Source organism: Pseudoflavonifractor sp. An176 (assembly GCF_002160435.1).
Taxonomy (GTDB): Bacteria; Bacillota; Clostridia; order Oscillospirales; family Oscillospiraceae; genus Enterenecus; species Enterenecus faecium.
Genome location: NZ_NFKO01000002.1, coordinates 1 through 223,370, shown reverse-complemented (window position 1 = coordinate 223,370; position 223,370 = coordinate 1). Strand labels below are relative to the sequence as shown.

Here is a 223,370-nt window from a genome sequence, read left to right as displayed (position 1 = left end):
AAGGTTGAAACATTGTAATGTAAGTACCATTTCGAAAAAGGGCGTAAAAACCCAAGCCCCCTAAAAGCGGGCAAAAACTGAACTTATGCTTAAAATCTAAACAGTAAGTGGAGCAGCCACAAGGTAACCCTGTCTCTGGAGGATGAAGATGGCCTCTTCAACAGAAACCTCACGGTGTGCAGGTGGGCGATCGCTCTTGCGGTAGAGCTCCGAATTGTACGGCTCGTTCTTCTTGAGTATGTTGTAGATTGCCGTTAGAAGCATCCTGGCAATGGCAATGATGGCTTTTTTGTGGCCCCGGCGTTTCTTGAGTGCGAGATAGCGATTGCGGACCTCCGGGAACTGCTTGGCACGAATGGCGCAGAGAGCGCACTGAACAAGTAGCGGCTTGATGTAAGCTCCGGCCCGGCCGATTCTGGTGGTTTTCTTCTTCCCGGCACTCTCGTTGTTCTGCGGCGTAAGACCAGCCCAGGAGCACAGGTGCTTCGAGGTGGGGAACACGGACATATCCACTCCGATTTCCGAGATGATGCCGATAGCGGCAAAGGATTGGATACCCGGCACCGACATAACAAGGTTGAGCTGGGGAAGGTACTTCTCAGCGGTGGACAGGATCAGGGATTCCAGATTGAGCTTGCACCGTTCCAGACTGTCCATGTGGAAACGGATGATGCGGAGCTTTTCAGCCTGTTCTTCACACATCTCTCCGTCCACGGCAGCGAGCACTTGCTCGTCAGTTGCCTTCATACCTTTGGTTCGGAAACCGGAAACATCCGTGATTTTCTCCGCTGGATTTTCCAAAATTCTGGTTGTAATCGCAGAGGCTGCCTTGCCGAACACATTCGAGAACACATCGTCAAGTTTGAAGTTAGAGACAGTCAGACAGTTTTGCGCCCGGTTTTTTTCACCGGTGGTAAAGTTGGTGAGTTTCCAGCGGTAACGTACCAAATCCCGAAGCTGGCGAATATCCGCTGGAGGGATAAAGCTCCCAGCGACAAGGTCGTGCTTGAAGATGTCAGCAATCCACTTGGCGTCCCGCTTGTCCGTTTTCTTACCTCGAATCGCTTTCACATACTTGGGATGAGCAAGAACAATATTGCAGGAGGACTCCAAAACATTGTAAATAGGAATCCAATATTTCCCCGTGGATTCCATGCACACATCTTTGCAATTATTCTGGGCCAGCCAAGCTGCGCACCGTCGCAAATCTCCGGTAAATGTGGAGAACCGCTTGCGCTTGTAGGTCGTCACACCCTGCTCATTGGTAGAAGCGATACAGGCAACAACGAAGGACTTGTGGACATCCATCCCGCAGCAGATGCGGTAAACGATTTTAAGCATAACACATCCCCTCGAAACAGTATTTGAGGGAACAGGCAGGGACTGGACACTCACTGAAAGATTGAAGTAGTCCGTCTCTCCAAAGATAAGGTTACAGGGTTCTTTGCCCTACTCATTGGTGCTTGAAAGAGCGTCCGGCACACATACATATTCAGTCCAGCCACTGCTGAGCCTACTTACCTCCACGTGCTCTGTAGTGTGCCTGCTCCCTCAAGTACAGTTTAACAAATTTTTACTTGCTGCGTCAGAGATACCGTGTTTCATTCCCTTTGGTGCCTTGGAGCGCAGCGGAAAGGAATGGTCATACATATGAAAACTCCCCAGCAAGTCCGTGCCATGGTGGATGGACTCAAGCAGCTCTATCCCGACGGCATCTGCTCGCTGCAATATAAGAAAGACTATGAATTGCTCTTTGCAGTGCGGCTCTCTGCCCAGTGCACCGATGAGCGGGTCAACCAAGTCACCCCCGCCCTCTTTGCCCGCTTCCCCACCCTGGAGGCCTTCGCCCAGGCAGACGTGGAGGAAGTGGGAGAATACATCCACTCCTGCGGATTCTTCCGGGCCAAGAGCCGGGACCTGGTGCTGTGCGCCCAGATGCTCCTATCCCAACACGGCGGAAAGGTCCCCGGCACCATGGAGGAGCTGGTGGCGCTGCCCGGCGTGGGGCGCAAGACCGCCAATCTGATTTTGGGTGATGTGTTCCACACCCCAGGTGTGGTGGTGGCAGACACCCACTGCATCCGCATTTCCGGACGTCTGGGCCTCACCGATGGCACCAAGGACCCCGGCAAAGTGGAAAAGCAGCTGCGGGAAATTCTTCCCCCAGAGGAGTCCAACGACTTCTGCCACCGCCTGGTGCTCCATGGCCGGGCTATCTGCACCGCCCGCCAGGCCAAGTGCGGCATGTGCCCCTTGGCTCCCGTGTGTGACTACGCCGCTAAATTGTAAGCAACAAGCCCCGCCGAGATCGGCGGGGCTTGCTTCATTTCAAATGGTTTTTGGCCGCGGTCAAGGTGTTCAGCATGAGCATGGCCCGGGTCATGGGGCCCACGCCGCCGGGCACGGGGGTGAGATAGGAGGCCTTGGGCTCCACTTCCTCCACCACCACATCGCCGCACAGCTTACCTTCGGCGTTGCGGTTCATGGCCACGTCGATGACCACCGCTCCCTCCTTCACCATATCCCCGGTGACCAGGCCCACCTGACCTACAGCAGAGACCAGAATGTCCGCCGTGGCGGCGATCTCTTTCATATCCGGGGTACGGGAATGGCAGACGGTGACAGTGCCATGGGCGTGGAGCAGCAGCATTGCCATGGGCTTACCCACAATGTTGGAGCGCCCCAGCACTACGCACCGCTTACCGGTGGGGTCAATGTGGTACTCCTTCAACAGCTCCATAACACCGCCGGGGGTACAGGGTTGGAATACCGGCTGACCGATGGTGAGCTTTCCCACGTTATAGGGGTGGAAACAGTCCACATCCTTGCCGGGATCAATGGCCAGCAACACCTCTTCCTCACAGAAGCCCCGGGGCAGAGGTAGCTGTACCAGAATACCGTCGATGTCCTCCCGGCGGTTCAGCTCACCGATAAGGTCCAGCAGTTCCTGCTGGGTGCTGGTCTCCGGCAGGGCGTACTCCTCGCTGTAATAACCGCACTCCTCGCAGTCCTTACGCTTGCTGTTGACGTATACCCGGGAGGCAGGATTGTCCCCCACGATAATGACCGCAAGGCCCGGTCTGCGCCGCAGCTGTGCCGCCTCCTCCCTGGCCTGTTCCTTTAACTTTTTGGCCAGAGCCAGGCCATCCATCTTAATTGCCATGTTCTTCTTGCTCCTTCCCGGCCGCAGTCAGGGGCGGCGTAACACCCTTCCCCCGCTTCCATTGAATCACCATGATGATGATGGCGGCCACCGCAGAAATAATTCCCACCAGTTGAGACGTGCGCAGCCCGGTACCAAAGAAATACAGGCTGTCGGTGCGCATTCCTTCAATGATGGCACGGCCAATGCCGTACCATGCCACATAGGACAGGAAAATCTGTCCGTCAAATTTCCGACCCTTCCGAGCCAGCAGCACCAAGAGCACAAAGCCCAGCACATTCCACAGAGATTCATAGAGGAAGGTGGGGTGTACGCCCAGGGTGCCGTCCAAAATACTCTGATATGCCTCCTGGGACTCCAGCAGGCCCTTGTCCATCAGCTCATTGGCAATGGAGGTGGAGCACATGCGCCAAGGCAGCGTGGTCAAGCCGCCGTAGGCCTCCACATTGACAAAGTTGCCCCAGCGGCCAATGGCCTGGCCAATAAGCAGCCCATAACAGCCCACATCCGCATAGTTCCAAAAGGACTGGTGGCGCACCTTGCAGTACACCGCCACGGTGATCACCGCTGCAATCACACCGCCGTAGATGGCCAGGCCGCCGTCCCGGATGGCAATGGCCCGTCCCCAGTCAAAGGGGCCGTCTGCGGCGCGAAACTGAGACAAATAGAAAATTAAATAGTAAGCTCTGGCCCCGATGATGGCCAGAGGCACAGCGAAAAACAACATATCAATGAGTTTTTCACTGTCCACGCCCAAGCTGGCAGCCTTTTTCGTACAGTAAAACACCGCCAGCAGAAATCCAAAGGCGATAATGACGCCATACCAATAGATGTCCTTACCAAACAGGTTCAGCGCCACCCGGTTGAGGGTAAATTCCAGGCCCAGGCCGGGAAACGACACCGTATTGACCACGATCAATCCCACCTTTCCTGATCGCCTGTACCCACCGGGCACACCACCGACAGGGCCACCCGCTCGGGCACACACCACTGCTCCAGCATCGCTCTGGCGTCCGCCCACTCAATGCTCTGGAAACACTGGGGGAAATTCAGATACTCCTCACCCCGGAAATAGTTCTGGGCCAACTCAATGCAGGTGTCCTCCAGGGAGTTGAGCCGCCGCACCATGCTGCCATAGGCGGCCTTTTTCAGGCGCTCCCACAGCTCCGGGTCCAGACCCTCCCGGCACAGCCGCTGGGCCTCGGCCAGCACGGCATCCCGTACCGCCTTGGGGTCCCGGCTCTCGCCGCCTGCCATGAGGTAGGCACATCCCGGCACCGACTCGTAGTCTCCGCCGAAGCTGCTGTTGATGAGTCCCTCCTCATACAGCTTGGTATACAGGGGCGCAGAGGCGCCAAAGAGCACGTCGCACACCAGTTCTCCCACCAGCTGCTGGCGCAGTTCCTGCCCCTCCGGGGCAGGGGTTCCCTTCACGCCCAACTCGAACACCGGCACGGACACCGGCATCTCCCGCTGCACGTAGGACTGGGCCACCTGGACCGGTTCCTTCTGCCCCAAGTCTGCCTGGCCCACGCCACCTCCGGTGTGGGTCACAATCTCCCGGGCCAGCTCCACCACCCGCTGGGGGTCCACAGAGCCCGCCACGCACAGCACCATGTTATCCGGGCGGTAAAAGGCCTCATGACAGCGGTACAGCACCTCCGGGGTGATCTGGGCAATGGATGCCTCGCTGCCTGCCACTCGCACCCGCACCGGGTGGTTTTGATACATGGCCTCCATGAGCTGGTAGTACACTTCCACGTCCGAGTCGTCCAGGCACATGCGGATTTCCTGAGCAATGATGCCCTGCTCTTTGGCCACGCTCTCCTCTGTGAAAAAAGGAGTGGTGACAAAGCTCAGCAAAGTGCGCAGGTTTTCCTCAAAGCCCCGGGTACATTCAAAATAGTAGCCCGTGATGGCCGCAGCGGTAAAGGCATTGTCCACCGCCCCGTTGGCGGCCATGATTTGCAGCACATTGCCCTCCTCGGAGTCAAACATCTTGTGCTCCAGGAAGTGGGCCACTCCCGCCGGGGTGTCCACCCAGTGCCCGTCCTCATTGTGAAAGCGCAGGTGCATGCCACCGTAACGGGTGGCAAAAAAGGCGAATTGCTTGGCGTATTCCGGCCGCACATCCACCAGAATCTCCAGCCCATTTTCCAGGCGGTGTCGATGAATCTTCTCGCCCAGCAACTGATATTCCCGCAGTTCCATGTCAGCCCTCCTCCCCCGTGAGATAATAGATGGTGTCCAGCGCCAGCATTTGGGCCACCGCCACCACATCGGCATGGGTGACCTGCTCCACCTGCTGGGCCAGCTCGTCCGGGCGGGTGGGGTCTCCCCCAGACAGTGCCGTGGACACCCCGTCGTCCTCCATTAAGCCCTGGCTGTCTTTGCGGCTGACCAAGGCGTTGACCACCGAGCGGATGGCGGCTTCCAGCTCCTCCTGGGTAAAGTCCCCTTGACGAACGGCATCCAGCTGGGCCAGAATGGCCTCCTTGGCCACGCCGAACTTGGCAAACTCCACCCCCGAGGACACCACCATCAGCCCCTTCACCTTATCCAGCATGGAGGAGGCGAAATAGCAAAGGCTCATCTTCTCCCGCACATTGGTAAATAGCTTGGAGTGGGCAGTTCCGCCGTACAGGGCGTTGCACACCAGCAGCGCTGCAAACTGGGGATGGTTCACCACCACCCCGCCGGTGCGGAAGCCCAAGGCCAACTTGCCCTGGGTGACGTCCATCACATCGGTGACCTCCCGCACCTCACCGCTCTGGGGACGATCCACCACCTGGCACACCACCGGAGCCTGTCTGGCAGAGAGCAGCGGAGCAAAGGAGCGGGCAATGGCTTGCTCCACCCGCTCCACATCGGCAGAACCACCATAATAAAAAGTAACACGGCTGGTCCGGAGCAGAGTCCGATAATGGTCCCACAGCGCCTGGGCCGTCATGCTGCAGGCGGTCTGGGCATCCCCCAGCTTGTCCACCGCATAGGCCTCTTGGGCGCACATCTCCTGTACCAGCCGGAAGATGGACCAGCCCCGCTTGTCGTTGACCCGGGCGGCAATGCGGTCGGCCAGATTGGCCCCCTCGCTGGCCACAAAATCCTGGGAAAACACCCCGTCCTCGGTGTAGGGGTCCAGCAGAATCTCCCCCACCAGGGCAAAGGCAGGCTCCAACACTGCCATACCGTCCAGGGCATAGTGATCGTCAATAAAGCTGCACTGGAATCCCACGCACTGGCTCTCTCCCCGCTGACGGACCGCAGGGCCCAGGGATGCGCCGTAGAGCTCGTCCGTGGCAGCGGACAGGCTCTCCATGTTGGGATGGTTCCGACTGCCCCGGTACAGGACATCGGGAATTAAAGCGTAGGCCGTGGCGGTGTCCGCCCGCAGGGGCACCGTCAGCGTCACGCTGAATACGCCGGTTTTGAACTGGTTGGTCCGAGTCATGACCAACTCTACCCCGTCAGCCAGGGTTTTGTGGAATCGCTCCATACCGTTCCTCCTTCAGGGAATTTCAGTACGCATATTATACATCATTTTCTCCATCTTTCCACTATAAAAACAGCCACACCCCTTTCCACACGTTTCATTGCAGCAAAATCCACAACCACACTTTTGAGGGGAGGTTATTTTTGTTGTATTTGTCCAGGTATATGGAAAGTGTTTTCCCTTGACAGCCCGAGATGGCTATGGTATAGTATCCATTGTAAAGTTCGTCTGCTTTACAACCCGCGGTCAAGGAGGTGCTCACCATGAAAAATCAGGCGTACCGCATGTCGATGCTCTATGATTTTTATGGTGATCTGCTCACCGATCGTCAGAAAGAGTTCTTCGATCTCTACTACAACGACGACCTGTCCCTGTCCGAGATCGCCGAGAACTACGGCATTTCCCGCCAGGGTGTCCGGGACGTGATTGTCCGGGCAGAGGCCGCCATGGACGAGATTGAGGAGAAAACTCACCTCATCCGCCGCTTCCACCAGAGCCAGAAAGAACTGCTGGCCATTGACGAAGCGGCTGACCGACTGCTCCAGGCTGTGCGAGCCGGGTCCTGTACCGCCTCTACCCTGGAGGAGATCGCCCTGAGTATTAAGGAACACACCGCCAAACTCAAACAGGAGTAAGCTATGGCATTTGAAAGCTTAACGGAAAAACTCTCCGCCACCTTCCGACGCCTGCGTGGCAAGGGCCGCATTAGCGAGGCGGACGTGAAGGTCGCCATGAAAGAGATCAAAATGGCTCTTTTGGAGGCGGACGTCAACTTTAAGGTGGTCAAGAACTTTGTGGCTTCTGTCACCGAGCGTGCCGTAGGCACCGACGTGCTGGAGTCCCTCACCCCCGCCCAGATGATCATCAAGATCGTCAATGAGGAGCTCACCGCTCTCATGGGCGGCGGGGACAGCAAGTTGGCCATCGCCTCTGCCCCTCCCACCGTGATCATGCTGGTGGGCTTGCAGGGTGCAGGTAAAACCACCAACGGCGCCAAACTGGCCGGATTGATGAAAAAGCAGGGCAAGCGCCCCCTGCTGGCCGCCTGTGACATCTACCGCCCCGCCGCCATCCGGCAGTTGGAAGTGGTGGGTGAGCAGCTGGACATCCCGGTCTTCCAGATGGGGCAGACCAACCCCGTTGACATTGCCAAAGCCGCCGTGGAGCATGCCAAAAAACATGGCAACGACATGGTGTTCTTGGATACCGCCGGCCGCCTGCACATTGACCAGGAGCTCATGGATGAGCTAAAGGCTGTGAAGGCTGCCGTCAACCCCACTGAGATTCTGCTGGTGGTGGACGCCATGATCGGTCAGGACGCCGTGAACGCCGCTAAGGCCTTCGACGATGCTCTGGACATTGACGGCGTCATGCTCACCAAGCTGGACGGCGACGCCCGAGGCGGCGCTGCTCTGTCCATCCGAGCCGTCACTGGCAAGCCCATCAAGTTTGCCGGTACCGGCGAGAAGCTGGACAACATCGAGGTGTTCCACCCCGACCGCATGGCCAGCCGTATTTTGGGCATGGGCGACGTGCTCTCCCTCATTGAGAAGGCCGAGCAGAGCCTGGACGCCAAAAAGGCCGCCGAGCAGATGGAGCGCCTGCGCAAAAACAAGTTCACCCTGGCTGACTTTTATGACCAGCTGGTGCAGGTGAAAAAGATGGGCTCCATGCAGGACATTGCCGCCATGCTCCCGGGCATGAACGGCAAAAAGCTGGACTTCAATGTGGACGAGGCCGGTCTGAGCAAGATCGAGGCTATCATCCAGTCCATGACCCCCTATGAGCGGGAGAATCCCTCCGTGCTCAACTCCAGCCGGAAAAAGCGCATTGCCGCCGGGTCCGGCACCCAGGTGGTGGACGTCAATCGCCTGCTCAAGCAGTTTGAGGCGATTCAGATGCTCACCCGCCAGTTCTCCAATCCCAAGAAGGCCAAAGGCCTGCTCAGCCGCATCAAAGGCATGGGGTTGCCCTTTTAAGGTTGGTTTCTGTCCCCCACGGACATTGCCATATACATGCTAGAATCTATGGAGGTGAAGATACAATGGTTAAGATCAGACTGCGTCGTATGGGTGCTAAGAAGGCTCCCTTCTACCGCGTTGTGGTTGCCGATTCCCGCTATCCCCGGGATGGTCGTTTCATCGAGGAGCTGGGCACCTATGATCCCCGCCAGAATCCCGCTGCCGTCAACATCGACGTGGAGCGTGCTCAGGCTTGGATCAAGACCGGCGCTCAGCCCACCGACACCGTGCGTGACCTGCTGAAGAAGGCTGGCCTGTAAGCGCGCGATTGGAGGTCCTCATGAAGGAATTGCTCACTTATATTGCCCAAAACCTGGTGGAGCATCCGGACCAGGTTTCTGTGACCGAGCACGAGACTCCCGCAGAGACTGTTTTGGAACTGCGTGTAGCCGCTGAGGACATGGGCAAGGTGATCGGCCGTCAGGGCCGCATCGCCAAGGAGATTCGGGCGCTGATGCGCTCGGTTGCCCAGCGTCAGGGCAAAAAGGTATCCGTTGACATCATCGACTGATACAGCCGCTTAAGGCGGGGGCAAGCCCCCGCCTTTTTGATTTTGACACAAAGAGGTGAACCGATTATGATCCATCCCTATCTGGAGTGCGGCCAAATCGTCAACACCCACGGCATTCGCGGTGAGGTGAAAATCGTCCCCTGGGCGGACAGCGCCGATTTTCTCTGCCAGTTCTCCACCCTGTATATCGACGGCAAGCCGGTGAAGGTTTTGAATGCCCGGGTCCACAAAAACAGCGTCATCGCTCAGCTGGAGGGTGTGTCCGACGTAAACACCGCCATGCTGCTGAAAAACAAGGTGGTGCACATCCGTCGAGAGGACGCCAACCTGCCTGAGGGCACCTTCTTCCTGGCCGATATCATCGGCCTGGACGTGGTGGACGAGGACGGCGGCAAGCTGGGCACTCTGAAAGACATTCTCTCCCCCTCCCGCCAGCAGGTGTATGTGGTGGAAGGGGAGCGTCAAATTCTCATCCCCGCCGTGCCGGAGTTTATTCTGGAGACCAATGTGGACGGGGGTTATATCAAGGTTCGCCTCATTGAGGGGATGTGAGAGGCATGTATCACATTGATATTATGACCCTGTTCCCTGACACTGTGGGGGACGTGCTCAGCGAGTCCATTTTGGGCCGTGCCCAGGAACGGGACTACATCCGCATTCTCACCCATCAGATTCGGGACTACACCAAAAACAAGCAAAAGCAGGTGGATGATTACCCCTATGGCGGCGGCCAGGGGGCCATTCTCCAGGCAGACCCACTTTACCAGTGCTGGGACCACATCCGCCAGGAGAGCCAGTGCCGCCCCCACACCATCTATCTCTCCCCCTGCGGCAAGACCTTCACCCAGGAGGACGCCCGCCGTCTGGCCCGGGAGTACGATCACCTGATTCTGGTGTGCGGCCACTACGAGGGCATTGATCAGCGGTTCATTGACGCGTATGTGGACGAGGAGATCTCCCTGGGGGATTTTGTCCTCACCGGCGGTGAGATCGCCGCCATGGCGGTGGCAGACGCTGTGTGCCGCCTCATCCCTGGGGTTCTCTCCCATGACGCCTGTTTTGAGGACGAGAGCCACTGGAACGGCATGTTGGAATACCCCCAGTACTCCCGCCCCGCCCAGTGGCACGGCATGGAGGTACCCAAGGTGCTCACCTGCGGAGACCACAAGAAGGTGGAACGTTGGCGGCGTAAGCAATCCATTCTCCGCACCCGGGACCGCCGCCCTGACCTGTACGCCCAGCTGGACCTATCCTCCAAGGAGGACCAGAAGCTGCTGGCAGAAATCCGGGCGGAGGAACTGCTCCGCCCCCTCCCCCATCCCGTCTATACCGTCCCGGCCACACCGGAGCTGTGGGCCTCCATTCCCTGGCCCCACACCGACGCTATGCCCCCTCACAGCTACCTGCTGTGTCACGGGCCGGAGCCAGCAGCTTGCTTCTCCCTCAACCCCCTGGAGGCAGAGGAGGATTTGGGCATTCAGGACGGCAAGTGGTCTGCCCCGGAGCGCAGCATGCTCCTCACCCTCCACGGCCAGGACCCTGCCCTCCTCCACACCGACCTGGTGGACAAGCTGCTGGAACAGGCCGAGGCGCTGGCCAGACAGGCGGGCAGCCCCTGGCTGCGCATGGCCGTGAGCAAGAAGGACAAGGAACTGCTGGCCCACATGAAGGCCGTGAATTTTCAGTATCGTGGAAACCTGGAGCACCAAGGTGCACGCCGGGTGGCCTACGAGCTGCGTCTGAAATAACAAAGGGAGGTGCCTGCCATGATTTTGGGCATTGATGCCGGAACCAGCGCCGTGAAACTGGCGGTACTGGACGGAGACCGCATCTGTACCACCTACTATCAATCCAACTGCGACACCAGCGCCCACACCCTCCAGCAGGCCCTGGAGCACTCTGGTATCCGCTCCCTTCCCATCACCCATGTGGCAGTCACTGGGCTCAACGGCTCCCGCTGTGGGGCAGATACTATGGGTCTGCCCCTGTGCACCGTGTCCGAGCTGGACGCCATCGGCTGCGGCGGCTGCTTTCTGTCCGGGAGGGACGATGCCCTGGTGGTGAACATGGGCACGGGCACCACCTTTGTTCTGGCCCGCAACGGCGCTTACACCCACCTGGGCGGCACAGGCATTGGGGGCGGCACCCTCATGGGCCTGGGGCGAGGCCTTCTAGGGGTCCACACCCCGGATGAGCTGTTTCAGCTGGCCAATGAGGGCGATTTGGGGCAGGTGGATCTGCGCATTGGAGATCTGTTTGAGGGTTCGGAGACCTTAGACCCCAGCCTCACCTCCTCCAATCTGGCCAAGGCCTCCCCCGACTCCACCCGGGCGGACTGGTCCGCCGGGCTGTTGAACCTGGTTTTGGAGTGCACCGGCACCATGGCCATGCTGGCCTGCGGGGCCCACCAGGTATCTGACGTGGTGCTGCTGGGGGCGCTGACCCGGCTCCCCCAGGCCAAGGCCCGCTTTCAGGTCTTCACGCAATTCTACGCCCCCAACTATGTCATCGCGCCCCATGCCGATTGCGCCACCGCCATCGGCACAGCCCTGTTGACAAAGGAGAACACATCATGGATTTGACCAATCTTTCTGATATTAAAGCCCTGTTGGCCCGCCACGGATTCCACTTTTCCAAGTCTATGGGCCAAAATTTTCTCATTGAGGACTGGGTGCCCCGAGACATCGCCCACAGCGCCCAGCTGGATGAGAGCTGCGGCGTGCTGGAGATCGGCCCCGGTATTGGCCCCCTCACCGTGCAGCTGGCCCAACAGGCGGGCAAAGTGGTATCAGTGGAGCTGGACCGCTCCCTGCTCCCCATTTTGGAGGAGACCGTAGGCGGCTATGACAACGTGGAGATCGTCCCCGGCGACGTGATGAAGCTGAACATCCCCCAACTGGTAGAGGAGAAGTTCCAGGGGCTCACCCCCATGGCCTGCGCCAATCTGCCCTACAACATCACCACCCCCGTCATCACCCTGCTGCTGGAGAGCGGCTGTTTCCGCCGGGTCACGGTGATGATTCAGCGGGAGGTGGCCAAGCGCATCTGTGCCCAGCCCGGCACCTCGGACTTCGGGGCCTTCTCCCTGTTCTGCCAGTACCACGCCGTGTGCGAGTACCTCTTCGAGGTGCCTGCCCAGTGCTTCCTCCCCGCCCCCAAGGTGACCTCGGCGGTGATCGGCATGACCCTGCGGGACACTCCCCCGGTGGACTGCCCCCCCAAGCAGCTGTTCTCCGTCATCCGGGCCGCCTTCGCCCAGCGGAGAAAGACCCTTCTCAATGCCCTGTCCTCGGCCTACGGCAGCCAGCTGTCCAAAGAGCAGCTGAGAGATGTGCTGACCGAGTGCGGATTTGCAGAGACAGTCCGTGGCGAGCAGCTGGGCCTGGAGGAGTTCTCCCGTCTGGCCCACACCCTATACTCTCATATGTAACACGCAGCCCTTCCCGGCCTTTTCCCGGGAAGGGCGGTCACTTTGCCCTTTGGGGCATACACTGGGATGAAGGAGGTAACATCATGCCTATCATTTATCTATCTCCCTCCACCCAGGAGAATAACTTATACGTCAACGGCGGCAGCGAAGAGGAGTGGATGAACCGCCTTGCCGATGCCATGATTCCATACCTGGAGGCCACCGGGATTCGATACAGCCGAAACACCCCGGATATGACGGCTGCGTCCTCCATCCGGGCCTCCAATGCAGGAAACTACGACCTACACCTGGCGCTGCACTCCAATGCCTCCCCAGAGGGAGAATATGGCCAGAACCGAGGTGTCCTGGTGTTCCATTACCCGGGCAGCGTCCAGGGCACCAAAGCCGCCACCATTATGGCCGACCATCTGCGGGAGATCTACCCCTTACCGGACAAAGTGCGGGTGGAGCCTACCCGTACCATTGGAGAGGTCCGGCTCACCCGGGCCCCCTCCGTCTTTTTGGAGCTGGGCTACCATGACAACCTGGATGACGCCGTGTGGGTGCAGACCAATCTGGACCTCATCGCCCGGACCATCGTCCAGGCCCTGGCGGAATACTTCCAAATTCCCTTCCTGGCCCCCAACGCCCCTCGTCAGGGGGTGGTGGACGTGAGTTGGGGGCACCTGAACATCCGTTCCCGCCCTTCCCTGTCCGCCCCTGTCATTGCCAAGGCCTATGACGGGGCCATCTTGACCATCCTCAACCAGTGGCAGGACTGGTACCTGGTTTCCTTTGACGGGACAGAAGGATATGCAAGCGCAGATTTCATCACACTGGTTTGAGACCCATTCCTCCGAATTTTGCATACCACCGGAACATGTCTGGATACAGCTGGATTACCCCGACCAGGCTATGCCAGCCTGGAGCCTCCTGCAAGCTCTGGCTTACAAGCCCTCTAGTTCCATGCCCCCACCGCCCCAAGATCAGGTCTGAGGGGTTATTCACAGTTTCTTCAAAAAAACTTCAAAGAATATCCACTCACACAATCTGGGATGTGGTATCCTAACAGTATCAGAAATGACAACTCCTCCCTCTCTCTTTTGAAAACCATGCCTCCTCCATCTCGCCCACGATGGAGGAGGCAACTTTTTTGTTTTTCACGACACCGGAAAATCATCTCTGGGAATTTTGAAAAATAGGGTTGACAAATGTCCATCCCCGTGGTAAGATAATCAAGCTTTTGAGCCTCGCCTCTGCCACGAAGGCACGACAGGAATGCTGGTGTAGCTCAGTTGGTAGAGCAGCTGATTCGTAATCAGCAGGTCGCGTGTTCAAGTCACGTCACCAGCTCCAAAAGCTTTTCATATGCGGCTGTAGCTCAGCTGGATAGAGTGTTTGGCTACGAACCAAAAGGTCGGGGGTTCGAATCCCTCCAGCCGTACCAAGAATCTCGAATGCGATTGCATTCGAGATTCTTGTTTTTTCATCCCATTCAGAAGGTGAAGGTGGATCATATGAATCACGAAATGGGGCTGTACCCCGAAAATTTTGAAACCGTCAAATCCGGGCAAAAGCGTCGGAAGTACCGTTTATATGATGAGAAACGGCAAAACATCCGCCCCGGAGACACCATCACATTTTATAACACGGAGTCCAACAAACGGGTCACCGTACTGGTGGAAAGCCTGCACATTTATGGAGACTTCAAAACCTGCTATCAGGATTTCTGGGAAGAGGATTTTGCAGACCGAGGAATTACGGTGGAACAACTGGTTCAAGACACCTATCGGGGCTGGTGGTCCAAGGAGAAGGAAGAAACATACGGCTGTGTGGTAATCAAGTTCAAGCCACTGTAAGTTCTCGAAGCTCAATGGCAAGCTCTTTGCAAAGGCATCTGTTTTTTCAGATGCCTTTTTTGTCGTTTTCGTACCTCATCTTGGCAGTCCCGCCCTGTTTCACCCTGTGTTTCACTTCACTTTTTTGGGATTGATGGCATACTTTTTTGCAATTACGAATTGCATCTTGCTGCTATTTCGTGTATAATAGGCCGAATATATAAGTAGAAGTAACATGAGGAGTGAGAAATTTGAAATTACTGGTGAAAGGTGGACATGTGGTTGACCCCTCCACCGGCCTGAATCAAATCTGTGATATATTGATTGACAACGGACGGATTTCCGCTGTGGGCGAATCCCTGACCACCCCCGAGGAGCACTGCTCCACACTGGACGCCAGCGGTCTGGTGGTTGCCCCCGGCCTGGTGGACCTCCACGTCCACCTGCGAGAGCCCGGCCAGGAAGATAAAGAGACCATTGCCACCGGGTGCGCTGCCGCCGCCCGTGGCGGCGTGACCACCCTGGTGGCCATGCCCAACACCCGCCCTGCTACCGACTGCCCCGAAGTGGTCGCCCTGGTGAAGGAGAAGGCCGCCCACACGGGTATCCACGTCTATCCCGCTGGCGCTGTCACCCAGGGCCAGAAGGGCGAAGCTCTCACCGACTTCCAGGCCCTTTGGAAAGCGGGCGTACCCGCCTTCACCGACGACGGCGTACCCGTCCAGAACCTGGCTCTGCTGCGCCAGGCCATGCAGCAGGCCCGCACCTTGGGTCTGCCCATTCTGGACCACTGCGAAGATAAGGACATGGTGCGCAACTACGCCGTCAATGAGGGTGTGGTCTCCCGCCAGTTGGGCCTCCCCGGTCGCCCCGCCATCGCCGAGGAATTGCAGGTGATGCGGGATGTGATGCTGGCCAAGGAAACCGGAGCCCGGGTGCACATCTGCCACATCTCCACTGCTGGCACTGTGAACATCATCCGCCGAGCCAAGGCGGAGGGTGTGGCCGTCACCTGTGAGACCTGCCCCCAGTACTTCATTCTCACCGAGGAAGAGGTGCTGCGCCAGGGCACCATGGCCCGAGTCAATCCCCCGCTGAGAACGGCAGCGGACCGGGCCGCCATTCTGGAGGGCCTGAAGGACGGCACCATTGATGCCATTGTCACCGACCACGCCCCCCATTGCGCCTGGGAAAAGGCCCAGCCTCTGGAGAAAGCCCCCAGTGGCATGGTGGGTCTGGAGACCTCTCTGGGCCTCGCCCTCACCTACCTCTATCATGCCGGGCACATGTCCCTGATGAAGGTGATCGACCGCATGAGCACCACCCCTGCCTCCCTGCTCCGGCTGCCCGGCGGCACCCTCCAGGAGGGCCGTCCTGCGGATTTGGTGCTCTTCGACCCCGACCAGGTCTGGACGGTGAACCGGGACACCTTCGCATCCAAGGGCCGTAACACCCCCTTCCACGGTTTCCAGCTGAAAGGCAAAGTGAAATACACCATTTCGATGGGTCAGATCATTTATCAGGAGGATGAAAGAGATGTCATTTGATGTTTTGCAGGAAAAGATCCGTGAGAAAGCCAACCCCACCGTGGCCGGTCTGGACGCCCGTGTGGAGTACATTCCCCCTCACATTCTGAAAAAGCACACCGACCGTCTGGGCGAGACCCTGGAAGCCGCCGCTGAGGCGGTGGCCGAGTTCGACTGCGGTCTCATTGACGCCCTCTGTGACGTGGTCCCCGCCGTCAAGCCCCAGGCCGCCTATTTTGAGATGCTGGGCTGGCGTGGCATGAAGGTGATGGAGGACGTGATGGCCTACGCCAAGAGCAAGGGTCTGTACGTCATCGCCGACATCAAGCGGGGCGACATCGGCACCACCGCCACCGCCTACGCCGAGGGCTGGCTGGGCACCACCCAGGTGGGCAGCGCCAACCTCTCCGCCTTCGACGCCGACTGTGTAACCCTCAACGGCTACATGGGCTCTGACGCCATCAAGCCCTTCCTCAAGGAGTGCGTGGCCCGCAACAAGTCCGCCTTCGTGCTGGCCAAGACCTCCAATCCCTCCTCTGTGGAGCTCCAGGACATGGTGGCCGGTGACCGTGTGGTGTACACCGTCATGGGCGACCTCATCGAGCGCTGGGGCAAGGACACCGAGGGTGCCTGCGGCTATCAGGCTCTGGGCGCTGTGGTGGGCGCCACTCACCCCTCCGTGCTCAAGGAACTGCGCCGCCGTCTGCCCAAAACTTTCTTCCTGGTCCCCGGCTACGGCGCTCAGGGCGGCACTGCCGAGGACGTGCGCAACGCCTTTGACGAGCTGGGCCGCGGCGCCATCATCAACGCCTCCCGCTCCATCATGTGCGCCTGGAAAAAGACCGACAACAACGGTCTGGACTACCAGGAGGCCGCTCGTGCCGCCGCTGAGAAGATGCGGGATGAGCTGAAGGAATACATCACCGTGCGCTAAGCCAAGAGAGGGAGAGAGATATGACTGTAGAACAACGCTGCACCATCGTGGAGGCCGTACACCTCCCCTCCGGTGGTGTGTCCATGACCTTCCAGAGCCACGGCATGGCCGCCCAGATCACCCGTCCCGGACAGTTTGTCCACGTGCGCTGTGGGGAAGGTCTGCTGCTGCGCCGCCCCATCTCCATTTGCAGCTGGTCTGTGGAAGGAGACCTCATCCGCATGGTCTTTGAGGCCCGGGGTGAGGGCACCCGCTGGCTGGCTCAGCGCCAGGTGGGCGAAGAGCTGGATGTGCTGGGCCCCCTGGGCCACGGCTTCCAGATGGAGCCCCAGGGCCGCTACCTGCTGGTGGGCGGCGGCATCGGCGTGCCTCCCATGCTGGGCTGCGCCAAGCACGCCGGAGTAAACAACACCGCCATTCTGGGCTTCCGCTCCCAGGGCAACGCCATGCTGGTGGAGGAGTTTGCCACCTGCTGCGGCCAGGTGCGCGTGGCCACCGACGACGGCTCCATGGGCCACCACGGTTTTGTGGACGCCCTGGTGCGGGAGGAGCTGGAGCGCAATTCCGACTACACCGCCGTGCTGGCCTGCGGTCCCAAGCCCATGCTCCGCTCGGTAGCCAAGGTGGCTGAGGCCATGGGCGTGCCCTGCCAGGTCTCCATGGAGGAGCGTATGGGCTGCGGCGTGGGTGCCTGCCTGGTCTGCGCCTGCAAGAGCGCGGACGGACACCAGAAGCACGTGTGTAAAGACGGACCTGTATTTGACTCCAAGGAGGTGTCCTGGGATGACTGAACCCTGCATGAAGGTCAATTTGGCCGGTGTGGAACTGAAAAACCCCGTTGTGGTGGCCTCCGGTACCTTCGGCTTCGGCCGGGAGTACGGCCAGTTCTACGATCTGTCCGAGCTGGGCGGCATCTGTGTCAAGGGCCTCACCGCCCAACGCCGGGAGGGCAATCCCGCCCCCCGCATTGCAGAGACCCCCATGGGCATTCTCAACTCCGTGGGCCTGCAAAACCCCGGCGTGGACGCCTTTATCGCCGAAGAGCTGCCCTTCCTGCGTCAGTATGACGTGAAGGTCATCGCCAACATCTCCGGCAACACCCCCGAGGAGTACGGCGAGATGTGCGAGAAGCTGTCTGCCGCTGGCGTAGATATGATCGAGGTGAACATCTCCTGCCCCAACGTCAAGGCCGGCGGGCTGGCCTACGGCACCAAGCCCGAGCTGGCCGCTGAGGTCACCCACATGGCCAAGTCCCACTCCACCGTCCCCGTGATGGTGAAGCTCTCCCCCAATGTCACCGACATCACCGAGATCGCTCGGGCCGTGGCAGACGCTGGGGCCGACGCCCTCTCCCTGATCAACACCCTGCGTGGCATGCGCATTGACATCAACACCCGCCGCCCCATTCTGAAAATGAACACCGGTGGTCTGTCCGGCCCCGCCGTGCTCCCCGTGGCCGTGCGCATGGTCTGGGAAGTGGCCCAGGCTGTGAATCTGCCCATTCTGGGCATGGGCGGCGTGTCCAAGGCCGACGATGCCGCCCAGCTGATGCTGGCCGGCGCCTCCGCTGTGGCGGTGGGCACCGCCTGCTTCGCTGACCCCTACACCCCTGTGAAGGTGCGGAACGGTCTGAAGGAGCTGGCCCAGGCGCAAGGCCTGGAGTCCATCGCCCAACTCACTGGCGGCGTGCGCCCCTGGTAATTTCCTGACGAGAGAAGAGAGAACAACCAACATGACCACAATTTATCTCATCCGTCATGCCCAGGCGGAGGGCAATCTGTACCGCCGTTGTCACGGCTGGTACGATGGCCTGCTCACTCCCCTGGGCTACCGTCAGGTTCAGGCCCTCGCCAAGCGTTTTGAAAACGTCCACGTGGACGCCGTCTACTCCAGCGACCTGACCCGCACCATGGATACCTCCAAGGCCATCTGTCTGTCCCGGGGCTTGCCGCTGTGTGTGGACGCGGACCTGCGGGAAGTGGGGGCAGGGTGCTGGGAAGACCACAGCTGGGGCGAGATTCTCCACGCCGAGCCGGAGAGCCTCCGCCAGTTCCTCCTCTGCGATCCCCAGTGGCACGTGGATGGCAGCGAGACCTTCCCCGGCGTCCAGGAGCGCATGATGTGCGCCATCACCAGCATTGCCGCCTCCCACCCCGATCAGACGGTGGCGGTATTCTCCCACGGCAGCGCCATCCGGGCCGGAATCTCCGGCTGGCTGGGCGTCCCTGTAGAGGAGATGGGCTACATGCCTCTGGGTGACAACACCTGTGTGGCCAAACTCCAGTTTCAGGACGACCAGGTGAATATCTGCTACTACAACGACAACAGCCACCTGGGTGATCTGGCCAACCGCATCCACCCCAAGGACAACTCTGGGTCCGACATGCTGGATGCCATGCGGCACAACAGTCTACGGTTCCGCCCCTTGCAGCTGCCCGAAGAGGAGGCCCTGTATCAGCAGGCTCGGGAAGAGGCCTGGATGACCAGCCACGGCACCATGGACCACTTTAACGGCGCCGCCTTCCTGGACGTGATGAAGAAAAATTCCGAGTACGCCCCGGAGAGTGTTCTGGTTGCTCTGCTGGGCGACGAGCCCGCCGGGATTCTGCAAATGGACTGGCAACAACAGGCAGAGGAGGGCGTGGGCCGCATTCCCTTCTTCTGTATGCTCCCCCCCTACCGTTCCAAGGGCCTGGGGGTACAGATGTTGGGCCAGGCCATCTCCTGCTACCGAAAGTTGGGCCGCAAGCGTCTTCTACTCCGCTGCGCGCCGGAGAACCAGCGGGCCAAGTCCTTCTATCTCCGCCATGACTTCCATAAGATTGGCGAAGAGCCCGGAGGCACCGGCGTGCTGGACACCATGGAAAAGTACATCAGCTATCAATAAGACAGAAAGCAGCTGCCAAGGCACCCCCCTGGCAGCTGCTTGTTTTATTTCATGGACTCGCTGGCCTCGTCTTTCATGCCGTTCATCTCATCTTGGGCCTTGTCGGCGGCATCGTCAATGCCCCGTTTCACGTCATCTACGCCCTGCTCCACGTCGTCTTTCACGTCGTCTACCCCGTTCTCCACGTCCTGCTTGATGTCGTCCAAGCCGTCCTCCACCCGCTCATCCGGGTCCGGGGTGGAATCCGGTGTGCCGTCGTTGTTTTCATCGTTGGTGCCTCCGGCTCCGCCCCCCTGATCGGCGTCGTTGGGCACCTGGGTGGCAGGCACCGCCTCAGGCGTTGTTTTCACCGGATCGTTGGACGAACATCCGGCAAATACAAACGTGGCCATTACCACCAACAAGAAAACAGATAGTCTGCGTTTCATATCCTCACACTCCTTTTCGTGATACTAGAAGTATGGGATAAAAATTGAAAAATAATTAAGAAATTTTTTCTTGCTTCCCAGCTATCTGTGTAGTATCATGAGAAAAAGCTCATCCTATGAGCGTCACTTAAAGGAGGTAACAATATGGAACTCAAGGGAAGCAAGACCGAGGCCAATCTGTGGGCAGCATTTGCCGGTGAGAGCCAGGCACGCAACAAATACACCTACTTCGCCAGCAAGGCAAAGAAGGAGGGTTATGAGCAGATCTCCGCTCTGTTTACCGAGACTGCCAACAACGAGAAGGAGCACGCCAAGATCTGGTTCAAGGAGCTGGGCGGCATTGGTAACACCCGTGAAAACCTGAAGGCTGCCGCCGAGGGTGAGAACTACGAGTGGGTGACCATGTATAAGGAGATGGCCGAGACCGCCCGTGAGGAGGGCTTCGACCGCATCGCCGCTCTGTTCGAAGGGGTCGCCGTCATCGAGAAGGAGCACGAGGAGCGCTACCTGAAGCTGCTGGCCAACCTGGAGAACGACATGGTCTTCTCCGCCGGTGAGCAGACCGTGTGGATCTGCCGCAACTGCGGCCACGTCCACGTGGGCAACGATGCTCCCCAGGTCTGCCCCGTGTGCGCTCATCCCCAGGCCTACTTTGAGCGCCGCTGCATGAACTACTAATTGATCCGTCAATTGCAAAAATTCCCCTGTGCTTTGCAGCACAGGGGAATTTTTTGTCCGTAACATCAAGCTTCCGGCTTGATGAGATACTCCTCCAGGTCCACGGGGGTGGCGTCGGACCACAGGCGCTCCAGCGCGTAGAACTCCCGGGCCTCCTCGGTAAACACGTGGACCACAATGGCGGAGTAGTCCAGCAGGGTCCACTGGCCGCCCCGGTGCCCCTCCACGTGGTGGGGCTCCTCCCCTGCCTTGGTCATGGCGTCCTCCACAGCATCGGACAGAGCCTTGACCTGGGTGTTGGAGGTACCGGTGCAGATGACGAAGTAATCGGCCAGGGTGGTCTGGTCGGCGGTGTAGAGCACCTTAATGTCCTTGCCCTTCTTGGCGTCCAGGGCCCGAACGGCCAGTGCGATCATTTCCTTTGAAGTTAACAATGATATTTCTCCTTTCACAGACACCCCTCAGGGGTGTCCGGTTCTCAAGTTTCTTTCAGCCAGTTGTAGGCCTCCAGGGTATTGCAGTGAATGGGCTGGTTGCGCTCCCGCATGTCCTCCATGGACATCTCCACGCCCATGAGCATGGCCGCCTTCAAGTCCCGGTAGGCCAGCTCTCGCATCTTCTCCACACCCTCAAAGACCCGGTTGGGCTCGATATAGTCGGCCATGTAGAGAATCATCTCTTCCAGGGTCATGTTGGCCCGCCCGGTGGTGTGGTAGGAGATGGCCTGGACCACAGCCTGCTCCTGCCCAAAGACATGCTGGGCCAGGGCCGCCCCGCTCTTGGAGTGAAGCAGCTTTTCCGATCTGCGCTCCATCTCGTCCAAGGGGAACCCATACCGGTCACAGATGGCCAGGTGCTGCTCCAGGGGGAAATACTTGGTGCAGTCGTGGAGAATCCCCGCCCGGCGCATCTGATCCACATCGGCGCCCCAGCGGCGTGCCAGCTGCACCGCCTCCTCCTCGGTTCCCTTGATGTGGGCCAGGCGCTTGGCCTTGACCATGGAGTTGGACACGCACCGCAGTTCCTCCACCGACAGTTGGGCCAGATTGGCATGGGTGTGATAGAGGTGCTCCCGCAGGATATAGCCGTATACCTGCTGGGAGAGATGTTGCATCCCCTCACCCTGGGGCAGCTGGCTGCGAATCTGGGTGGAGGAGACCTCCCGCAGATCGGGAATCTCAATCACCTGAACCCGGGCGTTATAGCGCTGGGTCAGGGTTGCACAATGGGTATGGCAGCGGTCCATGTCCTCCCGGGTGCGGGCAAAGGCACAGATGCCCGCCAGTTCCATGATACGCCGGGGAAGATGCCAGTCCTCCAGGGAGAGGAACATGTCCGAGCCCATAAGCAGCCACAGCTCATCCTCTGGCCACCGCTCCACTGCCTGCTCCAGGGTGTCCACGGTATAGCTCTTTCCCTCCCGCCTGAGCTCCACGTCCCATACCTCTGCCTTGGGACCCAGCTGGTCCGCTGTCATTGCGGTCATGGCCATGCGCTGCTGCGGGGTAGGGCTGCCGGGGGGCAGCTGCTTATGGGGAGGTTGACGGTTGGGCACCAACACCAGCCGGTCCAGGTTCAGGCTGTCTATGGCAGCCCGGGCTGCGGCCATGTGGCCCAGATGCGGGGGATTGAAGCTTCCGCCGTAAATGCCGATTCTCATCTTCCCATCACATTCCTTTCCCATTTGAATGATCTCTATGTCAACCGGAGTTTACTTGACCAATTTGATGCGCTTGTCCTTCTCCTTGCTGTGGGTCTCCCGGTACAGCACAAACTTGGTGCCGATGACCTGCACCACTTGGCTGCGGGTGGCACGAGCCAGCTCCTCGGCGCCCTCCCGGGCGGAGAGCATGGAGTTTTCCAGCACCTTACCCTTGATGAGCTCGCGAGCCTCCAAGGCGTCGTCCGCCTGGCGGATGAGGTTGTCTCCAATGCCGTCCTTGCCGATGTGCAGGATGGTGTCGATGTTGTTGGCCAGCCCACGCAGCTGGGCCCGTTGCTTGCTTGTCAAATCCATATTTGAACTCCTTTATTTGTTTAAATATTCTTTCAGCTTCTCCTGGAACAGGGCCAGAGCACGGCCCCGGTGGGAGATCTCATTTTTCTCCTCCGCCGTCAGCTGGGCAAAGGTCTTTTTCCGCTGGGGCAGGAAGAACACGGGGTCATACCCGAACCCGCCCTCGCCCTGGGGCGCATAGGCGATGGTGCCGGGGCACTCCCCCCGGGCGGTGATCACGTCCCCATTCGGAAAACAGCAGGTGATCACCGAGACGAATTTGGCGGTGCGGGGCGTCTGGCCCCGCATATTCTCCAGCAGCAGGCGGTACCGACCCGCATCGTCCAGACCAGGTCCGCCGTACCGGGCGGAGTACACCCCGGGGGCTCCCCCCAGAGCGTCCACACACAGGCCCGAGTCATCGGCGATGGCGGGCATTCCTGTGGCCTCCATCACCGCTTTTGCCTTGAGCAGGGAGTTGTCCTCAAAGGTCTCCCCGGTCTCCTCCACGTCTACATGGACCCCCAGCTGGGACTGGAGGCACACCTCAATGCTCAGCTGAGAGAGAATGTCGTTCATCTCTTTGAGTTTTTTCTCATTTTGGCTGGCCAATACCAATTTCATGCCTCAACCCTCCAAAATCTCTTTCTGACGTGCAATGAGCTCCTCAATGCCCTTCTGACACAGAGCCACCAGCTGCTGCTGCTCGGCAATGGTGAACGCCCGGCCCTCTCCGGTACCCTGCAGCTCCACCAGCTCGCCCTGCTCGTTCATCACACAGTTCAGGTCCACCATGGCCGAGGAGTCCTCCTCATAGCACAGGTCCAGCATGGGCACGTTGTCCACGATGCCCGCAGAGATGGCGGCCACATAGTGTTTTACGGGAGAGGCGGGCAGCACTCCGTCGGCCACCAGCTTGTTGCACGCCATGGCCAGGGCCAAAAAGCCGCCGGTGACGCTGGCGGTACGGGTGCCGCCGTCCCCCTGCAACACATCACAGTCCACGGTGATGGTCATGTCGGGCAGCATGGTCAAATCCACCGCAGCCCGAAGGGAACGGCCAATGAGCCGCTGAATCTCCGCCGAGCGGGGGGACAGCTTCAGCTTGGACACGTCCCGCCGGGACCGCTCCCGGTTGGCCCGGGGCAGCATGGAGTACTCCGCTGTCACCCAGCCGGTGCCCTCAGCCACGTGCCGAGGGGCAGTCATCTCCACGCTGGCGCAGCACAGCACCTTGGTGTTGCCACAGGTGATGAGGACGCTGCCCTCGGGGAATTTGACAAAATTGGTTTCAATGTGAATGTCTCTGAGCTGGTCCACCGCTCTTCCATCCAAACGAGTCATATCTTTCTCCTCCTTACATTTAACCCACAAGGCCCAGGTTCACGGCCTGAACCACGGCCACGCCAATGCCCAGCACAGCCAGGACAATTCCCACCATGCGGGCGGTGCGCACCGACTGCTCTGGCACGTCCTTCCGCTTCATACGACGCTGCAAATAGGGGCGGGGATTGACGGCATACCACACGCCGTACACTGCTACCAGCAGACTTACCATCAACCAAGTCATTACAGCAGCGCCTCCACAAACGCCTTGGCGTCAAAGGGCTGCAGGTCTCCCACCTGCTCGCCGACGCCCACGTACTTCACCGGCACCCCCAGCTCCTTGGCAATGGCGATGACGATGCCGCCCTTGGCGGTACCGTCCAGCTTGGTGAGGACAATGCCGGTAATGCCTGCGCTCTCCCCAAACTGTTTGGCCTGGATGAGGCCATTCTGTCCGGTGGTGGCATCCAGCACCAGCAGGGTCTCCCGGCTGGCGTCTGGGCACTCCCGGTCAATGACCCGGGAAATCTTATTCAGCTCGTTCATCAGGTTCTGCTTGTTGTGCAGACGTCCGGCGGTGTCCACCAGCACCACATCGGTCTTTCGGGCCTTGGCGGCGCTCATGGCATCATACACCACAGCGGCGGGGTCTGCCCCCTCGTGCTGCTTGATGATGTCCACCCCGGCCCGCTCCGACCAGATGGTGAGCTGATCGGCGGCAGCGGCCCGGAAGGTATCTCCGGCGCACAGCAGCACCCGCTTGCCCTCGCCCTTCCAGCGGGCGGCCAGCTTGCCAATGGAGGTGGTCTTGCCCACACCGTTGACACCGATGAACAGCACCACAGCGGGGGTGCGGCTCATATCCACCCGGGGGTCGCCCACCGTGAGGATTTCGGCCAGAATTTCCTTCATGCAGGCCTTGGCCCCATCGGTGTCCTTGATCTTATTGCGCTTGCAGCGCTGCTTGAGCTCCTCCACAGCCTCCATGGTGGTCTCCGCTCCCATGTCCGCCATGACCAGAGACTCCTCCAACTCATCGTAGAAGTCGTCATCCAGTTTGGAAAAGCCATTGAAAATTCCGATCTTTCTGATTTTATCAAAAAAACCCATGTTTGGTCACCTCTTATGTTGTTTCTGGAATGATTTCCTGCGCCATCTCGTTGAGATTGATGGTGAGAATGCGGCTGACCCCCTGTTCCTGCATGGTCACGCCGTAGAGGACGTCCGCCTCCTCCATGGTGCCACGCCGGTGGGTGATAGCGATAAACTGGGTCCGGTCGCTCATCCGCCGCAGGTACTGGGCGTAGCGCACCACGTTGGCGTCGTCCAAGGCCGCCTCGATCTCGTCCATGACGCAGAAGGGAGTGGGCCTCACCTTCAAAATGGCAAAGTACAGGGCAATAGCCACAAAGGCCTTTTCACCGCCGGAGAGCAAGCTGATGATCTTCAGCGCCTTGCCGGGGGGCTGGGCCTTGATCTCAATGCCGCAGCCCAGCACATCCTCCGGGTCCTCCAGCTCCAAGGTGGCCTTGCCGCCTCGAAACAGCTCTAAAAATGTCTCCTGGAAAGCCCGCTGAATCTCCTGGAACTTCTCCTGGAAGATGTCGGTCATTTCCCGGGTAATCTGGCGGATGATGCCCTCCAGTTCCCGCTTGGACCCGGACACGTCATCCCGCTGGTCGGTAAAGTAGCTGTACCGCTCAAAGACCCGCTGGTACTCCTCCACCGCATCGGGGTTGATGCTGCCCAGAGCGGAGATATTCCGTTTCAGCTCCCCAATGCGCCGTGTGGCCTTGGCGGCAGACTCCAGCTCCACCCGCTGACTGCGGGCCGCCTCGTGGGAGAGCTGGTAGTTCTCCCACAGCTTGTCCAGAATCTGGCCCTCCTCCATGGCCGCTGCCATGGACTTTTGCTCCAGCACGGACACTTCCCGCTCCATGGACAATAGGTCGTTGTTCTTCTCTCGGGCCTGCTTGTCCGCCTGGTTGCGCTTTCCCTCCAGCTCCAGCTTTTTCTGGTTGACGGAGGTGAGCTGTCCGCTCCAGGTCTCCCGCTGGCGCAGCAACGCCTGCACCTGGGTGTCCTGCTCCACCATCTGCTGGGCAATCTGTTGGTTCTGGGCCTGTAGCTGCTCCACCATGGCCTGACGGCCCGCAGTGTCCCCAGACAGGTCCTGCTGCAACTGCTCCAGCTGAGACAGGTTCACCTGCATGGCGTTCTGTTCGCCCTGGAGTCCTGCCAATTTGGCCCGCACCGCGGCCATGTCCTCGCTGCATTCCTCCAGCTGTTGCTGTAAGGTGCTCTGGCCCTGGGTCTTGTCCTGGGACTGGGCCTGGATGGCCGCCGCAGAGCCCTCCAGCTGGGTGATACGCTCCTTGGCCCGCTGGGCCGCCTGGGCGTTTTCCTCCCCACGCTGCTGCAAGGTCTCCCGCTCCTGGCGCAGGGTGGCGCACCGCTGCTCCACCTGTTGGAGCTGCTGCTGGTGGTGCTCCAGCTGCTGGGAATGGGTGAGCACAGCGTCCTCCGCCTGCCGCAGCTGAGAGGCTGCGTTGTCCAATTCGTATTGCGCCGCCGCTTGCTCCCGCTGAACCTGGGCCAACTGCTCTTTGGACCCCGCCATCTCCTGCTCCAAGGCGGTCATCTGGCCCCGCAGCCGCTGCAGCTCGTTGGCCCGGGAGAGAATGCCCGCAGACCGGGAGGCAGAGCCGCCGGTCATAGAGCCGCCGGCGTTGAGAACTTGGCCGTCCAGGGTGACAATGCGGAAGCGGTGTCCATACCGCCGGGCCATGGCCATGGCCTGGTCCAAATCCTGGGCGATGACGATGCGCCCCAGCAGATTGGACATCACAGTTTGATAATCCTCATGGTATCCGATGAGCTCGTTGGCCATGCCCACGTACCCGGGCTGGGACTCCAGCCCCGTCTCCCGGAGGGAACCCGGTCGCATGGTGTTCATGGGCAGGAAGGTGGCCCGGCCACCGTCCCGGCGTTTGAGCCAGCCGATGGCCTGCTTGGCGTCCTGGTCCCGCTCCACCACCACGTGCTGCATGGCACCGCCCAAGGCGATTTCAATGGCCACAGCATAGGCATCGGGCACATGGATGAGCCCCGCCACCGGGCCGCGAATTCCCGACAAGCCGCCCCGTTTGGCCTCGCCCATGAGCAGCTTGACGGATTTGGAATATCCTTCGTAGAATTTCTCCATTTCGGAGAGCATGTGGATGCGGGACTGGAGGTTGTTGTGGTCCATCTCCAGGCGGCGGTGGGTCTCCATAACCTGCTGGACCTTCCGCTGCCGGGTTTGCAGCCGCATCTGGTAACCTGCCAAGGTGTTGGACACCCCGTCCCGCTCCTCCACCAGCTTGTCCAGCTGGCCTTGGAGGCGTCCGTGTTCCTCCTCCATGTGTCGCTTCTGGGCCTCCTGCTCCAAAAGCTCCCGGGCCACGCTCTCCTCCCGGTCCATCAGCTCCTGCCCCGCCGCAGACAGGGCGGACAACAGGGCCTTGGCCTCTCCGGCGGATGCCTGTTCCAGCCGCTCCTGTTCCCGCAGCTGGGCCAGCTCCTGGTCCAGACCGCCCACCGAGTCCATGAGGTGGCGGATTTTCTCCTCCAGCTGCTCCAGCTGGGCCTGGCAGTCCGCCATGGCCCGCTCCACTTGCTCCAAGCGTTCCCGGCGCTGCTGCACCTGCTGAGCCAGAGAACCGGCCCGGCCCGCCTGCTGCTCCAGCTCGTCCTGAATGCGCTGGATGTTGTCCGTGTTGTTCTTCTGATCTCGGCGCAGCAGCTCCAACTGACTCTGTCCCTGGTGCACCTGCTGCTCCAGGTCGCTCTGGGCCCGCCGAATCTCCTCGGCCTGCACCTCATGCTGCTGCATCTGCTGGGCATAGCCTTCCGCTTGCTGGTAGAGTCCCTCCAGCTCCTGCCGCAGGGCCTCCCGGTGGGCGGTGGCGGTGTCCAGGGCCGCTTTCAGCTGGATGCTGCTGGCTCGCAGCTGCTCCAGCTGCTCCAGCCACAGGGAGATCTCCAGCCCCCGCAGCTCATCCCGCATCACCAGATATTTCTTGGTCTTCTCCGCCTGCACCCGCAGGGGCTCCACCTGAAGTTCCAGCTCGCCGATTTTGTCGTTGATGCGCACCAGGTTTTCCTCGGTGCGCTGGAGCTTCCGCTCCGCCTCCTCCTTGCGGTGGCGGTACTTGGAGATGCCCGCCGCCTCTTCAAAGACCTCACGCCGATCCGAGCTCTTCACCGACAGAATCTCGTCGATCTTGCCCTGGCCGATGATGGAATAGCCCTCCCGGCCCAGACCGGTATCCATAAACAGCTCATTGATATCCCGCAGGCGGCAGGAACGGCGGTTGATGTAGTACTCACTCTCTCCGGAGCGGTAGTACCGCCGGGTCACCGCCACCTCCTGCTCCTCCAGGTCCAGCAGGTGCTGGCTGTTGTCCAGCACCAGCGTCACCTCTGCAAACCCCAGGCTCTTGCGCTTGGCGGTGCCGTCAAAGATGACATCCTCCATCTTGTTGCCCCGGAGGGTACGGGTGGACTGCTCCCCCATCACCCACCGAATGGCGTCGGCAATATTGGATTTTCCCGATCCGTTGGGGCCTACAATCACGGTGATATCGGCGCCAAAGGTCAACACCGTCTTCTCCGGAAAGGACTTAAACCCCTGAATCTCCAGCGCTTTTAAATACAATCCTCGCACCTCGCATAAAAGGTCTGCTTCGCGTCCTGCCCAATCCATGGATTCGCAAGACAATACGTATTGATTGTATCATTATTCCCCCCTTGTTGCAACCGTTTCCCCCGTTTTTTCTATTCCACGCAAAAGGGGTGGCCCCACCGGGCCACCCCTTTTTGTCTACAAATTACCGTGCGCCGTTGAATTCGTCGTAGAACCGATCGTGCACCACCTGCACCGCCCGGTCGGCATCGCAGCTATCCACCAGCACAGAGACCTTGATCTCACTGGTGGAAATCATATTGATGTTGATGCCCGCATTGAACAGAGCCTCGAACATGGTGGCAGCCACGCCGGGGTTGTTGATCATGCCAGCGCCCACGATGGACACCTTGGCGATGTTGTCCGAGACGTCGATGTGGTCGAAGGCGATCACATCCCGATTCTCCTCCAGCAGCTTCTGGGCCAGCTCCATGTCGCTCTTGGCCACGGTGAAGCTGATATCCTTGGTCTCGCTGCGGCCAATGGACTGGAGAATGATGTCCACGTTGACGTTGTTCCGGGCCAGCAGAGAGAAGATTTTAAAGGCGATACCCGGGGTGTCCTCCAGGCCCACCAGAGCCAGACGGGCAATGTTCTTATCCTTGGCCACACCGCTGATATGAGACTTTTCCATGCGCTTGACTACCTCCTTGACTTTTGTACCGGGTGCATCGGTGAAACTGGAGAGCACCTCCAGCCTGACGTCATAGCGTTTGGCCATTTCCACCGAGCGGTTGTGCAGGACCTGAGCGCCCAGGGACGCCAGCTCCAGCATCTCTTCGTAAGTAATTTCTTCCAGCTTCCGGGCGTTGGGCACCAGGCGGGGATCGGCGGTGTATACGCCGTCCACGTCGGTGTAGATCTGGCACAGGTCGGCGTGGAGCACAGCCGCCAGAGCCACCGCCGAGGTGTCCGAACCGCCTCGGCCCAGGGTGGTGATATCCCCGTGCTTGTTCAGGCCCTGGAAGCCGGTGACGATGACAATGCGCCGCTTGTCCAGCTCCTCCAGAATGCGGTCGGGCTTCACCCGCTTGATGCGGGCGTTGGTATAGCCGGAATTGGTGTGGAATCCTGCCTGCCAGCCGGTGAGGGACACCACGGGGCAGCCCATTTTCTCGATGGCCATGGCGCACAAGGCGCAGGAAATCTGCTCGCCGGTGGACAGGAGCATATCCATCTCTCGGCGAGAGGGGTCGGGATTGAGCTCTAGAGCTTTCTCAATGAGATCGTCCGTGGTGTCTCCCTGGGCGGAGAGCACCACCACCACATTGTTTCCCTTTTTGTATGCGTCGGTGATGATGCGGGCCACATTGCGCACACGCTCCGCATTTGCCACCGAGGAACCTCCAAATTTTTGTACGATTAATGCCATTGCACATTCAATCCTTTCGGGCTGTATTCTGCCCTATACTATGCCGATCTGGCGGGTCAGTTGAGCACGCGGATGAGGGAGAGTACCTCCATCCCCTCCAGCTTGAAGCGAAGCTGCTGCTCCGTCATAGCCTGCTCGGTGATACCGGCGGTCTCACCGGCTGCCGCCCCGCTGCGAGCAAGCAGCTTGATCTCGCCCACGTGGGTGCGAAGAGCGTCCGCCCCTGCCTGAACCCGCACGTAAAAGCGGCTGTCCAGCTCGTCGGTGCCGCACAGCGTCTGGTCATCGCCCTGCTCCCAGGTGATGGGAGGACGAGCACCCTTAGAGCGGGCAATGTCCATCACATCCGCCACCACAGCGGAGGCGGTGGGCAGCTTGCCAGCGCCGGGGCCGTAGAACATGACCTCGCCCACAGCGTCTCCTTTCACCAGCACCGCATTGAATACATCCTCTACGCCTGCCAGGGGGTGGCTGCCATCCACCAGATGGGGCGCCACATAGGCACACACCCGTCCGTCCGGCTGGCGTAGCGCCCGGCCCAGCAGCTTGATCTTCTTGCCTGCACCGTCGGCATAGTCCACATCCGCCAGGGTGATACCAGTGATGCCTTCGGTGGGCACCAGCTGGGGGTCCACATTCTTGCCGAAAGACAGATCCGCCAAAATGCAGATTTTCCGGCAGGCGTCATAGCCCAGGATGTCCGCCGACGGGTCCCGCTCGGCATATCCATTCTCCTGGGCCTCCTTCAAGGCCGCCTCAAAGGAGAGCCCCGCCCCGATCATCCGAGTGAGGATATAGTTGGTGGTGCCGTTGAGGATGCCGCAGACCTCTTCCATCTGGTTGGCCGCCAGACACATGGTCAAGGGGCGAATGATGGGAATGCCACCGCCCACGCTGGCCTCAAAGAGGTAGCACACGCCCTTCTCCTGAGCCAGTCGGGTGAGCTCCAGCCCGTGACAGGCCACCAGCTCCTTGTTGGAGGTCACCACGTGCTTGCCTGCGCTCAGAGCCCGCTGGGTGAAGTTCAAAGCCACCGTGGCTCCGCCGATGGTCTCCACCACCACGGATACCTCCGGGTCCTCCTCGATCACCGAAAAGTCCTTCACAAAGGTACCGCCATAGGGCGACTGGTCAAAGTCCCGCACGTCCAGGATGTACTTGACCTGTACCTCGTCCCCTACACTGCGGGCGATGGCATCTTTATTTTGACACAGCACCTGAGCCACTCCGGACCCCACGGTGCCGTAGCCCAAGATCGCTACTTTTACCATGTTGTTCACCTCGTTCACTTGTCTTATCCGGCCAACACTTCACAACGCAGCACTTCCGGCAAATCCCGCAAGGTGGCCAGCAGATCTTCCAGCTCCATGCTCAATCCCGAAGTCTCCAGACCCAGGGTCACCGCCGCAGACTCGCCGCCCGGGATGGCCTGATTGATGGTGAGGACATTGCCCCCCCAATCTGCAAACATATTCAGCACGCCAGAAAGTGCTCCCGGCCGATTGCGCAGCAGGATCTGGATGGTGACAATCCGACCGTGGAGCATATCCCGAAACGGACGCACCGCATCCTTATATTTGTAAAACGCACTGCGGCTGATGCCCACCCGCTGGGTGGCAGCATTCACCGTCTGTGCCTCGCCGGTCTCCAGCAACCGCTTGGCCTCCGCCACCTTCAAATAGATCTCCGGCAATGCGGATGCCTCCACAATGAAATACCTGGGTCTCTGCGACATACATGGATCCTCCTTTTGCTAAGCACATCGCTAATGTCTTTCCATTGTGGTCTATTGTATCACGCAGATGGACAGATGGCAATTTTCTTTTCCTGACATTTTGCACAAAATTATTCCATATGTTTACATGTTTTTGCACGCAATGAGAAAACATGCACAAACAGACTGCCAAAAGCCTCATGCCGATGTAAGAAGAATAGCTGATCTTGCATATATAAAAGGCCCTCGGCAAAGTTTTCCCGCCCGTGGGGGCGGGAAAATCAATCAAAATCCGTTTTTTCCGGGGACATGCGCATCGGAAAAAAACACTTCTCAGCCCGCCAGTGTGGAATTGGGTCGCCCTTTGACCCAATTATGCATGCAGCGGGCTGCATCCTTTCGAGAAAATGCTGGCATTTTCGAGAAGCGTGTCGAACTTTTCGACACGCTGAAAAAAGACTCCCCGGACCATCCGGGGAGTCTTTTCTACTGAGCAATATCAGGATTCCGGCTCCTGCGATGCGCTGGGCTTGGGGTCCTCATTTCCCTCGTCTTCAGGCTTCTGCGAGGCCGACGGGTCGGTGGGCTCCTGCGAGGTGGAGGGCTCAGGATCAGTGGGTGTACCGCTGTTGTGCACGGTACACTGGCCGTTGCCCTGCACTGTGGGCAGCAAGGCACCGGTGTCCAGAATTGTGGCTCCGGACTCATTGTTCCGGGAGTAGTCCACAAAGGTCACAGTCCGGACAGAGCTGGAAGGACAGTAGGGTCCAGCCAGATGATAGCCTCCAGAGGCGGAGCCCTCGGTGCAGATGTCCACGGCCACATGGCAGGAGCAGTACTGGCTGGGCACATCGCTGCTGAGCAGGGTCATGTTCTGAACCCGGCTGCCCCGGACATCCATGGAGCAATTGTCGGTGGCCAGCTTTCCGCAGTCCTTACAGATGCTCACCGTCACCACGCCAGAGGGCTGGGTGAATTCTTCTCTGGGCAGGTCCTCATGGACACGGCTCATGACCTTCTGCCACAGGAGGGTGGAGGGGCTGGGCCACATGCCACCAATATACTCACTGTTGGGATATCCAATCCACACCGCAGCGGTGTAGTGCTTGGTGTAGCCCACAAACCACTGGTCGTTGGCAGCATCGGTGGTACCCGTCTTACCGGCCACCAACTGGCCGGAAATGCGGGCGGCAGTACCGGTACCGCTGCTGACGACGTTGGTGAGCATCTGGTTGATATAGTAGGTGGTACGCTGACTCAGGATATACTCGGTGGAGGGCTTGTTGTCGATGACCACATTGCCGTCATGGTCCTTCACCGTCAGGTACGTGGTGGCCTCAGTAAAGGCGCCGTCCCGGGGGAAGGTGGCATAGGCAGCGGCCATCTCAAAGGTGGAGATACCCTTGGTGAGACCGCCCATAGCCAGCTGGCTGTATCCCAGGTCCGTCTTCACCTCGCCGTTCTCCAACACCATTTCATCCACCACCGTGGAGATCTTGAATTTCTCCGTCATATATTCATAGGAGGTCTGGAAGCCCAGCATTTCCAGAACATTGGAAGCAACGGTATTAATAGAATCGGTAACACCTTCCAGCACTGTAGTTAGACCACGATAGCGGTTCGGCTCATTTTTCAGCCAGAAAAATCCCATCCAACGGGGTACATCGTCGGTGACGGTGTTGGGGGTGATGAGGTTCTCCTCAATGGCAGGGGCATACACCGAGAGAGGCTTGATGGACGAACCGGGCTGACGCACCGTATCCGTAGCGTAGCTCCAGCCCCGGTTGATGGTCTTTTCGCCCACGTCGCCGCCAATGGCCACCACATATCCGGTGTCATTATCCACTACGGTCATGCCGGACTTCATCTCCTGGCCCGAGCTGGAGATATAATTGAGGTTGCTCTTGTCGTTGTACACCTCGTCCACAGCCGCCTGAACCTCCGGGTCATAGGGCACAACGATCTCCAGACCGCCGCTGTACACCATCTTGGTGACGACCTCATAGGATAGGCCAGTCTGTTCCATCAGGTCCTCGGTGACCTCGTCAATCACCGCCTCCACATACCAGGAGTAGATGGTCTTGTTGCTGGTGTTGGCGTTGTTGTACTCCTCTTTCTTCTCATCGTCCCAGTCGGAGCGGAACACCAGTTCTTCGGCCTTGGCCTGTTCTGCTGCTTCCTTGCTGATGGCCTTGTCGCCCAGCACATCTTCCTTGGTCATCTGGTCCAGAATGAGCTCCTGACGGGCCTTGTTGTAGTCTCGGGCCGTCCACACGGTGCCCTCGTCGAAGCTGTTCTTCGCTCCGCACTCAGAACACACATCATCCTTGGTCAGAGAGTACTCGCCGCATTTGGTGCACTTATAGCGGGTAACCTCCAAGGTGGAGTAGGGGCTGTACAGAGAGGGGTTGTTGGTGATACCAGCCAGGCTGGCGCACTCGGCCAGAGACAACTCGGACACGTCCTTGCCAAAGTACATCTGAGAGGCAGACTGTACGCCGTAGCATCCCTGACCCAGGAAGATCTCATTGAGATAGTAGGTGATGATATCTTCCTTGGTGTAATTCTTCTCCAGCTCCAGAGCGGTGAAGATCTCCAGAATCTTACGCTTGACGGTGACGTCATCGTAATCGGTGATGTTCTTCACCAGCTGCTGGGTCAAGGTGGAACCGCCAAAGGTGTTTCTCATGCCGATGAACATGTTCACAAAGGCGCCGGCGGTACGGTACCAGTCCACACCGTTGTGCTCCCAGAACCGCTTATCCTCCACGGCTACCACCGCATTGACAAGGTCCTGGGGAATTTCATCATAGTCCACCCATTGGCGGTTTTCTGCGCCCACCAAGGTTTGCAGTTCCACCAGTTGACCGTTGTCATCCTCGTACTTGATGACAGAGTTCTCGTTGATGGTGTAGGCGGACAGGTCTAGCTTGGCCTCGGGAATGATGACATTGGTGATATACACCGCAGCATAACAGGCCATGAACGCACTGGTGACGATACCGATGAGCAGCAGGGTCCCCAGCACCTTTCCCACACGCAGGGCAATTTCTGACCGCTTGGTGGGTGCCTTCTTACGGGGCTGGTGGGAACTCCCCTCCCCGCTTCTCTCCGGACTTGCTCCACGGGTCTGGGATGTGTCGTGCCGACGCCTGGGTCCACGTTCCGAAGAGGGTCGATTTCGATTCATCTCTGACATAATGGGTACCTCCGATGTATTGGGGCGCAATGCGCCCAACTCGTCTTCCTTTTTCATTCTTCTATAACTTATTTCCGTCAAAATACGATATTTTTCAGCACATTCTTCTGGAATTTTTTGCTTATACACCGAATTGACTCATGATATTATAGCACACACACCCTGCTTTGTCCACCCTGCCCCCGGAGCGCCCCGGAAGCTTCGATTTTCTTTTCTCAATTCTCCCCCTTGCATTTTCGCCCCGTTGCAGTTACAATAAAGCCAGCGAAAGACATTCGCCCGAAAACGCCCTAAGGAGGACTTATAGGCATGAGCGAAGACTACGGACCTGATTTCGTCACCGTCACCGATGAGGACGGCAACGAATTTGAATTGGAACATCTGGGCACACTGGAGTATCGGGACAACACCTACATGGCCTTCGTCCCTGCTGACATGGACGAGGACGACGAGGACTTCGGCCTGATTCTCCTGCGCGTGGCTGAGGAGAACGGGGAGCAGATCCTGGCTGACATTGACGACCAGGAAGAGCTGGACCAGGTCTATGAGCAGTTTATGACTCAGCTGTTCAACGAGGACGGCGAGGACGCCCAGTAACCTTTTTCGTAATTGATCCCTGCCTTGTCTCGTGACCACCTTTTTAAAACCCACATCTTTTAAACGGGATGTCCCCTCATCTGGCGGATCGCAGGCCTCCCGGACCCCTTCGGAGTGTTTGGACGTTGGAAGTGAGGAAACCAGATGGAGACAACCCACCTGCATTTGCGTGCAGGTTTTTAATTGGGTGGCACGGCTATGGCGGGGCCCTTTGATGACTCAGGCGATGCAGAGCGAATCTGCATCGCCTTTTTCCTTGTGACAATTTCCGATTTTTTCTTGCATACGCCAGCCCCACGTGGTATAATATGCCCGTTCGGCACATCTCTCAGACGTGGTGTGCCGTTCTTCCCACCGGGGATACCACTGAATACTGAGAGGATTGATACCATGAGTGCATCCAGAGAGAAGAAGCAACGCCAAACCGTTGCCCCTTCCGACAAGAACTCCAAAGCCTATTCCGAACAAGCTGCCTACAAGCGTAAGGTGCGCACCTACACCGCCATCGGTGTTGTGGTGGCCATTCTGGTAGCTGCCCTGATTACTTGGAACTCTGGCTTCTTCCAGCGCCGTGCCACTGCCGCCACCATTGGTGACACCAAGGTGAGCGTCTCCGAGCTGGGTTACTATTATTACAACATCCGTTACATGTACGCCTACTACTACCGCGCCGTGGACCCCAACACCCCCGACAACGAGCAGATGTATGATGAGGAAGAGGGCAAGACCTACCGCGACTTCTTCCTGGAGTCCGCCCTGAGCCAGGCTCAGAACGACAAGGCTCTGTATGACGCCGCTGTGGAGGCTGGTTACTCCAAGTCCGACATTCAGGAGGATCTGGACGAGCGCATCGACTCCACCAAGAGCGCTGCCAAGACCTCTGCTGTCTCCTACAAGGCTTATATCCAGTCCATGTATGGACAGTACATCACCCCCAGCGTCTATGAGGACCTGGAAGCCCGCTCCCTGCTGGCCACCAAGTACTACAATGATGTCTACACCGACACCAAGGAGTCCTTCACCGAGACCGATCTGGAGGATTACTACAACGAGCACAAGGACGACGCCGATACCTTCAAGTACTCCTACCTCTACTTCAAGGCTGACGAGGTGGAGGAGACCGACGACGAGGGCAACACCCTGAGCAACGACGAGATCTCCAAGCTGAAGGAAGAGGCCATGGCCGCCGCCAAGACCAAAGCTGACGAGGCCCTGGCCGCTTACCAGGAGGGCACCGATGTGGCCAAGCTCATCTCTGAGACCTCCCCCAGCAACTCCGCTGACCACACCACTGTGGTAGGCGCCTCCTCCCTGTCCAGCATCTACAAGGACAAGCTGCTGGAGCTGGAGAAGGACCAGGGCGCCGTGGTGGAGAACACCGACGCCGGCTACTACGTGGTGATCTTCCACGACCGCTACCAGGACAAGACCACTCCCGCCACCATCCGTGACATCCTCATCAAGGCTGAGACCACCACCGACGAGGATGGCAACACCGTGGCTCCCACCCAGGAGGCCTGGGACGCCGCCAAGGCCAAGGCCGAAGAGGTCATGGCCAAGTGGGAGGAGAGCGACAAGACCGCCGAGGCCTTCGGTAAGCTGGCTGAGGAGTACTCTGCAAGCTCCACTGCCTCCAACGGCGGTGTGACCACCGGCGTGAAGTCCGGCACCCTCAACGACGACCGGAACAGCTGGCTGTTTGAGGAGGAGCGTGCCACGGGTGACGTGACCATGGTCCAGCACCAGGACAACCCCAGTTCCACCTCCGCCTACTTCGGCTACCACATCACCTACTTCCAGGAGTGGGAAGAGGAGTCTTGGAAGCAGACCGTCCGTTCCGCTCTCACCACCGACGCTATGACCGACTGGTCTGACGAGCTGCTGGGCAGCGACACCTACGCCACCGCTCTGGCTGACGGTGCCAAGTACTTTGGCTACTAATTCCACTTGATTTTCAAATTTCCCCGGCGTATCCTAATACGCCGGGGAAATTTTAAACTGTCAAGCAAGCAACCACCTAGCTAGAAGTTCTGATGGTATTGCATAGACATAAGCCCTCGGCAGAGTTTTCCCGACTACAGGCGGGAAAATAAATTCAAATCCGTTTTTTCCGGGGACATGCGCATCGGAAAAAACACTTCTCAGCCCGCCAGTGTGGAATTGGGTCGCTCTTTGACCCAATTATGCACGCAGCGGGCTGCATTTTCTCTCAAAAATGCTGGCATTTTTGAGAAAGGAGGCAAACTGACATGGAAGACCAATTCATTCGAACCCGTATGCTGTTGGGGGACGCTGCCATGGAGCGGCTACAGCACAGCCACGTGGCTGTGTTCGGCCTGGGCGGCGTGGGCAGCTGGTGCGCCGAAGCCCTGTGCCGGTCCGGGGTGGGTGAACTAACCCTCATTGATCTGGACGATCTGTCCGTGAGCAACATCAACCGCCAGGCCTTCGCTCTCCACTCCACCGTAGGCATGAAAAAAGCGGAGGCTGCCGCCCTCCGCTTAGCTGATATCTCTCCCACCTGCCAGCTCCACCCCATGGCCGCCCGATATGAGGCCCAGACCCGAGAGGAATTTTTCCAGCACTCCTATGACTGTATCGTGGATGCCATCGACCTGGTGTCCTGCAAGCTGGACCTCATCGAGACCGCCCATACCCGGAACATCCCCATCATCTCCGCCATGGGCACCGGCAATAAGTTGGACGCCCAGCAGCTGCGCATTGCAGACCTGTCCAAAACCGAGGGCTGTCCCCTGGCCCGGGTGGTGCGAAAAGAATTGAAAGCCCGGGGGATTCTCCACCACCCTGTGGTGTTCTCCCCCGAGCTTCCCTCTCGTGCCCACGACGGGACGGAGACGCCTCCGCCTGGCCGCCGTTCCATTCCTGCCAGCTCCATGTGGGTGCCCGCCAGCGCAGGCCTATTGCTGGCCCAGTGGGTGATCTCCTATCTCACTAACGAGAACACCGCTCACTGACCCGCCGGACCACCCAGCTGGCCAGGATACCACAGCAGGTTCCAATCACTGCACCCGTCAACACATCGGTGGGGAAATGCACCCCCACATACAGCCGGGACAACCCCATCAGGGCCGCAGCCACCAGGGCTGCGGCCTTTGCCCATTTTGGCTTCACGGTGAGAAACAGCGCCACGCCAAAGGCAAAGGCCGCCGTGGTGTGTCCAGACGGAAAGGAATTGGGGTCAGAACTGGTGACCAGACACACAAAGTCCTCCATGACCACCCAGGGCCGTGGCCGGGTGATCAGCGGCTTGATGGTCAGGTTGGTCACCACCGCACCAAACGCCAAGGCGGTCAATGCGGTAGCTCCTGCCTTTCTGGTCTGTCGAAAGGCCAACAGCAGCAGGGCCACGGCGATAAAGCACAGGCCGCCATTGCCCAGATTGGTGTAGAACATCACCAAGGGGTCCAACCAGGCCATACGCAGGTGTTGGGCAATCCACCACAGGGCCCCCTCGTCCAATTGTTGTATCAACTCCAGCACAGTGGTACTCCTTCCCTTGACCCAGGGGTCAAGCCTATTGTATAATTGTTCCTGTAAGACAAAATATGGTCTATTCTACTGTATTTTGTCCAGACTTGCAAGAAGATTTCCATGTGATCTTTTGAGGTGAGTGTCATGAAGCAAATTCTCTGCCTGTCCCACACCCCATGGCAGGCTCGCCCCAACCGCACCCAGCAGCTGCTGGCCCGACTCAGCGACATCCAAATTCTCTTTTTTGAGCCTCCCGTCCCCCGCGGGATGCCGAGCCCCAAGCAGGGCCGCAAGATGCGCCCCCATATTACCGTGTATACCCTTCCCGCTCCCATGTTCGCCCGATGGAATCACCCTTCCATGCAGCGACGAGATGAGCAGCGCTGCGCCAACTTTATGGAAAAGGTCCTGATTCACCACCATTTTCGGGAGCCGGTGTTGTGGTGCACCAGTCCAGAACAGACCGTTCATCTGGACCAGTTGGCATACAGCGGTCTGGTGTACGACTGCTACCGGGAGTGGGACGAGAACTATCTGGACAAAGAGAGCGATTTGACCTGCCATGCCGACGTGGTGTTTGCCGCCTCTCCTGGATTGGTCCAGCGCCTCTCCCCCTGCAACGACAGCGTGCACCTGCTGCCCAACGGGGTCAACGACCGCATGTTCACCCGCCCTGGACTCACGGTGCCTCTCTGTCTCTCCCAGCTGCCCTCCCCCATTCTGGGCCGGGTGGGAGATATCAACGGTCGGATCGAGCTGGAGCCCATGCTCCGGGCCGCCCACACCCATCCGGAGTGGACCTTCCTGCTCATGGGCCGGGTCACCCCCACCGTGCGCAGCCGCCTGCGCCGCTATCCCAACATCGTCCTGGCCGGGCCTGTCAATCCGGTGGAGTTGCCCGACTACCTGTTCGCCTGCAACGTGCTCTTTGACCTTTTCCACGCCGACACCAAAGGCAGCGATATCATTCCCCCTCGCATGTACGAATACTTGGCCTCGGGAAAGCCCATTGTCACCATGATTGACCCCGATCAGGTGGAGCCCTTCCCCGACGTGGTGTACACCGCCTACGATTCCGCCGGATTTGTGCGCCGCTGCCGCCGGGCGCTGGAGGAGGAGTCCTCCCTGGCTGCCCCTCGCAGACAGAACTATGCCCGCAACGCCTCCTGGGCCAGCCGTGCCAAAGACGCCCTGGAAATTCTGGACCGAGCCGGGTTATTCTAACCAGCCCTTATAGAATCCGCAGGCAATCCATTGTGTAAGCTAACGAAAAAAATTTTATACCTTGATTTGCCCCCTCGTTTGTGTATAGAATAAAGATACTTTTTGTAGAGAGGTGTTGCCCTGTGAAGGCCGAGCATTTTTCTGTTGCATCTGGCATGTCTCAGGGCATCTCTGCGTCCAAATTCCGTCCATAATCCAAACAGGCCGACTACAAGTGCGTGGTTGGCCTGTTTGATTTTTGGCATGCGTTTTGTAAAGGAGAATGGAACAATGAGTAAAAAAGTTGCAGTTATCATGGGTTCTGACTCGGATTGGCCCGTGGTGAAAGGTGCCTGTCAACAGCTTGCCCACTATGGCATTCCCTACGAGGCCCACATCATGAGCGCCCACCGCACGCCCGCCCAGGCCGCTGAGTTTGCCCGCTCCGCCCGTCAAAACGGCTTTGGCGTGATCATCTGCGCTGCCGGAATGGCCGCTCACCTGGCCGGCGCTTTCGCCGGAAATTCCACCCTCCCCGTCATCGGCATCCCCCTCAAGGGCGGCGCTGTGGACGGTCTGGACGCTCTGCTGGCCACGGTCCAGATGCCCAGCGGCATCCCCGTCGCCACCGTGGCCCTCAACGGCGCCAAGAACGCCGCTGTGCTGGCCGCCCAGATTCTGGCTGTCACCGACGACGAGCTGGCCTCCCGTCTGGACGCCGACCGGGACATTATGGCCGCTCAAATCGCCGCCAAGGAAGACAAACTCCAGCAGGAACTGGCTGAACTGTAATTTCATTCACTTTGAGATAGAGAAAGGACGATTTATCATGAACAAACTGGAACAGCTGTATGAAGGAAAGGCCAAGAAGGTGTTCGCCACCGAGAACCCCGACATCGTGATCGTCTCCTACAAGGACGACGCTACCGCCTTTGACGGCGCCAAGAAGGGCACCATCCTGGGCAAGGGCGCCATCAACAACCAGATGAGCAACTTCCTCATGTCCCAGCTGGAGAAGGCCGGCGTCCCCACCCACCTGGTGGAAGAGCTCAATGAGCGTGAGACCGCCGTGAAGAAGGTTTCCATCGTCCCCCTGGAGGTCATCATCCGCAACATCTCCGCCGGTTCCTTCGCCAAGCGCTACGGCGTGGAAGAGGGCATTGTGTTCGACCAGCCCACCATCGAGTTTTCCTACAAGAACGACGACCTCCACGACCCCCTCATCAACGACTACCACGCTGTGGCTCTGAAGCTGGCCACCTGGGAGGAGATCGAGCAGATCAAGACCTACGCCTTCGCCGTCAATGAGTTTTTGAAGAAGACTCTGGCCGAGTGCGGCGTGACCCTGGTGGACTTCAAGCTGGAGTTCGGCAAGACCTCCGACGGCACCATCGTCCTGGCCGACGAGATCAGCCCCGACACCTGCCGCTTCTGGGACTCCAAGACCGGCGAGAAGCTGGATAAGGACCGTTTCCGCCGCGACCTGGGCAACGTGGAGGGCGCTTATCAGGAGATGAGCCGCCGCCTCATGGGCAAGTAATTTACTAGGAGGAACAGCATGGGAGGCTTTTTTGGCGCCGTCTCCAAGCGGGACGTAACTCTTGATATCTTTTTCGGCGTGGACTACCACTCTCACCTGGGCACTCGTCGGGGCGGCATGATCATTCATGACGCCGCCGACGGCTTCCAGCGTCAGATCCACTCCATTGAAAACACCCCCTTCCGCACCAAGTTCGAGAAGGATCTTCACGACTTCCACGGCTGCAGCGGCATCGGCTGCATCAGCGACACCGACCCCCAGCCCCTGCTGGTTCGCTCCCACCTGGGTCTGTACGCCATCACCACCGTGGGCGTCATCACCAACACCGACCAGCTGGTGGCAGAGCATTTTTCCGAGCCCGGCCACCAGTTCATGGCCATGAGCTCCGGCAAGGTCAACTCCACCGAGCTCACCGCCGCCCTCATCAACCAGAAGACCAACCTCATTGACGGCATCCGCAACGCCCAGGAGCTCATTGAAGGGTCCATGACCCTGCTCATCCTCACCGAGCACGGTGAGATCATCGCCGCCCGGGACCGTCTGGGCCGTCTGCCCGTCCTCATCGGCAAGGGCCCCGAGGGCCACTGCGTATCCTTCGAGTCTTTCGCCTATCACAAGCTGGGCTACGAGGACGCCTACGAGCTGGGCCCCCGTGAAATTGTCCGGGTCACCGCCGACGGCTTTGAGACCCTGGTCCCCGCGGGCGACGAGATGAAAATCTGCGCCTTCCTGTGGACCTACTACGGCTACCCCAACTCCAACTACGAGGGGGTCAACGTGGAGGTCATGCGCTACCGCAACGGCGAGATCATGGCCCGGGACGAAGAGGCCCGAGGCGTGCAGCCGGACGTGGACTTCGTGGCCGGTGTGCCCGACTCCGGTGTGCCCCACGCCATCGGCTACGCCAACAAAAGCGGCAAGCAGTTTGCCCGTCCCTTCGTGAAATACACCCCCACCTGGCCCCGCTCCTTCATGCCCGCCAACCAGGAAGTGCGCAACCAGGTGGCCAAGATGAAGCAGATTCCTGTGCCCGAGCTCATTCAGGACAAGAAGCTTCTCTTCGTGGACGACTCCATCGTCCGTGGCACCCAGCTGCGGGAGACCGTGGACTTCCTCTACGAGTCCGGGGCCAAGGAAGTGCACATGCGCTCCGCCTGCCCCCCCATCATGTACAGCTGCAAGTATCTGAACTTCTCCCGGGGCAACTCCGACATGGACCTGCTGGCCCGTCGCACCATCCAGGAGCTGGAGGGCGACGAGGGTCAGAAGCATCTGGAGGAGTACGCCGACGCCAACACCGAGCGTGGCCAGTGCATGCTCAAGTCCATCTGCGAGAAGATGGGCTTTGACTCCCTGGGCTATCAGTCCCTGGACGGCCTGCTGGAGTCCATCGGTCTGGACCGGGATAAGGTGTGCACCTACTGCTGGAACGGAAAGGAGTAATTTTCATGAATCATTCTGACTCTCACTCTGCCTCCTACGCCGCTGCCGGCGTGGACGTCACCGCCGGTTACGAGGCGGTACGCCGCATCAAGCCCATGGTGGAATCCACCTACATTCCCGGCGTCATGGGTACCCTGGGCGGCTTTGGCGGCATGTTTGCCCCCGACCTGAACGGCATGAAGAAGCCCGTGCTGGTGTCCGGTACCGACGGCGTGGGCACCAAGCTAAAGCTGGCGTTCCTCATGGACAAGCACGACACCGTGGGCATCGACTGCGTGGCCATGTGTGTCAATGACATCATCTGCGGCGGCGCTATGCCCCTGTTCTTCCTGGACTACATCGCCTGCGGCAAGAACGACCCCGCCCGCATCGCTGACATCGTCACCGGCATCACCGAGGGCTGCCGCCAGGCCGGCTGCGCTCTGGTGGGCGGTGAGACCGCCGAGATGCCCGGCTTCTACCCCGTGGACGAGTACGACCTGGCTGGGTTCTCCGTTGGCATGGTGGACGAGGAGAAGATCATCGACGGCAAGTCCCTCAGCGAAGGCGACGTGCTCATCGGTCTGGCCTCCTCTGGCGTGCACTCCAACGGCTTCTCCCTGGTGCGTAAGGTCTTCGACGTGGAGCACGCCGACCTGAAGACCCCCATGGATGAGCTGAACGGCAAGAGCCTGGGCGAGGCCCTGCTGGAGCCCACCCGCATCTATGTCAAGGCCGTGAAGGCCGTGCTGGGCGCTGGCGTGGATGTCCACGCCGTCAGCCACATCACCGGCGGCGGCTTCTATGAGAATGTGCCCCGCATGATGGTGGACGGCCTCACCGCTCAGATCAAGCTGGACTCCTTCCCCACCCTGCCCATCTTCTCCCTCATCCAGAAGGCGGGCAACATCCCCGCTCGGGATATGTACAACACCTTCAACATGGGCATCGGCATGATTCTGGCCGTCCCCGCCGCCCAGGCTCAGGCCGCTCTGGACGCCCTGGCCGCAGCTGGCGAGACCGCCTACCAGATCGGCAGCGTGGTCGCTGGCGAGGCTGGCGTGGAGCTGGTGTAATCCATGGGAACACGTATTGCCGTTTTGGTGTCCGGCGGCGGCACCAACCTGCAAGCCCTCATTGACGCCCAGGCCCGGGGCGAGCTGGGCGGCGGCACCATTGCCGCCGTCATCTCCTCCAAGGCCGGGGTATACGCCCTGGAACGGGCGGAGAAGGCGGGGATTCCCCACTATGTCATCCCCCGCAAGGAGTATCCCTCCAACCAGGCCATGACCCAGGCGCTGGTGGCCAAGCTCCGTGAGCTGGACATTGACCTGGTGGTGCTGGCAGGCTTTATGATCATTCTCACCGAAGAGATGGTGCAGGCCTACCCCAACGCCATCTTGAACGTCCACCCCGCCCTCATCCCCTCCTTCTGTGGAGAGGGCTGCTACGGTCTCCACGTCCACGAGAAGGCCCTGGAGTACGGAGTGAAAGTGTCCGGCGCCACCGTCCACTTTGTCTCGGAGGAGTGCGACGGCGGCCCCATCGTGCTGCAAAAGGCTGTGGCTGTGGAGGAGGGGGACACCCCCGAGACCTTGCAGCGGCGCATCATGGAGCAGGCCGAGTGGCACATCCTGCCCCAAGCCGTCTCCCTGTTCTGCCAAGATCGGCTCCATGTAGAGGGCCGAGTGGTCCACATTCTGCCCCCGCAAGCTTGACAAAAGCGCTCAGGGCATGATATAGTTAACAGGCTATATGACTGACGGAAGTGGGTTGACCACAGGGAGTATAGCCGTAGAAATGCCGACCGTCTGGGCGCACCTATTTTGTGGATAGGTGCGCCCTTTTTCTTTGACCAACACTTTGAGGAGGTACCACTATGACAACTTTGGATCTGTGCCAGGAGCTGTCCCGCAACCCTTACCCCGGCCGGGGCATCGTGCTGGGCCGCACCGCTGACAACAAGCACGCGGTGATCGCCTACTTCATCATGGGCCGCAGCGAAAACAGCCGCAACCGTATCTTTGAGGAGACGGACGACGGCATCCGCACCCGGGCCTATGACGAGAGCAAGATGACCGATCCCTCCCTGATCATCTATCACCCCGTGCGCCAGGTGGGCGAGGACACCATCGTCACCAACGGCGACCAGACCGACACCATTCAGCAGGGCCTGCTGGCTGGCAAGACCTTTGCTGAGTCCCTGCGCTCCCGCTGCTTCGAGCCCGATCCCCCCAACTACACCCCTCGCATCTCCGGTCTGCTCCTCAAGGACGGCAGCTACAAGCTGTCCATTCTGAAGTCCGCCTACGGCAACCCTGACTGCAACCTGCGCTACTTCTACGAGTACGACGCACCCCTGCCCGGCACCGGACACTTCATCCACACCTATCAGGAGAACCTGGACCCCCTGCCCTCCTTTGAGGGTGAGCCCCGTCTGGTGGCCATCACCGCCCCCGACGCCGAGACTCTGGCCGGGGACCTGTGGCTGTCCCTCAACGACGAGAACAAGGTCTCTCTCTTCGTCCGCTACATCGACCTGGAGACCGGAGACTGTGAGACTTCCATCATCAACAAACACTGGGAGGTTTAATCCATGACTGAACTGGAACTGAAATACGGCTGTAACCCCAACCAAAAGCCCGCCCGCATCTACATGGACGAGGGTGAGCTGCCCATCACCGTGCTCAACGGCAAGCCCGGCTACATCAACTTCATGGACGCCCTCAACTCCTGGCAGCTGGTGAAGGCCCTGAAGAAGGCCACCGGCCTGCCCGCCGCCGCCTCCTTCAAGCACGTCTCCCCCGCCGGTGCCGCTCTGGGCACTCCCCTCACCGACGTGGAGAAGCAGATCTACTTCGCCGACGGCTTTGACACCTCCCCCATCGCCTGCGCCTACATCAAGGCCCGTGGCGCGGATCGTCTGTGCTCCTACGGCGACTGGGCCGCCCTGTCCGACGTGTGCGATGAGGCCACCGCCCGGTTCCTGGCCATGGAAGTCTCCGACGGCATCATCGCTCCCGGCTACACCGACGAGGCCCTGGCCATTCTCAAGACCAAGAAGAAGGGCAACTACAACGTGGTGCAGATTGACCCCAACTACGAGCCCGCCCCCATTGAGACCCGCCACATCTACGGCATCACCTTCCAGCAGGGCTACAACAACTTCGAGATCAACGAGAGCCTGCTGGACAACATCGTCACCGAGAACAAGGAGCTGCCCGAGGCCGCCCGCCACGACCTGCTGCTGGCCCTGCTGACTCTGAAGTACACCCAGTCCAACTCCGTGTGCTACGTCAAGAACGGCCAGACCATCGGTGTGGGCGCTGGTCAGCAGAGCCGCATCCACTGCACTCGTCTGGCTGGCTCCAAGGCGGACAACTGGATGCTGCGCCAGCATCCCAAGGTTTTGGGCCTCCAGTTTGTGGACAACATCCGCCGTCCCAACCGGGACAACGCCATCGACGTGTACATCTCCGACGAGTACGAGGACGTGCTGGCCGAGGGCGTGTGGCAGGAGACCTTCAAGGTCAAGCCCGAGCCCCTGACCCGTGAGGAGAAAAAGGCCTGGATTGCCCAGATGCACGGCGTGTCCGTGGGCTCCGACGCCTTCTTCCCCTTCGGCGACAACGTGGAGCGGGCCCGCAAGTCCGGCGTGGAGTACATCGCCCAGCCCGGCGGCTCCATTCGGGACGACAACGTCATCGAAACCTGCAACAAGTATGGAATCGTCATGGCCTTCACCGGCATGCGCCTGTTCCACCACTAAGAGGAGGGTCAACCCATGAGAGTACTCGTAGTGGGCAGCGGCGGCCGGGAGCACGCCATCTGCTGGAAGCTGGCCCAGTCCCCCAAGGTCACTGAGCTGTTCTGCGCCCCCGGCAACGGCGGCATCGCCCAAGTGGCCACCTGCGTGGATGTCAAGGCCACCGACGTGCCCGGCATGGTGGCTTGGGCCAAGGAAAACCACATGGATTTCGTCATGGTGGCCCCAGACGACCCCCTGGCCATGGGCATGGTGGACGCTCTGGAGGAGGCGGGCATTCCCGCCTTCGGCCCCCGGGCCAACGCCGCCATCATTGAGGCCAGCAAGGCCTTCTCCAAAGAGCTGATGGCCAAGTATCATATCCCCACCGCCGCCTATGCCACCTTTACCGAGCTGGACAAGGCCCTGGCCTACATCGAGGAGCAGGGCGCTCCCATCGTAGTGAAGGCCGACGGCCTGGCCCTGGGCAAGGGCGTGGTGGTAGCCTCCACCGTAGAGGAAGCCAAACAGGCCGCCACCGAGATGATGGCAGACAAGAAGTTCGGCGAGTCCGGCTCCACGGTGGTCATCGAGGAGTGCATGGTGGGTCCCGAGGTCACCGTACTGGCCTTTGCCGACGGCAAGCACGTGGTCCCCATGCCTGCCAGCCAGGACCACAAGCGGGCCTTTGACGGCAACCAGGGCCCCAACACCGGCGGCATGGGTGCCATCTCTCCCCCGCCCCAGTACACCCCTGAGATCGCCAAGCAGTGCATGGAGGAGATCTTCCAGCCCACCATCGACGCCCTCCAGGCGGAGGGCCGTCCCTTCCACGGGGTCATCTACTTCGGCCTCATGCTCACCCCCAAGGGTCCCCGGGTGGTGGAGTACAACGCCCGCTTTGGCGACCCCGAGTGCCAGGTGGTACTCTCCCTGCTGGACACCGATTTGATGGACGTGCTCCAGGCCTGTGTGGACGGCACCCTGGACCAGCTGGATATCCAGTGGAAGAAGGAGGCCGGGTGCGTGCTGGTGCTGGCCTCCGGTGGCTATCCCCTGGACTACAAGAAGGGCTACCCCATCTCCGGGCTGGAGGAGGCAGGCAAGACCTCCGTGGTGTTCCACGCTGGCACCGCTCTGAAAGACGGCCAATACGTCACCAACGGCGGCCGTGTGCTGGGTGTCACCACCACCGCCCCCACCCTGGAAGAAGCCATTGCCAAGGCCTATGAGGCAGGCAAGCACATCTCCTTCACCGACATGCACTTCCGCACCGACATTGGACACGCATTTTAAGGAGCGTTTTCTATGATTACCTTGGCCCAGCGCATCACAGAATTGCGCACCCAAAAGGGCATGAGCCGCCCGGAGCTGTCTCTGGCCCTGGGCCTGCCCAAAACCGCTGTGGAAAAGTTCGAGACGGGGCGTCAGACCCCCACCCAGGAGCAGCAGAAGAAGATGGCCGCCTATTTTGGCGTGTCTCTGTTCTACCTCCGGGGGGAGAGCAATGACCCCACCACCCAGGACAGCTGGATGAATGGGGCCATTCCCGACGACGACCCCGCCCCCTATCTCCCGCCCCAGCCCAAGCGGGCCCCGGCATCCCGTCCCTCCCCGGTAAAGGAGGGCTCCATGCTGGACCCCATTCTGAAAAGTGCTGGCTTCCAGCAGGCCGTCCACGACGCTGTGGTGGACGTGCTCCGCTCCAAAGAAGGGCAGCAACTACTGGAACAGGCGGTAGCCCGTTACCTGCGCAAATAACTAGAGAAAAACTTGGACCAGGATGTTCGCACATCCTGGTCCAAGTTTTTCTTATAACAGCGGTGCAAACACCTGCAAAATCTCCCGCCCCAAGCGGCGGTAGTAGGGCACGCTCTTACACTGCTCCAGGGTCACCGCCACGCTCTTGTCCTGGGTGCTCAAAAAGTCGTCCCGGATGTGGTGGACGGTGGGGGTGCCATACAGGAGCACCCCATTTTCAAAGTGCAAAAACATGCTGCGGTAGTCCATATTCACGGTGCCTACGGTGGCATAACAGTCGTCCACCACAAAGTTTTTGCTGTGGATGAAGCCGGGGGTGTACTCATAGATCTTCACGCCCGCCTCTATAAGCTCGTCGTAGTGGGCCCGGGTCACCTCAAACACCGTCTTTTTGTCCGGGATGTGGGGGGTGATGATGCGCACGTCCACCCCGGACTTGGCGGCGGTGGTGAGGGCTACCGTCATGGAGTAGTCAATGACCAGGTACGGCGTGGTGATGTACACATACCGCTTGGCCCGGTTGATGAGGTTGAGATACACCGACAGCCCCACCGGCTCATTGTCCCAAGGGCAGTCCTGGTAGGGCTGCACATAGCCCACCTCGCTCCACGCCGAGGGCTCCGGCCGGTAGCCGTCAAAGTCCTCGGCACTGTTCTCGGTGAAGTCCCACATGGACAGGAACGACACAGTCATGGACCACACGGCATCCCCCTCCAGGCGGATGGCAGAGTCCTTCCAATGGCCGAACCGGGATTTGACGTTGATGTACTCGTCAGCCATGTTGATGCCCCCGGTAAAGGCCACCGTTCCATCGATAATCATATATTTCCGGTGGTCCCGGTTATTCTGGCGCAGAGACACCACCGGGAGGATGCGGTTAAACACCCGGCACTGGATGCCCAGCTTTTCCATGCGCTCCGGGTAATCTGCCGGAAGGGTGAAGATGGACCCCACATCGTCGTAGATCACCCGGACCTCCACCCCCTGCTGCACCTTCACTTGCAGCACGTCCAGGATGGAGTTCCAAAGCTTACCCTCTTCAATGATAAAGTATTCGATGAAGATATACCGCTTGGCCCCCCACAGGGCGGCCAGAATGTCGCTGTAACAGTTGTCCCCCAGGGGGTAATAGTGGCTCTTGGTGTTACCATACACCGGACAGTGGGCCACCTGCTCCAGGTAGTTGGCCATGCACGAGGCATCCGAGCCAATGAGCTGGGTCAGGGCCCCAGCCCGGTGGCACTCATCCCCCAAGTTCTGGCACACTTTCTCCTCCATGATGCGCAGACGCTTCTGGTTGAAGTTGGACAGGTGGTTTCCACCCAAGAGCAGATAGGCCAGCGACCCAAAGGGCATCAGACCCAGGACAATGATAATCCAGCTGATCTTATACCCTGGGTTGCTCTTACTGGCCACAATCCACACCACCACCAGAATGGACAAGATCAAAAAGGCCCCATGTATCATGTCGTAATGGGGAATCTCCTGTAGCCTGGAAAGGGCAAACACGTAGAACCCCAACTGAGCGACGATCAACACTGCCATAATGCCCACTCGGTGAAACAACAACTTTCCGATATGCGTCAGTATCCGATTCATGGTATCTCCTCTTTACCGCAAAACCACGCTGTCCTCGCCCAGCGTCTCTCTCAGTTCCTCCAGCAGCACCGCATGGTGCAGACAGCCCGCCAGCAGCTTCTTTTTGCTGTCTTGCAGGTAGACCACCGTGCGGCTCTGGCCGGGGAACATACTCAGCAGCTTTTTCAGCCACACCAGGGACTCATTTCCGTCGGGCAGGCGAATCCACAGGGTCTTTTCTGCCTCGCTCTCCTCTGGCGTTGGGCTCTGCTGGTCCTCTCCACTCAGGGGTCCAATCCAGTCCACCATGATCTGAGGCTCCTTCTCGTCCCGCTGGGACAAACGCCCGGTGACGGCCACAGGAAGCCCTGCCTTGAGGTAGTGGCCACACTCCCCCAACACCCGGGAGAACACCATCAGCTCCATGGCCCCCGTGGCATCCTCCAGGGAGACGTAGGCCATCATGGTGTTATTCTTGGTGGTCTTGGTCTTCACCGTGGCCACCACCCCCGCCACAGTCACCTTCTGGCCATCGGAGAACTTGGGGGGACGGTCCCCCTCCTCCGAGCAGCCCTGGATCAGAGTGGCAATGGGCACCGCGCGGAGCTTTTGCACTTGGCGGCGGTACTGGTCCATGGGATGGCCGGACAAATACAGGCCTGTGACCTCCTTCTCCATAGCCATGAGCTCAGCGGGAGTAAACTCGGGAATGTCCGGCAGCTTCATCTCCGGCTCCAGGCTCTCCTGACCACCGAAGAGGTCAAACTGCCCCTCCAGTTTCTGCCGCTGGTCACGGAGAATGGAGTCCACCACCTGCTCAAAGACCTTCAGCAGCTGACTACGGCGATAGCCCATGCGGTCAAAGCATCCCGCTCGGATGAGGCTTTCCAGCACCCGCTTATTGAGATCGTTGTGGCTCATGCGGGCACAGAAGTCGGGGAAGGAGGTGAAGGGGCCTCCCTGCTGCCGCTGGGTCAGCACCGCATTCACAAAGCCCCGGCCCACGCCCTTGAGGGCGGCCAGTCCGAATCGGATGTTATTGCCCGACACGGTAAAGCTCAGACCCGACTCATTGATGTCGGGGGGCAACAGGGCAATGCCGTTCTCCTTGCACTCGGCGATGTACTCCGCCACCTTGTCCTGAGAGTCCAGCACCGAGGTAAGCAGTGCCGCCATATACTCTCGGGTGTAGTGGCATTTAAACCACGCCGTCTGATAGGCCACAATGGCGTAGCTCACGGCGTGGGCCTTGTTGAAGGCGTAGTTGGCAAAGGCGTAAATTTCATCATAGATGGCTTGGGCATCCTCCGCCGGAATACCCCGAGCCACACAACCTTCAATGTTGCGCTGAGGGTCGCCGTTGATAAAGGCCTCCCGCTCCCGCTCAATGTCCTTGACCTTCTTCTTACTCATGGCCCGGCGCACCATGTCTGCCTGGCCCAGAGAGTATCCCGCCAGGCGGCGGAAAATCTCAATGACCTGCTCCTGGTAGACGATACACCCATAGGTCACGGACAGAATGGGCTCCAGAGCGGGATTCCGATAGGAAATGCACCGGGGGTCCTGCTTACTGGCAATAAACTTGGGGATGGAGTCCATGGGGCCGGGTCGGTACAGGGCGATGATAGCGGTGATGTCCTCAATGTTCTGGGGCTTGAGGCCCACACACACACCCGTCATGCCCGCCGACTCCATCTGGAACACACCAGAGGTGTGCCCCTCGGAGAGCATACGGAACACCTCCGGGTCATCGTCTCGAATCTCGCTGAGAGAGAAGTCCGGGTTGTGCTCCTTGACCATCTTCACTGCGTCGTCCAAAATGGTCAGGTTCCGCAGGCCCAAAAAGTCCATTTTCAAAAGGCCCAGCTCTTCCAGGGTCACCATGGTGTACTGGGTCACCGGCACATCGTCGTTGGTGGCCAGTGGTACATACTCATACACCGGCCGCCGGGTAATGACCACGCCAGCGGCGTGGGTGGAGGCGTTGCGGGGCATGCCCTCCAGCTTCCGGGCCATATCCACCAGCTGCTTGACCTTTTCGTTGCCGTTGTACAGGTCCGCCAGACCCTTGGACAGCACCAGGGCTTTGTCCAGGGTCATATCCAGAGCAAAGGGCACCTGCTTGGCAATGGCGTCCACCTCGGCGTAGGGCATGTCCATCACTCGGCCCACGTCCCGGATGGCCGCCTTGGCCTTCATGGTACCAAAGGTGACGATCTGGGCCACGTGGTCCTCCCCGTACTTCCGGGACACGTAGTCGATGACCTCCTGACGGCGGCGGATGCAGAAGTCAATGTCAATATCCGGCATGGTCACTCGCTCGGGGTTGAGGAATCGCTCGAAGTACAGGGAGTACTTCATGGGGTCAATGTCGGTGATATACAGGCAGTAGGACACCATGGACCCCGCAGCGGAACCACGCCCCGGGCCCACGGGAATGCCCTGGCTCTTGGCGTAGCCGATGAAGTCGGAGACGATGAGGAAGTAGTCCACAAATCCCATGCGGCGAATCATGTTCATCTCCATCTCCAGCCGCTGCTGGTACTCCTCCCCGGCCCCCGGGTACCGCTGCTGGAAGCCCTGGCGGCACAGGCGCTCAAAATAGGCGTCCCCGTCGGTCTCCCCCTCCGGCAGCTTGAACTCCGGCAGGTGATGGACCCCGAACTGGAAGTCCACCTGACACATCTGGGCAATTTTGGCGGTATTCTCTATGGCCTCCGGGCACTGAGGGAAGAGAGCGCGCATCTCCTCTTCGCTCTTGATGTAGAACTCCTGGGTCTCAAAGCGCATACGGTCCGCGTCCTCCAGCCGCTTGCCCGTCTGGACGCACATGAGCACATCCTGCATCACCGAGTCCTCTCGGGTGAGGTAGTGAGCGTCGTTGGTGGCCACCAGGGGAATCCCCGTCTCAGCGTGGAGGCGGAAAATTCCGGCGTTCACCGCCTTCTGCTGGTCGATGCCGTGGTCCTGAATTTCCAGGTAGTAGCTGTCCTCCCCAAAGATGTCCCGCATCTCCAAGGCGTGGTCCAGCGCCCCCTGGTAGTCCCCCGCCATCAGCCGCCGGGGAATCTCCCCGCCCAGGCAGGCAGACAGGGCGATGAGGCCCTCACTGTGGGCCCGTAGCAGCTCCATATCCACCCGAGGTCTGCCGTAAAAGCCCTCCACATAGGCCATGGACACCAGATAGCTGAGGTTGCGGTACCCCGTCTCATTTTTACACAGCAGCACCAGGTGGCGGGGGGAGCCGTCCAGCTCTCGGGTGTGGTCGAACCGGGACCGGGGTGCCACATACACCTCACAGCCGATGATGGGCTTGATGCCCGCCCCCAGGCAGGCCCGGTAAAAGTCCACAGCGCCGAACATCACTCCGTGGTCGGTGATGGCCACAGCCTCCTGTCCCAGCTCCTTGACCCGCTCCACCAACTGCTTGATGCGGCAGGCCCCGTCCAACAGGGAGTATTCCGTATGTACATGTAGATGGACAAAAGCCATGAATGTATCCTCCTGGGTAAAAGGTTTTCTCTCTCAGCTCTCCGCCAGCTGGGCCAGCTTGCGCAGTCGGTGGTTCAAAGCGGACTTGGACACCGGAGGGGTGCACAGCTCTGCCAACTGTGCCAAGGTCAACTCCGGGTGGGCCATGCGCAGGTCCACCGCCTCCTTTAATTTATCCGGCAGGTCTTCCAGCATTCCCCGCTCCTCCAGGCGGTAGATGGCATCCATCTGCCACCGGGCCGCCTCCACCGTCTTATCCAGATTGGCGGCATCGCAGTTGACCCTCCGGTTGACGCTGCCCCGCAGGTCCCGCTCCAGCTTGGCGGTCATGATCTCCATGGCGGAGACGGGGGCGCCCACGGTGGTGAGAAAGTCCTCGATGTGGTCGCTCTGCTTGAAATAGGTCACGTGGTTGCCCTTGCGCTGGGTGTCCTTGGGGGTAAAGCCCAGCTCCTGGAGCAGGGCGATGCTCTCCCGTCCCACCGCGCCGTGGGAAGTGGCCAGCTCCAGATGATAGCTCTTGCCTGGATCGGTCACCGAGCCCCCCGCCAAAAAGGCACCTCGGAAAAAGGCCGTCTGGCAGTGTTCCTCCTCCAGATGGGCAAAGTTGATGTGCACCGACACCGCAGAGTCCCGCTCCAGTCCGAAGGTGTCAAAGAGGATGTGCAGCTTCTCCGGGTCCTCGATGAGAAAACTGCCCTTCCCCTCCCCGGTGGGAATTACGTCAAACTCCACCTTAAATGCCTTGCGAAACAGCAGGGGCAGCCGCTGCTTGAGCTGAGGGGATTCCGTAATGATGCGCACCTGTCGGGGCTGGAACGTATTGCAGTAGAGCAAAATTCCGTAGGCCTCCGCCTGAGCGCAGCAGCGGCGGCTGAGGGGCTGTTTGCATAGTTCTTGTTTTACCTGGGCAGAAAAGGTCACATGCATCTGCTCCTTTTGTCAAAATGTCTTGGTGTGTCCCCGCTGCTGGTACAGCTCCAGCACCGCCTGGGCCACCTTGTCCCCGGAGTGCCGGGCGAAATCCACCTTTTCGTCGGTGAGGGGGCGGCACACTACCTCGGCCCCCAGAATCTCCATCTCCCGGCGGTCTACCACCAGAGGCACGGCGTCCTCCAGCTGGTAGCGGTACAGCATCTCCCGGGGCAGAGCCGCATTGTTGCACAGGCACAGGTCCACCAACTGGGGCCCGCCGTGCTCCAGCAATGCCTCCAGATGCTCGGAGGCGGTCATACCCTCGGTCTCCCCGTCCTGGGTCATGATGTTGCAGACGTAGATTTTCAGCGCCTTGCTCTCCTCAATGGCATCGGAGATGCCATCCACCAGCAAGTTGGGGATGACGCTGGTGTACAGGCTGCCGGGCCCCAGCAAAATGATGTCCGCCCGGCTAATGGCCTCCACCGCCGCAGGCAGCGCGGGGGGATGCTCGGGAATCAGGCGCACATGGTGAATTCCGCAGTTCTGCTGCTTTTTAAAGTTGAAGATCTTGGACTCTCCGCACACCTGGGTCCCGTTTTCAAATACGGCCTCCAGCTGGATATTCTCATTGGTCACCGGCAGAATGGTGCCTCGAATGGCCAGAACCTGGCTCATCTGGGCCACCGCCTGGTCGAAGGAGGTAGAAATTCCGTCCAGCGCCGCCAGAAGCAGATTGCCGAAGGCCTGCCCCGCCAGCCGTCCCTCAGGATAGCGGTAGGCAAGCAGAGTACGCATGAGCGACTCCTCGTCGGCCAGGGCCTCCATGCAGTTGCGGATATCCCCCGGCGGGGGCATACCCAGCTCCTCCCGCAGGGTGCCAGAGCCGCCGCCGTCATCTGCCACCGTGACAATGGCGGTGAGGTCGTCAGTGCAGTTCTTCAATCCACGCAACACGGCAGACAGTCCGTGTCCGCCGCCAATGGCCACAATGGCCGGACCGTGTTTCTTTCCCATATCTCAAGCCCTCGTCATGTCCCGGTGGTTCTCCGAGACCTGATAGCCCAAACTGCGCACGTATTCCGCCAGCGCATGGGTCATAGCCACCGAGCGGTGTTGGCCGCCCGTGCAGCCGATGGCCACCACCACCATGCTCTTTCCCTCCTCGACAAACTGGGGCAGCAAAAATCCCACCATGTCCTCTAGCTTCTCCAGGAATTCCTGGCTCTGGGCGAACTGGAACACATAGTCCCGCACACCGTCGTCCAAGCCCGTCTGGTGCTTCAGATTTTCGATATAGAAAGGATTGGGCAAAAACCGCACGTCAAAGACCAGATCCGCCTCCATGGGCAGGCCGTATTTAAATCCAAAGGAGGTGACGCACACATTCAGCTGGCTGACCTTCTTCCGCCCAGGGTACACCAGTTCCAGCACTCGGTCCCTCAGCTTTCGAGTGGACATGGCGTCGGTCTGGAGCACGATGTCCGCCCGATCCCGCACCGGCTTCATGAGCCTGCGCTCCATCTGAACGGCTCGGGCCAAAGTGCCCTGGCTGTCCATTAGCGGGTGGCTGCGGCGGGTCTCCTTGTACCGCTTGATGATGGTCTGGTCATCCGCCTCCACAAACAGAATCTGATAGGGCACCTTCATGCTGTCCAGGGTGTCCAAAGCCTGGAACAGGCCGTCAAAATGGCTGCCACCCCGGATGTCACACACCACGGCAGCCCGCTGATGCTCCCCGCTGCCCATCTGGCACAGCTCTGCAAACTTGGGAATCAGCTCCGGGGGCAAGTTATCCACACAAAAATAGCCGCTGTCCTCCAAAATGGAGATCACCGTGGACTTTCCCGCCCCGGATACACCCGATACGATGAATAACTGCATACTCTCTGCCTCCTTACTTGAGGTATCTGACCTCAGGCTCCAGCTCCACGCCGGTGTCCCGGAACACCCGCTCCCGGACCTCATCCATCAGACGCAGAATGTCGGCACAAGTGGCCCCTCCTACGTTGACGACAAATCCAGCGTGCTTCTCCGAAACCATGGCGCCGCCCACACGCAGGCCCTTGAGGCCGCACTGGTCAATGAGGGCGGCGGCAAAATGGCCCTCCGGGCGCTTAAAGGTGGAGCCTGCACTGGGGAAGTCCAGGGGTTGCTTCTCCCGGCGGCGGCCAGCCAAATCCTTCATTTTCTCCCGAATCTCCTGGCCGTTGCCTGGCTCCAGGTGGAGCTTGGCCCACAGCACCAAGTTTTCCCCGTCACTAAAGGCGGTGTGGCGGTAGGCAAACTGGCACCGCTGGGCGTCCCACTCCTCCACCTCTCCGCTGGAAGTCAACACTCCCACCTGGGTCACAACCTGCTTCAATTCCCCGCCATAGGCGCCAGCGTTCATGGTCACGCCACCGCCCAAGCTGCCAGGAATGCCATGGGCAAATTCCAGCCCCGTGAGCTGGGCCTGGGCCGCCTGGTTGGCCAGCTGGGAGAGGAGAATTCCGGCCTCTGCCGTTACATTCTCCCCCTCAATGTGGCACTGTGCATACTGGGGCACGGTTTTGATCACGAAAGCGTTCACGCCGTGATCGTCCACCAGCAGATTGGAGCCGTTGCCCACCATCACCGTTGGAATCTCCCAGGCCCGGGCCAACTTCACCGCCTCCACCAGCTCCTCCGTCTGTCGGGGCAGCGCCATCAACGCCGCCGGACCGCCCACCCGAAAGGTGGTGTGGCGGCTCATCGGCTCATCCTGACGCAGTTCCAGCTGAGGCAGCCGCTCTTTAAGCTGCTGGTACAGCTTATGTATCTCATTCATATGCAAACCCTCCGGCTTGTGTCTCTAGGTTGGTATCTGGTTAGAAAGATACTCGTGTATTATAGCAGAATTCCCGTTAAAAAAAAAGTGTGGTTCTCCACGAAATTGGGAGGGGCGTTGTCAGGCAACGCCCCTCCCAGACCGGGTTTCAGCAGCAGGGATTGCAGTTTTTGGCCTCCTGGTAGCCTTCCGGCGGGGAGACCGTGTTGGGCGGGAAGAACTCCTCGGTGGGGAACTGGACCTTGCGGAACAGAGCGCAGGGGTCCTCCTCGTTTCCGCCGGTACACTCCTTGTTGGGAATGCAGTAGTCGTAGGCGGGAATGAGCAGCTGACTGTCCCGCTCCAGCCGAATCATGGAGAACTGACCCAAGGTCACATACACCCGCTTACCCTCGCTGCTCATGGACAGCTCACCGGGGAAGCAGGAAGTGATGCAGGTGGGGATGTCGTTGGGGTCGCAGCAACAGCAGCAGCCGTTGTTCTCACAGCCATCCACCAGCTTCATTCCCAGGATGATGGGATCAACCGCCTCCACGGTCGGGATCAACTGGAGAAGTCATACCATCCGCCCTCAAAAAAAATCTGCACCTCCCCCCGCTCGTCGGCGGTGATCTTCTCCACCAGTTTGGCCACGTCCGCCCGCTCTAGCCCCTCCCACCTCATGTACCCTTCCAGCTGCGCCAGAATCTCCGCTTCATTTCTGTGCTCTCCTGCCCTTTTTACCTGTAAAGCATCTTCCCTTGTCTGTATTTCTACCAGTTCCTGTTGCAGCTGTTCCAGGGGGATAATTCCGTTGGCATAGAGCCGTTCATACCGCTTCTTTCGCTGGGTCAGGCGTTCCAGTTCACTCTCCTCCCGGGGTGCCTCTGAGATATGGTCCAGCACCTCATTCACCACACGCTGCTTCCATCCCTCCAGGTTGGTGATACATTCACTGACATGGTCCCGGATGGCAGCCACCAGCTGCTCCTCCTCGATTTTGGTGCGGTTGGCACACAGCCCCTGATCATTGCCCCAACACTTCCAGTACACCCGGGTGTTGGCATAGGTATAGGTCTTGCGGCAAAAACTTCTCCCGCACTCCGCGCAGACAATGAGACCGCTAAAGAGGTGCCGGGCGCTATATCGGCCTGGGGGCTTATCTGGCTCACGGACCTGGGCCCGCTGTTGCCGCTGCTGCTGGGCCTGGGCAAACTGCTCCGGGGTGACAATGGCCCATTGGGGCCGTGGGTGGTGAAATTGCTCCTGAGGGGGCAGCTTTTTTCGCTTTCCTGTGAGGTAGTTTTCCACCTCGTACTTGTGGTTGACGAGGTGGCCGCAGTAGGTAGGGTTTGTGAGGATGCGGTGGACAGCGGATGGGGTCCACGGACAGCCCTGTTTGGTCACATACCCCAGCCCGTTGAGCTGCTGGGCAATGGTACGGCAGCCCAGCCCCTGGTCCACATACAGTGCGAAGATCTTCCTCACCACCTGGGCCTCTTCCGGGCAGATAGTGAGTTGGAAATTGTCCACCCGGTGGTAGCCGTAGAGCAGCCGGGGCACCCGCCCCTTCTGGGCGTTGAGGCGTTTACCAAACTTCACGCGGCGGCTGAGGTTGGCGCTCTCCTCCTGAGCCAGAGCTCCAAATAGGGTGAGTACAAACTCCGATTCCCCCAAGCTGTCCATATTGGCGGTGAGAAAGCGGGTGTTCACCCCCAGTTCCTTCAGCGCCCGCACACTCTGGAGGAAATCCACCGTATTGCGGGCAAAGCGGGAGATGTCTTTCACCACCACCAAGTCGAAGTGATGTCGGGCGGCGTCTCGAAGTAACGCCTGAAATTGCTCTCGTTTCCGCATCTGGGTGCCGGAAATTCCCTCATCGGCATAGACCCGCACCAGCTCGTATCCGTTGGTCCGGGCGTAGGCTTCAAAAAACTCCTTCTGATTGGCCAGACTGTCCAGCTGCTCCTCTTTGGCAGTGGACACCCGGCAATAGGCTGCAATTTTCATTTCCTATCTCCAACAACTACACAGCTTTTCCATTACAATTTTTCTCCAAAGTTCTTGCAAGCCATTTTCCTGGTTTTGGTCTACGATAACAAAGTGAATATTCAAAACCATCACCCCCACACCACTGTATGAGGGGAAGTGCCGGGTATGACAAAGAGCTGGCGCAGAGGTATCTCTGCACCAGCTCTTCTGATACGTATTGGGTCTGATTACAGGGCCCCGTGGACCAGCTCGCCCCGGAACAGGACGGCCTTCAGGTTCAGGTCCTTGTCCAGGACCACCACGTTGGCGTCCTTGCCCACGTCCAAGCTACCCACACGGTCGTAGATGCCGATGGACTTGGCGGAGTTGACGGCGGCGGCCATCACAGCATCCTCCAGGGGGATGCCGAAGGAGACGGCCGTCTTCATGCAGTTCATCAGGTCGGTGACAGAACCGGCCAGAGTGCCGTCGGCCAACTCAGCCCGGTTGCCTTTGACGAACACAGCCTGACCGCCCAGGGTGTACTCACCATCGGGCATACCAGCGGCACGCATGGTGTCGCTGACCAGCACCATCCGCTCACGGCCCATCATCCGGAAGGTGGCCCGGATGACAGCGGGGTGCACGTGCACGCCGTCACAGATGATCTCCACATAGGCGTCCTTGCTGTCGGCGGCAGCGCCGATGACGCCGGGGTCACGGTGGGCAAAGGGAGGCATGGCGTTGTAGAGGTGGGTGACATGGTTGGCACCGGCCTCAAACGCGGCCATAGCAGTGTCATAGTTGGCGGTGGTGTGAGCCAGGCTCACGGACACCTCGTCCTTCACCTCACGGATGAAGTCCATGGCACCCTCCAGCTCGGGAGCCAGAGAAACCAGCTTCACCAGGCCCTGGGAACACTCCTTCAGGTGGCGCAGCAGAGCCACGTCGGGATCACGCAGCCAAGCGCCGTTCTGAGCGCCCTTCTTGGCAGCGGCCAGGAAGGGGCCCTCCAGGTGAATACCCACCAGCTCAGCGCCGGGCACGTTGGCGGCACGGTGCTGGGCAGCGGTGGTGCACACCTTCTCCAGCTGCTCGGCAGCCAGAGTCATACCAGCGGGGCAAATCTGGGTCACGCCACGGGACAGCTCGTAAGCTGCCATATCCGCCAGACCCTGAGCGTCTGCGTCGGAGACATCGGCCCCCACGCAGCCGTGGAAATGGACATCGGTGAGGCCGGGGATGACATAGCACCCGGACACGTCCACGCCGTTGTCCTGACAGTTCTCTACGATCTTTCCGCCCTCCAGGCACACGTCTTTGACAACAAAGCCGGCCTGGGGATCAAAGACCTGTCCGCCCGTGAGTCTCACAGGCACCCCTCCTTACGCAGCACGGAGAAGGCGGCCTCGTCGCCCACCACAGTCACGTTGGGGTGCAGCTGCAGCAGAGAGGCGGGCACGCGGGGAGTGATGGGGCCAAAGAAAGCCTTGTGGACGATCTCAGCCTTGTCCTCGCCGCTGACAACCACCACCACGGAGCGAGCCTGGAGAATGGCGGCCATGCCCATGGTCAGAGCCTGACGGGGCACGTCAGCCTCGGAGGCGAAGAAGCGCTTGTTGGCGTCGATGGTGCTCTGAGCCAGCTCCACCACGTGAGTGGGGCCCACAAACTCGTCGGCGGGCTCGTTGAATCCGATGTGACCGTTGTGGCCCATGCCCAGCAGCTGCAGGTCAATGCCGCCCAGCTCACGGATGTGGGCGTCGTAGGCAGCGCACTCAGCGTCAGCATCCTCAGCCTTGCCGTTGGGGACGCTGGTGTTGGCCACATCAATATCCACGTGGTTGAAGAGGTTGTTCTGCATGAAGTAGCGGTAGCTCTGGTCGTGATCGCCAGACAGGCCCTTGTACTCGTCCAGGTTCACGGAACGGACGTTGGCAAAGGACAGGTCGCCCTTGTTGTACCACTCGATCAGCTGCTTATAGGTGCCGATGGGGGTGGAACCGGTGGCCAGACCCAGCACGCAATTGGGCTTGACGATGACTTGCGCAGAGATGAGATTCGCGGCCTGACGGCTCATAGCCGTGTAGTCAGCGCAGGAAATAAATCTCATAATTGATAACCTCCTAAATTTACAGTCCGCATCCCGAACTAGCCAGGGTCTCCCCCGCCTATCCCGGAACGCCAAGTATTTCCCTTCCCTATATATGGATTCCCACACTCAGAAGGGCTCTATATGTATCATAACTTTATCAAACCCAAATATCAATAGATTTTCCAAACTTTTTTTGAATTTGTTTCCTTGCAGGAAAATTTTCGCCATTTTTTACCTGCCCAGTTGATCGCAACCGTCTCCACTACCGCCACAGGCAGGTTGCTGTTCTCCAGCGCCTGGGTGTCCAGGCTGCCCATGGAGGCGTTGGAGGAGAACACTTTGGCCGAGCCCTCGCTGCCAAAGAGGATGGCCCGCTTGTCAAACACCGCCAGTCCGCACACAGACACCGGGCGGGATGCCCCCACAAAGGCGTCTGCCGTGACGCGATAGAAGTAGCGGACGTCCACGGTGTAGAATCCCCGGTGGAACCCCATGGGCTCCACGTCAATGTAGGCGTACAGCAGCTCGGCCTTTCCAGCCTTCAGGCTGATGGCCCGATCAATGACAGCCTGGGAACTGGCTGTGGGGTAAAGGCGCAGATCTTCCACGCAGTCCTTATCGCGACAGCTGTCGTAAATTTTTCTGGTGTGAATGCACACGGCCTCTCGAATACCAGCGGTATCGCAGATGGGGCCGGGCTCAATCAATTCAGCCATAGATCAATACCTCCCGATGGTTGATGGGAACAAGAACAGAGAGATTCTCCCTTCTTCCATTCCCATTGTATGACCACCGGGAAAAAGGGTGCAAAAGCCCCCTTGCCACTCAAGGTTGCGGCAAGGGGGCTCTGGGGTTTTATTAGGGCTGACGCAGGGCGATCTCGTGGCGCTTGGGGCCAGTGGAGACAATGGTGATGGGCACACCGATGTGGGATTCCAGGAACTTCACGTAGTTCTTGGCCTGCTCCGGCAGGGCCTCAAAGTCGGTGATACCACGCACATCGCTCTTCCAACCGGGCAGAGTCTCAAACACAGGCTTGGCCCGCATCAGGCTGGGCGTGGTGGGGAACCGGTCGGTGACCTGGCCGTCGATCTCGTAGCCCACGCACACCTTGATCTCATCCAGATAGCCCAGCACGTCCAGACAGGTCAGAGCCACCTGGGTGGCACCCTGAACCATACAGCCGTACTTGGTGGCTACAGCGTCGAACCAGCCCACACGGCGGGGACGGCCGGTGGTGGCGCCGAACTCACCCTTATCACCGCCACGGCGGCGCAGCTCATCGCCCTCTTCCCCGGTGACTTCACTGACAAAGGGCTCGGTATTGGAACCCACGGAGGAAGAATAGGACTTGGTGACGCAGATGACATCCTTGATGGCGGTGGGAGGCACAGCAGCGCCCACGCAGCCAAAGCCAGCCAGGGTGTGAGAAGAGGTGGTCATGGGGAAGATGCCCAGATCGGGGTCCTTCATGGAGCCCAACTGGCCCTCCAGCAGGATGGTCTTGCCCTGGGCCAGGGCCTCGTGGACAAAGGTCACCGCATCCCCAACATAGGGACGGATCATCTCCCGGCACTCCAGCAGCTGCTGGAACAGCGCCTCCACGTCCAAAGCAGGCTTGTGGTACAGGTGCTGGAACATCACATTCTTCAGCTCTACGGCCCGAGTCAGGCGGTCGCGCAGCCGCTCCTCGTCAAAGAGGTCGCACACCTGGATGCCAATCTTGGCATATTTGTCGGAATAGAAGGGAGCAATGCCGCTCTTGGTGGAGCCAAAGGCCTTTCCGCCCAGACGCTCCTCCTCGTAGCTGTCCTGGAGCACGTGGTAGGGCATGAGCAGCTGGGCCCGCTCCGAGATGATCAGCTTGGGAGCAGGCACGCCCTGATCGGTGATGGACTTGAGCTCCTCCACCAGCTTCACCACATCCAGAGCAACGCCGTTGCCAATGATGTTGGTGACGTGGGGATAAAAAATGCCGGAGGGCAGAATGTGAAGCGCAAACCGACCGTAGTCATTGATAATGGTATGACCAGCGTTGGCACCGCCCTGGAACCGGATGACCACATCCGAGGTCTCCGCCAGCATGTCGGTGATCTTGCCCTTTCCTTCGTCGCCCCAGTTGGCACCTACGATTGCTTTAACCATAATTACCTCCGCAGTGCGGGATTCGCAACCATGTAAATGGATTTGCCTTATCCGCAACGCATTATGTGACTATTATAATATTATATTCCCCAGGACGCAAGCCTTTTCCACCACTCTGATAGATTTTATCCGGCTTCATTCTTTTACCTCTTTACTTTCTTGAAGCGCAATGGTATGATAGATACGCAATTACACCAGCACCTACTATACAGAAATGGAGGCTGCACTATGCAGAAAAACAACTCTGAGAATGCAGAGATGCTGTACCAAGCCATTTTGTCTCTCTCCTCTCCAGAGGAATGTCGGGCTTTCTTCCAGGACCTGTGCACCGTGGCGGAGCTGCGGGCCATGGCACAACGTTTGGAAGTGGCTGTGCTGTTGGACAGCGGTATGATTTACAATGATATTTTGGAGCGCACTGGCGCATCCAGCGCTACCATCAGCCGGGTCAACCGCGCACTCCAGTACGGCGCAGATGGGTATAAAACGGTCCTTCCCCGTCTAAAGTGATTGTATGGAGCAATATACCTCTCTGGCGGAATACTATGACCGTCTCACCGGAGACGTGGGCTATTCCCACTGGGCGGACTATGTGGAGCGGCATTTCCGCCGTCTGAAGCATCCCGTTCGCTCGGTGGCGGAGTTGGCCTGCGGCACCGGCTCTCTCACCTCCATCTTGGCATCCCGAGGCTACCAGATGACTGCTGTAGACATCTCAGCGGACATGCTGTGCGTCGCGGCACAGAAGTGTCAAGACCAGGAGGTGCTTTTTCTGTGCCAGGATATGGCCAAATTCACCTTGCTGGAACCAGTGGATGCCGTCATCTGCTGCCTGGACAGCGTCAACTATGTCACCCGCCCCCAGAGGCTGCGCCGGGCCTTCGCCCAGGTGTATCGCAACCTCAATCCCGGCGGGCTCTTTCTCTTTGACGCAAAAACTCCGTTGGCCCTGGAGGAGGCGGACGGACAGACCTATCTGGACGAGGACGAAAGCCTGATGTGTGTATGGCGGGCGGACTACGAACCCCGGCGGCGCATCTGCGGCTACGGCATCGACCTGTTCACCCTGCGGCCGGACGGGGCGTGGAATCGGGAGAGCGAATACCATGAGGAGTACGCCTATACCCCTCAGGAACTCACCGACTTTCTCACCCAAGCTGGCTTCTCCTCCATCAAGCAATACAGCAATCTAAAAATGTGCCCTCCCAAAGAGGAGGATCGGCGCATTTTCTTTGCAGCACGAAAGGAACAATAAAAATTTATGGATCAACTTGTACGTGTCATTGCCAAAGACGCCCCCATCAAAGCCACTGCCCTGTCCGCCACGGATTTGGTGGAGCGGGCCCGTGCCATTCATGACACCTGGCCGGTGGCCACTGCCGCCCTGGGCCGTCTGCTCATGGGCGCGTCCATGATGGGCAATATGTTGAAAAATGAGGACGGCTCTGTGACCCTCCGCATCCGCGGCGGCGGCCCTCTGGGCAGCCTCACCGCCGTATCGGACAGCACCGGCAACGTCCGGGGCTATGTCACCAATCCTGCGGTGGATGTGCCTCGCAAGGCCCACGCCAAGCTGGACGTGGGAGCTGCCGTGGGCTGCGACGGAGAACTCACCGTTATCAAAGATATCGGTATGCGGGAGCCCTACGTAGGCTCTGTCCAACTGGTGGGTGGTGAGATTGCAGAGGACATCGCCGCCTACTATGTGGAGAGTGAGCAGATTCCCACGGCCTGCGCTCTGGGGGTCCTGGTGGCTCCTGACCAGACGGTGCAGGCCGCTGGGGGCTATCTCATCCAGCTGCTCCCCGGTGCCACCGACGAAGTCATCTCCGCTGTGGAGCGTGGCATTGCCAAGGTAGGCGCCGTCAGCGCCAAGCTGGACCAAGGCATCAGCCCTCTGGATCTGCTCCACGAGGTGCTGGGTGAGTTTGAGCTGGAAGTGCTGGAGACTACCCCGGTGGAATACCGCTGCCAGTGCTCCCGGGAACGGGTGTCTCGGGCTCTCATCAGCATGGGAAAAAATGAATTGGAATCTCTGATGCAGGACCAGGGCAGCGCCGAACTCACCTGCCAATTCTGCGATAAAGTTTATCATTTCTCTGAGGATGAGCTAAAACAGTTACTTTTGGAGGCAACTTCATAATTTTCAAAAAAACTTGAAAAAAGGTGTTGACATTTCCCCCAGTGCTTGCTATAATAACCAACGTCGTCTGACGAGCGACAGCGCCGAGCAAGGCGCAAGCACTGGGGAGCATAGCTCAGCTGGGAGAGCACTTGCCTTACAAGCAAGGGGTCACAGGTTCGAGCCCTGTTGTTCCCACCAAGACATTCTAGTTGGAACGTCAACACATGTGGCGCGGTAGTTCAGTTGGTTAGAACGCCGGCCTGTCACGCCGGAGGTCGAGGGTTCAAGTCCCTTCCGCGTCGCCACTTTTATGCCTCTGTAGCTCAGTTGGTAGAGCAGTGGACTGAAAATCCACGTGTCGCTGGTTCGATTCCGGCCGGAGGCACCATTTGCGAGTGTAGCTCATCTGGTAGAGCGCCACCTTGCCAAGGTGGAGGTAGCGAGTTCGAGCCTCGTCACTCGCTCCACTTAAAATAGAAGCGGATCTTCCACTTCTATTTTAAGTGGAGGGTGCATATTATAAAAGTGTCTCTGGCGCCATAGCCAAGTGGTAAGGCAAGGGTCTGCAAAATCCTGATGCCCCAGTTCAAATCTGGGTGGCGCCTCCATATCGCCGCAAGTGTCGAGGCGCTTGCGGCGATTTTTCTTTCCCCTCTTCCCTGTTATGTGCCCTAAAAAATTATCCGGGTGTGGCGAAGCTTGGTATCGCGCTTGGTTCGGGTCCAAGAGGCCGCAGGTTCAAATCCTGTCACTCGGACCAAAAAACACCGCTGACGAGATGTCGGCGGTGTTTTTTGTTTTGTGTGATTTTGTCGAACCTGCGGCCTCTTGCATTAAAATCCGCCGCCTTATGGCCCTCAGAGTGTCAACTCTGTGGGCCATAGGTTCAAATCCTGTCACTCGGACCAAAAATCCGCTGTTTTCTCTCGGAAACAGCGGATTTTTCTTTTGAATTGTTCCTGAATTTTGGACTAATTTTTTGGTTTTTCAGGTTGACCACATAAATACCACAGACAGGTTTTATTTTTTGACCACAGGAAGGGGGCTTCTTTTTATAAGGAGTGCCCTTCTTTTGTTTTCTGTGGCGCAGGATTTTGAGAGGCGGCTACGAACCGCCTCATAAAGCCCTGTCGTATTCCAGTTCCGACCCTCCCACCGGTGGTGAAGGATCTACCCTCCCAGAGTCATTAACAGGAATATTACAAATTTCAAAATGTGCTCAAACACCACCATTTTCCCGCTTTGCTTTTTTCATAGGCAATATGCTATACTATACTTGGAATATTGGGTACAGCTACCCGGAAACGAGAGGTCACATCCATGCATAAAAATTCATTGGGAGATACCCTGAGAGAACTACGCAAGCAAAAGAGACTTTCCCAGGAGGATCTAGCTGAGGGAATCTGTTCCACAGTATCTATCTCGCGCATTGAGAATGGGAACCAAATTCCTTCTCAACCTGTATTAGAAGCATTACTAGAAAAACTGGGAACTGGGCTGTACCAAATTTGCAACGTGTACTACCGCAGTGAGAAGCAGCAGGATTTTGAGGAAAGAGCCCAGACAGTTATCAATCTGGCGGACGAGGAGAATGTGGATCGGGCTTGGGATGAACTAAAACTTCTACAACAAGACTGCCCTGACGATACTCGGAGTCGACAACTTTGCTGGTTGGTAGAGGCCACGTTACGGCTACAATGCCACGACACGGACCCAGAGAACTATCCTTTCGAAGAAACCTTGGAGCTAGCCCAAAAGGCGCTGTCCCTAACCCGCCCCAACTTCGACTACGAAAACTTCCCCAGCTCTGTGCTGACTATCTTAGAGGTGGATCTGCTCCATATCATAGTCGCCATTTATGCAGGCATGGACCGCAACATGGAGGCTTTGCGCCTGGGTGAACGCCTATATGCTTCACTCAAAAGACATGAAAGTGATGTGGTTAGTTACGAACGGGCCAAAATCAATGTAGTAAGAAATCTGGGCGCCATTTTGGCAAAAATGAAGATGTACCAAGATGCGCTACAATACATCGATGAGGCAGAAGCTCTAAGTTTGAGAAACAATGAACATAGTTTCTTGGTTATGATCGAATTGACTCGAGCAGAAATTTACTGCCTTACGGACCGCAAAAAGGAGTGCGCTGATATTTTGAAGACGTTGGCAGCCTATACAGCATTAACAAAACAAACCATATACCTTCAGTCGATTCAACGCTTTGCCTTCGATCGTCTTGGCCTCGACTTGTAAAAGGGCACGACTTAACAAATGATGTTATATGTTCATAACGAATCGTGTATGTTTATCATATACATGGTTCGTTATGGTCTTTTTTGGGCTACGAGGTAAAATATGTCTCGAGGTTGCGAAGGGAGGTCATAGTGATGAGACCTTGCGTAAAGATCGAGATTCATATTATCGTCAAGTTCTAATAGCCCTGCTTATTGTGAATGTATTTCTATCATCCACATAATTTCAAGTCGAAAGTAGCAACAGAACTGCAACCTACACCCTGTAACGAATGTGGGGGTGTGGCTCAAACAGGGCCCACCCTCGCATTCGCCGTTTCTACAATGAACTTCAACTGCCGAAGAGGAGGCTCTCTATTATGCCGAAACCGGATGTTTTCAACAATTCTGCCCCGAAGAGGGAGGAGAAAATCTCCATATCTCTCAGCCTCTGTTTTGAGGGGAAAAAGTCTGTGCAGTATCATATAAATTGGGTTGATGAGACCGGCCATTCTCACGACATATCCAACATGGACGAGAACCATCCTGACAACGAGGAGAAATGACCATGAGAGGCTATATTTTTCAGAAAAACAAGCTGCTTACCACCGTCATGGTAGTGATGACTGTCCTGCACACGGCGGCGCAAGCAATGGTGGCCCTGATGATCAGCTGGATCATTGACACAATTAACGAGATTATTTTTACCGGCGACACCAGTCCGATCGCCAGCATTGCAATCCTTTGTGTTGTGTTTGCCGTGTTTGTGGGGATTGTAGTATTTTCATCTATGTATCTCCAGGGCCTTTGGATAAAAAAGATCATGCTGAAGCTGAAAAACTCTTTGTTCCATGGCATGCTACACCAACCTATGGATACCTATCAAAACTGTAATAGCGCTGTAAACCTGACTCTGCTGACCCAGTCCGTGGGAACTTTTGAGGAAAACTATCTGAAAAATAGTATCAAGATTTTCGAGTCGGCCTTTAGCATTGTGATGGCGGTGGTGTTGCTGTTCACTATCAATCCCATGGTAGCCATAATCTCCATCGTGTCCATGTGCATTCCAACGCTGCTGCCCCAGCTGTTCGGCAAAAAAATGGCTCACTGTCAAGAGACGGTTGTAAAGAAAACCACCGATTATACCGGCAAAGTAAAGGATGCACTGACCGGCTACGAGGTGCTAAAAACGTACCATGCTGAGCTACAAAACGAAGCAATCTGCCAAGATCAGGCCGACGCCATGGAAAGCAGCAAGTTGAAGATGACCGCAACCAACGCCATGGTGTATAGCGTTGCCAATTTTTCCTCGGTAATAGTGCAACTATTCATTATGTTGCTAGCAGGCATTTTCGCGGTGCGCGGTCTGATTTCTCTGGGCAATATCTTAGCTGTGGTAAATTTGACTAGCATGGTGGTGTCCCCCGCCTTTGAAATTTCGGGACAGATTACACAGCTGAAGTCTACCCAGCCCATTGTGAACCAGATGCTGACCCTGTTAAACATCTCTGATGCCTCTGCCCCCATGTCTGAGGTCAAACGGAGTCTCGTTTTGGACAATGTGACCTTTTCTTATTCAGATACCCCTGTGCTGGCCCATGCTAGCGCCCAGTTTGAACAGGGTAAAAAGTATGCCATCATTGGGAAAAGCGGCAGCGGAAAAAGCACCTTGTTAAAGCTGCTCGCCGGATACTATAACGACTTCGACGGCAACATCCTAGTGGACGGCCAAGCGGATATGCAGTGCGACTGTGCAGTCATTCATCAAAATGTGTTTTTGTTTGATGACACCATCCGCAACAATATCACCCTGCACGGCGATTACACCGACGCCCAAGTGCAGGAGGCCGTCTATGCGGCCGGGTTGGATGAAGTAGTGGCCGACTTGCCGGAGGGGCTAGAGACAAACGTCTCAGAAAATGGTGCACGCTTCTCTGGTGGCGAACGGCAGCGTATTGCCATAGCTCGGGCTCTGCTGCACAAAAAGTCTCTGCTTCTTGTGGACGAAGCCACATCCGCCCTGGATGCCGAGAACGCGGCAAAAATTGAGGATAGCATTCTGAACCTACAGGGAATCACCTGCATTGCCGTAACTCACAAAACCGATCCACAAAGCTTATCTCGATATGATCAAGTTTTGCGCATGGAAAACGGTATGCTGTCCCCCGAGCGAAAGATTTTCTGAAGGAAATAGTAGAGCAGATCTACACTCTGTAAACCGGGAAAACTGTGCTTTGACGTAGCACAGTCTTCCCGGTTTTCTCTCACCACCCCTGCCTTCCTAAACTCCGCCCTGACCTCATCACTGAGAGCTTCAATCTCTGCATTCATCTCCCGGATTGGCTCTTCCAGCTTCTCCTCGCACTCCTCTTCCGTCGGGGTGTAGACATTCCGGGGGCGTTTCTTGCCATCTGGCCACACTGAGGAATATCTTCCCTCTCAGCGACAATCATTAATCTTACTGACGCATACTGTCCTTGGGCTGCACCAAGTGAGCCGGACAGAGGTGAATACTTCCGCTCTTCTCGCTTTTCCTCTGGATCGGTAATCGATACTTTCATATCTCCCCCTGTAATATGGTTCGTACAAATCACAATAAGCGTCGATACCGCCATCCATTTGGAGTTTTCTCGATGGGCATAAAGCCGCATGTTTCAAACATCTTCCGAGAGCCCACATTATACTCATAGATTTCCGCTACCTCCAGGGACGAAAATCCCAGGCGCTTTGCCCGCTCTACCAGGGCCAAGATCACCTTCTTTCCAATCCCATGCCCTCGTAAACCGGGCTCTCCAATCACAATGGGCATGTCCTCCCTCCAAAAGGAAACATCTCCAATTGGTACAAACCCATTGCCACAGGGATTGTATTCAATAAAGTACACCTCGCCACGTGCCTGCAAATAGTGGTACATCTGATATACTTTTTCCATGGTATATGGAGTCGTCTTCCCGTCCACCAGCCACAACGTATGTTCATCTTGATACCACTTCAGCGCAAAGGCGCAATCATCGGTATACCTATGTAGACGGAGCGTCTCATCAATTTGGATAAACTCCGGCTGCTCAATCCCTCTCATCGGCATGTTACATCACATCCTAAACGTGTCATATGTGTACAGCGCAGGAGAAGGGACCTCCCCCCTCTCCTGCGCTGCCGCTTTTTCTTACATCTTCAATGCTCCGGACAGGTTCTCCATGGCGTCGCCGGCCACCTTGGCCGCCTTGCTCACCGTCTTCTGCATCTTGGTCTTCTTCTTGGGGCTCAAGGCCATGCCCATCACACCGCCCGCCAACATGCTCAATCCTGCCACGGGAATCATCATACTCATCTTCATCGCACATGTCCTCCTTTACTTTGGTCCAACCATAGTGTGCCCAGCGCAAAGGATTTCTCTATGCCAGTTTCTTCAGAATTGGTAAATTTTTAAATTTCCAGATCCAGCGACACCGGACAGTGGTCGCTGCCGTAAATATCGGGGTGGATGAATGCCCCCTGTACCTTCTCCGCCAACCGCTGGGACACCACAAAGTAGTCGATGCGCCATCCCGCATTGTTGGCCCGGGCATTGAAGCGATAGCTCCACCAGGAGTAGGCCCCGGTGAGGTCCGGGTACAAATACCGGAAGGTATCCACAAATCCGCTGTCCAGCAACAGGCCAAACTGCTCCCGCTCCTGGTCAGAGAACCCCGCCTTGCCCCGGTTGGGGCCGGGATTTTTCAGGTCGATCTCCCTGTGGGCCACATTCAGATCTCCGCAGTAGATCACCGGCCTGGTCTTGTCCAGCTCCATGAGATAAGCCCGCAGGTCCCGCTCCCACTCCATCCGGTAGTCGATACGGGCCAGCTCATTCTGGGCGTTGGGGGTATAGCAGTTGACCAGGTAGAACTCCGGGTACTCCAGGGTGATGAGCCGCCCCTCATGGTCGTGGGGCTCCAGCCCCATGCCATAGCGCACCGAGAGCGGCTTGTGGCGGGTGAAAATGGCGGTACCGGAATACCCCTTCTTCTCTGCCGAGTTCCAGAACTCCTCGTAGCCGGGCAGGTTCACATGGGCTTGGCCCTGCTCCATCTTGGTCTCCTGGAGACAGATGAAGTCCGCATCCAGCCCCAGTACCGATTCCTCAAACCCTTTTTTCAGACAGGCCCGCAGGCCGTTGACGTTCCATGAGACAAATTTCATGTGGTTTCTCCTTTTTTCACGCACAGGATGACCAGGTGGACGATACAGAAGATCAAAGCCGCAGCCATAGCAGCCGCCTCCCAGAACATCACCAGGTAATCCCCCGAAATGTATAGAATGTAGTTGTACTTCAGGCGCAAATAGACGCTGTAGCTGGCCAGAGAGGAGCCGCACACCAGCACTGCTGCCGGAATGCGCCGCCAGTTACTCACCGCCCAGCACACAGCCAACACATCGGCCAGATAGAAATACCGCTCGTGCATGTGGGGCAGCAAAAACGGAATGCCCACAACCAGAACCATAGCCACCGCCATGGCCATCTGGTTGTCCAGCTTTTTCCCCTTCCACGCTCCAATAAACAGCATGGCAAAGGCCAAAATCATAGCGGCAATGATACCCATCTGGGACAGAAATGCGGGATCATAGGTGGCATGGGCAGGCAAGAACTGATAGATCGAGGGGGCATTCAGCGTCAGCCGATCATACTCCCCCATCTGCCCCAAGTAGACGGACAAAATGTCCTTCCAGGGCTTGCCCAGCAGCAGGGCTGGAACTGCCGTGAGGACATACACCCCAGGGAACACAAACAGCTCCCGGAATTTCACCCGGCCCGCCAGCCACAGCACCCCCCACAGAGGCATGATAAACACCGTCTGGAGTTTGAAGGAGAAGGCCACCGCCAGCCATACCAGGGACCACTTGTTCTTGCCCTCCAGCACGCAGGCCACCGCATGGACCACCAGGGCCCCGTAGATGGCGTCACACTGGGCCCAGTAGCTGCCGTTGAGCACCACCGTGGGTACCAAGAGCAGCACACCAAAGGCGATCTGGGGCAGTATGGTAGTTCCCTTCTCTTTGGTCAGTACCCGCACCAGGCGCAGGCCACCCCAGGCCAGAATCACATCCAGGAAGATGGAGAACAGCTTGTACAGGTACAGGTCTGGGATATCCAGATAGGAAATCAAGGCAATAAAGTAGAGGTACGGCACATTGTAATTGCCTACGGGCTGAGAAATAGCTCCCAAGCCGCCGCCCTCCCGGATCACGTCGTACCACTGACTGAGGAAGGTGAGGTAATCATCGCTCTCATGGTCCAACAGCAGGCACCGCACCAACATAGCCGCCGCCAGAGGGAGAAGCAATACCAAAATCTGGTTGATTGGAACATTCTCTTTTTTCAGTAGCAATCCGCCCAGGGCTGCCGTGAGCACCAGGCACACTGCCACCCACACGCGATCTGCCACGCTCCCCTGTTGGAGTTGGAGCGCCGCCGCCACTGTCCCCGCCAGACACGCCAAGGCCAGTATCCCGCACAGTTTTTCTTGCCATCTCACTTTTGACCAACTCATGGTGATCTCCTGCTTTCCATTTTGTCTATTCGTTGTATTCTACCATGCCTCCCTCTGGGATTTCAACCGCATTCTTGCGGGGAACGGTTGACTTTTTTCTATATAAGATGTATGCTTTAGTCTGAATTTTCAAAACACTTCTGGAGGATGACTCTATGTGCGGTTTTACCGGATTTCTCTCCCGCTCTACCCCTGATGTCACTGCCCTTCACGCCATGGGCGATTCCATTATTCACCGTGGCCCCGACGAGGAGGGCTACTATACCGATGACCACTGCGCCATCGCCCACCGCCGCCTGTCCATCATTGACCTGGCTCACGGCCACCAGCCCATGACCAGCCCCGACGGGCGTTATATTTTGGCCTATAACGGAGAAGTTTATAACTTCCAGACCCTGCGCACCCAGCTCCAGGAGCTGGGCCACACCTTCCAGACCACCTCCGACACCGAGGTGGTGCTCCACGGCTACATGGAGTGGGGCGCTGCGGTCACCGGGAAGCTGCGTGGCATGTTCGCCTTTGTCATATGGGACACCCAGACCAAGGCCCTGTACGGCGCTCGTGACCCCTTCGGCATCAAGCCCTTCTACTACGCCCCCATGGGGGACACCTTCTTCTTCGGCTCGGAGCTCAAGAGCTTTCTCCCCCACCCCGACTTCAAAAAGGAGCTGAACCGGGAGGCATTGAAGTTCTACCTCACCTTCCAGTATTCCGCTCTGGACGAGTCCTTCTTTAAGGGCGTGTTCCGTCTGCTTCCCGGCCATCACTTCACCTATCGGGACGGCAAGCTGGACATGAGCGCCTACTACACCTTCTCCTTTGAGCCCGACTCCAAGAGCCTGGAAGAGCATGCCCAGGAGATTCGAGAGGTGGTCACCGAGTCGGTGGAGGCCCACCAGATCAGTGACGTGGAAGTGGGCGCCTTCCTCTCCGGTGGCATTGACTCCAGCGTCATCACCGCCCTGTCCCACCCGGACAAGACCTACTCCGTGGGCTTTGCCAACAAGGGCTTTGACGAGACCAGCGAGGCCAAGGCCCTGTGTGAGGAGCTGGGATTGAAGAACATCTCCAAGACCATCACCGCCGAGGAGTTCTTCGACATTCTGCCCACCATCCAGTACTACGCCGACGAGCCCAACGCCAACCTGTCCACCGTGCCCCTGTACTTTTTGTCCAAGCTGGCGGCCCAGGATGTGAAGGTGGTGCTGTCCGGCGAGGGCTCCGACGAGCTGTTTGGCGGATACATCACCTACCACACCACCAAGCCCTACCGGGCATACCGCAAGCTGCCCCTCCCCATCCGCAAGGCAGTGGCGGGTGTGGTATCCAAGCTGCCCCCCTTCCACGGCCAAGGCTTCCTGACCAAGGCCGCCAAGCCTGTGGAGGACACCTTTGTGGGTCAGGCGTTCATCTTTGACAACGACGAGGTGGAGCAGGTTCTCACCCCCGCCTACCGCAGCAGCCGCACCTGGAAGGACATCACCGCCCCCTATTTTGCCCAGGTGAAGGACGCCGACGACCTGACCAAGATGCAGTATCTGGACCTGCACCTGTGGCAGCCCCTGGACATTCTGCGCAAGGCCGACCGGATGACCATGGCCAACTCCCTGGAGCTGCGGGTGCCCTATCTGGACCGGGAGGTGTGGAAGGTGGCCCGCTCCATCCCCAGCAACCAGAAGATGCGTGGCAAGTCCACCACCAAGTTCCCCCTTCGCCAGGCCGCCGTGCCCATGCTCCCCGATGACTGGATCAAGCGTCCCAAGGTGGGCTTCCCTGTCCCCTTCATCGCCTGGCTCAAGGAGGAGAAGTACTACAACTGGGCTAAGGACCTGATCAACCAGGACTATGTGGCCGAGTTCTTCGACCAGAAGTACCTGCTGGACCTGCTGGAGCAGCACTACTCCGGCAAGGCCCGCACCCACCGCAAGCTGTACACCGTACTGTCCTTCCTCATCTGGTATCAAGTGTACTTCCCCGAGGTGTGTGGCGTGGCTCCCTACCAGCCTAAATAATCTATTGTCATATCCTACAGTCCGCAGCGGTCCCCCCGCTGCGGACTGTTATCGTTGTGATGAATTTTGCCATATCCCGCCGGTGTTACAAGAACCTGCTATTGAAATCATACCCCTTCTTTTATATAATAGTAGTACTGCCTTATTTTATTGATTCAGGAAGGTGCCATTATGAGTTTGCGAGTGGGCATTGATATCGGCTCCACCACCGTCAAAGTGGTGGTGCTGGACGAACAAAACCAAGTTTTATTCCGCTCCTATGAGCGGCATTATTCCAAGACCCGGGAACGGGCCTGTGAGACCCTGCACTCCATTGAGGATATGCTGCGGGGCAAAGAGGTGAAGCTGGTCATCACCGGCTCTGCCGGATTGGGCGTGGCCAAGGCCGCTGGACTGGACTTTGTCCAGGAGGTATATGCCACTGCTGCCGCGGTGAACACCTACATTCCCGACACGGACGCCGTCATCGAACTGGGCGGCGAGGATGCCAAGATCATCTTCTTCGGCGGCGCTTTGGAGGAGCGTATGAACGGCTCCTGCGCCGGCGGTACCGGAGCCTTCATTGACCAGATGGCCACACTGATGAACGTCACGGTCAATGAGCTGGATGAACTGTCCCTGAAACATGAGAAGATTTACCCCATCGCCTCCCGGTGCGGCGTGTTTGCCAAGTCCGACATCCAGCCCATCCTCAACCAGGGTGGACGGAAAGAGGACGTGGCCGCCTCCATCTTCCAGGCGGTGGTGGACCAGACTGTGGCTGGCCTCACCCAGGGCCGAGAGCTCAAGGGCAAGATCGTCTTTTTGGGCGGCCCCCTCACCTTCTTAAAGGGCCTGCGGGAGCGCTTTGTGGAGACCCTCCAGCTGGACGAGGAGCACGCCATCTTCCCCAAGGACGGCGACTGCTTTGCCGCCATTGGCGCTGCTCTGTGCTCGGAGGAGTACGCCGCCCGTCCCTTTGAGGAGCTGCTGAAGCTACTGGAGGAGAGCCGGGACGCCACCACCGTGGTGGACACCATGCCCCCCCTGTTCCAGTCTCAGGAGGAGTACGACGCCTTTGTGGCCCGCCACAACGCCTCCACGCCCCCCCAGTTGGACATTCACACCTACACCGGCGATGCCTATCTGGGCATTGATGCCGGTTCCACCACCACCAAAATGGCCCTCATCGCCCCCGATGGCGGCCTGCTGTACACCTACTATCACTCCAACCAGGGCAACCCGGTGTCCGTGGTCCTGCCCCAGCTCAAGGAAATCTACAAGCTGTGCGGCGACCGCATTACCATCAAGGGCTCTGCGGTGACGGGTTACGGTGAGGACCTCATCAAAAACGCCTTTAACTGTGACTTAGGGCTGGTAGAGACGGTGGCCCACTACCGCGCCGCCGCCCACTTCAACCCCGATGTGGACTTTATCATCGACATCGGCGGCCAGGACATGAAGTGCTTTAAAATCCGCAACGGGGCCGTGGACTCCATCATGCTCAACGAGGCCTGTTCCTCCGGCTGCGGCTCCTTTATTGAGACCTTCGCCAAGGCCCTGGGCTACTCCATTGCGGACTTTGCCAAGATGGGCCTGTTTGCCCAGCGCCCGGTGAACCTGGGCTCCCGATGCACCGTGTTTATGAACTCCTCGGTGAAGCAGGCCCAGAAGGATGGAGCCAGCGTGGAGGAGATCTCCGCCGGTCTGTCCATCTCCATCGTGAAAAACGCCGTGTACAAGGTCATCCGTGCCGCCAGCGCCGACGACCTGGGCAAGCACATCGTGGTCCAGGGCGGCACCTTCTATAACGATGCCGTGCTCCGGGCCTTTGAGCAGGAGCTAAAGCGGGACGTGACCCGTCCCACCATCTCGGGCATCATGGGCGCCTTCGGCGCCGCTCTGGCCGCCCGCAACCTGCACCTGGAGAAGTCCACCCTGCTGGGCCCTGAGGCGCTGGAGAACTTCACCCACACCGCCAAGCCGGTGACCTGCAACCTGTGCACCAACCACTGCTCCCTCACCGTCAACACCTTTGACGGTGGCCGTCGGTTCATCTCTGGCAACCGCTGTTCCCGCCCCCTGGGCAAGGAGAAGGTGGAGCTGCCCGATCTGTACAACTACAAGTATCGCAAGCTCCGCTCCATGGAGGGCAAGGGCTTCGGCAACGGCTCCCGGGGGCGCATCGGCATCCCCTTCGGGCTGAACATGTATGAGAACCTGCCCTTCTGGTTTGAGCTGTTCACCCGCCTCAACTTCGAGGTGGTGCTCTCCCCCGAGTCCTCCCGCAAGCTGTACATCAAGGGCCAGCGCACCATCCCCTCGGACACCGTGTGCTATCCCGCCAAGCTCCTCCACGGCCACGTGCAGGCCCTGGTGGAGGCCGGAGTGGATGCCATCTTCTACCCCTGCATGTCCTACAACTTTGACGAGAAGACCTCGGACAACAACTACAACTGCCCGGTGGTGGCCTACTATCCCGAGTTGCTGGCCGCCAACGTGCCCGACCTGAAAAAGACCCGATTCCTCTACCCCTATGCCGGACTGCACCGCCAGAAGGACTATGAGCGCATCGGTTCCCAGTGGTTCTCCGACACCTTCGGCATTCCCCGCCGAGAGGTGGTCCACGCCATCCGGGCCGCCTACCAGGCCTACGACCTGTACAAGCAGGAGATCCGGGCGGTGGGCCAGTCCTACATCGACAAGGCCCGGGCCGAGGGCCGTCCCATCATCGTCATGGCTGGTCGTCCCTACCACATCGACCCGGAGATCAACCACGGCATCAACGACCTGATCACCTCCTTTGGCTTTGTGCTGGTCAGTGAGGATGCCGTGGCCTATCACGAGGACTATGCCCCCCGGAAGGTGCTCAATCAGTGGACCTTCCAGTCCCGGATGTACAACGCCGCCCGGTACGTGTGCACCCAGCCGGACATGCAGCTGATTCAGCTGGTAAGCTTCGGCTGCGGCACCGATGCCATCACTGGCGACGAGGTGCGCTCCATCCTGGAAGAGGGCGGCAAGCTGTACACCCAGCTGAAAATCGACGACATCAGCAACCTGGGCGCTGTCCGCATCCGTGTGCGTTCCCTCATGGCCGCCATGGAGGAGCGGGACCAGAACCAGGGCTGATGTCCACTGGACCAAGTTCCGAAAGGAGAAAACAACATGGCTGAATTGGTTTACGCCAAAGATGGGCGTCTTCTGTTCACCAAAGAGATGAAGCAGGAGTACACCCTGCTGATGCCCCAGATGCTTCCCGTTCACTTTGGCATGTTCCGCCAGCTGCTGGTGCTGGAGGGCTACAAGGTGGATATGCTCACCACCAACCACAGAGGCATTGTGGACGAGGGCCTGAAGTACGTCCACAACGACACCTGTTACCCCGCCCTGCTGGTCATTGGCCAGCTCATTGACGCCGTCAAGCATGGCGGTTATGACCCCCACAAGGTGGCTCTGCTCATCACCCAGACCGGCGGCGGATGCCGGGCCTCCAACTACATCCACCTGCTGCGCAAGGCTCTGGAGAAGGCTGGCATGTCCTACATTCCGGTCATCTCGGTGAACCTCTCCGGCATGGAGAAGAACCCCGGTTGGAGCCTCACCCTCCCCCTCATCCGCAAGATGATCTACGCCATGATGTACGGTGACCTCATCGTCAACGTGGCCAACCAGGTGCGTCCCTATGAGGTGATGAAGGGGGACACCGACAAGATGGTGGAGACCTGGGAGAACAAGCTCATTGAGGGCTTCCAGAAGGGCCGTGGCATGAACCGCAAGGAGATGCGCCATATCTTTGACCAGATTTGCGCCGACTTCGCCGACATCCCCGTGGCTGGACCCCAGAAGGTCCGTGTGGGTGTGGTGGGTGAGATCTACGTCAAGTTCTCCCCCCTGGGCAACAACAACCTGGAGGACTTCCTCCTCTCCGAGGGGGCTGAACCCGTGGTGCCCGGCCTCACCGACTTCATGATCTTCAAGATCTTCAACCGGGAGTCCGACGTGGACCTGTACGGCGGCAAGTGGATCAAAAAGAAAGTCTGTCAGATTTTCAAGGGCTACATTGAGGAGTGTCAGAAGGACATGATCGCCGCCCTGAAAAAGACCCGCTTCCATGCTCCCGGCACCTTTGAGAACATGCACAAGCTGGTCCACGGCTATCTGGGCGACGGCAACAAGATGGGCGAGGGCTGGCTGCTCACCGGCGAGATGCTGGAGCTCATCCACTCCGGGGTGCCCAACATTGTCTGTACCCAGCCCTTCGGCTGCCTGCCCAACCACATTGTGGGCAAGGGCATGATTCGCAAGCTGAAAGACGATTACCCCAACTCCAACATCGTGGCCATCGACTACGACCCCGGCGCCACCAAGATCAACCAGGAGAACCGCATCAAGCTGATGCTGGCCAACGCCCGCCAGATTGCCAAGCAGGAGGCCCAGCAGAAGGCGGAGCAGGACCTGGTGGGCGCCGCCCACTAAAAGGAGCAGATACCCATGCCACAGCTCACCATTGTAGAGGCGTCCACCCCGGCTCACTTCGCCGCCATGAGCGAAATCCACGCTCTGGGCTGGTGGGCCGCCTATCAGGAGGCGGTGCCTCTGGACTGGATGGAAGAGCACATCACCCCCACCCGCTGGGTGGACACCTTTGCCGACTACGCCAGAACCCCTCGCCACCACGGGTTTCTCCTCTATCGGGACGACACCCCTGTGGGCTGCATCACCTGCGGACCTGCCCGCATTGGCAATCAGAACCACGGCGGAGGCATGCAGGTGCACTTTGACGCCTCTGGCTATGAGGGCTGGGGAGAAGTCATCTCCTTCTATACCCATCCCCAGGAAACTGGCAAAGGGTACGGCAGCCTGCTCATGGACCGGGCCAAGGAGCAGCTGAAAGCAGACGGCTTCCAGCAGGCCTATGTGTTTGTACTGCGGGAAAACCAAGGCGCTCGGCGTTTTTACGCCCGCCACGGCTTTTCTTGGGACGGCACCCATCAGGATATCCCCTTCCCCCACGACACCGTGTGCGTGGATTTACGGTACACCACGACCCTATAAAAGATAGAAGCGGCGGAGCATGAGCTCCGCCGCTTTTTCACATGATTTATACACGTACCGCTCCCACGCCCAGCACACCGGGTCCGGTGTGACAGGCTACTGAGAGGGTCAGGTCTGCGCACTCCACCGGATAGTCCAGATAGAAGTACTGCTGCACCTGGTCTACCCACTCCTGCCGCAGTTGGTCGGGCACCCGGCTACAGGCAATTTTCACTTGCAGGTGGCCGCTGTCGTGGAGGGCCTTTAACCGTCCCTCCATGTCCGCTCGCAGCTTCTCCAGCATCATCTGACGGGCAGCCTTGGCCCCACGCACCTTGCCCACCGCCTCCAGCTTGTCTCCGGCGATGGTGAGCACGGGCTTAATGTTCAGCATGGCTCCGGCAAAGGCCTCTACCCCGGACACACGACCACCCCGGCGCAGGTATTTCAGGGTATCCACCATGAGGAAGATGCTGGCGTCTGCTGCCTGCTCCTCTAAGGTGCGGCGAATGGAAGCTGCGTCCATGCCTTGCTCTGCCATAGCCAGGGCATCCAGCACCGCATGGTACTGAGTCACAGAGATGCGGCGGTTATCCACCACCTGCACCCGGCCCTGATAGTCGTCGGCCATCATCCGAGCGGTGGCATAGGTGCTGCTCAGGCCCGCAGACATGGGGATATACACCAGCTGGTCATAGCCCCGGAGAATCCGATTCCACAGCTCCAGAGTGTCCGCCGGGGAGGGCTGAGAGGTAAACATCTCCGCCCCTGCTGCCATGCGCTGATAGAAGTAGTCCTGGCTCAGGTCCAATCCCTCATAGTAGACCTTTCCATCCATGTTAATGGGCATGGGAATGACGTACACCCCCATCTTTTTCCCCTCTTCTACGCTGATTCCGCTATTGCTGTCCGTCATCACGGCAACTGTCCGCTTCATTGGCCTGTCTCCTTTTCCAGCAGTCAAGATAAAGGATATTATACCTGATTTTTACTATTCTTTCAAGTCTCCAGATGGGCACAGGCCGCCTCCAGCACGCCCCCGATGGATTGGCGAATCACCAGATCCGCCCGCTGGTCATAGCTGGTGGCATCTCGGTTGATGAGGACCAGGTGACGGCCCCGGAAATACTCCAGCAGTCCTGCCGCCGGATACACCACCAGAGAGGTTCCGCCTACAATGAGCAGATCGGCACTGGCGATGGCCTCCACAGCGCCTCGGATGGTGCGCTGGTCCAGCCCCTCCTGATAGAGTACCACATCCGGCTTGATGATACCGCCGCAGTGGGGACAGCGGGGAATCCCCTCTCCTGCTGCAATCTCCTCCACCGGGTACGAGGCCCCACAGGACATGCAGTAGTTGCGGTAGACCGAGCCGTGGAGCTCGTAGACCCGCTGGCTGCCTGCCTTCTGGTGCAGTCCGTCGATGTTCTGGGTCACCACCGCCTTCAGCTTGCCCAGCCGTTCCAACTTGGCCAGCGCCAGATGGGCGGCGTTGGGCTGCACGTCCAGACACAGCATTTTGTCCCGATAGAACCGATAAAATTCCTGGGTGTGGGACATGAAATAGTCGTGGCTGAGAATGGTCTCCGGCGGCAAATCGTAGTGCTGATGATATAATCCATCCTGGGACCGGAAGTCGGGAATGCCGCTCTCGGTGGACACCCCTGCGCCTCCGAAAAAGACGATGTTCTCGCTCTCCTCTACCCAGTGTCTCAAAGTCTCAATGTCATTCATGGCCTTGTGCCTCCTTTTCTCCATCATACCCATTCCTGACCCTGAGGTCAACCAGATTTTCCAAGAAAAGCAGAGAGCTCTCCGGCAACACCGGAGAGCTCTCTATTTTCATTAATTCCAAAGCCATATCATCAGAGCAATCAACAGCCCGAAGGCAACGATGTAAATCGCCGCCATGGACAAAGCTGCTTTCATGGCCGCCCAGATGTAGGCTCTGCGGTCCTCCCGGCTCATTCCGGTATCCTCCCAGGGGCGCTCCTCACGCTCCTGTTCCATGGGCTCCGGGGGCCGGGATTCCCTGCTGTCCGGCCGACCTGGCCGGAACAGAGTGGGACGGGACAGGCCGCTCATATCCGCGATCACGCGGCCGTCATCGTCCTCGTATTTCTTTGGCTTACGTGCCATATCTTACTTGTCGAAGAGGTGGCAGACCACGTAGTGGCCGGGCTCCACCTCACGCTGGCAGGGAGCCTCCACCTTGCATCGCTCGGTGGCATAGGGGCAGCGGGTGTGGAACTTACAACCGCTGGGGGGATTGGCGGGAGAGGGAATGGAGCCCTCCAGCACAATACGGTTCATCTTGGCGTTGGGGTCGGGCACAGGGATGGCGGAGAACAGAGCCTTGGTGTAGGGGTGCAGCGGGTTGCGGAAGATGTCCTCCGTGTCGCCATACTCCACCAGGTTGCCCAGGTACATCACGCCCACGGAGTCAGAGATGTGCTCCACCACAGACAGGTCGTGGGAGATGAACAGATAGGTCAGGTTGTACTGGTCCTGCAGGTCCTTGAGCAGGTTGATGATCTGGGCCTGAATGGACACGTCCAGAGCGGACACAGGCTCGTCACATACCACGAACTCAGGGTTCAGAGCCAGAGCACGGGCAATGCAGATACGCTGACGCTGACCGCCGGAGAACTCGTGGGGATAGCGGGCCTTGTGGAAAGGCTGCAGACCGCAGTTGTCCATGACCTTGTCGATATAGTCATTGTACTCGGCCTTGCTCACCAGCTTGTGCTCCCGCACAGCCTCGCCGATGATCTCACCCACGGGCAGACGGGGGGACAGGCTGGAGAAGGGGTCCTGGAAGATGATCTGCATCTTGGTACGCAGAGCCCGCAGCTCCTTGGGGCTCATATCGTAGATCTCTTTGCCGTTGAAGAGCACCTGACCATCGGTCTTCTCCCCCGCCAGACGGAGGATGGTACGACCGGTGGTGGTCTTACCACAGCCGGACTCGCCCACCAGACCCATGGTGGTACCACGCTTGAGGTTGAAGGTGACGCCGTCCACGGCCTTGACGTGGCCCACGGTCTTGCTGACCATGCCGCCCTTGATGGGGAAGTACTTCTTCAGGTGGTTGACCTGGAGAATGTACTGGGGATCGTACTCCACGGGGGTGAAGTCGCCCTTGGCAATTACGCTTTTCTTGTCAGACATCAGCCCTCACCTCCCTGGTTCTTGTTGTCATAGTAGCGGTAGCAGGACACGAAGTGGGTGGGGCTGAGCTGCACCTGGCAGGGGTACTCGCCCTCACAGCCGGCCACACACATCTCACAGCGATCCTTGAAGTAGCAGTAGTTGGGCATATCAATGGGGTTGGGCACCTTGCCGGGGATGGAATAGAGCTTGTCGATCTTCTTGCCCACCACAGGCTTGGAGGCCATCAGGCCGATGGTGTAGGGGTGGGCGGGGTTGGCGAAGATCTCCTGTACGGTACCCTTCTCCACCACGCGACCGGCGTACATGACCACCACGTAGTCGGCCATCTCAGCGATAACACCCAGGTCATGAGTGATGAACATGATGGAGGAGTTGATCTTATCCTTCAGGTTGCGCAGCAGGTCCAGCACCTGGGCCTGGATGGTCACGTCCAGAGCGGTGGTGGGCTCGTCGGCGATGATCACCTTGGGGCTGCAAGCCAGAGCCATGGCGATACACACACGCTGGCGCATACCACCGGACAGCTCGTGGGGGAACATCTGATACACGCCCTGGCTGTTGGCGATGCCCACCACCTCCAGCAGCTCGATGGTGCGGTTCTTGATGTCCTCCTTGGTCTTGCCCTCACCGTGGTGCAGGGCGATGACCTCGTCCACCTGCTCACCGATGCGGAACACGGGGTTCAGGCTGGTCATGGGCTCCTGGAAGATCATGGACACGTAGTTGCCACGGATCTTCTGCATCTGCTCGTTGGGCATCTTGGTCACGTCATAGGCCTTGTCGCCCATGTTCAGGCGGATCGCGCCTTCCACCACCTGGCCCTGGGGCCGCTGGAGCAGCTGCATCAGGGACAGGCTGGTGACGGACTTACCGCAGCCGGACTCGCCCACCACGCCCACGGTCTTACCGATGGGCACTTCGAAGGACACGCCATCCACGCTCTTGACCACACCGGCGTCGGTGTAGAAGTAGGTGTGGAGATTATCAAACTCCACGGCGTTATTGGGATCGGCCATCTGGGTGAGGTACTCACTCTCCGGCACGTTTTTACGCTTACGCTGTTTCTCAAAGGCGTTGGTGATCCGGCGGTTTTCCTTGGCAATGCGCCGGGCCTCCCGGCCGGAGAGATAGCCTTCTGCTTTTTTCTTAGCCATTGTCTCTCCTCCTCTCTTACCGCTTCATCTTGGGGTCGAAGGCGTCCCGCAGACCGTCGCCCACGAAGTTGAAGCCCAACACGGTGAGCAGCAGGCAGATACCAGCGGGAATCCAAACGAACCAGTAGTTGGTCAGCACGAAGGAGTTGGACACGTCGTTGATGATGTTACCCCAGGAAGCGAAGGGGAACTTGACGCCCAGGCCCAGGAAGGACAGGGTGGCCTCCGTGATGATGGTGGAACCCAAGCTCATGGTACAGATGACGATGAGCTGAGGAATGACGTTGGGGATCAGGTGGCGGAAAATACGCCGGGGAATGCTGATGCCACAGGCCTCGGTGGCGGTCATGAACTCCTGCTCACGCAGAGAGAGGATCTGGCCACGCACCATACGGGCAATGCCAGGCCAGCCCAGGAAGCCCAGAACCAGCATCAGGTACAACATTCGCATGGTGGGGTCCACGCGCATGCCGTCCATGGCGGAACCCATAATAATGATCAGAGGCATGGAGGGGATGCAGTAGAACACATCCACGATACGCATGATCAGGTTGTCCACCCAGCCGCCGAAATATCCGGCCACACCGCCCAGGATGATACCCAGAACGGCGGAGATAATCACGACAATGAAGCCGATGACCAGAGACACACGGCCACCGTACATCAGACGGGTGAGCATGTCCATGCCGTTGCGGTCGGTACCCAGCCAGTGAGCCTTGCTGGGCTCGGAATAGGTATCAAACACCTGGGTCTCCTTCTCCTGTCTGACGGAGTAGCTCTTGGTGTCTGCATCGTACTCCAGGGTGTAGTCGAAGGTGCCCTCGTCGTTGGTGTAGGTGAACTCATCGCTGTCGTTTTCGATGGTCTCAGCCAGCTGCTCCTTGAAGTCACGGGTGAAGGTGACACCGCTGACCTTGGACTGCACCACAAAGCGGCTGATATAGGCCACAGGCTGACCAGCTTCGTTGATGCCGCCGTGCTCATCCACGGTGTACTCGGTGCCATCCACGGTAAAGCTCTGCTCCCCGTTGGTGTACGCCTTCAGGGCGGCACGCTGGAAGTCAAAGCCCACGGTCAAGGAGGGGTCCTCAGCATTGACAATATCCTTGTATGCCAGAGCCACAGGGGTGGTTCCCTGAGAGATCACATAGAAGTCCTCGCCCTCCTCGGCAAGGGAATACGTCACGCCGTCATAGGTGAAAGAGGTCTGGCCCTTGGTGGCTGCCAGCATGAACTGAGCCTGGACCATGCCGGTAAAGCTCTGGCCCTCGGCTGTGGTATAGCGGAAGCTGCTGTTCTCTGTGACGCCAGCATACTCCTTGGACTGGAACTCACGGCGGTAGAACACCTCGTCCTGGCTATAGGGGCTGACCACGCCGCCAATAAAGGAAAAGACAAACATAACGGCCAGGATCACCAGACCCACCACAGCCAAGCGGTTACGGAAAAAGCGCTTGGCCACCAGGGCGCCGGGGGACAAAACCTTAACACGGCGGTCATCGTTCAGAGAGAGGTGCTCCTGGGAGCCGCCCTCCTGCTGATGGTTCATTTTCTTCTCGTCAGACATGAAAGCGCCTCCTTTCTTAAGCGATACGTACGCGGGGGTCAACCACAGCGTACAGAATGTCGGAAATCAGGTTGCCGGCCAGAGTCAGCACAGCCATAAACAGCAGGTAGAACATAGAGAAGGGAATGTCACCGGCAGTCATGGCCGTATAAGAGGTGTAACCAATGCCCTGGATGGAGTACAGAGTCTCGGTAATCAGAGCACCGGCAAACAGGCCGGGCAGAGAGCCACCCACAATGGTGACCAGAGGAATCAGGGTGTTGCGGAAGGCGTGATGATAGATGACCTTCTTCTCGCTCAGGCCCTTGGCTCGAGCCGTGCGGATATAGTCAGAGTTGAGCACTTCCAGCATGTTGGTACGGGTATAACGCATGAGCGAGCCCACAGACACTACCACAAGAGTAACAATGGGAAGCACCATATGATGGGCAATATCCAGGAACTGCCCCATGGCATCCAACTGCAGGAAGTCACGTCCCGTCAGGCCGCCCAGATCAAACCAGCCCAGCTTCACGCAGAACACCAGCTTCAGCAGAGTGGCAAAGAAGAAGGTGGGCAGAGAGATACCAGCCAGAGCGAACACGCTGATGGCGTAGTCGGCCTTGGAGTACTGACGGGTGGCGGCGATAACGCCCAGAGGAATGGCAATAATCAGCTGTAAAATAAACGCAATTCCGCCCATCACAAAAGAAATCCAGATCACGCTGGTGAATTTCTCCATGACAGGCACGGTGTACTTCCAGCTGTCGCCGAAGTTACCGGTCAGGATGTTGCCCAACTGGTGGAAGAAACCAGGGATCAGCGGCAAATCCAAACCATATTGGGCATTGAGCTGTGCCACCCACTCCTCATAAGGCTTGGCGCCGGGGGCCATAGCCAGCTGACGAGCCATGGTCTCCACGTAGGAGCTGGGCAGACAGCGCAGCAGTGTATAAATAATGAATGCTACGAAAAATAGAATGACTACTGATAATAGTACGCGCTTGATGATAAAATTTCGCATAGAATCCCCTCCGTATTTGTTGGCGAGGCACAGGGGTTCGTGGCCTCGCATGATGTGTTCGCCCCGTCCGCACATCAGGCAGCCCCTCCGGCTCTGACCGACTTTGGTCGGAACAGCCGCCTCATGTGCAGGGATGCGCAGGGTTGCCCTGCGGCCTTACGGCCGCAGGGCAACCGTGATGGTAAACTCAGGAACTCGTTCCCTTGTTTCTGTGCAGAATTAGTTCAGCTCCAGCAGCTCAACATCGTTCATCCAGTTCCAGTAAGTGGTCATATCAGGAGTCAGGGTGTCGATCTTGATACGCTCAGTGGAGAAGATGAAGCAGTTGGCACGCTGATAGATGGGAACCTCAACGGCCCAGTCCATGACGATGTCCAGAGCATCCTTGTACATCAGAGTACGGGCCTCCTGATCGGTGATGGAGCGAGCGTCCATGATGATCTGGTCCAGCTTGGCGTCCTTGATGTCATAGTTGTAGTTGGAGGTGCCCTGGCTGTGGTAGATCTGGTACATGTCGGGGTCCACAGTGGCCTGCCAAGCGGCAGCAAACAGCTCAGCGGTACCAGCCTGCATCTGGGAGAACAGGTCGGAAGCGTTGGCAATATCAGTGACAATCAGGTTCATACCGATCTCCTTCAGAGCATCCTTGGCCAGAGTACACATCATGAAGGCGGGGTGGTCGCCCTGACCGCCGCCGCCGATGATCAGCTCATAGTCCATCTTGGCGCCTGCGGGAGCAGCGGTGATCTTGCCGTTCTCCACGGTGTAACCAGCAGCCTCAAAGAAGCCCAGAGCGGCCTGCTTGGCAGCGGCGTACTTCTCCTCGTCGCTCATGCCATCGGTGTAGATGGGGTTGTCGTTGACGTCGGTGGAGAAGGCCACCTGATAGCCGGCATCGGTAACCTTGGGAGCGGCCCAAGAGGTATCGGAGATGGGGTAGTTGATGACGTTGGCCCACTTGCCGTAGTAGGAGTCGATGGCCACGTCACGGTACACGGCCAGCACGGTGGCCAGACCCTTACGCAGGTTCTTGGAGGCATCGGAGGAACCGTCGTCGCCCACCTTCACGTTGTCGGCGTTGATGCCCACATAGCCGTAGCCCAGGTTGTCCACGGTGTTGACGGTGATGACGGAACCGTTGAAGTCCTCGCTGCCGCCGTTGGCTGCGGCAATCTCCTTGATGGCGTCAGTGGAGAAGGAAGGATCGGTGATGTCCAGAGTGCCGGACTTCACGCCGTTGACCTTATCGGCCTCGTTGGTCTCCTTGAAGTTGATGTTCTGGATCTTGGGCTCGCCCTTCCAGTAGTTCTCGTTGGCCTTCAGAGCCACGGTGCCGTTCTCATAGCTGACGAACTCGTAGGGGCCAGCACCCATGGGCTTGCTGTTCTTCTCACGCACGATGGTCAGATCGCCCTTGGGGAAGCCGAACTGGTTGTTCTCGTAGTTGTACAGCTCCTCGTTGCCGTAGTAGTGCATAGGAGCAACCACCAGAGACAGCTGATAGATGCAGGTGGCGGAGACCTCAGTGGTGGTCACACGCACGGAGTTGTCACTGGTCTTCTGGATGCCGGAGATGTTGGGAGCGGACTCACCGGTCTGAACACCCACGTTGTAGGCATCATAGTCCTCAATGAGGTTGGTGAAATCAGACAGGCTGCTGGGAGACTCGTTTCGGGCCATCTCAGCGGGATTGCCGTTGTAGGCAGCCAGCATAGCCTGATAGAAGTCCTCATAAGTGGCATCCTCAGCCAGGTCGGGGTAGTTCCAGTTGGCAGCGCAGGCAGCCACGCTGTCCTCGGGCTTGTTATCACCGTTAGCAATCAGATACTCGCAGATATACTTGGCGTACTCAGGACCAGCCTTGTCCACAGCAGCCCACAGAGCAGTCTGCTCCTCCTCGGTCCACAGGGAGAAGTCGGTGTTGTCACGGGGAGCGGCCAGGATCAGGTTGAACTTGGTATCCATGCCGGAACGGTACTCGTTCATACCCATGATGGGCTGACCATACAGAGTGGAGCTGCCATCATAGGTGGGGTCGGACAGGACGTACATGGAGAAGATCACGTCGTCGATGTCCATCTCGGTGCCGTCGGAGAACTTGACGCCATCCTTCAGGGTGATGTCATAGTACACGGTGCCGTCGTCCTCGTTCTCGGTGACCACCACATCGGAAATACCGGTGTAGGTGTAGTCGGTGCCGTTGTACTCCTTGGTCTCGCCCTCAATGCCGTTGAGGATCATAGCGCCCTCACGGTCAGAGCTAATCAGGGGCTGGCTGACCATGCTCACGATGTTTCCATCATAGGCAGAGGTGTAGAAGAAGGGAGAGAACTTGCCGTCGTAGTTGCCGTCGCCAACCACCAGGGTACTGGCCTGGTTGTTGTTGTCGCTGGAAGGCTTGTTGCCGCAAGCAGAGAGCAAACCAAGCGTCATGACCGAAGCCATGCCCAGCGCAAGCACTCGTTTCGTGCTTTTCATGTAGAGATTCCTCCTTAAATTATATTGAACAAAGAGAACATCCATCCTCTGAGCTCACAAGGACTGATTCCGACTCCCCTTCTCTCTACCGGGGAATCGGTTTTTGCAACTCCACTTACTCAATCTTTCATTTTTCGCCGCCTCAGTGTCCACGCCAAGCGGTCAAATGTTTTTTCAGCAGATTTTGCAAAGACTATTCTATTATGTTTTGCTCCAATTGTCAACGAGAACATCCTGTGATATCTCACAAATTTTTGCGCTTTATCACGTTAAATAGACCACAATGCCTGATTTTCTCTGCCCTTCCACAGGAAAGCACAGACAAAAACCACAATTTCCAGGCCCAAAAATGCCAAAGTGTACAGATACTCAACCCCTTGCAGGGAATGTGTCACCACATATGCAATCTGTCCACAGAGTGTGCACATTGACAAAATCATAGCCAGGGTTGCACGGATGGGGATCTGCTTGACGGTGGCATCGTAGACGTATTCCCGCAGGAGATTTCCCCAGTACACCATGCGGCACACCGCCCAAACCAGGGAAACCACCGCAAAAAACGTAAGCATATAAGGAGCAATCACGTACCAGGTGTTGTACAAGGCTGGAACGGGCATCATACCGCCCGCCAAATGAGCCACCGCCATGACGGCCGCCAACGCCATGCGCTGGCGCATACCCTGTCGATAGCTTCTCTCATCTCCTTGGAAGGAGTAGTGACGACCGACATAGATCATCTCCCCCCCTGCTCCCCTGGTGAATTGAGACGCCTTGGCCGCCCGGTTCCACCGTTTATGCTTATGCTTGTTCTTCTTGTCTGACATGGCTTATTCGATTCCGCTCATATCAAAGTGCTCCAGCCAGTTCTTGGCGGAGGCGCACACCCGCTGCAGGCAGCTCTCCTCAAAGGGGCTGTCCAGGCCAGCTCGCTCCAGCAGGGTGGTGAACACCTGGCTGCCGCCCTGGCGGGTGTAGGCCATGTAGTGCTCCCAGGCCTCCCCCAGGTCCTCCTGAATCTTGTCCCAGAACTGGAGGGCCACCGTCTGAGCCAGGCAGTAATCAATATAATAGAAGGGACTGGAATAGATGTGGTGCTGTCGCTGCCAGCCCTCGCCCTCGCTGTAGAAGGGAATTTCCCCGTCCAGCTTCATCCAGGGCATATAGGTCCCCAGCAGCTCTTTCCACACCTGGTGGCGCTGGGCAGGGGTCATCTCCGGGTGGGCGTACACCTCATGCTGGAAGTGGTCCACCATGGTACCGTAGGGGATGAAAGTGAGAGCACTTGACAGGTGGCTGTAGTGGAACTTCCGGGTATCCTCTCCGAAGAAGCCCTGCGCCCAGGGCCAGGCGAAGAACTCCATGGACATGGAGTGCACCTCGCAGGCCTCCATGCTGGGCCAGATATACTCGGAAGGAATGCGGTCCCGGTTGAGCCAGGCGTCAAAGGCGTGGCCGGCCTCGTGGGTCACCACCTCCACGTCACCCTGGGTGCCGTTGAAGTTGGCAAAGATGAAGGGCACCTTGTAGTCCAGAATGTCGGTGCAGTAGCCGCCGCCGGCCTTGCCCTCGGTGGAGAGCACGTCCATGAGCTCCCCATCCAGCATGGTGCGGAAAAATTCGCTGGTCTCGGGAGACAGGGCGTCATAGAACTTGCGGCCGTGGTCCAGAATGTCCTGGGCAGTGCCGCAGGGGCGGGGGTTGCCGGAGCGGAACTCCAGAGCATTGTCTGCAAAGCTCATGGGGTACTCCTTGCCCAGGCGCTTGGCCTGCTGGCGGTAGATGCTGTCCGCCACCGGCACCAGATACTTCACCACAGCCTGGCGGAACTTCTCCACGTCCTCCTTGGTGTAACAGTTGCGGCCCATGCGGTAATAGCCCAGCGTGGTATAGCCCTCATAGCCCAGCTTCTTGCCCATCTCGTCTCGCAGGTGCACCAGCTGGTCGTACAGGCTGTCCAGAGCCTCCTGGTTGTCCTTGTACCACTGCCCTTCCGCCTTCCAGGCGTTGAGCCGGCGCTGGTCGTCGGCGTCACTCTTAAAGGGAGTCATCTGGGACAGGGTGTACACGCCGCCCTCAAAGGGAATCTGGGCGGAGGCCAGCAGCTTCTCATACTCCTGGGTGAGGTCGTTCTCCTTCTGCATCAGGTCAATGATCTCAGGAGAGAAAGTCTTCAGGGCAATCTCGGCATTGATAAACATCAGGTCGCCGTACTCCTGAGAGAAGTCACCGCGGAAGGGAGAGTTGAGCATGGCCAAATTCCAGGCCTGGCTGTACTCCTCCAGCTCCGGTCCCGCCGCATTCCAGAACTTCACTTCCCCGTCGTAGAACTCGTCTCGGGTGTCAATGGAGTGGCGAATGTTGGCCAGGGTGCTCATGGTCTGGATATGACGCCCCAGCTCCTCTTTACGCAAAAATACCTCCCGGGCAGTCTGGTAGCTGTCAGCGGCCTTGAGCTGCTCCACCAGCTGGCCCATCTCCTGTTTCAGCGCTTCCAGATCCGGGCGCTGGTATTTCATCTCAGAAAACTTCACCATATTTGGTTCCTCCTTATCAATGGGTTCAGGGCTGCTCTCTTGTGAGAAAGCAGCCCTTGAGGGTCGTGTGTATTAAAACGGCAGTCCCAGGCCTCCGGTGAGGCGGGACATCTGGCTGGCGGCATCGTCGGCAGCCTTGCGCAGGGCCTCGTTCACCGCCGCCACAATGAGGTCCTGGAGCATCTCCACGTCGTCGGGGTCCACGGCCTCGGGGTCGATGGTCACAGAGGTGATCTCCTTCTTACCGGACACCACAGCGGTCACAACGCCGCCAGCGCTGGCCTCGTAGGACTTGCTCTCCAGCTCCTCCTGAGCCTTCATCATGTCCTGCTGCATCTTCTGGGCCTGGCGAATCATGTTGTTCATGTTTCCACCCATGCCGCCCATACCGCCCATACCGCGGGTATTAAATCCTTTTGCCATCCGAATTACCTCCTATGTCATATCCTAACACAAATTATTCTACGGTTACATTGCTGTGCCCCGCTGCCAGAAAGGCGTCCAGAGCATCCCCTTCTTCTGGGGGCTGAGACGTAGGCGGTGTCTGCACCGTCTCTGCCGGAGGTGCTCCCACCTGAACTTTCACCGGAACCCGCTGTCCCATATATCGCCCAACCACCTGGGAGACCGCTCCAGAGATATCCGGCTTCTCCACCAGGTCCGCCACAAACTGATTGGCGGCCCAGATGGTCACCACATCCCCGTCCCACCGTCCAGTGAGCATGGCGGGCATGGAGAAGAAGGTATAGTCTCCGGTGGACAGCACACCCTTGAGCTGGCCACACACTACGTTCCAGCCGGGCCATCCCGTCTGTCCTCCCACGTGTGTCACAGACTCGGGCGGGGCTGGCCGAGGCTCAACCGCAGGGGGTGCTGGAGTCTCTTCCGCCGGCTTTTCCTGTAAAGGTTTTTTACTTGCAGGTTGTTGGGGCACCGGTTTCTCTGCCACCTCCCAGGGTAGAGGGTCAGACGCCACCGGAGTGGACAGGTCTGGCTCAGGCTGTGTGCTCTTTTGAGCCGGAGTTGGTGCCGGGCTTCTCTGTAAAGGTTTTTCGCTTGTCGTTTGCTGAACCACAACGCCGGAAGCCAATTGCTGCTCCAACTTTGCCACTCTGGCAGTCAAGGCATGGACACTTCCGTCCAGAGAGGGGTCACACAGCATCACCAAGCACAGCTCCATGTCCGTGCGTCGGTTTGCGGAGTGGACCAGCTCGCCCGCGGTCTTCTGCACTAAAGCGAGCATCTGGACCAGCCGAGGCACGTCGAACAGCTGTCCCAACCGCTCCAGGGTGCCCGAGTCATAGCCCCCGGTAAGCAGTCCCGCCCCGCCCTTGGGAGCGCTCTTGCTCACCAACAGGTCCCGCAGCAAAGCGGACAGTTCCCCGGCCAAGGCTGCCATCTCCTTGCCTCCGGTGTACAAGCTGGCCAGTCGTGCCAATGCGCCAGACAGGTTGCCCGCTGCGATCTCCTCCAACAGCGCCACCGTCTGGAGATTACCCGCCAGGCCCAGCACCTGAAACACCCGGTCCTGGTCTACGGTCCCCCCTGCCCCCACACACTGATCCAGCAGGGATAGGGCGTCACGCATACCGCCATCGGCCAGACGGGCGATGAGCTGTGCCCCCTCTTGGGTCAGCTCAATGCCCTCCTGAGCGGCCACGTAATTCAAACGTCCGGCAATCTCCTCGGCCCGGATGCGCTTAAAGGCGAATTGCTGGCACCGGCTCTTGATGGTGGCCGGCACCTTGTGCAGCTCTGTGGTGGCCAGGATAAACATCAAATGGGCGGGCGGCTCCTCCAGAATTTGCAGCAGCGCATTGAAGGCCTGAGGCGAGAGCATGTGCACCTCGTCGATGATATACACCCGCTTGGCCACGGTGGCCGGGGTATAGGCCGCCTCCTCCAGCATGGCACGCACGTCGTCCACGCGGTTGTTGGAGGCTGCGTCCAGCTCCACCACGTCCAGGATGGAGCCGTTCTCAATGCCCACACACGCCGGACACTGGTTGCAGGGGTTGCCGTCCTGAGGATGCTGACAGTTCACGGCCCGGGCCAGAATTTTGGCACAGGTGGTCTTACCCGTTCCTCTGGTGCCGGTAAACAGATAGGCGTGGGTCAGCCGTCCCCCCTGCACCTGACGCTTGAGGGTCTCTGTAATATGTCCCTGCCCCACCACGTCGTCAAAGCTGCGGGGACGCCACTTTCGGTACAACGCCTGGTACAAACGCCTCACCCCCTAAAAAGGAAATCGCTTGTGTACAGAATAAGACCGCGCACCGGCCTTTGAAGCACAAAATATACCCGTTACCCATACAGCCGGCTCAAGACCGGCACCCCCGCGGCACACGCAGCGGTCCGCTTAGTGCTGCTCGGTTCCCCGCCTGACACGGTTCACGGGGCTACGTTGCGCAGGACCAATCCATCATCGCTGCTTATATGGGGCAGTCAGTACATTTTGTCTCCGGGGGCCGGGATTCATCCCTGCTATAGCGGGTTGCAGATACAGGGCACCGCTAACTCCCCGACTAGCGCGGCCTTACTCCACACACAAGCGTGTTAAAAGCCGATGGTTATTTTATCACATCGTCACGACTTTTTCAACTGAATTTTAAACTTTTCCCCTTTGGACTCTTTTTTCATTTTCTCCATTTTTCTCTTTACAAACTGTTTTTTTCTGTTATAATAGTTGGGTACGGGCCTGTAGCTCAGCTGGGAGAGCGTTCGGTTCGCATCCGAGAGGTCGACGGTTCGATCCCGTTCAGGTCCACCAAAACAAAAGCACCTGCTTAAGCAGGTGCTTTTGTTTTGGGCGCCATAGGCTCATTTCATGCTCGGCGGAAGTCAATTCCGCCTACGCTGCCCCCACCTTCTCAAGGGAAGACACGCTGGAAAGTCGTGTCTTTTTTGCTAGTAAGGAATATTCCACCAAAGTTTTGTGCCCATCATCGTTTTCTTCCCCTGACAATGCCAACGAGGTTAATCGCCAAAATCAGCACCGCGACTACCATCGTTCCATTCCAGCCAGACATATCTTTCCCTTGCAGCACCATGACCAAATAGAAGACACAGGCCAAAGCTATCAGCAGCACCACCGCCCATGAACTGCGGCGCATAGTCCGTTCATGACGAGATACGGATTCTTCGTAGGAGATGTCCAGAGCATTCTCGCAGTCTTCCTGTGTATTCAGAGATTTTCCATCTACAAAAAACTCCACTTTTTCGCTAGGCCAAACCACAAAGTGGCAGGTCTTTCCCCACAGTTCAAGGGTTTCATCCAGACCTCCACGAGCAGCCTGAAAGTTCTTACGGTAGACAGTTTTTTGGAATTTATCGTCTGCCCACAAGACATATTTATTATTCATCACTTGACAAAGGATTGCGTGAGGTACTCCATCCACAGTGGTGCTCCAGTTATACTCTTTCGTCATTCGTTGCCTCACTCCCATTAACTGATCGTTTTCCATGGTACAGATTTCGAATATACGCCATGGCCCCTACCAGCAAGAAAAGAGCAAATAACCACAACATCACAGAGACAAATGGCTCCTCAGTGTATAGAGTAACTGCAAAATAAACCACCATAGCAATTCCAGACACAAATATCATGCAAATCAAGACAACCAATGGATAACGAATCCAGCGGCTAACGCCCCTGTTTGCACTGAGTTGCACCAAGACAGCCCCTACCATCCCCAAAATGAATACAATAATCAGTTCCATGTTCACTCCCCCATTGCTTCGGCATCAAATGAAATCCAGCAGCGAACGGACAAACTTCCGCAGCTCACGACTGGAAGCGACACAGACAATCACCAGGAAGAGCCCCGCAAGGAACATCCACAAGCCGGTATCAGGGCCAGCACCGGCAAGTCCAAATCCCATGAGCAGCACACCAAAAACTGCAATTATCTTCATGACATGTTTGCTCAATGCCTTGATCATACGCCACTCTCTCCTTTTTCTCACTTCGATTCGCTGCTATAATACCACATCTTCCTATTACTGTCATCCATTACTTCAACCGATAGATGGGGCCAATCTTTTTTCTGTTGGGGTGTCACGCTTATTTATAAAAACCACGTCATTTTCTCATTTCACACTCAGGAGGAAATTCTATGGAAGAAACGGTTCGTTCCATTCACCCCTACGAGCCCTACATCCCAGAGGGTTCCACCAAACTCATCATTGGAACCATGCCGCCCTTTCGGTTTTGCACCTCCGGCGGAAGAGCCTTACACAACAACGATGTGGATTTCTACTACGGCTCCAGAGATAATTCTTTTTGGAAGCTGCTTTCTGAGGTAACTGGCACCCCTCTGGCGTTTGCAAACACCGTCGAAGCAGTGAACCAACGAAAGCAGCTGTTGCAGGAGTTACACATCGGAATTACCGATATTGTGGGCAGCTGCATTCATCGAAACGGCAAATCAGATGACGCCTCGTTAATCTCCATTGAGCCCAAGCCTCTGGATAAGCTGCTGCTGGAGCACCCCAATATTGAGGAATTGATCTATACCAGCAGAGCCGAAGTGAAAAAGCTCATCCACCGTTTCTTTGCAGACAAGGGTCCCCACCCCAAGAGAAACGACAACACATGGGAGGAAAGCGTCTGGATCAACGGCAGACCATACGGAGTGACCAGACTTTACTCCCCCTCCCCCATTGCACTGTGGAGCGTCAGCGCCGATACACGTCTGGAGCAATATCGACGTGTCTTTATAACTGACAACATTTGAACCTTCCTCAATGATATTTTCTCCAGAAAAACACCAGAGAGATCACACCCGGTATGCCGATATACAACATCAGGGCAATCACAGAAATCGTTCCAATGAGCTCCATATCCGAAACCGAAAAAGCTGCGGCAAGGTATAGCAGCGTCAAGGGCAACGAGATGACGCCGATGATTCTATGGGCCAGGTTCCAGGTATCTTCATCCCGCACCGTCCATGGCAGACGCAGGCCGGTATGCCGCTGATATGGCAGCCGTGGAGAAAGCGCACCAAAGAAAAGGAACAGACCGGAAAACACGCCCATAAGCAACCACTGTTCCTGCTGCGCCGTCAGTGTAATCACCTGGGCTTGCAGCAAGCCACAAACTGCCAGCAACACAATCAGAAACACTGCATTGAATATCGTCACAACTTTCAGCGCTTTCATCTGGGATACGGAAACCGCACTCTCGGAAAACAGAGACAAATTCCGATACAGGATCAGCAGCGACAATGCAATGCAAGCCCCCACCAAGAGCAGCGACGCCAAGGGATTATCCACGAGGATCACAACCATCAGTGCCGCAAAGGAGAGAAAGACGATTTGCCCCCGCTTCTGGCTGGCCAACGTGTTTCTCTGCAGCTGTTGATTCCGCTCCGCCAGTTCCTCGTTGACCCTTGCCAACTCATCGGTCAGGTCCACGGTTTCTTCCTCCGGCGTCAAATCCAGCAGTACGCCGACCGGCACATCCAACGCTCGAGATATTCTGATTAGGACCTCTGCATCTGGCACGGACACATTGTTTTCCCACTTGGACAACGTCTGGCGGACCACGTGCAGTTCGGCAGACAGTTCTTCCTGGGTATATCCCCTCTCCCGGCGGTATTTCTTAATGTTATCACCTAGCATGACTCAATCACCATCCTTGCCCGCATTGTACGAGAGAACACCAAACTTGTAAAGCAACAAGTTTTAACATGGGGCCATCAAGCTCCAAACCATCACTTTTTCTAGCAACAGCAGAGGGTCTGCGGCCTTTTCCCCGCAGACCCTCTGCTGTTTTCATTCAGCTCCGTGATAAAATTTCTCACGGCTGAAATTCCTCAAAAATAGGCAGGCAGCCCTCCTGCTCCACCCGCTGCATGGACGCAGAATCCCGGATGGTCCAGCTCACTTCCTGGCCCCGCCACAGGCGTCTGGCCAGAAACAGAGAGAGTTGGCGGCGGTCCTTCCATTTATAGGCCACAAAATCCGGGCACGTCACCAGGTTGGTGAGCACGTTGGTCATCACCACCGCCGCCACCAGGGGCATCCCGCTGCGCTCACGGATGAAGTTCTGGCTCAGTTGTCCCCGGCAGATCTCCGGGCGGTGCCGCTTAAGCCACATCAGCACCTTGGGGTGAAAGGACTCAATGCAATAGTTGACCTTGTAGCGGTCCAGCACCTGACAGGCCGCCTTGGCCAGCCGAGCCGCATTTTTCTCCGCTTTCAGCTCCACAATCAGCGGGGCCCGCCCCTCAAACAGAGGCAGCACCTCCTCCAAAAACGGGATTTTCTCCTGAGTGCCCTCCAGGCGGTACTGAGACAGCTGCTCCGCCGTCAGAGAAGCCACATCCACGTCCACCCCAGCGGTACGCAGCAGGGAGTCGTCGTGGATGACCACCAGACTCCCGTCCCGGGTCAAGTGCACGTCCAATTCGGCCCCATACCCCCGCTCCGCCGCCCGGCGAAACGCAGTCAGGGAATTTTCCGGGATGCCCCGTGTTTCATCGTGCAGTCCTCGGTGGGCATATCGGTATCGGCGCAGCACCTCCCACGCCGGGTGTCCATGGCGGCACCGCACCGACATAACCCAAAAGAGCAGCAGCGCCGCAACAACTCCAAGTACAATCCATATTCCCATGGTTTCCATCCAACCTCTCATGTATCTGACGAGGTACCGTGAGGTTTCGCCCTTGCCTCCGGACCACCTCTCCATTATACCGAAGCTTTTGAAAAAATCCACCCTCTTCACCGGGTGGAAACAGATTTTTACGTTTTCTTTATTTTTTCCATATTGACAACAATCCTTGTCAATGCTATCTTATGTTTGACAAAGATAGTTGTTATAATGCAAACAATACTTGTCAAGGAGGGGTGCTCATGCCGCTACAGAATCGACTCAAAGAGTTTCGGGCAGCCCAGGGCATCAACCAGCAGGAGCTGGGGACATTGGTGGGAGCCTCCCGGCAGACCATCAGCCTCATTGAGCGAGGGGACTACAACCCCTCCATCACCCTGGCCCTTCGCATTGCCCAGGTGTTCCACCGCCCGGTGGAGGACGTCTTTTATCTCACAGAGGAGGAGTCATCACGAAAGAAGCTAAGAAAAAATCACCCGCTCGTATCTATGTTACCTTCGCCGTAGTCATCATCATCTGCGGCCTCATTGGCGACATCGTGGGCGTTGCCGCTGTGTCCAATGAATTCTCCGTCCGCAATCTCGGCGAGCAGTTCAACCTGATGCTGGCTTCCCTGGGTCCCTGGTGCTATGTCCCCGGATTTTTGCTGTTGGTGGGAGCCACTTGGTACTACTTCCGGGGAAAGCGGATGATTCCCCAAGCTCTGGAAGATGACGAACTGTTCCCCCAGGCCAACCTGACTTTTTGCCGGGCCATGTTTCTGGCCAATCTGGCCACGGTGCTCATGTTCTTGGCCATGGCCCTGGGCTATGCAGCCTCTTGGGGGGTCAATCTCTCCTGGTTCCTGCTCATCGGGCACATCATCTGGATGACAGCAATTCAAGCCCGCATCATCTCCGCTACTAAGAAACTATTTCCCGAAAAGCGTGGTGATATTTTTGATTTTAAGTTTCAAAAGGACTGGTACGAGAGCTGCGATGAAGCCGAGCGGCAGCAGACCGCCCAATGCAGCTACCAGGCCTTCAAGGTAATGGGTCTGATTTTCCCCGGCATCATGGCAATACTATCCATTCTATCCGTCATTGACCTGGTCGCCCCTTCGTATAGTCTGTTGGTGGGCGGTCTCTGGCTGGTACAGCAGTTTGTGTACAACTACACATCCCTACAAATGGATAAAAAGAGAAGTTGAGGTAAGCAATAATGAAATTGGAATTACGCAACATTGAAAAGAGCTTTGGAGCCAAGCAGGTGCTCCAGGGCATCTCCCTCACCGCTGAGGGAGGCCAGGCCTTCGGCCTGCTGGGCCGAAACGGCGCCGGTAAGACCACCACCATCCGCATTCTCATGGACGTCTTCCCTCAAAATAGCGGAGAAGTTCTCCTGGATGGGAAGCCCATCGACTACCGCAAGGTGTCTTTGGGCTACCTCCCCGAGGAGCGAGGGCTGTACCCCAAAAAGCCCATCGGGCAACAGCTGGTATACTTCGCCCAGCTCAAGGGGATGAAGCGTGCCAAGGCGTTGGCCTCGGTGCGCCACTGGCTGGAACGGCTGGGTATGGGGGAGTACGAAACCAAGCGGCTGGACACCCTGTCCAAAGGCAACCAGCAGAAAATCCAGCTCATCACCGCCCTGGCCCATGACCCCGATATCATCGTACTGGATGAGCCCTTCTCCGGCCTGGACCCGGTAAATGCCGCTCTGCTCAAAGATGTGGTGAAGGAGCAGATTCAAAAGGGGAAAATCGTCCTCTTCTCCTCCCACCAGATGAACTATATCGAGGAGTTCTGCCAGGAGATCGCCATCCTCAATCAGGGCAAAATCGCCATCTCCGGCAATCTGGAGCAAATCAAGCGCAGCTATCCCCGGGACCGTCTCACCGTGTTCAGCCCCCAATACCGGGAGATTCTCTCCCAACTGGGCAATCGCTGCCAGCTGGTGCAGCCCGGCGAGGTGCTTCTCCGCCTGGACAGCCCCAGCCAGAAGCAGGAGATGATGGGGCAACTGGTGGCCCGCTACGACATTGACCGGGTGCAGGTCTACGAGCCGTCCCTCAACGACATCTTCGTGGAATACGCCGGGGACCACGTGTGAAGGGAGAAGAGATCATGAGACAATTTCGTACTATTCTCAGCTTTGAGCTGAAAAACTACTTTAAAAACAAGGTGTTTGTGGGCTCCACCCTGCTCATTGTGGCTGTTCTGGCCGTGGTGATGTTCCTGCCCAACCTGATTGGTTTCTTCGGCTCCATGGGCGGAGATTCCTCCGATGACCCCACCGAGCAGTCGGTGATTTTGGTCTCCGCTCCCTCTCAGGAGATGGGAGAGACCATTGCCCAGGCCCTGGCCTCTGCCTTCCCTGACCAGACGGTGACTTGGACGCAAGACGACCTCGCTAAAATCAAGGAGCAGGTGTCCAACCAGGAAGCCGATTGCGCCCTGGTCTTTGACTCCCTGACTTCCTACACCTATTACGTGTACAATCGTTCCCTCTACGACCAGACTACCCAGGTGGCCAATCAGGTCCTGGTGAGTCTGGCCCAGGTGGAGGCCATGACCCAACAGGGGCTGAGCCCGGACCAGGCCGGGGAGATTCTCTCCCTCCAGATCGACGCCAAAGAGGAGCTTCTGGGGGTGGACCAGGCCCAAAATTACTGGTACACCTACATTATGACGTTGGCCTTGTACATGGTCATCATGCTCTACGGCCAGATGGTAGCCTCCCACGTGGCCACGGAGAAGAGCTCCCGGGCCATGGAACTGCTCATCACCAGCGCTACCCCGGTAAACATGATGTTCGGCAAGGTGCTGGCCTCCTGCATCGCCGGGTTTGTCCAGCTGGCGGTCATCTTCGGCTCCGCCCTTCTCTTCTACCAGCTCAATCTGGACGCTTGGGGCGGCAATTCCGTGATGACCTCCCTGTTTGACATGCCCCTGTCCCTGCTGGTATATCTGCTGGTGTTCTTCGTTCTGGGCTTCCTCCTCTACGCCTTCCTCTACGGCGCCATCGGCTCCACTGCCACCAAGCTGGAGGATATCAACACCTCCATCATGCCTCTGTCCATGCTCTTTGTCATTGCCTTCTGCGTGGTCATGTTCAGCATGGGCAGCGGTGCGGTGGACAACATCGCCATGATGGTGTGCTCGTTCGTCCCCTTCACCTCCCCCATCGCCATGTTTGCCCGCATCGCTATGAGCACGGTCCCTGTCTATCAGATTGTCCTGTCCATCGGTATTCTGACGGTGTCTGTGGTGGGTATCGGGGTGCTGTCCGCCAAGATCTACCGAGTGGGCGTGCTCCTCTACGGCACTCCGCCCAAAATTGGCGCCATCCTCAAAGCAGTTTGGCAGGCCTAACTTTTCAAAGCCTTCCCGGATGATTCTTGCCAAATTCTCCTGGCTCCGCTATACTGTTCTTACATGACTTTCACCCTATTTCGAGACAAGGAGCAATGAGGTATGGAAAAAGCCAACGTTTACTACACCGATTTCCGCACCAAGCTGGGCGAGGGCCTTCCCACCAAGCTCAAGCGGCTCATCCGGGCCGCAGGCATTGGCGAGATCGACATGGATAACAAGTTCGTGGCCATCAAGATGCACTTCGGCGAGCTGGGCAATCTGGGCTTCCTCCGCCCCAACTACGCCAAAGCTGTGGCTGATGTGGTGAAGGAGCTGGGTGGCAAGCCCTTCCTCACCGACTGCAACACCCTCTATGTGGGCAGCCGGAAAAACGCCCTGGAGCACCTGTACTGCGCCTGGGAAAACGGCTTCACCCCCATGACTGTGGGCTGTCCCATCCTCATTGGCGACGGTCTGAAGGGCACCGACGATGTGGAGGTCCCCGTCAACGGAGAGTACGTCCAAAACGCCAAGATCGGCCGAGCCATTATGGACGCTGACGTGTTCATCTCTCTGAACCACTTCAAGGGCCATGAGATGGCGGGCTTTGGCGGCGCCATCAAGAACATCGGCATGGGCTGCGGCTCCCGGGCCGGTAAGAAGGAGCAGCACCACAACGGTCAGCCCTCCGTACACCAGGACAAGTGCGTGGGCTGCAAGTCTTGCATGAAGGAGTGCGCCAACCAGGGTCTGGCCTTTGACGAGACCACCCGGAAGATGCACATTGTCACCGAGAACTGCGTGGGCTGTGGCCGGTGCATCGGTGCCTGCAACTTTGACGCCATCGACTTCTCCAGTTGGGCCGCTGTGAAGGACCTGAATTGCCGCATGGCGGAGTATGCCAAAGCAGTGGTGGACGGCCGTCCCAACTTCCACATCTCTCTCATTGTGGACGTCAGCCCCAACTGTGACTGCCACGCCGAGAACGACGCCCCCATCCTCCCCAACATCGGCATGTTCGCCTCCTTTGATCCCCTGGCCCTGGACCAGGCCTGTGTGGACGCCTGCCTGGCCTGCGATCCCCTGCCCAACAGCCAGCTCAGCGACAACATGGCCAAGCCGGATTTCTGTGACCACCACGATCATTTTGAAAACAGCACCCCCGACTCGGAGTACAAGACCTGTCTGGAACACGCTGAAAAGATCGGCATCGGCTCTCGCAGCTATGAACTGGTGTTTCTAAAGTAAGACCCAAAAACGCCTGGAGAGGGCTTCTCTCCAGGCATTTTTATAATTATAAGTACAGGGTCCCGCAAAGCCGGGCGGCGCTGGTGCGCCGTACAAGTGTTTTCGCCTGGGCGAAAACCTTGGCGCAGGCGGAATTCACTTCCGCCGAGCATTGAAATGAGCCTATGGCTCCCAATGAAAAAGACACGCTAAAAAGCGTGTCTTTTTCATTGGAGCGGGTGAGGGGAATCGAACCCCCGTGTTCAGCTTGGGAAGCTGACATTCTACCATTGAACTACACCCGCATATTTTAACTCGGTGAAGCTTATTATAATACACCCCCTGAGAAATTGCAAGCATTTTTTCTCTCCCCCCTTCCCGTTTTTCCCCTATTTTTCTACACCTTGCCCAAAACTTTATTTGTATTTTACAATTCCACCCTTTACTTTTCCGGTACATGTTGCTATAATGTACAACAGCGCAAGAGAAAAGAGGTGAAACTTGTGAAAGAATATCCCCGCAAGCCTGATGTGGATGATATGATTTTCGGTGATGATCGCACCGTGCCCAGCCAGCGCTGATCTCCCATCAGCCCGCAATGCTGCATATTTTTTGACTCACCCCAGTAATCAGCAATACTGTGGTGAGTTTTTGTCTTTTTCAGAACAACCCCGAAAGGAGCTTTTCATGACATACTCACTCTCCCAACTGGCCTGGTTCTTTCTCATCTATTCCATTCTAGGCTGGTGTATCAGCGTGGCATTCTGTGCCATCAAAAAACATTCCTTTGTCAACCCAGGCTTTCTCAACCTTCCTGTCAGCCCCATTTACGGCATTGGAGCGGTACTCTCCACGGTGTTCCTCTCGGAACTGACCCACCGTCCCCTGTTCTTTATTCTGGGCTCCTGCGTTCTGTCCGGCATTCTGGTCATTACCACCGGTGTCGCTCTGGAGCGCATGCTCCACCGCAGATGGTGGGACTTCTCCGACCACAAATTCCACTTCCACGGGTACATCTCTCTGCCCCTGCTGCTGGTGCTGGGTGTGGGCGCATGGCTGTGTGTGAGTTTTCTCAACCCCCTTCTAGCCTTGGTGTTGGGTGACCTCCCTCCCCTGCTGTCCCGCATCCTGGTTCTGGTGGGATTGGGACTGGTCGCCCTGGACCTGGCCCTCTCTCTGGGCATCACGGTACAGATGGGCGTGCGTATCCGCCGTCTGGAACAGCTGTCCCGAGACTTCCAGGAGCTCACCGCTCTCTTCGGCCACGCCATCACCCGGCGGGTCCAGACCCGTATGCTCCACGCCTTCCCCAATCTGGAGCAGGCCGCCCCCTCCCAAAAGCCCAAGCCCACCGTGTTTGCCCAGGGCTGTTCTCCCACCAAGCTGATTTGGATTTTCTTCATTGCCGCCCTGCTGGGCGATATCATCGAGACGCTGTTCTGCCGGGCCACCATGGGCATCTGGATGAGTCGCAGCAGTCTCATCTACGGCCCCTTTAGCATTGTGTGGGGTCTGGGCGCTGTGATGTTCACCGCCCTGCTCTATCGGTACAAAGACAAGAGCGAGGGCTACCTCTTCCTTGCCGGCACCATTGTGGGTGGTGTGTACGAATATGTGTGTAGTGTCTTCACCGAGCTGGTCTTCGGCACCGTGTTCTGGGATTACAGCCACATCCCCTTCAACCTGGCCGGACGCATCAATCTGCTCTACTGCTTCTTCTGGGGCATTGCCGCCGCCGTGTGGATGAAGGTCCTCTATCCCCGCCTGTCCCGTCTCATTGAGCGCATCCCCATGAAAGCGGGCAAAGTGCTCACCTGGGTGATTGTTGTGTTCATGGTGTTCAATATGGCCATCTCCGCCCTGGCTCTGGGCCGGTATCAACAGCGCCAATCGGCCCCTGACGCCCCCACCAACGGCTTCACCGAATTTTTGGACCACTACTACCCCGATGAGCGGATTCATCAGGTCTACCCCAACATGAAACAGGTCACGGACTGACCGAGAAAAAAACGTCCGATGCTGATTCCTGCATCGGACGTTTTCATATACCGTCGAAAGAAAGAAAAAAGCAAGTTCCTTTCGGAACTTGCCTTTTGGTACGGCTGGAGGGATTCGAACCCCCGACCTTTTGGTTCGTAGCCAAACACTCTATCCAGCTGAGCTACAGCCGCTTGTCGCTGTCGTTTCCTGGCGACTCGTATATACTAGCACAGCTGAAATGAAATTGCAAGTGTTTTTTTCGATTTTTTCAAAAATTTTTGAGAGGTCTATTTACTCCTCAGAAATCATATAACTCAGCGTTAGCAGGCTGTCTGCAAAGTGCACGTTCTCCACTTTCACGTCGGGCATTTCCTGCTCCGGCAGCTCCACATTGGTGAAATTCCAGATTCCGTCCACCCCCAGCTTGCTCAGGCGGCGAGCGGTGGCCACGGCCACAGACCCAGGCACCGTCAGAACCGCCACGCTCACCCGGTGCTCCCGCACAAAGGTGTCCAGACCATCCACATGGTAGACGGGGACGCCGCCCAGCTTGGTGTCCACCAGGTCCGGGTTGACGTCAAAGGCGGCCACCAGCCGGAAGCCATTGGCACGGAACGGGAAGTTCTCAATGAGGGCGCGTCCCAGGTTACCGGCACCCAAGATGAGCACGGTGTGGCCTCGGTTCATCCCCAGGATCTCTGCCACCTCACCCCGCAGCCGCTCCACGTTGTACCCGTAGCCCTGCTGACCGAACCCGCCAAAGCAGGACAGATCCTGGCGAATCTGGGAGGCCGTCAGCCCCATGGACTGGGCCAAGGCTCCGGAAGAGATTCGAATGGTACCGGCACGATATAAGTCATCCAAATGGCGATAATAGCGGGGCAAACGCCGGATCACCGCCGAAGAAATCTTATCTTTTTTCATATGACACCCTCACATCCCGTCAGAGTTTTTCGGCATTTCATCTTTCTTTTGATCACCATACGCAATTCATTTTATCTCATTGTCATAAGTTTGTCAATTTCCATGTGCAAGTTCTTGCAACATTTCTCAAGGAGGTCCTAGCATTGGCACAAAACGGTTCTCTCATTGTCCACGTCTATGCGTCCCGGGCTCAGCTCCCCATACAGGGGGCCACGGTGTTGGTATCCCAGCCGGACGGACAGGGTCGGCATCAGCTTCTATCCGTGCTCATTACAGACGAGAGCGGCGTAGCCGGCCCCATCTCCCTGCCCGCTCCCGACGCCGCCCTCAGCCAGAGCCCCGGCTCCCCCCTGCCCTTCTCCTCCTACTCTCTGGTGGTAGAGCACCCGGGGTATCAGGTGGCCGTGTTTGAAAATCTCCAGATCTTCTCCGGGGTGGAGACCACCCAGAGTGTGCCCCTCATCCCTCTGGCCATTCCCGAGTCGCCTACCCCTCGGCCTCAGTTCACCAACGTCACACCACAACCGCTGTAAGGAGGCTTCTATGTCTGTATCCGTCATTCCCTACATTCCCCAGTACATCACCGTCCACCTGGGCCAGCCCAAGGAGGCGGCGGAGAACGTCACGGTGACCTTCCCCGACTACATCAAAAATGTAGCCTCCAGCGAGGTATACCCCACCTGGTCAGAGGAAGCCCTGAAAGCCAACATTCTGGCCCAGATCTCCTTTGCCCTCAACCGGGTGTACACCGAGTTCTACCCCAGCCGCGGGTATGACTTTGACATCACCAGTGAGACCCAAAACGATCAGAAATTCATCAAAGGCCGGAGCACCTTTGAAAACATCGACCGCCTGGTGGACGACATGTTCACCACCTACATCCGCCGAGTGGGCTTTGTGGAGCCCCTGGCGGCCAAGTTCTGCAACGGTACCACCTCCACCTGTGACGGCCTGTCCCAGTGGGGCAGTGAGGCCATGGCCCAGGAGGGGGCGGACTACATGACCATTCTGCGCAACTACTACGGGGACGACATCGAACTGGTCAACGACGCCCCCATCCGGGATGTGCCCAACTCCTACCCCGGCTATCCCCTGCGCCAGGGCTCCTCCGGGGAGGACGTGGTGGTGCTCCAGGCCATGCTCAACCGCATTGGACAGAATTACCCTGCCATTCCCCGCCTGGCCCAGGTGGACGGCATCTTTGGGCCACGCACGGAGGAAGCAGTGCGGGTGTTCCAGTCCGTCTTTGGGCTGGCAGTGGATGGTATCGTGGGTCGGGGTACCTGGTATAAGCTGGTGTTCCTCTACGTGGCCGTCACCAAGCTCTCCGAGCTGGTCAGCGAGGGCCAGAGCTTTACCCAGGTCCAGGGCCCCTCGGGCATCCAGGTGCTGCGCCAAGGCGACCGGGGCCCCGCTGTCTCCGCCCTCCAGTATTTCCTCTCCCTCATCGGGCAATACTCCTTCAATCTGCCCACCCTGGCCATTGACGGCATTTTTGGCCCCAAGACCAAACAGGCGGTGCAGGATTTCCAGAAAGCCTACCATCTGCCCGCCACCGGCGTGGTGGACAACGCCACGTGGCTGAAGCTCTACGACGAGTACGTGGGCATTGCCACTACCTCTCTGGCCAACGCCAACCTGCCCATCTCCCCCTCGGAGATTGAAAACCAATTCCAGGCCGGGCAATTCCCCGGCTATCCGCTCTCCTACGGCAGCAACGATTAAGGAGGTATCTCAACCATGGAACTCAATCTCACCGGCGCTCCGGTCCGAGACATTCAGCACATGCTCAACGTCATCTCCGCCACCCATCCCGCCCTGCCCCGCCTGGTGGAGGACGGGGTGTTTGGGGAGCGGACCCTGGAAGGGGTGATGATCTTTCAGCGGGACTTTGGCCTGCCCGTGACTGGAGTGGTGGACTACGACACCTGGCTGGCCCTGCGGGTGCAGTCGGAGCTGATTCAGAAGCGGGACGGGATTCCCCCCTCCCTGCAAATCATCTCCCCTCAGTTCGAGCCGTCTTCCTCCGGCACACCGGAATGGGCGTTTGTGGACACCGTTGTGACGGCGCTCTCCCCCATTCTCACCAATTTCCCCTCCACCTCCACTCCCACCGACCACATCCGTCACTTGCAGGGGCTGGGACAGCTGCCTGTCACCGGAATTCTGGACCGTCCCACTTGGAGTTTGCTGGTTCGGCTGTACCATGCCCTAGTAGTCCGAAACGCCCTGGCCGCCCTGTGAGCCTCCAGGTTTCCCTTGTAAGCCTGAGCCTTTTTCGGTATAATATAGGAGTGGCCCACGGGGCCACCTTATCCCAGGAAAGGCAGGAACAAGACCATGGCTCGTTTTGGATTCATCCACAGCAAGTTGGACACCAAATTGCTCATTCTCTATATTCTCACCCGTGTGGCGGGCCCCATTGACTTCGCCACCCTCACCGATCTGGTGATGTGCGACGACGGCGTGGACTACTTTGAATTTGCTGAGGCCCTGTCGGAGCTGCTGGAGAGCGGACACCTGGTGCGGGAGGGGGATTACTACTCCCCCACCGACAAGGGCCGCCGCAACTGCGCCGACGGCGAAAGCAGCCTCTCCCCCGTCATTCGCAAGCGCTGCGACCAGCGTCTGGCCCCCTTCAACGCCGCTTTGAAGCGGAAGGCCCAGGTGCGCAGCCGGGTGGACCCCTCCCCCGACGGCACCTTCTACACCGTGCGTCTGATGCTGGACGACGACCGGGACAACCTCTTTACCCTCTCACTGCTCACCGCCACCCGGGAGGAGGGGGAGGACATCGCCCAGCGCTTCACCCAACACCCCGACCGCATCTATAACGGTGTGCTGGGTATCCTACTATCCGACCCAGAAAAGAGAGGTGAAACCCATTGACCATCCTGGGCTATCCCATTCAGGCTCTGTTTCTCTACTTTATCTTTTACTCATTTCTAGGATGGTTGATGGAGACCTGCTACTGTTCCATTCTGGAGCACCGTCTGGTGGACCGGGGCTTTCTCTACGGCCCCATCTGCCCCATCTACGGCGCCGGCGTTCTGTTAATGGTCCTCTTTTTCACCCCGCTGAAGCACAACCTGTTTGTGTTCTATCTCACCGCCGTGGTGGTGATGACCTCGTGGGAGTACTTCGTGGCGTGGCTTCTGGAAACCACCACCCACGTGCGCTACTGGGACTACTCCCGGTTCCGCTTCAACATCAAGGGCCGGGTGTGCCTGTGGGTGTCCCTGGTGTGGGGCGCACTGTCCTATGTGGTAATCTTCTGGATTCACCCCGCTGTGGACGGCATCTACCAGACCATCCCCGGCTGGCTGGTGAACACCCTGTGCGTGGTCTTACTGGTCATTCTGCTGGTGGACGCCACCCTCACCATCCGGCACCTGGCTTTGGTGTCTCAGCTGGTGGTGAAGCTGGCCGCCGCCCGGGACGAGGCACAGGTCCAGTTCTCTCTGGGCAAGGCTGAGCTGGGTCAAATGCTGGAAAACCAGTCCGCTGCCCTGCGCAGCAACTACAGCCAGCAAGTGGCCCGGTTGGAACGGTATTCCCGCTCCTTCCGCCGCAAATACTCCAACATGCGTCTGGCCAGCCGCTATGCCAGCCTCACCGATGATCTCCGGGCATCGGCTGCCGCCGCCCGCAAGGAGATTCTGAAAAAGCGGGAGAATCGCAAAAAGAAACAATAATCTCAGCAACAGAAAAGCAGGCCGCCTTTTTAGACGGCCTGCTTGTTCTATTTATTCAAACACCAGGGTGCCGAAATCGCCTCGGCGGTGGAAATCCGGCTTCTCGCTGGTCACCGGGGACCAGGCCAGATAGTGGGGATGCTCGGTCTCATCGCCGCACTTGTAGACGTTGGCGCAGCAAGTGCCGGAATAGGTGAAACCGGGGAAGTAGCGGCCCACAAACTCCGCGGGGATGCGGAAGGTGATGCCCCAGGTGTTCTCCTCCTGCCAGCTCTGGGGGCAGAACAGCTCGTCCATCTTCTTGACGATCTGGCGCACTCGGGTGGGGCGCGTGCCGCCAAAGCCCAGGTTCAGGGACTTGAGGGGATTCCACTCAAAGTTGAAGTACCGGGCGTCCTCCTCCACGGGGGCAAAGAAAAATTCCAGGCAGCTGTCGTTGCACACCTGGTCCAAGGTCCCGGTGAGGGTGGCACGGATGGGGCTCTCCTGGGCCTCCAGGCGCACGTACAGGTTCTCCCCGTCGTGGCACAGCTGCATCCAGGCCTTCACTCCGGCAGGCTCCAGCCAGCCCGTCTCCTTCAGCTCTGCGCGGGGGATGTTATCCCAATGGGCCCCGTCTCCCCGGAGCACACGGTAGGTCTCTTTCATAGATTTGTCAACTCCAGTCTTGTTCTCAGTCATCAAAGGCCCCGTTGGCCTCCATGTAATAGCAAATAATATCCACAAATTCGCCTGTGGTTGGCTTGACACGGATGGGGAATCCCGCCATCTCTCTCAGTCGCTCCTGGTCGCCTTTGTTCCACTGGTGGTCCCGAATGAGCCGCAGATTCCGTTCCACCGTCGCCGGGGTGGCCTGGTCAAAGTGGGCGGCCACAGCCGGATACAGTCCCTTGGTGATGCGGCGCAGCAACTCCGGCTCCGTGTGGGCCAACTCCACCGCACACACCAGCTGTCGCAGGGACAAAGACTCGCCAATCAATCCCATGGAGCGCAGGACCTCTCGAATCGCCCGTTGTTGATTCAATGTCATCCCGCCTTCCCTCGTTTTTCTCAGGTCTATTTTACTATAACTCCCAGAAAAACGAAAGAAATTTCATTCTGATTTTTCGACGTGATTCGACACCCCAATTTAGCCCTTCACCAAGGCCACAATGCGGGAGGTACCCAGCCGGGCAGCCCCCAGGTCCAGGAAGGTCTGGGCATCTTCCAGGGATGTAATCCCTCCGGCAGCTTTCACCTGCACCTGTGCTCCCACATGGGCACGCAGCAGGGCCACGTCTTCCGCCGTGGCGCCCCCAGAAGAAAATCCGGTGGAGGTCTTGATAAAGTCCGCCCCACTCTCGGTCACCAGCTCACACAGCTTCACTTTCTCCTCTTGGGTCAGCTGGCAGGTCTCCACGATCACCTTGAGGATATGCGTCCCGCAGGCCTCCTTCACCGCCCGCAGCTCCGCCAACACGTCCGACCAGCGGCCATCCTTCACCCAGCCCAGATTGACCACCAGGTCAATCTCACTGGCTCCGTTTGCCATGGCATCCTGAGCCTCGAACACCTTCACCGCTGTGGTGGAGTAGCCATTGGGAAACCCAATGACGGTACACACGGGGAGTTTTCCCGCCAGATACTCAGAAGCCTGCCGCACATAGCTGGGCGGGATGCACACCGAGGCGCAGCCATAGGCCACCCCGTCGTCGCAGATCTGGCGAATCTCCTCCCAGGTGGCGGTAGGGCGCAGCAGGGTGTGGTCCACCGCCGCCAAGATGCGCCGTTCGTCCAATTCTCTCACCTCCCCCATGGTTTTATCTCTTCCCCATCATACCCTCCCTTCTGCCCCATTGCAAGAGGTTTTCCCTTTCCTCTTAACCATTGGTTGAATTTACTCAAGATTTCCTCCATTGCACTCAACCACCATTTTTCCTATAATACAACCATCAAGCGAATGGAGGGATTTCCATGAACCAGTCTTTGAGCGCCACCATCACCCGCCTGCGCAAAGAGCGGGGCTTAACCCAAGAGCAGCTGGGCCAGCTGGTGGGTGTATCCGCCCAAGCGGTGAGTAAATGGGAAAAGGGCGGTGCCCCGGATGTGGAGCTGCTGCCCGTGCTGGCCGACCGTCTGGGGGTGAGCATGGACGCTCTGTTTGGCCGGGCCGACCCGTCCACTGCGGATATGACCACCCAGTTTCAGCAGTGGCTGCTGTCGATTCCCTTGGAGCAGCGTTTTTCCGCCTTATTTGAATTGCTAGCTGCCACCTCCACCTGTTTGGGCAGCAACTTGATGAACTCCGGCTTTTTTCCCTCCATGACTTTGGGTTCTACCTGCTATGTTGACAACATCGTCCCCAACGCCACTTCTCGCACATGGCTTCGAGCCTATGTCAAATCGGAGGAGGGCTTGCTTTTGGGCGTGCTGGCCAAAGACTTTCCCCTCTATTTGTTGATGCCAGAACCGCCTGACGGATACCGGAACAACCTTCCCTCCCCGGAAGAATGCCGAAAGCTCTTCTCTGCTCTGGCACTTCCTGGCGCCATGGAAATACTTCTTTTCCTCTACAGACGAGAAGAGGGCTTTTACCACCCCTCTGCCATTGCGAAACACACAGGCCTACCATTGGACGATGTGCTGTCCGCTCTTCCTCAAATGGCAGAGTGTGAGTTACTCAAGAAAAAGGATTTGGAGCTGGAGGATGGCCCCACCCAGGTCTATACTCTCCACGACAACTATGCCTTTGTCCCCTTTCTATTCTTCGCACGGTGGCTGACGCAACCGGAAGACGCCCATGTGTTTGCCTGTGACATCCGCAAACGCCCCATTCTCGCACCACCCCCTGAGAAAAAGGAGAACCAATCATGAAACAACAACTTGACCGCACCCTCTACACCCGTGCCATGTTCCGGGGTAATCGGCTTTGCTTTGTCATCGCCACAGCGCTCATCTGCCTGGGCTCTTTTTGGAATCTGATCGTCTCCTATCTCCTGGGCCACATCCTGGATATTATGACCACCGGAGATCTGCAAGAGCTTCTCAATACCCTCTGGTTCTGTCTGGGCCTGACCGCCGTGATTCTGATCAGCGAACTCATCATGTATCGCTTTAAGGGACGATTTATCCACCGCGCCCTGGCCCAGTACAAGGACCTAGCCTTTGCTCAGCTGTCCCAGAAGAGCATCCGGGCCTTCGCCCAGGAAAACACCGGGCGGTACCTCTCCGCCCTCACCAACGACACCAACTCCATCGAAGAAAATTACCTCAACCAGTTTTTCCTTCTCCTCTCTCAAGCGCTCATGTTCGTCGGCGCTCTGGCCATGATGCTGTGGTACAGCTGGAAGCTGGCCCTGGCCGCCATCCTACTCAGCCTGGTCCCCATCGCCGCCACCTTGGCCACCGGCGAAAGGCTGGCCGCCCGGGAAAAGCAGGTCAGTGAGCAAAACGAGGGCTATGTGGCCATGCTCAAAGACCTGCTCAGCGGCTTTCCTGTCATCAAAAGCTTCAAGGCAGAGGGACAGGTCCTCTCCCGCTTTACCCAAACCAATGCCAGCCTGGAGCACACCAAGGAGGGCCGCCGCTGGTATGCCAGCTTCATCTCCATTCTAGGCAGCTGTCTGGGCTTCCTGGTCCAGTTCGGCATCTTCCTCTTCGGTGCCTATCTGGCCATCCGAGGGGAGATCACCCCGGGCACCGTGCTCATCATGGTCAACCTGTGCGGCCTGCTTCTCAATCCCATCCAGACGGTGCCCCAGTACTGGGCCGCCCGCAAAGCCGCCCTGGCCCTCATGGACAAGCTGGCAGAGCTCACCGCTCAGAACCAGCAGGAGAGCGGCGTATCCATCCCCGCCACGCTGAGCCAGGCCATCACCCTGGACCACGTGTCCTTCGGCTACGAGCCGGACAAGCCCATTCTGCAAGACCTCACCGCCCAGTTCCAGGCCGGGAAGACCTACGCCATCGTGGGCGGCTCCGGCTCCGGCAAGTCCACCCTGCTGCACCTGCTCATGGGGGCCAGCGGGGCCTATACCGGCTCCATCGCCATCGACGGCACCGAGCTGCGGGACGTGGACGCCCACAGTCTCTATGACCTGATGAGCCTCATGGGGCAGGATGTATTTCTCTTTGACGACACCATCCGCAACAACCTCACCATGTTCCGCTCCTTCCCTGAGGAGGAGGTGGCAAAGGCTGTGGAGCGGTCCGGGCTGTTCCAGCTGCTCCAAATGCGGGGTGAGGACTACCGCTGCGGGGAAAACGGCGTGAACCTGTCCGGCGGCGAGGGCCAGCGCATCTCCATCGCCCGGTGCCTGCTGCGCCGCACCCCGGTGCTGCTGCTGGACGAGGCCACCGCCGCCCTGGACAATGCCACCGCCGCCGCTGTCACCCAGTCCATTCTGGACTTGACGGGCACCACCCGCATTGTGGTCACCCACCGCTTAGAGCCCCAGCTCATGGCTCAGTACAATGAGATACTGGTCATGCGAGACGGACGCATTCAGGAGCAGGGCTCCTTCTCCGACCTCATGGACCGAAAGGGATATTTCTACTCCCTGTTTACCCTGGCACAGCCGACCTAATGAAAACGGCCTGACGGTATCCGTCAGGCCGTTTTTTATCGTTCCAGCAGTCTGGCCACCCAGGTGCGATGGACCACCATGGCGCTTTTGGGGCAAAACTCCTGGCAGCAGAAGCAGCGGATGCACTTGTCCCGATGGACCACCGCCTTCCCCTTCTCAATGGTGATGGTCTTGGCTGGGCAGATGTTGGCGCACACGCCGCAGCCCACACAGTGCTGTTTCACCACCTTGGGCTTCTGGCTGAACACCTTGGCCATCACCGCGCCCCGCAGCCGCTTGGACAGGTGCTTCCCGTCCCCCTCAAAGAGGTGGCCGTTGCCCGTCTCAATGCGCTGGAAGTCCGGGACCACAAAGTCCTCCACGTTGCCCTGGACGGTCAGCTCCTCCACGGTGGGAGGAATGAGCCCTCGCTCCAGCGCCGCCTCCAGGGTGGGCACCTCCTCCCGGCGCAGGCCCAACAGCTGGGCGCACACCAGGTCCGCCTTGTGAGGGCTCTCAGAGGCCGCCAGAAGGCCCACATGGCGCGGGGTACCTCCGGTAGGCCCATTGCCCTCCATGCACGTCACAGCGTCCACAATGGTCAGGCGTGGCTTAAAATACTCGTCCAGGTCCACGATCATCCGGGCGAAGTCCCTAGGGTCAGGAAACCGGAAGTGGTACTCCGGCTTCATGGCGCCTGGGATGGAACCGAACATGTTCTTGGCTCCACAGGTCATAGCCATCATGCCGTGGGTCTTCAGCTTGCAGAAATTGATGATGGCATCCGCCTTTGAGAGGTAGGCGGTATAGGTGAACTGGCGGCACACCTTGCCCTGGGGGTACTCCCCCTGGGCGTGGCTGAAATCCCAGTTCAGGCGGCCCCCCGCCTGCTCCACCTGTTCCATCCCGGTGGCCTGGTACACCCGCTTGACATAGGCGGCATTGTACAGTCCACCTGGGCTGTCCCCCACCACCACGTCCGCTCCACGCTCTGTCAGCATGCGCACCAGGGCGCACAGCAACGACGGGTGGGTGGTGGCCGCCCGTTCCGGCTTGAGAAAGGTCACCAGGTTGGCCTTGATGGCAATTCTCATTCCCGGCTTCACCCAGGAAAGACCCCCCAGGGGCTCCAACACCCGTGCCAGAGCGGACTCCACCTCCCCCTGGGAATAGTCCTTGCAGGGGGTGAGCACCACATCCGGTTTCATACGATTCCTCCTTTGGACAAAAAACTCCCCCGGCCGATGCAGCCGGGGGAGTTGGTACAGCGATTTGAGAAACTTAGGCTTCCTCGGTCTCCTCGGTCTCCTCCACGTCGTTGCCCTCCAGCAGAGCACGGATGGACAGGGACACCTTCTTGTTCTCCTCGTCGATGGCGATGATCTTGGCGTCCACCATCTGGCCCTCAGTCAGCTCGTCGCCGGGCTTCTCCACACGGTGGTCGGCGATCTGAGAGATGTGGATCAGGCCATCCACGCCGGGAACGATCTCGGCGAAGGCGCCGAAGGTCATCAGCTTGACGATGCGCACGTTGGCCACATCGCCCACGGAGTACTTGCTGGTGAACACAGTCCAGGGCTCCTGGCTGCGGTCCTTCATGCCCAGAGAGATCTTCTTCTTCTCGGGGTCGAAGCCGATGACGTACACGTCCACCTCGTCGCCCACGGAGACAACCTCAGCGGGGTTCTTGATGCGGGACCAGGACAGCTCGGAGACGTGGACCATGCCGTCCACACCGCCGATGTCCACGAAGGCGCCGTAAGAAGTCAGGCTCTTCACGGTACCGGTGTAGTGCTTGCCCACCTCGATGTTGTTCCAGATCTCGGCAGCGGCAGCGGCACGGGCCTCAGCGGCCACGGCACGGATGGAGCCCACCACGCGGCGGCGAGCACGGTTGACCTCGGTGATGCGCAGCTGCACGCGGGTCTTCACCATGCCGGACAGGTCAGCACCACGGGGCTGGCCGGACTGAGAGGCGGGGATGAACACGCGGATGCCCTTGACGTTGGCCACCAGGCCGCCCTTGTTCTCCTCGGTGATGATGCCTTCCAGCACTTCCTTGCTCTCCACGGCGTTCTCGATGGTCTCCCAGTTCTTGGCAGCATCCAGACGCTTCTTGGACAGCTTCACCATGCAGTCGCGGTCGCTGACCAGCATGACGTAGGTCTCGATCTCCTCGCCAACCTTGGCAATGTCCTCCACCTTCACGTCGGGATCATCGCTCAGCTCGGACACGGGGATGTAACCGGGATACTTGATGCCCAGCTCCACCTGCACCTCGGTGGGTGTGATGGCAACGACAGTACCAGTGACCTTATCCCCCGTATTCAAAGTTTTGAACGATTCCTCCAGCATTTCAGCAAAGGACTGTTCAATCTCCATAATTTCGTCGCTCATTTTGTTGTAGACCTCCTTTATTATCCACTCCGGTGTGGATGCACCGGCAGTGATGCCAAGCGTCCGGACAGAGCAAAAGTCCTCCGGGGACAGAGCGTCTGCTTGCTCCACCTGCACCACGTGGGCACAGGACTCCTGGCAGATCTGGGTCAGACGCCGGGTATTGGAGCTTTTGGGGTCTCCGATGACGATCATACTGTCACACCTGCCGGCCAATTGAGCCGCCTCAGTTTGACGCTTAGACGTAGCACCACATATTGTATCAAAGTATTCCGCATTTGTACACACTTTTTTTGCGTTTTCAACGGAATTTTCCCAATTCGCCCGAATGGCCGTGGTTTGGGAGACAAACGTCAGGGGTTGATGGACCAATTCGGGGCAATTTCGGAAGACTTTTTCCAGTTCCTCCCAGTTTGCTGCCACCACAGAATGTTCTGCACATCCGGCAATACCCACGATCTCCGGGTGGTCCGGGTCACCCACAATCACAGGCACCCGGCCCTGGGCGGCGGCATTGCGGACAATGTCGTGGATGCGAGTGACGTTGGGACAGGTGGCGTCCACCACCTGGCAGTCCTTCTCCTGAAGCTGGGCGTACACCCGGTCCGGCTCTCCGTGGGCCCGGATGAGCACCGTGGCCCCCTGGGGGACCTCCTCCAAGCTGTGGACGGTCACTGCCCCCAGCTCTTCCAGTTTGGCAATCACATGGGCGTTGTGGGTGATCTCCCCCAGCAGATAGATCTTCGGGGTCTGGGCCAGCTGTTGGGCTTGCTCCACGGCTCGGCGCACGCCGTAGCAGAAGCCTGCGGACTTGGCAAGGAGCACTTCCTTCATACGCTACCTCCCAAATGATGAATCCGGTCCATGAGATCGTCAGCAATGCGCTGATAATCCTCCGGTCCCGCTTTTCTCCCCTCGTAGACGGGGGCATAGGGCTTACCAAACACCACCCGGGTCTTACGGAACAGCTTCTTCTTGGGAGCGATGTACACCGGGAGGAGCATGGTCCCGGTACGGGTGGCAAACATGGCGGCTCCGGTGTGGGCCGCGGCGTTCTCCCCCTCTTTCACACGGGTTCCCTCAGGGAAGAGCAGCAGCTTCTCCCCGTTGCGCAGCACCCGCATGGCCTCCTTGATGGCGGCCACATCCGCCTTGCCTCGCTTGATGCCGATGATGCCCGCCTTTCCCAGCAAAAAGCCCAGGACGGGAATCTTCATCAGCTCTTCTTTTGCAATGATGCGGGTTTGGCACCTCCAGCCTAAGGCGCACACCACATAAATGGGGTCTCCCAAGGTGGTGTGGTTGCCGCACATCACCACGGCTCCCTCCGGCACGTTCTCCCGGCCCTCGGCTTTCCAGGGGTGGAAGATTCGCATGAAAATCCAGATCAGAGGATACAGCACAGCATACAGTCGATTCATGGGCGCACGCCCTCCCTTCCCAGCTTGGCCACAATGGTCTCCAGCAGCAGCTTGTGGCTCTCCTCCAGGTCCTTGCCGGTGGTGTCCACCACGGTGGCGTCCTCCGCCTGTTTCAGGGGGGCAATGGCCCGCTCCATGTCCTGTCGGTCCCGCTCCACCACGTCGGCTAAAATCTGCTCCAGGTCGGCCTGCTGGCCCCGCTCCAGAAGCTCCAGATAGCGGCGCTGGGCCCGGTCCTTGGCGTCGGCAGTGAGGAAGATCTTCACGTCCGCCTGGGGCAGCACCACCGTGCCGATGTCCCGGCCGTCCATGATGACGTTGTGGTTGTCCGCCAGGTGCCGCTGCTTGCTGAGCAAAAAGGCCCGCACAGGAGCCAGGGCTGCTACCTTGGAGGCGTAGCCGGAGATCACATGCTGACGGATGGCCTGGGAGACATCCTCCCCGTCCAGATACATCCGCTGCTGTCCATCCTCCCCGTGGCCCATGGTGATATCCACCTGGCCCAGGACCTGCTCCACCGCCTGGGGGTCGCTGGGGTCCACGCCTCGGCGCTGGACCGCCAATCCCACCGTGCGGTAAATGGCCCCGGTGTCCACATAGAGATATCCCATCTCCTGGGCCAAAGCCCGGGCCAGGGTGGATTTCCCCGCCCCGGACGGGCCGTCGATGGCTATGCTGTAATACTTCATTGCGCTGCGCCGTCCTTTTTCTCTAAATATTCTGTGACTGCCTGTCCCGCCCCCCAGCCGGTGGCCCAGGCAATTTGCAGGTTGAATCCGCCGGTATAGGCGTCCACGTCCAACAGCTCCCCGGCAAAGAAGAGCCCCGGTACCTTCTTGGACTGCATGGTCTTGGGGTCTACCTCCCCCACCTTCACGCCTCCGGCGGTGACAATGGCCTCTTCCACCGGACGGGGCCCGGACACCTCCACGGAGAAGTCCTTCAGCGTCTCCAGCAGGCTGCGCCGCTGCTCCCGCCGCAAATCATGGGCCTTGGTGTCCAAGGGAATGCCCGCTCGGCTGGCCACCACCGGAATCATGGACTGGGGCAGCAGCCCGCCCAGGGCGTTGCCCATGTTCTGGTTGGCCCGGTCCGTGAAGTCCCGCACCAGTCGGGCGTCCAGCTTGCCCGCATCCAGGGCAGGCTTTAAGTCAATGTGCAGGGTATAGTGGTCCCGTTGGAAGTTCATATGGGCAGAGGCAGAGAGCACCAGGGGCCCGGACATGCCAAAGTGGGTGAAGAGCATCTCCCCCATCTCCTGGTAGACCACTTTTCCCTTTTTATTTTTCGCCCGCACCTCCACGTTGCGCAGGGACAGCCCCTGCATCTGCTTACAGCAGGGGTCGGAGGACTCCAGGGGCACCAGAGAGCCCCGCACCGGGATGATCTCATGCCCCGCCTGCTGGGCCAGTCGATAACCATCCCCGGTGGAGCCGGTACGGGGATAGGAAGCCCCTCCGGTGGCCAGGATGACGCAGCCCGCCTCCAGGCCCTGGGGGCTGTGCTGGGTGGTCACCCCCACCACCTGGCCGTCTTGGAGCTTCAAGCCCGTGACCCGGTCCCGGCGCAGCTCCACACCCAGGCGACGCAGCTCAAAAAACAGGGCGTCGATGATGTCGGCGGCCTTGTCCGAAACGGGAAAGACCCGGTTGCCCCGCTCCACTTTCAGCTTGACCCCCAGGTCCTCAAAAAAGTCCATGGTGGCCTGGGCGTCAAACCGGGACAGGGCGCTGTACAAGAACTTGCCGTTGCGGGGGATGGAGGCCATCATCTCCTCCAGCGAGCAGTGGTTGGTGACGTTGCACCGCCCCTTTCCGGTGATGTACAGCTTGCGCCCCACCTTCTCGTTGGGCTCCACCAGCACCACCTGGGCCCCGCCTCTGGCGGCAGAAATGGCCGCCATCATTCCGGCAGCTCCCGCTCCCACCACAATTACGTTTTCTCTACTCACCGTCGTTCCATTCCTCTCCCAGGCGTGTTTGATTACTTCCCGTCATACTCCACCTTCTCATACACCTGATACTCGTCCCAGATGTTCTCCAGCCGCTCAAAGGTAGCGGTGACCTCCGCCTCCTTCTTCCGTCCCACCGCCGCAATCAGGGCGTTGAGGATGGACAGCGGAGCCACCAGGGAGTCCACAAAGGAGGCCATGTCGCTCTTGGCCAACAGGCGGAGGTTGGCCGTATCATACAGGGGCGACATGGCGCTGTCGGTGAGGGCCACCACCGTGGCCCCCTGGTCCCGGGCAAACTCCATGGCCCGCACCGTGCGGGTGGAGTAGCGGGGAAAGCTGATGCCGATGACCACATCTCCCTCTCCCACCCGGAGCATCTGCTCAAACATCTCGCTGGCCAGGGTGGTGTGCACCTGGCGCACGTTGTCAAAAATCAGGTTGAAATAAAAGGCCAGGAAATCGGACAGGGCGGCCGCCGAGCGTACGCCCAGGATGTAGATATGTTTGGCCTTGACAATGGCCTCCACAATCGCCGAGAACTCCTCCCGGCTCAGCTCCTCCAGGGATGTACGGATTTTCTCAATGTCAGACTGCACCACCTTCTCCAGCAGGTCGTGGTCCCCCAGTCGGTCGTTGGACACCTCAATGCGCTGCACGGTGGTGAGCTTGCTGCGAATCATCTCCTGCAAGGCCCGCTGCATGGCGGGGTAGCCGTCAAAGCCCAGCTCGGCGGCAAAGCGCACCACCGTGGACTCACTGATGCGCACCGTCTGCCCCAGCTTGGCTGCCGTCATAAACGCCGCCTTGTCGTAATTCTCCAAAATAAAACGGCCAATCAATTTTTGGCCCTTGGAAAATGTGCCCATATTGCTCTGAATTAGCGTTAAAATGTCCCGACTCACAGCGGTTCCCCCTCACTGGCTCCTTGCCCAAGAAAATCGGCGTACCACCAAGGGCCGCCGATTTCCATCATTGTTTCTCTGTCCTATCATACTCGCTCTTTTGGTAAAATGCAAGAGGTTTTGCAAGAAGTTTACCGTCACTTGCAAATTTCATGAAACAATTCCTGCATCTCCCCTGCGGTCAGGGTCCGCCAGGTGCCCCGTTTCAGGTTTCCCAGCCGGAGATTGCCCTCCCGCACCCGCACCAGACGGGTGACGGTGACCCCGGCGGCGGCGCACATCCGCCGCACCTGGCGGTTTTTCCCCTGATGAATGACGATTTTCAGCTTCTGAGGCCCCAGAGGCTCCACCTCATCGGCCACCATGTCCTCCCCATCCACCACCATGGGCTTGGAGAGGATGGGCAGGGCCGCCGTCACGTCTCCGGTGACCTGGACGTGGTACTCCTTGCGCACCTCGTGGGAGGGGTGGGTGAGCTTGTGGGTGAGGTCTCCGTCGTCGGTGAGCAGCAGCAGCCCCTCCGAGTCCATGTCCAGCCGTCCCACTGGCCATACCCGCACCCCGCAGTCTGCCACCAGCTGGGCCACTGTCTTGCGCCCCTTCTCGTCCGAGAGGGTTGTGACGTACCCCCTGGGCTTGTGGAGCATGAGATATGTATGGCGGCGGGGCTGGGTCAATGCCACCCCGTCCACCTGGATGTGGTCCCGCTGGGGGTCCGCCTTCTCTCCCAGGGCAGCCACCCGTCCGTTGACCTGCACCCGCCCTGCGTTCAAATACTCCTCCGCCTTGCGCCGGGAACAGATCCCGGCCCCGGAGAGAATCTTCTGTATCCGTTCCTCCACACGCTCACGCTCCTTGTCTAAATCAGTCCCATGCCGGGCACGGTGGTCTCCCAGCTCTTGCCCCACAGGCCCATCCACCAGCGCACCAGGGCGTTGGGTTTCCATCGGTCGTCTTCCACCCCGGTCCCCGTCTCCACGGGCATCCCTGCCACCACTTCCCCGTCCAGAATCCAGCGGGCAGTGCCCACCTGGGTCCCGGCGGGAATGGGAGCGGTCAAGGGAGAATATACGTCCAGCTGCATGTCCAGCTGTTCTCCCTCCGCCAGCGGGTACCAGCAGTCCCCCTGGGCCACCAGAGACACCGTGGGCTGCACACTGCCCACCACCGCCGCCTGGCCCACCGTTGTCCCCTCCCCGCACAGCTGGGTGACCGGGTAGGTATCAAAGCCGTAGTGGAGCAGGGCCTGATGGTCATCCCAGTCATCCGGGTCGTTGAGGGTGACGCACACCAGGGTCTGTGCCCCCCGGGTGGCCGCCGACACCAGAGTGCGGCCGGAGGCCTCGGTGTACCCGGTCTTCATGCCCACGCAGTCCTCCTCCAGCCACAGAAGCTTATTGTGGTTGACGAAGGTGCGCCCTTCCAAGGAAATGTTCTGGGTGGCGCAGATGTTGGCCACCGTGGGGTTTCCCAGGCAGGCGCAGGCCAGAAGGGCCATGTCATAGGCAGAAGAGTAGTGCTCCTCCTGGTTGAGGCCGCTGGGGTTGGTAAAATGGGTGTTGCTCATGCCAAGCTCCCGGGCCTTCTCATTCATAAGCTGTGCAAACCCCTCCAGGTCCTCCCCAATCCAGCAGGCGATGACCTGGGCGGCATCGTTGCCCGACTGGAGCAGCAGCCCGTAGAGCAGGGTCTCCAGAGTCAGCTGGTCCCCCGCCTTGAGATAGAGAGAAGAGCCCTCCACCCCCTCCAGCCATTCCGGTTCCACGGTGATGACCTGGGACAGGTCGGAGGTCTCCTCCACCGCCACCAGGGCGGTCATCAGTTTGGTGATGCTGGCAATGGGGCGGGGCGTGTGCATGTCCTCTTCAAAGAGCACACGCCCGGACCCCACATCCATGAGCACCGCCGACGAGGCGGAGGTGGACACTGCCCCCGCCGGGGCGGAGGTACCAAACAACAGCGTTAAGGCCACCAACAGGGCCGCAATCTTCCTCAAAAAAGGTCACTCCCATCCAAGGTATCAGATGGGAGTAGTATCACCTTTATTCTCCGCTCTTATCCGTGCCGGTCTTTTTGTCGATATATCCGGTGACCTTTTCAAACATCTCAGGCACCAGATCCACCACCCGGCCCACCGAGTCCCCAGCGGGAGGAGCCACGGGCAGCAGCCGCACGCTGCCATCCTTGACGATGAGGAAGGCCACGGGGGTGACGTTGACCCCGGCCCCAGCCCCGCCGCCGAAGTTCTTTTCCACGTTGGGGGTCTTGCCAAAGTCGGAGCCGCCAGTGGCAAAGCCAAAGGACAGCTTGGACACGGGGATGATGGTCACGCCGTCGGCGGTGACGATGGGCCGGCCCACCACCGTGTTGGTGTCCACCATCTCACGAATCCGGCTCATGGTCGTCTGCAACACTTCATTAATGGGATGCTTTTGTTCGCTCATGACTATTTACCTCCTTGGAGTGCTGGGTGGTTCCACCCTCTTCGGCCTTGATGGCCGCCAGTTTTTTGATATATCGCAGGGCAAAGCTGAGACACTGGCCCACGGTCAGGGAGAGCTCTGCCTGAGCCGACACCTGGGGCTCCTTTTTGTCGTAGTCCAGGTCCACCACAAATTTGTGGTCCTTCACCCGAAAGTTGCCGTCGATGAGGTTCCAGATGCCGCCGATGACCCCGTTGATCATTCCGTAGCCGATGGCAGCGGAGGCGGGGTCCTTCCCTGCCCAGATCAGGTGCATCTTCAGCTTGCGCACGATGATCTTCCGCCGCAACTCCCCTGCCGCCTCACAGATAAGGGGCAGATAGCGTCGAAACTTCTTCCACGAGCCGGGGTTCAAAAGGTTCCCCAACAGATTCTTGGTTTTCTCTTTCTCCGGCTGGGGTGTTTTTTTCGGTTCCTTGGGCTGCTTTTTCTTTTTCTTGGGCCGTTTGGCGGGTCTGGGCACCACCGGAACGGTGATGGGCCCCAGCGCCAGGGCCAGCCGAACTCCCTCCTGGCTGTAGCTGGCCTTGGCCCGCACAGGCACCAGCAGAAGCAGCGCCAGGGCCAGGACCACGCAGCCCAGTACAATCCAAATCATCATGCCTCACCCGAGGGTTCTTCCCCCTCGTCCTCCTGCATCTTGGCAATGGCCGACTCCAAATCCAGGGTCAGCTGGGTGCCCTCCTGGCTGGCCGAGGGCAGCTCGGGCAGCTCGTCCAAGCTGGTCAGGCCAAAGGTGCGCAAAAAGTGGTGGGTGGTGCGAAACTGCATGGGACGGCCCGGGACCGCCAGCCGCCCCGCTTCCTCGATGAGCTTCCGCTCCAGCAGGATGCCCACGGTGTAGGAGCTGTCCACACCCCGAATCTGCTCAATGTACGCCCGGGTCACTGGCTGGAAGTAGGCCACAATGGCCAGCACCTCCAGGGCGGTCTGGGACAGCTTGGGAGGCTTGCGGTGCTCCAAGGTCTTGCGGATGGGGTCTGCGTACTCCGGGGCAGTACACATCTGCCAGCTGTGCTCGGTACGCACCAGACAGATGCCCCGGCGCTGGTAGCGGTACTCGTCGGCCAGCTTCCGGCACACGCTGTCCACCGTCTCCACATCCTGCTCCAGGGTGGCGGCCATGCGCTCCACCGGCACCGGGTCCCCGGCTGCAAATAGGATGCCCTCTATGGTGCATTCCAACTCCTTCAATTCCATGCTCAGGCTCCTCCGTCCTCCGCCGCCTGGGGCTCCGGGTGGGTACAGGTCAAGGTGCTGTCCTCCCCGGCGCCAGCCAGATAAATTTGATTGGATTTACAAAGCTCCAACACCGCCAGAAAGGTGGCCACAATTTCCGAGCGGCTCTTGCTGCCCCGAAACAGAGCCCGGAAGTGGGTGACTCCCAGGGTGGTCAGCTGGTCCAGAATCCACCGGGCCTTGGTCTCCACCGGGTAGGGTTCCCGGCCCACAATGCCGTGAAAGGCCCGGGTGGGCGGCGGGACATTTCCATCCCCCCGCTGGAACAGACGGCGAAAGGCCTCGGTGAGGTCTGCCGGGTCATGCTGATAGCGATAGGTCATCTCCTGGGGCAGAGGCTGGGGCTGGCCAACCAGGTAGTCCCGTCCGAACTCATACCGCCCCGCCAGCACACCGGTGATACCCTTGATGCGCTCGTAGCTCTCCTTGTGCTGGTGCTCCTCCAGGGCTGCCATGAGCTGCTCCATCTCGCTCAAAGCCTCTTCGTCGTCGATGGAGAGGAGCATGCGGGTCTTGATGTACACCAGATGGGCGGCCATGATGACAAACTCGCTGGCCACCTCCAGGTTCAGCCGTTCCCGCTGTTCCATCCAATCCAGGTACTGGTCCAGAAGCAGGGTGATGGAGATGTCCCGGATTTCGATTTTGTTTTTGCTCAGCAGGTGGAGAATGAGGTCCAGAGGCCCGTCGAAGTCCTCCATGCCCTCCTGTCTTACTTTTACCACCTTGTCCAGATGGTATACCGGGACATCCATACTTCTCCCCCCTCCTGGGATGAAATCGAGATTATTATATCGAATTTCACACAAAAATACAAGGGCACCCACGGGTCAAACCCGTCGGTGCCCTTGGGGTCCATCAGGCTTTCGCTCCGGCCAGCTTCTCCAGGGCGGCTCGGGCCGCCATCTGTTCCGCCTCTTTCTTGGTGTGGCCCTTACCCTGTCCGGCAGGGACGCCGTCCACGGCGGCCTCCATGACGAAAATCCGGGCATGGTCCGGTCCAATCTCCCGCACCAGGCGATAGCTCACGCTCACTCCGGGCTTGCGCTGCACCAGCTCCTGCAAGGCGGTCTTATAGTCCCGGTCCACCGCTTTCTCCCGCTCCTTGTCCAGGATAAAGGTGCGGATGATGCTCTCCGCGGCGGCCATGCCGCCGTCCAGATACACCGCCGCCAGCGTGGCCTCAGTGGCGTCGGCCAGAATGGAGGGACGAGTGCGCCCGCCTCCGGCGGCCTCGCCCTTACCCAGCTTCAAATAGGCGCCCAAATCCAGGACCTTGGCCACCTCGTATAAGCTTTCCTCACACACCAACGCTGCACGGGTCCGGGTCAGCTCCCCCTCCGGCATGTTGGGATGCGAGGAAAACAAATGCTGTGCCACCACAAGGCCCAGGACCGAATCCCCCAAAAACTCCAGCCGCTCGTTGCTGGTCACGCCCTCCGAGCGGTGCTCGTTGGCGTAGGAGCTATGGGTCATAGCGTGCTCCAGCAGCGATAGGTTTTTAAACTGATACCCCAACTTCTCTTCCAAACTTTTCATACTACCCTCCACGGAAAAAGCCCCGCCAGTGGCAGGGCTTTCCCCAAATCAAATGACTTCTTACAGATCCAGATGCTCCTGCATGTACTTGTACAGGTCGCCCACAGTGACGATGGAGCTGATCTCCTCTTCCTCCATCTCCTCCATGCCGAACTCCTCCTCCAGAGCCATGGAGAGGTCCACCAGGTCCACAGAATCCGCGCCCAGCTCGTCCACAAAGGCGGTATCCTTGGTGATGGCGTCAGCGTCCACGCCAAACTGCTCGGCAATCAAGGCACACAATTTTTCAAACATACTTTTCTCAAGCTCCTTTTATGTTGCTTTGGTAACAACATAATAGGGGCTTGATGCGTCCCTGTCAAGTGTCTTTTTGACAGTTTTTACTCCGCAGTCCCGTCTGTCTCCTGCTTTTTTGCCAAGCCCTTCACGGGCAGGCGCATGTACTCCACGTTTTCCGTGATATCCTCGATGATGCCGGACTTGCTGTACTCCATGGCCTGACGGATGGCGTTCTTCATAGCATAGCCGTCGGAGGAGCCGTGGGCCTTGATCACGGGGTGGGAAATACCCATCAGGGGCGTGCCGCCCACCTCGCCGGAATCCATCTTCTTTTTGAACTCCCGCAGGCCGTCCTTCACCAGCAGGGCGGCAATCTTGGTCTTGAGGCTTTTCAGGAACATCTTCTTGATCTCCCGGGCCATGTAGATGCCCACGCCCTCCATGGTCTTCAGGAAGATGTTGCCGGAGTAACCATCGGAGACGATGACGTCCACCGAGCCGGACACCGCCTCCCGGGCCTCCACGTTACCCACGAAGTTGATGCGGCCCTCGTCCGAGGCCTTTTGCAGCAGGCCATAGGCCTCCCGCTGCAGGTCAGTGCCCTTGGAGGGCTCCGCTCCGATGTTCAAAAGGCCCACCTTGGGCTCGGGACGACCCAGAACCCGCTCGGCGTAGTAGCTGCCCATAAAGGCAAACTGGAGCAGGAACTCGGGGGTGCACTCGGCGGTGGCGCCGCAGTCGATGAGCACCGCACCGCCGTTGCCCGTGGGCACCACGGGGGCCAGAGCAGCCCGGCGAATGCCCTTGATGCGCTTGGTCATCAGGGTGGCGGCGGACAGCAGGGCTCCGGTGGAGCCGGCAGAGACAAAGGCGTCTCCGGTGCCGTCCTTGAGCAGGTTCAGGCCCACGGTGAGAGAGGAGTCCTTCTTCTCCTTGAAGGCGGTGGCGGGGTTGTCGCACATCTCCACCACCTGGTTGGCGTGGGTGATCTCCAGGCCCTGAGGCACTTCTGTGACCCCCTCCTTGTGCAGGGCCTCCAGGATCTCCTCTCCACGGCCCACCAGCACCACTTCTACGCCGTACTCGGCAATGGCATCCAAGGCACCTCGCACCGGTGCCTGAGGGGCGTTGTCACCGCCCATGGCGTCTACAATGATCTTCATCTCCGGCCCTCCTTCTCGTTACAGCTTCTCTCGCAGGGCGTCCACCAGCTCCAGAGAGCGGCGGGACAGCTCTGCATGTTTGTTCCGCTTGCCCTTGACCTTGTGGTCCAGGGGCGGCATGATTCCAAAATTGATGTTCATGGGCTGGAAGTCCACCACGCTCTCGTTGCTCACATACTGAGCCAGAGCGCCCAAGGCGGTCTCCCGGGGAAAGTCCACGGCTGGCTTGCCCAGCAGGCGGTTGGCCAGCTCCACGCCAGCCACAAAGCCGGAGGCGGTGGATTCCACATACCCCTCTACGCCGGTGATCTGTCCGGCAAAGCAGATGCGCTCCTGGCCCCGTACCCGGTAGTAAGCGTCCAGCATCCGGGGGGAATCCAGGTAGGTGTTGCGGTGCATCACCCCGTAGCGCACATACTCGGCGTGGGCCAGGGCGGGAATCATGGAGAACACCCGCTTCTGCTCTCCCCACTTCAAATGGGTCTGGAAGCCCACGATGTTGTACAGGGTGCCCTGGGCGTTGTCCCGGCGCAGCTGCACCACGGCATAGGGCTCCTTCCCCGTCTTGGGGTCGGGCAGGCCCTTGGGCTTGAGGGGACCAAAGCACAGGGTCTGTTCCCCCCGTCGAGCCATGACCTCCACGGGCATACACCCCTCAAACACCCGACCGTCCTCAAAGCCGTGGACAGGGGCCTCTTCGGCCTGGCACAGCTCCTTCCAGAAGGCCTGGTACTCCTCCTGGCTCATGGCGCAGTTGATGTAGTCCGCCGTGCCCCGGTCATACCGGGAGGCAAACCAGGCGTGGTCCATGTCGATGCTCTCAAAGGTGACAATGGGAGCGGCGGCATCGTAGAAATTCAAATACCCGCTGTTGGGAAAGAGCTTGGCAATCTCCTCCGACAGCCCTTCCGAAGTGAGGGGTCCGCTGGCGATGATGACCTCTCCCTCCGGGATGTGGGTGACCTCCCCCTCCACCACGGTGATGTTTGGGTGACTGCGCACGGCTTCGGTGACCGCCTGGGAGAAGGCCTCCCGGTCCACGGCCAGCGCGCCGCCCGCCTCCACACGGGTCTGGTCGGCACAGCGCAGGATGAGGGAGCCACAGCGGCGCAGCTCCTCTTTCAGCAGCCCCACCGCATTCTCCAGTTGGTCGGAGCGGAGGGAGTTGGAGCACACCAGCTCCGCAAAGCCGTTGCTGTGGTGGGCGGGGGTCATCTTGTGGGGCTTCATCTCGTGCAGGGTCACCCCAATCCCCCGCTGGGCCAGCTGCCAGGCGGCTTCACAGCCCGCCAGGCCTGCGCCAATGATGGTTACATTCATAGTTCTTCCTTTATCTCAGGCCTCGTCCGCTTCTTTGGCGGCTTTGGCCGTGGTTTTCTTGGTGGTCGTCTTCTTCGTGGTGGTCTTTTTCGCCGTGCTCTTCTTGGCGGTGGTCTTTTTCGCCGTGGTCTTCTTCTTGGTCTCGCCCTCGGCCTGCTCCTGACCTTCCACCTGCTGGGCTGCCTCGCCCTCTTCGGTCTTCTTGCGGAAGCCGCCCCGCTTCTCTTCCGGTAGGAAGTTGGGACACTTCTCGTTGATGCAGAAGGGGCGCTTGTAGCCCCGGCCCGCTTTCTTGAACATGGTGTGGCCACACTCCGGGCAGCAGTCCTTCACAGGCACGTCCCAGGTGCGGAACTCACAGCGGCGGCTCTCGTCCTTGCTGTTGAGGTGCTCGCAGCAGTAGTAGGTGTACTGCTTGTGGGTCTTCTTGCTGGTTCCGGTGCGCTTGACCAGGCGGCCGCCGCACAGGGGGCACTTGCCCGGCATCTCCACCACCAGAGGCATGGTGAAGTTGCACTCCGGCCAGCCAGGACAGGCCAGGAAACGGCCAAACCGTCCGGACTTCACCACCAGGTTGCGCCCGCACTCGGGGCAGATCTCCTCGGAGACCTCGTCGGGGACCTTGATGCGCTCCCCGTCCAGCTCGCTCTCCGCCTTCTTCATCTCCTGGTCAAAGTCGGTGTAGAAGTCGGACAGCACCTGCTTCCAATTTACCTCGCCGGTCTCCACCTTATCCAGCCGCTCCTCCATCTGGGCGGTAAAAGCGGGGTCCACAATGTCGGAGAATTTGTCCTTCATCAGCCCCGTGACCACTTCTCCCAGGGGAGTGGGCCGCAGGTGCTTGCCCTCCTTGACCACGTACTCCCGGTCGGTGATGGTGGAGATGGTGGGGGCATAGGTGGAGGGTCGGCCAATGCCCTTCTCCTCCAGAGCCCGGATGAGGGTGGCCTCGGTGAATCGGGCGGGGGGCTGGGTGAAGTGCTGAGAGGGGCTCAGGTCATCCAGACGCAGAGCCTCCCCCTCCTTCAAGTCGGGCAGCGGAGACTGAGGCGCCTCGTCCTCGTCGTCCCGGCTCTCCTCATACACGGCAGTGAAGCCGGAGAACTTGATGGAGGAGTGGCTGGCCCGGAACTGGTACCCGGCACTCTCCACCTCAATGGACACGCTGTCATAGACAGCCTGGGCCATCTGGCAGGCCAGGAAACGGCTCCAGATGAGCTTGTACAGCCGATACTGCTCGCTGGTCAAGTCCTTCTTCAACTGCTCCGGGGTGAGGTTCACATCCGAGGGACGGATGGCCTCGTGGGCGTCCTGGGCAGAGTCCTTGGCCTTGAAGCGGCGGGTCTTTTCGGGATAATAGTCCTTGCCGTACCGAGCCTCGATGAAGGTCTTGGCGGAAGCCAGAGCCTCCTCAGACAGGCGCAGAGAGTCGGTTCTCATGTAGGTAATCAGACCCACGGTGCCCTCTCCGGTGATGTCCACGCCCTCATACAGCTGCTGGGCCACGGACATGGTGCGCCGAGGGGTCATGTTCAGCTTTCGAGAGGCCTCCTGCTGCAAGGTGGAGGTGATAAAGGGCGGGGCGGGGTTACGCTTTTTGTCCTGGCGCTTGACTGCCCGCACTGTGAAGGTGTCTGCCTTCACAGCATCCATGACCTCCTGCACCTCCTGGGCGTTGCCCAGTTCCATCTTCTTGTCCCGGCCGTAGAACTCCGCCCGGAAGGCCCCGATGTTGGGGGCGATGCGGCCCAGGTCGGCGGTGATGGACCAGTACTCCTTGGGCACGAAGGCGCGAATCTCCTCCTCCCGCTCCACCACCAGACGGGTGGCCACGGACTGCACACGGCCCGCAGACAGGCCACGGCGGATCTTCTTCCACAGCAAGGGGGAGAGCTGATAGCCCACGATGCGGTCCAGAATACGCCGGGCCTGCTGGGCGTCCACCAGGTTCTGGTCGATCTCCCGGGGGGACGCGATGGACTCGGTGACCACCTTGCGGGTGATCTCGTTGAAGGTCACCCGGCAGGTCTTCTCCTTGGGTACTCCAAGCACCGACTGCAAGTGCCAGGAGATGGCCTCTCCCTCTCGGTCAGGGTCGGTGGCCAGATAGACACGCTGGCTGTCCTTGGCGGCCTTTCTCAGCTCGGAAATGGTCTCTTCCTTATCCTTAATATCCTGATAGTCCGGCTCGAAGGTGGTCACGTCCACGCCCAGCTTGCTCTTGGGCAGGTCCCGCACGTGGCCCATGGACGCCTTCACCTGATAGTCCGGTCCCAAATATTTTCCAATGGTTTTTGCCTTAGCTGGTGACTCTACAATCACCAAATTCGTATTTCCCATAGATTCTTACTCCATTTTCAGTTTCACCGCTGCCCGGAATCGCTTGTCCTTTCCCTGGGTCACGTACCCTTGCAGCTGCAACATGGTCAGAGCAGCCAGAACCTGTCTGGCAGAGCGCTGGGTGTGCTCCACCAGGCCGTCCGCTCCCTTGGCTCCCTCTTGCAGAGCCAGGAGCACCACCTGCTCGTCATCGGTCAGGTTTTTCCGGCACTCCTTCCAGTCAATATATTCCATGCTTTCGGGATTGTCAACCTCTTTTTCCGCAGCGGGGGCTGTTTGGGGGGAAACGGGAGCCGGTTGTACCTGCTCCAACTGCTGCAATCTCTGCTCCACCACCTGGGGGTTCAGAGGGGGCTGTACCCCTAATTTTTCCGGGAAGCGATCCCGCCATTCACACAAGATATCCTCCCCACAGGTCACCAGTTTGGCGGCTCCCTCCTGGATGAGGCGGTTGGTGCCCTCACTGGCTGGGGCGTCGATGGCACCGGGCACGGCGTATACGTCCCGGTTCTGGTCCAGAGCATGGCTGGCTGTGATGAGAGCGCCGCCCCGCCGGGGACTCTCCACCACCACAACGCCCAGAGACAGACCGCTGATGATGCGGTTGCGCACTGGGAAGTGGCTGCCCTTGTGCTCGGTCCCTGGGGGATATTCCGAGAGAAGGAGCCCGGAGGCCGCCACATCCTCGTAGAGAAATCGGTGGTACCGGGGATAAATAACGTCCAGCCCTCCGGCCAGTACGCTCACCACCGTGCCCCCGGCCATGAGCGCTCCCCGGATGGAGGCCGCGTCAATGCCCTGGGCCATACCGGACACCACCATAGCGCCGCCGTGGGTCAGCTCCATGGCCAGCTTTCCCGCCACCCGCTCCCCGTAAGGGGTGCAGCTGCGGGTGCCCACCATGGCAATGGCCACCTGGTCGTCCAGAGAGATGGGGCGTCCCTTGGCGTAGAGCACCAAGGGCGGCTGGGGGATGTTCTCCAAGCGCTGGGGATACACCGCATCCTGACGGGTCATCACCCGGATGCCCAGCTGGTCGCAGCGGTCCAAAATCCGCTCCACCTCTCTCATGGACTTGTCCTTGAGAGAGGATCGGGCCAGACCGCTGAGCTCAGTCAGCTCGTCCACGTCACGGGCATGGGCGTAGTATACCCGCTCCGGCCCGCCGAAGTGGTCCAGCACCCGCTGCATGGTCACCCCCGCCAGGCCTCGCCGGGTGGACAACCACACCCAGTATTTCAAGTGGGACACCGTTCCCCGCCCCCTTCTCTCTCCTTTATAATTGGTCTCTGGCCATCTCCCAGAGCACCACCGACGCCGCAACGGCGGCGTTGAGGGATTCGCATCGCTCCACCATGGGAATTTTCACCGTCTTCTCACACAGCTGCAAGCTCAGGTCGGACACGCCCCGGCCCTCGCTGCCGATGATGACGCCGCTGCGGGTCAGAGAGACCTGCCGCACGTCCACGGTGTCCTCCTGCAGGGCTGTAGCATACAGAGGAATGTCCGCTGCCCGGAGCCGTGCCGCCGCCTGCTCCAGGGTGCACTCCCACACGGGCAGGCGGAACGCTGCCCCCATAGTGGACCGCACCGTCTTGGGGCTCCAGGGGTCGGCACAGCCGGAGCACAGAATGAGGCCATCCGCCCCAAAGGCGTCAGCGGTGCGCCAGATGGTGCCCACATTGCCCGGGTCCTGCACCCCGTCCAAAATGAGGTAGCGGTTCCCCGTCAGCTGCTCCGGCAGTTCCCGAGCGGGGGTACGGCAGACAAACACCACTCCCTGGGGGGTCTGGGTCTGGGCCACCGCCTCCAGCAGAGAGTCCGGTACCTCCACCACCCGCACGTCGTCGGGCAGCTGAGGCAGGGTGACACCGGAAGCGTACACCACCGTCTCCAGGGGAATGCGCCAGCGCACCGCCTCCTGGAGCAGCTTGGGCCCCTCCCCCACGAATACGCCCTCCTCCCGGCGGGCGCTGCGCTTGCTGCCCAGCTTGCGCAGCCGGGTGACCAGGGGGTTGGAGCGGCTGGATATCACTTCATGTCTCATTTGTCGCATATCTTGGCAATGTCCTCATCCCGGCCCAGCACCATCATCTTGTCATTGGGGAAGAGCACGTAGTCTGCCCCCGGGGAGACGTTGACCTCCTGGCCCCGGCGCACGGCAATGACGTTCAGGGCGTACTTGGCCCGGATGTCCAGGTCCCGGATGGTCTTGCCCTGCCACGCAGCGGGCAGGTCCACCTCCACGATGCCGTAGTCCTCGGACAGTTCGATGTAGTTGAGGATGTTGGAGCGGGCCAGACCCTGGGCCACCTTGATGCCCATCTCATGCTCGGGGAACACCACATGGTCCGCCCCCACCTTCTCCAGCAGGCGCTGGTGGACGTGGCTCATAGCCTTACACACCACACGGGGCACCCCGGCCTCTTTCAGGCGCATGGTAATGAGGGCGCTGCTGCCCACGTCGTTACCCACAGCCACCACGGCACAGTCGTACTCGCCAATCCCCAGGGCGTTGAGCACCGCCGGGTCTCGGGCATCGCCCACCACGGCGTGGGTCACCAGGTCGGCTACACTCTGCACCCGATCCCGGTCCGTGTCCACGGCCAACACGTCATGGCCTACTTCGAACAACTCTCTGGCCACCGCCGTTCCAAATCGGCCCAGGCCAAACACTGCAAAATTCTTCACGTCAATTCCTCCATTAACCGATCATAACGTCACTTTCCGGATAGCTAATGCGGCTCTGCCGCCCGCCCTGGGTCAAGAATGCCACGGACAGAGAGAGCACACCCACACGGCCCAAGTACATCATCGCCACCAGCAACAGGTGGGAGAAGGTGGACAGGGTTGGGGTGATCCCGGTGGTCAGACCCACCGTGCCCAGAGCAGAGGCTGTCTCAAAGGCGGCAGACAGATAGGGCACCTCGTCCACCACCGAGATGGTGATGGAGGAGAACAGGAACATCACAGACACCACCAGCACCAAGGTCACGGCGGAGAGCACCTTGGTCAGGGGGATGGTGCGGCCCCGGATGGTCACCTCGCTGCGGCCGTGGAGCCCGGCCCGCATGGCCAGTACCAGCACGCCCAAGGTCACGGTCTTAATACCACCGGCGGTGGACCCGGCAGAGCCGCCCACCAGCATGAATAGGACACACACAAACTGGGACACCTCTCGCAGTCCGCCCTGGGAAATGCTCAAAAAGCCAGCGGTACGCAGGGTGATGGACTGGAACAGGGCGTTGAGCCCCTGCTGCCACCAGGGCATTCCCCCCAGCGTCTCAGGGTTGTCATGCTCCACCAGCAGGAAAAACAGCATGCCTCCCACAATGAGGGATGCCGTGATGACAATCACCATCTGGCTGTACAGGGACAGGCGGTGGAAGGATTTCTTGTGTATGATCTCCTTCCACACAAAAAAGCCCAGGCCGCCGCACACAATAAGGCAGGCCACCGTGAGCAGCACCACCGGATTGTCGGAATAGGTGGACAGGCTGCCCAAGCCGTCCGGGCCCAACAGGTCAAAGCCCGCATTACAAAAGGCGGACACGGCGGTGAATACGCCCTTCCAAATGGCCCCCAGGCCATAGCGGGGCCAGAAACACGCCGTGAGCACAATGGCGCCCATGCCCTCCACCAGGAAGGTCAGACGGAAGGCTCCGCCCACCAGCCGGGCCACGTCATGCATGTCGTTGAGGTTAAAGGCGGACACCATCATCAGCCGCTGACTCAAAGACATGCGCTTTTTCACCAGGCTGGCCAACAGGAAAATCACACTCATAAAGCCCAGGCCGCCCAACTGAATCAGGGCCAAGATGACCACTTGTCCAAATAAGGTAAATTGCGTCAGCGTGTCCACCACGATCAGGCCCGTCACACAGGTGGCGGACGTGGCGGTGAACAGGGCCGTGATGGGCCCACAGCTCACCCCAGACCGAGACGAAATGGGGAGCATCAATAACAGTGCTCCCATCAGAATGACTCCAGCAAACGATAAGGCGATGACTCTGGTGGAATTGACCACCCGTCTCCGCCGCCCTCTGCCACTCATGTTCCACACCTCTCCATTCCATAGGAAAGGCATACCGTCAGAGCCCTCTGCCGGTATGCCTTTGCGCAGATCTGTTCAAACACGGGCCGACGAGTTCACATCGTTGCTTCATGGTTCTCGCCCTCCCCGTTTCTGATTGGGAAACTCTGACGGTTTCCCGTTCTTTCCCGCCCGCACTCGCTTCTTCGCAGGCGATCCCCTACATTGTACAAATAACCTTGAGAAATTTCAACCCCTTTTTGGAATCTCCCCGCATTTTTCAATCACCCTATATCTTGCATGATGCAAATTATGTATTGATTCCAGGTCCTCTCAGGCGTATAATTCAGTATCATAATCACAGGCTTATTGGGAGAAACCGCGGAAAACCATCTGGTTTTCCGTGGTTTCCTTCCTGCCTAAAAAAGGAGACTTTATATTATATGGACGGACGAAAATTTTGCTGTCGGATTTTATTTTATGTGCTGGGCCTGTTTGTCATGGCCTTTGGGGTCACCTTCGCGGCCAACTCCAACCTGGGAATGTCGCCGGTGAACTCCATTCCCGCCGTACTCAGCGCCATCACCAACATCGAGATTGGCACCTGTGTGATCCTCATTTTCTCCCTGTTTATTGTGGCTCAGATTCTCATCAAGCGGCGTGAATTTCGCCTCATTGACCTGACACAGCTGATTTTCTCCACCATCTTCGGCTTTTTCGTGGACTTCACTAACTTTCTTATGGGCGGCTTTTGTCTGCCCACTGTGGCGGGGCGTGTCGTCATGATGCTCATCAGCCTGGTGCTCATCGCCATTGGGGTGTCCGCCTATGTGGCCACCGATCTCATCAACATGCCCATGGAGGGCATGACCCTAGCCATCACCCAAGCCGTGAAGGACAAGACCTTCCGCCAGGTCAAGGTGGTGGTGGACACCGCCACCGTAGTCATCGCTCTGGTGCTGTCTCTGGTATTTATGGGTATGATTCAGCTCAATCAGGGTATTACAGGCTATCCCACCAGCCTGGTCTTTGTGGGTACCGTTGTCAGCGCCGTGGGCGTGGGGACCGTCATGGGTCCCGTTCAGAAGGTGGTCCTCCCTCCCATCCGCCGCATCTGCTTCGGCCCCTCGGCCCCGGTGGCCCAATAATTACAAAAATGCCCCGAGAGGCTTGAAGCCTCTCGGGGCATTTGTTATCCGTTGACCTCAGCAGGCACCAAGCGGGCATGCAGGACAAAACGAGCATTTTCAAAGGCAGAGCTACAGGTGGACAGGGTGACAATCCGGTCCTCCTCCCGCAGCTGCACATCGGTGGTAAAGGCAGAACGGCCCTGGATATCCTCCAGCCAGCTGGTAAAGCTGCCCTCCTCGGTGAAGTTCAGCTGCCAGGCGTTGGTGTCCACGCTGCTGACATAGCCGGAGAAGAATTGCAGCAGATAGGTCTGATCGGGGGTCATCAGGTAGCCCACCGTGTGCTCCTCATAGAAGCTCTGGTCGGCATAGTGGCGCAGGTCGTTGAACATGGTCTTGTTGTTCATCTGGTGGCCGTAGATGATGGTATGGGGGTCGGTGAGGTCTGCCTCATTGCGGTAATCCATGAAAATGGCGCCCGCGCTGTTCCACTTGCCGGTGAACAGGCGGTTGAGGTAGTACTCATTGTCCGAACCCTGCACCACAGGATAGTTGACATGGGTGCCGGGAATGTAAATCCAGGCCATTACATCCGGGTTAATCCCCTTCAAGGAATTAAAATCCACCACCGGGAACTGATTCAAATTCTCGGTAGCCTGAGGGGCCGGAGTGCCATCTGGGTTCTCTTCCTCGCCAGACTCGGAGGGAAGCACAGGCAGCTCACTGGGGATGCTCACAAACTGCTCCAGCTCTCCATAGGCGTCCTCGCCCTCCTTGTACTCTGACATGATGCTCCAAATTTTATACCCTGACACCGCCATCACAACAATGAGGATGGCGCAGATGATTCGATACAACCACTTCATGTATACCCTTCTTTCCCTGTGGTAAAATTGAACGTATTTACCATACCATAACTATAGGCAAATTTCAATGCTGTGTCACACCACAATCTCCACCCGGCTGCCGCCGGTGCGGTCTTTGCGCACCACGATCTGTTTGTCGATTTTCTCCTTGAGCTCGGACACATGGGAGATGATGCCCACCAGGCGGTTGCCCTGAGCCAAATCTCCCAGCGCCCCCATGGCCTTGCTCAGGGATTCCTCGTCCAGGGAGCCAAAGCCCTCGTCCACGAACATGGTGTCCAGGCGGATGCCTCCGGCGGAGGACTGGATTTCATCGGACAGCCCCAGAGCCAGGGCTAAAGAGGCCTGGAAGGACTCGCCCCCGGACAGAGACTTGACGCTGCGCTCGGTGCCGTTGTAGTGGTCGATGACATCCATCTCCAGGCCGCTCTGGCCCCGGCTGCCCGCCGCCTCCCGGCGGCGCTTTAGCTCGTACTGGCCCCCGGTCATCACCAGCAGCCGCAGATTGGCCCGGCGGAGGATGCGGTCAAAGAAGGTCATCTGCACATAGGTCTCCAGGGCGATTTTCTCCTTCCCCGGCAAGGTGCCGTTGACGGTGTTGGACAACGTGCGCACCCAGGTATACCGCTGCTCCAGCTGGGTGAGCTGGGCGGTCTTTCCCTGGATTTGCTCCAAGGCGGTGCGGTTGGTAGTAAGGCGGGTGTGGAGCTCCCGCTGCACAGCAGTCAACTGGGCACGCCGCAGGGTCAGCTCCTGGCTGCGGGCACGCTGGGTCTCCACATCCACCGGCTGGCTCTGCTCCACCAGCTGCTTCAGCTGCTTCACCGCCTCCTCTGCCCCGGTCAGGGCCAGTTGGGCGGCATTGGCCCGCCGCTGAGCCTGAGTTTGAGCCTCCTCCAGCCGCTGGAGCTTCCCTTTCAGGTCACTCTGCTCCTGTCTGGCCTGGTCAGCCTGGGGATAGCGCAGCTGCTCTTCCAGGGTGTGAACCTGCCCCTCCAGCTCTTCTCGGCGGCTGTTTGCTCCTGCCAGCTGCTCCCGAGCGGAGGACATGGCCTGCTCCAGCTCCCCCAGCCGCTGCTCCTGCTGGGGAATTTGAGTGTCCAGCTGTCGCTTGCGCGCCAAGGCAGCCTCCACCTGGCCTAGCTGTCCCCTCACCTGGTCCAATGCCTCCTGGGCTTTCCGCTGGGCCTCCTGGATGGATTGGGCCACCTGGTCCAAAGGCTGGTCTGCCCCCTGCTCTGGCAGCACGTGGGCCATTTGACTGCGCAGACGCTGCTCCCGCTCCTCCAGAGCTGTACGGGCCTTTCCCGCCTCCACACTCCAGGTGCTGGCGGTCTGCTGGGCCGCCTCCCAGGCCTGCTTGACCCGGTTCAGCTCCTCCTCCGTGGGTGCCCCCGGGGAGAGTTGGGCGGGGGTGGGATGGGTCAGGGACCCGCACACGGGACAGGGCTGGCCCTCTGCCAGCTGCTGGGCTAAAATTCCCGCCTGCTCATCCAAAAAGGCCTGATTTTTCCCGGTGTAGTCCTCTTGAGCCGCTTGTGCCTTCTGCCGGGCCACACCATAGCGTTTCTGGGCATTCTCCAAGTTCACACGGGCCTGACGGCACCCTGCCAGCAGGGTGTTGAGCTCCTCCAGCTGCTGGCTCTGTTCCTGGGCCCGGGTCTGCTGTCCCAGCAGCCGCTCCCGCTGGGCTCCTGCCTCTTCCAGGCCCGCCCGCTCCTGCCGCCAGAGCTCCAGCTCCTTCTCCCGCCGCTGCTGCTCGCTCTCCTGCTCCTCCAGCCGGGCGCTCTGCCGTCTGATGTTCTGGACCAGAGCGGTGAGGTTCTGCCGCAGCTGGTCCAGCTCCTGATACCGGGGCAGCTCTGCCTCCAGGTCCGCCAGTTGGGCCCGCAGGCCCTCCAACTGGGATGCCTGTGCCGTCTGGGCCTCCAGCTGCTGCTGCGCCGCCTCCCACTGGGCGGCACAGGTCTTCCGCCGGGCTTGGGCCTCTTCCAGCTGGCTTTGGGCCTTTTCCAGCTCCTCCGCCTTAGCCAACAGGGCGGTGACAGCCTTCCACTCTCCGTCCAGCTGTTCCAGCTCCTCACTGCACTGGGTGTCCCGCTCCCGGTCTTGATCCAAGAGGGTCTCCAGAAGCTCCACCGTCTCCTGGATGGGCAGCTCTCCCGCCCAGGCCCGCTCCCACTGGGGGTACATCGGGTCCTCCCGGGGGCAGAGCACCCCGTCTATGTACTGCTTGACGCTGGCCCGGGCCGCCTCGCACTGTCTCTGTAGGGCGCCGATCTCGCTTTTCACCTTCTCCTGGAACACCATATATCCCCGAGTGGGAAAGAGCTTTCGGAAAATCTCCTGTCTGCTACGGGTGTCCGCCAGCAGCAGCTTGAGAAAGTCGCCCTGGGCAATCATGGCAATCTGGGCAAACTGGCTGCGGTCCAGGCCGATGATATTCACAATTTCCCCGGTGACCTCCCGGGTCTTGGTGACCAGGCGGCCGTCAGGGAGGTGCAGCTCCGCCTCCGCCCGCTGGAGGGTGGTGCCGCCCCCTCGCTTGGCGGGGCGCTCATACTCCGGGGAGCGCCGGACCGTGTAGGTCTGCCCGCCGTAGGAGAATACCAGCTCCACCCAGGTGGGGGTGTCCGGCTGGGCGTACTTGGAGCGGAACATGGAGGGGTCCCGGTTGTCCCCGCTGGGCTCCCCATACAACGCATAGGTGATGGCATCAAAGAGGGTGGTCTTCCCCGCCCCGGTGTCTCCGGTGATGAGGTACAGCCCCCGCTCTCCCAGCTGTTCCAGGGGAATTTCCACCTGCCCGGCATAAGGGCCGAAGGCGGACAAGGTCAAGTGTAGTGGTCTCATCGCTCACCCTCCCAAATGGATTCCATCAATTGCTGGGCAAAGGCCCTCTGCTCCTCCCCCATGGGCTGCCCATTTTGCAGGGCGTAAAACTGGTCCAGCAGTTCCAGCGGGGACTTCTTCTCCTGGTCTTCCTCCATCTCAATGGAATGCTCTGCCCGGGTGCGGCAATTGTCATAGTCCAGCTTCATCAAGTGGGGATATATGATCCGCAGCTTGGCCATTCCGTCGGGGATGTCCTCCTCGTCGGTGAGGGTGATGTGGACATAGTCCTGGGGATAGCGGGTGCCCTGGTAGAAGTCCCGGAGAGTGAGCTGCTCATAGCTGCCCCGCAGCTCCACCAGGTCCCGCAGCGGGGTGAGGGGCACGGTACGCACCGCCACATTTCCCTTCTCCCCCAGCTCCACCACCGTCACAGACTTGTGGTGTCCCGCCTCGGAAAAGGAGTATTTCAGAGGGGTACCACAGTAGCGCACCGTCTCCCGCCCCACCGTCTGGGGCCCGTGGAGATGGCCCAAAGCCACATAGTCGAAGGGGTCAAAGGCGGACACGTCCACCTGGTCGGTGCCTCCCACCGACACCTCTTCCGAGTCGCACCGGGTAGCCCCGGTGACAAACTGGTGGGTCACCAGGATGTTCCGCTGCTCCCGGTCCACCTCCATGGCCTGGATGGCGGTGGTGACCGCGTCGGTGTAGCTGGTGATCTCCTGGTCTTGGAAGTATCGCCGCACATGGGCGGGCTTGACAAAGGGGAGCAGATGGATGTGCACCGGGCCGTACTCATCGGCTAGGGTGTACACCGCCGCCGTGCCGTTGTACACCGGGGCGATGTGGATGCCGCTTTGCTCCATCAGCCGCCCGCCAAAGGCCATACGCTCCGGAGAGTCATGGTTTCCACTGATGAGATAGACCTGGAGCCCCCGCCGGGACAGCTGGACCAGGAAGTCATCCAGCAGGGCCACTGCCTCCGCTGTGGGTACCGACTTGTCGTACACGTCCCCGGCGATGAGCACCCCCTGGGGCCGCTCATCCTCTACAATGCGTATAATTTCTTTTAAAATATACTGTTGGTCCTCCAGCATGGAATACTCGTTGACCCGCTTTCCCAGGTGCAGGTCGGACAAATGGATGAATTTCATACTTCTTCGCTCCCCCGCTGGATGGTCTGGGCCAGCACCTGGGCGGCCAGGCGGGAGCCCGCCTCACTGGGGTGGTAGCTGTCCTGGGCGTACAGCTTCTGTTGGTCCGCCAGCTGGTAAAACCGGGTACCCACATCCGCCATCAGCGCCCCGGTGTCCTGGGCCGCTTGGGCGTAGGCCTGGTGGAGCTGCTGGTACATCTGGTCGTAGTCCATGCCAAAGGCCCGGAGCTTCGCCCCGCCCCGTTGATAGGCCCAGGTGGCGTAGAGCACCGGTACCGCTCCATTGGCCCGAATCTGCTCACACAGGCGGGTGACGCTGCTGAAAAAGGACGCCGGACTGGTGATGGGGCCGTTGCTCATCTCCTGGAGTACCACATAGTCCCATTTCCCCTCCCGCAGCGCCGCCTGGGTGGCGGCCCCCATCCGGGTGTTGGGGTTGAGCTGCTCGGACAGGCGCGCCCCACCTCGGGTGTGGGCTACCACCTCCGCCCCGGTAAGCTCAGCCAGCATGTCCGGCATATCGTTAAAAAAGGTAAAGCTGTTTCCCAGCATTAAAATTCTCATGGATGTTCCCTTCTTTCATGGTATGGGTTCTTCCTCCAGCATGCCCCCGTGGAGATGGAGCATCTTGTGGGCCATCTCCACCGTGGAGGGGTGGAGGATATGGGACACGGCAATCACCGTCAGGTGAGGGATGGAGAAAATCAGTGTCTCAATCTCCTGGGCGGTGGCCGGGTCCAAGTGGGAGGTGCCCTCGTCCACCAGCAAAATCTCCGGGTTGGAGAGCAGGGCCCGGGCAATGGCCAGCCGCTGCTTTTCTCCGCCGGAGAGGAAGGAGGCGTTCTCCCCGATGGGGGTGTGGACCCCCTGGGGCAGCCGGGCCACCATTTGGGCAAGCCCCGCTTTGTCCAAAGCCTCCATCACCTGCTCCTGGGTGTAATCCCGGTAGAGCCGCACATTTTCCAGGATGGTGTCATCAAAGAGGAATGGCTCTTGGGGAATACAGCACAGTTTGGCGGCATAGGCTGTCCGGTCTACCTGCTCCACATCCACCCCGTCCAGGGTCACAGCCCCGGCCTGGGGCGGCAGCAGCCGCTGCAAGAGTTTCAGCAGGGTGGATTTTCCGCAGCCAGACTCCCCGTGGATGATGTACTTCTTCCCCTTTTCAAAGGCGTAGCTCTGGCCGCTGAGCAGCGTGCGATCCCCATAGGAGAAGGTGACGTGGTCCAGGGACAGGCTGTGGGCAAAGGGGCCGGGTTGGACACCCCCTTGGGGACGCTGAGGCCCTGTCACCAGCTGCACATACTGCCCCACCACCTTCAGGGCCGATTTCAGCTCGGCAATGTCCCCGCTGATGGTGGTCAGCGGAGAGGCAATGTACACCATCAGCTGGGCAGCGGCAATGATGGCAGGCACACCCAGGTGTCCGGTGAGGGTGAGAAAGGCACCGATGACATAGATGCCCAGGTACATCACGTTGCCGATGGCAAAGGACACCTCATAGGACATGGCGTTGATCAGTTTGGAGTCGCTGCGGGCCCGCTCGGTTTCCACGCTCTTCTTCCGGTGCCGCCCGGTGAGAAAGACCAAAATCTGATACAGGGTGGAGGTCTCATAGGACAACAGGTCCTCTTTAGCGGTGACCATATACCCCTCGTTGCACTGAGCGTAATAACGCCCCTTCTCCGTGATCTTCTTGGAGAAAATGACGGGTACCACCATCTGCAATCCCGCCAGCAGCAGGACGTACATCCCCAGCCAGGGGCTCAGCCATATCATGGCCACGGTGGCCACCACAAACTTTAACACCTCGGGATAGAGGCGCAACAGAGCGGTGAAATAGGACTCCCGGACGATCTCCATGTTGCTGGTCAGCTCCGCCAGGTACTCCGCGGAATTGTTCTCCCGAAACTTGGGATAGGGCAGATACATCACATGCTCATAGACGTCCTGCTTCAAGGCGGCAATCACCCGGCCCAACAGCAAAATCCGGGCACGCTTCACGCCGTAGCCCACCCCAAAGCCCAGCAGCACATAGAGGGCATAAAGGCCCACATACCGCCCCATGTCCTGCACCTGGCCGGACATGGCATAGTCCACAGCAGAGGCCATAGCCGCCGCCAAGCCGATCTCCACCAGAGCGTTGAGGGGCGCCAACAGGAGATACAGGGCCAGGTGTCCTTTTCCCTGTCTGAGATAGGTAAAAAATAGCCACAGGGGGCGCTTACTCTCGTTCATCTTGTTCCTCTCTTTCTCGCAAGGGTTCCACACACCGATACCGTTTGATTATAGCACACCCGCCCCCATCCATGAAGGGTAAGTTTCCTCCCGGCTCAACCGGACGCATGAGACAAAAAGAGATGCGCCGCAAACCTGACAGGTTTGCGGCGCATCCCTTTTTCTTATTTTGGCTGATTTCTCAGCCTAAACCGATTCAATTGCGGCGGCGGCGACGCACCACGGTGACAGCGCCCAGCGCCATCACAGCAGTGGCCAGAGCGGCCACATATCCCATCAGCTGAGCGGAGTCGCCCGTCTGAGGCACGTTCTCCGGCTTCTCAGTGGCCTGGGGCTGGTCGGTTGTCTCAGGGTTCTGAGAGCTCTCGGGCTGGTCCGAGGGCTGAGTCTCTCCCTCGGCGGTGAGGCCGTCCATGGCGGCGCTCAGAGCTGCTACGGCATCGTCCACCTTGTCCTGGTCGTCCTCAGACAGGGTGGCATCCGCCATCACAGCCTGGGCATTGACCAAGGCCGTGCGGAAGGCGGCCACAGACTCGGCGGTGTAGCCGGAGAGGTCCATGCCCTCGGCCTGGCCGATGAGGTCTTCCAGGATGGACTTGTCCGCCTTGAAGCGCTGGGCCAGGATGGCATTCAGCAGGGCCTCCGCCACAGGCTGGATGTCCTCATCCATGGCATCCCCATCCGCGGCCACGTCCTTGGCTGCGGCCAGAGCGTCCACCAGCTGCTGCCAGTAAGTCTCCACATACTTGTCGGCCTCAGCCATCATGCCGTCGGCCTTGGTGATGAGCTGCTCCAGCAGGGTCTTGTCGCCCTGGGTAAGACCCAGACCCCAGATGCCCTCCAGCAGGTTGTCCCAAGCGGCGTTCACCTGGGCCTGGTCGGCGTTCTCGTCAGCCATCACGGCCTTGGCCTCGGCCAGCGCCTTCTGGAAGGCGGCCACGGCGGAGTCGGTGACACCGTCGGTGGACAGGGTCTCGGCATAGGCGATGGTCTTCTCCAACAGAGTCTTGTCCACATCGCCGGGCTCGGGGGTGGGCTCCGGCTGACCCAGCACCTCCACAGCAGTGGAATAGGCCATCTGGAAACCGTCATACTTGGCGGTGACGGTGGCGGTGACGATGGTCTTCCCAGCGCCTACTGCAGTCACCACGCCGTCTTGGTACGTGGCCACGTCCTCATTTCCAGTGGTGTAGGTCACGGTGACATAGTCCTTGACACGGTCGGGAAGGGTGAACACCTGGGCGGTCTCCCCTGCCTCCAGCTCCACCTGGGCCTCCGCCTCCTGGATGAAGGCGAAGGGGTTCACCGCCTCATCCCGGTAGTAGAGGTGGTCCAGGGTAAAGCGCAGGGTCTGGGTAGCCTGGTCCACCGCTGCAAAGGTGTTCTCCACACCCTCCGCAGCCTCAACGGCCTGAGCCAGACGCTGGGCGCTCTCCGGGGTGAGCAATGTGGTGTCCACCCCACGGGCCTGCTCCAGCAGAGTGTCCAGCTGGGAGCGGTCAAAGGCAGTGACGGTGAAGTCAAAGCTCACCTCATAGCGCAGCAGGCCGTTCTGGAACACTGCTGTGAGGGACACGTCGGTGTCCGTCTCCGGGCTGGTCACAGAGCCGTCCGTGGCGATGACGTCGGGATTGCTGCTGGTCCAGGTCACATCCATGCCTCCGGCAGTCTGGGGCAGGGTCAGGTCATAGCGCACATTCTGGGCGCTGTCGTTGTCCCCCAGCAGCTGGGCGGCCTCAAGGGTCCCCTCCACGCTCTGCTGGAACATAGCCTGGAACTCATCCATGGCCTGCTCCTGCACTTCCTCCTGGGACAGGGCGATGTTGTACACCCGGACCTCATCCACCAGGCCGTCAAACAGGGCGTCCCAGTTGTTCACGCCCAGGTAGATGTCCGCATTGGACCCAGTCAGGGGGTTGTTGCTCTGGACGGTACCCAGGCTCACGCCGTCCCGATACAGGGTGGCCTGGCCCTGGGTGCCGGTGATGGTGATCTGGTGCCAGGTGTCGGCGGGCACGGAGGTGGTGGCCAGCGTGGTCCAGCTAAATCCGCCGCCATTGCCCCAGAATTTCAGCTTGGAGGTGTTGCTCTGGCTGCCGGACAGGGCCATCCAGTTCTCCGGGTCGTGATAGCCCAGGAGGAGCAGCACCTGGTTTTCCGCCAGCGCAGAATGGTTCTTCACCCAGAAGGACACGGTGTATTCCTCCCCCACGTCCTGCTGGTTGAGCTTCAGACCGTAATCGCCCAGGCGGACCGCCTGGCCGTCCCGGCCCTGTTCATAGACCACTTCCCCGGTGTAGCTGCCCAGTTTGTACCCCAGGGCCTGGGCAGCAGTGCCGCCCTCCACCCCGTTGTCCAGGGTGTTCTCAAAGTCGAAAGAGGCCACCAGGCGGTCATCCAGGGTGCCGCCCACCGTCACGTTGGTCTGGGCGGTCTTGGTGACAGACCCCAGGGTCACGGCGGTGGTGATGACGGCGTTGCCGGAGGCCACCGCGGTAACCACGCCGTCCTGGGAAACCTGGGCCACGGTGTCGTCACTGGTCTCATAGATGACGGTGGGGACAGCTGCTGCCACCACCGGGTGCATGGAGACCTCAATGGACTGGGTGCGCCCCACCACCATGCTCAAGCTGGAGGTGGCGGTGATGCCAGTCTGGTCCAACAGGGTTTCGGTGGAGGTCTCACCGTCATAGAGACGGTAGATCTCCGCCTCACTGAGGGTGCGGTCGTACACCTTCACCTCGTCCACCAGCCCGGTAAACTCCTCGTCCCAGTTGTTGACACCCACATAGATGTCCTGGTCTGCCCCGGTGAGGGGTCCGTTGCTGGTCCCAGACCCGCACAGTTCCCCGTCCAGGTAGGCGGCCACGCCGCCGGAGGAACCCACCAGGGTCAACTGGTGCCAGCCCCCGCTGAGGTCGGCACTGCCCAGTGTGGTCCAGGAATAGCCGTTGCCGTTGGCCCAGAAGCGGCTATTGGTGAGGCCGTCGTGTTCTGTTCCGCCCACAGCCAGCCACTTCTCCGGGTTATGATAGCCCAGGAAGAGGACGCTCTGGTTATACACCACCGAGCCGTCCCAGTTCAGCCACAGGGACACGGTGAAGTTGTCCCCCAGGTCCTCCCGGTTCAGCTTCAAGCCGTAGTCCCCCAGCCGGAGGGCCTTGCCCTCCTTACCCGCTTCATAGACGGGGGCGCCGCTGTAGGCATTGAGCCCCGTCGCAATGGCGGAGGCGTCGCTGCCTCCCTTTTCATCGGCGAGGTTCTCGCCGTCAAAGGAATAGGCGGCCACCAGTCCGTCATCCAGGTCCACGCCCTGGGCGCTGGCCTGGAGGTAACCCGGCAGAGAGGTACTGGTAAACACCATGGCCCCGGCCAACAGGGCCGAGATGAATTTGCTGTGTTTCATATCCCTGTCTTCCTCCTCTCAGCGGTAGTCCTGGTCCACCACGGTGATGGTGATGGATGCCTCATATTGCTTGCCTGCGTACTGGTAGGTGACCCGCAGCTCCTTCTTGCCTGTGGTGCTCATGTCCACCTCAGAGGCATTGGTGGTATAGGTGTCCACCGTCACATACTGGCCGTCCCCCGTTTGGAGCAGAATGCGGATGTCATCGGTGTTCAGAGTCTCCCCCACCGTGTACATCCGGGTGGTCTTCTGCACATCTGCGGGCTGGTTGGTGACGGCGGTGTCCTCGGTGGAGACAAAGAAGGTGGCCTCCTCATCCTCCACGTCCTGGGCCAGCAGCAGATCGCCGTCCCGACTGACCAGATAGTAGCCGGGGTACTTCACGCTCTCAAAGCTCACGCCCTTTCCGGCAAAACCCTCCAGGGTGCGGAAGGTCATGCGCAGAGCCTCGTCCTGGGTGCCACCGGCGTCCTGGGCCAGCACCACAGGGATGGTGTCCCCGGAGCTGTCCCCGGCGGTGAGGTACAGGCCCGGCTTGTTGTTGGACTCAATGGAGACGTACTCCTCCACACTCTTGTCCGCCTTGCCGGGGTTGATCTCCCACTCCTTCTCGGTGCCGGTCTGGAAGAAGTCCACCAAAATGTCCTTACTGCCCCGGGCGGTGAGGCTGGCGGTGCTCCAGTCGGTGATGGGGTAGAAGGAGTCGGACAGGGAGTTTTCAAAGGGTTCGTTGGCCACATAGGCCCCGGTGTAGTCGGTGATGGTGCTCACCGTGCCGGTGAGGCCCACAGCAGTCTTGGCGATGGGGTCGATGGTGCCATCGTCATTGATCTCCATCTTCTCCACACAGGCCACCCGGCGGAAGCCGCTGCCGTGGGGCAGGCTGCCGTCGTGGTAGACAAAGTAGGTCTGACCCTGGAAGTCAAAGACTGCCATGTGGTTGGTGTTGCCTGTGGCAGAGGGCTCCATGAGGATGCCGCCAAACTCCCACTCGTTGGTCATAATGTCATCGGTGGTGGCGTAGGCCATCTGCTCCCGCCAGTCGGTGGCAAAGAACATGTAATAGGGGCCAAAATAGTTGCCATTCTCATCCTGCTGCCGGTAGTAGTAGGGGGCCTCGGTGTAGCTGTGGCCCTCAAACTTGTCCTGGTCGTTGAAGATCTCGATGCCGTTCATCTTGCCAATGACGATGTCATTGGGGGTGCCGTCCTCCGAGTAGTAGCCCACGGAGAGGTGGGCGGGGTCGCCGTCCCGGTCCAGGATGGAGACCATGTCCTCGTTGAGCTCACAGACGAAGAAGCGGTTGTTGCCCCAGCCCAGATACCGGCGCTCCACTCCGTTCTCATCCGTCTCCATCCAGATGGTGGGGTCGATATCCTCCCAGGTGTGGGGGCCGTTGGGGGTGTCGATGTTGCGCACCAGGGGGTGGCCAATGTCCACAAAGGGGCCTGTGGCCTGGTCGGCCACCGCCACGCCGATGGACTTACCGCCGCCGTTGGCCCGGTCGGCCTCGGTGCAGTAGTATAGATAATACTTGCCGTCGCTGCCCTTGGCCACCTGAGAGGCCCAGGCGGACACGTCATCCGCCGCCCAAGCAATGTCAGCAGCGTTGAGGATCTCTCCCTCATAGGTCCAGTTCTCCATATCAGTGGAGGAGTAGCACCGCCAGTCCGGCATGTGATAGTACTCACCGGTGGAGGTGTCATGCCCCACGTAGCAGTATACGGTGTCCCCGTCCACCAAAATGGAGGGGTCGCCGCCGTAGAGCACGTCTCCATTTTCGTCAAAGCCCAGCATGGGATTGCCGGACACACTCTTGTCCAGGACTTTCACCTGGGGCTGGGTCTCCTGCCCTGCCACGGCGGCGTAGCCGCCCACGGCAATGCACATAAGCATTGCCGTGGCAGCCGCCACAAACCGTTTTTGTTTCATATGCTGTCTTTACCCCCGTTTCTTTGTTCCAAAGCTGACCACAAACATCAGTCCTACCAGAGCCAGCAGGGCCACCGCTGCGGGCAGCACCACATTGGCCTGGTCCCCAGTCTGCACGCTTCCGCCCTCAGCGTCGGGCTTCTGAGTGGTCTGGGGCTTGTCGGTGGTCTCGGGCTTGTCCGAGGGCTGAGTCTCGCCCTGGGCGGTGAGGCCGTTCATAGCAGCGGTGAGGGCGGCCACAGCCTCGTCCACCTTGGCCTGGTCGTCCTCAGACAGGGTGGCATCTGCCATCACAGCCTGGGCATTGACCAAGGCCGTGCGGAAGGTGGCCACAGACTCGGCGGTGTATCCGGTCAGGTCCATGCCCTCAGCCTTGCCGATGAGGCCTTCCAGGATGGACTTGTCCGCCTTGAAGCGCTGGGCCAGGATGGCATTCAGCAGAGCCTCCGCCACAGGCTGGATGTCCTCATCCATGGCATCCCCATCCGCGGCCACGTCCTTGGCAGCGGCCAGAGCGTCCACCAGCTGCTGCCAGTTGGTCTCCACATACTTGTCGGCCTCAGCCATCATGCCGTCGGCCTTGGTGATGAGCTGCTCCAGTAGAGTCTTGTCGCCTTGGACAAGGCCCAGACCCCAGATACCTTCCAGCAAGTTGTCCCAAGCGGCATTCACCTGCTCCTGGGTGGCCTCGGTGTCGGCCATCACGGCCTTGGCCTCGGTCAGAGCCTTTTGGAAGACAGCCCCGGCGGAGTCGGTGACCCCGGTGGTGTCCAGCTTCTCTGCATAGGCAATGGTCTTCTCCAGCAGGGTCTTGTCCACATTGCTGGGCTGCTCCACCTCTGTCACGGTGACGACAAAGGTGTCGGTGACGGTGATGGTGTCCTCGGTGTAGGTGACGGTGATGGTCTGAGCCCCCACTTGGTCCTTGTCGTACCCGGTGACGCTGGCCTGAGCGGTGACATCCTGGGTGGTGCCGTTGCTGTAGGTGGCGGTGACGGTCATACCGGTGAGGTCCAGCTCCTCGCCCTGGGTGTACTCGGTCTTGTTGGGAGCGGTGACCTGGATGGACTCCAGCACCACGTCCTCCTGATAGGTCAGGTTGTCCATGACCTCTTGCAGGGCCTGGGCAGCGGCGTCCGCCTCCTGGGTGGTCTGAACGGTGGCCAGGGCCTCCTCGGCGGCGGCGATGGCCTGAGTCAGAGCCTGGGCGCTGTCCTGGGTCAGGGCGTCCATGTCGGTGCCCTTGGCAGCCTCAAGGGTCTGCTCCAGCCGATAGGTGCTCACATAGTCCTCGGAGCCATAGGCGCGCTGCAGGGCGTCATACTCCTTGGCGGTAAGAGGCATCACATAGCCGTGGCGGTACTTGCTGGGCATGGAGTACTCGCTGTCGTCCAGCATGGTGAACTCCCCGGAGGACAGATCGGTGGTAATCAGAGGATAGTAGCCCTGGCCTCTGGCGAAGCGGTCCACCATCAGGCACCACTGGTCCTCACCCTCTGCGCTCTTCTCGTTGAGCTTGAAGATGATGGGGCCTTCCACAGCGCCCTGAGCGGCGGGCAGGTTGGTGCTCAGGTCCACAGACTCAATGGGAGTGAAGGCACCCAGCACGGAGTCGGCCACGTCAATCTCGATGATGCCCCGGCTCTCGTTCTTGGTATAGCGGTAGTACTTGCCATCGTCCTCGATCATGGTGGAGTCGATGACCTTGATGCGCTTGCCGTTGGCATCGGTGCCGCCGGCGTGGTAGAGCACGGGATCGGTGAAGGTGCGGAAATCACGGGTCTTGCTGTAGTAGATGGCGTGGTTCTCATACTCCTGGGCGATGTTGCCCTCCTCGTCCAGCTCAATGGAGGTGGCGGACCAGTACACCACATACTCCCCGGTGGTGTCATCATAGATGAACTCCGGGGCCCAGGTGCATCCGGCGTTCTCGGGGGCGATCTCGGCAATCCAGGGCTCGCTCCAGTTCACCAGGTCGGTGGACTCCCACACCACAATGCCGTGGCTGCCGCTGCCGCCAGCGCCGGGCCAGTTGCCGCCGTTGTGGTAGATGCTCAGGTCGGTGGCGATCATGTAGTACTTGTCGCCCTCGGGAGCGCGGGCGATGAAGTGGTCCCGCAGGCCGCTCTCACCGATGTTGCTGGTGAGCACCGCCTGGTTGTTGTTCAGGTCGGTCCAGTTCAGGCCGTCCTCACTGATGGAGAAGTAGGTCTGCTCGTGGGAGGCAGAGGCCTCATTACCAGTGAAGTGGACAAACAGGTAGCCCACATAGTCGTCCTCGGTGACCTCCTCCGCCTTGGCCTTGACCACCACGTCATAGGTCTTGGTCACGGAAGTCTGGCCCTCCTTGGAGAACACAGCGGTGAGGGTGACGGTCTGGTCCTCCTGGCCACGGGTGACCACACCGGCGGGGGTGGCGTCGTAGTTCTCATGCTCCACCACAGCGGTGCTGATGACGTCCTCGTTGGAGGAGGTCCAGGTGATGCTCACGCCGTCCTGCTCCTGGGGCAGAGTGATGTTGCCCCGGATGTCGTCGGCGTTGGGGATGGCAAAGGTCTCGGCCACCCGCTGCACGTCCTCCAGCATGGCCAGACGGTCCGCCTCATCCTGCTCATAAGAGGTCTTGACCTCCCACTCAGACATGGCATAGTCGAATACCTTCACATTGTCGAAGTAGCCACGGAAGTACAGGTCCTCCCCGTAGAAGGACTTGCCCAGATAGGCCTTCAGGTTGTCACCCAGATCGGAGATGCTGATGCCGGTGTTCTGCTTCTCCGCCACCAGCTCACCGTCCCGGTACATGCTAATGCTGTCCTTGGTAACCACCAGCTTGAGGTTCATCCAGGTGCGGCTGTTGTCGGGATAGGCGCCGCTCCAGGAGGCAATCTGCTCGGTGCTATAGCTGCCGGTGGTAATGGCCAACTTCAGGTTGGTGGGCATGGTCTTCAGGAACAGGTACTTCTGGTTGTCCTGACCAATGGTAAAGGTGAAGAAGTTGCCCCAGCGGGTCACTTCCTTGACGTCCATGGAGATGGTGACGCTGTCCATGCCGTCGAAGAAGCCCTCGGGGAAGGCCAGATAGCTGTCATGGCCGCCCCAGCCGTCGCTGCTGTCGCCGTCCAAGTAGAGCACCTGGCCGTAGTCGGGGTCCTGGGCGTACACAGCGCCGCCCTCCAGGGTGGCGTCGTTGTCGCCCACGCTGTCCTTGGCGGTCTGGCCGTTGCAGTCCTCGTCAAAGTTGTACTCCAGTACGGGCTGGGCCTCCTGGGCCTCACCGGCCACCTTCAGGGTCACGGTGATCTCAGAACCGCCCTTCACAAACTCGTCATCGGACATGTTCAGCACAGGCACGCCCTCAGAATCAAAGAACACGGGCTTGACGTAGGCGTGGCGGCAGGCGTCGTACAGGGGATCGCCGCTGTGGTTGGCGTGCTCGGCGGCGTTGCGGGCGTGGTAGACGATGACGGGGTTGCCGTCCTCATCCACGGTAAAGGAGTTGTGGCCAGGGCCGCACAGCTCGTCGTTGAAGTCGCCGCTGGTCATGATGGGATAGGGGGTCTTGGTCCAGGAGTCGGGGTCCAGCAGATCGCTGGTGGCATCCGCGGTGAGCAGGCCGATGCAGTACTCCGCACCGGTGCCGGAGGCGGAGAAGGCCATGTACACCTTGCCATTGTTCTGGAGCACAGAGGGCCCCTCATTGACAGTGTAGCGCTGGAGCTCCCAGTAGTACTCCGGCACCGAGATGACCGAGCAGTTGCTGGTCAGCTGGGTGGGGTTTGCAGGGTCCACGCTGGCGATGTAGATGCTGGACACGCCGTTGGGGTTGTCCGCATTGCGGGTAAAGTCGGCCCAGGCGTAGTAGGCCTTGTCCCCCACCTCAAAGTAGGTCATGTCCAGAGACATGGCATTGAGGGCGGTGGTGTCCCCGGCCTTAAGGCTGATGCGCTGCGGCTCGCCCCAGCTGTCGGGGTTGGTGATGTCATCGGCGTTGTTGCACTTGAGCAGGAAGGGGCGCAGATCGAAGCTGTACCCGCTCTCCACCCGGGCGGCGGTGCTCAGGAAATACCAGGAGTCGCCGATCTTGTGCAGCTCGGGGGCCCAGATGAACTGACCAAAGCCCTGGCTCTCACTCTCGTCCCAGATCACATACTCCTGGGCGTCGGCCAGACCCTCGATGGTGTCCGCCACACGGATGACCAGGCGGTCATAGCCGTCCGCCCCGTCCTTGCCGTTGACGGGATAGGAGGCGGTGAAGTAGTACAGGTCCCGCTCCTCGTCATAGGTAATGCTGGGGTCTGCCCGCTCCTCAATGAGGGGGTCCTGGGCATCGGTGTAGTAGGCACTGCCGCCGATGGTACCCCGGATGGTGTACTCCACGCCGGGACGGCTGGTGTCCACCTTGTCCAGGTCGGAGGTATTCCAGCGCACATCGTAGGTGCGCTCTTCCCCGTTGGAGTACTGGGCGATCAGCTCACCCACAGCCTCATCCAGAGCCTGCTGGGCATCGCTATTCTCCTCCACGGTCACCTCCTGGGTCACCGGGGTGATGGAGGTGTTATAGGGGTTGGAGTACGTGGCGGTGAGCTTGTCATACTCCGCCTGGGTCAGGGGGATGGAGGTGGCCCACACAGCGTCAGAGGGCACACCAGATAGGCTAGTGAAGGTGTAATTTGTACTCTCAGCCTTTTCAAACACAGACAAATCCTCGGAGGTGTACTGGTGCACGGTCCCAGCCTTGTCCTCTACATACAAAAGGTATTCCTCTGCGGTCAAATCGTACACGCACGCCAGCTTGGCGATGCTGGACACGCCGGGCAGGGACACCGTGCGCTCGTTGGTGTAGTCGATGAGATCGTCCGAGTCGTACACCAGGATGGTGGAGTTGTTGCCGCCATCCCCGGCGATCATGGCAAAGCGGTCTCCATCTGCCTTGCGCAGCAGCACGGGAGACACATAGGCCTTGGCCCCCAGGGTGGTGTATAGGATGGGCTGGTCCTTGTGCAGAGCGGTGAAGGTGCCGTCTGCCTCCACCTGGGCGATCTTCATGCCGCCGGTCTGGCCACGCAGGCCATCGGTGGACAGATCGGGGTCATTGCTCACATAGGAGGCGATGTCCGCGCCCTGCTCCAGCACCACCAGCTTGATGTCCTTGGTCACATCGTCGGCCCCATCCAGGCTCAGGGTGGCGGTGAGGGTCACAGCGGCGTTGCCGTTCTGGGGGCGGGTCACGTTGCCCTCAGACGTGATAAACTCCTCATCGCTGGAGGTCCAGGTGATGGAGGCAGCCCCGATGGAGTCGGGCAGCTCCAGGTCTCCGGCAATATAGCCAGTGCCCAGCGTCAGCTGGTCCCGATAAATGGCCAGATCGCCATTGGGGTCCTGCTTGGGCACCGTCACGGTAAACTCCTTGGTGTCAGACACCTGACCCAGGGAGATGGTGGCGGTGAGGGTCACCTGGGTGTCTTCCTCCGGGCGCACTACGGTGCCATCGGGAGCGATGACATCGGGATTGCTGGAGGCCCAGGAGATAGTGGTGTAGCCGCTGCTGCCCACGGTGGGCAGGGTCAGGTCCATGCTGGCCATGTCAGCCACGGTCAGAGCAGCCTTATCCTCAGCCACAATGGCAGCAGCCTCGGTCTCGTCGGACAGGTACTCGGTGCGCACCTCGTCCTCGGTGAGGGCCTTGGAATAGACCTTGAAGTCGTCCATCTTGAAGTCCCCAGAGTTCCAGTAGTGGGGGCTGGCGGTGCCCAGATAGATAAACTGGGTGGTGGAGACAAAGTCCAGCATGTAGTCGGTACCCTTCCCCGGGTTGACGCCCTGGGTGGAGGGAGTCAGCTCCTTGACCAGAGCCCCATCCTTATACATGCGAATCTGCTGGTTGTCCATCACCACGGTGACATGCTCCCAGCCGCCGTCCTTGGTGACGGTACCGCCAAACTCCTTCATGTCCTGATAGGTGGCGGCGCCGGGATTGTCGTTGAAGTAGATGCTGCCGTTGCTGGACATGCCATAGAATCCGTCGGCGTTGCCTGTTCCGGAAGAGAAGCTCCAAATGCCCAGCCAGGTGTCTACGGCGTTGGCGTCAATCCATGCGCTCACCGTAAAGCCGCCGGACAGGTCTTCGCCGTACAGCGGGTTGTCGGTCTTGACCCAACTCTTCCCGCTGCCCGACTTCATCACCTCGCCCCGGGTATCGTCGGTGACGAGGGTGGGCTGGCTGGAGCCTTCTCCAGTACCCACGGTGCCGGGATGGACGGAATCTTGCCAATTACCATTGAACTGGTAATTGGCCACGAGGCTGTCCTCTGGCGAAGCCGCTTTGGCCTGCACCATGCCAGGAACTGCCACGTAGCTGGACAGCATGCCTGCCGCCAGCAACATTGAAAGAACTTGCTTTTTCATATGCCCCTCCTATGTTATAAGATTGATTTCATCATATAACTTCCTAAATTTGTAGTCAACGAAAAGCGCACATTTTTTACATATTTGTGAGGAGCCAACAATACAATTTTGTAGATTTCACTCAATTTCCGGTACATCACATGTTATGTCCCTTTGATTGTTTCCAAAAAGAAATATAATCCCGCCCTCTGGATACCCACAGGCAACTTTGCTCAATTGGTTTTATTATACAATTTTATATTTTTCCTAAAAATATTCTCTCTTTTCTTCTCCTTCCGCCCTATCGGTTTCTATCGTGCAGGAAATGTTACCACTACAAAACATGAAGATAGCAAAAGTCCGGCGCAGAACGTCACGTTCTGCACCGGACTTTTCATCAGAATAGAAGTAGCTGGGGTTCTCACCACAGAAAGGCAATGGCATAGAGCGCCGACACGCCAAATAGAGACAACATGGCCAGCACCACCAGGGCCACTGCTCCGCCCAACATCTGCCGAATCAGCCCCTGGCCCTGATGGGCTGCCAGAGGGGCAAATACCGTCAGGTAGCCGCCCCACAGCATCAGACAGGCGATTCCAGCGGGATACCAGGCTTGGCGCAACACCAGCTTGGCAAACTCCAGCATGGGTGGCCGCTGGGCCAAGCTCTCCACCAGCCAGCGCTCCCAGGCTACAGGCGGGGCGTGGAGAATGAATTGCTGTACCGTCTCAGGCAGATGACGCCACAGGTTCTCGTCCATCCGGGCCAGCAGGGACACCGCTCCGCTCTTGTACAGCACCACCGCCATCAGCCCCAGGCCCAACAGCATTCGTGCTATGCACAGCACCGTGGCCCACAGGGGATGCCCGTCCTTCTCCTCTTTTTTCTTTTTAGACCTTCTGAATTTGAAGGACGGAAGGGAGATGGACCGGGACGGTGCACTCCGCCGCTGCTTGGTGCGCTGCTGTGGGGCGGGAGCACTGGGGCTGGGACGGCGGCGCTCCACCACCCGCCAGTTGACGCGACACACCCACTCTGCGGCGGCCCGCTGGGGTGTATCCACGGGGGCCAGGCGGTCCGCCGCAGCACGGATAGCAGCGTCCTTCTCCCTGCCCTGTTCCACATGGTCCAGGTATGTTGCATAGAGGCCCGCTCTGGCAAAGGCCTCTAACATCGCTCCATAGGGCGCCAGGGCCGGATTGGCCCGGGCCAGCTGGCCAATCTTGGGGTCGCCCAGCACTTTGGTGCCGTAGCGACGTACCAGCTCCCGCAGCGCATGCTGGGCCTCGCCCTGCCCATTGCGCTGCATATGACTCTCTCTTGACTCCTCTCTGGGTTGTAGCCCATGATTTGGATTCAATTCTAATTTCACCACTTTCGCCTTCTTGGGCGGCGTCTCTCACACCGCCTCTGGAATTGGCCCTTATCATACCACAGTTTCAGAAATAAAGTCAAATGACAGGAGACGGTTCCTCCCATGGGAGAAACCGTCTCTCTTATACCAATCAGTGAGCCAGAAGCGCCTGCACGCCGAAGAACAGCAGCACCAGCGCGCCCAGCACAATGCGATACCAGCCAAAAATCTTGAAGTCGTGTTTTTTCACAAAGTTCATGAGGAATCGGATGCATACCACCGACACCACAAAGGACACCACAAAGCCCACAGCCAGAATGGCGGCCTCTTCCCCGGTGAAGACGGGCTCCCCTGCCATCAGCTTCTCGGCAAAGAACTTGCCCAGCTTCAGAATGCTCACGCCCACCATGGTGGGGATGGCCAGGAAGAAGGAGAACTCAGCGGCGGCGGGTCGGGCGCAGCCAATGAGAATGGCGCCCAGAATGGTGGCTCCAGAACGGGAGGTACCGGGGATGATGGACAGAGTCTGGAACAGGCCGATAAGCAAAGCGGTCTTCCAGGTGATGTCTCCGGTACTGCGAACGGAGGGGGTACGGTGCAGGTTCTCCACATAGAGGAACCCAAGACCATAGATGATCAGAGCAGCGGCCACTACCCAGGGGGTCATGAGGTGCTCATCCATCCAGTCGTTCAGGGGCAGGCCCACCACCGCAGAGGGGATGCAGGCCAGCACCACCTTGCCCCACAGGTTCCAAGTGTCCCGTTTCTGGCGGACAGACTTGCGGGGAGAAAATGGATTGAGCCGGTGGAAAAACAGCAGCAGCACCGCCAGAATAGCGCCCAGCTGAATTACATAGCGGTACATATCCATAAATTCCGTGGTGACGTTGAGTTTGATGAACTCATCCACCAAAATGAGGTGTCCCGTAGAGCTGATGGGCAGCCACTCCGTGATGCCCTCCACCACGCCTAGGAACAGAGACTTCAACAGTTCCAATACTAGCATAGAAAAACTCCCTTGTATGTCAGATTTCCAACACGTTCGCCGTGTTTTGCCCACAGGTATCATGGGGACACATCCCCACAACGTTCCTGCACAACGGCTGAGCCTATCTTTGATATCATACCATTTGGCGCGCCATTAATCCAGTGTAAATCGAAAACTTAAGAAATTTCTTAAACGCCCTCTTGCAATTGTCCACTTGAAGAAAGTTGAACGTTATCATACTCCCAAATAATGTGTTATGATGTCTATGGCCAAAGGTATTCCAATCACTATCAAAGCTCCAACCAGCAACACCAGGAAAATCCGTAAGAGTAACGGCTTTTTCTTCTCTGTGTCCGGCTCATACGCTTCTACCGATGCCCCATAAATTTGATACTTTCGAACCAGATGCGCTTTGAGAAGATTGGGACATCCCACCGTAAACAACGCACTAAGGATAAAAATGCCCCATACCACGATAGTGCGAATCGCTGTTTGTCCCAACAGCGGGCCAGTCATTCGAGCAACTATAACTCCAGCAACAGAGAAGATAAGCACAGAGCCAGCCAGTTTTTGAGGTTCTTTTCCTTCTTCTCTGCCAACATAATACCCACTCTTAACACGCCACCAAGTCCATCCAAGATTTACACCAACAATCAGAAGCCATGCTGCTGGAAATATTACGTAGTACCCAGGCCAAAATTCAGACACTTCCACATAAGATATAGAGAGCAATAGGAATACAAATGAAGTATAAAGCGTAGCCAGTCCTGTCAGCAGAAATTGCTGGTAGTACGTTAGCCGAGAGAATTTTCTTTTCAGTATAATTGCAACAATGCTCTGAAATAAAATTACTGCAACTAAAAGAACAGCTGATACAAATTTTTTGCTGACATGAGCAAATGCAACGGATGGAACAGCAAAAGGTAGATATAACTCTACCATCGTAAACAAAAAGTTTATGTTCACTGTTTTTTCATGATACCACCTGACGTATGCCTCCGCATATTCTCTCTTCAAACATCATCCCTCCCCTCTACACGTACCCCCATCATACCCTACTCTCCATACACAGGCAAGAGCCCCGTGAACCAGATCGTTCACGGGGCTCTCTAACATCTCAAAATCCGTTGGGATGCTTAGTACAGCTTGGCACCAGCAGGGATGTGGTCATCCACCATCAGCAGATGCAGCTTCTCTACGCCCTCCTCGTGGTGGACAGCGGAAATCAGCATGCCGCAGGAGTCAATGCCCATCATGGGCCGGGGAGGCAGGTTGGTGATGGCGATGCAGGTCTTGCCCACCAGCTCCTCGGGCTCATAATACTCATGAATTCCGCTCAAAATCACCCGATCGGTGCCGGTTCCATCGTCCAGAGTGAACTTCAGCAGCTTCTTTGACTTCTTCACAGCCTCGCAGGCCAGCACCTTCACGGCACGGAAATCAGACTTGGAGAAGGTCTCAAAGTCCACGAAATCGGAGAACAGAGGCTCGATCTCCACCTTGGAGAAGTCGATCTTCTCCTCCACCTTCTCAGCAGCGGCAGCAGGAGCGGCCACAGCGGCGCTCTCGGACTTCTTGGGCATATCCAGAGGCTTCATGGTGGGGAAAAGTTTTCCCAACAATTCGTACATCGTCTTTCGGTAAATTACTCCTCGATTGAAAAGAGTGCTTTAATCATTTTTGCAACTTCATCTGGAGCCGGATTTGTATTGTCAAGTTTCATATAGTTCTCAAACGGCAGTTCTTCGCCGTCATAGGAATTAAGGCGATACTTTTCGCTCGTTGCCCTCATTTCAGATTCGCTCCAATTGAGATCACGCTTCCGTTTGCTTTTTTATCCCCGGCATTTTATCCCCCTGCGGGGATAGGACAACCGCCCGGTATGTTTATCCCCGTTCATAATTGTTGATATAGGGATTATACCGTCTAATTTTGTAGATTTTTCCGAGATTTTCCGTAGAATTTTCGTAGTCGGTCGCAAGTTTAGACAAGAACAAACAACAAAATGCTGTATAATGTCAAATTTTACCGCCCTTTGAATACTGCACCGTAAGAAAAGACTTTATGGCTCAAAAACAGCCGCCATCTGTCTGATGGCGGCTGTAAAATGTTATATATTCTGTTCCTTTTTCTTTCTGCTGTAAAGCGTCATGCCATAGACGCCGGCTCCGGATGCAGCCAGAAGACCAATCCACAGCATCATGTTGCTGCCGTCCCCGGTCTGCGGAATCGTTGTATCGGAAGACTGATCGCCCGCGCCGGTCTGCTCTCCGTCCTGAACCGTACTGGTTTCAAACGGTGTGTTGGAGCCAAGGATAGCATACTGGCTCAGATGGGTAGTCTCAAACACCAGGAAGTCACCTTCCACCACTGCATCAAAGCGTTCCAGCTCTTCACCCAGATATACCGCCTGGTAGTATTTGTAGCCCTTCAGGTGGTCGTTCATCGGGATTTTGACCGTCATGGGGTTATCCTTGATTTCCAGAGCTTTACCGTCTTTTCTAACGCTGATCTCGTAAATAGACAACAGGCCCGGCAGCTCCTCTTTCAGTTCCGGACGGCTTCCCAGCACGCTTTCCTGTGCAATGGTGTCGGCATAAAGCTCTGCACCCTCTGGCACTCCATCGGTCAGGGAGATGGAAACACCGGTTTCGGAAGCAGTCAGATCTTTGGCGCCAGTATCCTCACCAGGTTTTGTTCCAGGATCAGTGCCCGGATCGGTAGAAGTCCCGGACGGGGATACTTTGATCACATCATTGGTGCAGTAGTAGCTATACATGCCGGTCTTTACCACGTTGGTGGTATAGCCTGCCGGAATATCTTCTTCGGTCGCACCGCTGACGCCTTCTCCAGCCACAGGCACTACAATTTTTGTCAGGATTGTCTGACCCCAATCCTCCGCAGTTACGTTATCAACGGCGGTCTGATAGACCAACCACTGGGAATGATTCGGGTCTGCTCCCCAATAAAACCTCTGCCCGTCCTTGATCAGCACTGTCATAGAGCTGATATCGCCTATTTTGGCGCTGATGGTTTCCCCTGAGTCGGTATATCCCTCAGGCAGAGCGTCCTTTTCAAGTCCGTCAACGGTAGCAATTTGAACGGCAAGATATTCTTTTTGGCTAGGAAGTCCTTCCACCTTCACCAGCTCGTGGATATAGCCCACAGGCTTGCCGTTTGTTAAATCGCTGTCGGTGTAGATTGTTCCGTAACTAACGCCGTATTTCTTTCCGTCCTCGCCCTTGGTGAGAACCTTCCAGTCTTGAGCAACATAGTTACTTTCATATATGACATTTTCCCATTCGGTGGTCTCCCCCTCGATGCCGGAATTGGCGGTCAGGGCAAGCTCTGTTTCCAGATTACCTGTGAAGGGAAGGGTTGAGGATGTTGTCGATACAAAGGCCGCAGAATAAGTGTTTTCACCTGCGCTCTTATACGCTGTCACAGAAGCGTTTGAGCCGACCTTGAGCAGACCCTGTGTTCCCTCGGCCATAAAGCGGATCGCCGCAGTCTGAGACGTTTTGTTTTCATTGATGGTCAGGGAGCCGTCTCCGGTAATTTCCAGATTGCCGCCCCAGCCGAAGCCCCATACAATCAGTTCGGCGATATGATTGTCACCCACCAGATGAAGCTTCAAATCGTCGCCCATCTCGTTGGTGGCAAGGGTCATTTCCGGGTGGTTGTAGTTTGTCAGGGTGATGGTGTTGGTAGCCTTGTCATAGACAGCGCCCTCCACCGTGTCAGCCTCGCCGCCGTTGCTATAAAGTACATAACCAAAATAGCTGCCATCGGGTTCTTCTACACTGCTGTCATACAGCTGCACCCATGCGGCGCTCATGTCCCCGGACGAGGGGCCGTTCTCCGCAAACGCCGGCACAGCCATTCCAACAGCCATACAAAGCGTCAGCAGTCCTGCAAGCAGTTTTCGCTTCAATTTCATAACTGATTTTTCTCCTTTCAAGATAACATTTATGTGAATAAACGGTTTGATCATTCTCTTTGGGGTATCACCGCCTTTTTTTCTGTATTTCTATGCCATCCGTTCCCCGGTGCGCCGGTTCAGGCAGCCAGGGCGGAACGAATAACCTTCTTTGCCGCAGTTAAAGTTCTTTATCCTTTGGTGCATACCAAAGGATAGAAGGGATATTCCTTCTATCCTTTGGTGCATACCAAAGGATAGAAGGGATATTCCTTCTTGAAAAGGATACCGGCTGCGCCGGGGCGGGCTGTGGATTTTGCACGAAGCCCGCCTGCAGGCGCTTTTGCCGGTTTTGTTTTATCTTTAAGCCTTATTTCCCGGCCGCTGTTTTTTCCCGTTTGTAGAACAGCATTCCCAGCAATCCGCCGCAGGAGGCCAGCATCAGGCTGATCCACAGCGCCATATCGCTGCTGTCCCCAGTCTGGGGGTTTTCTGTTTGCCCAGAAGGCTTGCCCTGCTGTTCGGGTTTGGCTGGGTCGGTTGGGTCAGCCGGGTCAGCGGGGTCTGTCGGGGTGGTCGGGTCAGTCGGCCCAGCCGGATCGGTGGGATCTGTTGGAGTAGTGGGGTCAGTTGGGTCGGTGGGGTTAGAACCAAGGATTGCGTACTGGCTCAAATGGTCGGTTTCAAACACGAGGAAGTCTCCTTCCACCACCGCGTCAAAGCGTTCCAATGGGTCGCCCAGATACACCGCCTGATAGTATTTGTAGCCTTTCAGGTGGTCGTTCAGCGGGATTTTCACCGTCATGGGATTGTCCTTGATTTCAAGGGTTTCCCCATTCTGGCGGACGCTGATGTCGTAAATGGACAGCAGGCCCGGCAGCTCCTCTTTCAGTTCCGGACGGCTTCCCAGTACGCTTTCCTGCGCGATAGTATCAGCGGAAAGGGTCGCGTCCTCCGGCACACCGTCGGTCAGGGAGATGGAAACGTTGGTGTCGGAGTCGGTCAGCTCGGTAACATTTTTCTCCCACACAGCATAAAGCTGTATGTCATAGATACTGGTGGAAGCGGGGTTTTCACCGTATTGTAAGCTGCGGTAATAGCTTTCCCAATCGGCAAACCAGTTAGAATTTGCGGTGTTTGCAATTATGCTGTTACGTTCGCCAGACGGCGAGAAAGACCAGCCCGCAAAGGTATAACCCTCACGCACAGGAGCTACTGTGCTGACATCGAAGAACTTGCTGTCTTCTGTGCCTGTCTCGTCAATTTCACGGACAGCTTTTTCCCCGTCCTTCAATGCTCCGCCGTTGGGATTGAAAGTAACCGTACAGCCTCTTGTAAAGATTGGCGCCAAGTTTTTGTCCCCTGCCCCGTATTTTAAACCGTTTTCAAAATCAAAGGTTATAAAGGTTTTACCGTCTTTTACCGTTTTTGTTTCACCCGAACCAATAATTGTATCATACCCTGATTCTCTCCAGTTTTTAAAATGATAGCCGGGCCGAACAGGATTTGGCAGAACAATCTGCTGCTCTTCCCGCTGGATATAATAGCGGTCAGGCAAATCCGCCAATTCTTCCTCGGTAAAATAGTTTTCCACGCCTTCATAGTTTATATTGTAATAAGGCTCATAAAAGGTAACATAGAACTGAGAGAAACCTCCGCCATACATCGATTGTACAGGCCCATGACCGACGTGTCCGCAGCCTTCTGTGCCCACTTCCTCGCCTTCGGCTCCCTTGCCGCCGGCATAACAAGCGTCTAAACGCATGGGTAAACCAGTATTGTTAACATATCCTGCATTGAAAGTATGCCCCGGAAGTTCGCATGCCGCTTCCAAAGCGGACTGTAAATTACTATATTCTTCTTCCCCATAGGCTGATGGGTCGATCTCTAATAACTTGTTTTCAATGGCAATCTTTATCGCATTGTCATAATATTTTGTTATGGGTTCCAGCTTTGACAAATCCGGCGTGCTGGTTGTTAAATAGCCATCACTTACATACCTCGGTTCATGAGCACTGTAATTAGAATTAGGAATATTAACATATCCCAAATACAGGTCTGCATTCATGAATTTAACCGTAGTTATATACTTCCAATACTGATAGTCCGCCGTGATACACCCGCAATTGCCCTTGTGAATGTCTATGTTGGGCTGTGCGGTGAAACTCTCGCCGGGCATAACCAGTATATCCATGTCGGTTCTAGGCGTATCCTCATTCAAAACGTGGTCTACGTGTGTGTATTGCGGTCCCTCCGCGCCCGGCTCCTGTTCAGCAGGCGTAGTGGCTGCGGCTGCCGGTACGGCCATTCCCGCCGCCATGCAAAGCGTCAGCAAACCTGCAAGTATTTTTCGCTTCATGATTGTTTCCTCCTTGTCAAATAAGATTGTTTATCCTTTGGTGTAAGCAAAGGATAGAAGGGGCGCCCCTTCTAAAAATTTTTCCTGCCGGCTGCCTGGGACAGGTTTTGCATGAAGCCCCGCCTGCAGGCGCTTTTGCCGGTTTTGTTTTATCTCTCAGCCTTATTCCTCGACCACCACCTTTTTCCGCCTGCAGTCCAGTATTCCCAGTACGCCGCAGGAGACCAGCAGAACGATATAGACGGCGTTTTGCCCTTTATCGCACTGGAGCGCTCTGCGGGAGAGCGGCGCCCTGCATTTCGGACAGAATTTCACGCTTGGGGCCGGCCGCGGTTCCCTATACGGCATAATGTCGGTCCGGCACGAAACAGCGGCGGTTGATCATCAGCTCGTTCTCAAGGTACTGGGCAACCTTATCGGCTACGGCGGTCACCGCCCGTTCCTCTCCCTGGGCCGACAGGCCGGGACAGGGTTCACGCATGGAAACCGTCAGTCCGGTCCCCACATCCTGTATCTCTGTCGAAAGGCTGAAGGTGCTGACGTTCCCGTAAACCGAAAGCCGGGCGACCACCGCGCCGCTTTCATTCTTCCAGTATTCCGCCCCCTCCGCGTCCAGCACGTCGTAAACGGCCATCTGCACATACCGCCGGACATAGGGAAGGAGCCTTTTCACCTGACGCATTCCGTTTCCCTCCTTGTCATGTATTCCTTGTTTGCGGTTTTCCGCCGCTTCCCTATTCGATGTAACCGCTGATGGGCTCTGCATACATTTTGGTTTCAGTCACCGGCTTGTAGCGGTCACTGCCGGTGCTTTCATACCATCCGGCCTCCGCCCGGTAGATTTCGCCGGTCTGCGTGTCGTACACGCGCTCGTAGCCGCCGGTTTCGTCGCTCTGCATCTGGCTGGTGATGTCCTGCTCGACGTTCCGGTCCTCCCAGGCCGCCATGATGATTTCCAGCCTCTCGTTGGTGATGCGGCTGATTTCCTTTGACATCGCCACCTTTTCTTCACCGGCCTGCTCAGTGGCTTTTACGAAACTCTCAGAATAGGCGAGCGTTCCAAGGCATTTGGTGAGGACGCTCTCCCATTCGATGAAGGTATCCTTCGCGGCGGTGACCGCCATGACGTTGTATGCCATGTAGTAGCCGCCGTCCGCCCAGGGGATGATATATCCTACCGGCAGTCCTGCGGCAATATCAACGCTTCCGAAGTCCACCACCGACGCGGCGAACATCCCCTCGCCTTCCTTGCCGTTTTCGGTAAAGGACGCCCGCAGCGTCTCTTCTCCCAGAGCATACGAGGACAGGAGGCTGGCCGAGGCAAAGCGGTCGGTCACGGCAAAGCCGTCAAACCGGGGGAAGGTATAGCCGGCATAGCTCGGCTCCCACTGCTCTACAAACGCCGCGTATTCCGAAAACAGCTTGAAAAAGTTTTCGGTGGAGGGGGTTGTCAGCACCGGCGCCTGGGAAAGCATCTGCGCCCATGTGTTCCCCATGGTGACGTTATACGCATAGGCGTCCTTTCCCTCCTGGCTGTGCAGCAGGCCCTCCGCCTTCAGCAGGACAAACATCTGGTTGAGGGGCTGGCTGGGATCCTGCACCCGGATGGAATGGTACATGGCCGTACCGCCGCTGGTGACTGTCCAGCCCTTGGGGATCTGCAGGCTGAAATCCGCCGTTTCATACAGCTCGGTTTCGATGGACCTGGCCGCTGTCTCAGTGATTTTTACGTCGTTTTCTTCTTTCGTGATGGTCCCGTCGCTGTTGACGACAGGCTCCTTTCCGCCCGGCTGCCCCTGCCCGGCGCAACCGGCGAGGGAGAGCGCCAGCGCCGCCGCCAGCAGCAGGGATAATACGCTTTTCTTTTTCATAGCAGAATGCCTCCTAATCGATTTTTATTCATTTCAATAGCCATCCAGAGCGAGGAGCTTCTCCATCACATCCGGCGGGTATGCGATGTAGCCCGATTCATAGTCCTCGCCTATCGCCTCCGTGGCGGGGAGAAGCTTGTAGTCCGCCGTGATGATATAATCATGGGCGATGGTGAGCACGTCGCTGTAATACCGGCTCAGCAGCTCCAGCTTTACAAGCCGGTAGCGGTTGCCGCCGCCGAATTTTGGGAGATAGGCGGCGGGGGTGCCGTCGGCGTTGGTGGTCTTTTCCTCATAGCTCAGATCATTCTCGGAGATATCGTCGTACATGATCTGGTAAAACGCCTGATCGGTCGCCAGGATGTTCCCATTTAAGATGGCAACCGCTTTTTCTCCGTCCCCCACGGCCTCGTCCGCCACCTCGTAAACAATATAGCCGTCCTCATCGTCGTCAAAATAAATCCCTTCAAAGTTCTCGGAGGGGAGCTGTCGTTCTGCCGCCGCCTCCAGCTTCCCGTCTGCGATCAGCAGATAGCTGCCTCCGACGTGCACAATCCGCTGGGCTCTGTCCCGCAGCCCGACGTCCTCGGTCAGCGTTTTTCCGTCTGCGTTGTAGCGCCAGGCGTGCGTCAGGACAGGATGGAGATACTTGCTCTCCGTCGCAGTGTACGGGCCGTTGTTGCTGGCAGACTTGACCGAATACCGTTTGCCGCCCCGGTAGACCACCTCCAGGTCGGCGCCGTTGAAATCGTTGGCCTGGAGGTAGACGGGCTGTTCCGCAAGGGGCAGGGTTCCCACCTCCCGGCAGTTCTGTCCCCCCGGCAGGGTCGCGTCGCAGCGGTACTGATAGATTTTTCCGCCGGACAGGAAGACGCTGGACAGATTGCCGCCGGCCTTTTTGGGGTTGAGATCCGAAAAGACGGTTTGCAGGCTCAGCACGCCTTCTGCGCCGGTAAAGGTTTTGTAATCCGACTGGTCAAAGGCGACGCCCCGCTTTTTCAAAAGCTCCTGCTCCAGCGTTTCCGGCTCAGGTTCCGGCTCCGGCGCCGAAGCGGCAGGCGTGCTGCTGGCGGACGCTGTGGAGCTGCCTGTATCGGAAGACGGCTCCGAAGGCTCCGTCCCGCCGGAGCAGCCGACAAGCAGCAACCCCATCGCCAGCAGAAGCGGCAGCAGCCGCCTGCAGAGGCTTCGCTTTTTGGTATATTGAATCAAATCGGTTTGTTCGTTCATTCTCTTTCCTCCTGAAGCTGGTGTGCGGACAGCAGGGCTAAGCGTCTTCCTCCCCTTTCGTCATCAGGGTATTTTCCAAATGCCGGACGATCTGGTCCAGCATCTCCTGCAGAAGCCGGTACGCTCTCTGCTCCGGTATCCCGTCGCAGGGGCGGCGCAGCGAAACCGTCAGTTCGGTTCCAAACGCTTTTTCCTCCGCCGTTATGGAAAGGGAGACGTCTGTTCCGTCCTCTCTCCATTCGGCAATAACCCTTCCCGGCTCTTCCTCCCCAAAAGTAATCCCTTCCTGCCGCAGCACGCCGTACACCGAGCGCAGGACAAAGGAGCGCACATAGGGAAGTTCTCTTTGAACGTATTCCATCATTTCTTCTCCTCCTGAATTTTTGGGGAACCGCGGCAGACGCCGGGAAGTGGATGCTTACGCCCTCATTTTAGGTGAAAAGAGGCCGGATTGTCTATGCGTAAATCCCGCCAATCGTATCAAAACAGGTGGCGGTGAACCGCCATTTTTCAAAAAACCGATGGCGGTCAACCGCCATTTGTGCATATTATATAAATCAAAGCAACTATTTTGAGGCTTTATATATGCACAACTTCTAATCGTTCCAAATAGGGGTTGAGGTGTACTTTTCGTTCCTGATTTTTCCTTTCCCGGATGCCGAATGGCGTAAATTTTATTTTTTAAGTGGGGAAAACGATGTTTTTTATCAGGACAATTCGTTACCGCACACAAAAACACCCTGCCTCTCCTGAGAGAAAGCAGGGTGTTCTTTTATCCTGTATGTTAATCGTTACGGTAAAGCAGGTACATAGTGATGCGGGATTTTGCGCCCGTCTTTTCGTACAGGGCGGAGATATGCCGTTCCACCGTCCGCTTGGACAGGAACAGGCAGTCGGCGATCTCCTGGGCGCTGCTGTCCGAAGAAATCATCTGGGAAAATACATCCCATTCCCGTTCGGTCAGCCCGTATTTTGCGATGAACGCCTCCCTGCGCTCTTCGTCCGACTTTTGGGAAGCAGGCGGCTCCTTGGGCTCCATGACGGCGTTCATGCGGGCGGTATACACGGCCATAGCAACGCTGACCGCCACGAACAGCACCAGGGCGATGACAATGGCGGCCAGGCTGTTGCCAGTGGCCAGCAGCGCCACCGATCCGTTGGTGATCAGGGCGGCGCTCACGTTATTCATGGCGCGGCCCATGCCCGCCCACAGCGACGGCAGGCGCATATGCCGGGAAAGCTCCATAAAGCTCGCTGTAAAGAAGACAACGAAAAAGCCCGAGGACAGGTAAAAGACCACCAGTCCGATCAGGAACGGAGCGCCCAGGTTCAGTACCACAATGGACAGAACCGACATCATCATCACGCAGTACATAATAAGCCCCATATACTTCCGCTTGCGGATATCGAAGACAAAGCCTGCGGCGAGGCCGCTGAATGCCAGCAGCAGGCGGGGCCACTGCCCGATATCCGTCCCGCTCGCATGACGGAGAGTCACGGCATTGTCCAGTGTGCTGAACACGCAGGCCATCAGCACTACCAGCAGCGCCAGCATAATGCCCGCCGTCCGTTTTTTCCGGGTGAGGGAAATGTCTGTTTCTGATTTTGAGGCCAAAGCCGCAGTCTCCGTCATTTCGATGCGGCTTTGGGCAGCCTGTCTCGTTCGGATGACCAGCAGGCTCAAAGCCGCCAGAAATACCGAAAGAAACGCCGCCTCCGCAACCTCCAGGTTGACAAGGTTGTTGTTTGCATACTGGAGCAGAATTCCCAGGGCGTAGGCGATCCCCGCCAGCCGTGCCAATGCATTGTCGCCGTCTATGGTGACGGCAGCCAGATAGTGGACGGCGCTGCCGAAAACGCCCAGCAGCAGGAAGAGCACCATCCCTGCCGTCATGGTCGCCGCATAGGAGATATGCTGCTGGACAATGAAGGTACAGATAATCGCACCCAGCGCCAGGATAAAGGTCAGCGCGCTTTTATAGCGCCTCCCGCCCCAGCGTTCCATGGCCGGATACAAGAAAAAGCCGACGGCGCTGGCGCCCAGCGCATAGTTCTGGGCAATGACAGTTCTCCCTTCCGTCACCGACAGAGAAATCATATTGACAAACAGATATTCCGCCCCTAAAAAGACAAAAGTAAAAATACCGATCAGCAGAATGGCGTTGACAGACGCCGGCTTTCTCAGTTCCCCTTTCATCGTACCACCCTTTCCACAGAAGCCGCTGCAGGCGTCCCGTTATTTCTCCGATTCTTCCGTCAGCTCCACTACATCCCCGATGTCACAGCGGAGCGCCCGGCAGATCCGCTCCAAAACCTCCAGGCTCACATATTCGTCCCGGTTCAGCTTTGCTATCGTAGAGGAGGACACATCTGCCAACTCTGTCAGGGCGGATTTTTTCATCTTTTTATCAATCAGCAATTTCCACAGCCGGTTGTACTGGACAGCCATCCGCTTCATCTCCCGCCTTGTTTATGGAAGACAGTATAGCACAAAAATCGTGAAAAGCCAATGGATTTTATGAGATGTCACATATTTTTACGAATGTTAAGCCAAAAGAAAGCAGCCGCTCCTTTTACAGGCTCCTTTTACAGCCATAGACATTTACCGCTTTTTATTTCCAACGAGGTGAAGAAGCTAAAATACAGGGGAAAGGAGTACGATTATTTTCTGTTTACTCTGCAATGTTTATTACCTCGACACCTTTGCTCTTAGCGTAGTTCACTGTATAAAAAGTTCCGCCCTTGTTTTCTGTGAGATAAGAAATACAAGCAGAACTGTTATCAACCAGATGGCGATTGCGTTTATGCATACAGCCCCTCGTGTACTCCTGAGAAGTATATACAACTTTATCGGCCTTCTGTTTGATGTCATCGTATGTCATGACACAAGCAGACCTAACAAAAAAAGAGAACACCTTCTGAAATTACTTTCAAAAAGTGTTCTCTATACAGCAAGTACTGTATTGTGTTTTATCCTTACAACAATTCATTCTGCTTCACAATTCTTCAAAATTATATGAAAAATTGTTGTCAATTTGTTGTCAACTCGGATTTGAGATGCCGAAAACCCTTGATTTTACTGGATTTTTTAGTCCAGAGGCTTCATTGTGGGGAAGAGCAGCACCTCACGGATGGAGTCGTTGTTGGTGAGCATCATCACGCAGCGGTCGATACCGATGCCCAGGCCGCCCGTGGGAGGCAGACCGTACTCCAGAGCAGTGATATAGTCCTCGTCCATCATGCCGGCTTCCTCGTCGCCGTTTTCACGCAGCTCCACCTGACGCTGGAAGCGCTGCTTCTGGTCGATGGGGTCGTTGAGCTCGGAGAAGGCATTGCCCATCTCGCTGCGGCAGATGAACAGCTCGAAGCGCTCGGTGAGCCGGGGATCGGCGGGAGAGCGCTTGGCCAGGGGGGACACATCCACGGGGTGCATGGTGATGAAGGTGGGCTGAATGAGCTTCTCCTCCACCTTCTGGTCGAACACCTCGTACAGGGCGTTGCCCCAGGTGGCAGGAGCGGCCTCGGGCAGCTCCACACCGATGGAGGCGGCCAGAGCCACAGCCTCAGCGTCGTCGGTGATGGCCATGAAGTCCAGGCCAGTGTACTGCTTGACGGCCTCGGCCATGGTCAGGCGAGGCCAGCCGGGGGTCAGGTCAATGTCGTTGCCCTGCCACTGAATCTGATAGGTGCCCAGAATCTTCTGAGCAGCAGAACTCAGCAGGTCCTCGAACAGGTCCATCATGTCGTGGAAGTCGGCATAGGCCTGGTACAGCTCCACAGTGGTGAACTCAGGGTTGTGCTTGGTGTCCATACCCTCGTTACGGAAGATACGGCCAATCTCGTACACGCGCTCCAGACCGCCCACCACCAGGCGCTTGAGGTGCAGCTCGGTGGCAATACGCATGTACATGTCAATGTCCAGGGTATTGTGGTGGGTGATGAAGGGGCGGGCGGTGGCGCCGCCGGAGATGGTGTTGAGCACCGGAGTCTCCACTTCCATATAGCCCCGGTTGTCCAGGAAGTCCCGGACGTGGCGGACGAAGGCGGAACGAATCTCAAAGGTACGGCGCACCTCGGGGTTGATGATCAGGTCCACATACCGCTGACGGCAACGGGTCTCCACGTCGGTGAGGCCGTGGAACTTCTCCGGCAGAGGCAGCAGGGACTTGGACAGCAGGGTGATGGTGTGGGCCTTGATGGAGATCTCGCCCCGCTTGGTGCGGAATACATCGCCCTCCACACCCACAATGTCGCCGATGTCATACTTCTTGAATGCGGCCAGGGCCTCTTCACCCACGTCGTCAATGCGGACATAGAGCTGAATGCGGCCGCCGCCGTCCTGGAGGTCGGCGAAAATGGCCTTGCCCATGCCTCGCTTGCTCATGAGACGTCCGGCCAGCCGCACCACCTGGCCCTCCATGGCCTCGAAGTTGTCCTTCACTTCGTTGCTGTGGTGGGTGACATCGTACTTGGTAACCTGGAAGGGGTCCTTACCCGCTGCCTGGAGGGCAGAGAGCTTGTCCCGGCGAATTTGCAGCAGCTCAGACAGAGAGGGCTCGGCCTGGGCGTTCTGCTGGTTCTGGTTGTTGTGTTCCGACATACTTGTCTTCTCTCCTTCTATCTGTCCGTCTTCCGCTTAGCGCTGGATGCTGACGACCTTGTATTCAATGTTTCCGGCGGGGGCGTCCACAATCACAGTGTCCCCGATGCGCTTGCCCAACAGGGCCTTGCCGAAGGGAGACTCCTCGGAGATGCGGCCATTCATGGGGTCGGCCTCCTGAGAGCCCACTACCTGGTAGGTCTCCTTCTCGTCCAGCATGGTGTCCATGACGGTGATCTTGCTGCCCAGACGCACGGTGTCGGGGTCGCTGTCGGCCTCCTCCTCGATGACGGAGCAGTTGGCCAGAATGTTCTCGATCTCGGCAATGCGGGAGTAGAGCTTGCCCTGCTCGTTCTTTGCCTCGTCGTACTCGCTGTTCTCGGACAGGTCGCCGAAGGAACGGGCCTCCTTAATCTGGTCGGCCACTTCCTTCTCACGAACGGTCTTGAGGTAGTTCAGTTCCTGCTTCAACTCTTCCAAACGCTCTGCGCTGAGCTTGTATTCCTTGGCCATGATGTTCATCCTTTCAACGATAAAAAATAGAAGCCGCAACAGATGGCAGCCCACAAAAAGTCCATTATATTATTATAGTTGTTCCTACGAATTATAGAGAGTTTCTCCCCAAATGTCAAGGGTTTTGGCAGAGGGAAATGGCTCCCTCTGCCAAATTCTCCACGCCCTCACACGCGGCTGCGCCGGACGCTGGCGGGCTTCTTTCGCCCGAACCGCAGGCACAGCAGCCCGGCCAGGGCTCCGCCGCACAGGCAGGAGGTAAGCACCACCAGCCCACGCACCTCCAGCACCTGTCCCCCGCCCCGGGCCGCACTGATGACCCACAGCAGCACCCCGCAGGTCAGGCCCGCAGCCAGGCCGCCCAACAGCTTCCGGGCCGGCCAGCGGCAGGCGCACACCACACCGCCCACCAGGCCGCCCAGCACACAGGCCATGGCCACCAGCTGCAACTGGGCATTCTCCCGCAGCAGCCCGGAGGAAATGGCCGCCGCACCTGCCAACAGCACCAGCAGCTCCACCCCAATGGCCACAACTCCACCCAAGGCCACACCCAAAACCATCTGGGTCGGGCCTCCCGGTTTCACATCGTCTTTGCGCAAAAAAAGCACCCCTTTCCACATGGTTATTTCACCATATGCAAAGGGGTTGCTTCTCATGCGGACCTTACTTATCCTTCTTGTCCTTCTTCTCCTGAGTGGTGACATCCTGCTCAGCCTGGGTGCCCTTGCTGGAGATGGCCCACTTGGTAAACTCGATGCGCACACGGTCGGCGCCGGTCTCCATGACGATGGTCTCCTCCTTGATGGCACAGATGGTACCCACGATACCGCCGATGGTGGTGATCTGGTCCCCCACCTTCAGGCTGGCGCGCATGGCGGCCGCTTCCTTCTTCTTCTTGCTCTCGGGACGGATGAGCAGGAAGTAGAACACGGCGATCATGATGAGGATCATAAGAACACTAGACATTGCTTCGGCAGGCATACAACGATTCTCCTTCTATGTGTGGATTGTAAAAAGATACATCACGTGTCATTATACCCGGATTATCCCTGAAACACAAGCCCTATTTTCCGCTCCAGACGTCAGGGCATCCGCTGAGCCAGTTTCTCCGAGTATTCCGCCCGGAACTGCTGGAAGGTGCCCTCGTCCAGGGCCTGACGGATGCGCTCCATGAGCTTATTGTAGAAGTACAGGTTGTGCATGACAGCCAGGCGCAGCCCCAGCATCTCCCCGGCAGTAAACAGGTGGCGCACATAGGCCCGAGAGAAGTTGCGGCACACAGGGCAGTCACACTCGGGGTCGATGGGTAACTCGTCGGTCTTATACCGCTCATTTTTCATATTCATCCACCCGCTCCAGGTAAACAGCTTGCCGTGGCGGGCGTTGCGGGCAGGCATGACGCAGTCGAAGAAATCCACGCCCCGGGCCACCGCCTCGATGATGTTGGAGGGGGTGCCCACTCCCATGAGGTAGCGGGGCTTGTCCTGGGGCATATAGGGCTCCACGGCATCGATGATGTCGTACATCACCTGGGTGGGCTCACCCACCGCCAGGCCGCCGATGGCGTAGCCGTCGCACTCCACCTTAGCCGTCTCCTGCATATGCCAGATGCGCAAATCCGGGAAGGTGGCACCTTGGTTGATGCCAAAGAGCATCTGGCCGGGGTTGACACAGTCGGGCTGGCCGTTGAGCTTGTCGTGCTCGTCCTTGCACCGCTTCAGCCACCGCAGAGTCCGCTCACAGGAGGCCTTGGCATACTCGTAGGTGGCAGGGTTCTCCACGCACTCGTCAAAGGCCATGGCAATGTCGCTGCCCAGGTTGGACTGGATGCGCATGGACTCCTCGGGACCCATGAAGATCTTGCGCCCGTCCAGGTGGGAGGCAAAGGTCACCCCTTCTTCGGTGATCTTGCGCAGCCCGGACAGAGAGAAGACCTGGAATCCCCCGGAGTCGGTGAGCATGGGTCCGTCCCAGCGCATGAACTTGTGCAGGCCTCCCATCTGGCGCACCACGTCATCGCCGGGCCGCAGGTGGAGGTGGTAGGTGTTGGACAGCTCCACCTGGCAGCCGATATCCTTGAGGTCAAAGGCGGACAGGCCACCCTTGATGGCCCCCTGGGTGCCCACGTTCATAAACACCGGGGTCTGGACGGTGCCGTGGGGAGTGGTGAACCGGCCCCGGCGGGCCTTTCCCTCGGTTTTCAACAATTCAAACATGTGTGTCTCCTTTTCGCTGCATGTCAAGAGATGAACATGGCATCTCCAAAGCTGAAGAATCGGTATCGGTTCTCCACCGCCTCTTTGTAAGCCGCCAGCACATGCTCCCGGCCCGCCAGGGCGGACACCAGCATGATGAGGGTGGACTCGGGCAGGTGGAAGTTGGTGATGAGGCCGTCCAGCACCTTGAAGCGGTAGCCGGGATAGATAAAGATGTTGGTCCACCCCGCCTTGGCCTCCATGGAGCCGTCCTGGTTGGCCCAGCTCTCAATGGTGCGGCAAGAGGTGGTGCCCACACAGATGACCCGGCCCCCGGCGGCGCGGGTGGCGTTGATGACGTCCGCCGTCTCCTGGGAGATGACGCAGTACTCCGAGTGCATCTCGTGGTCGGTGACCTCCTCCGCCTTCACCGGGCGAAAGGTGCCCAGGCCCACGTGGAGGGTGACATAACACACCTTCACCCCCATGTCCTGGACCTGCTGCAACAGCTCCGGGGTAAAGTGCAGGCCAGCGGTGGGGGCTGCGGCAGAGCCCACCACCTTGGAGTACACCGTCTGGTATCGCTCAGAGTCCTCCAATTCCTCCTTGATGTAGGGAGGCAGGGGCATTTTGCCCAGCTTCTCCAGGGTCTCCAAAAAGATGCCCTCGTAGTCGAAGCGGACCAGGCGGTTGCCGCCCTCCACTTCCCCCACCACCTCGGCAGTGAGTTCCCCGTTTCCGAAGGTGATTTTGGCCCCGGTGTGCAGTTTCTTGCCCGGGCGCACCAGGCACTCCCAGACCTTTTCGCCCCGGTCAATGAGCAGCAGCACCTCACAGGCCCCGCCGGTACTGCGGTGGCCCAGCAGACGGGCGGGCAGCACCCGGCTGTCGTTGAGCACCAGGCAGTCCCCCGCCCGCAGCAGACGGGGTAGGTCGTAGAAGTGCATGTGCTGGGTTTGGCCCGTCACCTTGTCCAAGGTCAGCAGCCGGGAGGCGTCCCGCCGCTCCAGGGGCGTCTGGGCAATGAGTTCTTCCGGCAAATCAAAATAAAAATCAGATGTTTTCACAATTTTCCCACCGTTCTCGCCATCATTTCCCCGGCATACCTTCTTGAGCGCACACATACAATGCTCTGTCCCCTCCCCGCTTCCACCTTGGGGCGGGCCGGGGGACACGAAAAAAATTTCCTTTTTTTCGCCGGATATGGAAATGATAAATTGACACTTTAATGCGATAATGTTATGATGTCTAGTAAGTATTTCGTCGAATTGGGTGGACAGCGGATGTCCCTCTACCTCGACGCATACACTGTTCTATTATAATACAACATCCGCCCACGTTTCAACCACTTCTTTCCCGTGGGCAGGAGGAGGTCATTTCCGTGCATGAATACAAAGTAGGTATCATCGGCGCCACCGGCATGGTGGGCCAGCGTTTCGTCACCCTGTTGGCCAACCACCCCTGGTTCCGCCTCACCGTTCTGGCCGCCAGCCCCCGCTCTGCCGGGAAGCGGTATGAGGAGGCCGTAGCGGGCCGCTGGGCCATGGACGTGCCCATTCCTGAGGTAGCAAAGGACATGGTGCTGCTCAGCGCCCAGGACGACGTGGAGACCATCGCCAGCCAGGTGGACTTTGTCTTCTCCGCTGTGGACATGTCCAAGGACGCCATCCAGGCCCTGGAGGAGGAATATGCCCGCCATGAGTGCCCGGTGGTGTCCAACAACTCCGCCCACCGCTGGACTCCCGACGTGCCCATGGTGATTCCCGAGGTCAACCCCCAGCACCTGGAGGTCATCCCCGCCCAGAAACAGCGGCTGGGCACCCAGCGTGGTTTTATCGCCGTGAAATCCAACTGCTCCATCCAGAGCTATGTCCCCGCCCTCACTCCCCTGCTGGGCTATGGCATTGAGAAGATTCTGGTGTGCACCTATCAGGCCATTTCTGGAGCCGGTAAGACCTTTGAGACCTGGCCGGAGATGGTGGATAACCTGATCCCCTACATCGGCGGTGAGGAGGAGAAGAGCGAGCAGGAGCCTTTGAAGGTGTGGGGCCGGGTGGAAAACGGGGTCATCGTCAACGCAGACGCCCCTGCCATCACCGCCCAGTGCCTGCGGGTGCCCGTGTCCAACGGCCACACCGCCGCCGTCTTTGTCACGTTTAAAAATAAGCCCACCGAGGAGCAGATGAAGGAGGCCTGGCGCACCTATCAGGGCCGAGCCCAGGCGCTGAAGCTGCCCACCGCCCCTCAGCAGTTCCTCCACTACTTTGAGGAGCCCGACCGTCCCCAGGCCAAGCTGGACCGGGAGCTGGAGGGCGGCATGGCTGTCTCCGTGGGCCGTCTGCGCCCCGACACCCAGTACGACTACAAGTTCGTCTCCCTCTCCCACAACACCCTGCGGGGCGCCGCCGGCGGCGCGGTGCTGCTGGCCGAGCTTTTGTGCGCGGAGGGGTACATTGAGCCCGTCCGCTAATCCATGAATTTGAAACAGAAAGGAAGTTGCCCTATGCGCACACCCGTGTTCACCGGTTCCTGTCCGGCGCTGGTCACCCCCTTTGACCAAAACGGCGCCATCAATTACGACGCCTTCGGCAAACTCATCGACGCGCAAATTGAAGCCGGGGTGGATGCCGTGTGCGTCTGCGGCACCACCGGCGAGTCTGCCACCATGTCCATTCGGGAGCACATCGCCGCCGTGGAGTTCTGCGTCAAGCGAGTCAACCACCGGGTCAAGGTGATCGCCGGAGCGGGCAGCAACGACACCTCTGCCGCGGTCTATCTGTCCCAGCACGCCCAGGACTCCGGAGCTGACGCCCTGCTCCACGTCACCCCCTACTACAACAAGGCCAGCCAGACCGGCCTCATCCGCCACTACGAGTACATCGCCGACCGGGTGGACCTTCCCATCATCCTCTACAACGTGCCCAGCCGTACCGGCGTGTCCTTCACCGCCGAGACCTACCGTCACCTGTCCCAGAACCCCCAGTTCAACGGCGTGAAGGAGGCCTCCGGCAACTTCTCCCTGCTGGCCCACACCCGTTTCCTGTGCGGGGACGACTTCTACATCTGGTCGGGCAACGACGACCAGGTAGTGCCCATGATGGCCCTGGGGGCCAAGGGCGTCATCTCGGTGGCCTCCAACCTCATCCCCGAGGTGATGGTGAAGATGACCAAGCTGTGTCTGGACAACGACTTCGAGGCCGCCTCCAAGCTGCAAATCAAGTACATGGACCTCATTGACGCCCTGTTCCTGGAGGTCAATCCCATTCCCATCAAGGCCGCTTTGAACCTGGTTGGCATGGAGATGGGCGGACTGCGCCTGCCCCTGTGCGAGATGTCCGAGAAGAACCTGGAGACCCTGCGTAGTTCCATGGCCCGTATGGGTCTTCTGTGAGGGCTGCCCCATGCAAAAGATAATCATTTCCGGCTGCAACGGCCACATGGGCCGTGTGGTCGCTGACATCTGCGCCACGGACCCCCAGGTGGAGGTGGTGGCGGGCATCGACATTCTGGGCCAGCCCAACCCCAACTTCCCCGTGTTCTCCTCCCCCGCCGCCTGCGACGTGGAGGCGGACGCCGTCATTGACTTCTCCCACCCCTCCGCCCTGGCCCCTCTGCTGGAGATGTGCCAGGCCCGGAATCTGCCGGTGGTGCTGGCCACCACGGGCTATGACCAGCAGCAGCTGGACGCCATCTCGGAGGCCGCCACCCACATCCCCGTGTTTCGCTCGGCCAACATGTCTCTGGGTGTGAATGTGCTGCTGGACCTGGTGAAGAAGGCCGCCTCGGTGCTGGGGCTGGACTACGATGTGGAGATCGTGGAGCGGCACCACCACCGGAAGGTGGACGCCCCCAGCGGCACCGCCCTGATGATCGCCGACGCCGCCGCCTCTGCTCTGCCCTACCTGCCGGAGTACGTGTACGACCGCCACAGTGTGCGCCAGCCCCGTGGGCCCCACGAGATTGGCATCTCCGCCGTGCGTGGGGGCACCATTGTGGGAGACCACACGGTGATCTTTGCTGGACGGGACGAGGTCATTGAGCTCAGCCACCATGCCGCCAGCCGCGAGGTGTTCGCCAGCGGTGCGGTACGGGCCGCCAAATTCCTCACCGGGGTACAGGCCCCGGGCCTCTACGACATGTCCTATTTGGTGTAAAAAAATCCTCTTGGACAGCAGCCGCTGTCCAAGAGGATTTTTTCTTATTCGGCAATCTTCACGCAGTGGAACACTTTCTTGCCCTTCTTGATGATGGCACCGTCGGCGCCGCAGTCCTGGCAGCAGAACTGAGCGTTGACGTCGGTGACCTTGGTGTCGTTGACGGACACGCCGCCCTGCTGCACCAGGCGGCGGGCCTCACCCTTGGAGGGGCACAGACCGCACTTGACCAGCAGGTCCAGAAGGCCGATCTTGCCCTCGCAGAAGTCGTCCTGGCACAGGGTGGTGGTGGGCATGCTGGAGCGGTCCCCGCCGCCGGCAAACAGGGCCTTGGCAGCGGCCTGGGCCTTCTCTGCCTCCTCCTTGCCGTGGACCAGAGCGGTGAGCTCGTAGGCCAGGATCTCCTTGGCCTTATTCAACTGGCTGCCCTCCCATTGGTCCATCTCGTCGATCTGCTCCAGAGGCAGGAAGGTGAGCATGCGGATGCACTTGAGCACGTCCGCATCCTCCACGTTGCGCCAGTACTGGTAGAAGTCGTAGGGGCTGGTCTTGTTGGGGTCCAGCCACACGGCACCGGCGGCGGTCTTGCCCATCTTCTTGCCCTCGCTGTTGAGCAGCAGGGTGATGGTCATGGCGTGGGCATCCTGGCCCAGCTTGCGGCGGATGAGCTCCGTGCCGCCCAGCATGTTGGACCACTGGTCGTTGCCGCCGAACTGCATGTTGCAGTTGTAGTGCTGGAACAGGTAGTAGAAGTCGTAGGACTGCATGATCATGTAGTTGAACTCCAGGAAGCTCAGGCCCTTCTCCATGCGCTGCTTGTAGCACTCGGCCCGGAGCATGTTGTTCACGGAGAAACAGGCGCCCACTTCCCGCAGCAGCTCCACGTAGTTGAGGTTCATCAGCCAGTCGGCGTTGTTGACCATCATGGCCTTGCCCTCGCCGAACTCGATGAACCGCTCCATCTGCTTTTTGAAGCACTCGCAGTTGTGCTGGATGGTCTCGGGGGTCATCATGGTGCGCATGTCGCTGCGGCCGGAGGGGTCGCCCACCATGCCGGTGCCGCCACCGATGAGGGCGATGGGGCGGTTGCCCGCCATCTGCAGCCGCTTCATCAGGCACAGAGCCATGAAGTGGCCCACGTGGAGGGAGTCGGCGGTGGGGTCAAAGCCGATGTAGAAGGTGGCTTTGCCGTTGTCGATCATCTCTCGAATTTCTTCCTCGTTGGTGACCTGGGCGATGAGGCCACGGGCCACCAGTTCATCGTACAATTTCATTTGGTCTACTCCTTTGTTATGATTTTGCCGCCACAGCCTGGGCCGCATCGGCTTTGGTCTTCCACACATTATACCCAACCACGCCGCCAATGACGATCACCGCACCCACCAGGGACACGGGACCGATGGTCTCGTGGTAAATGAGGGCCACCAGAATGGGGTTCAAGATAGGTTCGATGCCCGACACCAGGCTGGCCGTCACCGCCGAGGTGCGGGCCAGACCCAGGGTCAGCAGGATGTAGGCCAGGGCCACCTGGAACACACCCAGCACCACCAGGCTCAACAGGGTCACCGAGCTAACCCTTGTCTCCCCCATCAGCCAAGGCAACCCAATGAGGGCGCTGCCCACATTGCCCCAGAACACCGAGGAGATGGGGTCGGAGTCGGGCATGTCCTGGAGGAGGAACACCCCCGCATAGCTGAACCCGGACAGCAGGGCCACCACGTTGCCCCCCATGCCCCCTGCCTGGAGGCTGTCCACGAAAAAGCACAGCACACCCAGCACCACCACACCGCAGGCCACCAGCTCGCCCTTCCGGGGCATTTTCCGCCACACCAGGGCGGTGAGCAGCAGCACGAAGATGGGGGCGGTGAATTGCAGCACAATGGCGTTGGCCGCCGTGGTCATCTTGTTGGCCAAGGTAAACAGGGTGTTGGTGCCGCAGATGGCCACAGCACCCAGCCCGATCCAGGGATTGAACCGGGGCCGATGTCCCACCCGCCACAGGTAGAGGCCGATGACCACCAGGGCGATGAGATTGCGCCCGCTGTTGATGGACATGCCGCTCCAGGGGATCACCTTGATACACACCCCGCCCAAGCTGTACAGGATGGCCGCCAGAAATACCAGCACCACACCACTGCGTTCTTCCTTTTCTTTTGACAAAAAAACACCCCCTGTCCCGTAGGACAGAGGGCGTGAAAAGACGCGGTACCACCTCTGTTTGTCGCTTCCTCACGAAAGTCGGCCTCAGGGAGTTTTTCTTCAAACTCCAACGCGCAATATCGGGCGCACCCGTCCGTTCCTACTTGCAGCCCAAGGGGGCCGTTTCAGAAGGCTGCTCCAAGGTGTATTCCCTCCCCGACGCTCTCTTCCTTGCACCCACCGGAAGCTCTCTGGGCAGCGGTCTGGGGAGATACTTCTCCTCTTCTCTGCATTGTCACTGATGATAGCACAGTTGTCTGTGGTTGTCAAACGCTTTCTGCGGGCAGCAGCGAGAAGTGGCGCAGGGCCTTGGAAATGCCCTTCTCCTCCACGGTAGCAGTGACGTAATCCGCCAATTCCTTCACCCGCTGGTCTGCCCCGCCCATGGCCACGCTGGTTCCCACCAGGGCCATCATGGTCAGGTCGTTCTCTCCGTCGCCGAAGGCCATGGTCTCCTCTGGGCTCAGGCCGTAGTGGGCCATGGTGGCCCGGATGCCGTCGGCCTTGCCCTCGCCTTTGGACATCACGTCAATGCCCAGAGGGTGCCAGCGGCTGTAGCTGCACCCGGGCATGACGGAGACGAACAGGTGTTCCTCCTCCTGGTTGACCAGGGGAATGAACTGATACACTTTGCCTTCCAGCATCCGCTGGGCAGACAGGACGGGGTACTGCTTGGTGTGCAAAAACTCGAACACCTCGTCCACCCGTCGATTGTGGCAGGTGAGATAGCTCACCCCGTTTTCTTCCACCAGGGCAGCCAGTTCCGGGTGGGCCTCCAGCACATCCTTGGCGTTCCGCAGGTCCTCCAGGGGCAAGGGGTTATCCCGATATACCCCCTGGGCATTGAAGCAGCACTGACCATTCAAGGTGATATAACCGTCAAACACCACATCCCGCAGCATTCCGGTGCTCTCCAGGTCCTGGGGTGCCCGTCCGGAACAGACGAAAATACGAATGCCCGCCCGCTGGAGGGCAAACAGGTCGTCTCGGAGCTGCTGGGACATGATCTTGTTTTTATACGAGACCATGGTGCCGTCAATGTCAAAAAAGATCGCGCGTATCATGGGTAAGTTCCTCCGTGTATGGTTATGCTTGTGTCTGTTTCCAGGCTTCCGCCTTTTGCAGCAACTCCTCCGCCCCTTCCAACAGGATGGCGGTGGAAGCGCCGCCGCTGAGGCGGGCCAGCTCTTCCCGGCGGCGTGGCCGGTCCAACTGCTCCACCCGGGTGTAGGTGCGGCCATCCCGCTCCCCCTTCTCCACCGAGAAGTGCACGTCGCCCATGGCGGCGATCTGGGGCAGGTGGGTGACGCACAGCACCTGGCGGCCCCGGGCCACCTGGCTGAGCTTCTGGGCCACTTTGGTGGCGGCTCGACCGGATACTCCGGTGTCCACCTCGTCAAAGACCATGGTGGTGACGCAGTCAGTCTCGGCCAGCACGTTTTTCAGCGCCAGCATGATGCGGCTGAGCTCGCCGCCGGAGGCGATGCGGTTGATGGGCTTCAAATCCTCCCCCAAGTTGGCGGACATGAGGAACCGGACCCGGTCCATGCCGAACTCATTGAGGCCGTCCTCCCCTTCCACGGGGCCAAATTCCACTTCAAACCGCACCCGGGGCATGTCCAGGTCGGACAGCTCCTGCTGAATGCGCCGGGACAATTCCTTGGCCGCCTTCTGACGGGCCTTGGACAGTTGTTCAGCCTCCTGTTGGGCCGCCTGCACCGCCTGGGCCACTTCCCGCTCCAGCTTCTCCCGGCGCTCGTCGGAGAACTGGATGTTGTCCAACTCGGTCTGGCACCGGTCCAGATAAGCCAGCATCTCCTCCTCGTCCGCTCCGTACTTGCGCTTGAGGCGGTGGAGCAGGTCCAGCCGCTCCTCCACGTCGTCCAGCTGGCCGGGATAGAAGTCCAGGCCGCTGCGGGCGTCCCGCACCAGTTCCGCCACATCGTCGGCGGCGTAGCGCAACTGGGACACCTTCTGGGCCAGCTCGGACAGCTCGGCGCTGTACCGCCCCCCCTGGGTCAGGGCGTTTTCGGCGCTTGTCAGCAGGGCCACCGCTCCGTCGGACATCTCGCCCCCGGTGAGGGCCTGCCACGCCTGGTCCACGGCATCGGTGATGCGCTCGGCGTTGCGGAGAATCTCCCGCTGGGCGGTGAGCTCCGCCTCCTCACCCACCCGCAGCTGGGCCCGCTCCAGCTCTCCAATCTGGTGCTGGAGGGTGTCCATGCGCCGGGCCTTCTCCCCCTCGTCCATCTGCACCGCTTTGAGCTGGGCCCGCAGGTCCTTCACACGCTCATAGGCCGCAGTGTAATTCTGGCGCTGGGGAGCCAGGTGGGCGAAGTTATCCAGGCTCTCCAGGTGGGTCTCCTCGTCTAAGAGCTGCTGGCCGTCGTGCTGGCCGTGGATGTTCAAAAGCTGGCTGCCCAGCTCCCGCAGCTGGGTCACCAGCACCGGGTGCCCGTTGACCCGACAGGTGTTTTTCCCGTCCGGGTGGATGACCCGCTCCACCAACAGCTCCCCGTTTTCATCAGGGGCAATGCCGTACTGTTCAAACCAGTTTAAGGCGGGCAGTCCGCCAAACACCCCCGTCACCCGGGCACACTTGGCCCCGGTGCGGATGAGGTCCCGGCTGGTCCGCCCGCCGATGATGGCGCCGATGGCGTCCACCACAATGGATTTACCCGCTCCCGTCTCGCCGGTAAGCACGTTAAATCCCTCTCCAAAGGCGATTTCCGCCTGGGAAATCACCGCAATATCCTCAATGTGAAGCAAGGAAAGCATATCAAATCTCCCCGTTTGGCGCCTGCTCTCAGTCCAGCATGGCCTCCATTTCTCGACAAAATTCTTCCGCCAGGTGGTTGGTGCGCATGATGATGATCACCGTGTCGTCCCCGGCCAGAGAGCCCACGAATCCGTCGATATCCATCCCGTCCAGGGCGGCTCCTGCCGCAGAGGCAAGCCCCGGCATGGTCTTGACCACCACGATGTTCTGGGCCACGTCAAAGGAGGTGACGCCTTCCTTGAAAATGTTGCGCAGACGGCCGGCAAAGTTGTGGTGAGGCTGTTTGTTTTGCGCCACCACGTACTTGTAGGTCCCGGCCCCGGTGGGTTGCTTGACCAGGTTCAGCTCTTTTATGTCCCGGGAAATGGTGGCCTGAGTGGCCAAAATCCCACACGCCCGCAGGCTCTCCAGCATCTGCTCCTGGGTCTCAATGTCCTGCTCGGCGATGATACGCAGAATTTCCGACTGTCGCTTTGACTTCATCCTCTCACGCCTTTCCCAATTTCTGATTGATAACCTCGTAGAAGGTCCGTCCGGTGAGCTTGACCAGCCGGGTCACGTGGCGGGACCGGCGGCACTCCACCCAGTCCCCCGGCTGGACCTTGAAGGCCCGGCCGCCGTCCACCGACAGGCTGGCATTTTTCCGGCTGCCTGGGGCCAGCCGCACCCCCACCGACCGCTCACTGCCCAGCACAAAAGGCTTGGCGTGGAGGGAGTGGGCGCAGATGGGAGTGATGATCATATTCTCCGCTGTGGGCTCCACAATGGGGCCCCCTGCCGCCAGAGAGTAGGCAGTGGACCCGGTGGGGGTGGCGATGACCACTCCGTCCCCAGAGAAGGAGGAGATCACCGTCCGGTCCCCCGTCACTTGCAGGTCCAGCACCCGGGCCACCGAGGTGCCCTTGGTGACCACGGCGTCGTTGAGGGCGGTCTCGGAGAACACCCGCCGCCCGTCCCGGCGCACAGTGATGTCCAGCATCATCCGCTTCTCAATGGTGTACTTTCCCGCCGTCAGGCGGCTGAGCATGGACAGCTCGTGCTGCTCCAGCTCTGCCATAAAGCCCACGCTGCCCAGATTGATGCCCAGCACCGGAATCTGGTGAGCGTTTGCGTCCCGGGCGGCGTGGAGGATGGTACCGTCCCCGCCAAAGCACACCAGCACGTCGGTGTCCTCCAGCTCGGCGCTCATCTGCCCAAAGGGCTGGTGGGCGGGCAGGTGGACCCGGCTGGAGTCCTCCAGATCAAAAGGCAGGCAGATGACCACCTGGGCCCCGTTGTCCTCCAAAATTCGCTTGGCGGTCATGGCTGTTTTAAGCCCCCGGTCCCGGTAGGGGTTGGGGCTGAGTAGCACCTTCATGGGTTCTCTCCTTCCATCTGGGCGTGGGAACGGCGCACCAGGTCCTCCAGGTCGCCCCACTCCGGCTCTCCCGGCTTGGCCTGCATATACCCCAGATACTCGATGTTGCCCTCTGGGCCACGGATGGGAGAGAAGTCAATGCCCTTGACGGTAAAGCCCGCCTCGGCGGCGTGCTGGGTGAAGTGCTCCAGCACCTCCAGGTGGACGGCGGGGTCCCGGACCACGCCCTTTTTGCCCACCTTCTCCCGTCCGGCCTCGAACTGGGGCTTGATGAGGGCCACCACTTCCCCGTCCTCGCTCATGAGTTGGCGCAGGGCGGGAAGAATCAACTTCAAAGAGATAAACGAGACGTCAATGGAGGCAAAGTCCAGCACGTCGGGAATCTCGTTATGAGACAGGTACCGGGCATTGGTGCGCTCCAGCACCACCACCCGCTCATCACTGCGCAGCGACCAGGCCAACTGGCCATAGCCCACGTCCACGGCGTACACCTTGGCCGCCCCGTTTTGCAGCATACAGTCGGTGAAGCCTCCGGTGGAGGCGCCAATGTCCGCCGCCGTCTTGCCCAGCAGGTCAATGGGGAAGTGCTTCATCGCCTTCTCCAGCTTCAACCCGCCCCGGCTGACGTAGCGCAGGGTCTGGCCCCGCACCTCCAGGGCCGTATCCTCATCCAGGGTCATCCCCGCCTTGTCCAGGCGCTTCTCCCCAGAATAAACCTGTCCGGCCATGATGATGGCCTGGGCCTTTTGGCGGCTCTCCACCAGCCCCTTCTCCACCATCAGCACATCCAAGCGTTTTTTAGCCATTGGCGATCACCTCCATTGCTTTTTGACAAATTCCTGCCCCGTCGATGCCGGTCATCTCCCGCAGCTGGGCCACCGAGCCCTGGGGCACAAACTGGTCTCCCAGATTCATCAGGGCCGCCTTCACAGGCACCCCGGCCAGGGCCAGCTCGGAGATGATGGTACGTCCCACGCAGCCGGAGTCGTTGCACTCCTCGGCTACAATGAGCCGCCCGGTTTGCTCACACAGGCGGCGGATGGGGCCCATATCCAGGGGACGGATGCTGTTGAGCTTCACCACCGCTACGGAGTGCCCCCGCTGCTCCAAGAGCTGGGCGGCCTGGAGCACCTGGTCCACCATAGTGCCATAGGCCACCAAGGTCACATCGGTGCCCTCTTGAATCACCGTGGTGCCGTCCACCCCGGCCACCTGGGTCCACTGCCCTTCCCCGCCCCGGGGATAACGAATGGCCACCGGGCCGGTCATCTCACACACCGCATGGCGGAGCATGGCCCGCAGCTCGGCAAAGCTGGCAGGGCATAAAATCTGCATCCCGGGCACCGTGGACAAAAAGCCCACATCAAACACGCCGTGGTGGGTCTCGCCGTCCTCTCCCACCAGGCCCGCCCGGTCCACGGCCAGGATGACGTGGAGGTTTTGCAGGGCCATGTCGTGGATGAGCATGTCATAGCCCCGCTGTAAGAACGTAGAGTACACCGCAAACACCGGCAGGGCTCCCTGCTTGGCCAGACCTCCAGTCATGGCCACCGCGTGGCCCTCGGCGATACCTACGTCAAAGAATCGTTGGGGATAGCGGCGGGCAAACTCGTCCAGGCCAGTGCCCAGCCGCATAGCTGCCGTGATGGCCACCAGCTCCGGTTTTTCCTCAGCCAGCTGGCACATGGTCTCCCCAAACACCGAGGAGAAGTTAGCGCCCCCTGCCTTGGACACCGCCAGCCCCTTCTCCACATCAAAGGGGCCCACCCCGTGGAACTGATCCGGTTGGCGTTCTGCCGGTGTATAGCCCTTCCCCTTTACAGTTTTGACGTGGAGCAGCACCGGGCAATTGAGCTCCTTGGCGTAGCGGAACATCCGGGTAAGGTAGCTCACGTCGTGGCCGTCCACAGGGCCCAGGTAGGTAAAGCCCATGTCCTCAAACATGGAGTAGCCCAAGATGGCGTCCTTCACCATCTTCTTGGCCCGGTGGGTGACCTTGTAAACCGCTTGTCCCACGGCATTTTTCCCGGTGACACTGCGGTAGAGCTTTTTCAGGTGCAGGTACTGGGGTTTGAGGCGCTGGCGGGACAGGTGGGCGGCCACGCCGCCCACGCTCTTGGTGATGGACATGCCATTGTCGTTGAGGATGACAATGATGGGCTCGCCGCTGCTGCCCGCATCGGCCAGGCCCTCAAAGGCCAGTCCACCGGTGAGCGCGCCGTCCCCGATGAGGGCCAGCACGCTGTAGTCTTCCTTGTTGACGGTACGGGCCCGGGCCATGCCCAGGGCCACGGACACCGAGTTGGAGGCGTGGCCGGCAATGAAGGCGTCTGCCCGGCTCTCGTGGGGCTTGGGGAAGCCGGACAGGCCGCCGAACTTCCGCAGGGTGTTCATGGCCGAGCCCCGCCCGGTGAGGAGCTTGTGGGCGTAGCACTGGTGGCCCACGTCAAAGACCAGACGGTCCACATCCAGGTCAAAGACCCGGTGCACCGCCACCAAGATCTCCACCACGCCCAGACTGGAGGCCAGGTGTCCCCCGGTCTTGGAGACCGTCTGGATCATCTGTACCCGCAGCTGCTGGCACAGCTGTCTGGCCTGTTGGTCTGTCATCTCGCTGTATTGCTGAGGCAACACGCGGCTCCACTCCTTCCTGTATGGGGGTTACAGCAGAAAATACGCTCCAGCTGTCCCCACGACGACACCCAGAACTGCCCCGGCTGCCACTTGCAGCGGGGTGTGGCCGATGAGCTCCTTGAGTTCCTCGGCAAACAGCTCTGGCTTGTATTCATCCCAGTTTTTCATGATGTAGTTGAGGATTTTGGCCTGCTCTCCCGTCTCCTTGCGGACGTTGGCGGCGTCGTACATCACCACAAAGGCCACCACCACCGCCAGGGCGAACACCGGCTGGTCAAACCCGGCGGTCATGCCGATACCAGAGGCACAGGCACACACCAGAGCCGAGTGGGAACTGGGCATTCCGCCGCCGGTGAACAGGTAGCTCCAGTCCACCTTGCGGTAGACCACCACGGAGATGAGCATCTTCAACGCCTGGGCAATGGCCCAGGCGGCCACAGCCAGAAATAAGATGGGTGAGATCATGGCGTATACCTCCCTTTTTAGTGGTCCCGCTTGGCCAGGGCATCCGCCAGAGCGCAGAGGAACTCACCTGTGTCCGGGAACGCCTCCTGCACCGCCAGCTTGGCCCGGTGGGTATACCGCTGCACCAGCTCCTGGCAGGAGTCCAGGCCATACAGGGTGACATAGGTCACCTTGCCGTTCTCCCGGTCAGACCCCACGGGCTTGCCCAGCTGCTGGGTGGTGGACTCCTCGTCCAGCATGTCGTCCCGAATTTGGAACGCCATACCCAGGCCCTGGGCGTACTCCTTGGCCGCCTTCCACTGTGCCATGGTGGGAGCCACCGGGGAGGCAGTCAGGCCCAGCAGGCAAGCGGCCTTGAGAAGGGCCGCCGTCTTCCAGCTGTGCACCAGGTTCAGCCGCTCCTCGGTCTGGTTGTCCCCGTTCATATCCAGGTACTGCCCGGCACAGATGCCCTGGATAGCACCCGCCGCCTGGGCCAGCACGGCACAGGCCTCGCCGTTGGACTCCACACGCTGGGTGCGCCGGGAGGTGGCCAGCCGGGAAAAGGCCTCCGCCTGGAGGGCATCTCCAGCCAGCACAGCGGTGCACTCTCCGTACACCTTGTGGCAGGTGGGCTTGCCCCGGCGCAGGTCGTCGTTGTCCATACAGGGCAGGTCGTCGTGGATGAGGGAATAGGTATGGAGCATCTCCACGGCCACGGCGTAGTCCACAGCGGGCTCCATGGACCCGCACAGGGCCTCACAGAACTTCAACACCAGCACCGGACGAATCCGCTTGCCCCCGGCCAACAGGCTGTACCGCATAGCCTGCAACAGCTCCTGGTGGGGGCCCATATCCAAAAGGCTCTCTTTCAGGGCCTGCTCCGCCATCTGGCGGGCCTGCTCATATTGTGCCTCATAGTCCATCGTTTTGTTCTCCTTCCTGGAAGGGGACCTCCTCCTGGGCCTCTCCGCCCAGCAGCAGGCGGACCTTCTGCTCGGCCTGGTCCAGCATCTGGGTGCAGTGGGCGGCCAGACCGGTCCCCTCTTCAAACAGTTTCAGCGACTGGTCCAGGCTGGACTCGCCTCGCTCCAGCTGGGAGACAATCTCCTCCAGCCGCTTCATGGATTCCTCAAAGCTCTTCTTTGTTACCGCCACTGCTGTTCCTCCTTTTCTTCCACCCGGCAGTGGTACACGCCATCTGCCACCAGCACGTCCATGGCCTGGCCAGGTTGTACCTGCTCCACCGTAGTCACCGCCCGCCCCTCTGCCTTGGCGATGGCATAGCCCCGGCTGAGCACCTTCAGCGGGCTCATGGCATCCACCCGGCCCGCCAGCCCCGCCAGCTCCACCCGGCCCCGGCGCAAGGTGCGCTCCAAGGCCATGGCCAGACGGCGCTGCACACCATCCAAACGCATACGCTGGTCATCCACCACCGCCACGGGGTTGCGCAGCACCCGGCTCTGCTCCAGACGTCGCAGTTCCTTCCGGTCCCGGTCCAGCTGGACCTCCATGGCCTGTCTCAGCCGGAGGGTGAGCCCCTCCAGCCGCTGCCGCTCCTGTTGCTGGTCGGGCACCGCCAATTCGGCGGCGTTGGAGGGAGTGGAGGCCCGCAGATCCGCCACGTAGTCGGAGATGGTCACATCCGGCTCATGGCCCACCGCCGAGATGACGGGGATGTTGGACAGGGCAATGGCCCAGGCCACCGGCTCCTCGTTGAAGGCCCACAGGTCCTCCCGGGAGCCACCGCCTCGGCCGGTGATGATGAGATCGATGTCATCTCGGTTGTTCACCTGGTGGATGGCGGCGGCGATCTCCTCTGCCGCCCCCTCCCCCTGCACCCGCACCGGCACCACCAACACCTCGGTCAGGGGCCAGCGCTGGCGCAAAATGCGAATCATGTCCCGCACTGCAGCCCCCGCCGGGGAAGTCACCAGGGCGATACGCCTAGGATAGGCGGGCAATGACTGCTTCTTGGCCGGGTCAAAGAGGCCCTGGGCCTCCAGCTTCTTTTTCAGCTCCTCGAAGGCCCGGTCCAGGGCTCCCCGCCCATCCTCCATCAGCTGGGTACAGTACAACTGGTACTGGCCATCCCGGGGATAGACGGACACCCGGCCGTAGGCAATCACCGACAGGCCGTTGACGGGTTTAAAGCGCAGCCGGGCCGCATCCCCCCGAAACATGACGCAGCGGATGCTCCCCTGCTCATCCTTGAGGGAGAAGTAGTGGTGCCCGGAGGGGTAGCACTTGTAGTTGGACACCTCGCCCCGCACCAGAAGCCCCCGCAGCAGGGGGTCGCCGTCCACCAGCTCCTTGAGATACCCGTTGACCTGGGAGACGGAATAGACGGGTAGTTGGGCGCCGCTCACGACTCAATCCCCCGTTCCACCGCCCGGTGGGCCAGGATGGCCACCCCCAAGGCGTTGTCCGTGGAGTACTGGGGCGGCGCAAAGATGGCCCCCAGGGGCTCCAGGCGACTGCGCAGCAGAGAGTTGGAGGCCACGCCGCCGGAGCACAGCACCGGCAGGTTTCCGTATTTTTTCTGGGCCCAGGCGGTGGTGCGGGCCAGCACCGAGGCCAGAGTCTCAAAGGTAAAGCGGGCCACATCGGCGGGGGCTACCCCGGCCTCTGCCATGCCCTTGATCTTATTCTCCATGCCGGACAGGGAGAAGGAGCCCTCCTTGGTCTTTACCACAAAGTACTTCTCCTCCTGAGAGTCCCGGCTGAGCACGTCCATGGCCTTTCCCGCTGGGAAGTCCAGGCCCAGCATCACGCCGATGCGGTCCACCAGCTGGCCCGCGGAGATGTCCGAGGTGCCGCCGATGAGCTCGGCTTGGACGGTGTGCCCGTGGGGATGCACCACCAACAACTCGGTGGTGCCGCCGGACAGGTGCCAGGCCAGGTGGGGCTGGTCCATCAAGTCCTCCCGCCCCGCCGACCAGGCGGCTGCCGCAATGTGGCCCTGCTGATGGGAACAGGGATAGAAGGGCACGCCCAGAGCGGCGGCCAGAGACCGCCCCTGTCCCTCGCCCACCAGGAAGCAGGGCATGTAAGACCCCTCCACTTCCCGGGGCTGGGTGGAGGCGCCCACGGCCCGGATTTCTCCAATGGCCCCTTCGGCCCGCAGCGCCTCGGTCATCAGGTGCAGACGCTTGACGTGCTGAAACACCGCCTCGCTCTGACGCAGACCCAGGGAGCCCTCCTGCACCGTCAGGAGACGGCCGTGGTTTACCCCCACTCTGCCGTCAAACACCGCCGCCGACGTGGTATAGTTGCTGGTGTCAAATCCCAAACACATTCCTGCCATCCTTGTCCCCTCCCTCGTTGTCTTCTCGTCAGTCCTGTTCCTGGGGAAACTCCTCCCGGACGAATGCGCCCAAGATACCGTTGACAAACCGCACCACGTCCTCATCCAGGTACTTCTTGGAAATTTCCACCGCTTCGTTGATGGCCACCTTGTTGGGCACATCGGGCATGTACAAAATCTCGTACATGGTCAAGCGCATGATGGCCGCCGCCACCCGGTCGATGCGGGAGAACCGCCATCCCTTGGCGTGGCGCTCAATGTAGCCGTCCAGCTCGGCACCGTGGTCGGCCACCCCGCGCACCAGGGTGACAATATACTCTTTGAGCCCTTCGCCGGGGAACTGGGCGTACAGCTCTTCCTCCTGGCCTCTGGCTGCAAAGGCCTCTTCCGTCAGCTCCCGCTCCAGCAGCTGGTCCGCCTTCAGGTTGGAAAACGCCAGCTCAAAGGTGAGATGCATCGCAATTTCCCGGGCTGTTTTTCTGGTCATGGAACCTTCATCCTTTCGCGGCTCACCCGCCGCCTAATCTAAAAGGGGTATACTCCCCCAATGTGTATATACATTGATTATACACGCAATGGTGGGAAAAGAAAACCCCTTTCCCGCCCCCTGCGACGAATTTGGACAAATGGGCAACCCAGCCCCATTCCCCGCAGATTCCCTGTGCAAAACGCAAAAGAGCCGCTGCGCACATCACGCAGCGGCTCCGCCTTGTTTGTTTACTTCTGGAAGGTCACGCCGGACACGGTGACGTTGACCCCGGCCACATCCAGGCCGCTGGTGTTCATCACTGCGTTCTGAATGGCGTCCTGCACGTTCTTGGCCACCTCGGGCACCACATAGCCGTACTTGACCAAAATGGTGACATCCACCATCACGGCCTCGCCCTCCACCTCCAGGTGGACGCCCTTGGCCACGCTCTTGCGGGTCACCAGAGCCGCCACGTCGTTGGTCAGGGTGGTGCCCAGAGCACTCACGCCGTCCACTTCCATGGCTGCTGCCCCGGCGATGACGGCCAGAACCTCCTCAGAGATGTTCACGCTTCCCAGCTCTTCCTGGCGGGAGATATATTCCTTGCCTTCGGCCATACTGCCTCACGCTCCTTCTTCGTTCTCAGGGCAGCCAAACGTCCGCCCGGTTTCAGATAACTGGAGACATTATACCACCGCAAGGCCTAAAATACAATCCTGTTTTTCTAGGGTTTGGCCTCAATGATCTTGATCTGATCTGCGCTGAGTCCCGTTTCTTCCCGCACAATCTCCACGATTTTCGCAATGTCCGTCTCGCTCAGGCCCTGGTCTGTGGAGGACACCACCAGGTTGACTCCGTCCTCTCCAATGAAGCACACACAGTCTCCGTACCCCTTGGCGGTGACCAGGTTCTCCACCTGGGCCTCCGAGAGGGTGTCGTCGGCCATGGTCTGGATGGAGGCGTTGGCCTCATCCACCACCTTCTGGTCCGCCTTCTCGTCGGCTGCCGCCTCCTGCAACAGCTCCAGGGCGCTGTCCCGGGCCTGCTGCCGGTTGAGCCGGGCGCTGGCAAAGTAGCCGCTGCCCGTCTCCTCCTCCGTCTGGCTCTCCGCCGTCTCTCCATCCCGCTCCTCGTCCACGCCATTGACCAGGGTGGTCTGGCCCAGCACCTTGCCGTCACTGCCGTCGGTGCCGCTGCCCTCTCCGGTGAGTTGGTTGTTGTAGGACCAGTTGAGATACACCGCCACCCCCACAAACAGCACGATGGCCAACACCACTGCATTGCGTTTCCAAACGCTCATCCTTCTACCTCCTAAATGACATCGAATTCAGTCGCCCGCACATATGGTAATCCGGTCCGAGCCCAGCCCGGTGAGAGCCGACACCGCCTGGGTGATGGCCAGCTGCACCTGGGGGTCGTCCCCGCCTGGGCACACCACCAGCGCCCCTCGAAAACTGGGGTAATACTGGGTCAGCACAACCACTTCCTCTCCATCCTCCCCGTCGCAGATCACCGTGGTCTGCTCCTGGGAGCTCTCCTTCTCTCCCTGCTCTTCCACCCGGTCCTCAGCCAGCACCCGCTCCACCCCCTGGTCCAGGGAGAGGAGCACCGTGGCGTCCCCCGCCCCTTGGATGCGGGAGATGGCCTGAGCCAGCCGCTGTTCCAGCTCTTCCACCGAGAAGGACTCCTCCTCTGCCTCCTGGCCCTGGGTGTCCGGGCTCGAGGTAGCGCTGCGCTGGGTGGGCCAGGCCACCAGCACCAGCCCCACCACGGCCAGAATCAGCACCAGCTTGTATTGCCGCAGCCAGCTGCGCCACTGCTCTCCATTGGGCATGTTCCAATTCCGCTTCACCCCGATATCACCTCAAAGCTCTGGCGCTCATAGGGAATCCCCAGGTCCGCCTGCATCATGTCCGCCAGGGCGTCTCTCTGCGCTTGGGTCCAGGTCCCTGTTAAGCAGGCTGACCACGGCTGCGGTATCTCGTCATCCCATGCAACCACCACCTCCACCTGACACGTCACACCCAGCGATTCCGCCTTGTCCAAAATATATGCGCCGGTTTCCTCCTCTATGATGGATTCATACAGCAATTGATTTTGTTCCATCAGCGTCTCCTCTGCCTCCTCCATGGCCTGGGTATCCCATTGCAGCAGCTCCTGCCAGTCCTCTTCTTCCATGCCCACCATGGGCCCCAGGGTCACCAGCAGCAACAACAGGCTGCCCACCAGCTTGCACACCCGCTGTCCGCCGCCCCCCTTCACCAAGGCCCCCGACACCACCATCACCATGGACGCACAGGCCACACCCAGCAGCCACTGCTCCATCCAGCCGCTCATCCGGTCACCGCCGATACCGAGGACACCAGGGTCACCAACAGTAGCAGCGCACAGGCTCCGGTCATCCCCATGATAAGGCCAAAGGCCCCGCCAATCTGCTCCACCAGTCCGCACACCCGGCTCTGGCCTATGGTGGCCGCCAGGGCCGCCACCAGCTTATAGAGCAGATAGTGCACCAGCAGCTGGAGCACCGGCACCAGACAGATCCCCAAGATGGTCACCATCCCAAACACCCCCACCGAGCTGCGCAATATCCCAGCCGAGGCCAAAATGGTCTCCGAGGCGTCGGACAAAATGCCCCCCACCACCGGAATGGCCCCGGAGATGGCAAACTTGGCCACCTTCATGGACATGGCATCCACCGACCCGGACACCACTCCGCTCATGGATAAATATCCAACAAACACCATCATCAGCACCACCAACACCGAGGTGGCCACCCATTTCAGCCACCCGGCCATCTGCTTGAGCCCCGGATTGCCCAGAGCCGCCCACGCCACACTGGCTGCCACGTACCCGTAGACCATGGGCAGCAGCACCCGCTGGATGACGTTCATCAACAGGCTGGAAAACCCCGCCGCCGCCATCTGACGGGCCGCCGCCCCGGCAATGGCCCCGGTGGCCGCGGTGGCCCCCGCCACCACCGGCAACAGCACCGTGGCAAAGGCGGTCATGCGCTCCATGGCGGTACACCCCAACCCCAACAGGGAGGACATGTCCGCCACCGCTGCCACCGTCACCGCTAGGGCCCCCGCCAGGGACACCACTGGGATCTCCTCTCCCCCTCCAGCGTCGTACACCGTCTGGGCCAGTCCGCACAGCAGGAGAATGACAAAGAGGATGGTGGCCGAACGCACCCCAGCCCGGACGATGCCGAACATCTCCCCCTTTCCCGTCTCCACCAGGCCCTGGAGCCCTTCGTCCAGGCTCTCCCCATAGACGGCGCTGCCCCCCTGCTGTTCGGCCTCCCGCTCCATCTCCTCAATGCCCAAGGCGTCCTCCTGCCCCTCCAACACCTGGTCTGTGGAGACGGCCCGGGCCGGAACCACACACAGCAGCAGCGCCAGACACAGCGCCCACATCCACCGCATGCTCTTCCCTCCTAACTCAGCAGTTCTTCCAGCAGCGACAGCACCCCCTGGAGTAGGGGCATGGCCGCCACCAGGCCCAACACCGTCCCCGCCAGCTCCACGGCGCTGGCCAAGCCGTTTTCCTTGGCGTCCCGGCAGAAGTCCGCGGTGAATTTGCACAGCATGGCGATACCTGTGGTCTTCATCACCGGAGCGATGAGCTCCTGAGAGATTCCGCCCGCTTCGGCCAGCCGTTGGATATAGCCCACAATCAGCCCCAGCTCCCCAGACACCGCCACCAACACGGCCACGGCGGCACACAGGGTGAGCACCAGGGCGATCTCCGGGGCCTGCTTGCGCACCACCACCCCACACACCACCGCCACCAGCACGCCCCCCGACACCATGACCATCTGGCTCATAAGTCAAACAGGGTCTTCACCAGGTCAAAGAGGGCGCTGATCTCCTGTACCACCATCATCAGCACCACCACCAGAGCCACCAGGGTGGTCATGGTGGCCATCTCATCCCGTCCAGACCGGGCCAGCACCTGGTTGAGCACCGAGACCAAAATGCCAATGGCAGCGATTTTAAAAATTAAGTCCACATTCATCCCTAGGTGTCTCCTTATACGAATAAGATCATCAAAACCGCCCCGGCCGTCACCCCCAGGGCGCCGTATACCCGGCCCAACCGCCGCCGCTGCTCACAAGCCTGCGCCAGCTGCTCCTCCAGCTGCTCCCGGGTGTGCTCCACCGCCTGGCGCTGGCTCTCCCCGTCGTACTGGCCCAGCACGGCCCCCAAGGCATCCAACAGCTCCACGTCCAGCTGCTCCAGCCGCATCTGGCTGGCCTCCCCCGCCTGCTGCCACACTTGGGCAAAGGTGCGGCCCCGCAGGTTCTGGGCCCCATGGGCGCACAGGGTAAAAAACTCCCCCGGGGCTCCCTGGCACTGTTGGGCGGCCAGGTTCAACGCATCGGGCAGCGGGGCCAGCTTCCAGGACAGCTCCCGCTGCACACACTCCAGCCCCACCAACAGGCCCCGCAAATCTCGCACCCGCCCATCCAAATGGGCGATGGCCCCCAGCCCCAGGCCCATGGCCCCGCAGGCCAAACAGGCGGCCCCCATCAGACGGATCATGCCACCACCTCCACCCGGGCGGTGCGGTTTGTTCCGCTGCCTCCCAGCAGCACCACCCGGCGGAATACTCCGGACTGCCACAGGCGGCGATACACCGGACGCCGTTGGAAATCCTCCATACATGCCCCGTGGGCAGTGGCCAGCAGGGATACCCCACACCCCACCGCCTGGACCATGGCCTCCACATCCTCCATCTGGGTGATCTCATCCATGGCAATGACCTGTGGATTCATGCCTCGCAGCAGAATGGACACCGCAGCGGCCTTGCCGCACCCGTCCAGAATGTCGGTGTGCCGCCCCACATACATCTGAGGGGCACCCTGCCACATGGCGGCAATCTCTCCCCGCTCGTCTGCCACTGCCAGACGCAGCGGAGGCGCGGCCACCCCGTCGGACAGCCCCCGCACCAGGTCCCGGAGCAGGGTGGTCTTCCCCGCCCCCGGCGGAGCAAAAATCAGGGTATTTTGCAGCCGCTCCCCCTCCATCAGCTGGGGAAGCAGGGCCTCAGCCTGTCCCACCACCGGGCGGGCAATGCGCACAGACAGGGAGGAAATCTCCCGCAAGGTGGCCACCTTTCCATCCCGCACCACAGCGGTGCCGCAGATGCCAATGCGGTGCCCGCCCCGCAGGGTGAGAAACCCCCGCTGCACCTGATCCAGCACCGTGTGGGCAGAGGCCTGGCTGGCCTGTTCCAGCACCTGCCGGAGCAGTTCCCCCGTCACCACCAGCTCTCCCACGTCTTGTTCTTCGTCTCCGTCCAACACCGTGGGCAGAAATCCCTGACGCAGGCGGATCTCCTCCGCCCGTTCCCGCTTCTCCTGGGGCAGCTGTTTGAGGGCACACCGGAGATGTTGAGGCATCAGGGCAACCACCTGCTGAAATGGGCTGTCCACCATGTAACTCCCTCCCTTTCGTATGGTACACCCCATTGTATGAGGGCCTGTCCCGGGGTATGACAGGCAAACAAAGAACTGCCCCGCCGGGTGGCGAGACAGTTCTCGAACGATTCTATGAAATTTAGCCCAGCACAGACACGATGCGTGCCACAGCCTCCTGAGTGGCCTGGGCATCGCCGAAGGCGGTGACTCGGATGTAACCCTCGCCGCTGGGGCCAAAGCCTGCACCAGGGGTGGTGACCACGTTGGCCTTCTCCAGCAGCAGGTCAAAGAACTCCCAGGAGCCCATTCCCTCCGGGGTTTTAACCCAGATATAGGGGGCGTTGACGCCGCCGGACACGGTGAGGCCCGCTTTCGTCAGCCCCTCCCGGATGACCTGGGCGTTGCGCTGGTAGTAGGCGATGGTCTCCTTCACCTGGGCCTGGCCTTCGGGAGAGTACACGGCCTCAGCGCCCCGCTGCACCACGTAGGGCACCCCGTTGAACTTGGTGCACTGGCGGCGATTCCACAGGCTGTTGAGGGAGGCCCCGCCCCGCACCAGCTCCTTGGGCACCACGGTGTAGGCACAGCGGGTGCCGGTGAAGCCGGCGGTCTTGGAGAAGGAGCGGAACTCAATGGCACAGGTCTTGGCCCCTTCAATTTCAAAGATGGTGTGGGGAACATCCTCCTGGGTGATGAAGGCCTCATAGGCGGAGTCGTAGAGAATCACCGCATCGTTGGCGTTGGCGTAGGCCACCCACGCCTCCAGCTGCTCCCGGCTGGCCACCGCTCCGGTGGGGTTATTGGGGAAGCAGAGGTAGATGAGGTCCACCTTCTCCTCCGGAATGGCGGGAGAGAAGCCATTTTCGGCGGTGCAGGGCATATACACCAGCTTGGACCAGTGCTGGCTGGCCTCGTCATAGTCTCCGGCTCGGCCTGCCATGGCGTTGGTGTCCACGTACACGGGGTACACGGGGTCGCACACAGCCACCACGTTGTCCACACCAAAGATATCTCCAATGTTGCCGCAGTCGCTCTTGGCGCCATCGGAGACAAAAATCTCATCGGGGGCAATGGTGACGCCCCGGGCGGCGTAATCGTACTGGGCAATGGCGGAGCGCAGGAACTCATAGCCCTGCTCGGGGCCGTAGCCGTGGAAGCCAGCCCCGGTGGCCATCTCGTCCACCGCCTTGTGCATGGCCTCGGTGACAGCGGGAGCCAGAGGCCGGGTCACGTCTCCAATCCCCAGCTTAATGATGGATTTATCCGGGTTTGCCTGGGCATACGCCGCCACTCTCCGGGCGATTTCCGAGAAGAGATAGCTGCCGGGCAATTTCAAATAGTTTTCGTTGATGGTGGCCATGGGTGTTCCTCCTGTATTCAGCTGTTTACAGCATTAAAATTCTCCGCTTATTGTACAACATCTTCCACCCGGGGTCAATGGGCAAGTTCACCGTCGAACACCGTCACAGCAGGTCCCGTCATATGCACGTGCCCATCCTCCCCCCAGGAGATGGACAGCTCCCCGCCGGGCAGGGACACCACCGCCCTCCGTTCCGTCACACCAGAGGAGGCCAGAGCGGCCAGGGCAGCGCTGGCTCCGGTGCCGCAGGCCATAGTCTCCCCACTGCCCCGCTCCCACACCCGCATGGCAATTCGCCCCCTGTCCTGGGGGGCCACAAACTCCACATTCACCTGCTGGAACAGCTTGGGATGGTACTCCAGCTGGGGCCCCAGACGTGTCACGTCCACCGCCGCTACATCCTCCACCAGACACACCAGGTGGGGATTCCCCATCCACACAGGAGTGCCCTCCACCTGGATGCCCTCCACTTGCAAGGCCATGGGCTTGCCCACCTGGGGCACTCCCATATCCACGGTGACTTCCGCCACCGTTCCTCCCTCCACTTGAAGGTCCACGGTGCGGACACCACCCCCGGTCTCCACGGTGAGGCAGGTCTTCGTGGTCAGCTTCCGGTCGTATACGTACTTGCCCAGGCAGCGGATGCCATTGCCGCACATGGTCCCCCGGGAGCCGTCGGCGTTGAACATGGCCATGCGGAAGTCTGCGGTCTCCGATGGGCAAATGCAGATCAGCCCGTCTCCCCCCACCCCGGTATGGCGGTGGGACAGCTGCCGGGCCAGCTCCTCCGCCCCCTCCGGCTCCCCCTGGGGACAGTAGAGAAAGATATAGTCGTTGCCCAGCCCGTGCATTTTGGTGAAGTTCATACCACCACTCCCTTCCCTGGTGTTATATGAAGGGAAGGAAGGAGAGATACCCGAAAAAAGCGAGGAACAGCCCGGGGGCTGTTCCTCGCCAATCCATTTATATTGAATTTCCCAGCACAATGCGGGCAGTCTCCGCCAGCTTGGAGCCGTGGTCCATGCTCTCCTTTTGCAGAAAGCGGTGGGCCTGTGCCTCTGTCATGCCGTGTCGGTCCATGAGCAGCGCCTTGGCCTGAGCCACCAGCTGGTTCTCCTCCTCACTGCGGTGGATGTGCACCGGGTACTTGGAGACCCGACGGCGGGCAAATTGCAGCAGCATCCGCACCGACGCCAGCAGGTCTCCCCGACTCACCGGGGCAGGCAGCTGGAAGATCTCCTCGGTTTCGCACAGCTCCAGCCGATTCTGGGGGGCCACCATCAGCATCACGCACTGTTGCGGCAAGTCGTAGTACAGGTCCTCCCCCGCTCCATCGGGGAACTTGAACCCGCACACCACCACGCCCAGCCCCTGTTTGTTCACCAGGCGGCGCACCTCGGAGGCGCTGTGGCACACCACACACTCTGCCACGCCGCCGCTCTCCAATACCTCTGATATGCTGGCCGCTGTCTTGCGGTTTTCAAAGGCTACGATTACTTTTTGCACAAGATCTCACACTCCTCCCATCACCTGTTGCCCAAGGGCAGCGGGAGCGATCAATAGTTGATCATGTACTTGTCCAGCTCCCAGCTAGACACACGAGTGCGATATTCCTCCCATTCTCTCTCCTTGCCGGCGATAAACTGGCAGGCCACGTGCTCACCCAGAGTGGACATGATGAGCTTGTCCTTCTTCATCAGCACCAGAGCCTCGTCCAGAGAGCCGGGCAGGGCCTCGATGCCCCGGCGCTTGCGGGTGGCGGGGGTCATGTCGAAGATGTTCTCGGTGATCTCGGCGGGGAGGGTCAGATTCCGCTCAATGCCGTCCAGACCGGCAGCCAGGCACACGGCCAGGGTCAGATAGGGGTTGCAGGCGGGATCGGGGCTGCGCAGCTCCACGCGGGTGGACTGGCCACGGGCGGCGGGGATACGAATGAGGGCGGAACGGTTAGAGGCAGACCAGGCCATATAGCAGGGGGCCTCATAGCCGGGCACCAGACGCTTGTAGGAGTTGACCAGGGGGTTGGCGATGGCGGTGATGCCCTTCATGTGGTGGAGAATGCCAGCCATGAAGGCGTAGGCCTCGTGGGACAGCTTCTTGTCGCCGTTCTCATCATAGAACACGTTCTTGCCGTTGCGGAACAGGGACATGTTCACGTGCATACCGGAACCGGCAATGCCAAAAATGGGCTTGGGCATAAAGGTGGCGTGGAGACCGTTCTTCTGGGCGATGGTCTTCACCGCCAACTTGAAGGTCATGATCTTATCGGCGCACTGCACAGCGTCGGAGTACTTGAAGTCGATCTCGTGCTGACCGGGGGCCACCTCGTGGTGAGAGGCCTCGATCTCATAGCCCATCTTCTCCAGGGCCAGGCAGATCTCTCGACGGGTGGACTCGCCGTGGTCCAGGGGGCCCAGGTCAAAGTAACCGGCCTCGTCGTTGGTCTTGGTGGTGGGGCGGCCCTCCTCATCGGTCTTGAAGAGGAAGAACTCGGGCTCGGGACCCACGTTGAAGGCGTCATATCCCATGTCGTGGGCCTTCTTCAGCACCCGCTTGAGAACGCCACGGGGATCGCCCACAAAGGGAGTGCCGTCGGGGTTGTACACGTCGCAGATCAGCCGGGCCACACGGCCGTGCTGGGGACGCCAGGGGAAGATGGCAAAGCTGTCCAGATCGGGGTACAGATACTGGTCAGACTCGTTGATGCGCACAAAGCCCTCGATGGAGGAGCCGTCCAGAGTGATCTGGTTGTTCAGAGCCTTCTCAATCTGGGAGGCGGTGATGGCCACATTCTTCAGCTGACCGAAAATGTCGGTAAACTGCATGCGAATGAAGTTAATGTCCTCTTCCTTGACAATGCGAATGATGTCTTCCTTGGTGTAACCCATTGTTCATTCCCCTTTTCTTTCGATTCGTCCGGCTGAAACCACCCCGGCCCAGTGGAGAAAAAAGGTTGTCCTTCCCTGCCTTTTTTCCTAAAACTATCTACGGAAGTAATTCTGTGTTCAGTATAGCATGAACCGCTATTTTGTCAACGGATTTTTGCACCGATGCAAATTTTCATCGCAAAAATCAAGTTCACAACCTTGAGAAGCGCCATTTTCGCGTTTTTGCACAGAAGCCTTTTTCTCACATTTTTACCCAATCGACATCGCCACTTTGCACAAACCGCACGAAATTCTTCTTGACTTTTTGGTCACATCTATCTAGAATGTCATCATAAGCTTTTCCCTGGTAAAGGGCAGCACACGAAAACGGAGGAATGTATATGTCTCACAAGTATGTCTATTTGTTTTCCGAAGGAAACGGCAACATGAGAGAATTGTTGGGCGGCAAGGGCGCCAACCTGGCCGAGATGACCAACTTGGGCATGCCCGTTCCCCAGGGATTTACCATTACCACTGAGGCTTGCACCCGTTACTATGAGGACGGTCAGGCCATTGCTCCGGAAATCCAAGAGCAGATTCTGGAATATATCGTCAAGATGGAAGAGATCACCGGCAAGAAGTTCGGCGATCACGAGAATCCCCTGCTAGTCTCTGTCCGCTCCGGCGCTCGGGCCTCCATGCCCGGCATGATGGACACCATCCTGAACCTGGGCCTCAACGAAGAGGTGGTTCAGGTCATGGCCGAGAAGTCCGGCAATCCCCGCTGGGCCTATGACTGCTATCGCCGCTTCATCCAGATGTACTCCGACGTGGTCATGGAAGTGGGTAAGAAGTATTTTGAGGAGCTCATCGACGAGATGAAGCACGCCCGAGGCGTCACCCAGGACGTGGAGCTTACCGCCGACGACCTGAAAGAGTTGGCCGAGCAGTTCAAGGCCGAGTACAAGGAAAAAGTCGGCGCCGACTTCCCCACCGACCCCAAGGAGCAGCTGATGGGCGCTGTCAACGCCGTGTTCCGCTCCTGGAACAACCCCCGTGCCATCGTCTACCGCCGTATGAACGACATCCCCAGCTCCTGGGGTACTGCCGTCAACGTGCAGGCCATGGTGTTCGGCAACATGGGCGACAACTGCGGCACTGGCGTGGCCTTCTCCCGCAACCCCGCCACCGGCGAAAAGAAGATCATGGGCGAGTTCCTGGTCAACGCCCAGGGCGAGGACGTGGTGGCCGGCGTGCGCACCCCCATGCCCATCAGCCAGATGGCCGAGAAGTTCCCCGAGGCGTACATTCGCTTTGAGGCCGCCGCCAAGGCCCTGGAGGACCACTATCACGACATGCAGGACATGGAGTTTACCGTGGAAAACGGCAAGCTGTACATGCTCCAGACCCGGAACGGCAAGCGCACCGCCACCGCCGCTCTGAAAATCGCCTGTGACCTGGTGGACGAAGGCCAGATCACCGAGCAGCAGGCTGTGTTGATGATCGACGCCCGCAACCTGGACTCTCTGCTCCACCCCCAGTTTGACCCCGAGGCTCTGAAAAACGCCTCCCCCGTGGGTACCGCCCTTCCCGCCTCCCCCGGTGCTGCCTGCGGCCGTATCGTGTTTACCGCCGAGGACGCCAAGGAGTGGGCCAACCGTGGCGAGCCCGTTGTCTTGGTCCGTCTGGAGACCAGCCCCGAGGACATCGAGGGTATGGCGGCCTCCCGGGGCATTCTCACCGTCCGTGGCGGCATGACCTCCCACGCCGCCGTGGTGGCCCGTGGCATGGGCACCTGCTGCGTCTCCGGCTGTGGCGCCATTAAGATGGACGAGGCCAACCGCCAGTTTGAACTGGCTGGCCGTGTATACAAGGAAGGCGACTGGCTGAGCCTGGACGGCTCCACCGGTAACATCTACGGCCAGCCTCTGCCCACTGTGGACGCCTCCATTGGCGGCGAGTTTGGCCGCATTATGGCCTGGGCCGACAAGTATCGCAGTCTCCAGGTGCGCACCAACGCCGACAACCCCAGAGACGCCCGTCAGGCCATGAAGTTTGGCGCCCAGGGCATCGGCCTGTGCCGCACCGAGCACATGTTCTTTGAGGGTGAGCGCATCTTGGCCATCCGGGAAATGATCTGCTCGGACACCACCGAGCAGCGGGAAAAGGCTCTGGCCAAGCTGGAGCCCATGCAGCAGGGCGACTTTGAGGCCATGTACGAGGCCATGGAGGGCAACCCCATCACCATCCGCTTCCTGGATCCCCCCCTCCACGAGTTCGTCCCCACCGACGAGCCGGACATCCAGCAGCTGGCCAACGCCATGTTCATGAGTGTGGCCGACGTCAAGGCCATCATCGCCAGCCTCCACGAGTTCAACCCCATGATGGGTCACCGTGGCTGCCGTCTGGCGGTCACCTATCCTGAGATCGCCCGGATGCAGACCCGCGCCGTCATCAAGGCCGCTCTGAACGTCCAGGCCAAGCACTCCGAGTGGACCATCGTGCCTGAGATCATGATCCCTCTGGTGGGCGAGGTCAAGGAGCTTGCCTACGTCAAGGGCGTGGTGGTGGAGACCGCCGACCAGCTCATCCGCGAGTCCGGCACCAACCTGGAGTACAAGGTGGGCACCATGATCGAGATCCCCAGAGCCGCCCTCACTGCCGACGAGATCGCCAAGGAGGCCGACTTCTTCTCCTTCGGTACCAATGACCTGACCCAGATGACCTTTGGCTTCTCCCGTGACGACGCCGGAAAGTTCCTGGAGTCCTACTACGACAAGAAGATTTACGAGTTCGATCCCTTCCAGCGCCTGGATCAGGTTGGTGTGGGCCGCCTGGTGGAGATGGCTGCCACCCTGGGCCGCAAGACCAAGCCCGGTCTGAAGCTGGGCGTGTGCGGCGAGCACGGCGGCGAGGCCTCCTCGGTGCAGTTCTTCCACAACGTGGGCCTGGACTACGTCTCCTGCTCCCCCTTCCGGGTGCCCATTGCCCGGCTGGCTGCGGCGCAGGCGGCTATTAGACAACCCCGTGCAATGGACAAGTAAGCATATAACACTACTCTTTATCATATCCGCGCGAACAGGCGCATTGCCCTATGGCAGTGCGTCTGTTCTTTTGCCTTTTTCTCAATCATAGGTACACTTCAACAAACAAATCGTTCCAACTACTTCTGCGGAACTGGGGTGGAAGCTCATTTTCCTTGCGATATTGTCGAGCCATCTCAAAATCGATGGTAAAAGACAGCACCGGAGGGGATTCTGGATGGAGAAAGTCATAACGTCCTCGCTCCTGGATTTCTCCAAAATTCAGCTTCCAGCGATAGTGGTAGTCCTCCACCGGTGTCACCACCTCTACAAACTCTTCCACCAGCTCGTCGGAAATCTTTGGCGTTGATACATCCACCACTTGAGCGAGCTTCTTTTTGATCTGAGTCAGATCTAACTTAGGTGCTCCCCCACCTTCAACCGACGCATGTTCCAGCTGTCCTTGGAGCTTCTCCCGCTCTGCGGCAGTCTGAGCGTATAGGTTTTGGTATTGCTCTCGCGTCAGTTCCCCATCCGCCCTCATTTGCCCCAAACTTAACATACCCTTGCGGAGATACCCCAGCTGATAGCAGAACAGATGATTTCGAGGATTAAATACAAAGTCGGCGCTGTACCCCGGATAGTGACGCTCCAAATAGCGGAACATCTCTGCATAGGCACGGCGATCACGGGACAGGCCCACGAGCATCTCCAAATATCGCTCCTCTGTCAAGACCAGAAATGTGAACAAGCCGATCAATTGCTCCCCCAGATACACGCCCAGCGCACAGTGCCGGTCCGGATGTTCCACACACTTCACCAGGTTTGTTTGGAATTGTTCCTCATTGGTGAGCATGGGGTCTGAGAATTGGGCATTCCCATGAAAGCCCCTGACAAATTCGATACACTCGTCCATAGTGCGGATGCTTCGTATCACGGGGCCTGTTTTTCTCTTGTCCCTGCCAATCTCAATGGGTGTGTTCATGGTGCGGTACTCCTCATTCTTCTACACGAAATTGAAAGGTCACAGAATTCTGCCAGTTCTCCTCATTGCTCAGGTCCTCCCCCACCACACGACCCCCACAGCGACGGTAAAAGGTCATGGCATGCACATTGTCCGGCTGGCATTCACAAGTGAAGGTAGAGACTCCCCGTGTTTGAAATACCTCTTGGATAAAGGCAACTGCACGACGTCCAATCCCCCTATGTTGGTACTCTTGCCGAAGGTATAGGGAGAGCAAGTGGGCGGGCACAGATATATGAAGCGTGATGTAGCCAATTGGGTGGTCCTCCTGCATCATGAGATAGACCGCATAAGCCGGGCTTTTAATACGCTGTGCATCCTTTTGGGTATGCCATGCATAGTCAAATTGGTCGATCATGTCGTCAGGATAGATGCCTCGGTATGTGGTAGACCAAATTTCTTGGCGCAGTTTGGCTATGACCGCAGCGTCTTCTTCTTGTGCTCTGCGAAACACAACGGTGGATTGCATAACCATCTCTCCTCATCTCTCCATGCTTTTCCCCATTTTATCAAACTCTGCTTTTCTACACAAAATATATCATACAAGTGTTCTATACGCAAAAGGCCTCAGGCTGTGCTCTTATACCATGCACAGCCTGAGGCCTTTTATTTGACTATTGCCCACTTTAGACAGGTACCCGAAGATCTTTTCTCATCCCTCTTGTTTTTGATAATACTGGGCTTGCGCCTGCCACAGCTGGGCGTACACGCCCTCAGCCTCCACCAACTGCTGGTGGCTCCCCTGCTGGACGATGTGGCCGTGGTCAAAGACCACGATGTCGTCGCAGAACTTACAGGAGGACAGGCGGTGGCTGATATACACCGCCGTCTTGTCTCCGGCGATCTGGTCGAATTTGCTATACACCTCTGCCTCAGCAATGGGGTCCAAGGCCGCAGTGGGTTCGTCCAGGATGATAAAGGGGGCATCTTTATAGAGGGCCCGGGCAATGGCAATTTTCTGTGCCTCGCCCCCGGACACCTCCACGCCCTTCTTCTCCAAATCCTTATAGAGATAGGTATCCAATCCCTGGTCCATCTTCTCTACCCGGTCCATGACCCCCGCCTGGGTGAGGCACTGGGCCACCCGCTCCCGGTCATACTGGGTGCGTCCTGCCACATTCTGCCCCAAAGGCAAGGCCAACAGGTGGAAGTCCTGGAATACCACTGAGAACAGGGCGATATAGTCGGGGTACTGGTATTTGCGGATGTCGATGCCGTTTAACAGGATTTCTCCCTCGGTGGGGTCATAGAGGCGGCACAGGAGCTTAATGAAGGTGGACTTGCCGCTGCCATTCTCCCCCACCACCGCCAGGCGGCTGCCCACCTGGAATTTCAGGTTCACATGGCGCAGGGCCCAGGCCTCGCTGTCCGGGTAGCGAAAGGACACGTCCCGGAACTCCACCTGATAGTTGCGGTCGGAGCGCTTTTCTGTGGTGAGGGAACCCTGGTACATCTGGTTTTCCACGTCCAGAAATTCCAGGCTGACCGCCAGATACCGGGCGTTACATTGGAGTTCTCCCAAGGTCTCCATCAGGCCGGCGACACCGGCAAAGAGCGTGGTGACCGCACCCACATACTGGGTGATGCCGTCCACTCCAAAGGCTCCCGCCCAGGATTTCAGACACACATACAGGTACACCACCCCGGTGAGGACGGCAGAAATGCCTTTGCCCGCCGCCGCCCACAGTCCCATGGGCCCTTTGCCCCACTGAGCCAAGCGACCGTTGCTTCCGAACACATTGTGCCCTTTCAAATAATACTGGTACACGTTGGGCTGTTGTTCATAGATGCGCATATCCAGCGTTCGATGAGGCTCATTGGAATAATATCCAAACCGGGAAAAGATTCGATTCCCCAGCCGCATTTCCTCTCCGTTCATGCCCCAATAGGCATTGCTGCGGTTGATGCACACCGGAGAGAGAAAGGCCACCCCCAGCATCACCGCCACCACCCCCACCAGGCATAGGGGGTGGTTCAGAAAGACCAGGTCATGACTGGCAGGAATCTTCTGGGTTACCAGTCCCACAGACAACGCCACACCGATCAGAACTTGCATGGTATAGGTCACGCAGTTGGAGAGATACAGCGGCAGGTTATACATACCCCAACCACCAAAGCGGACATTCTGCCAGACCTGCTCATACAAGTCGTAGATTTCTTGTTGTTGCAGAAGACTGTAGTCCATATCCATCATCTTTTCCATGTTGCACTTACTGTTCCAAAAATCCAGCTGGTCTTTTTCCCAGGTGGCCCATCGAGAAAGAGCTCCTCCCAACAGCAGTAAACCGGCAGTCACGCCCAGCAGCCAGCCCACCCACCAGGCCAACACCTGGGGGTTCCGCCCCTGGGACAGCTCCCCGATGATGCGGGCGGAGAAGTAAATGGAGGTATAGGGGGTCACAGCCTTGACCACCGCCGACAGTGCCATAGACACCAACAGAGTGGGGCGCAGCTTCCACCACATGCGCCACCCCCGCATGGTCAGGCGCAAGCTTTCTCCCCAAGACTTATTTTTCTCCATCAAAACTCCCCTCCTTCCTGGTAATATCGGCTCTGCACCTCAAAGAGTTTGGCATATCCGCCGCCCAGATCCAGCAGGGACTGATGGGTCCCCTCCTCCGCAATGCGGCCATGCTCCAGGTAGAGAATCCGGTCACAGAACCGTGTGGAGGCCAGACGGTGGGAGATGAATAGAGAGCTTTTTCCCTGAGTCATGGAATTGTACTTCATGTAGATGTCGTGCTCCGCCAGGGGGTCCAGGGCGGCGGTAGGCTCATCCAGCACCACCACGGGGGCATCTCGGTACAGCGCCCGGGCCAGCATCAGCCGCTGCATCTGTCCTCCGGACAGCTCCACCCCATCTTCAAAGACATTGCGGGTCACGGGGGTGTCCATCCCCCGGGGCAGAGCTTCCACCGCCTGGGTCAGCCCTGCCTTATCCAGGCACTCTGCCACCCGGGCCCGGTCGATGTCCTCCACACGCTGGGCCACATTCACTGCTACGCTGGTGTCCAGCACGGAAAACTCCTGGAACACGGCGGAAAACAGGTGATAGTATTCTCTGCGGTTGTAGGTGCGGATGTCCACCCCATTGAGACGGACACTTCCCTCAGTTGGGTCCAAAAAACCGCACAGCAACTTGACCAAGGTGGTCTTACCCGCTCCATTGAGGCCCACAATGGCCACCTTCTCCCCGGGATGAAGGGTAAAAGAGAGGTCCGTAATGGTGTCCTTCTCGGCCCCGGGATAGCGGTAGGACACATGGTCCAGCAGAATCTCGCACTCCTTCAAACCTTGTGGCAGCGGCGCTCCCTCCTCAAATGCAAAGGGCTCTGGCCACTCCAAAAACTCCCGCAGATTGGACAATTCCAGGCTCTGGCGGTGGAGGGTGGAAACCTGCTCCATGATGCCCTTCACCCACTGGGTAAAGCCGCTGATAGCGGCAAAGTACAGCAGGAACTGGGAGGCGGGCAATCCCTGGGTCAGGGTCATCCAGATGAGGTAGGCGTAGGCGCCGCCGTTGCGCAGCAGGGTGAGAAGGGCATCCACCACATGCACCCCAAAATACACCCGCTCCCGTCGGGTCAAAAAGGCCTGGTAGGCGCGCATGGCACTTCCCCACACCTCGTCCAGCCAGGGTCGCAAGCCGAATATCCGAATATCCTGGGCATATTCCCGCTTGGTTGCCACATCTTTGGCATAATAAATGGTTTTCAGGCTGGCCGCCCGCTCCTCCCGGTGGCGATAGCCCCAGCCCTCCAAGTGCTGGCTGACCATAAATCCCACTGCTGTGGTGAGCACCACCAGAGTCACCATCCAGCCGTTGAGACCTGAGAGCAACAGCAGATACACCACAAAGCCCAGCACGTTGGTCAAAATATCCGTCCAGGTGGTCCAGATCGCCTCGGCTGCATCCGCATTTCCGTCGCAGGTACGGTATGCCAAATTCTCATACTCTCGAAATTTCGTGTCTAATAGATTTGCATAGGAGGTTCCGGTTATTTTCCGTGAAATCCGTGCTGACATCTCCGTGCGCACCTCAATGCGGCCAAACAGGGCATTGGTATTCAAGTAGCTCTTTCCCCCCCACATCAGCAACAGCGCCAGGGTAAACACCCCGATGGTGGCCAGCAGCTGAGGAAGGGGCACATGCCCCTCCACCTGGCCCAGCACCACAGGGACAAAGAGCATTTCCACCACTGTGGCCCCGGCGGTGGCCACCGCCAACAGCAGGCAGATGAGCAGCACCGAGGGGCAGTTCTCCCACGCCGCTTTGACAAAGTAGGCGGTATTCTGCCACATGTTATATGTGGGCTTTTTCTTCTTCTCCTTCATGTTCTCACCTCACCCGTAGCTTATCACAAAAATTCGCCCCCGGAGTGATCCGGGGACGAACGGCAAATCTGGGGTGCTGAATTGCACCTCACAGCTGTGGAATTAAAATCTCAGTGGTAAAGGCCCCCGCCTCACTGTTGCGGCTGAGGTAGCCGTCCAGGCGCTCCACAATGGCATCCATGCGCACCAATCCGAAGCCGTGGCCCTCCCCCTTGGTGGTGCGAAAGCCCTTGCCCACCTTGGAAAGCTTGCCCGTGGCAGTGAAGTTGGTGAAGGAGATGTAGAGCTGGGTGCCCTTCATGTCCATATACACCCGGATAAGCCGCTCCTGGGGGGGCAGAGCCAGGCTGGCCTCCATGGCATTGTCAAAGAGGTTGCCCAGGATGACGCACAGGTCCAGCTCGGACATGGTGAGTTTCACCGGGATGTGGGCGTCCACATGCACTGGGATGTCCCGGGCCTTGGCCAGAGAAATCTTACTGTTCAAAATGGCATCGGCCATGGCGTTGCCCGTCTTCACCACCGTGTCTACGGTGTTCAAGTCCGTGTCCAGCAGGTCCAGATAGGACCGGATGGCCTCCAAATCCCCCTGGGCAGCGTAGGCCTTCATGGTCTGGATGTGGTTGCGGTAGTCGTGCCGCCACCCCCGCATCTGCCGGTACATGTTCTCCACCTCTTGGTAGTGGGTGTCCAGCAGTTCCCGCTGGTAGTTCTCCAGCTTCTCATTCACCCGTTTGGATAGAAAACCCATGGTGACCTCCTCAACTGTGGGCGATGATGGCCCGGTTCAGCCCCTCATAGGCGCCCCGGGGCAAGGGCAGCACGCTGCCGTCGGAGAGTATCACCTGGGTTTTGGTCACCCGGCGCACCACCTCCAGATTCACCACCATGGAGCGGCCCAGGCGGTGGAACCGCCCGTCCAGGGCCTCCTCCAGGCGGCTGAGGGTGGACTTGGTGGTATAGTCTCCCTTGGCGTGTACCGTCACATAGTTGCGGCACACCTCCAGGTAGCGAATCTCCCCCAGGGGAATGCGCACCATCTCGCCCCCCTGCTCCAGGGTCAGCGCCCGCTCCCGGCGGCGTACCTTGTCCACCGCCCGGTCCAGTACCGCCCGCAGCTTGTCCCCGTTCACGGGTTTGAGCAGGTAGTGGAGGGCCGCCACCTCATACCCTTCCGCGATATAGTCCGAGTACCCGGTGATAAAGACAATCTGGACATCCTGATTGTCCCGGCGAATCTCCTTGGCCATGGTCACTCCATCCAACTGCCCCATCTCAATATCCAGAAGGAGGAGATCAAACCGCTTTTCCTCGGCGTAGCGGAACAAAAAGCTCTCTGCCGACGGGAACCGCTCCACATGGAGGGCAAGGTCCCGCTCCTGGGCCCAGGCAGACAGAAAGGTCTCCACATAGGCGGCGTCGGTCTGGCTGTCGTCACAGATGCCCACCCGCAGTTCCATGTTCCATTCCCTCCTCTGGTTTTCTTACTGGTTCTTCTCGGTGCTGCGGAAGGCAAAGAACCGCTGACCGGCGTAGTTGAGCACCACGAACAGGCCTGCGCCCACCAGCATGGTCAGGTTACCCTGCATCTGCTGGCTCAGCGGCATACCGGACAGGACCACTGCCACCGCAGGCTTGGCAATGCCATAGGCCAGCACCCAGCACACAGCAATGCTCAGCACAAATCGGCCCACCACCTTCCAGCCTCGCTCGGCATTGCGGAAGGTAAAGTGTTTGTTGAGGAAGTAGCTGACCACGCTGCCCACAATGTAGTTGGCGGCCGAGGACAGCCAGTAGCCCAGGTCTCCCCAGGTGTGCAGCCCGGCCAGGTTGTACAGGGCGAACATCACCCCAAACCCCACCGCCGTATTGAGAACGCCCACCATCAAAAAGCGGACAAAGGTCCCTTCAAACAGTTTCTTCACAAAATACGCTCCTTTGGTGCAAAAAAAGGGCAAGCACCGGGCTTGCCCCTTTTCTGTCGTGATTGAGATTAGTCCAGAGTGGCCTTGACCGCCTTGGCCAGCTCACCCAGAGCGGCGCGGCTGGTATCGTCCAGAGCGGAACGGATGGTAACCACCTGGTCCATCACGGTGATGTTCTTCAGCTGGTCCAGAGCAGCCCGCATCTCCTTGGCGGCCAGAGGAGCCCAAGTGCCGTTCTCCACCAGAGCCACGGTGCGGTTCTGGAAGGCCTTGGTCTTCAGGCGATAGAGGAAGGTAGCCATAGGAGTGAAGACGAAGTTGTCATAGGTGGAGGCAGCCAGCACCAGGTTGGTGTACTGGAAGGCCTTTGCCACAGCCTTGGCCCAATCCTCACGGGTCAGGTCGATGGCTTCCACCTTCACGCCTTCGGCCTTGAGCATGTCCACCAGCTCCAGAGCGGCCTTGGCGGTGTTGCCGTGGATGGAGGCATAAGCCACCAGCACGCCCTTCTCCTCAGGCTGATAGGTGCTCCACTGGGTGTACTTCTCCAGGGCCAGGCCGATGGCATCTCCGGTGAGCACAGGACCGTGGAGGGGAGCCACCACGGCGATGTCCAGGCCGGCGGCCTTCTTCAGCAAAGCCTGCACCTGGGGGCCGAACTTGCCCACGATGTTCAGATAGTAGCGGCGGGCCTCTTCCACCCACTCGGTCTCGGGGTTGCCATCGCCAAAGCGTCCGAAGCCGTCGGCGGAGAACAGCACCTTCTCCTTGGCCTCATAGGACACCATGGCCTCAGGCCAGTGCACCATGGGGGCCATGACGAAAGTGAGGCTGTGCTCGCCCAGCTCCACCACGTCGCCCTCCTTGACCACCACAGCCCGGTCGGTGTAATCCACACCAGTGAACTGCTTGAGCATGGGGAAGGTCTTGGCGTTGCCAATGAGCTTCATCTGGGGATAACGCTGAGCCACTTGGGCCACACTACCAGCGTGGTCGGGCTCCATGTGATGCACCACCAGGTAGTCGGGCTGACGATCGCCCAGCACCTCGTCCAGGTTGGCCAGCCACTCCTGGGTCTTGCGGGGGTCCACGGTGTCCAGAATGGCCACCTTCTCGTCCACGATCACATAGGAGTTGTAAGTAACGCCCTGGGGCACTACATACTGGCTTTCAAACAGGTCAATGTCGGGATCATAGCAGCCGACTCGATAAATAGATGTCGAATTGAGCAGTTGATTCACAGTGATCACACCTCTCTTTATATATCCCCACTATTTTACTATGAGTTGATACCACCGTCAAGGAACTTTTTCTACAATTTCACTTGATACGATTATTTTCAATTTGTAAATCCTTCCTTTCCCCACCCCTTCTTTCCTTGACTTTACAGATTGGGTCTGCTAGAATTTAATTGCAAAAATGATATTAGGGGTTTTTGTTTATGAGTTTTAAAATTATTGTCGATAGCTGCTGCGACCTCAGCCCCGAATTGCTCCGGTCCGGCATTTTCCATAGTGTTCCCCTGACCATATATGTGGGTGAGAACGAGTTCCGGGATGATGACACCTTGGTACCTCAGACCCTGGTGGATGCCATGGCCATGTGCCAGGAGGCCTCCCACACCGCCTGTCCCTCTCCGGCGGACTATCTGGACGCCTTTGAGGCGGTGGATGGAGACATTTATGTGGTCACCCTCTCCGCTCTGCTCTCCGGCTCCCACAACAGCGCGTGGCAGGCCGCCCAGATGTTTGTGGAGGAGCACCCCGAGCGCAACATCCGGGTGTTTAACTCCTGCTCTGCCTCCGCTGGTGAGACCCTCATCGCTCTGAAAATCTCCGAGCTGGCCTCTTCCGGCATGCCCTTTGCCCAGGTGGTGGCCCAGGTGGAGAAGTATATCACCGAGATGAACACCCTGTTCGTGCTGGAAAACCTGGACATGCTGCGCAAGGCCGGACGTTTGACCCGGGTGCAGTCTCTGGTCACTGGGGCGCTGCGGGTGAAGCTGGTGATGGGTTCCACCCCCCAGGGCGAGATCAAGAAGCACACTCAGGCCCTGTCCATCAAGCAGGCGCTGAACAAGCTGGCGGACATTGTGGCCGCCGACGAAAACCACAAGGGCAAACTGCTGTGCATTGCCCACTGTCTGTGCCGGGAGCGGGCAGAATACCTGCGCATGATGATTCTCAAGACCTGCGAGGTCTCCGACGTGCTCATCACAGAGACCCGGGGCATCAGTTCCTTCTACGCCAACAACGGTGGCGTGGTGGTGGCCTACTAATCCCCAGAAGAGAAAGGAGCGTTTCCCATGGATCAGCCATCCAAGCGTGACCAGCGGCGCGCCCTATTTTTCCGCCGTTGGCTCTACTGGGTGCTCATCACCACCCTGGTGCTGTGTGTCATTGGATTGGGGGTCAATGTGGCGGAGTGGCTGGGTATTCTGTGACAGAACACAACCTTTCATTTCCTATAAAAATATCCCTGTGACTTGGATGTCACAGGGATTCTTTTTTGAAACGTAAAGAGAAAATAGAAATCCCGAACGCGTTTGCGTTCGGGATTTCTGGCGCGGAAGGAGGGATTTGAACCCTCGCGCGGCTTTGGACCGCCTACTCCCTTAGCAGGGGAGCCCCTTCGGCCTCTTGGGTACTTCCGCAGACCGAATAAAAGAAGATATAAAATTGGCGGAGAGGGTGGGATTCGAACCCACGGCCCTTTCGAGTCACTAGTTTTCAAGACTAGCTCCTTAAACCACTCGGACACCTCTCCATGACGGAGCTTGCAGCCCAAATGCAAGAGTTATCTTACCATAGGGTTCCCATTCTGTCAAGACATTTTCCACAATTTCTTCCCCCTCTTTTTCCCCATCCTTTGTTCCTTGACAAACACGCTTTGTTCCGCTAAAATATCACCAAGTGAAAGGCGACGATGGGAAGAAGACACAGTCGAGGTCCTTCAGAGAGCCGATGGGTGGTGCAAATCGGTGGATGTCCCTGTGTGTATACTGGACCCGGAGCTGCCGTCCTGAACCTCCATGCAGTAAGGGCGGACGGGTGATCCCGTTACAGGTCGAGGCCTTGTTGGAGGCCGTGAGCGCCCACGGGTGACCGTGGACGGAATTAGGGTGGTACCGCGTAATGTTACGCCCCTGACAGTTTGTGTCGGGGGCGTTTTTTTCATCCCCCGCATTGGAATAAAGGAGGAACTTCCCCATGAATTTGAAACCAGGCTTTCAGAAGTATATCCCCTTCCAGCCCCAGCCCATCACCAACCGCACCTGGCCGGACAAAGTGCTGACCCAGCCTCCTGTCTGGTGCTCGGTGGACCTGCGGGACGGAAACCAGGCCCTCATTGACCCCATGAACCTCCAGGAGAAGCTGGAATACTTCCATACCCTGCTGGACATCGGTGTCAAAGAGATTGAGATTGGCTTCCCCTCCGCCTCCGAGACGGAGTACGAGATCTGTCGGGAACTCATCGAGGGCGGCCACATCCCCGACGACGTCACCATTCAGGTGCTGGTGCAGGCCCGGGAACACCTCATCCGCCGCACCTTTGAGGCCATCCGTGGGGCCAAGAACGTGATTCTCCACTTCTATAACTCCACCTCTACCCTACAGCGCAAGGTGGTGTTCGGCATGGACTGCGACGGCATCACCAAGATTGCCACCGACGCCGCTGACCTCATCTATGAAATGGCTCAGCCCGTCATTGAGGGGGGCACCAACCTGCGCTTTGAGTACTCCCCCGAGTCCTTCATGGGCACCGAAATGGACTACGCCGTGGAAATCTGCGCCGCTGTGCTGGACCACCTCCACGCCACCGCGGAGAACCCCGTCATTTTGAACCTGCCCACCACGGTGGAAAACTGCATGCCCAACCAGTTTGCCGACATGCTGGAATACTTCATCCGCAACCTGCCCGGCCGGGAGCGGGCCATCATCTCCCTCCACCCCCACAACGACCGTGGCACTGGCGTAGCCACCACCGAGCTGGGCCTGCTGGCGGGCGCCGACCGCGTGGAGGCCACCCTGTTCGGCAACGGCGAGCGCACCGGCAACGTGGACATGGTCACCCTGGCCATGAACATGTGGACCCAGGGCATTGACCCCAAGCTGGACTTCCACAACATCAACAAAATCCGGGACATGTACGAGCGGTGCACCAAGATGAAGATTGGGGAGCGCCAGCCCTATGTGGGTGAACTGGTGTTCACGGCCTTCTCCGGCAGCCACCAGGACGCCATCAACAAGGGCTTCCACTACATGCAGGACAGCGGCACCGACATGTGGGAGGTGCCCTATCTGCCCATCGACCCCGCCGACGTGGGACGGGAGTACGAGCCCATCATCCGCATCAACTCCCAGTCCGGCAAGGGCGGCGCCGCCTTCGTCATGCAGCAGAACTTCGGCTATGATCTGCCCAAGGCCATGCACGCCGAGTTCGGCGCCGTGGTGCAAAAGGAGTCCGACCGGGTGGGCAAGGAGCTCAAGCCCGAGCAGATCTTCCAGCTCTTCGACCAAGAGTATCTGTCCGTGCCCAAGACCTATCAGCTGGAGCGCCACAGCTTCCAGGAGGACGCCCGCCACGGGGACGCCAGCCAGGTGGAGTTTGTGGGCGAGGTAAGCTACAAGGGCCACTCCATGGAGGTCTGGGGCGAGGGCAACGGCCCCATCGACGCCTTCTTCAACGCCCTGCATAACCTGCCTGAGGCCCCCATTGACGGCTATCAGTTTGTGGACTACAAGGAGCACGCCATCTCCTCCGGCTCGGATACTCAGGCCGTGTGTTACATCCACCTGAAGGCCCCCAACGGTCAGGATGTGTTCGGCGTGGGCAAGAGCCACAACATCAGCCGGGCCTCCCTGCGGGCCATTCTTTGCGCCATCAACCGCTCTCTGCGGCAAGCTTAAGGAGGGGTCTACATGTCTCGTGTCGCTTTTATCGGCTGCGGAAACATGGGCTCCGCCCTGGCCCGGGCCGCCTGTGCCAGCGTGGGACCGGACCAGGTCTATCTGGCTAACCGCACCTATGCCAAAGCCGAGGCTTTGGCCCAGGAGCTGGGCTGCCACGCCGCGGAGAACAACGCCCAGGCCTTTGAAGAGGCCGATTACCTCTTTCTCTGCGTCAAGCCTCACCTGCTATCTGGGGTATTGGCAGAGCTAAGCCCCAGTTTGGAGCGCTGCCCCACCAAAGTGCTCATCTCGGTGGCGGCTGGGGTAACTCTGGAGACCCTTCGTTCCTTCCTTCCGGCCAAAGCCCAGGACGCCCCCCTGTTCCGGCTGATGCCCAACACCTGCGTGGCCATCGGTCAGGGCATGTCCGCTCTGTGCGCCGCCCCCTCCGCCCAGCCCCACCACATCCAAGCGGTGCAGGAAATTCTCGCCCGCTCCGGGCGGGTAGACCTCATGGACGAGGCCCACATGGACGCCTTTACCTCGGTGGCCGGATGCGGTCCCGCCTACGTCTACCCCTTCCTTGAGGCCCTGGCCGACGGCGGGGTCATGGTAGGTCTGCCCCGGAAGCAGGCCATGGAGTACGCCGCCCAGATGCTGATGGGGGCCGCCGCCATGGTGCTGGAGTCCGGGCAACATCCCGGAGCCCTCAAAGACGCCGTGTGCTCCCCCGGCGGTTCCACCATTGCCGGGGTCGCCGCCCTGGAGGAAAACGGCCTGCGCCACGCCGCCATCCAGGCCGTGCTGGCTGCCTATGAAAAGAACAAACAACTAGGAAAACAATAAATGAAATACGCCCCCTCCGGCGATGCCGGAGGGGGCGCTTTCAATGATCAAACTCATATGGTCTGCGCAAGGGAAACCGATTCTTGGGTCGGTCCAAAGCCCTCGGCAGAGTTTTCCCGCCTTTCGGCGGGAAAAGAAATCAAAATCCGTTTTTCCCGGGGACATGTGCATCGGGAAAAACACTTCTCAGCCCGCCAGTGTGGAATCGGGTCGCCCTTTGACCCGATTATGCATGCAGCGGGCTGCAACTTCTCGGAAATGCTAGCATTTTCGAGAGGATTTATTCCTGCTCCCAGTTGTGGTAGATGTTCTGGATATCGTCGTTGTCCTCCATGATATCGATCATCTTCTCCATGTTCTGGATGTCCTTGGGATCGGTGAGGGTGACGTAGTTCTGGGGCACCATCTCCACCTTGGCGGAGGCGAAGGTGTAGCCCTTCTCCTCCATGGCAGACACCACGGTGGCGAAGGAGTCAGGATCAGTGTAGATGGTGAAGCACTCCTCTTCGGGCTCGAAGTCAGCAGCGCCGCAGTCCAGAGCGTCCATCATCACCACGTCCTCGTCCAGGTCCTCCCGCTCGATGATGAGCACGCCCTTCTGGTCAAAGGACCAGGACACGCAGCCGGTGGCACCCAGGTTGCCGCCGAACTTATCGAAGTAGTGGCGCACCTCGGAGGCAGTGCGGTTGCGGTTGTCGGTGAGGGCCTCCACGATGACGGCCACGCCGCAGGGACCGTATCCCTCATAGGTAATGGCCTCGTAGTCGTTGGAGTTGCCGGAGCCCAGGGCCTTCTCAATGGTGCGCTTGATGTTGTCGTTGGGCATGTTGGCCGCACGAGCCTTGGCAATGACGGTGGCCAGACGGGAGTTGTTGTTGGGGTCGCCGCTGCCGCCGGTCTTCACGGCCACGATCAGCTCACGGGCGATCTTGGTAAAGGTCTGAGAGCGCTTGGCGTCTGCCGCGCCCTTGGTCTTCTGAATGTTATGCCACTTGGAATGTCCGGACATGAAAAAATCGTTCCCTTCGTTCTATAGATTCCACACTGCCTATGGCACAGGCAGTTTTTCACATTTACAGGTTAGTATACCATGCCATTCTCCTTTTTTCAACCCTCTGCCCCCGGGCTCAGGGATTTTTCCTCCGATTCTGAAAAATTCTCTTGACACTCTAATCGGTACATGGTATAGTTGTCCCATGGTTAGCTATCGCTAACTCATAGAATCTCCTTCCTCCATGTTTCGAACCAAAGAGCTTGGGCAGCCCGCACCAGAAGTGCGGGCTGCCCTCTTTTTTCATAGTTTTTCGCATGAGTTCTCAATTTTTCTCCCGTTTTTTGTAACAGTTGACGCTTTCCTATTTTTTATAAAATGTGTATACTGGATTACGTGTTTTTTCAAGAGAAATTTTTTAGAAAAGGAGAATCGGAGTATGATCAGGCTTCTGGCAAAATCCATCCGGGAGTACAAACGGGACGCCCTATTAACCCCCCTGTTTGTCACTCTGGAAGTCATCATCGAATGTATCATCCCCTTCCTCACCGCCAATCTGGTTTTGGAAATCCAAAAAGGCTGTGAGCTGTCCACCATCGTCCGCTACGGTGTGATTCTCATGGTGTTGGCTGGCTTTTCCCTGTTCTTTGGACGGATTGCAGGCACCACTGCCGCATCCGCATCCGCCGGCTATGCCCGGAATCTGCGACGGGATATGTTCTACAACATTCAGAACTTCTCCTTTGCCAACATTGACCGCTTTTCCACCTCTTCTCTGGTCACCCGTATGACCACCGACGTGACCAACGTGCAGATGGCCTTTATGATGATCATCCGGGGCGCCATTCGCTTCCCTCTGATGCTGGTCTTTTCCTTTATCATGGCCTACATCATGGGCGGCTCTATGGCCTTCATCTTCCTGTTCACCATCCCGGTGCTGGCCATCGGTCTGGCGGTTATCATCTGCAAGGTACATCCCCTGTTTGTCAAGGTGTTCCGCAAGTACGACACCCTGAACAACTCCATCCAGGAGAACGTGCAGGCCATGCGGGTGGTGAAGAGCTACGTCCGGGAGGACTTTGAGAAGGAGAAGTTCTCCACCGCCGCTGAAGATGTGTGCCGGGACTTCACCCGGGCCGAGCGCATCATGGCCTTTAACTCCCCCCTGATGCAGTTCTGCCTCTACTCCGCCACCTGCCTCATCCTGGGGCTGGGCGCCTACTTCATCATCAGCACCCAGGGCGTGGCCCTCACCGTGGGTAAGCTGTCCTCCCTGTTTGTGTACAGCTTTCAGATTCTGGTGAGTTTGATGATGCTGTCCATGGTGTTCGTGATGATCACCATCTCCGCCGAGTCCGCCCACCGTATTGTGGAGGTGCTCCAGGAGCGCAGCACCATCACCAGCCCTGACAACGCTGTGATGGACGTCAAGGACGGCTCCATCGACTTTGACGGGGTGGACTTCAAGTACTCCGCCGACGCCGAGCGGGACGCCCTGTCCCAGATTGACCTGCACATTCGCTCCGGCGAGACCGTGGGCATTCTGGGCGGCACCGGCTCCTCCAAGTCCTCCCTCATCCAGCTCATTCCCCGTCTGTACGATGCCACTCAGGGCACCGTACGGGTGGGCGGCGTGGATGTACGGGACTACGACCTGGACAGCCTGCGCAACGCCGTGTCTGTGGTGCTGCAAAAGAACGTGCTCTTCTCCGGCACCATCAAGGAGAACCTGCGCTGGGGCAACCCCGACGCCACCGACGAGGAGATCATGGAGGCCTGCCGTCTGGCTCAGGCCGACGAGTTCATCCAGCTCTTCCCCCACAAGTACGACACCTACCTGGAGCGAGGCGGCGTCAACGTCTCCGGCGGCCAGAAGCAGCGTCTGTGCATTGCCCGGGCCCTGCTGAAAAAGCCCAAGATTCTCATTCTGGACGACTCCACCTCCGCGGTGGACACCAAGACCGATGCCCTCATCCGCAAGGCCTTCCGGGAGTTCATCCCCGACACCACCAAAATCATTGTGGCCCAGCGTGTGGCCTCGGTGCAGGAGGCAGACCGCATCCTCATCATGGACGGCGGCCGCATCGTGGCCATGGGCACCCACGAGGAGCTGCTGAAGAGCAGCCCCATCTATCAGGAAGTCTACGAGTCTCAGAACAAAGGAGGTCAGGAAGATGAAGCCTAATGTCCCCGTCAATCGCAAAGGCACCTTTGTTCGCCTGCTGCGCACCCTCTTTGAGTTTTTCCCGGTGCTGATGCCCGTGGCTCTGGTGTGTATCCTGTTCAGTGCCATCGTGGGCAGCCTTCCCACCGTGTTCATGCAGAAGATCATCGCTGTCATCGAGACCAACTGGCAGACCGGCGATTGGGCCGCTGCTGCCCCCCAGATTCTGCGGCTGGTGGCCATTCTGGCCACCATGTATGCCCTGGCTCTCATTTCCACCATCGTGTGGACCCAGCTGATGGCCATCATCACCCAGGGCCTGCTGAAAAAGCTGCGAGTAAAGATGTTCGACGGCATGCAGAACCTGCCCCTGCGCTACTTTGACACCAACGACCACGGCGATATCATGAGCCACTACACCAACGACATCGACACCCTGCGCCAGATGGTAGCCCAGAGCTTCCCCCAGCTGCTGTCCATGTTCGTCACCATTCTGGCCGTGCTGGTGATCATGCTCTACTACAGCTTCTGGCTGAGCCTGGTGATTCTCCTGGGCTCCCTGGTGATGGTGAAGTTCACCCGCTCCATCGGCGGCAAGTCCGCCACCTTCTTCCAGCGTCAACAGAAGTCCCTGGGTAAGGTGGAGGGCTTCGTGGAGGAGCTCATGGACGGCCAGAAGGTGGTCAAGGTGTTCTGTCACGAGTCCGAGACCTGCGCCGACTTCGACCGGCTCAACGACGCCCTCATGTCCGACTCCAAGCAGGCCAACACCTACGCCAACACCCTCATGCCCATCCTCATGAACACCGGCAACTTCATCTATGCCCTGGTGGCCATTGTGGGCGGCATCCTTCTCATCACCCACGCCCCCAACCTGAGCTTTTCCGGCATGGCTTTCAGCATCAGCATCACCGTTCCCTTCCTCAACATGACCCGCCAGTTCACCGGTACCATTGGTCAGGTGTCCCAGCAGATCAACCTGGTGGTCATGGGTATGGCCGGTGCACAGCGCATCTTCGAGCTGATGGACGAGGAGCCCGAGGTGGACCAGGGCAATGTGACCCTGGTGAACGTCCAGGAGCAGAAGGACGGCTCCCTGAAAGAGGTGCCCTACCGCAGCAACGTCTGGGCCTGGAAAGTGCCTCAGGAGGACGGCTCCTTCCACTACACCCGCCTCACCGGCGACGTGCGCTTTGAGCACGTGGACTTCGGCTATGTGCCCGAGAAGACCGTGCTCCACGACATCTCCCTCTTCGCCAAGCCCGGCCAGAAGGTGGCCTTCGTGGGCGCCACGGGTGCCGGTAAGACCACCATCACCAACCTCATCAACCGGTTCTACGACATCCACAACGGCCGCATCCTCTACGATGGCATCGACATCATGACCATCCGCAAGGCAGACCTGCGCCGCTCCCTGGGTATCGTGCTCCAGGACACCAACCTGTTCACCGGCACGGTCATGGACAACATCCGCTACGGTCAGCTGGAGGCCACCGACGAGGAGTGCATCGCCGCCGCCAAGCTGGCGGGCGCCCACGACTTCATCACCCGCCTGCCCCACGGCTACCAGACCATGCTCACCAGCAACGGCGCCAACCTCTCCCAGGGCCAGCGTCAGCTGCTGGCCATCGCCCGGGCCGCCGTGGCCGATCCCCCGGTCATGATTATGGACGAGGCCACCTCCTCCATCGACACCCGCACCGAGGCCATTGTCCAAAAGGGTATGGACGCCCTGATGTATGGCCGCACCGTGTTTGTCATCGCCCACCGTCTCTCCACCGTGAAGAACTCCAACGCCATCATGGTGCTGGAGCAGGGCCATATCATTGAGCGAGGCAGCCACGACGAACTCATCGCCCAGAAGGGCAAGTACTACCAGCTGTATACCGGAGCTTTCGAGCTGGAATAAGGCCTACAATCGAGTAGGAGGCTACCCATTAGTTGAGTAGCCGTCCTCTCACACCACCGTGCATACCGTTCGGTACACGGCGGTTCAATCGCATAAGTGCTGTTTACGAATTTGC

At 59.0% G+C, this 223,370-nt stretch carries 204 protein-coding genes, 13 tRNA genes, 2 other RNA genes, 1 pseudogene, 1 riboswitch and 2 other annotated features; of the genes and pseudogenes, 75 read left to right on the top strand and 145 right to left on the bottom strand.

Translation table 11 applies throughout. The features are described 5' to 3' along the window. Positions 1-96: 96 nt before the first annotated feature. Positions 97-1,341, bottom strand: coding sequence for an IS110 family transposase (locus B5F12_RS02550; protein ID WP_087229789.1), 1,245 nt, complete (start codon positions 1,339-1,341; stop codon positions 97-99). A 309-nt stretch (positions 1,342-1,650) separates the two neighbouring features. On the opposite strand from B5F12_RS02550, the gene nth reads away from it, so the two are divergent. Continuing rightward, complete coding sequence (gene nth / locus B5F12_RS02545; RefSeq protein WP_087229786.1) at positions 1,651-2,289, top strand: endonuclease III; 639 nt, start codon at positions 1,651-1,653, stop codon at positions 2,287-2,289. 34 nt (positions 2,290-2,323) lie between these two features. Here nth and folD read toward each other — a convergent pair whose 3' ends face one another. From folD to B5F12_RS02525, 4 genes are read right to left on the bottom strand one after another with little or no spacing between them, the layout of a single operon-like run. Next, the gene (folD, locus tag B5F12_RS02540; RefSeq protein ID WP_087229783.1) at positions 2,324-3,163 is read right to left on the bottom strand and encodes a bifunctional methylenetetrahydrofolate dehydrogenase/methenyltetrahydrofolate cyclohydrolase FolD; all 840 of its coding nucleotides are present in this window, start codon (positions 3,161-3,163) and stop codon (positions 2,324-2,326) included. Further along, positions 3,153-4,076: a prolipoprotein diacylglyceryl transferase gene (gene lgt / locus B5F12_RS02535; protein ID WP_087229825.1), complete on the bottom strand. Its 924-nt coding sequence runs from the start codon at positions 4,074-4,076 to the stop codon at positions 3,153-3,155. The genes folD and lgt overlap by 11 nt, the downstream gene beginning before the upstream one ends. A gap of 2 nt (positions 4,077-4,078) precedes the next feature. Then, the gene (locus tag B5F12_RS02530) at positions 4,079-5,374 is read right to left on the bottom strand and encodes a pitrilysin family protein (RefSeq protein WP_087229780.1); all 1,296 of its coding nucleotides are present in this window, start codon (positions 5,372-5,374) and stop codon (positions 4,079-4,081) included. Between the two features lies 1 nt (position 5,375). Continuing rightward, the gene (locus tag B5F12_RS02525) at positions 5,376-6,659 is read right to left on the bottom strand and encodes a pitrilysin family protein (protein WP_087229777.1); all 1,284 of its coding nucleotides are present in this window, start codon (positions 6,657-6,659) and stop codon (positions 5,376-5,378) included. A gap of 260 nt (positions 6,660-6,919) precedes the next feature. Between B5F12_RS02525 and ylxM the strand changes: the two genes are divergently transcribed. The 17 genes from ylxM (at position 6,920) to B5F12_RS02440 (ending at position 19,782) form a co-directional block, all read left to right on the top strand. Then, entirely contained in the window at positions 6,920-7,291 is a 372-nt protein-coding gene (gene ylxM, locus B5F12_RS02520) for a YlxM family DNA-binding protein (RefSeq protein ID WP_087229773.1), read from the top strand. Between the two features lie 3 nt (positions 7,292-7,294). Then, positions 7,295-8,635, top strand: a complete 1,341-nt coding sequence (ffh, locus tag B5F12_RS02515; protein ID WP_087229770.1) for a signal recognition particle protein — start codon at positions 7,295-7,297, stop codon at positions 8,633-8,635. Positions 8,636-8,700: 65 nt separating this feature from the next. Further along, positions 8,701-8,937: a 30S ribosomal protein S16 gene (gene rpsP, locus B5F12_RS02510; RefSeq protein ID WP_087229767.1), complete on the top strand. Its 237-nt coding sequence runs from the start codon at positions 8,701-8,703 to the stop codon at positions 8,935-8,937. Positions 8,938-8,957: 20 nt separating this feature from the next. Further along, the gene (locus B5F12_RS02505) at positions 8,958-9,188 is read left to right on the top strand and encodes a KH domain-containing protein (protein ID WP_162607922.1); all 231 of its coding nucleotides are present in this window, start codon (positions 8,958-8,960) and stop codon (positions 9,186-9,188) included. Between the two features lie 66 nt (positions 9,189-9,254). Continuing rightward, a complete protein-coding gene (gene rimM / locus B5F12_RS02500; protein WP_087229761.1) occupies positions 9,255-9,740 on the top strand; it encodes a ribosome maturation factor RimM in 486 nt (161 codons plus the stop codon). A gap of 5 nt (positions 9,741-9,745) precedes the next feature. Next, the gene (gene trmD, locus B5F12_RS12305) at positions 9,746-10,936 is read left to right on the top strand and encodes a tRNA (guanosine(37)-N1)-methyltransferase TrmD (protein WP_087229758.1); all 1,191 of its coding nucleotides are present in this window, start codon (positions 9,746-9,748) and stop codon (positions 10,934-10,936) included. 18 nt (positions 10,937-10,954) lie between these two features. Further along, on the top strand, positions 10,955-11,770 hold the full coding sequence (locus B5F12_RS02490) for a hypothetical protein (RefSeq protein WP_087229755.1): 816 nt from the start codon (positions 10,955-10,957) through the stop codon (positions 11,768-11,770). Continuing rightward, a complete protein-coding gene (rsmA, locus tag B5F12_RS02485) occupies positions 11,761-12,618 on the top strand; it encodes a 16S rRNA (adenine(1518)-N(6)/adenine(1519)-N(6))-dimethyltransferase RsmA (protein ID WP_087229752.1) in 858 nt (285 codons plus the stop codon). Before B5F12_RS02490 ends, rsmA begins: the two co-directional genes overlap by 10 nt. An 83-nt stretch (positions 12,619-12,701) precedes the next feature. Continuing rightward, positions 12,702-13,442 (top strand): SH3 domain-containing protein, encoded by a 741-nt coding sequence (locus B5F12_RS02480; protein ID WP_087229749.1) that lies wholly within the window; start codon positions 12,702-12,704, stop codon positions 13,440-13,442. A gap of 435 nt (positions 13,443-13,877) precedes the next feature. Continuing rightward, positions 13,878-13,953, top strand: a tRNA-Thr gene (locus B5F12_RS02475). Positions 13,954-13,967: 14 nt separating this feature from the next. Next, a tRNA-Arg gene (locus B5F12_RS02470) sits at positions 13,968-14,044 on the top strand. Between the two features lie 70 nt (positions 14,045-14,114). After that, positions 14,115-14,456: an ASCH domain-containing protein gene (locus B5F12_RS02465; RefSeq protein WP_087229746.1), complete on the top strand. Its 342-nt coding sequence runs from the start codon at positions 14,115-14,117 to the stop codon at positions 14,454-14,456. A gap of 230 nt (positions 14,457-14,686) precedes the next feature. Next, a complete protein-coding gene (locus B5F12_RS02460; protein WP_087229743.1) occupies positions 14,687-15,982 on the top strand; it encodes a dihydroorotase in 1,296 nt (431 codons plus the stop codon). Further along, positions 15,972-16,895 carry an orotidine-5'-phosphate decarboxylase gene (pyrF, locus tag B5F12_RS02455; protein WP_087229740.1) on the top strand — a complete coding sequence of 308 codons (924 nt, stop codon included), beginning with the start codon at positions 15,972-15,974 and terminating at the stop codon, positions 16,893-16,895. Before B5F12_RS02460 ends, pyrF begins: the two co-directional genes overlap by 11 nt. Positions 16,896-16,915: 20 nt before the next feature. Beyond that, entirely contained in the window at positions 16,916-17,686 is a 771-nt protein-coding gene (locus B5F12_RS02450) for a dihydroorotate dehydrogenase electron transfer subunit (RefSeq protein WP_087229736.1), read from the top strand. Next, positions 17,679-18,596, top strand: coding sequence for a dihydroorotate dehydrogenase (locus B5F12_RS02445; RefSeq protein ID WP_087229733.1), 918 nt, complete (start codon positions 17,679-17,681; stop codon positions 18,594-18,596). The genes B5F12_RS02450 and B5F12_RS02445 overlap by 8 nt, the downstream gene beginning before the upstream one ends. 31 nt (positions 18,597-18,627) lie before the next feature. Beyond that, on the top strand, positions 18,628-19,782 hold the full coding sequence (locus tag B5F12_RS02440) for a bifunctional histidine phosphatase family protein/GNAT family N-acetyltransferase (RefSeq protein ID WP_087229730.1): 1,155 nt from the start codon (positions 18,628-18,630) through the stop codon (positions 19,780-19,782). A 44-nt stretch (positions 19,783-19,826) separates the two neighbouring features. Here the strand turns inward: B5F12_RS02440 and B5F12_RS02435 are convergent, their stop codons facing one another. After that, on the bottom strand, positions 19,827-20,210 hold the full coding sequence (locus B5F12_RS02435) for a hypothetical protein (protein WP_143482308.1): 384 nt from the start codon (positions 20,208-20,210) through the stop codon (positions 19,827-19,829). Between the two features lie 144 nt (positions 20,211-20,354). On the opposite strand from B5F12_RS02435, the gene rbr reads away from it, so the two are divergent. Further along, positions 20,355-20,888 carry a rubrerythrin gene (rbr, locus tag B5F12_RS02430; RefSeq protein ID WP_087229723.1) on the top strand — a complete coding sequence of 178 codons (534 nt, stop codon included), beginning with the start codon at positions 20,355-20,357 and terminating at the stop codon, positions 20,886-20,888. Positions 20,889-20,953: 65 nt separating this feature from the next. Here the strand turns inward: rbr and rsfS are convergent, their stop codons facing one another. From rsfS to B5F12_RS02370, 12 genes are all read right to left on the bottom strand, one after another. After that, a complete protein-coding gene (gene rsfS / locus B5F12_RS02425; protein WP_087229719.1) occupies positions 20,954-21,304 on the bottom strand; it encodes a ribosome silencing factor in 351 nt (116 codons plus the stop codon). Positions 21,305-21,366: 62 nt separating this feature from the next. After that, entirely contained in the window at positions 21,367-22,548 is a 1,182-nt protein-coding gene (gene yqeK, locus B5F12_RS02420; protein ID WP_087229716.1) for a bis(5'-nucleosyl)-tetraphosphatase (symmetrical) YqeK, read from the bottom strand. A 51-nt stretch (positions 22,549-22,599) separates the two neighbouring features. After that, complete coding sequence (gene yhbY / locus B5F12_RS02415; RefSeq protein WP_087229713.1) at positions 22,600-22,905, bottom strand: ribosome assembly RNA-binding protein YhbY; 306 nt, start codon at positions 22,903-22,905, stop codon at positions 22,600-22,602. Positions 22,906-22,917: 12 nt separating this feature from the next. Next, positions 22,918-23,508 carry an XTP/dITP diphosphatase gene (locus B5F12_RS02410; RefSeq protein WP_087229710.1) on the bottom strand — a complete coding sequence of 197 codons (591 nt, stop codon included), beginning with the start codon at positions 23,506-23,508 and terminating at the stop codon, positions 22,918-22,920. Positions 23,509-23,511: 3 nt separating this feature from the next. Then, positions 23,512-24,228 carry a ribonuclease PH gene (gene rph, locus B5F12_RS02405; protein WP_087229707.1) on the bottom strand — a complete coding sequence of 239 codons (717 nt, stop codon included), beginning with the start codon at positions 24,226-24,228 and terminating at the stop codon, positions 23,512-23,514. A gap of 19 nt (positions 24,229-24,247) precedes the next feature. Beyond that, positions 24,248-24,454 carry a hypothetical protein gene (locus tag B5F12_RS02400; protein WP_087229704.1) on the bottom strand — a complete coding sequence of 69 codons (207 nt, stop codon included), beginning with the start codon at positions 24,452-24,454 and terminating at the stop codon, positions 24,248-24,250. Then, a complete protein-coding gene (gene ftsY / locus B5F12_RS02395) occupies positions 24,454-25,320 on the bottom strand; it encodes a signal recognition particle-docking protein FtsY (protein ID WP_087229700.1) in 867 nt (288 codons plus the stop codon). Before ftsY ends, B5F12_RS02400 begins: the two co-directional genes overlap by 1 nt. 13 nt (positions 25,321-25,333) lie before the next feature. After that, entirely contained in the window at positions 25,334-28,918 is a 3,585-nt protein-coding gene (gene smc, locus B5F12_RS02390; protein ID WP_087229697.1) for a chromosome segregation protein SMC, read from the bottom strand. A 163-nt stretch (positions 28,919-29,081) separates the two neighbouring features. Continuing rightward, the gene (locus B5F12_RS02385) at positions 29,082-30,308 is read right to left on the bottom strand and encodes an aspartate kinase (protein ID WP_087229694.1); all 1,227 of its coding nucleotides are present in this window, start codon (positions 30,306-30,308) and stop codon (positions 29,082-29,084) included. A gap of 56 nt (positions 30,309-30,364) precedes the next feature. Next, positions 30,365-31,579, bottom strand: a complete 1,215-nt coding sequence (locus tag B5F12_RS02380; RefSeq protein ID WP_087229822.1) for a homoserine dehydrogenase — start codon at positions 31,577-31,579, stop codon at positions 30,365-30,367. A 23-nt stretch (positions 31,580-31,602) separates the two neighbouring features. Continuing rightward, entirely contained in the window at positions 31,603-32,043 is a 441-nt protein-coding gene (locus B5F12_RS02375) for an ACT domain-containing protein (RefSeq protein ID WP_087229691.1), read from the bottom strand. Positions 32,044-32,521: 478 nt separating this feature from the next. Next, positions 32,522-35,221: a transglycosylase domain-containing protein gene (locus tag B5F12_RS02370; protein WP_158096729.1), complete on the bottom strand. Its 2,700-nt coding sequence runs from the start codon at positions 35,219-35,221 to the stop codon at positions 32,522-32,524. A gap of 309 nt (positions 35,222-35,530) precedes the next feature. On the opposite strand from B5F12_RS02370, the gene B5F12_RS02365 reads away from it, so the two are divergent. The 4 genes from B5F12_RS02365 (at position 35,531) to B5F12_RS02350 (ending at position 38,793) form a co-directional block, all read left to right on the top strand. Next, the gene (locus tag B5F12_RS02365) at positions 35,531-35,818 is read left to right on the top strand and encodes a DUF1292 domain-containing protein (RefSeq protein WP_087229684.1); all 288 of its coding nucleotides are present in this window, start codon (positions 35,531-35,533) and stop codon (positions 35,816-35,818) included. A 13-nt stretch (positions 35,819-35,831) separates the two neighbouring features. Continuing rightward, a non-coding RNA gene (ssrS, locus tag B5F12_RS02360) (6S RNA) lies at positions 35,832-36,030 on the top strand. Between the two features lie 178 nt (positions 36,031-36,208). Then, a complete protein-coding gene (locus tag B5F12_RS02355) occupies positions 36,209-37,759 on the top strand; it encodes a peptidylprolyl isomerase (RefSeq protein WP_158096728.1) in 1,551 nt (516 codons plus the stop codon). A 308-nt stretch (positions 37,760-38,067) separates the two neighbouring features. Beyond that, positions 38,068-38,793: a tRNA threonylcarbamoyladenosine dehydratase gene (locus B5F12_RS02350; protein WP_087229679.1), complete on the top strand. Its 726-nt coding sequence runs from the start codon at positions 38,068-38,070 to the stop codon at positions 38,791-38,793. On the opposite strand, the gene B5F12_RS02345 is transcribed toward B5F12_RS02350, so the two are convergent. Then, complete coding sequence (locus tag B5F12_RS02345; RefSeq protein WP_242954867.1) at positions 38,771-39,319, bottom strand: phosphatase PAP2 family protein; 549 nt, start codon at positions 39,317-39,319, stop codon at positions 38,771-38,773. The two genes, B5F12_RS02350 and B5F12_RS02345, sit on opposite strands and share 23 nt — an antisense overlap. A gap of 135 nt (positions 39,320-39,454) precedes the next feature. Between B5F12_RS02345 and B5F12_RS02340 the strand changes: the two genes are divergently transcribed. The 10 genes from B5F12_RS02340 to B5F12_RS02295 all read left to right on the top strand — a co-directional run bounded on the left by B5F12_RS02340 (position 39,455) and on the right by B5F12_RS02295 (position 48,981). Further along, positions 39,455-40,534 carry a hypothetical protein gene (locus B5F12_RS02340; protein ID WP_087229676.1) on the top strand — a complete coding sequence of 360 codons (1,080 nt, stop codon included), beginning with the start codon at positions 39,455-39,457 and terminating at the stop codon, positions 40,532-40,534. A 270-nt stretch (positions 40,535-40,804) separates the two neighbouring features. Beyond that, positions 40,805-41,305 (top strand): 5-(carboxyamino)imidazole ribonucleotide mutase, encoded by a 501-nt coding sequence (purE, locus tag B5F12_RS02335; RefSeq protein ID WP_087229673.1) that lies wholly within the window; start codon positions 40,805-40,807, stop codon positions 41,303-41,305. 37 nt (positions 41,306-41,342) lie between these two features. Further along, a complete protein-coding gene (gene purC / locus B5F12_RS02330) occupies positions 41,343-42,053 on the top strand; it encodes a phosphoribosylaminoimidazolesuccinocarboxamide synthase (RefSeq protein ID WP_087229670.1) in 711 nt (236 codons plus the stop codon). An 18-nt stretch (positions 42,054-42,071) separates the two neighbouring features. Beyond that, complete coding sequence (locus B5F12_RS02325; RefSeq protein WP_087229667.1) at positions 42,072-43,496, top strand: amidophosphoribosyltransferase; 1,425 nt, start codon at positions 42,072-42,074, stop codon at positions 43,494-43,496. Between the two features lie 5 nt (positions 43,497-43,501). After that, positions 43,502-44,551 (top strand): phosphoribosylformylglycinamidine cyclo-ligase, encoded by a 1,050-nt coding sequence (purM, locus tag B5F12_RS02320; RefSeq protein ID WP_087229664.1) that lies wholly within the window; start codon positions 43,502-43,504, stop codon positions 44,549-44,551. Positions 44,552-44,554: 3 nt separating this feature from the next. After that, a complete protein-coding gene (gene purN, locus B5F12_RS02315) occupies positions 44,555-45,193 on the top strand; it encodes a phosphoribosylglycinamide formyltransferase (RefSeq protein ID WP_087229661.1) in 639 nt (212 codons plus the stop codon). Between the two features lie 27 nt (positions 45,194-45,220). Next, a riboswitch (ZMP/ZTP riboswitch) is annotated at positions 45,221-45,299 on the top strand. Positions 45,300-45,354: 55 nt separating this feature from the next. Then, positions 45,355-46,068 (top strand): IMP cyclohydrolase, encoded by a 714-nt coding sequence (locus tag B5F12_RS02310; RefSeq protein WP_087229657.1) that lies wholly within the window; start codon positions 45,355-45,357, stop codon positions 46,066-46,068. 3 nt (positions 46,069-46,071) lie between these two features. Further along, on the top strand, positions 46,072-47,244 hold the full coding sequence (locus B5F12_RS02305; RefSeq protein WP_087229654.1) for a phosphoribosylaminoimidazolecarboxamide formyltransferase: 1,173 nt from the start codon (positions 46,072-46,074) through the stop codon (positions 47,242-47,244). 15 nt (positions 47,245-47,259) lie between these two features. Further along, positions 47,260-48,516 carry a phosphoribosylamine--glycine ligase gene (gene purD, locus B5F12_RS02300; RefSeq protein WP_087229651.1) on the top strand — a complete coding sequence of 419 codons (1,257 nt, stop codon included), beginning with the start codon at positions 47,260-47,262 and terminating at the stop codon, positions 48,514-48,516. Between the two features lie 12 nt (positions 48,517-48,528). After that, positions 48,529-48,981: a helix-turn-helix transcriptional regulator gene (locus B5F12_RS02295; RefSeq protein WP_087229648.1), complete on the top strand. Its 453-nt coding sequence runs from the start codon at positions 48,529-48,531 to the stop codon at positions 48,979-48,981. A gap of 51 nt (positions 48,982-49,032) precedes the next feature. Here B5F12_RS02295 and cls read toward each other — a convergent pair whose 3' ends face one another. The 12 genes from cls to B5F12_RS02235 all read right to left on the bottom strand — a co-directional run bounded on the left by cls (position 49,033) and on the right by B5F12_RS02235 (position 63,965). After that, the gene (gene cls, locus B5F12_RS02290; RefSeq protein WP_087229645.1) at positions 49,033-50,580 is read right to left on the bottom strand and encodes a cardiolipin synthase; all 1,548 of its coding nucleotides are present in this window, start codon (positions 50,578-50,580) and stop codon (positions 49,033-49,035) included. Positions 50,581-50,592: 12 nt separating this feature from the next. Beyond that, entirely contained in the window at positions 50,593-54,051 is a 3,459-nt protein-coding gene (locus B5F12_RS02285) for a DNA polymerase III subunit alpha (RefSeq protein WP_087229642.1), read from the bottom strand. A gap of 33 nt (positions 54,052-54,084) precedes the next feature. Continuing rightward, a complete protein-coding gene (gene whiA / locus B5F12_RS02280; RefSeq protein ID WP_206020562.1) occupies positions 54,085-54,981 on the bottom strand; it encodes a DNA-binding protein WhiA in 897 nt (298 codons plus the stop codon). Between the two features lie 12 nt (positions 54,982-54,993). Further along, positions 54,994-55,983 (bottom strand): gluconeogenesis factor YvcK family protein, encoded by a 990-nt coding sequence (locus B5F12_RS02275; RefSeq protein WP_087229636.1) that lies wholly within the window; start codon positions 55,981-55,983, stop codon positions 54,994-54,996. 3 nt (positions 55,984-55,986) lie between these two features. Continuing rightward, a complete protein-coding gene (rapZ, locus tag B5F12_RS02270; protein ID WP_087229633.1) occupies positions 55,987-56,850 on the bottom strand; it encodes an RNase adapter RapZ in 864 nt (287 codons plus the stop codon). A gap of 13 nt (positions 56,851-56,863) precedes the next feature. Then, positions 56,864-57,775, bottom strand: a complete 912-nt coding sequence (gene murB, locus B5F12_RS02265; protein ID WP_087229630.1) for a UDP-N-acetylmuramate dehydrogenase — start codon at positions 57,773-57,775, stop codon at positions 56,864-56,866. A 148-nt stretch (positions 57,776-57,923) separates the two neighbouring features. After that, positions 57,924-58,322: a hypothetical protein gene (locus tag B5F12_RS02260; protein ID WP_204221452.1), complete on the bottom strand. Its 399-nt coding sequence runs from the start codon at positions 58,320-58,322 to the stop codon at positions 57,924-57,926. Next, entirely contained in the window at positions 58,319-59,764 is a 1,446-nt protein-coding gene (locus tag B5F12_RS02255) for a recombinase family protein (RefSeq protein ID WP_087229627.1), read from the bottom strand. Before B5F12_RS02255 ends, B5F12_RS02260 begins: the two co-directional genes overlap by 4 nt. 209 nt (positions 59,765-59,973) lie before the next feature. Then, a complete protein-coding gene (gene nagA / locus B5F12_RS02250; protein WP_087229624.1) occupies positions 59,974-61,098 on the bottom strand; it encodes an N-acetylglucosamine-6-phosphate deacetylase in 1,125 nt (374 codons plus the stop codon). After that, positions 61,095-61,838, bottom strand: coding sequence for a glucosamine-6-phosphate deaminase (gene nagB / locus B5F12_RS02245; protein WP_087229621.1), 744 nt, complete (start codon positions 61,836-61,838; stop codon positions 61,095-61,097). Before nagB ends, nagA begins: the two co-directional genes overlap by 4 nt. 152 nt (positions 61,839-61,990) lie before the next feature. Beyond that, a complete protein-coding gene (locus B5F12_RS02240) occupies positions 61,991-62,536 on the bottom strand; it encodes a hypothetical protein (protein ID WP_242954866.1) in 546 nt (181 codons plus the stop codon). A 142-nt stretch (positions 62,537-62,678) separates the two neighbouring features. Next, entirely contained in the window at positions 62,679-63,965 is a 1,287-nt protein-coding gene (locus tag B5F12_RS02235) for an adenylosuccinate synthase (RefSeq protein ID WP_087229618.1), read from the bottom strand. 228 nt (positions 63,966-64,193) lie between these two features. Between B5F12_RS02235 and B5F12_RS02230 the strand changes: the two genes are divergently transcribed. The 12 genes from B5F12_RS02230 to B5F12_RS02175 all read left to right on the top strand — a co-directional run bounded on the left by B5F12_RS02230 (position 64,194) and on the right by B5F12_RS02175 (position 70,503). Further along, positions 64,194-64,475 carry a YerC/YecD family TrpR-related protein gene (locus tag B5F12_RS02230; RefSeq protein ID WP_087229615.1) on the top strand — a complete coding sequence of 94 codons (282 nt, stop codon included), beginning with the start codon at positions 64,194-64,196 and terminating at the stop codon, positions 64,473-64,475. 4 nt (positions 64,476-64,479) lie between these two features. Continuing rightward, the gene (locus tag B5F12_RS02225) at positions 64,480-65,220 is read left to right on the top strand and encodes a class I SAM-dependent methyltransferase (protein WP_087229613.1); all 741 of its coding nucleotides are present in this window, start codon (positions 64,480-64,482) and stop codon (positions 65,218-65,220) included. Between the two features lie 6 nt (positions 65,221-65,226). Next, on the top strand, positions 65,227-66,108 hold the full coding sequence (gene hslO, locus B5F12_RS02220) for an Hsp33 family molecular chaperone HslO (protein WP_087229610.1): 882 nt from the start codon (positions 65,227-65,229) through the stop codon (positions 66,106-66,108). 104 nt (positions 66,109-66,212) lie between these two features. Continuing rightward, positions 66,213-66,288, top strand: a tRNA-Val gene (locus B5F12_RS02215). 30 nt (positions 66,289-66,318) lie between these two features. Continuing rightward, a tRNA-Asp gene (locus B5F12_RS02210) sits at positions 66,319-66,395 on the top strand. A 7-nt stretch (positions 66,396-66,402) separates the two neighbouring features. Continuing rightward, positions 66,403-66,478, top strand: a tRNA-Phe gene (locus B5F12_RS02205). Positions 66,479-66,481: 3 nt separating this feature from the next. Beyond that, positions 66,482-66,557: transfer RNA gene (locus tag B5F12_RS02200), tRNA-Gly, on the top strand. A gap of 66 nt (positions 66,558-66,623) precedes the next feature. Further along, positions 66,624-66,698, top strand: a tRNA-Cys gene (locus tag B5F12_RS02195). A 75-nt stretch (positions 66,699-66,773) separates the two neighbouring features. Next, a tRNA-Pro gene (locus B5F12_RS02190) sits at positions 66,774-66,850 on the top strand. Between the two features lie 560 nt (positions 66,851-67,410). After that, the gene (locus tag B5F12_RS02185; protein ID WP_087229607.1) at positions 67,411-68,340 is read left to right on the top strand and encodes a helix-turn-helix transcriptional regulator; all 930 of its coding nucleotides are present in this window, start codon (positions 67,411-67,413) and stop codon (positions 68,338-68,340) included. A 358-nt stretch (positions 68,341-68,698) separates the two neighbouring features. Beyond that, the gene (locus tag B5F12_RS02180; protein WP_087229604.1) at positions 68,699-68,884 is read left to right on the top strand and encodes a hypothetical protein; all 186 of its coding nucleotides are present in this window, start codon (positions 68,699-68,701) and stop codon (positions 68,882-68,884) included. Between the two features lie 2 nt (positions 68,885-68,886). Continuing rightward, a complete protein-coding gene (locus tag B5F12_RS02175; RefSeq protein ID WP_158096727.1) occupies positions 68,887-70,503 on the top strand; it encodes an ABC transporter ATP-binding protein in 1,617 nt (538 codons plus the stop codon). 405 nt (positions 70,504-70,908) lie between these two features. On the opposite strand, the gene B5F12_RS02170 is transcribed toward B5F12_RS02175, so the two are convergent. The 4 genes from B5F12_RS02170 to B5F12_RS02160 form a co-directional block, all read right to left on the bottom strand. Further along, positions 70,909-71,403: a GNAT family N-acetyltransferase gene (locus tag B5F12_RS02170; RefSeq protein ID WP_087229598.1), complete on the bottom strand. Its 495-nt coding sequence runs from the start codon at positions 71,401-71,403 to the stop codon at positions 70,909-70,911. A gap of 81 nt (positions 71,404-71,484) precedes the next feature. After that, on the bottom strand, positions 71,485-71,655 hold the full coding sequence (locus tag B5F12_RS11830; protein ID WP_158096569.1) for a hypothetical protein: 171 nt from the start codon (positions 71,653-71,655) through the stop codon (positions 71,485-71,487). Between the two features lie 89 nt (positions 71,656-71,744). After that, the gene (locus tag B5F12_RS02165) at positions 71,745-72,500 is read right to left on the bottom strand and encodes an exodeoxyribonuclease III (RefSeq protein ID WP_087229595.1); all 756 of its coding nucleotides are present in this window, start codon (positions 72,498-72,500) and stop codon (positions 71,745-71,747) included. After that, the gene (locus B5F12_RS02160) at positions 72,497-73,849 is read right to left on the bottom strand and encodes a conjugal transfer protein TraL (RefSeq protein ID WP_143482307.1); all 1,353 of its coding nucleotides are present in this window, start codon (positions 73,847-73,849) and stop codon (positions 72,497-72,499) included. Before B5F12_RS02160 ends, B5F12_RS02165 begins: the two co-directional genes overlap by 4 nt. Positions 73,850-74,004: 155 nt before the next feature. On the opposite strand from B5F12_RS02160, the gene asnB reads away from it, so the two are divergent. The 4 genes from asnB (at position 74,005) to B5F12_RS02140 (ending at position 80,898) form a co-directional block, all read left to right on the top strand. Then, entirely contained in the window at positions 74,005-75,861 is a 1,857-nt protein-coding gene (asnB, locus tag B5F12_RS02155) for an asparagine synthase (glutamine-hydrolyzing) (RefSeq protein ID WP_087229590.1), read from the top strand. Positions 75,862-76,032: 171 nt separating this feature from the next. Beyond that, on the top strand, positions 76,033-78,972 hold the full coding sequence (locus tag B5F12_RS02150; protein ID WP_087229587.1) for an acyl-CoA dehydratase activase: 2,940 nt from the start codon (positions 76,033-76,035) through the stop codon (positions 78,970-78,972). 36 nt (positions 78,973-79,008) lie between these two features. Further along, positions 79,009-80,319: a 2-hydroxyacyl-CoA dehydratase gene (locus B5F12_RS02145; RefSeq protein WP_087229584.1), complete on the top strand. Its 1,311-nt coding sequence runs from the start codon at positions 79,009-79,011 to the stop codon at positions 80,317-80,319. 15 nt (positions 80,320-80,334) lie between these two features. Continuing rightward, positions 80,335-80,898, top strand: coding sequence for a GNAT family N-acetyltransferase (locus tag B5F12_RS02140; protein WP_087229581.1), 564 nt, complete (start codon positions 80,335-80,337; stop codon positions 80,896-80,898). Positions 80,899-80,944: 46 nt separating this feature from the next. Here the strand turns inward: B5F12_RS02140 and B5F12_RS02135 are convergent, their stop codons facing one another. From B5F12_RS02135 to ffs, 13 genes are all read right to left on the bottom strand, one after another. Further along, complete coding sequence (locus B5F12_RS02135; RefSeq protein ID WP_087229578.1) at positions 80,945-81,814, bottom strand: DegV family protein; 870 nt, start codon at positions 81,812-81,814, stop codon at positions 80,945-80,947. A gap of 62 nt (positions 81,815-81,876) precedes the next feature. Beyond that, positions 81,877-82,611 (bottom strand): NAD-dependent protein deacylase, encoded by a 735-nt coding sequence (locus tag B5F12_RS02130; protein ID WP_087229575.1) that lies wholly within the window; start codon positions 82,609-82,611, stop codon positions 81,877-81,879. A 111-nt stretch (positions 82,612-82,722) separates the two neighbouring features. Next, positions 82,723-83,016, bottom strand: coding sequence for a hypothetical protein (locus B5F12_RS02125; RefSeq protein WP_087229572.1), 294 nt, complete (start codon positions 83,014-83,016; stop codon positions 82,723-82,725). A 3-nt stretch (positions 83,017-83,019) separates the two neighbouring features. Further along, the gene (locus B5F12_RS02120; RefSeq protein ID WP_343219398.1) at positions 83,020-83,934 is read right to left on the bottom strand and encodes an oligopeptide/dipeptide ABC transporter ATP-binding protein; all 915 of its coding nucleotides are present in this window, start codon (positions 83,932-83,934) and stop codon (positions 83,020-83,022) included. A gap of 113 nt (positions 83,935-84,047) precedes the next feature. Next, a complete protein-coding gene (locus tag B5F12_RS02115) occupies positions 84,048-85,205 on the bottom strand; it encodes an ABC transporter ATP-binding protein (protein WP_087229565.1) in 1,158 nt (385 codons plus the stop codon). Positions 85,206-85,221: 16 nt separating this feature from the next. Then, positions 85,222-86,772, bottom strand: coding sequence for an ABC transporter permease (locus B5F12_RS02110; protein ID WP_087229562.1), 1,551 nt, complete (start codon positions 86,770-86,772; stop codon positions 85,222-85,224). Between the two features lie 16 nt (positions 86,773-86,788). After that, a complete protein-coding gene (locus B5F12_RS02105; RefSeq protein ID WP_087229816.1) occupies positions 86,789-87,775 on the bottom strand; it encodes an ABC transporter permease in 987 nt (328 codons plus the stop codon). 219 nt (positions 87,776-87,994) lie between these two features. Beyond that, positions 87,995-90,253: an ABC transporter substrate-binding protein gene (locus tag B5F12_RS02100; protein ID WP_087229559.1), complete on the bottom strand. Its 2,259-nt coding sequence runs from the start codon at positions 90,251-90,253 to the stop codon at positions 87,995-87,997. Positions 90,254-90,522: 269 nt separating this feature from the next. Beyond that, positions 90,523-91,077 carry a hypothetical protein gene (locus tag B5F12_RS02095; RefSeq protein ID WP_087229556.1) on the bottom strand — a complete coding sequence of 185 codons (555 nt, stop codon included), beginning with the start codon at positions 91,075-91,077 and terminating at the stop codon, positions 90,523-90,525. Positions 91,078-91,080: 3 nt separating this feature from the next. Further along, on the bottom strand, positions 91,081-92,787 hold the full coding sequence (locus tag B5F12_RS02090) for a M3 family oligoendopeptidase (RefSeq protein ID WP_206020564.1): 1,707 nt from the start codon (positions 92,785-92,787) through the stop codon (positions 91,081-91,083). Positions 92,788-92,859: 72 nt separating this feature from the next. Beyond that, complete coding sequence (locus B5F12_RS02085) at positions 92,860-93,210, bottom strand: YbaB/EbfC family nucleoid-associated protein (protein WP_087229553.1); 351 nt, start codon at positions 93,208-93,210, stop codon at positions 92,860-92,862. 34 nt (positions 93,211-93,244) lie between these two features. After that, positions 93,245-95,011 carry a DNA polymerase III subunit gamma/tau gene (dnaX, locus tag B5F12_RS02080; RefSeq protein WP_087229550.1) on the bottom strand — a complete coding sequence of 589 codons (1,767 nt, stop codon included), beginning with the start codon at positions 95,009-95,011 and terminating at the stop codon, positions 93,245-93,247. 45 nt (positions 95,012-95,056) lie between these two features. Then, positions 95,057-95,321, bottom strand: an RNA gene (ffs, locus tag B5F12_RS02075) — signal recognition particle sRNA large type. 160 nt (positions 95,322-95,481) lie between these two features. On the opposite strand from ffs, the gene B5F12_RS02070 reads away from it, so the two are divergent. Continuing rightward, a tRNA-Ala gene (locus tag B5F12_RS02070) sits at positions 95,482-95,557 on the top strand. 172 nt (positions 95,558-95,729) lie between these two features. Here the strand turns inward: B5F12_RS02070 and B5F12_RS02065 are convergent. The 3 genes from B5F12_RS02065 to B5F12_RS02055 are packed head-to-tail and all read right to left on the bottom strand — an operon-like array spanning position 95,730 to position 96,729. Then, positions 95,730-96,215: a hypothetical protein gene (locus B5F12_RS02065; protein ID WP_143482306.1), complete on the bottom strand. Its 486-nt coding sequence runs from the start codon at positions 96,213-96,215 to the stop codon at positions 95,730-95,732. Further along, positions 96,199-96,507, bottom strand: coding sequence for a hypothetical protein (locus tag B5F12_RS02060; RefSeq protein ID WP_087229544.1), 309 nt, complete (start codon positions 96,505-96,507; stop codon positions 96,199-96,201). The genes B5F12_RS02065 and B5F12_RS02060 overlap by 17 nt, the downstream gene beginning before the upstream one ends. Positions 96,508-96,531: 24 nt before the next feature. Continuing rightward, positions 96,532-96,729: a hypothetical protein gene (locus B5F12_RS02055; RefSeq protein ID WP_087229541.1), complete on the bottom strand. Its 198-nt coding sequence runs from the start codon at positions 96,727-96,729 to the stop codon at positions 96,532-96,534. Positions 96,730-96,902: 173 nt separating this feature from the next. Between B5F12_RS02055 and B5F12_RS02050 the strand changes: the two genes are divergently transcribed. After that, positions 96,903-97,523 (top strand): uracil-DNA glycosylase family protein, encoded by a 621-nt coding sequence (locus tag B5F12_RS02050; RefSeq protein ID WP_087229538.1) that lies wholly within the window; start codon positions 96,903-96,905, stop codon positions 97,521-97,523. Between the two features lie 7 nt (positions 97,524-97,530). Here the strand turns inward: B5F12_RS02050 and B5F12_RS02045 are convergent, their stop codons facing one another. Both B5F12_RS02045 and B5F12_RS02040 read right to left on the bottom strand, forming a co-directional pair. Continuing rightward, the gene (locus B5F12_RS02045; protein ID WP_087229535.1) at positions 97,531-98,409 is read right to left on the bottom strand and encodes an XRE family transcriptional regulator; all 879 of its coding nucleotides are present in this window, start codon (positions 98,407-98,409) and stop codon (positions 97,531-97,533) included. A 178-nt stretch (positions 98,410-98,587) separates the two neighbouring features. Beyond that, positions 98,588-99,403 (bottom strand): glycerophosphodiester phosphodiesterase family protein, encoded by an 816-nt coding sequence (locus B5F12_RS02040; RefSeq protein WP_158096726.1) that lies wholly within the window; start codon positions 99,401-99,403, stop codon positions 98,588-98,590. 239 nt (positions 99,404-99,642) lie between these two features. Between B5F12_RS02040 and B5F12_RS02035 the strand changes: the two genes are divergently transcribed. From B5F12_RS02035 to B5F12_RS02015, 5 genes are all read left to right on the top strand, one after another. Then, entirely contained in the window at positions 99,643-99,906 is a 264-nt protein-coding gene (locus B5F12_RS02035; protein ID WP_087229529.1) for a helix-turn-helix transcriptional regulator, read from the top strand. Between the two features lie 32 nt (positions 99,907-99,938). Continuing rightward, a complete protein-coding gene (locus B5F12_RS02030) occupies positions 99,939-100,589 on the top strand; it encodes a DUF3169 family protein (protein WP_242954865.1) in 651 nt (216 codons plus the stop codon). Between the two features lie 11 nt (positions 100,590-100,600). After that, on the top strand, positions 100,601-101,491 hold the full coding sequence (locus B5F12_RS02025; protein ID WP_087229523.1) for an ATP-binding cassette domain-containing protein: 891 nt from the start codon (positions 100,601-100,603) through the stop codon (positions 101,489-101,491). Positions 101,492-101,505: 14 nt separating this feature from the next. Then, positions 101,506-102,753: an ABC transporter permease gene (locus tag B5F12_RS02020; protein ID WP_087229520.1), complete on the top strand. Its 1,248-nt coding sequence runs from the start codon at positions 101,506-101,508 to the stop codon at positions 102,751-102,753. A 102-nt stretch (positions 102,754-102,855) separates the two neighbouring features. Next, on the top strand, positions 102,856-103,983 hold the full coding sequence (locus B5F12_RS02015) for a DUF362 domain-containing protein (RefSeq protein WP_087229517.1): 1,128 nt from the start codon (positions 102,856-102,858) through the stop codon (positions 103,981-103,983). A 210-nt stretch (positions 103,984-104,193) separates the two neighbouring features. On the opposite strand, the gene B5F12_RS02010 is transcribed toward B5F12_RS02015, so the two are convergent. Beyond that, positions 104,194-104,267 (bottom strand) — tRNA-Gly (locus B5F12_RS02010). Positions 104,268-104,649: 382 nt separating this feature from the next. On the opposite strand from B5F12_RS02010, the gene B5F12_RS02005 reads away from it, so the two are divergent. After that, positions 104,650-105,960, top strand: a complete 1,311-nt coding sequence (locus B5F12_RS02005; RefSeq protein WP_087229514.1) for a putative ABC transporter permease — start codon at positions 104,650-104,652, stop codon at positions 105,958-105,960. 96 nt (positions 105,961-106,056) lie between these two features. Here B5F12_RS02005 and B5F12_RS02000 read toward each other — a convergent pair. Further along, positions 106,057-106,133: transfer RNA gene (locus tag B5F12_RS02000), tRNA-Arg, on the bottom strand. Between the two features lie 100 nt (positions 106,134-106,233). After that, entirely contained in the window at positions 106,234-106,866 is a 633-nt protein-coding gene (locus B5F12_RS01995; protein ID WP_087229511.1) for a redox-sensing transcriptional repressor Rex, read from the bottom strand. A 143-nt stretch (positions 106,867-107,009) separates the two neighbouring features. Here B5F12_RS01995 and B5F12_RS01990 point away from each other — a divergent pair, with 143 nt between their 5' ends. The 5 genes from B5F12_RS01990 (at position 107,010) to B5F12_RS01970 (ending at position 110,561) form a co-directional block, all read left to right on the top strand. Then, positions 107,010-107,399: a carboxypeptidase regulatory-like domain-containing protein gene (locus tag B5F12_RS01990; RefSeq protein WP_087229508.1), complete on the top strand. Its 390-nt coding sequence runs from the start codon at positions 107,010-107,012 to the stop codon at positions 107,397-107,399. Between the two features lie 10 nt (positions 107,400-107,409). Then, positions 107,410-108,591, top strand: a complete 1,182-nt coding sequence (locus B5F12_RS01985) for a peptidoglycan-binding protein (RefSeq protein ID WP_087229505.1) — start codon at positions 107,410-107,412, stop codon at positions 108,589-108,591. Between the two features lie 15 nt (positions 108,592-108,606). Continuing rightward, positions 108,607-109,110 (top strand): peptidoglycan-binding protein, encoded by a 504-nt coding sequence (locus tag B5F12_RS01980; RefSeq protein ID WP_087229502.1) that lies wholly within the window; start codon positions 108,607-108,609, stop codon positions 109,108-109,110. Between the two features lie 96 nt (positions 109,111-109,206). After that, positions 109,207-109,755: a DUF4364 family protein gene (locus B5F12_RS01975; protein WP_087229499.1), complete on the top strand. Its 549-nt coding sequence runs from the start codon at positions 109,207-109,209 to the stop codon at positions 109,753-109,755. Beyond that, positions 109,752-110,561 carry a putative ABC transporter permease gene (locus B5F12_RS01970; protein ID WP_087229496.1) on the top strand — a complete coding sequence of 270 codons (810 nt, stop codon included), beginning with the start codon at positions 109,752-109,754 and terminating at the stop codon, positions 110,559-110,561. Before B5F12_RS01975 ends, B5F12_RS01970 begins: the two co-directional genes overlap by 4 nt. Before the next feature lie 51 nt (positions 110,562-110,612). On the opposite strand, the gene B5F12_RS01965 is transcribed toward B5F12_RS01970, so the two are convergent. The 3 genes from B5F12_RS01965 to deoC all read right to left on the bottom strand — a co-directional run bounded on the left by B5F12_RS01965 (position 110,613) and on the right by deoC (position 112,338). Next, on the bottom strand, positions 110,613-111,209 hold the full coding sequence (locus B5F12_RS01965) for a carbohydrate-binding family 9-like protein (RefSeq protein WP_158096725.1): 597 nt from the start codon (positions 111,207-111,209) through the stop codon (positions 110,613-110,615). A 25-nt stretch (positions 111,210-111,234) separates the two neighbouring features. Continuing rightward, on the bottom strand, positions 111,235-111,591 hold the full coding sequence (locus B5F12_RS01960; protein WP_087229490.1) for a sporulation initiation factor Spo0A C-terminal domain-containing protein: 357 nt from the start codon (positions 111,589-111,591) through the stop codon (positions 111,235-111,237). Between the two features lie 99 nt (positions 111,592-111,690). Further along, positions 111,691-112,338, bottom strand: coding sequence for a deoxyribose-phosphate aldolase (deoC, locus tag B5F12_RS01955; protein WP_087229810.1), 648 nt, complete (start codon positions 112,336-112,338; stop codon positions 111,691-111,693). A gap of 176 nt (positions 112,339-112,514) precedes the next feature. On the opposite strand from deoC, the gene B5F12_RS01950 reads away from it, so the two are divergent. Continuing rightward, positions 112,515-113,414, top strand: coding sequence for a helix-turn-helix domain-containing protein (locus B5F12_RS01950; RefSeq protein ID WP_087229487.1), 900 nt, complete (start codon positions 112,515-112,517; stop codon positions 113,412-113,414). Beyond that, a complete protein-coding gene (locus tag B5F12_RS01945) occupies positions 113,411-115,126 on the top strand; it encodes an ABC transporter ATP-binding protein (RefSeq protein ID WP_087229484.1) in 1,716 nt (571 codons plus the stop codon). Before B5F12_RS01950 ends, B5F12_RS01945 begins: the two co-directional genes overlap by 4 nt. Before the next feature lie 35 nt (positions 115,127-115,161). Here B5F12_RS01945 and B5F12_RS01940 read toward each other — a convergent pair whose 3' ends face one another. From B5F12_RS01940 to B5F12_RS01840, 21 genes are all read right to left on the bottom strand, one after another. Beyond that, the gene (locus B5F12_RS01940; protein ID WP_087229481.1) at positions 115,162-116,313 is read right to left on the bottom strand and encodes a DUF362 domain-containing protein; all 1,152 of its coding nucleotides are present in this window, start codon (positions 116,311-116,313) and stop codon (positions 115,162-115,164) included. 73 nt (positions 116,314-116,386) lie between these two features. Then, entirely contained in the window at positions 116,387-118,336 is a 1,950-nt protein-coding gene (locus B5F12_RS01935; protein WP_087229479.1) for a bifunctional 4-hydroxy-3-methylbut-2-enyl diphosphate reductase/30S ribosomal protein S1, read from the bottom strand. After that, positions 118,333-118,923, bottom strand: coding sequence for a lysophospholipid acyltransferase family protein (locus B5F12_RS01930; protein ID WP_087229477.1), 591 nt, complete (start codon positions 118,921-118,923; stop codon positions 118,333-118,335). Before B5F12_RS01930 ends, B5F12_RS01935 begins: the two co-directional genes overlap by 4 nt. Beyond that, on the bottom strand, positions 118,920-119,612 hold the full coding sequence (gene cmk, locus B5F12_RS01925; RefSeq protein WP_087229474.1) for a (d)CMP kinase: 693 nt from the start codon (positions 119,610-119,612) through the stop codon (positions 118,920-118,922). Before cmk ends, B5F12_RS01930 begins: the two co-directional genes overlap by 4 nt. Further along, the gene (locus B5F12_RS01920) at positions 119,609-120,874 is read right to left on the bottom strand and encodes an NAD(P)/FAD-dependent oxidoreductase (RefSeq protein ID WP_275532686.1); all 1,266 of its coding nucleotides are present in this window, start codon (positions 120,872-120,874) and stop codon (positions 119,609-119,611) included. The genes cmk and B5F12_RS01920 overlap by 4 nt, the downstream gene beginning before the upstream one ends. Positions 120,875-120,906: 32 nt before the next feature. Next, complete coding sequence (locus B5F12_RS01915) at positions 120,907-121,779, bottom strand: MurR/RpiR family transcriptional regulator (protein ID WP_087229468.1); 873 nt, start codon at positions 121,777-121,779, stop codon at positions 120,907-120,909. 137 nt (positions 121,780-121,916) lie between these two features. Then, a complete protein-coding gene (locus B5F12_RS01910; RefSeq protein ID WP_087229465.1) occupies positions 121,917-122,621 on the bottom strand; it encodes a pseudouridine synthase in 705 nt (234 codons plus the stop codon). A 17-nt stretch (positions 122,622-122,638) separates the two neighbouring features. Next, complete coding sequence (locus B5F12_RS01905) at positions 122,639-123,775, bottom strand: D-alanyl-D-alanine carboxypeptidase family protein (protein ID WP_143482304.1); 1,137 nt, start codon at positions 123,773-123,775, stop codon at positions 122,639-122,641. Positions 123,776-123,821: 46 nt separating this feature from the next. After that, on the bottom strand, positions 123,822-124,223 hold the full coding sequence (gene ytfJ / locus B5F12_RS01900) for a GerW family sporulation protein (protein WP_087229459.1): 402 nt from the start codon (positions 124,221-124,223) through the stop codon (positions 123,822-123,824). Continuing rightward, entirely contained in the window at positions 124,198-124,860 is a 663-nt protein-coding gene (locus B5F12_RS01895; protein WP_158096724.1) for a DUF2953 domain-containing protein, read from the bottom strand. The genes ytfJ and B5F12_RS01895 overlap by 26 nt, the downstream gene beginning before the upstream one ends. Next, on the bottom strand, positions 124,860-125,462 hold the full coding sequence (scpB, locus tag B5F12_RS01890) for an SMC-Scp complex subunit ScpB (RefSeq protein ID WP_087229453.1): 603 nt from the start codon (positions 125,460-125,462) through the stop codon (positions 124,860-124,862). The genes B5F12_RS01895 and scpB overlap by 1 nt, the downstream gene beginning before the upstream one ends. A 2-nt stretch (positions 125,463-125,464) precedes the next feature. Beyond that, the gene (locus tag B5F12_RS01885; RefSeq protein WP_204221448.1) at positions 125,465-126,256 is read right to left on the bottom strand and encodes a segregation/condensation protein A; all 792 of its coding nucleotides are present in this window, start codon (positions 126,254-126,256) and stop codon (positions 125,465-125,467) included. 103 nt (positions 126,257-126,359) lie between these two features. Beyond that, positions 126,360-127,040 (bottom strand): ribonuclease III, encoded by a 681-nt coding sequence (rnc, locus tag B5F12_RS01880; protein ID WP_087229450.1) that lies wholly within the window; start codon positions 127,038-127,040, stop codon positions 126,360-126,362. A gap of 60 nt (positions 127,041-127,100) precedes the next feature. Then, a complete protein-coding gene (locus B5F12_RS01875; RefSeq protein ID WP_087229446.1) occupies positions 127,101-127,334 on the bottom strand; it encodes an acyl carrier protein in 234 nt (77 codons plus the stop codon). Between the two features lie 86 nt (positions 127,335-127,420). Continuing rightward, positions 127,421-128,482 carry a phosphate acyltransferase PlsX gene (gene plsX, locus B5F12_RS01870; RefSeq protein WP_087229443.1) on the bottom strand — a complete coding sequence of 354 codons (1,062 nt, stop codon included), beginning with the start codon at positions 128,480-128,482 and terminating at the stop codon, positions 127,421-127,423. Positions 128,483-128,500: 18 nt separating this feature from the next. Further along, complete coding sequence (gene trmFO, locus B5F12_RS01865; protein ID WP_087229440.1) at positions 128,501-129,802, bottom strand: methylenetetrahydrofolate--tRNA-(uracil(54)-C(5))-methyltransferase (FADH(2)-oxidizing) TrmFO; 1,302 nt, start codon at positions 129,800-129,802, stop codon at positions 128,501-128,503. A 15-nt stretch (positions 129,803-129,817) separates the two neighbouring features. Continuing rightward, on the bottom strand, positions 129,818-132,142 hold the full coding sequence (topA, locus tag B5F12_RS01860; protein WP_087229437.1) for a type I DNA topoisomerase: 2,325 nt from the start codon (positions 132,140-132,142) through the stop codon (positions 129,818-129,820). Between the two features lie 6 nt (positions 132,143-132,148). Beyond that, positions 132,149-133,393, bottom strand: coding sequence for a DNA-processing protein DprA (dprA, locus tag B5F12_RS01855; protein WP_087229434.1), 1,245 nt, complete (start codon positions 133,391-133,393; stop codon positions 132,149-132,151). A gap of 25 nt (positions 133,394-133,418) precedes the next feature. Next, the gene (locus tag B5F12_RS01850; protein WP_087229430.1) at positions 133,419-134,189 is read right to left on the bottom strand and encodes an RNA methyltransferase; all 771 of its coding nucleotides are present in this window, start codon (positions 134,187-134,189) and stop codon (positions 133,419-133,421) included. Next, a complete protein-coding gene (locus B5F12_RS01845; protein WP_087229428.1) occupies positions 134,186-134,833 on the bottom strand; it encodes a TrkA family potassium uptake protein in 648 nt (215 codons plus the stop codon). The genes B5F12_RS01850 and B5F12_RS01845 overlap by 4 nt, the downstream gene beginning before the upstream one ends. 13 nt (positions 134,834-134,846) lie before the next feature. Then, positions 134,847-136,118 (bottom strand): potassium transporter TrkG, encoded by a 1,272-nt coding sequence (locus tag B5F12_RS01840; RefSeq protein WP_242954864.1) that lies wholly within the window; start codon positions 136,116-136,118, stop codon positions 134,847-134,849. A gap of 500 nt (positions 136,119-136,618) precedes the next feature. On the opposite strand from B5F12_RS01840, the gene B5F12_RS01835 reads away from it, so the two are divergent. Further along, positions 136,619-137,323 carry a hypothetical protein gene (locus tag B5F12_RS01835; RefSeq protein WP_087229422.1) on the top strand — a complete coding sequence of 235 codons (705 nt, stop codon included), beginning with the start codon at positions 136,619-136,621 and terminating at the stop codon, positions 137,321-137,323. Between the two features lie 44 nt (positions 137,324-137,367). Here the strand turns inward: B5F12_RS01835 and srtB are convergent, their stop codons facing one another. The 27 genes and pseudogenes from srtB to queA all read right to left on the bottom strand — a co-directional run bounded on the left by srtB (position 137,368) and on the right by queA (position 176,218). Beyond that, positions 137,368-138,171 (bottom strand): class B sortase, encoded by an 804-nt coding sequence (srtB, locus tag B5F12_RS01830; RefSeq protein WP_087229419.1) that lies wholly within the window; start codon positions 138,169-138,171, stop codon positions 137,368-137,370. A 75-nt stretch (positions 138,172-138,246) separates the two neighbouring features. Then, positions 138,247-141,024, bottom strand: coding sequence for an SMC family ATPase (locus B5F12_RS01825; RefSeq protein WP_087229416.1), 2,778 nt, complete (start codon positions 141,022-141,024; stop codon positions 138,247-138,249). Continuing rightward, on the bottom strand, positions 141,021-142,160 hold the full coding sequence (locus B5F12_RS01820) for an exonuclease SbcCD subunit D (protein ID WP_087229413.1): 1,140 nt from the start codon (positions 142,158-142,160) through the stop codon (positions 141,021-141,023). Before B5F12_RS01820 ends, B5F12_RS01825 begins: the two co-directional genes overlap by 4 nt. Then, positions 142,157-142,726 carry an SGNH/GDSL hydrolase family protein gene (locus tag B5F12_RS01815; RefSeq protein ID WP_087229410.1) on the bottom strand — a complete coding sequence of 190 codons (570 nt, stop codon included), beginning with the start codon at positions 142,724-142,726 and terminating at the stop codon, positions 142,157-142,159. Before B5F12_RS01815 ends, B5F12_RS01820 begins: the two co-directional genes overlap by 4 nt. Positions 142,727-142,741: 15 nt before the next feature. Beyond that, the gene (locus B5F12_RS01810) at positions 142,742-144,400 is read right to left on the bottom strand and encodes an ABC transporter ATP-binding protein (RefSeq protein ID WP_087229407.1); all 1,659 of its coding nucleotides are present in this window, start codon (positions 144,398-144,400) and stop codon (positions 142,742-142,744) included. Positions 144,401-144,596: 196 nt separating this feature from the next. Beyond that, positions 144,597-147,806, bottom strand: a complete 3,210-nt coding sequence (locus tag B5F12_RS01805) for a LamG-like jellyroll fold domain-containing protein (RefSeq protein WP_087229404.1) — start codon at positions 147,804-147,806, stop codon at positions 144,597-144,599. Between the two features lie 18 nt (positions 147,807-147,824). Next, positions 147,825-149,738 carry a family 43 glycosylhydrolase gene (locus B5F12_RS01800; RefSeq protein ID WP_087229401.1) on the bottom strand — a complete coding sequence of 638 codons (1,914 nt, stop codon included), beginning with the start codon at positions 149,736-149,738 and terminating at the stop codon, positions 147,825-147,827. A 9-nt stretch (positions 149,739-149,747) separates the two neighbouring features. Then, positions 149,748-156,143: a family 43 glycosylhydrolase gene (locus B5F12_RS01795; protein WP_087229398.1), complete on the bottom strand. Its 6,396-nt coding sequence runs from the start codon at positions 156,141-156,143 to the stop codon at positions 149,748-149,750. A gap of 400 nt (positions 156,144-156,543) precedes the next feature. Next, complete coding sequence (locus B5F12_RS01790) at positions 156,544-157,431, bottom strand: hypothetical protein (protein WP_087229394.1); 888 nt, start codon at positions 157,429-157,431, stop codon at positions 156,544-156,546. 196 nt (positions 157,432-157,627) lie between these two features. Then, positions 157,628-158,482 (bottom strand): undecaprenyl-diphosphate phosphatase, encoded by an 855-nt coding sequence (locus B5F12_RS01785; RefSeq protein ID WP_087229391.1) that lies wholly within the window; start codon positions 158,480-158,482, stop codon positions 157,628-157,630. A 216-nt stretch (positions 158,483-158,698) separates the two neighbouring features. Then, positions 158,699-159,481, bottom strand: a complete 783-nt coding sequence (locus B5F12_RS01780; protein ID WP_087229388.1) for a hypothetical protein — start codon at positions 159,479-159,481, stop codon at positions 158,699-158,701. A gap of 119 nt (positions 159,482-159,600) precedes the next feature. Beyond that, a pseudogene (locus B5F12_RS01775) lies at positions 159,601-160,074 on the bottom strand (lysine--tRNA ligase); the annotation flags it as partial. A 500-nt stretch (positions 160,075-160,574) separates the two neighbouring features. Continuing rightward, positions 160,575-162,404 carry an LPXTG cell wall anchor domain-containing protein gene (locus B5F12_RS01770; protein WP_087229385.1) on the bottom strand — a complete coding sequence of 610 codons (1,830 nt, stop codon included), beginning with the start codon at positions 162,402-162,404 and terminating at the stop codon, positions 160,575-160,577. A 349-nt stretch (positions 162,405-162,753) separates the two neighbouring features. After that, positions 162,754-164,742, bottom strand: a complete 1,989-nt coding sequence (locus B5F12_RS01765) for an InlB B-repeat-containing protein (protein ID WP_087229382.1) — start codon at positions 164,740-164,742, stop codon at positions 162,754-162,756. Positions 164,743-165,079: 337 nt separating this feature from the next. After that, complete coding sequence (locus B5F12_RS01760) at positions 165,080-165,424, bottom strand: hypothetical protein (RefSeq protein WP_087229379.1); 345 nt, start codon at positions 165,422-165,424, stop codon at positions 165,080-165,082. A 52-nt stretch (positions 165,425-165,476) separates the two neighbouring features. Then, positions 165,477-166,613 carry a hypothetical protein gene (locus tag B5F12_RS01755; RefSeq protein ID WP_087229376.1) on the bottom strand — a complete coding sequence of 379 codons (1,137 nt, stop codon included), beginning with the start codon at positions 166,611-166,613 and terminating at the stop codon, positions 165,477-165,479. Positions 166,614-166,646: 33 nt separating this feature from the next. Next, positions 166,647-167,843 carry a hypothetical protein gene (locus tag B5F12_RS01750; RefSeq protein ID WP_143482302.1) on the bottom strand — a complete coding sequence of 399 codons (1,197 nt, stop codon included), beginning with the start codon at positions 167,841-167,843 and terminating at the stop codon, positions 166,647-166,649. Between the two features lie 37 nt (positions 167,844-167,880). Further along, positions 167,881-168,207: a hypothetical protein gene (locus tag B5F12_RS01745; protein WP_087229370.1), complete on the bottom strand. Its 327-nt coding sequence runs from the start codon at positions 168,205-168,207 to the stop codon at positions 167,881-167,883. Between the two features lie 54 nt (positions 168,208-168,261). Beyond that, on the bottom strand, positions 168,262-168,582 hold the full coding sequence (locus B5F12_RS11645; protein WP_143482301.1) for a hypothetical protein: 321 nt from the start codon (positions 168,580-168,582) through the stop codon (positions 168,262-168,264). Positions 168,583-168,627: 45 nt separating this feature from the next. After that, positions 168,628-170,040, bottom strand: a complete 1,413-nt coding sequence (locus tag B5F12_RS01740) for a helix-turn-helix transcriptional regulator (RefSeq protein WP_087229367.1) — start codon at positions 170,038-170,040, stop codon at positions 168,628-168,630. Positions 170,041-170,079: 39 nt separating this feature from the next. After that, positions 170,080-170,292, bottom strand: coding sequence for a helix-turn-helix transcriptional regulator (locus B5F12_RS01735; protein ID WP_071442138.1), 213 nt, complete (start codon positions 170,290-170,292; stop codon positions 170,080-170,082). Positions 170,293-170,931: 639 nt separating this feature from the next. Beyond that, on the bottom strand, positions 170,932-172,443 hold the full coding sequence (gene lysS / locus B5F12_RS01725) for a lysine--tRNA ligase (protein ID WP_087229364.1): 1,512 nt from the start codon (positions 172,441-172,443) through the stop codon (positions 170,932-170,934). Positions 172,444-172,479: 36 nt separating this feature from the next. After that, the gene (greA, locus tag B5F12_RS01720) at positions 172,480-172,956 is read right to left on the bottom strand and encodes a transcription elongation factor GreA (RefSeq protein ID WP_087229361.1); all 477 of its coding nucleotides are present in this window, start codon (positions 172,954-172,956) and stop codon (positions 172,480-172,482) included. A gap of 167 nt (positions 172,957-173,123) precedes the next feature. Next, on the bottom strand, positions 173,124-173,516 hold the full coding sequence (locus B5F12_RS01715; protein WP_158096723.1) for a TIGR04086 family membrane protein: 393 nt from the start codon (positions 173,514-173,516) through the stop codon (positions 173,124-173,126). Between the two features lie 103 nt (positions 173,517-173,619). Beyond that, the gene (yajC, locus tag B5F12_RS01710; RefSeq protein ID WP_242954863.1) at positions 173,620-173,937 is read right to left on the bottom strand and encodes a preprotein translocase subunit YajC; all 318 of its coding nucleotides are present in this window, start codon (positions 173,935-173,937) and stop codon (positions 173,620-173,622) included. A gap of 101 nt (positions 173,938-174,038) precedes the next feature. Continuing rightward, the gene (tgt, locus tag B5F12_RS01705) at positions 174,039-175,172 is read right to left on the bottom strand and encodes a tRNA guanosine(34) transglycosylase Tgt (RefSeq protein WP_087229355.1); all 1,134 of its coding nucleotides are present in this window, start codon (positions 175,170-175,172) and stop codon (positions 174,039-174,041) included. A 23-nt stretch (positions 175,173-175,195) separates the two neighbouring features. Then, a complete protein-coding gene (gene queA / locus B5F12_RS01700) occupies positions 175,196-176,218 on the bottom strand; it encodes a tRNA preQ1(34) S-adenosylmethionine ribosyltransferase-isomerase QueA (protein ID WP_087229799.1) in 1,023 nt (340 codons plus the stop codon). A gap of 314 nt (positions 176,219-176,532) precedes the next feature. Between queA and asd the strand changes: the two genes are divergently transcribed. From asd to dapB, 3 genes are read left to right on the top strand one after another with little or no spacing between them, the layout of a single operon-like run. After that, positions 176,533-177,621 carry an aspartate-semialdehyde dehydrogenase gene (gene asd / locus B5F12_RS01695; protein ID WP_087229352.1) on the top strand — a complete coding sequence of 363 codons (1,089 nt, stop codon included), beginning with the start codon at positions 176,533-176,535 and terminating at the stop codon, positions 177,619-177,621. Positions 177,622-177,654: 33 nt separating this feature from the next. Beyond that, positions 177,655-178,542, top strand: coding sequence for a 4-hydroxy-tetrahydrodipicolinate synthase (gene dapA / locus B5F12_RS01690; protein WP_087229349.1), 888 nt, complete (start codon positions 177,655-177,657; stop codon positions 178,540-178,542). 10 nt (positions 178,543-178,552) lie between these two features. Beyond that, a complete protein-coding gene (gene dapB / locus B5F12_RS01685; protein WP_087229346.1) occupies positions 178,553-179,305 on the top strand; it encodes a 4-hydroxy-tetrahydrodipicolinate reductase in 753 nt (250 codons plus the stop codon). 44 nt (positions 179,306-179,349) lie between these two features. On the opposite strand, the gene tyrS is transcribed toward dapB, so the two are convergent. The 27 genes from tyrS to glnA form a co-directional block, all read right to left on the bottom strand. Then, positions 179,350-180,579: a tyrosine--tRNA ligase gene (gene tyrS, locus B5F12_RS01680; protein WP_087229343.1), complete on the bottom strand. Its 1,230-nt coding sequence runs from the start codon at positions 180,577-180,579 to the stop codon at positions 179,350-179,352. Positions 180,580-180,595: 16 nt separating this feature from the next. Then, complete coding sequence (locus tag B5F12_RS01675; RefSeq protein ID WP_087229340.1) at positions 180,596-181,465, bottom strand: EamA family transporter; 870 nt, start codon at positions 181,463-181,465, stop codon at positions 180,596-180,598. Between the two features lie 23 nt (positions 181,466-181,488). Further along, positions 181,489-181,741 (bottom strand) — a binding site (T-box leader). 29 nt (positions 181,742-181,770) lie between these two features. After that, complete coding sequence (locus B5F12_RS01670) at positions 181,771-182,568, bottom strand: Cof-type HAD-IIB family hydrolase (RefSeq protein ID WP_087229337.1); 798 nt, start codon at positions 182,566-182,568, stop codon at positions 181,771-181,773. Positions 182,569-182,590: 22 nt separating this feature from the next. Next, positions 182,591-184,282 carry a DNA repair protein RecN gene (gene recN / locus B5F12_RS01665; RefSeq protein ID WP_087229333.1) on the bottom strand — a complete coding sequence of 564 codons (1,692 nt, stop codon included), beginning with the start codon at positions 184,280-184,282 and terminating at the stop codon, positions 182,591-182,593. A 28-nt stretch (positions 184,283-184,310) separates the two neighbouring features. Next, the gene (locus B5F12_RS01660) at positions 184,311-184,766 is read right to left on the bottom strand and encodes an arginine repressor (RefSeq protein WP_087229330.1); all 456 of its coding nucleotides are present in this window, start codon (positions 184,764-184,766) and stop codon (positions 184,311-184,313) included. A 4-nt stretch (positions 184,767-184,770) separates the two neighbouring features. Beyond that, positions 184,771-185,640, bottom strand: a complete 870-nt coding sequence (locus B5F12_RS01655; protein ID WP_087229327.1) for an NAD(+)/NADH kinase — start codon at positions 185,638-185,640, stop codon at positions 184,771-184,773. Then, positions 185,637-186,446 (bottom strand): TlyA family RNA methyltransferase, encoded by an 810-nt coding sequence (locus B5F12_RS01650; RefSeq protein ID WP_087229324.1) that lies wholly within the window; start codon positions 186,444-186,446, stop codon positions 185,637-185,639. The genes B5F12_RS01655 and B5F12_RS01650 overlap by 4 nt, the downstream gene beginning before the upstream one ends. Next, positions 186,439-188,274: a 1-deoxy-D-xylulose-5-phosphate synthase gene (gene dxs / locus B5F12_RS01645; protein ID WP_275532685.1), complete on the bottom strand. Its 1,836-nt coding sequence runs from the start codon at positions 188,272-188,274 to the stop codon at positions 186,439-186,441. The genes B5F12_RS01650 and dxs overlap by 8 nt, the downstream gene beginning before the upstream one ends. 27 nt (positions 188,275-188,301) lie before the next feature. Beyond that, complete coding sequence (locus B5F12_RS01640) at positions 188,302-188,739, bottom strand: divergent PAP2 family protein (protein ID WP_087229318.1); 438 nt, start codon at positions 188,737-188,739, stop codon at positions 188,302-188,304. 17 nt (positions 188,740-188,756) lie between these two features. Continuing rightward, the gene (locus B5F12_RS01635; RefSeq protein ID WP_087229315.1) at positions 188,757-189,644 is read right to left on the bottom strand and encodes a polyprenyl synthetase family protein; all 888 of its coding nucleotides are present in this window, start codon (positions 189,642-189,644) and stop codon (positions 188,757-188,759) included. Beyond that, a complete protein-coding gene (gene xseB, locus B5F12_RS01630; RefSeq protein ID WP_087229312.1) occupies positions 189,634-189,876 on the bottom strand; it encodes an exodeoxyribonuclease VII small subunit in 243 nt (80 codons plus the stop codon). The genes B5F12_RS01635 and xseB overlap by 11 nt, the downstream gene beginning before the upstream one ends. Next, positions 189,867-191,087: an exodeoxyribonuclease VII large subunit gene (gene xseA, locus B5F12_RS01625; protein ID WP_087229309.1), complete on the bottom strand. Its 1,221-nt coding sequence runs from the start codon at positions 191,085-191,087 to the stop codon at positions 189,867-189,869. Before xseA ends, xseB begins: the two co-directional genes overlap by 10 nt. Then, complete coding sequence (locus B5F12_RS01620; RefSeq protein WP_087229305.1) at positions 191,084-192,025, bottom strand: DNA-binding protein; 942 nt, start codon at positions 192,023-192,025, stop codon at positions 191,084-191,086. The genes xseA and B5F12_RS01620 overlap by 4 nt, the downstream gene beginning before the upstream one ends. A 28-nt stretch (positions 192,026-192,053) precedes the next feature. Continuing rightward, on the bottom strand, positions 192,054-192,512 hold the full coding sequence (nusB, locus tag B5F12_RS01615; RefSeq protein WP_087229301.1) for a transcription antitermination factor NusB: 459 nt from the start codon (positions 192,510-192,512) through the stop codon (positions 192,054-192,056). Positions 192,513-192,742: 230 nt separating this feature from the next. Further along, entirely contained in the window at positions 192,743-193,111 is a 369-nt protein-coding gene (locus B5F12_RS01610) for an Asp23/Gls24 family envelope stress response protein (RefSeq protein WP_087229298.1), read from the bottom strand. A gap of 107 nt (positions 193,112-193,218) precedes the next feature. Then, positions 193,219-193,794, bottom strand: a complete 576-nt coding sequence (locus tag B5F12_RS01605) for a SpoIIIAH-like family protein (RefSeq protein ID WP_087229295.1) — start codon at positions 193,792-193,794, stop codon at positions 193,219-193,221. Between the two features lie 27 nt (positions 193,795-193,821). Next, positions 193,822-194,346, bottom strand: coding sequence for a hypothetical protein (locus tag B5F12_RS01600; RefSeq protein ID WP_087229292.1), 525 nt, complete (start codon positions 194,344-194,346; stop codon positions 193,822-193,824). Continuing rightward, positions 194,343-194,831 (bottom strand): hypothetical protein, encoded by a 489-nt coding sequence (locus tag B5F12_RS01595; protein WP_087229289.1) that lies wholly within the window; start codon positions 194,829-194,831, stop codon positions 194,343-194,345. Before B5F12_RS01595 ends, B5F12_RS01600 begins: the two co-directional genes overlap by 4 nt. Continuing rightward, positions 194,828-195,922: a stage III sporulation protein AE gene (locus B5F12_RS01590; RefSeq protein ID WP_087229286.1), complete on the bottom strand. Its 1,095-nt coding sequence runs from the start codon at positions 195,920-195,922 to the stop codon at positions 194,828-194,830. Before B5F12_RS01590 ends, B5F12_RS01595 begins: the two co-directional genes overlap by 4 nt. An 11-nt stretch (positions 195,923-195,933) precedes the next feature. Next, the gene (locus tag B5F12_RS01585) at positions 195,934-196,323 is read right to left on the bottom strand and encodes a SpoIIIAC/SpoIIIAD family protein (protein WP_087229283.1); all 390 of its coding nucleotides are present in this window, start codon (positions 196,321-196,323) and stop codon (positions 195,934-195,936) included. Beyond that, complete coding sequence (gene spoIIIAC, locus B5F12_RS01580) at positions 196,320-196,514, bottom strand: stage III sporulation protein AC (RefSeq protein ID WP_087229280.1); 195 nt, start codon at positions 196,512-196,514, stop codon at positions 196,320-196,322. Before spoIIIAC ends, B5F12_RS01585 begins: the two co-directional genes overlap by 4 nt. A gap of 14 nt (positions 196,515-196,528) precedes the next feature. Continuing rightward, on the bottom strand, positions 196,529-197,041 hold the full coding sequence (locus tag B5F12_RS01575) for a stage III sporulation protein AB (RefSeq protein WP_087229277.1): 513 nt from the start codon (positions 197,039-197,041) through the stop codon (positions 196,529-196,531). Beyond that, positions 197,038-197,937, bottom strand: a complete 900-nt coding sequence (locus tag B5F12_RS01570) for a stage III sporulation protein AB (protein WP_087229274.1) — start codon at positions 197,935-197,937, stop codon at positions 197,038-197,040. Before B5F12_RS01570 ends, B5F12_RS01575 begins: the two co-directional genes overlap by 4 nt. 121 nt (positions 197,938-198,058) lie before the next feature. Further along, positions 198,059-199,279, bottom strand: a complete 1,221-nt coding sequence (locus B5F12_RS01565) for an LL-diaminopimelate aminotransferase (RefSeq protein WP_087229271.1) — start codon at positions 199,277-199,279, stop codon at positions 198,059-198,061. 74 nt (positions 199,280-199,353) lie between these two features. After that, positions 199,354-200,145, bottom strand: a complete 792-nt coding sequence (dapF, locus tag B5F12_RS01560; RefSeq protein ID WP_087229268.1) for a diaminopimelate epimerase — start codon at positions 200,143-200,145, stop codon at positions 199,354-199,356. Positions 200,146-200,242: 97 nt separating this feature from the next. Next, positions 200,243-200,785 carry an ANTAR domain-containing protein gene (locus B5F12_RS01555; RefSeq protein ID WP_087229265.1) on the bottom strand — a complete coding sequence of 181 codons (543 nt, stop codon included), beginning with the start codon at positions 200,783-200,785 and terminating at the stop codon, positions 200,243-200,245. A 50-nt stretch (positions 200,786-200,835) separates the two neighbouring features. Then, positions 200,836-202,167, bottom strand: a complete 1,332-nt coding sequence (gene glnA / locus B5F12_RS01550; RefSeq protein ID WP_087229262.1) for a type I glutamate--ammonia ligase — start codon at positions 202,165-202,167, stop codon at positions 200,836-200,838. 380 nt (positions 202,168-202,547) lie between these two features. Between glnA and ppdK the strand changes: the two genes are divergently transcribed. Next, complete coding sequence (gene ppdK, locus B5F12_RS01545) at positions 202,548-205,190, top strand: pyruvate, phosphate dikinase (RefSeq protein WP_087229259.1); 2,643 nt, start codon at positions 202,548-202,550, stop codon at positions 205,188-205,190. Positions 205,191-205,275: 85 nt separating this feature from the next. Here ppdK and B5F12_RS01540 read toward each other — a convergent pair whose 3' ends face one another. The 8 genes from B5F12_RS01540 to B5F12_RS01505 form a co-directional block, all read right to left on the bottom strand. Then, the gene (locus B5F12_RS01540; protein WP_087229256.1) at positions 205,276-206,154 is read right to left on the bottom strand and encodes a hypothetical protein; all 879 of its coding nucleotides are present in this window, start codon (positions 206,152-206,154) and stop codon (positions 205,276-205,278) included. Positions 206,155-206,167: 13 nt separating this feature from the next. Next, complete coding sequence (locus tag B5F12_RS01535; protein ID WP_158096722.1) at positions 206,168-206,662, bottom strand: GNAT family N-acetyltransferase; 495 nt, start codon at positions 206,660-206,662, stop codon at positions 206,168-206,170. Between the two features lie 183 nt (positions 206,663-206,845). Next, complete coding sequence (locus tag B5F12_RS01530) at positions 206,846-208,714, bottom strand: ABC transporter ATP-binding protein (RefSeq protein ID WP_087229250.1); 1,869 nt, start codon at positions 208,712-208,714, stop codon at positions 206,846-206,848. Beyond that, positions 208,714-210,528, bottom strand: coding sequence for an ABC transporter ATP-binding protein (locus tag B5F12_RS01525; protein ID WP_087229247.1), 1,815 nt, complete (start codon positions 210,526-210,528; stop codon positions 208,714-208,716). Before B5F12_RS01525 ends, B5F12_RS01530 begins: the two co-directional genes overlap by 1 nt. Positions 210,529-210,616: 88 nt before the next feature. Further along, on the bottom strand, positions 210,617-211,279 hold the full coding sequence (locus B5F12_RS01520) for an ATP-binding protein (protein WP_087229243.1): 663 nt from the start codon (positions 211,277-211,279) through the stop codon (positions 210,617-210,619). A 10-nt stretch (positions 211,280-211,289) separates the two neighbouring features. Beyond that, on the bottom strand, positions 211,290-211,988 hold the full coding sequence (locus tag B5F12_RS01515) for a LytTR family DNA-binding domain-containing protein (protein ID WP_087229240.1): 699 nt from the start codon (positions 211,986-211,988) through the stop codon (positions 211,290-211,292). Between the two features lie 24 nt (positions 211,989-212,012). Further along, positions 212,013-212,453: a GtrA family protein gene (locus tag B5F12_RS01510; RefSeq protein WP_343219378.1), complete on the bottom strand. Its 441-nt coding sequence runs from the start codon at positions 212,451-212,453 to the stop codon at positions 212,013-212,015. Positions 212,454-212,521: 68 nt separating this feature from the next. Next, positions 212,522-213,694, bottom strand: a complete 1,173-nt coding sequence (locus B5F12_RS01505; protein WP_087229237.1) for an FprA family A-type flavoprotein — start codon at positions 213,692-213,694, stop codon at positions 212,522-212,524. 200 nt (positions 213,695-213,894) lie between these two features. On the opposite strand from B5F12_RS01505, the gene B5F12_RS01500 reads away from it, so the two are divergent. Both B5F12_RS01500 and B5F12_RS11825 read left to right on the top strand, forming a co-directional pair. Next, positions 213,895-214,731 carry a DegV family protein gene (locus B5F12_RS01500; protein WP_087229234.1) on the top strand — a complete coding sequence of 279 codons (837 nt, stop codon included), beginning with the start codon at positions 213,895-213,897 and terminating at the stop codon, positions 214,729-214,731. Between the two features lie 27 nt (positions 214,732-214,758). Then, entirely contained in the window at positions 214,759-214,896 is a 138-nt protein-coding gene (locus tag B5F12_RS11825; RefSeq protein WP_158096721.1) for a hypothetical protein, read from the top strand. A 118-nt stretch (positions 214,897-215,014) separates the two neighbouring features. On the opposite strand, the gene B5F12_RS01495 is transcribed toward B5F12_RS11825, so the two are convergent. After that, positions 215,015-215,106: transfer RNA gene (locus B5F12_RS01495), tRNA-Ser, on the bottom strand. A gap of 26 nt (positions 215,107-215,132) precedes the next feature. Then, positions 215,133-215,219: transfer RNA gene (locus B5F12_RS01490), tRNA-Ser, on the bottom strand. A gap of 147 nt (positions 215,220-215,366) precedes the next feature. Further along, positions 215,367-215,603 (top strand) — a binding site (T-box leader). A 59-nt stretch (positions 215,604-215,662) separates the two neighbouring features. Here B5F12_RS01490 and leuA point away from each other — a divergent pair. Together leuA and proC are read left to right on the top strand one after the other, a co-directional pair. Then, positions 215,663-217,363 carry a 2-isopropylmalate synthase gene (gene leuA / locus B5F12_RS01485; protein ID WP_204221439.1) on the top strand — a complete coding sequence of 567 codons (1,701 nt, stop codon included), beginning with the start codon at positions 215,663-215,665 and terminating at the stop codon, positions 217,361-217,363. Between the two features lie 12 nt (positions 217,364-217,375). After that, a complete protein-coding gene (proC, locus tag B5F12_RS01480; protein ID WP_087229232.1) occupies positions 217,376-218,191 on the top strand; it encodes a pyrroline-5-carboxylate reductase in 816 nt (271 codons plus the stop codon). A 280-nt stretch (positions 218,192-218,471) separates the two neighbouring features. Here proC and B5F12_RS01475 read toward each other — a convergent pair whose 3' ends face one another. Beyond that, complete coding sequence (locus tag B5F12_RS01475; protein WP_087229229.1) at positions 218,472-219,200, bottom strand: YebC/PmpR family DNA-binding transcriptional regulator; 729 nt, start codon at positions 219,198-219,200, stop codon at positions 218,472-218,474. Between the two features lie 421 nt (positions 219,201-219,621). Between B5F12_RS01475 and B5F12_RS01470 the strand changes: the two genes are divergently transcribed. Together B5F12_RS01470 and B5F12_RS01465 are read left to right on the top strand one after the other, a co-directional pair. Further along, entirely contained in the window at positions 219,622-221,367 is a 1,746-nt protein-coding gene (locus B5F12_RS01470; protein WP_087229224.1) for an ABC transporter ATP-binding protein, read from the top strand. Continuing rightward, positions 221,357-223,255: an ABC transporter ATP-binding protein gene (locus B5F12_RS01465; RefSeq protein WP_087229221.1), complete on the top strand. Its 1,899-nt coding sequence runs from the start codon at positions 221,357-221,359 to the stop codon at positions 223,253-223,255. Before B5F12_RS01470 ends, B5F12_RS01465 begins: the two co-directional genes overlap by 11 nt. The last annotated feature ends 115 nt before the right edge of the window (positions 223,256-223,370 follow it).

Coding starts and splice junctions, on each gene's coding strand:
- B5F12_RS02550 (WP_087229789.1), bottom strand. CDS start 1,341: ATGCTTAAAATCGTTTACCGCATCTGCTGCGGGATGGATGTCCACAAG.
- nth (WP_087229786.1), top strand. CDS start 1,651: ATGAAAACTCCCCAGCAAGTCCGTGCCATGGTGGATGGACTCAAGCAG.
- folD (WP_087229783.1), bottom strand. CDS start 3,163: ATGGCAATTAAGATGGATGGCCTGGCTCTGGCCAAAAAGTTAAAGGAA.
- B5F12_RS02530 (WP_087229780.1), bottom strand. CDS start 5,374: ATGGAACTGCGGGAATATCAGTTGCTGGGCGAGAAGATTCATCGACAC.
- B5F12_RS02525 (WP_087229777.1), bottom strand. CDS start 6,659: ATGGAGCGATTCCACAAAACCCTGGCTGACGGGGTAGAGTTGGTCATG.
- ylxM (WP_087229773.1), top strand. CDS start 6,920: ATGAAAAATCAGGCGTACCGCATGTCGATGCTCTATGATTTTTATGGT.
- ffh (WP_087229770.1), top strand. CDS start 7,295: ATGGCATTTGAAAGCTTAACGGAAAAACTCTCCGCCACCTTCCGACGC.
- rpsP (WP_087229767.1), top strand. CDS start 8,701: ATGGTTAAGATCAGACTGCGTCGTATGGGTGCTAAGAAGGCTCCCTTC.
- B5F12_RS02505 (WP_162607922.1), top strand. CDS start 8,958: ATGAAGGAATTGCTCACTTATATTGCCCAAAACCTGGTGGAGCATCCG.
- rimM (WP_087229761.1), top strand. CDS start 9,255: ATGATCCATCCCTATCTGGAGTGCGGCCAAATCGTCAACACCCACGGC.
- trmD (WP_087229758.1), top strand. CDS start 9,746: ATGTATCACATTGATATTATGACCCTGTTCCCTGACACTGTGGGGGAC.
- B5F12_RS02490 (WP_087229755.1), top strand. CDS start 10,955: ATGATTTTGGGCATTGATGCCGGAACCAGCGCCGTGAAACTGGCGGTA.
- rsmA (WP_087229752.1), top strand. CDS start 11,761: ATGGATTTGACCAATCTTTCTGATATTAAAGCCCTGTTGGCCCGCCAC.
- B5F12_RS02480 (WP_087229749.1), top strand. CDS start 12,702: ATGCCTATCATTTATCTATCTCCCTCCACCCAGGAGAATAACTTATAC.
- B5F12_RS02465 (WP_087229746.1), top strand. CDS start 14,115: ATGAATCACGAAATGGGGCTGTACCCCGAAAATTTTGAAACCGTCAAA.
- pyrF (WP_087229740.1), top strand. CDS start 15,972: ATGTCATTTGATGTTTTGCAGGAAAAGATCCGTGAGAAAGCCAACCCC.
- B5F12_RS02450 (WP_087229736.1), top strand. CDS start 16,916: ATGACTGTAGAACAACGCTGCACCATCGTGGAGGCCGTACACCTCCCC.
- B5F12_RS02445 (WP_087229733.1), top strand. CDS start 17,679: ATGACTGAACCCTGCATGAAGGTCAATTTGGCCGGTGTGGAACTGAAA.
- B5F12_RS02440 (WP_087229730.1), top strand. CDS start 18,628: ATGACCACAATTTATCTCATCCGTCATGCCCAGGCGGAGGGCAATCTG.
- B5F12_RS02435 (WP_143482308.1), bottom strand. CDS start 20,210: ATGAAACGCAGACTATCTGTTTTCTTGTTGGTGGTAATGGCCACGTTT.
- rbr (WP_087229723.1), top strand. CDS start 20,355: ATGGAACTCAAGGGAAGCAAGACCGAGGCCAATCTGTGGGCAGCATTT.
- rsfS (WP_087229719.1), bottom strand. CDS start 21,304: ATGATCGCACTGGCCGTTCGGGCCCTGGACGCCAAGAAGGGCAAGGAC.
- yqeK (WP_087229716.1), bottom strand. CDS start 22,548: ATGAGAATCGGCATTTACGGCGGAAGCTTCAATCCCCCGCATCTGGGC.
- yhbY (WP_087229713.1), bottom strand. CDS start 22,905: ATGGATTTGACAAGCAAGCAACGGGCCCAGCTGCGTGGGCTGGCCAAC.
- B5F12_RS02410 (WP_087229710.1), bottom strand. CDS start 23,508: ATGAAATTGGTATTGGCCAGCCAAAATGAGAAAAAACTCAAAGAGATG.
- rph (WP_087229707.1), bottom strand. CDS start 24,228: ATGACTCGTTTGGATGGAAGAGCGGTGGACCAGCTCAGAGACATTCAC.
- B5F12_RS02400 (WP_087229704.1), bottom strand. CDS start 24,454: ATGACTTGGTTGATGGTAAGTCTGCTGGTAGCAGTGTACGGCGTGTGG.
- ftsY (WP_087229700.1), bottom strand. CDS start 25,320: ATGGGTTTTTTTGATAAAATCAGAAAGATCGGAATTTTCAATGGCTTT.
- B5F12_RS02385 (WP_087229694.1), bottom strand. CDS start 30,308: ATGGCATTAATCGTACAAAAATTTGGAGGTTCCTCGGTGGCAAATGCG.
- B5F12_RS02380 (WP_087229822.1), bottom strand. CDS start 31,579: ATGGTAAAAGTAGCGATCTTGGGCTACGGCACCGTGGGGTCCGGAGTG.
- B5F12_RS02375 (WP_087229691.1), bottom strand. CDS start 32,043: ATGTCGCAGAGACCCAGGTATTTCATTGTGGAGGCATCCGCATTGCCG.
- B5F12_RS02370 (WP_158096729.1), bottom strand. CDS start 35,221: ATGTCAGAGATGAATCGAAATCGACCCTCTTCGGAACGTGGACCCAGG.
- B5F12_RS02365 (WP_087229684.1), top strand. CDS start 35,531: ATGAGCGAAGACTACGGACCTGATTTCGTCACCGTCACCGATGAGGAC.
- B5F12_RS02355 (WP_158096728.1), top strand. CDS start 36,209: ATGAGTGCATCCAGAGAGAAGAAGCAACGCCAAACCGTTGCCCCTTCC.
- B5F12_RS02350 (WP_087229679.1), top strand. CDS start 38,068: ATGGAAGACCAATTCATTCGAACCCGTATGCTGTTGGGGGACGCTGCC.
- B5F12_RS02340 (WP_087229676.1), top strand. CDS start 39,455: ATGAAGCAAATTCTCTGCCTGTCCCACACCCCATGGCAGGCTCGCCCC.
- purE (WP_087229673.1), top strand. CDS start 40,805: ATGAGTAAAAAAGTTGCAGTTATCATGGGTTCTGACTCGGATTGGCCC.
- purC (WP_087229670.1), top strand. CDS start 41,343: ATGAACAAACTGGAACAGCTGTATGAAGGAAAGGCCAAGAAGGTGTTC.
- B5F12_RS02325 (WP_087229667.1), top strand. CDS start 42,072: ATGGGAGGCTTTTTTGGCGCCGTCTCCAAGCGGGACGTAACTCTTGAT.
- purM (WP_087229664.1), top strand. CDS start 43,502: ATGAATCATTCTGACTCTCACTCTGCCTCCTACGCCGCTGCCGGCGTG.
- purN (WP_087229661.1), top strand. CDS start 44,555: ATGGGAACACGTATTGCCGTTTTGGTGTCCGGCGGCGGCACCAACCTG.
- B5F12_RS02310 (WP_087229657.1), top strand. CDS start 45,355: ATGACAACTTTGGATCTGTGCCAGGAGCTGTCCCGCAACCCTTACCCC.
- B5F12_RS02305 (WP_087229654.1), top strand. CDS start 46,072: ATGACTGAACTGGAACTGAAATACGGCTGTAACCCCAACCAAAAGCCC.
- purD (WP_087229651.1), top strand. CDS start 47,260: ATGAGAGTACTCGTAGTGGGCAGCGGCGGCCGGGAGCACGCCATCTGC.
- B5F12_RS02295 (WP_087229648.1), top strand. CDS start 48,529: ATGATTACCTTGGCCCAGCGCATCACAGAATTGCGCACCCAAAAGGGC.
- cls (WP_087229645.1), bottom strand. CDS start 50,580: ATGAATCGGATACTGACGCATATCGGAAAGTTGTTGTTTCACCGAGTG.
- B5F12_RS02285 (WP_087229642.1), bottom strand. CDS start 54,051: ATGGCTTTTGTCCATCTACATGTACATACGGAATACTCCCTGTTGGAC.
- whiA (WP_206020562.1), bottom strand. CDS start 54,981: ATGCATGTGACCTTTTCTGCCCAGGTAAAACAAGAACTATGCAAACAG.
- B5F12_RS02275 (WP_087229636.1), bottom strand. CDS start 55,983: ATGGGAAAGAAACACGGTCCGGCCATTGTGGCCATTGGCGGCGGACAC.
- rapZ (WP_087229633.1), bottom strand. CDS start 56,850: ATGCAGTTATTCATCGTATCGGGTGTATCCGGGGCGGGAAAGTCCACG.
- murB (WP_087229630.1), bottom strand. CDS start 57,775: ATGAATGAGATACATAAGCTGTACCAGCAGCTTAAAGAGCGGCTGCCT.
- B5F12_RS02255 (WP_087229627.1), bottom strand. CDS start 59,764: ATGAAAATTGCAGCCTATTGCCGGGTGTCCACTGCCAAAGAGGAGCAG.
- nagB (WP_087229621.1), bottom strand. CDS start 61,838: ATGAGATTTATTTCCTGCGCTGACTACACGGCTATGAGCCGTCAGGCC.
- B5F12_RS02240 (WP_242954866.1), bottom strand. CDS start 62,536: ATGGCTGAATTGATTGAGCCCGGCCCCATCTGCGATACCGCTGGTATT.
- B5F12_RS02235 (WP_087229618.1), bottom strand. CDS start 63,965: ATGGTTAAAGCAATCGTAGGTGCCAACTGGGGCGACGAAGGAAAGGGC.
- B5F12_RS02230 (WP_087229615.1), top strand. CDS start 64,194: ATGCAGAAAAACAACTCTGAGAATGCAGAGATGCTGTACCAAGCCATT.
- B5F12_RS02225 (WP_087229613.1), top strand. CDS start 64,480: ATGGAGCAATATACCTCTCTGGCGGAATACTATGACCGTCTCACCGGA.
- hslO (WP_087229610.1), top strand. CDS start 65,227: ATGGATCAACTTGTACGTGTCATTGCCAAAGACGCCCCCATCAAAGCC.
- B5F12_RS02185 (WP_087229607.1), top strand. CDS start 67,411: ATGCATAAAAATTCATTGGGAGATACCCTGAGAGAACTACGCAAGCAA.
- B5F12_RS02180 (WP_087229604.1), top strand. CDS start 68,699: ATGCCGAAACCGGATGTTTTCAACAATTCTGCCCCGAAGAGGGAGGAG.
- B5F12_RS02175 (WP_158096727.1), top strand. CDS start 68,887: ATGAGAGGCTATATTTTTCAGAAAAACAAGCTGCTTACCACCGTCATG.
- B5F12_RS02170 (WP_087229598.1), bottom strand. CDS start 71,403: ATGCCGATGAGAGGGATTGAGCAGCCGGAGTTTATCCAAATTGATGAG.
- B5F12_RS11830 (WP_158096569.1), bottom strand. CDS start 71,655: ATGAAGATGAGTATGATGATTCCCGTGGCAGGATTGAGCATGTTGGCG.
- B5F12_RS02165 (WP_087229595.1), bottom strand. CDS start 72,500: ATGAAATTTGTCTCATGGAACGTCAACGGCCTGCGGGCCTGTCTGAAA.
- B5F12_RS02160 (WP_143482307.1), bottom strand. CDS start 73,849: ATGAGTTGGTCAAAAGTGAGATGGCAAGAAAAACTGTGCGGGATACTG.
- asnB (WP_087229590.1), top strand. CDS start 74,005: ATGTGCGGTTTTACCGGATTTCTCTCCCGCTCTACCCCTGATGTCACT.
- B5F12_RS02150 (WP_087229587.1), top strand. CDS start 76,033: ATGAGTTTGCGAGTGGGCATTGATATCGGCTCCACCACCGTCAAAGTG.
- B5F12_RS02145 (WP_087229584.1), top strand. CDS start 79,009: ATGGCTGAATTGGTTTACGCCAAAGATGGGCGTCTTCTGTTCACCAAA.
- B5F12_RS02140 (WP_087229581.1), top strand. CDS start 80,335: ATGCCACAGCTCACCATTGTAGAGGCGTCCACCCCGGCTCACTTCGCC.
- B5F12_RS02135 (WP_087229578.1), bottom strand. CDS start 81,814: ATGAAGCGGACAGTTGCCGTGATGACGGACAGCAATAGCGGAATCAGC.
- B5F12_RS02130 (WP_087229575.1), bottom strand. CDS start 82,611: ATGAATGACATTGAGACTTTGAGACACTGGGTAGAGGAGAGCGAGAAC.
- B5F12_RS02125 (WP_087229572.1), bottom strand. CDS start 83,016: ATGGCACGTAAGCCAAAGAAATACGAGGACGATGACGGCCGCGTGATC.
- B5F12_RS02120 (WP_343219398.1), bottom strand. CDS start 83,934: ATGGTCAGCAAGACCGTGGGCCACGTCAAGGCCGTGGACGGCGTCACC.
- B5F12_RS02115 (WP_087229565.1), bottom strand. CDS start 85,205: ATGGCTAAGAAAAAAGCAGAAGGCTATCTCTCCGGCCGGGAGGCCCGG.
- B5F12_RS02110 (WP_087229562.1), bottom strand. CDS start 86,772: ATGTCTGACGAGAAGAAAATGAACCATCAGCAGGAGGGCGGCTCCCAG.
- B5F12_RS02105 (WP_087229816.1), bottom strand. CDS start 87,775: ATGCGAAATTTTATCATCAAGCGCGTACTATTATCAGTAGTCATTCTA.
- B5F12_RS02100 (WP_087229559.1), bottom strand. CDS start 90,253: ATGAAAAGCACGAAACGAGTGCTTGCGCTGGGCATGGCTTCGGTCATG.
- B5F12_RS02095 (WP_087229556.1), bottom strand. CDS start 91,077: ATGTCAGACAAGAAGAACAAGCATAAGCATAAACGGTGGAACCGGGCG.
- B5F12_RS02090 (WP_206020564.1), bottom strand. CDS start 92,787: ATGGTGAAGTTTTCTGAGATGAAATACCAGCGCCCGGATCTGGAAGCG.
- B5F12_RS02085 (WP_087229553.1), bottom strand. CDS start 93,210: ATGGCAAAAGGATTTAATACCCGCGGTATGGGCGGTATGGGCGGCATG.
- B5F12_RS02065 (WP_143482306.1), bottom strand. CDS start 96,215: ATGACGAAAGAGTATAACTGGAGCACCACTGTGGATGGAGTACCTCAC.
- B5F12_RS02060 (WP_087229544.1), bottom strand. CDS start 96,507: ATGGAACTGATTATTGTATTCATTTTGGGGATGGTAGGGGCTGTCTTG.
- B5F12_RS02055 (WP_087229541.1), bottom strand. CDS start 96,729: ATGATCAAGGCATTGAGCAAACATGTCATGAAGATAATTGCAGTTTTT.
- B5F12_RS02050 (WP_087229538.1), top strand. CDS start 96,903: ATGGAAGAAACGGTTCGTTCCATTCACCCCTACGAGCCCTACATCCCA.
- B5F12_RS02045 (WP_087229535.1), bottom strand. CDS start 98,409: ATGCTAGGTGATAACATTAAGAAATACCGCCGGGAGAGGGGATATACC.
- B5F12_RS02040 (WP_158096726.1), bottom strand. CDS start 99,403: ATGGGAATATGGATTGTACTTGGAGTTGTTGCGGCGCTGCTGCTCTTT.
- B5F12_RS02035 (WP_087229529.1), top strand. CDS start 99,643: ATGCCGCTACAGAATCGACTCAAAGAGTTTCGGGCAGCCCAGGGCATC.
- B5F12_RS02025 (WP_087229523.1), top strand. CDS start 100,601: ATGAAATTGGAATTACGCAACATTGAAAAGAGCTTTGGAGCCAAGCAG.
- B5F12_RS02020 (WP_087229520.1), top strand. CDS start 101,506: ATGAGACAATTTCGTACTATTCTCAGCTTTGAGCTGAAAAACTACTTT.
- B5F12_RS02015 (WP_087229517.1), top strand. CDS start 102,856: ATGGAAAAAGCCAACGTTTACTACACCGATTTCCGCACCAAGCTGGGC.
- B5F12_RS02005 (WP_087229514.1), top strand. CDS start 104,650: ATGACATACTCACTCTCCCAACTGGCCTGGTTCTTTCTCATCTATTCC.
- B5F12_RS01995 (WP_087229511.1), bottom strand. CDS start 106,866: ATGAAAAAAGATAAGATTTCTTCGGCGGTGATCCGGCGTTTGCCCCGC.
- B5F12_RS01985 (WP_087229505.1), top strand. CDS start 107,410: ATGTCTGTATCCGTCATTCCCTACATTCCCCAGTACATCACCGTCCAC.
- B5F12_RS01980 (WP_087229502.1), top strand. CDS start 108,607: ATGGAACTCAATCTCACCGGCGCTCCGGTCCGAGACATTCAGCACATG.
- B5F12_RS01975 (WP_087229499.1), top strand. CDS start 109,207: ATGGCTCGTTTTGGATTCATCCACAGCAAGTTGGACACCAAATTGCTC.
- B5F12_RS01965 (WP_158096725.1), bottom strand. CDS start 111,209: ATGAAAGAGACCTACCGTGTGCTCCGGGGAGACGGGGCCCATTGGGAT.
- B5F12_RS01960 (WP_087229490.1), bottom strand. CDS start 111,591: ATGACATTGAATCAACAACGGGCGATTCGAGAGGTCCTGCGCTCCATG.
- B5F12_RS01950 (WP_087229487.1), top strand. CDS start 112,515: ATGAACCAGTCTTTGAGCGCCACCATCACCCGCCTGCGCAAAGAGCGG.
- B5F12_RS01945 (WP_087229484.1), top strand. CDS start 113,411: ATGAAACAACAACTTGACCGCACCCTCTACACCCGTGCCATGTTCCGG.
- B5F12_RS01940 (WP_087229481.1), bottom strand. CDS start 116,313: ATGAAACCGGATGTGGTGCTCACCCCCTGCAAGGACTATTCCCAGGGG.
- B5F12_RS01935 (WP_087229479.1), bottom strand. CDS start 118,336: ATGAAGGAAGTGCTCCTTGCCAAGTCCGCAGGCTTCTGCTACGGCGTG.
- B5F12_RS01930 (WP_087229477.1), bottom strand. CDS start 118,923: ATGAATCGACTGTATGCTGTGCTGTATCCTCTGATCTGGATTTTCATG.
- cmk (WP_087229474.1), bottom strand. CDS start 119,612: ATGAAGTATTACAGCATAGCCATCGACGGCCCGTCCGGGGCGGGGAAA.
- ytfJ (WP_087229459.1), bottom strand. CDS start 124,223: ATGAGCGAACAAAAGCATCCCATTAATGAAGTGTTGCAGACGACCATG.
- B5F12_RS01895 (WP_158096724.1), bottom strand. CDS start 124,860: ATGATTTGGATTGTACTGGGCTGCGTGGTCCTGGCCCTGGCGCTGCTT.
- scpB (WP_087229453.1), bottom strand. CDS start 125,462: ATGGAATTGAAGGAGTTGGAATGCACCATAGAGGGCATCCTATTTGCA.
- B5F12_RS01885 (WP_204221448.1), bottom strand. CDS start 126,256: ATGGATGTCCCGGTATACCATCTGGACAAGGTGGTAAAAGTAAGACAG.
- rnc (WP_087229450.1), bottom strand. CDS start 127,040: ATGAAAAGTTTGGAAGAGAAGTTGGGGTATCAGTTTAAAAACCTATCG.
- B5F12_RS01875 (WP_087229446.1), bottom strand. CDS start 127,334: ATGTTTGAAAAATTGTGTGCCTTGATTGCCGAGCAGTTTGGCGTGGAC.
- plsX (WP_087229443.1), bottom strand. CDS start 128,482: ATGAAGATCATTGTAGACGCCATGGGCGGTGACAACGCCCCTCAGGCA.
- trmFO (WP_087229440.1), bottom strand. CDS start 129,802: ATGAATGTAACCATCATTGGCGCAGGCCTGGCGGGCTGTGAAGCCGCC.
- topA (WP_087229437.1), bottom strand. CDS start 132,142: ATGGGAAATACGAATTTGGTGATTGTAGAGTCACCAGCTAAGGCAAAA.
- B5F12_RS01850 (WP_087229430.1), bottom strand. CDS start 134,189: ATGAGACATGAAGTGATATCCAGCCGCTCCAACCCCCTGGTCACCCGG.
- B5F12_RS01840 (WP_242954864.1), bottom strand. CDS start 136,118: ATGGGAGCACTGTTATTGATGCTCCCCATTTCGTCTCGGTCTGGGGTG.
- B5F12_RS01835 (WP_087229422.1), top strand. CDS start 136,619: ATGGACGGACGAAAATTTTGCTGTCGGATTTTATTTTATGTGCTGGGC.
- srtB (WP_087229419.1), bottom strand. CDS start 138,171: ATGAAGTGGTTGTATCGAATCATCTGCGCCATCCTCATTGTTGTGATG.
- B5F12_RS01825 (WP_087229416.1), bottom strand. CDS start 141,024: ATGAGACCACTACACTTGACCTTGTCCGCCTTCGGCCCTTATGCCGGG.
- B5F12_RS01820 (WP_087229413.1), bottom strand. CDS start 142,160: ATGAAATTCATCCATTTGTCCGACCTGCACCTGGGAAAGCGGGTCAAC.
- B5F12_RS01815 (WP_087229410.1), bottom strand. CDS start 142,726: ATGAGAATTTTAATGCTGGGAAACAGCTTTACCTTTTTTAACGATATG.
- B5F12_RS01810 (WP_087229407.1), bottom strand. CDS start 144,400: ATGAACGAGAGTAAGCGCCCCCTGTGGCTATTTTTTACCTATCTCAGA.
- B5F12_RS01805 (WP_087229404.1), bottom strand. CDS start 147,806: ATGAAACACAGCAAATTCATCTCGGCCCTGTTGGCCGGGGCCATGGTG.
- B5F12_RS01800 (WP_087229401.1), bottom strand. CDS start 149,738: ATGAAACAAAAACGGTTTGTGGCGGCTGCCACGGCAATGCTTATGTGC.
- B5F12_RS01795 (WP_087229398.1), bottom strand. CDS start 156,143: ATGAAAAAGCAAGTTCTTTCAATGTTGCTGGCGGCAGGCATGCTGTCC.
- B5F12_RS01790 (WP_087229394.1), bottom strand. CDS start 157,431: ATGCAGCGCAATGGGCAGGGCGAGGCCCAGCATGCGCTGCGGGAGCTG.
- B5F12_RS01785 (WP_087229391.1), bottom strand. CDS start 158,482: ATGCTAGTATTGGAACTGTTGAAGTCTCTGTTCCTAGGCGTGGTGGAG.
- B5F12_RS01770 (WP_087229385.1), bottom strand. CDS start 162,404: ATGAAATTGAAGCGAAAACTGCTTGCAGGACTGCTGACGCTTTGTATG.
- B5F12_RS01765 (WP_087229382.1), bottom strand. CDS start 164,742: ATGAAGCGAAAAATACTTGCAGGTTTGCTGACGCTTTGCATGGCGGCG.
- B5F12_RS01760 (WP_087229379.1), bottom strand. CDS start 165,424: ATGCGTCAGGTGAAAAGGCTCCTTCCCTATGTCCGGCGGTATGTGCAG.
- B5F12_RS01755 (WP_087229376.1), bottom strand. CDS start 166,613: ATGAAAAAGAAAAGCGTATTATCCCTGCTGCTGGCGGCGGCGCTGGCG.
- B5F12_RS01750 (WP_143482302.1), bottom strand. CDS start 167,843: ATGAACGAACAAACCGATTTGATTCAATATACCAAAAAGCGAAGCCTC.
- B5F12_RS01745 (WP_087229370.1), bottom strand. CDS start 168,207: ATGATGGAATACGTTCAAAGAGAACTTCCCTATGTGCGCTCCTTTGTC.
- B5F12_RS01740 (WP_087229367.1), bottom strand. CDS start 170,040: ATGAAAGGGGAACTGAGAAAGCCGGCGTCTGTCAACGCCATTCTGCTG.
- B5F12_RS01735 (WP_071442138.1), bottom strand. CDS start 170,292: ATGGCTGTCCAGTACAACCGGCTGTGGAAATTGCTGATTGATAAAAAG.
- lysS (WP_087229364.1), bottom strand. CDS start 172,443: ATGTCGGAACACAACAACCAGAACCAGCAGAACGCCCAGGCCGAGCCC.
- greA (WP_087229361.1), bottom strand. CDS start 172,956: ATGGCCAAGGAATACAAGCTCAGCGCAGAGCGTTTGGAAGAGTTGAAG.
- B5F12_RS01715 (WP_158096723.1), bottom strand. CDS start 173,516: ATGGTTTTGGGTGTGGCCTTGGGTGGAGTTGTGGCCATTGGGGTGGAG.
- yajC (WP_242954863.1), bottom strand. CDS start 173,937: ATGCCTGCCGAAGCAATGTCTAGTGTTCTTATGATCCTCATCATGATC.
- tgt (WP_087229355.1), bottom strand. CDS start 175,172: ATGTTTGAATTGTTGAAAACCGAGGGAAAGGCCCGCCGGGGCCGGTTC.
- dapA (WP_087229349.1), top strand. CDS start 177,655: ATGCGCACACCCGTGTTCACCGGTTCCTGTCCGGCGCTGGTCACCCCC.
- dapB (WP_087229346.1), top strand. CDS start 178,553: ATGCAAAAGATAATCATTTCCGGCTGCAACGGCCACATGGGCCGTGTG.
- tyrS (WP_087229343.1), bottom strand. CDS start 180,579: ATGAAATTGTACGATGAACTGGTGGCCCGTGGCCTCATCGCCCAGGTC.
- B5F12_RS01670 (WP_087229337.1), bottom strand. CDS start 182,568: ATGATACGCGCGATCTTTTTTGACATTGACGGCACCATGGTCTCGTAT.
- recN (WP_087229333.1), bottom strand. CDS start 184,282: ATGCTTTCCTTGCTTCACATTGAGGATATTGCGGTGATTTCCCAGGCG.
- B5F12_RS01660 (WP_087229330.1), bottom strand. CDS start 184,766: ATGAAGTCAAAGCGACAGTCGGAAATTCTGCGTATCATCGCCGAGCAG.
- B5F12_RS01655 (WP_087229327.1), bottom strand. CDS start 185,640: ATGAAGGTGCTACTCAGCCCCAACCCCTACCGGGACCGGGGGCTTAAA.
- B5F12_RS01650 (WP_087229324.1), bottom strand. CDS start 186,446: ATGGCTAAAAAACGCTTGGATGTGCTGATGGTGGAGAAGGGGCTGGTG.
- B5F12_RS01640 (WP_087229318.1), bottom strand. CDS start 188,739: ATGATCTCACCCATCTTATTTCTGGCTGTGGCCGCCTGGGCCATTGCC.
- B5F12_RS01635 (WP_087229315.1), bottom strand. CDS start 189,644: ATGGACTATGAGGCACAATATGAGCAGGCCCGCCAGATGGCGGAGCAG.
- B5F12_RS01620 (WP_087229305.1), bottom strand. CDS start 192,025: ATGGCAGGAATGTGTTTGGGATTTGACACCAGCAACTATACCACGTCG.
- nusB (WP_087229301.1), bottom strand. CDS start 192,512: ATGACCAGAAAAACAGCCCGGGAAATTGCGATGCATCTCACCTTTGAG.
- B5F12_RS01610 (WP_087229298.1), bottom strand. CDS start 193,111: ATGGCCGAAGGCAAGGAATATATCTCCCGCCAGGAAGAGCTGGGAAGC.
- B5F12_RS01605 (WP_087229295.1), bottom strand. CDS start 193,794: ATGAGCGTTTGGAAACGCAATGCAGTGGTGTTGGCCATCGTGCTGTTT.
- B5F12_RS01595 (WP_087229289.1), bottom strand. CDS start 194,831: ATGAGCGGCTGGATGGAGCAGTGGCTGCTGGGTGTGGCCTGTGCGTCC.
- B5F12_RS01590 (WP_087229286.1), bottom strand. CDS start 195,922: ATGCGGTGGATGTGGGCGCTGTGTCTGGCGCTGCTGCTGTGTGTGGTT.
- B5F12_RS01585 (WP_087229283.1), bottom strand. CDS start 196,323: ATGAGCCAGATGGTCATGGTGTCGGGGGGCGTGCTGGTGGCGGTGGTG.
- spoIIIAC (WP_087229280.1), bottom strand. CDS start 196,514: ATGAATGTGGACTTAATTTTTAAAATCGCTGCCATTGGCATTTTGGTC.
- B5F12_RS01575 (WP_087229277.1), bottom strand. CDS start 197,041: ATGATCCGTCTGATGGGGGCCGCCTGTTTGGCCTGCGGGGCCATGGGC.
- B5F12_RS01570 (WP_087229274.1), bottom strand. CDS start 197,937: ATGGTGGACAGCCCATTTCAGCAGGTGGTTGCCCTGATGCCTCAACAT.
- B5F12_RS01565 (WP_087229271.1), bottom strand. CDS start 199,279: ATGGCCACCATCAACGAAAACTATTTGAAATTGCCCGGCAGCTATCTC.
- dapF (WP_087229268.1), bottom strand. CDS start 200,145: ATGAACTTCACCAAAATGCACGGGCTGGGCAACGACTATATCTTTCTC.
- glnA (WP_087229262.1), bottom strand. CDS start 202,167: ATGGGTTACACCAAGGAAGACATCATTCGCATTGTCAAGGAAGAGGAC.
- ppdK (WP_087229259.1), top strand. CDS start 202,548: ATGTCTCACAAGTATGTCTATTTGTTTTCCGAAGGAAACGGCAACATG.
- B5F12_RS01540 (WP_087229256.1), bottom strand. CDS start 206,154: ATGAACACACCCATTGAGATTGGCAGGGACAAGAGAAAAACAGGCCCC.
- B5F12_RS01535 (WP_158096722.1), bottom strand. CDS start 206,662: ATGCAATCCACCGTTGTGTTTCGCAGAGCACAAGAAGAAGACGCTGCG.
- B5F12_RS01530 (WP_087229250.1), bottom strand. CDS start 208,714: ATGGAGAAAAATAAGTCTTGGGGAGAAAGCTTGCGCCTGACCATGCGG.
- B5F12_RS01525 (WP_087229247.1), bottom strand. CDS start 210,528: ATGAAGGAGAAGAAGAAAAAGCCCACATATAACATGTGGCAGAATACC.
- B5F12_RS01520 (WP_087229243.1), bottom strand. CDS start 211,279: ATGGGTTTTCTATCCAAACGGGTGAATGAGAAGCTGGAGAACTACCAG.
- B5F12_RS01515 (WP_087229240.1), bottom strand. CDS start 211,988: ATGGAACTGCGGGTGGGCATCTGTGACGACAGCCAGACCGACGCCGCC.
- B5F12_RS01500 (WP_087229234.1), top strand. CDS start 213,895: ATGAGTTTTAAAATTATTGTCGATAGCTGCTGCGACCTCAGCCCCGAA.
- B5F12_RS11825 (WP_158096721.1), top strand. CDS start 214,759: ATGGATCAGCCATCCAAGCGTGACCAGCGGCGCGCCCTATTTTTCCGC.
- leuA (WP_204221439.1), top strand. CDS start 215,663: ATGAATTTGAAACCAGGCTTTCAGAAGTATATCCCCTTCCAGCCCCAG.
- proC (WP_087229232.1), top strand. CDS start 217,376: ATGTCTCGTGTCGCTTTTATCGGCTGCGGAAACATGGGCTCCGCCCTG.
- B5F12_RS01475 (WP_087229229.1), bottom strand. CDS start 219,200: ATGTCCGGACATTCCAAGTGGCATAACATTCAGAAGACCAAGGGCGCG.
- B5F12_RS01470 (WP_087229224.1), top strand. CDS start 219,622: ATGATCAGGCTTCTGGCAAAATCCATCCGGGAGTACAAACGGGACGCC.
- B5F12_RS01465 (WP_087229221.1), top strand. CDS start 221,357: ATGAAGCCTAATGTCCCCGTCAATCGCAAAGGCACCTTTGTTCGCCTG.